The organism is Nocardia goodfellowii (assembly GCF_017875645.1).
In the GTDB taxonomy this organism is placed as follows: domain Bacteria; phylum Actinomycetota; class Actinomycetes; order Mycobacteriales; family Mycobacteriaceae; genus Nocardia; species Nocardia goodfellowii.
Genome location: NZ_JAGGMR010000001.1, coordinates 1,938,752 through 2,169,437 on the forward strand (window position 1 = coordinate 1,938,752; position 230,686 = coordinate 2,169,437).

The window sequence follows — 230,686 nt, forward strand, 5'->3', positions numbered from 1 at the left end:
GCGGGGCCCGAAGCCACCGCCACGGTCTCGCTGTGATTCAGTCGTACCCCCGCCCGGCCCTGATCGAGCTGCACCACCGGATCCAGAGCGGCAGCCGTTCCGCTACTTATGCCCACGGCCGCGGCGCCGAGCGCGACGAGCGTGAATGTCCTGGTGACGGCAGCCCGCATATATCCTCCGACCCGATAGCGGATGAAATGATGGCTCGAGGTTACGCACCAGCAACCTCGCGATGACCGATATCCGCCGAAACCCGGATCGGCGTGTTGCCGCACGCCGGGTGGGGTGCATCACCTCGACTACACCCTGTCGTCGACCGGTTCCGGCACAGCTGCGAGACTGGAGGTCGTGAGTTCTTCTCCGCGTGTGGTTCCGGTTTCCGCTCAGCTCTTCGAACGAGCTGGCTCGGTGATTCCCGGCGGCGTCAACTCGCCGGTGCGGGCCTTCAATTCCGTGGGCGGAACCCCCAGATTCATCGCCTCGGCCAAGGGTTACACCCTCACCGACGTCGACGGTAACGACTATGTCGACCTGGTGTGTTCCTGGGGGCCGATGATCCTCGGCCACGCGCATCCGGCGGTCGTGGAAGCGGTGCAGCGGGCGGCCGTGGGCGGTCTGTCCTTCGGCGCGCCGACCGAGGGCGAGATCGAGCTGGCCGAGCTGATCGCCGAACGCGTCGATCCGGTCGAGCGGGTCCGTCTGGTGAACTCCGGCACCGAAGCGACCATGAGCGCGGTGCGGCTGGCGCGCGGCTACACCGGCCGCTCCAAGATCATCAAGTTCTCCGGCTGCTACCACGGCCACGTGGACGCGCTGCTGGCCGACGCCGGTTCCGGTGTCGCGACGCTCGGGCTGCCCACCTCGCCCGGCGTGACCGGCGCGCAGGCCGCCGACACCCTGGTCCTGCCCTACAACGATCTCGACGCCGTCGCTGCCGCGTTCGCCGCGTATCCGGGCGAGGTCGCGTGTGTGATCACCGAGGCCGCCGCGGGCAATATGGGTGCGGTCGCGCCGGTGCCCGGCTTCAACGAGGGCCTGCGCCGGCTCACCACCGAGCACGGCGCGCTGCTGATCATGGACGAGGTGATGACCGGTTTCCGGGTCAGCCGCGCGGGCTGGTTCGGCATCGACGGCGTCGCCGGCGACCTCTACACCTTCGGCAAGGTGATGAGCGGCGGCCTGCCCGCCGCCGCGTTCGGCGGCCGCGCCGACATCATGAATCGGCTGGCTCCGCTCGGCCCGGTCTACCAGGCGGGCACCCTGTCCGGTAACCCCGTGGCCGTCGCCGCCGGTCTGGCTTCGCTGCGCGCGGCCGACGACGCGGTGTACGCCGCGCTCGATCGCAACTCCAAGCGGCTCGGCAGTCTGCTCGGGGAGGCGCTGAGCATGGCGGGCGTCGAGCATCAGGTGCAGTTCGCGGGCAATATGGTGAGCGTGTTCTTCGCCGACCGTCCGGTCACTGACTACGCCGCCGCCAAAGCCAGTCAGACCTGGCGTTTCCCCGCCTTCTTCCACGCCCTGCTGAACGGCGGCGTGTACGCGCCGCCGAGCGCGTTCGAGGCCTGGTTCGTCTCCGCGGCACTCGACGACGACGCATTCGACCGTATCGCCGCCGCCCTGCCCGCCGCCGCCACCGCGGCCGCGGCCGCCACCCCCGAAGGATCCCGCGCGTGAGTTCCGATCTCGAACAGCCCGGTGCCGACAAGCGCGAGCTAACCAGCTTCGCCCCCGAAACCGCGGCGACCGGCCCCGAGTTCAGCGCCGACCCGGCCGCCGTGCAGGCCGCCGCGGCCGCGCTGGACGCCGGTCTGGCCGCCGCCGATGTCGAAGCGGAAGCCGTTGCCGCCGCCGTCGTGCACGCCGTTGCCGCGGACCTCGCCGCGGAGGGCGACGCCCGGGCCGCGGCCGAATTCGCGGCCGCCGGTTACGCGGACGCGCCCAGTCAGGATGCTCCGTTCAGTGAAGCCGAGGCCGCGGCCGGCGCGGAGGAAGTTTCCGCGTTGATCGAGCAGGCCGGCGCGCCGGACGATTCGGTCGACCCGATGCGCGATGCCGTTGTGGCGGAGCAGGTTTCGACCGACGCCGCGGCGAGCGTGGCGTTGCTCGAGGGCGCCGATGTCGCGGATGCGGTGGTGCGGGCGGCCGATGCGGAAGACGCCGCTCCGGCCGAAGCGGCGCCCCGGGTCTCCGGTACCGCCACCCGCGCTCGCGCGGTGGCCCCGGAAGCGGGCGATCTGGATCCGGTCGACGAGGGCGTGGAAACCATCGTGCACGTGGTGCGCCACGGTGAGGTGCACAATCCGCGCGGCATCCTCTATGGCCGCCTGCCCGGATTCGCGCTGTCGGTCGCGGGCCGCGCCCAGGCCGGCGCGGTCGCGCGTTCGCTGTCCGACCACGACATCGCCCTGGTCATCGCCTCCCCGCTGCAGCGCGCGCAGGAAACCGCCGCGCCCATCGCGGGCGCGCACAACCTGATCGTGCGCACCGACGAGAACCTCCTCGAAGCCGGTAATACCTTCGAGGGCCTGCGGGTTTCGGTCGGCGACGGCGCGCTGCGCAAGCCCCGGCACTGGTGGAAGCTGCGGGACCCGTTCACTCCGTCTTGGGGTGAGCCTTACTTGCAGATCGCGCATCGGATGCTGGCCGCGGTCAATAAGGCCCGAGTCGAGGCGGCCGGGCACGAGGCGGTTCTGGTTTCGCATCAGCTGCCTGTCTGGACGCTGCGTCGTTTCCTGCAGGGCCAGCGCCTGTGGCACGACCCGCGTCAGCGTCAATGCTCGCTGGCCTCGCTGACCTCGCTGGTCTACCAGGGCGACACCCTCGTCGACATCGTCTATTCCGAGCCCGCCGGTGGTTCGGACCCCACGGTGCACGGCGCATGACACTCCCGCGCACCGGCTCGATCTGCGGCGAGGCGCGGGAATGAACCGCCGCGCCGCGCCGCATCCGCGCGCCCGCCCGGCCTCGGTCCGGCGGGCCGGATCGGCGTTGCTGGCGTGCCTGGCCGCGCTCGCCGTGCTTACCGGTTGTTCGACGGGCACCGATGCGGTGGCTTCCGGCGGCACCTTCGAATTCGTCTCGCCCGGCGGCAAAACCGACATCTACTACGATCCGCCCAGTGCCCGCGGCACCATCGGAAATCTTTCCGGTCCCGACCTGATGACCGGAAAACCCTTGTCCGCCAGCGATTTCGCGGGCAAGGTCGTGGTGATCAACCTCTGGGGCCAATGGTGTGGCCCGTGCCGGGCCGAAGTTCCCGCGCTCGAAAAGGTCTACGAGGCGAACAAAGACAAGGGCGTCGCGTTCCTCGGCATCAATGTCCGCGATCCGCAGCAGGACAAAGCCCAGGACTTCATGACGGCCAACCGGGTCGCTTACCCCTCGATCTACGACCCGTCCATGCGCACCCTGCTCGCCCTCGGCGGTAATTTCCCGACCAGCGTCATTCCCACCACGCTGATTCTGGACAAGCAGCATCGGGTCGCCGCGGTTTTCTTGCGCGCCCTGCTGGCCGAAGACCTGCAGCCGGTCGTCGACAAACTCGCCGCGGAGGCGAACGCGTGAGCGCGGGCTTTTCGACGGGTTCGGCTGATCGCGAGGTGATCCGATGACAGTGCTTGCCGACGTGGGCAGTTCCTTCCAGGAGACCGCGGCCGGCGGGCCGCTGCTGCTGGCGCTCGGAGCGTGCGTGCTGGCGGGGCTGGTGTCGTTCGCGTCGCCGTGTGTGGTGCCGTTGGTGCCCGGATACCTGTCGTATCTGGCCGGGCTGGTGGGGGCGGAAGTGCCGCCGGTCACCGTCGCGCAGGCCAAAAGCGCTGGGACGCAAGGTGGTTCGGTCGCGGTCGATACCTCGAAGCAGGCGATGCGGGCGGGGCGGATGCGCGTCGCCGGTGCCGCTGGACTTTTCGTGGCCGGGTTCACCGTGGTGTTCGTGCTCGCCACCGCCACCGTCTTCGGTGTCATTCAGACACTGAACGTGAATCGTGAACTGCTGCAGCGCATCGGCGGCGTGGTCACGATCGTGATGGGCCTGGCGTTCATCGGGATGATTCCGGCTCTGCAGCGCGATACCCGGATGGAACCGCGCCGGCTGACCAGCATTGCGGGCGCGCCGCTGCTCGGCGCGGTGTTCGCGCTCGGCTGGACGCCGTGTCTCGGCCCGACGCTGTCCGGCGTGATGGCGGTCTCCGCCGGAACCGACGGCACGACCGCCGCCAGGGGAGTGGCACTGATCGTCGCCTACTGTCTCGGGCTCGGCTTGCCGTTCGTGATCCTGGCTTTCGGGTCGGCGAGCGCGTTGCGCGGGGTGGGCTGGCTGCGCCGGAATTCGCGCACCATTCAGATCATCGGGGGTCTGCTGCTCGTCGCCGTGGGCGTCGCGCTGGTCACGGGGGCGTGGGATCAGTTCGTCGCTTGGGTGCGTGATGCGTTCGTCTCCGAGGTGACTCTGCCGATATGACTCTGACCGAGACTCCCGCGGCCGCCGCTCCGAAGCCGCCGCGTCAGGCGCTGCCGGGCCGGGCGTGGGCGCTGGTGCGCAACGCCTGGCGCGGGCTCACCAGCATGCGCACCGCGCTGGTGCTGCTGTTCCTGCTGGCACTGGCCGCGATTCCGGGCGCACTGCTGCCGCAGCGGAACCTGAACGAGCAGAAGGTCGACGAGTACATCGCCGACCGGCCGAAGCTGGGTCCGTGGATGGACCGGTTCGAGTTGTTCGACGTGTTCTCCAGCTTCTGGTTCACCGCCGTCTACGTATTGCTGTTCGTCTCGCTGGTGGGATGCATCCTGCCGCGCTGTTATGACCACTTCACAGCTCTGCGCACACCGCCCGTCAAGGCGCCGCGCAACCTGTCCCGGCTGCCGCACCACCATTCGGAGACGGTGGCGCGCACCCCGGAGCAGGTCGTCGAGCAGGCGCGCACCCAGCTGCGCGGCTGGCGCTGCGAAGTTCGGCCCGGCGTGCGCGACGGTGAGATCACGCTGTCCGCGGAGAAGGGTTACACCCGCGAACTCGGCAACCTCGTCTTCCACCTGTCCCTGGTCGGTCTGCTCGTGGCCATCGCGGTCGGCAAGCTGTTCGGCTACGAAGGCAGCGTCATCGTCATCGCTGACAACGGCCCCGGTTTCTGCACGACCTCGCCCGCGGTGTTCGACTCGTTCAAAGCCGGCAATGTGAACGACGGCACCGGCATGACCCCGATCTGCGTGCGGGTCAAGGACTTCAAGGCCGAATACCTGCCGAACGGCCAGGCCGAGATGTTCACCTCGAACATCCAGTACCAGGCCGGGACGGACCTCGACGCCAACACCTGGCGCGACACCACCATCCAGGTGAACCATCCGCTGCGTGTCGCGGGTGACCGGCTCTACCTGCAAGGCCACGGTTTCGCGCCGACCTTCACCGTCACCTTCCCGAACGGCCAGACCCGCACCGAGACCATCCAGTGGAAACCGGACGACGCGCAGACCTTCCTGTCCAGCGGTGTCCTGCGCATCGATCCGCCCGGCGGCCTGTACGCCACCGAGGAGGAGCGTCGCAAGAACCAGATCGCCATCGACGGCCTGTTCGCCCCGACCGCGCTGTTCCACGGCAGCCTGCTCACCTCCGCGTTCCCCAAAATGGAGGACCCGGCCGTCGCGATCGACATCTACCGCGGTGACACCGGATTGGATACCGGACGCCCGCAGTCGCTGTTCTCGCTGGATCGGGAGATGATCGCGCAGGGGCGGCTGAACAAGGAGGCGCGCACCAACCTGCGTCCCGGTGAGTCCGCGACCCTGCCCAGCGGCACCAAGGTGACGTTCGACGGCGCCAAGGAATTCGTGAACCTGCAGGTCTCGCACGATCCGGCGCAGCAGTGGGTGCTGGTCAGCGCGCTGGCCATGATGGCGGGCCTGCTGGTGTCGCTGCTGGTGAAGCGCAGGCGCATCTGGGTGCGGGTCTACCCGTCGCCCGACGATGCCGGTACCGTTGACCAACGACGCGCCGTAGTAGAGCTGGGCGGCCTCGCCAGAACCGATCAAGCAGGCTGGGGTGGCGAATTCGACCGGCTGCGCGCGCGTCTGCTGGACCACACCAAGACCACCTCGGGAGAGTGACCATGCCGATCGACGAGACGCTCGCCGGGTACAGCAACCTCGCCTTCAAATCGGCGTGGGTCGTCTATGTGCTCGTGCTCGCGCTACTGATCGTGCAGTACTCGGCGGCGCAGAAGAACCTGTCCGAACGTGAACTGGTCGCCGCCGGCGGCGGTCCGATCGCCCCCGACACCCCGGGTCGTATCGAAGCGGCCCCGAAACGTCCTTGGCCGGAACGCTTCGGCAACATGGCGTTCTCGGTGCTCATGGTCGGCATCGTCCTGCACATCGCGGCAATCTTCCTGCGCGGCTTCGCCACTCACCGTTTCCCGCTCGGCAACATGTACGAGTTCGTCGTCATGGCCACCGCTGCCGCCATGGTGGTCGGCGTCGCTTTCCTGAACGAGCGCAAGTTCCGTTCGATGTGGGTTTTCCTACTGGCCCCGGTGCTGGTCCTGATGTTCGTCGCGGGCCAGGTCCTCTACGCCGAAGCCGCTCCCGTCGTCCCCGCGCTGCAATCGTTCTGGCTCCCCATCCACGTCACCGTGGTCAGTATCGGCAGCGGCATCTTCTTGCTGTCCGGCGTAGCCAGCCTGCTGTTCCTCTACCGGCTGCGCCAGCCCGCAGGCGAGGAATCCAACACCCTCGCCGGCCTCATCGCCCGCCGCCTCCCCGACGCCCGCACCCTGGACCGCCTCGCCTACAAAACCACCATCATCGGCTTCCCCCTCTTCGGCGCCGGCGTCATCCTCGGCGCCATCTGGGCCGAAGCCGCCTGGGGCCGCTTCTGGGGCTGGGACCCCAAAGAAACCTGCTCCTTCATAGCCTGGGTCCTCTACGCCGCCTACCTCCACGCCCGCGCCACCTCCGGCTGGCGCGACACCAAAGCGGCGTGGATCAACGTCGCGGGGTTTGTGGCGATGCTGTTCAACTTGTTCATCATCAACATGGTGATCAGCGGGTTGCACAGCTACGCGGGGCTTAACTAGCTCGGGTTACCTGCGGATTCTTGCCCCTCAGGCACGTTGGAACCGTGCTGACTGCATCCTGTCAGCCCAGGTAGGGCTGGGCGCGTGCTTCGGCGTGGTGGCTGAGCCGAAGACGCACAGTGTCGTGCACCGGTAGTTCTTCTAGTTCTGCCGGTTGGATAAAGCGAACCTCTGTGGATTCCGAGCTGACCTCGATGCGACCACCGCACACGCGTCCGTAGAACGTGATGTTGAATTGCTGGCGGATTTCTCCGTCTGCGTATTCGATGATGTGCTCGGGGTCGGTGTAGATGCCGAGCAGGCCGGTTATCTCGATGTCGAGGCCAGTCTCTTCTTTGGTCTCTCGGATAACACATTGTTCGAGGGTTTCGCCGATGTCCATAACTCCGCCAGGAAACGACCAGTTGCCCGAGTCGCTGCGGCGCTGCATGAGGATAGCGCCCCGATTGTCGGTGACGAGGGCTGAGCCACCAGGCACGAGGCTGTTCGCCCTGGGCGCGTTTGGATCTCGGTAATAGTCACGCCGTTTGGCCATGGACTGTCCCTAGCTCGTATGGGGCAACGCTGCCCCAAATCTGTTCTACCTGATCGGTGAAAGAGGAAAAGATGCCATGTGGTGAAAGCTGCCGCAGGTGCAACGCCGTATGTTGATAGCCGCGAGCGCGGATCAGGTAGGGAGTGACGATCATCTGATCGTCGAATCGGAACACGGAGTTGTAGAGGTGCACTGTGTGCAGTCCGATTCGGCATCCCGAAGTATTGCCGAGTTGGCCTAGCATGCTCAGCGCGTTACGGATTCGGCCGGGAAGTGTGCCGTTCATCTGTTCCAACGTGTCTCGCTCGATGACGTGGGGGCACTCTGGGTCCGCGAAAGCTAGCCGAACCTGGGCACCGTTCCGGCATTTCTGAGCAAGGATCTCTGCTGCGTCCGGCAGCAACTCGAAGACGAACGGGTACGCGTATCCGATGATGTCTATCTGTTCGTTTGCGCCGAGCATGAGCGATACCCACAGGTCGTTAGGGATATCGGCGCGGTGAGCGTAAGCGTTCACAACCTCTGCCGTCGCTGGAGACCCAGCTCCCAGGTCAGGACGGACCTGCGGCCATAGCGTCGCTTCGGATTCGTTCAGGATGCGTGCTACGTCGAGTCTCGTCCGCCGGTGGGGTACCCGCCCGGCCAGCCATCGGTTGACGGTCTTCACGTCTACGCCGACAGCTGCGGCAAGCATTCCTGAGTCCAGTTGTGCTCTCAGCATTGCCGATTCGAGGCGCTGGCTCATACCGGAACCATAGTGGACGAAAATGGGACGCTTCGGCCGTTTGAAAGTGTCCGCCCGAACGTCCTCAGCGCAGTTCAGGCGTCCAGAACGTGAACGTAGCGTCAGTTTCAAGCGCGGGGTACCAGCCAGTAGTCGACTTGCTGCCGCTAAGCAATTGGACGGGATGGTGGAGAGGTGAAAGGACGACCGACCGCGATCGGGTACCTACGGCGGGATGTTTCCGGAGTCTCCCAGACCTGGGACGAAATCCAAATCCGCAGTCGTGCAAGGCGACTCGGCTACAATCTGGCGAAAATCGTGGTGTTCGGTTCCGGGACTGATTCCGCGTTGAGCCGTTTGATCGGCGTCGTCCGGCAGTCCACCGCCGAAGCTGTCTTCGTTCCAAGCGCGGCACATTTCGAGGGCACCGAGATTTCTGCCGAGCTAGTTCGCGTGTGCGACGTGATCACGGTGTCGCCGGAAGCGACCTACGCGCGGACATTGGCCGCCGGAATCTTCCCTGACCCTGCACGACGGCGCGACACCTGACCACTTTTCAGCAACGCTGTAATCAGCGGCTCGCACGCAAGGGTAGATCTTGTTGTCGAGCAGCCTGAGCTTCGTGGTGCCAGCGTGCACGGACGGCAAGGGCCGGTCGGTCGTTTCGATCAGCGCTCCTGGCGGGCGAACAAGGGCAAGGCCATGACCGCCGACGCCCACAGCCAGATGAGGGAGCCGCCGGTCAGCATCCAGCGGAAGTCGGTGGCTGCGAAGGTGATTGCGGACAGGGTGAGGTGGAGGGTGGGGATGGTGATGCTGGTGGCGAACCAGCCGGTGCGACCCTGCTGGTGGAAGCGGCGGGCGAATACGACGCAGGCGGCTAGGAGGGCTATGCCTGCTACCACCGGGGCGATGGAGTGCAGGATTCCGTGCCAGGTGATTGATTCGGGGGCGGCGTCGGGGGTGCCGACGGGGTAGCCGAAGCCTGGGTCTGTGACGAAGACGCCGCCGGCGATCAGGGCTACGCCGTAGGTGCCGAGGAGGCGGGGGCCCCAGGTGCTGCCTATTCCGGTGGGCATGGTCCGGGCGAGGCCGATTGCGCCAGCCAGGGCCAGTAGGCCGCTGAGGACGAAGTTGGTGATCTGGATCCAGCCGAGTTCGCTGAGGCTGAGCATGCTGAGCGGGTGTTTTACTGGATCGAAGCCGACTCGGGTGGCTTCCTGGATCAGTACGGTGCCGACGAACAGAGGGCCGGCGATCGCGCCGCAGGTCAGCAGGGCTCGGGTGTTGACGGTGTGCTGCCGCGATGCGGCGGCGGCGTAGGAGGAGGTCATGGGGTCTCCTGGCGGAATGTTCTCGGGAGCGGCGGTCCGAGGGTTTGCTCGGTATCTGCGTAGACGGCGCAGCACGCTGGAATTCACCGCTTCACAAAAGGATTGAAGCAAGATCAGCTGATCAGTGCTCTTGACAAACGCGCCCCACGCAAAGGCTCCCGCATCCTGACCAGGAGCGGGGCGAATTATGGCACGATCGCGGGCGTGAGCGGGGTGGATCATCGCGTGGAGTCGTTGCTGTGGCCGTCCGAATGGAGGCGGGACGAGAAGCGCGAGCGGGACTATCGAGCCAGGAGCAGCGACGGTGTTCAGGTCGTGTGGGTCGACTACGACGGCGTGGGTGAGCAGGGCTTATTGGTGTCGGCAAAGCAACCAGGCAAAGGGGAGGCCATCCTCTTCACGGTCCTCGGCGGTCTGCTCACCGCGGCGGTAATCGCCGGCGTCGCACTCATCGTCGTGTACCGCGAGTGGACGACGATCGGCGGCGTGCTGTGCCTCGGTCTGTTCGCGATCCCGATGCTGCTCCTCGGCATCCACAACTGGCGCAACGCCGACAGTAAGCATCGTCCCGGCCTGCGGCTCACGCCGACCCGCGTGGTCTACGGCGCTGCCGACGGCAATCACATCACGATGGGTTGGGAGGATATCGCGCGAATCCGGCCGTTCGTGAATGTGGTCGGCAAGCGCCGATGGTGGAATGCGTTCAGCCTGGAGGTGCACGACCCGGAGGCGGTGCTGAGTCGTTTCGCTCCGCGAAATCGACGTCTGCACCGCAGGATTCACGGCACGGCTGTAGTCACGCTCAACGACAACCAGGTGGCGGTGCATCCGTTGCTGGCGTACCACCTGGTGCGCTACTACTACGAAAACCCGGCTGACCGCCCGGACATCACACAGGCTCGCGTGTGACGCCGGACGATCTCAGCGTTCCGAGGACGATCCGTCTCCGTCGCGCCGCTCCTTGGACAGCCGCCACAGGAAATCGGGATCGTCGTCCGGCCCCAGAACCCGCTTCGGCTGGGCCGCTCGCGGGGCTGGTTCGCCTATCCGTTCCGGACCGAAAGCTTTCCAGCACAGCACCGCGATTGCTACGACTGCGATGAGTGCCAACAGGTACGTCACGTGGCTCACCTCCTGGTTAGAAGGTTAGCCGCGCGCGTGCCGGATGCCCACCGCAGACACGAAATTGTTGGGTAAGACCGGGCGCGGGCATTGACAGGCCCGCGCCTCCAGCGCGTCAGCGGACGGACGCCTCGGTGGTGAGCGAACGCAGTAGCTGCAGTACTTCGGACTCACGGAACCGGCGATGTCCGCCGGGGGTGCGCAGGGACCCGAGGCGCCCGGCGTGGGCCCAGCGGGTGACGGTCTTGGGATCGACGTGGAACATGGCAGCAACTTGTCCCGGTGTCAGCAGGGTGTCCTGGCCGCCGACGGTGATCGCACTCATAGCAAACCTCTCCGTTCTCGACAGTTCCCTCATCAGATGGCGCCATCGTTGCACCCCAACCCCTAGGTACGCGAACCACCTACGTTTGGTAAAGGCGAAGTAATGGACAAATGGGATAGGCGCCCGACCTCGGCGATGGGTAGGGACCGAGGGCGGGCAACAGCTTCGCATACGCTGGCAGACGTGAGCGACGCAACTCAGCCAGATCGGGCATCCGCCCAGCAAACCCCGAACAAGCGGCTGGTCCGCAATCTCGCGCTGTACACCCTGGCCAGGCTGGTACTGGTCGCGGTCATCACGGCCGTGATCGTGCTGGTGGCGAAGCTGGTGAAGGTCGAGATCCCGATTGTGGTGGCGGCGCTGTTCGCGCTGATCATCGCGATGCCGCTGTCGCTGACCTTGTTCAAGAAACTGCGCACCCGGGTCAACGAGGACATCGCGCAGGTGGACGCCAAGCGGCGTGCGGACAAGGCGCAGCTGCGTGCCCGCCTGCGGGGTGAGACGGAGGACGGCAAGTGAAGTTCTGCGATCAGAGCGCGCCCCGCGACTGGGTCGACAACGCGGTCCGCCTGATCGACGCCGATACCCAGCGCAGCGCGGACACGCATCTGCTGCGCTATCCGCTGCCCGCCGAGTGGGGCATCCAGCTGTACTTGAAGGACGAATCCACCCACATCACAGGCAGTTTGAAGCATCGCCTGGCGCGTTCGCTGTTCCTCTACGCGATCTGCAACGGCTGGGTTACCGAGGGCACCACCGTGGTCGAGGCGTCCTCGGGTTCGACCGCCGTCAGCGAGGCGTATTTCGCGAAACTGCTCGGCCTGGATTTCGTCGCGGTGATGCCCGCGAGTACTTCGCCGCAGAAGATCGCGCTGATCGAAGCACAAGGGGGCCGTTGCCATTTCGTGCAGCGCCCGCCGGACATGTACACCGAGGCGGCGCGGCTGGCACGCGAATCCGGCGGCCACTACATGGATCAGTTCACCCACGCGGAACGCGCCACCGACTGGCGCGGCAACAACAACATCGCCGAATCCATCTTTCAGCAAATGGAATTGGAACCCTGCCCGGTGCCGGAGTGGATCGTGGTCGGCGCGGGCACCGGCGGCACCAGCGCCACCATCGGCCGCTACATCCGCTATCGCCGCCACGCCACCAAACTGGCCGTGGTGGATCCGGAGAACTCCGCCTTCTACGGCGGCTACGAAACCGCCGACGCGGGCTATCAGACCGGAATGCCCTCGCGCATCGAGGGAATCGGCCGCCCGCGGGTCGAGCCGTCGTTCATCGGACAGGTCATCGATCGGATGATCCACGTGCCGGACGCCGCCTCCATCGCGGCCGCACGACATGCCAGTGTCGCGCTCGGGCGGCGCGTCGGCGGGTCCACCGGTACCAACCTGTGGGGCGTGTGGGCGCTGATCGGCGAGATGCTGGCGGCGGGACGCTCGGGCAGCGTCGTCACGCTGCTCTGTGATGGCGGAGATCGCTACTCGGGCACGTATTTCGACGATTCCTGGGTCGCCGCGCAGGGCATGAGCCTGGCCGAGCCCACCGCGATCCTGGAGAAGTTCCACGCCTCCGGCGTCTGGACCGGCTAGGCCCGATCACTGCCGAACGCCCCCGTGCCGCTCGCACGGGGGCGTTCGTGTTTTCCGTGGGCGAACATGCGTCAATTTTTGTTGACACGAGGCGAAGCGTCAACCAAAATTGACGGCATGACAGAAGCAACCAACCTGGCGGCCGCCGCCGGCAGTCCCGACCCCAGGGTCGGTCTGCGCGCGGTGCTCGCACTGCGTCGGCTGCTCGAACGTCTGGAAGCGATTCAGGTCGCCAATGCCCGGGAACAGGGCTGGTCCTGGCAATCCATCGCCGAAGCGCTCGAGGTCAGCAAGCAGGCGGTCCATCAGAAGTACAACCGGAGAGGCAGGAACCGCTGATGTTCGAACGGTTCAGCAAGGCGGCGCGGACGGCCGTGGTCGTCGCGCAGGAGGACGCGCGAGAATTGCGCTCCGACAACATCGACGTCGAGCATGTGCTGCTGGGCTTGCTCGCGCAGGGCGAGCCCGAACTGAAAGCGCTGCTGGCGGAGGCTGGTCTCACCCACGAGGGTGTGCTGGACACCCTCGCGCCAGGTGCCGACGCGCCCACCGGGGCGCAGGGGGAACCGCTGGGCGCGGAAGACGCGGAGGCGCTGCGCTCGATCGGTATCGACCTCGACGCGGTGCGGGAAAGTCTGGAAGCCACCTTCGGCGCGGACGCGCTGGACCGCGCCGTGCCGGTGGAGGAGAAGCGCGGCCGGTTCGGCTTCGGGGGTCCGAAGGTGTTCGGGCACATCCCTTTCACCCGGGATGCGAAGAAGATCCTGGAGCTGTCGCTGCGGGAAACGACGGCGCGCAAGGATGACAGCATCCAGTCCGGGCACATCCTGCTCGCGATCCTGCGCGCCCCGAACGCGACCACCGCCCGGCTGCTCGGCGGCAAGGACACCATCGAGGGTTTGCGCCCGAAGGTGCATGCCCTGCTCGATCGCGCGGCCTGAGGCGGGCCGAAACGGGACTGGTCACCGTGTTTTGCGCGCGCCCCGTGCGCGCATCCGGCCTAGCATGGCCCCATGCAGCTTCTGATTCGGTTGATCATCAACGCAGTGGCCATCTGGCTGGCCGCCGCCTGGGTCGACAAGATCGACATCGTCTATCCGGCGGACCAGGGCAATGGCGGGAAGATCATCACGGTGCTTGTCATCGCGGCGGTGTTCACTCTGGTGAACGCCCTGGTCAAACCCCTGGTCAAAATGCTTTCGCTGCCGCTGGTGGTGCTGACGCTCGGTCTGTTCCTGCTGATCGTCAACGCCCTGATGCTGTTCCTGACCTCCTGGATCACCGACGCGTTCTCCGACTACGGCCTGCACATCGGCAGTTTCTGGGCGGCGATCCTCGGTGGCGTCATCATCTGGCTGGTCAACTGGGTGCTGGGAATCCTGGTCCCCGACAACGACTGAGAGCCTGTCCCCAGACTCGGCACACCCCCTGTAGTCCGCCACGGGGGGTGTGTTGCGTGTCGATGGTTTTACGCGAAGGCGAGCGCCAGTGCGGTGAGCGCGGACCAGGCGAGCAGGGCCAAGCCGGAATCACGCAGCGCGGGAATGAGTTCCAAGCCTTTTCCGCCGCCTCGAACCGGCGCGTTTGCACGGATCGCGAGCGGAATCGCGAGCAGTCCGACCAGCGCGAACGGAGTCGCCGCGACCAGCGCCAGGGTCGCGGCGAACGGGATCACCAGCAGCACCGAATGCAGTGTGCGGGTGCGGGGATCACCGAGTTTCACCGCCAGGGTGGTCTTCCCCGACTCGGTATCGGTCGGAATATCGCGCAGATTGTTCGCGACGAGCACCGCGCTGGAGAACGAACCCACCGCCACCGCGAGCACAACGCCTACCCAATCGATTTTCTCGGCCTGCACGAACTCGGTGCCGAGCACCGCGATCAGCCCGAAGAACACGAACACCGCGATCTCACCGAATCCGCTGTAGCCGTAGGGCTTGCTGCCGCCGGTGTAGAACCAGGCTCCGGCCAGGCAGGCCACGCCGACCAGCAGCAGCCACCACGCGGTCGTCGCCGCCAGCACCAGGCCGAGCACCGCGCCGACCGTGAGACTGAGGATCGCCGCGTTCTTCACCGCGGCGGGCGTGGCCAGTTTCGAGCCGACCAGCCGCAGCGGCCCGACACGCTCGTCATCGGTGCCGCGGATACCGTCGGAATAGTCATTGGCGAAATTCACACCGACGATCAACGCCAGCGAAACCAGCAGCGCGAGAACGGCTTTCCACCACACGAAACCGCCTACCGCGGCGGCCGCGCCGGTGCCGGCCAGCACCGGTGCGATCGCGTTCGGCAGAGTGCGGGGACGCGCGCCCTCGATCCATTGCGCTGCAGTAGCCATGCGCCGAGCCTAATGGGCGCGACCGCCGCGGGCCTCCCGGGCGTGCGGCACACCACAGGCGCCGCACGCCGGAAAATCAGGAAGACCCAGCGCCTGCCGCTCGCCTAGGATTGCCGAGGAATGTTGCCGGAACACAGCGGCCCGAATGGGCACAGTCGAGTGACGAAGCCCGCAGGCGAATCGGTCGTGGTGGCCCTGCTGGGCGAGATCGCGCTACGCCGCGACGGCACGCTCACCGCGGTGCCGGGCGCGCGATCCCGGCTGCTGCTGGCCGCCCTCGCCCTGCGCCCCGGCCGGGCCCGCAGCGCCGCGGCCCTGATCGACGACGTCTGGGGCGAACAGCCACCGCGCGCCCCGATGAACGCGCTGCACACCCAGGTTTCGCGGCTGCGCGCGGCGCTGCCCGAAGGAGCGCTGGAAATCGGTCCGGCCGGCTACCGGCTGATTCTGCGGCCCGATCAGGTCGACCTGACGCTGGCGGCCGAATTGCTGCGGGACGCACGCCGCCGCCAGGACAGCGGTGATGCCGCCGGCTGTGTTCAGGCGGTCGCGCAGGCCCGCCGCCTGTGGCGGGGCGAACCGAGCGCCGATCTGCCACCCGGTCAGGTAGCCGACGAACTGTCCACCGCAGCCGCGGCCCGGCTCCGCGAGCTGGACGCACTCGAACTGTCCGCCCGCCGGTCCGGTGGCGATCTCGACGGCGCGCTGCGCATCGCCCGTCGTCTGGCGGCCGAGCAACCGCTGGACGAACCCGCCCAGCTGACGCTCATGCGCCTGCTGGCCTCGACCGGCCGGGGGAACGAAGCACTGGAATCCTTCGCCGCCTTCCGCACCCGACTCGGTGATCACCTGGGTGCGGACCCCGGCCGGGAGCTGATCGAGTTGAACACCGCGATCCTGCGCGGGGAACCGCTGAACCTCACCGGCAGCGGCGATCCGGTCGGTGCCGAGAACCGCACGGCCGCGGATACCGGGGCGTCATCGGCCAATGGTCCGGCAGGCCGGCCCGCTCACCCCGACGACCGCACCGTTCAGGCAGAGCCTCAAACCGGCACTGCGACCGGAACCCTCATGGCGACCGGTCTGCGAGCCGCGCCCAACGCCCTGCTCGGTCGCGACGACGATCTGTCCGCACTCGGACGGCTGTTGCCGGAGTCCAGGGTGGTCACCGTGCTGGGTCCGGGCGGCACCGGCAAGACCCGATTCGCCAACGAGGTGGGAGTGCGTGCGGCACAGCATCTTCCGGTCGTGCTGGTGGAGCTGGCCTCTGTGCGTGCCGACGGCACCGAGGCGGGGACCCGCGCGGAGCTGGAGGGCGCGATCGCCGCCGCGCTCGGGCTCAGCGAATTGCCGCTGGACGCCACGGGATTGCGCAAGCAGTATGTCGCCGACGCGCATCAGCGGCTGCGTGAGGCCGCGGCTGCCCGGCAGCTGTCGAGCGGTGAACTGGACGAGTTGGCGGCCCTGCGCGGCCACTTCGTGCCCGAGGCGCGACAGCGGCTGCGCGAGGCACTGGCGGCCCGCCCGATGCTGCTCATCCTCGACAACTGTGAGCATCTCATCGAGACGGTGGCGGTGATCGTCGCGGATCTGATCGGCGCCTGCCCGCGGCTCACGGTGCTCACGACCAGCCGTTCCCCGTTGATGATCACCGCCGAAACGGTGTATCCGCTGCCGCCGCTGGCGATCGACGCGGCGGGCTCGCCGGCCACCGATCTGTTCATGGCGCGGGCGCGGGCTGTCCGCCCCTCGGTGCGGCTGGATCCGGAGGTGGTCGCGCAGCTGTGCCGTACCCTCGACGGGCTGCCGCTGGCCATCGAACTGGCCGCCGCGCGGGTGCGCACGATGAGCGTCGAGGAGATCAGCGCACGGCTGACGGATCGGTTCGCGTTGCTGCGCAGCGGTGATCGCAGTTCGCCCGAACGGCACCGCACCTTGCACGCGGTGATCGATTGGAGCTGGAACCTCCTGGAGGCCGAACAGCAACTGGCGCTGCGCCGATTATGCCGTTTCCCAGCGGGTTTCACACTCTCCGCCGCGGCGGGCGTGGCCGGGGACATCGACGACGTGGCCACCGCGGTGGACGGTTTGGTCAATCAGTCCCTGCTGACCGTGCTCGAGGACGAACGGCTCGGCACCCGCTACCGCATGCTGGAGACGGTGCGCGAATACGGTGAGGAACAGCTCGCGCGTGCGGGCGAATCCGATCAGGTCATGGCTCGAATGGTGCTGTGGGCGCGGCACTTCGCCATTACGGCGGTCGGTACCCGGGACGACACGGATCAAGTGTGGCTGGCGCTGGCGGTGGCCGCCGAAGTCGACAATCTGCTGGCGGTGCTGCGGTATTCGCTCGAGCGCCGCGACGCGGTGACCGTGTACACGGTGTTCCCCGTACTGGGTTCGCTCTGGGTGATTCGCGGTTCACACGTCGAGGTGACGGGCTGGGCGCCGCGTTTGCTCGCGCTCGATCCCGCCGGTGCACCGGATGAGCCGTCCCCCGAACTGCAGATAGCCTGCTACCTGCTGATGTTCCTGCATCTCGCCTATCTCGGCGATGACCTGCGCGGTTTGGCCCGGCTCCGAATCCGGGTGCGACGCTTGCTGCTTCGCGACGATCTCAGCGCACACGTGCGGTTCCTGGGCCGGGTCATGGTGGCCCGGGCGGACGGTAAGGGCGGCGGCAGACTGCTCGCGGCCGGGGTCCGCTCGCCGGATCGGGCGACCCGCGCCAGTGCGCTGATGCTGCGCGCCAATATCCGGGAGAACATGGGCGACGTGCGCGGCTCGACCGTGGACGCGATCCGCGCGCTGCGGGTGATTCCGCCCACCGAGGTATGGACGGTGGCCATGGTGTGCCGTCACCTCGGCGGCGTCTGTGGCCAGATCGCCCGCTACGACGAGGCAGTCACCTATTACGAGCGCTGCCTAGCCTTGCTCCGGCAACTGGGCACGTCGGAGGAGAGCATCGAAACCCGCGCCCACCTCGCGGCGGCCTTGGTTGGGACCGGTCAATTGGATCGGGCCAGGCACCAGATCGATCTCGCGCTCGGTCCGGACACCGCGGCGATCGACGGAATGACCAGCACGCCGAACCATCTGGCGGGCACGGTCGCCGGGGCCGCCGCCGAACTCGCGCTGGCCGAGGGCGACATCGCGGGCGGACTGCGCAGGCACTGGCGCGTGCTCGAGCTCTACGGCTGGCCGGACCCCAGCCTCGGCCCGGGGCCGGGCAGCATCATGGTCGGCGCCATGGCCCTGGACGCGCACGTCCTCTACGGCGCGGTCGCGGACACCGGCCGGCTGCCGGACCAGTTGGCCGACAACGCCCTGGCCATTCTCAGCCAACTCCACGACCTGCCCCAACTCGGCTGCGCGGCCTGCGCGATCGGCTCCTACCTGGTGGTCGGCGGCAAAGCCCCGGCTCGCGGGCTGGAGTTGCTGGCCCTGGCATCGAGAGTCCGTGCGCGCCAGGATTATCCGACTATGCGGATCGACCGTCATCTGGATGCCGCTCGCGCGCAGGTGGGCGCGGACCGAGTGGGTGCGGCCCTGAACCGGGCCACACATCTTTCCCGTAAACACGCCGCGGCCCGAATTATGGAACTACTGCGGAAGATTCAGGACGGACGCTGACTGTGCCGTGAAAACTCGTGCACCCCAGCCATAGCCGGGGTGCACGAGAATTTTCACGGTGTTCGGCGGGCTATGCCCGGCGCATGTACGCCCGCACGGTAATCGGCGCGACGATCACGATCACCGCCAGCGAGCCGAGCAGCGACCAGGCCAGATTGGGCCCGTAGTGATTGGCGTTCATCAGTTCCTGTGCGGCCTTGACCATGTAGTAGACCGGGTTGACCTTGTTGATGCCCTGCAACCAGCCGGGCATCGACTCGACCGGGGCGAAGGCGCCGGAGACGAAGGTCAACGGGAACATGATGATCATCGAAATGCCTTGCACGGCTGAGGCGCTCTTGCCGGTGACACCGACCAGCGCCCAGATCCAGCTGATCGCGAACGAGCACACGATCACCATCAGGCACGCGGCCAGGACGCCGACGAAGCCGCCCCCGGGGCGGTAGCCCAGGATCAGGCCCATGATCACGGTGAGCGTGGTCGCGATCAGATAGCGGACCATGTCCGCGATCAACGCGCCGGCCAGTGCCGAGATGCGGGCGATCGGCAGCGATTTGAAGCGATCGAAGACACCCTTGTCCATGTCCTCCCGCAGCTGGGTGCCGGTGACGATGGAGGTCAGCACCACGGTCTGCACGAGGATGCCGGGAATGAACAGGGGCAGGTAGTTGTCCACCGAACCGAACATCGCGCCGCCGAAGATGAAGGCGAACAGGGCCGTGAACAGGATCGGTTGAACTGTCACGTCGAACAGTTGCTCGGGATTGTGCTTGATCTTCAGCAGACCGCGGTAGGCCATGGTCAACGAGTGCCGCGCCGTCTGGCGCAGGCTGACACGGTTGCTGACGTCCGGGATCTCGGCGCGGGTGCGGCCGGAATCGGCTGGGGCGGTGAGAATTGCGGTCATGCCGCGCTCCGTTCGGTCTCGGTGGAAGGGTTTTCCTCGGCGGGGTGGCCGGTGATGGTGAGGAAGACCTCGTCCAGGCTGGGCTTGGAGACGTTGATCTCGTCGACTCCGATCTCCCACTCGCGCAAGCGAATCAGGAGATCGGTGGTCATGTCGGCGGTGCGCAGCGGCGCGGTGAGCCGACCGGCCTCCGGGGTGATCTGCGCTTCGGCGCCGAGGAAGTCGCTGACGATGCGGCGCGCTTCCTCGAGCTGATCCCGGTTCACCAGGGTCAGGTGCAGCGAGGAACCGCCGACCGAGGCCTTGAGCTCGTCGGCGGTGCCGTCGGCGATCACCTTGCCGCGGTCGATGACGGCGATCCGGTCCGCCAGCTGGTCCGCCTCGTCCAGATACTGCGTGGTGAGCAACACCGTCGCGCCCTCGCGAACCAGTCGGCGGATGGTCTCCCACATCTGGGCGCGGGTGCGCGGATCGAGTCCGGTGGTCGGCTCGTCCAGGAACAGCAGCGGCGGCGTCGAGATCAGGCTGGCGGCCAGATCGAGCCGGCGCCGCATGCCACCGGAGAAGTGTTCCAGCGGTTTGTCCGCGGCTTCGGCCAGGTCGAACTCCGCGAGCAACTCGGTGGTCTTGCGCCGGGCATCGGTTCGGCTGAGGCCGAGCAGCCGGGAGAAGATCATCAGGTTCTCGGTGGCGGTCAGCTTCTCGTCCACCGAGGCGTACTGCCCGGTGACGCCGATGAGCGAGCGCACGGCGGTCGGCTGCTCGACGACGTCGCGGCCGAAGATGCGGGCGTTACCGCCGTCCGGCCGCAACAGTGTGGCCAGCATCCGGATGGTGGTGGTCTTGCCGGCCCCGTTCGGTCCCAGCACGCCGTATACCGAACCCTGCGGTACGGCCAGGCTCACGCCGTCCACGGCGCGCTGGTCCCCGAACACCTTGACCAGCTCGTTCGCCTCTACGGCGAGCGCTGAAGTGGGTGCGAATGAAGTCATGCGGACTACATTGAGCGCCCGTTCTTGCACGGCCCTTGCGTGCCGCTCACGTCAGCTCTTGCAGATGACTACGGTGGGACGCGCCGAGTGACTAGCTCGGCGTGTGCTGGCTGAGCAGCAGTTCGCGGACCGCCGCGCGGTTGGGCTTGCCGGGGCCGTGTAGCGGGAGTTCGTCCAGGATCGCGAGTTCGCGAGGCGCGGCGATGGTGTCGAGCTCCCGGACGACGTGGTCGCGGAGTTCGTCGAGGGTGGGATTCGCGCCCTTGGCGGGGACGACGGCCACCGCGACGCGCTGACCGAGTCGTTCGTCGGGCAGGCCCAGCACCACGCATTCGCTGATCGACGGGTGGGTGCCGAGCACGGCCTCGACTACCTGCGGAATCACCAGAAGCCCGCCGGTCATGATGGCTTCGTCGAGCCGGCCGCTGATGGAGAGGACGCCGTTCTCGTAGGTGCCCGCGTCCTCGGTGCGGAACCAGCCGGGTTCGGCGAAGGCGGGATGGTCGGGCTGGTTGCGGTATCCGACGGCGATCAGGGTGCCGCCGAGGACGACCCGCCCGTCCTCGATGCGAACCTTGGTGCCGTCCAGCGGAACGCCGTCGTAGACGCACCCGCCACAGGTTTCGCTCATGCCGTAGGTGCGGACCACGTTGATGCCCTCGGCTTTAGCGCGTTCGTATACATGCGGGGGAGTGGCCGCGCCGCCGACCAGGACGCCGTCGAGTTCGGCGAGGGCCGCGGCGGCGACGGGGGCATCGAGGGCCTTGATGAGCTGGGTCGGGACCAGCGCGGTGTAGCGGCGCGGTCCGCGCATTCCGGAGATGGCTCCCGCCAGCGCTTCCGGGAGGAAGCCGCCCGAGACGTCGAGCACCGTCGGCTCGGTACCGGCCTGAATGCTGCGCAGCAGCACCTGGATTCCGGCGATGTGATGGGTCGGCAACGCCAGCAGCCAGCTGCCCGGCCCGCCCAGTCGTTCGTGGGTGGCGGCGCCGCTGGCGCGCAGGGCGGCCGCGCTGAGCATGGCGCCCTTCGGTACACCGGTGGTGCCGGAGGTGGTCACCACCAGCGCGACTTCCTCGTCGATCGGCTCGCCCGGTCCGAGCGCGTCGGACAGCCGCCGCGCTTCCCGGCGGTCGCTGGTGGGGATCGGCAGCCACGCGGGGCCGTTGCCCTCCAACGCTTCCCGCAGATGCGGCAGAACATCGCCGACGCCGGACCCGGTGGGCATGGGCAGCGTGCGCAGGGTCCTACTCACGACTCCGCCTCGCCTGCCATTGATCCAGCCGTGCCCAGAGGCAAGGAGCCCATGGTTCGATCGCTGCGCCCTCTCACAGTAGGGATCGTGTCATGCCCGCGCCGCCGCACGCGGAACGGGTCGGTTTGCAAAGGGGTCCAGCTACGCCAGGCATGGGTGTCTGCGATTCACTCGTCGGACGGGGTACGCATCGGGGTACCCGGACATCGGCGGTCGGATACCTCGGTATTCGATTCGCGGCAGCCGCGAGCCACGCTGTTGGACTCGGGAAGGACGCCGCGTATGAGCGTTATCGTCCTCGCCGGGACCTGGGTTGGCAACTCGTCGCCTGCCGCGAGCTTGTTGATCAGCCTTCTGAGCTGCGGGTATCCCGGCGGATCGGATGGTCCGGCGGAATTTCGACCAGCACGACGGGTACACCGTCGGGATCGCGCACCCACATCTCGATCAGGCCCCACGGCTCCCGCACCGGCGCCCGATCGATGGGGATTCCCCGCAGCGACAGTTCCGCCGCCGCGTCCGAAGCCGAGCGCACCTGCAACCAGATGGCCCCCTCGAAAGCGGTGGAGGAACCCGATCCGCCGTGCGCCGCCACCTCGACCAGCGACTGCCCAGCGAAGAAGACGGTGCCGCCGGGATACTCCCGCGCGATCGCGAGGCCGAGCCCGTCGCGATAGAACGCGAGCGTGGCCGGATAGTCGGCCGGGCGCAAGATGATTCGGCTGCTCAGGATCTCCATTGCGGCTCCCGGATCAGAAGTACCAGGGGTACGGGGTCCAGTCGGGTGCGCGCTTCTCCAGGAAGGAGTCGCGGCCCTCCACGGCCTCGTCGGTCATGTACGCCATCCGGGTGGCCTCGCCGGCGAAGAGCTGCTGGCCGACCAGCCCGTCGTCGAGCAGGTTGAACGCGTATTTCAGCATGCGCTGGGCCTGCGGGGATTTGCCGTTGATGTCGGCGGTCCACTCCAGCGCGACGTTTTCCAGTTCGGCATGGTCGATGACCTTGTTCACCGCACCCATCTGGTGCATTTCCTCGGCGGTGTACGGGCGGCCGAGGAAGAAGATCTCGCGCGCGAATTTCTGTCCGACCATCTTGGCCAGGTAGGCGCTGCCGTAGCCGCCGTCGAAGCTGCCCACGTCGGCGTCGGTCTGTTTGAAGCGGGCGTGCTCGCGGCTGGCCAGGGTGAGATCGCAGACCACGTGCAGGCTGTGCCCGCCGCCCGCGGCCCAGCCGTTGACCAGCGCGATGACGACCTTGGGCATGAACCGGATCAGCCGCTGGACCTCAAGGATGTGCAGCCGGCCCGCGCGCGCCTGGTCGACGGTGTCGGCGGTCTCGCCGCTGGCGTACTGGTAGCCGTTGCGGCCGCGGATGCGCTGGTCGCCGCCCGAGCAGAACGCCCAGCCGCCGTCCTTGGGGCTGGGGCCGTTGCCGGTGAGCAGGACCGCTCCGACGTCCGGTGTCATCCGTGCGTGGTCGAGGGCCCGATAGAGCTCGTCGACGGTGTGCGGGCGGAACGCGTTGCGCACCTCGGGCCGATCGAACGCGATGCGGACGGTGCCCTGGTCGATATGCCGGTGGTAGGTGATGTCGGTCAGGTTCTCGAAACCAGGAACGGGCCGCCACAACTTCGGATTGAACGTCACGCCAGAGATTATCGTCGTGCCCGATGGACTGGCCAGTGGCCGGTCAGCCGGGCTCAGGACTTGACGGTGTAAAAAGAGGCGTTACCGTGCAAGTTATGAACGAGCGAGTGGAACCTGTTTCAGAGAACGGTGCGCGGCCGCGAATCGACCGCAGCATGGTCGACGAGAGCAGGTACGAGAAGCACGGCGGCTTCCCCAAGGTGTCCCGCGCGCGGATCGGTGACAATTTCGGGCCCTTCGTCGAGGCCATGCGGACGCTGCAGGATCTCGCCGTGTGCGTCGACGCCTCCGACGAGGTGTTCGGCGCCGCCCTCGCCAAGGCGAACGAACTCGTCGACCTGCTCGAACCGCACCGCGCGCCCGAACTCCAGGGGCCGGCGGGGCGTGCCGTGGAACTTCCCGGCCGGGGCAACCTGTTGCTCTTGCCTTGGCGCACAGTCGAAGCGGGACCCGGTGGGATCACCATGGCCGGGGAGTTCCGCCGATATCACCTGGGCGGCAACGGCGCCGCGCACGGCGGTGTCCTGCCCCTGCTGTTCGACGACCTGCTCGGCATGATCGTGCACTACGCCGGGCGGCCGATCAGCCGTACCGCATATCTACATGTGAACTACCGCAAGATCACTCCGTTGGAGACGCCGCTGACGGTGCGCGGCCGGGTCGATCGGATCGAGGGGCGCAAGACTTTCATCACCGCCGAATTGGTCGATGAGCAGGGCGAAACCCTCGCGGATTGTGAAGGACTCATGGTTCAACTACTGCCCTGGCAGCCCTGAATCCGGGTCAGTTTGTTTGCGCCACAGCGAACTCGGGTAAAGCCGACTCGCCCACTTGCCGGGTCAGCACCACATGCCCGACGCCGGTGGTGCGTATAGTGGCCAGCGCTCGTACATCGACATCGATCCGGAGGAACCTGAAAGTGGTTGCAGCACTGTCTGAATCCCTGCTCAACGACGCCAATCGTACGGCTTTCCTTGCCGATGCCAAGGAGGTTCTGGACGCCGAGGTGTCGGACAAGGGTGGTGCCTCGGGCCTCGCCGTGAAGGGTGGCTACGCGGCGGTCAAGAAGGTCAGCCCGACCATTGTGCCGGATGCGCTGGAGTCGTTGGCCCCCAAGCTGATTGCGCAGCTGGAGCCGTTCTGGCAGGAATACGCCGCCAGCGGCTCGGGCAAGTTCGCCGACGTGCTCGTGGCGAAGTCCGACGAGGTCGCCGAAGCGCTGCTGGCCGTCACCGACGCCCGCGCCGAAGCCTCGACCCGTCCGGCCCTGCAGAAGGTCTACTCCTCGCTGCGCTCTTCGGCCAAGAAGAACGTCATCGAGGCTCTGCCCCGGCTCGGCGATCTGGTCCAGCGCCACGCCGCGTAATTTCCCGGCGCTCCGGCGCCGGGGGATCGCGGCCCAACGATGTCTCGCATCCGAGCAGCCGAGCCGTGCGCTACGGCGCCTGCGCTTTCGGCTACTCGGATGTGCGACGGGGCCGCGGACGCTGCTCGTAAGACCCTGCCGCAGGTGGAATTGTGAGCAGGGTGACGACGACTATCGGCTTACTGTCTGAGAGGCTGGAGGCGTGAACCCGTCTACAGCACAGGCGCAGGTAGTCGTCGACGAACTTGTGCGCGGAGGCGTGCGGGATGTCGTGTTGTGTCCCGGCTCCCGGAACGCTCCGCTGGCTTTCGCGCTGCAGGCCGCCGACGCGGCCGGGCGGCTGCGGCTGCACATGCGCATCGACGAACGCACCGCGGGCTTCCTCGCCATCGGACTGGCGGTGGCCAGCGGCTGCCCGGTGCCGGTGGTGATGACCTCGGGGACCGCGGTCGCCAATCTCGGCCCGGCCGTGCTGGAGGCGAACTACGCACGCGTGCCACTGATCGTGCTCAGTGCCAACCGGCCCTACGAAATGCTCGGCACCGGCGCGAATCAGACCGTGGAACAGCTGGGTCTGTTCGGCAGCCAGGTGCGCGCGACGATCAGCCTCGGTCTGGCCGAACACGGCATCGACAACGGCAACGGCGCCTACAGCCAGCAGAACAGTGTGTGGCGCTCGGCGGTGTGCCGGGTGCTGGCCGCGGCGCGGGGCACCCGCTCGGGCAACGCGGGCCCGGTGCATTTCGACATTCCGCTGCGCGAACCGCTGGTGCCCGATTCGGATGCGGTGGGCGGACTTCCGGTGCCCGGTGAAGTCGCCCCGCTCGGCCGGGAGTCGGGACGGCCGTGGACCGCGACCCAGTACGCCACCCTCGACGTGCCGCTGGATATCGACCTGACGCCCGACACCGTCGTGATCTCCGGCCACGGCGCGGGCCTGCGCCCGGAACTGGCCGGCCTGCCCACCGTCGCCGAACCCACCGCACCGCTGCACGGGCCCGCGTTGCATCCGCTGGCGTTGTCGCTGCTCCAGCCCCGGCAGGCGATCATCACCGGCCGGCCCACCCTGCATCGCCAGGTGTCACGCGTCCTGGCGGATCCGGAGGTCACCGTCTTCGCGCTGACCACCGGCCCGCGCTGGCCCGATGTCTCCGGCAATGTCGTGGGCACCGGAACGCGTGCGGTGATAACGGGGTCGCCGCGGGCCGAATGGCTCGCACGCTGCCGCGAGTTCGACGCCAAGGCCAGTCAGGTGGTGCGCGACGAACTCGCCCGGCATCCGAAGCCGACGGGCCTGCACGTGGCGGCCGTGGTGATGGACGCACTGCGCGAAGGCGATCAGCTCCTGCTGGGCGCGTCCAACCCGGTGCGCGACGCGGCGCTCGTCTCGTATCCGCGGCCGGGCATCAAGGTGCTGTCCAACCGGGGTGTGGCGGGCATCGACGGCACCGTGTCCTCAGCGGTCGGCGCGGCGCTGGCGCACCGGGGGCGCACTATCGCGCTGATCGGCGACCTCACCTTCCTGCACGACGCGTCCGGCCTGCTGATCGGCCGGGGCGAGCCGCGCCCGGCAGATCTCACCATCGTCGTCGCCAACGATGACGGCGGCGGCATCTTCGAACTCCTCGAACAAGGTGATCCGCAATACGCGGGCGTGTTCGAGCGCGTCTTCGGCACACCGCACGGCATGGATCTGGCGGCCCTGTGCGCCGCCTACCGAATCCCGCACCGTCAGGTCGACCCGGACCGGCTGGCCGCGGAACTCACCGAGCACGCGCACGGACTGCGCGTGCTGGAAGTCGCCACGGAACGATCCAGCCTGCGGGAACTGCACGCGACGGTGCGGGCGAAGATCTAGATCTCTTCGGTGTACGCCGGGCCGCCGTCATCTACCCCGGCGTCCGGATCGTCGCGGTCCTCGTCGTCGAGCGGTACCGAGATCGACTGCTCGACCACGTCGGCCTCGTTCGCCGTGAACGCGTCGCGGTCGACCCGGTCGGCCACCTCGCGATCGAAACTCTCCGATTCGGTGCCCGGGTCGGGATAGGCCGGTACCGACTGCTCCGCGAGGTCGGCCTCGGGTACCTCGTCGAAGGTGCGGGTCGTGCTGCGATCGATCATCGTGCGCTCCTCTCCGCGACTGTGTGCTGACCGGATACCCAGTTACGGGAAGGTCAACAGCCCTCACTCGACAAGTTCGAGAATGCTCCGGACGAGCACATCCGGCAACCGGGCCGCTATTCCCCGTCGAGCGCGCCCGTGCCGTCGGCGGGGTATTCGACGAGCGCCAACGTGCGGTTGGCCATGAACCTGGCAGTGCGCACGGCGGTGCCGGTGCGCGTTACCTCGCTGACTTCGACGACTCCGCGCGCGATGCGCACCTCTACTCGCCGCCCCGCTCGGGTGGCGGCCACTTCGTAACTGCGAGACCCGGCGCCGAAGTCGACGACGATCTCCACACGATCACCCTTCATCTTCCAATTCTCCTCTTTTCCAGCGCTTTTCGCCGTCACGACTTGGTGTCGGCGGAGACGGACCGATGAATTCCGCGGCCTGGCATCGTCATATCGGCAAAGGACGTCTCATGCCTCGAGGAGCTTCGATGAACCCCGTATTCGACTTCGAATCCGCCGCTTCCGCCCTGGCGGCGGTCGTCGCCGGTATCTCCGACGACCAGCTGCCCGCACCCACCCCGATGGCCGGCACCACGGTGCGCGAACTGCTGGTCCACGTGGTCGGTTTGACCGAAGCCTTCCGGCAGGCCGCCACCAAGGAAGCCGTCGGCAACTCCCAGGCGCCGGAAATCGGGCCGGAGGCCGAGCTGGTCTCCGACTGGCGCGAACGCATCCCCGCGCAGCTGAAGGCGCTGGTCGAGGCGTGGCGCGAGCCTGCGGCCTGGGACGGTGAGACCGAAGCGGGCGGCGTCACGATGCCCGCCGAGATCATGGCCACCGTCGCTCTGGACGAACTGGTCGTCCACGGCTGGGATCTCGCCGAAGGCACCGGCCAGCAGTTGAACGTCCGCGAGTCCGACCTGGTCACGCTGCACGAATTCCTCCGTGAAAACCCGGCCGAAGGTACCCCCGGCCTGTTCGGTCCCGTCGTCCCGATCGCCGCCGACGCGCCGCTGTTCCACCGCGTCCTGGCGCTGACGGGCCGCAACCCCGCATAGTCGCACCGGCCGCCGACGCGCGCCGCGAAGCTGTGCGGCCCGCCATAGCAGGCTGATCATCCTTCGCATTAGGGTCGGGGCGTGGCGAAAACAGAGCGGCGGGAATCATTTCGGGCCTCGCTGGACAAGCGGCCGCACGAGGTCGCGTCGATGTTCGACGGGGTCGCGAAGCGGTACGACATCACCAATACCGTCATTTCCGGTGGCCAGGACCGGTATTGGCGCTGGTCGGTGCGCAAGGCGGTAGCTCCGCGTCCGGGCGAACGGGTGCTCGACCTCGCGGCGGGCACCGGTGTGTCCACCCTCGATCTGGCGAAATCCGGCGCCTGGTGCCTGGCCGCCGATTTCTCCCAGGGGATGCTGAAGGCCGGACAGCACCGCAACGTGCCGATGGTCGCCGCCGACGCGACCGCGCTGCCCTTCGCCGACAACTCCTTCGACGCGGTGACCATCTCCTACGGTCTGCGCAATATCTCCGAGAGCGAGCAGGCGCTGCGCGAGATGCTGCGCGTCACCAAGCCCGGCGGGCGCTTGGTGGTGTGCGAGTTCTCGACGCCGGTCATTCCGGGCTTCAAGACCCTGTACATGGAGTACGTGATGAAGGCCCTGCCCCGGGTGGCGCGCGCGGTCAGCAGCAATCCCGACGCTTATGTCTATCTAGCCGAATCCATCCGGGCCTGGCCGAATCAGCGGCAGCTCGCGCTGCGGATCGCCGATGCGGGCTGGTCCGCGGTGAAGTGGCGGAATCTGACCGGCGGGATCGTCGCGCTGCACCGCGCATACAAGCTCTGAGTTTGGTGAGATCACTCACGTATGAGGTTTCCGGGCGGCAAAACGCCAGGTCAGGCCCGGATCTCACCGCTGGATAATCCGGTGGTGAGGAAAATTGTCATCTGTCGATAACGCGGGGTAAATGGCCCGCAACGGCCGATGGCCATGATCGTGGCATGACCGACGCAGCGACGAACTCCGCCCGCACGGCGTGCTCGTACTGCGGTGTCGGGTGCGGTATCACCGTCGAGACCACAGCGGGTCCCGACGGGTCGCCGGTGATCGCGAAGGTCAGCGGGGACAAGCTGCATCCGTCGAACGCGGGCCGGTTGTGCACCAAGGGCGCCACCCACTTGGAGTTGATGCGGGCCCCGGGCCGGATGGAAACCGCCTACCGGCGGCCGGAGCGCGGGCAGGCGCCCGTGCCGGTGCCGGTCGACGAGGCCGTGCGCGAAGCGGCCGAGCGCCTGCGCGGCATCCTCGACGAGCACGGACCGGACGCGATCGCGCTCTACGTTTCCGGGCAGATGTCGCTGGAGGCGCAGTACCTCGCCACCAAACTGGCGAAGGGATATCTGCGGACCAGGCACCTCGAAGCCAACTCGCGGCTGTGCATGGCCAGCGCGGGCACCGGCTACAAGCAGTCGCTGGGCGCGGACGGCCCGCCCGGCTCCTACGACGATTTCGAGCACGCCGACCTGTTCTTCGCGATCGGCGCGAATATGGCCGACTGTCACCCGATCCTGTTCCTGCGCATGGCCGATCGGCTCAAGGCGGGCGCGAAACTCATCGTCGCCGACCCGCGCCGCACCGACACCGCCGCCCGCGCCGACCTGTTCCTGCAACTACGGCCGGGCACCGATCTGGCGCTGCTGAACGGGTTGCTGCACCTGCTCGTCGCGAACGACGACATCGACCACGATTTCATCGCCGAGCACACCGAGGGCTGGGACGCGATGCCCGAGTTCCTCGCCGAATACTCGCCTGCTCGCGTCGCCGAGATCACGGGTTTGGCCGAAGCCGATATCCGGACCGCCGCCCGTTGGATCGGCGAAGCGGGCGAGTGGATGACGCTGTGGACGATGGGGCTGAACCAGTCCACCCACGGCACCTGGAACACCAACGCCATCTGCAACCTGCATCTGGCCACCGGCGCCATCTGCCGGCCGGGCAGCGGGCCGTTCTCGCTGACCGGTCAGCCGAACGCCATGGGCGGACGCGAAATGGGCTATATGGGACCGGGTCTGCCCGGTCAGCGCAGCCTGCTCGCGGCCGCCGACCGCGCCTTCGTGGAAACCGCGTGGGGCTTGCCGCCCGGCACCATCCGCACCGAAACCGGCCCCGGCACCGTCGAGATGTTCCGGGACATGGCCGAGGAGAAGATCAAGGCCGCCTGGATCATCTGCACCAATCCCGTTGCCTCCATGGCTAATCGGAAGACGGCAATCGCCGGGCTGGAAGCCGCTGAACTGGTCGTCGTGCAGGACGCCTACACCGACACCGCCAGCAACGCCTATGCCGATCTGCTGCTGCCCGCCACGCTGTGGGCCGAAGCCGATGCGGTGATGGTGAATTCGGAGCGCAACCTCACCCTGCTGCAACGCAGTGTCGACCCGATCGGCGAGGCCCGCCCGGATTGGCTGCTGATCGCGCAGGTGGCCACCGCCATGGGGTTCCCCGGCTTCGATTTCGCCTCCAGCGCCGAGGTTTTCGCCGAGATCAAGCAGTTCTCGAACCCCGCTACCGGTTACGACCTGCGCGGCATCGACTACGAGGAGCTGCGCGCGGGATCGATGCAGTGGCCGTGCCCGGAACCCGGCCGCCGCCGCAACCCGATCCGCTATCGCAACGACGGTGTCAGCCAGCACCTTTTCGTCGACGAGGCCGGGCGGCAGCCCCGGCTCGCCTTCGCCACTCCCACCCGGCGAGCGGTGTTCTGGCCGCGGCCGCACATGGCACCGGCGGAGCTGCCCGACGACGACTACCCGTTCGTGCTGAACACCGGCCGATTGCAGCATCAGTGGCACACCATGACCAAGACCGGACGGGTCGACAAGCTGACCAAGCTGACCGGTGCGCCCTTCGTCGAAGTGCATCCCGACGACGCCCGGCAGCTCGGGGTAGCGGCCGGCGATCAGCTCGAGATCGCGTCCCGGCGTGGCCGAGCGGTGCTGCCCGTGCGGATCAGCGACCGAGTGCGGCCCGGCGACTGCTTCGCCCCCTTCCACTGGAACGACGAGCAGGGGGAGTACTTGACCATCAACGCCGTCACCAACGACGCGGTCGACGCCGACTCGCTCCAGCCGGAATTCAAGGCGTGCGCGGTGTCGCTCCGCCGCGTCGCGGTGCTGCCGACCGCACAAGCGCCCGTGGCGCCCGCGGTTCCGGCCGAGGCCGGACCGCATCCGCTGGCCGAAATGCTGGGACTGGACCAGGGGATCGCGCCGACGTTGAGCGATATCGAGCAGATCTACCTGAGCGGATATCTGGCCGCGCTGCAAACACTTCCGGTGACGGGTCAGCCGGTGCTGCCCGAATCCGCGCCGCTGTCGACCCGCAGTCGCCTGTGGATCGATGGTCTGCTGGCCGGAATGTACTCCCGGGGCACCGGCTCCCCGGCCGTGCCCACCGAAGAAGACGCGGCCGCGCCGGTCACGGTGCTCTGGGCGTCGCAAACCGGCAGCGCGGAGGAATTCGCGGCGGTGGTCGCCGAGCGGCTCGCCGACGCGGGTTTCGCGCCGCGCCTGCTCGATATGGACTCCTGTGAGCTGAGCGCGTTGACGGGTGACGTGCTGTTGATCAGCAGCACGTTCGGCGATGGCGGCCCGCCCGACAACGGGGCGGATTTCTGGGCACGCCTGGACGACAGCGTGATTCGATTCACCAGCCTGCGCTATGCGGTGTTCGCGCTCGGTGATTCCTCCTACGACGATTTCTGCGGCCACGGCCGAAAACTCGATCAGAAGCTGGCCGAACGTGGTGCGACGCGGTTGCTTCCGCGTGTCGACAGCGAGCCCGACTACGAGGAACCCGCCGCGCGATGGCTGGACGAGGTGTTGAACGCCCTGGATCCGCACCGGCCCGGGGGGACCGAAGGTATTGCGCCGCAACAGCATCCAGCCGAACGCGAGTTCGTCGCGGCCGGCCGGACTCAATCGCGGGGCGGTGGAACCACGCTGCTCCTACCGGGCGCACCCGCACCGAGCCGTGCCCGCCGGACCGAACCGGCACTCTTCACCCGCAACGCCCCGCTGTCGGCACCCCTGCTCCGCAACGAGGTGCTGTCCCGTTCCGGTGCACCGAAAGAGGTGCGCCAGTTCGGTTTCGACCTGCGCGGCCTCGACGCCGGCTACGAGGTGGGCGACTCGCTCGGCATCTGGCCGTCCAACTGTGACTCGCTGGTGGCGGAATGGCTGACCGCCACCGGTCTCGACGGCGACCGCGTCATCGACATCGACGGCCGCGAACTGTCTTTGCTCGAAGCGCTGCGTACCCGCTACGACATCACCAAGATCAGCCACGACCTGCTCACTTTCATCGCCGACCGCAATCCCAGTGTGCGACTGTCGAAATTGCTGCGGCGCGACAATCGCAACGAACTGGACAGTTACCTGTGGGACCGCCAAGCCGTCGACGTGCTGCGCGACTTCCCGGTGCGCGCCGATCTGGTGGAATGGCTCGGCACACTGAAAAAGCTCCAGCCGCGCCAATATTCGATCTCCTCTTCGCCCTTGGTCAGCCCGGACGAGGTGCAGTTGACGGTCGGTGTGGTTCGCTACGGCGACCCGGTCGCCTCGGCCGCCCGGCGCGGCGGCGTCTGTTCCACCTTCCTCGCCGACCGCGTCACGGATACCCATGTCCCGATCTTCCTGCAGCGTGCTCCCCATTTCCGTCCGCCGCTGGATCCGACCGCTCCGATGATCATGGTCGGTCCCGGCACCGGCATCGCGCCCTTTCGCGGCTTTCTCCAGGAACGCCGGGCACTCGGCGCCACCGGCCGTAACTGGCTGTTCTTCGGCGAACAGCACGCCGCCCAGAATTTCTACTACCGCGCCGAACTGGAAGACATGTTCCGCTCCGGCTTCCTCACCCGCCTGGACCTGGCGTTCTCCCGGGACCAGCGGGAACGGATCTACGTGCAGCACCGGATGATCGAGCACGGTGCCGAGCTGTGGTCCTGGCTGCGCGAGGGCGCCTACTTCTACGTCTGCGGTGACGCCGCCCGCATGGCCAAAGACGTCGACGACACCTTGCTCGCCATCGCCCGCATCCACGGCAAACTCGACGAGGACGCGGCGCTCGCGTTCAAAAAGCAACTGATCGCCGAAAAGCGCTACGTCCGCGACGTGTACTGAGCACTACACAGCGGGCGGATTGAGCCGCGCGAAGTCGGGCAGCCGGTAGTACGGGTAGTAGGGGTAGGGCGGAGTGGTGGCACTCGCCTTGTCGAGGCGGGCGACCTGCTCGGCGTCGAGTTCCCAGCCGACCGCGCCCAGGTTCTGGCGCAGTTGTTCCTCGTTGCGCGCGCCGACGATGACAGTCGCGACGGTGGGCCGTCGGAGCAGCCAGTTCAGCGCGATCTGCGGCACTGTTTTGCCGGTCTCCGCGGCGAGCTCATCGAGCACGTCGACGACGTTGTAGAGCACCTCGTCGTCGACCGGCGGGCCCGCCTCGGCGGTCTGATGCAGGCGGCTGCCGGCTGGAAGTGGTTGTCCGCGGCGGATTTTGCCGGTGAGGCGGCCCCAGCCGAGGGGACTCCAGATCACCGCGCCGACACCCTGATCCCGGCTGAGCGGCATGAGTTCCCACTCGTAGTCCCGGCCGACGAGTGAGTAGTAGACCTGGTGCGCCACATACCGTGTCAGGCCGTGGCGATCCGCGGCGGCGAGGGATTTCATCAGCTGCCAGCCCGCGAAGTTGGACGCGCCGAGGTACCGGATCTTGCCCGCGCGCACCAGATCATGCAGTGCCGCAAGGGTTTCCTCGACCGGGGTGTGCGCGTCGAAGGCATGCAGCTGGAACAGGTCGAGGTGGTCCACGCCGAGCCGGCGCAGCGAGCCCTCGACCGCGCCGATCAGCCGAGCCCGGCCCGACCCCGCGTCGTACGGCCCGGGCCCGGTCGGCAAGCTCGCCTTGGTGGACAGCAGTAACTGGTCCCGCCGGCCCTTGATCGCCGCCCCGAGTACTTCTTCCGAAGCGCCGTCGGAGTAGACGTCGGCCGTGTCGAACATGGTCACACCGGCCTCCAGGCTGATGTCGACCAACCGCCGTGCCTGCCGCGCGTCGGTATCGCCCCACGCGCTGAACAGTGCGCCGCGTCCACCGAAGGTGCCCGCGCCGAAGCTCAAAGCCGGGACGACCAAACCTGATGCGCCGAGCCGCCGGTACTCCATGATGACTCCTAAAGGGTCTATAGTTCCGTTAACACCTCGAACATTACACCCGATTCGGAACAAATGGAACTGGAGACCCATTAATGCCCGCAGCAGAGCTCCCACCAGGCTCGATCCGACCAGGCGGTCGCACCGCCCGAGTCCGCGAAGCGGTCCTCCGCGCCGCCGGCGACCTGCTCGCCGAACGCGGCTTCGCCCACCTGGACCTTGCCGAAGTCGCCGCCGCGGCCGAAGTCGGCAAAACCACCGTCTACCGCCGCTGGGGCACCGTTCCCGCACTGGTGGCCGACCTCCTCGCCGACATGGCCGAGCAGTCCGTCTCCCGCGCCGACACCGGCACCCTCCTCGGCGATCTCACCGCCAACGCCCGCCTCGTCGCCGAAACCCTCGCCGACCCCCGCCAAGGCCGCCTCTTCCGCGCCGTCATAGCCGCCGCCACCTGCGACGAAACCGCGGCCACCGCCCTGCACCGCTTCTACGACATCCGCCTGACCGAATGGGCGCCCTGTGTCGAAGCCGCGATAGCCCGCAGCGAAGCCCCACCCGGCACCAACCCCCGCGCCGTCCTCTCCGCCGTCTCGGCCCCCCTCTACTACCGCCTCCTGGCCAGCGGCGACCCCATCGACGAAGCCATCGCCGACAAATCCGCCCGGGCCGCCGTAAGCGCGGTCAGCGCAGGGGTATTCATCGACCGATGACCGAGGCGACGGCTCTGGACTCGTGCGCGGTGGGCACAGTGTCGTCACCACCGGGGAAGTGCGGACGTGTCAAGCACTGTGCGGCAACTGGATTCGGGTTCCGGTGACGTCGGCGTAGTGGCCCATGAGTTCGGTGCAGAGGACGGGCCAGGTGCGGTGCAGGACGGATTTGCGGGCGGCTCGGGCGAATCGGGCGCGCAGGGCCGGGTCGCGGAGTGCGCCGACGGCGCTCGGCAGGAGCTCGCTGAAGCGATCGACCGGGAGCAGGTAGCCGTTGCGGCAGTGCGCGATCAGGTCGCGGGGACCGCCCGCATCGGGGCCGATGACCGGAGTGCCGGAGGAGAGGGCCTCCTGGACGCCCTGGCAGAAGGTCTCGTGTTCGCCCGCGTGCACCATGATGTCGAGGCCGGCGTAGGCCTGGGCGAGTTCCGCGCCGCCCAGTTCGCCGGTGAAGATCGCGGTCGGCATCAGGGCGGACAGTGCGGCCCGGTCCGGCCCGTCGCCGACGATGACCAACTGGATCGTCGGGTCGGCGGCGAGGACCGCCAATCGTTCGACATGCTTTTCCGGCGCGAGCCGCCCGACGAAGCCGACGAGCAGTTTCTCCTGTCCGGCCAACCATCGCGCACGGAGTTCGGCCGATCGGGCACTCGGAGTGAACCGGGCGATATCGACCCCGCGCCCCCAGCGGTGGATTCGTGGAATGCCGTGCGCGGCAAGGGATTCCGCAGCCGCGGTAGAGGGTGCCAGGGTCCGGGTCGCGCCCTCGTGCAGCCGCCGGGTCCAGCCCCAGGCGGCGCGGGCGGCCAAGCCGAGGCCGTAACTCTTGGCGAAACCGGCGACATCGGTTTGGTACACGGCGACCGTCGGCAGGTCCAAGCGCAGGGCGGCGCCGAGACCGCCCGCGCCGAGCAGGAACGGGGAGGCGAGATGCACCACATCGGCGTCGAAATCCCGGATAGCGGGGGTGATTCCGGGCTGGGGCAGACCGACGGGCAGCGAGCTGATCTTCGGGACCATCATCGCCGGTACGCGGTGGACCGGGAAACGGCCGTGCTCGCGGGGTGCGGGCGGCAGTCCCCGGATGGTGTCGGGCGCGATGATGAGCGCGTCGTGGCCGTGCTGGTCCAAATGGTCCAGCACCCGCAGGACTGAGTTCACGACGCCGTTCATGTTCGGCAGGAACGACTCCGCGACGATCGCTACACGCACCCGTTCAGCGTGACCGGCCCAGCACGCCTGGCCCCGACCGTGACGTGAAGCGCGTGGGAAGTTCCGGCGAACGCTCGGCGCGACAGGCCGCTCACACGTGCGGCGCGCGCCACCGCGGATCCGTCAGATTCTCCGGAGTAGCGATCGTCTCCAGCAGCGCGCGCAGTGTGCGCACCGCCTCCGCCCCATGCTTTTCGACCAGTTCGCGTTCCGTGTCGCGATGGAAGCGCCGGGCCGCCGCGAGGGCGCTGTTGCCCTTCTGGCTCAGGTAGAGCAGTTTTGCCCGGCCGTCGCCGGGGTCCGGACGCCGTTCCACGTAGCCGCGTTTCTCCATCTCGTCGACCAATTGGGCCGCTCCCTGCTTGGTGATCGTCAATCGGTCGGCGAGCTCGCTGATGTTCATCGCACGCCGGTCGAGGCTGCGGAAGACGTAACCGTAGGAGGGGCCGGCGTCACCGAAACCTTGTCCGGCCAGTGCTTCTCGCATCTCGTGCACGAAATGCTGGTAGCCGAGGCCGAGCAGGATGCCCAAATCCAGGTCTTGCGCGGGACGAGTCATGCCGCCATGATAGTCAAGTCAACTTGTTCAAGTTAACTTGTCTATCTAGGAGATTCATGCACCTCATCACCGCGGCCGACGCTCCCCAGTTCGAGCTGCCGCACGCCCAGTTCAGCGGCATGGCCTCGCCGAGCCGCGGTTCGTCACAGCTGTGCACCTGGCGGCTCACGGTGCCGCCGAATCTGGCCACCGGGGCGGCCCATGTCCTCGACCGGGACGAGGTCTTCATGGTGATCTCGGGCCGGTTGGAGATCAGCGGTCAGCTGCTCGGGCCGGGCGACGCGCTGGTCATACCCGCGGGTGGTCCGATCGCGGTCGGCAATCCGGGCGACGAACCCGCGGTCGCGCACGTCGCGATCGCCGCCGGATTCCAGGCCACGATGCCCGACGGCAGCAAGCTCAGCCCGCCGTGGGCGCGGTAGCCGGTGCCCGGTAGGCGCGCGTAACGCCTGCCGCCTCAGGGTGCCGGGTTCACACCGCGGCGCCGCATCCGCCGGATAGCCCAGAGGGCGGGTAGCGCCACGCCCCAGGCCACCACGATGACCGACGCCGCGGGCAGCAGCGCGACCCGCGCGTCCCGGCCCGCGACCCGGACCAGATCGGGATCCTTACGGCTGTACTCGACCTTGATCCGCTCGCCCGCGGTCAAATTGGTCGGGTACAGCACCCCGACCTTCGGATTGTGATTCTTGCCGTCCGGCGTCACATAGCTGACCGCCGAACGCAGCCGCCCCGCCGAGAGCACCTCGGCGGTGGTGGTGCCCTTGTCGGAGCTGATCAGATAGTCGTCGCGCCAGGCGGCGAGCACCAGCAGGACCATCAGCACACTGATCACCGTGGCCGCGGCGAGCACGGCGGTGTGCGTGCGTCGTAAACGGACGTCCCGCTCGGCACCCGGCACGGAATCGCTGCGCGATGCTTCAGACCGCTTGGTTTCCGACACCACTCAAGCCTACTGAGCTCCTGCACTAGCCTGTGCGCCCATGTCCCGAAAATTCAGCTTCACCGTGCCCTACAGCATCCCGGTCGAAGATCTCCACCGGGCACTCATCGATGACAAGGTCTGGCACGCCAGGTTCGCCGAAGCGACAACTGCCACCATCGAACTCACCCATCCCGACGGCGCGGACACCATCCGCATCCATATGACCGAAAAAGCGAGTGAGGACAAGATTCCGAGCCTCGTCACCAAGGTGCTCAAGAGCGAACTCCAGTTCTCGCGCACCGACAACTGGGGCCCGCTGGACGGCGAGTCCGCCCGCGGCACCCTCGAAGCCGCCACCGGCGGCATCAACTCGGTGATGTCGGGCGCCTACGAAATGCGCCCGACCGCCGAGGGCTCGGAGATCGAGGTCGTCGGCACCGTCGACGTGCAGGTCCCGCTGGTCGGCGGCGCTATCGAGCCGCTGGCCGAGCAATTGCTGCATCGGGTGCTGAACAGCGAGCGTGAGTTCATCCAGGAGTGGGTGGCCAGCCAGGCCAACGCGTAACCGGCCGCCGCGCACCGCATACCGACGCGCCGGGTGCTCAACGACGAGCCCCGGCGCCATCCGCCTATTCGGTGCAGGCCTCGAAATCGGTCATCGAATTCGGATCGAATTCCTTGGGCTCCACCAGCACCAGCCAATTGCCGGAATTGTCCCGGATGACCGCCTCGGTGCCGTACGGCCGCTCCGCCGGCGGCTGCACGAACTCCACGCCCTTGGCCGTCAGCTCCTCGAATGCCTTCTGACAGTTCTCGGTCCGCAAGCCCAGCGCCCCGTGCGTGCCATTGGCGAGCGCCCGCCGGATCGCCTCGGCCATAGTGTCGTCCAGCGGCGGGCCGGGCACCATCAGCGTCACCTGCAATTCGAGATGGTCCGGCTGCGCCACCGTCACCCAGCGGAACCCGTTCTCGCCCATGGTGACGTCACTGGTCTCCACGAACCCCAGCTTGTCCACATACCACTGCTTGGCCTCGGTCTGATCGTTCACATAGACCGTGACCAGGGAAACGTTGCTAATCGTCGTCATGTGTACAGGCTATTTGCCCGCACCCGCCGACAGCTTCTCCGAAATTGCGCAGCCGGGTATCCGGGGTAGTCAATCCCCGAGCTGATCGCGCGGAGTCCGATCGGACAGCCCGTGCATGAAAATGAAGCACCCGGGGATGTGCGGCGCGCTGCCGGCGAATTTGGCCTGATATTCCGAGGGGCTGACTCCGACCAACTGGCGGAACTTGCTGCTGAACGACCCGAGGCTGCTGTAGCCGACCAGCATGCAGATTTCGGTCACCGTCAGATTGGTGGAGCGCAAAAGATCTTGCGCCCGTTCGATACGGCGCTCGGCCAGATAGACGGCGGGTGTCTTCCCGTACACCGCGGCGAAGGCGCGCAGGAAGTGGAACTTGGATATCCCTGCCGCCGAGGCCAATTCGTCCAGGTCCAGGGGATCGGCGTAATTCCGGTCGGCCAAGTCCCGCGCCCGTCGCAGATGCGGGAGCAGATAGAGCGCGGGCAGGCCGTAGCGATTGCTCGCAGGTCGCTCGGAAGGGGCGGCCATCAGGTGAAGGGTTGCAACTCGTCATAGCGCATGGACGCGCGACCGGCCAGATGCCAGGCGCGGGCGGTGATGTCGAGGTCCTCGTCGGTGACGAGGTTGCCCATCACCCGAACCGCCGTGCGCTGCAGGTACTTCGAACGCATCACGGGCGGACCGCCGAGCGGCACCATGCGCGGATGGGTCGCCAGACCCGCGATCCGCCGGGCCACCGAGAAGGTCCGCCCGTAGCGGGCGCGCAGCAGTTCCGGCCAGATCCGCGTGAAATCGGGTTCGTCCAGCAGTTCGGACAGCATGTGCCCGCCTTCGAGCCCGTAATCGATGCCCTCACCGTTAAGCGGGTTCACACAGCCCGCCGCGTCACCGATGAGCACCCAGTTCCGTCCGGCGACATTCGACACCGCCCCGCCCATCGGCAGCAGCGCCGAAGCGATCGCCCGCAGTTCCCCTTCGAACCCCCACTCCTCGAAGCGCTGCGAAGTGTAGTGCTGCAGAAGGGGTTTCAACGCGATGTGGGACGGTCGCGCCTCGGTGGCCAGGGACCCGACGCCGATGTTCACCTCGCCGTTGCCGAGCGGGAACACCCACCCGTAACCGGGCACGAGATTGTTCTCGGCGTCACGCAACTCCAAATGCGAAGTGATCCACTGGTCGTCGCTGCGCGCGGACTTGATGTAGGCGCGCGCCGCCGTGCCGTACGCGTACCGGCGATGCCAGGTACGGCCGAGCTTCTTGCCGATGGGGGAGCGCACGCCATCGGCGACCACCAGCGTGCGGCACTCGATGGCGTGCGTGCCCGCCCCGGTCTGCACCGTCACCCCGCTGACCCGATCACCCGCACGGGTGACATCGATCACCTTGGTGCCGTCCAGCATCCCGGCCCCCGACTTCACCGCCGTCTCACGCAACTTGTCGTCGAGTTCGGTTCGGGGCACGGCACTTCCATAGGTCGGAAAGGAACCGGCGGGCCAGGGCAGCAGCGCCTCGCGACCGAACCCCGTCATCCGCAGACCGTGGTTGACGGTGTGCGCCCGCAGCCAGTCGCCGAGCCCCAGGTGCTCCAGTTCCTTGGTCGCGCGCGGTGTCAATCCGTCACCGCAGGTCTTGTCCCTGGGGAACACCGCGGAATCGATCAGCAGCACCTCGCGACCCGCCCGCGCCGCCCACGCCGCCGCGGCGGAACCCGCCGGGCCCGCACCGACGACCAGAACCTCGGTCCGGGTGGGCAGCGCGTTCGCGGGTGTGACATCCGGTGAACCCATGCGCTCAATACTTGCAGGACGGTCATGTTCGTGTCGACGCGGTGTGCCCGCCAACACGGCGAATCCGGCGCGGCCCAGCCGTCTCGCGTACGCCCCATATGGAAGGCTGGATGGTGCACCACATAGTGACGGTGTTCATGGGGCCGCGTGGCTGGGACACGCTAGGTTCTTACCGTGGGGTCGGACGCATCGCTGGGAGAAGAAATGAGCACATCGGCTGTGGATGAGCACTCGGGGATGGCAGGAGGCGGAGCCGAGGGGGCGGGCGAACTCAGCACCGTGGTGGCCGGGGTCGATCTCGGCGACTCCGAGCTCGCGAGCACTGTGCGCAACGGCCTCGAGCAGGTCGAAAAACTCCTCATCGACGAGCTGTCCGACGGCGAAGACTTCCTGCAGGAAGCGGCGCTGCATCTGGCCAAGGCCGGCGGCAAGCGATTCCGTCCGCTGTTCACCATTCTCACCGGCCAGCTCGGCCCGAACCCCACCGATCCCGCGCTGATCACCGCCGGCACCGTCGTCGAACTCGTGCACCTGGCCACGCTGTACCACGACGACGTGATGGACGAGGCCCCGATGCGCCGCGGGGCCGTGAGCGTCAATTCCCGCTGGGGCAACAGCATCGCGATCCTGGCCGGCGACTACCTGTTCGCGCACGCCTCCCGCCTGACCTCCACCCTGGGCCCGGACGCGGTGCGCATCATCGCCGAAACCTTCGCCGAACTGGTCACCGGCCAGATGCGGGAAACCATGGGTGCTCGCGAAGCCCAGGATCCGATCGAGCACTACCTGCGCGTGGTCTGGGAGAAGACAGGCTCGCTGATCGCCGCGTCGGGCCGTTTCGGTGGCACGTTCTCCGGCGCCGACACCGACCATGTCGAGCGTCTGGCCCGCCTCGGTGACGCCGTGGGCACCGCCTTCCAGATCTCCGACGACATCATCGATATCTCCTCGGCGGCCGAGCAGTCCGGCAAGACGCCGGGCACCGATCTGCGCGAGGGTGTGCACACCCTGCCGGTGCTGTACGCGCTGCGCGAGGAAGGCGCCGAGGGCGACCGCCTGCGCGCGATGCTGACCCACCCCGTCGGCTCCGCCTCCGACCATCCCCCTGTGCTCACCCACCCCGTCGGCTCCGCCTCCGACCATCCCCCTGTGCTGGCCCGCCCGCTGGAGACCGACGCCGAGGTCGAGGAGGCCCTGGCGCTGCTGGGACGTTCTCGCGGCATGGTGCTGGCCAAGGAGAAGCTGCAGGGTTACGCCGACATCGCGTACGCCGAATTGTCCGCATTGCCCGCCGGCCCGGCCAATGACGCCCTGGAGCGACTCGTCCGCTACACCATCGAGCGGGTCGGCTGAGCCACAGCTCGAGCGGGAACCTTGCCCGCCCGCCTGTCGTTGACCTCGTGTAATGCCAGCGAAGTGCCGGTGGCTCGGAGATGCCCGACGTGAGTGCCGATTTCGCTGACTCGGCTACTGCGTCGCCGCCGGCCGCCGGCGCCACTGCTGTGGCGCCCGGGTCCGGGCGCAAGACGCGGAGAGGCGGATGAGCGACCTATGCACGGCGGTTATGCGAACGGCCTGAAGACCTTCGGGCTCATGGTCGGGCTGTCGGCGCTGATCGTCTTCGCCGGGGCCATGTTCCGCAGCCCGACGATTCTGGTCATCGCCATCCTGATCGCGGTCGGCACGAACGCCTACGCCTATTTCAACAGCGACAAGCTCGCGTTGAAGGCGATGCACGCCCAGCCGGTCAGTGAGCTGGAAGCGCCCGTCATCTACCGCATCGTGCGCGAACTCGCGACCACGGCACGTCAGCCGATGCCGCGGCTCTACATCTCGCCCACCAACGCACCCAATGCCTTCGCCACCGGCCGGAGTCCGCGACATGCCGCGGTCTGCTGTACCAGCGGCATTCTGCAGATCTTGGACGAGCGGGAGTTGCGCGCCGTGCTCGGCCACGAGCTGTCGCATGTCTACAACCGCGACATCCTGATCTCCTCGATCGCGGGCGCGCTCGCCGCCGTCATCTCCGGCTTGGCCAACCTGGCCTTCTTCGCCTCGATGTTCGGTGGCAACCGCGACAGCGGCGGGGGCCCCAATGTCCTCGGTGTGCTTTTGATCTCACTTCTCGGCCCGATCGCCGCGACCCTGGTGCGGCTGGCCGTCTCGCGCTCCCGGGAGTTCCAGGCGGATCAGTCCGGCGCCGAATTGACGGGTGACCCACTGGCTCTCGCGTCGGCGCTGCGGAAGCTGGAGCGTGGCGTCCAGGCCGCTCCGCTGCCCCCCGAGCCACAGCTCACGACGCAGTCGCACCTGATGATCGCCAACCCGTTCCGCAATGGTGAGCGGGCGGCGCGCTGGTTCTCCACCCATCCGCCGATGGCCGAGCGCATCGCGCGCCTCGAAGAACTGGCGGGCGGCCCGCGCGATCACTGAAACCGCAAGCCGCCCAACCTTTTCCGCGTCTATCGGTATCGACGTCTATCGGTAATTGACGAACTGCAGCGCGATACCGAAATCCTCGCCCTTCAGCAGCGAGATGACGGCCTGCAGGTCATCGCGCTTCTTGCTGCTGACTCGTAATTCATCGCCCTGAATCTGCGCCTTGACGCCCTTGGGGCCCTCGTCGCGGATCTTCTTGGAGATCTTCTTGGCGTGCTCGGTGTCGATGCCCTGCACCAGCTCACCGGTGATCTTGTAGGTCTTGCCGGAGGCCTGTGGTTCGCCGGCGTCGAACGCCTTGAGCGAGATGTCGCGGCGGATCAGCTTCTCCTTGAACACCTCGAGCGCGGCCTTGACCCGCTCCTCCGCCTCGGCGGTCAGCACGATCTTGTCCTCGCCGGACCACTCGATGGTGGCGCCGGTGCCACGGAAGTCGTAGCGGGTGTTCAGCTCCTTCTCCGCCTGATGCAGGGCGTTGTCGACCTCCTGCCGGTCGACCTTGCTGACGACATCGAAAGACGAATCGGCCACACTGCGCTCCTGTTCCTGGCTGAAGTTCTCGAACGATCGGCGAGCAATCGCCGACGGTCACTTCCGGACATCGTTAGTTCTACCCGGAAGGGCGACGGTAGTCCCGCCGCAGCACGGCACGGGTAGCCGGGCAGGACGGTGATGCCACGCGGAGCCGCCCTCAAACCGGTGTTGTGCAGCCGGTTTGCATTGGGGGTGCGGGTTGGTTGTATTCTCGTCACCGCGCCTAGCGTGATGGCAGATTGCCCGAGCGGCCAATGGGAGCAGACTGTAAATCTGTCGGCGAAAGCCTACGTAGGTTCGAATCCTACATCTGCCACCGGAAACCCCCGTCGATCGAGTTGATCGGCGGGGGTTCTTGGTTTTTCCGGCGCGCCCGCCGCCCGGCGGCCGGACATCCTTCGGAAACCGCTTCTGACCTCACGATTTGGCGGTGCGACCGAGGAGTGTGTAATCTCGTTCAAGACTTCGCCGCGCCGAGTCAGTCAGTAAGACCCGGAGCGGATGCTGTCATGCCCCCTTAGCTCAGTCGGCAGAGCGTTTCCATGGTAAGGAAAAGGTCAACGGTTCGATTCCGTTAGGGGGCTCGCCGGATTGCCGGTGGTGACCGACTCGGCATCGCTATAGTGCCCCACAGTGTGGGGCTGGGTGCGGCACCAATGGCAATGCGCCCCGTGGCGGTGTAGCTCAGTCGGTAGAGCAAACGACTCATAATCGTTGTGTCGCCGGTTCAAGTCCGGCCATCGCTACCAATAACCAGACCGCTAGGTTGACGCGAAAGAAGGAATGTCGTGGCCGCGAAGTCCACCGATGTCCGGCCAAAGATCACCTTGGCCTGCGAAGAGTGCAAGCATCGCAACTACATCACCAAGAAGAACCGGCGCAACGACCCGGATCGCTTGGAGATCAAGAAGTACTGCCCGAACTGCAACACCCACCGGGCGCACAAGGAATCCCGCTAAACCGGGACCATATAAAGCTAGAGCTGCCAGGGCCGGACGAGAGTCCGGCCTTAGCGCTATCCAGGGCAAGAGCGATATACGGACGACCGCCTGCGACTGCTTGCCGGTCGTTCGAAATGGTCAGCCGCCACTCGCGGTCACGCCGGGATCCCTCAGCAAGTCGGCGTGATTGCTCCGCCGACTCCGGGCTGCGGGGTCAGATAGGTACAGTCCTCCCGTGACAATCAACACCACCGGTACAGACGAAGTCCAAGCGAGCGTCGAGTTCGACGCCGCTGCCCATGCGGCGGCCATGGTCGGTCACCACTACCGCGTCGACGACTACTACGAGGTCGGCCGCGAGAAGGTCCGCGAATACGCCCGCGCCGTGCAGGACTACCACCCGGTGCACTGGGAAGAGGACGTGGCGCTCGAATACGGCTATGAGAGCCTGGTCGCACCGCTCACCTTCATTTCGCTGGTCGGAATCCTGGCCCAGCGCAAGCTGTTCGAGCAGATCGTCACCGGCTACGACCTGAGCCAGATCATGCAGACCGATCAGATCCTGGAGTTCCACCGGCCCATCAAGGTCGGCGACCAGCTCACCTGTGACGTCTACCTGCACTCGTTCCGGCAGGCGTTCGGCGGCGACATCATCGTCACCAAGAACATCGTCACCGACCAGCACGACGAGCTGGTCCTCACCACCTACACCACGCTGATCGGCCGCAGCGGCGGCGATATCGACCCGAACCTGCAGGGCGCCGTGCGCGGCGTGCTGATGCACGGCGTCGGCGACGGCGAGGCGCCGGACCACCGTCCCCGCAGCAGTGCCCTCGAGGGCGCTGCCGTCCCGGCGAAGACCCCGAAGATCGCGCCGTCCAAGCAGGCGCTGCGTTTCGAGGACATCGCGGCCGGCGACGAACTGCCCGCCCGCACCGTCCGGCTCACTCGCGGCGATCTGGTCAACTACGCCGGCGTCTCCGGCGACGCCAACCCGATCCACTGGAGCGACGAGGTGGTCAAGCTCGTCGGCCTGGACAACGTGGTCGCGCACGGCATGCTCACCATGGGCCTCGGCGGCGGTTTCATCACCTCCTGGCTGGGTGACCCGGGCGCGGTCAAGGAATACAACGTCCGTTTCACCAGCCCCGTCTACGTCGGTTCCGACGAGGCGGCCGAGGTCGAGTTCACCGGCAAGGTGAAGTCGGTCGATCCGCAAACCCGCACCGCGGTGATCGCGATGGTCGCGAAGTCGGCCGGGCGCAAGATCTTCGGGCGCGCGACGGCCACGGTTCAGCTGTCCTGAGCGAGCCCGGTGGCCCCGGATTGGTAATTGGCGCGGGAGGTAACGTAGACTCGTGCTCCGGGGTCACCAGCCGCTGCGCGCTGCTCTCGAGCAGCGCGCGTGTCATGTGACAACCCGAAATAAGGTACAACTGAATAACGAAAGTGGTTGGACGCACTTCGGTCCGATCAAAGGGGCGTAGCTCAATTGGCAGAGCAGCGGTCTCCAAAACCGCAGGTTGCAGGTTCAAGTCCTGTCGCCCCTGCCCTTAGCCGTAGCGACTGTTCGCGGGTCGCTCGAAAGAACCCAGCCAGCGACGAGAGAGGATCGACGTGGTCGACGAGCGGGATACTCGCCACGGCGCGGCCGACGATGGCGATGACACCGCCGCGGTGGCTCGGCCGAGCGGGAAGCGGTCCGCGCGTCGGACTCGCGGTTCCGCCGCGGACACCGGGTCGATCGCCACGATCGATCGCCCGTCGCTGAAGAAGACTGACAAGACCAAAGGCGAAAAGCGGGGCAACCCGTTCAAGCGCCTGAGCAAGTTCCTGCGTGAGGTTATCGCGGAACTGCGCAAGGTGATCTGGCCCAACCGGAAGCAGATGGTCACCTATACGACCGTTGTTCTGGTGTTCGTGATCTTCATGGTGGCGTTCATCAGCGGGTTGGACCTGGCGTTCATCAAGGGTGTCAACTGGCTGTTCGGCTAGCCTGGGACTCCGGTGCAGCGCCGCTAACGCCATGTACAGACGACACAGGAAGTGAGTGCCAAGTGAGCACCCCGGAGAACGACACAAACGACGAGTTCCCGGTCGACGACGCGGTGGAAGCCGCCGAGACCGCCGGGGAATCCGCTGCTGTCGACGACGCCGAGGCTGCTCCGGCCGCGCCTATCGACGCCGAGCCGGCCGATCCGGTCGCCGAGATGACAGCCGCGCTGCGCCGCGCTCCGGGTGACTGGTACGTCATCCACTCCTACGCCGGGTACGAGAACAAGGTGAAGGCCAACCTCGAGACCCGCGTGCAGAACCTGGACCTCGAGGAGTACATCTTCCAGGTCGAGGTGCCGACCGAAGAGGTCACCGAGATCAAGAACGGCCAGCGCAAGCACGTCAATCGCAAGGTGCTGCCCGGCTACATCCTGGTCCGGATGGAACTCAACGACGAATCCTGGGGCGCCGTGCGTAACACCCCGGGCGTCACCGGTTTCGTCGGCGCCACCTCGCGCCCGTCCCCGCTGACCATCGCCGAGGTCGTCAAGTTCCTGGTTCCGGCCGCGCAGCAGCAGAAGAAGCCGACGGCCGCGGAAGTCGCCGCCGGTGCTTCGTCCTCCTCCGACGTGGCACCCAAGCCGACCATCGAGGTCGACTTCGAGGTCGGCGAGTCGGTCACCGTCATGGACGGCCCGTTCGCGACGCTGCCCGCCAGCATCTCCGAGGTCAACGCCGAACAGCAGAAGCTCAAGGTGCTGGTGTCGATCTTCGGCCGCGAAACTCCGGTCGAGCTGGCGTTCACCCAGGTCGCCAAGATCTAGTCCGATGGGGCTCCCGCGTGGGGCCCCATCTTCGTACGACGGGACCCGCTCGATTACCGAGCCGGCGGTCCCGGTAAGGTATATGGGTTCGTGCGTGAATCCAGGGAAAGTCGTCCTGGCTTCGCCGCGCCCGCCTAAGGCTTACGGCAACCGTAAGGAACCGAAACCAAGGAAGAAAGATGCCCCCCAAGAAGAAGAAGCTCGCCGGGCTCATCAAGCTGCAGATCGAGGCCGGTAAGGCGAATCCGGCTCCGCCGGTCGGCCCCGCGCTCGGTCAGCACGGCGTCAACATCATGGAGTTCTGCAAGGCGTACAACGCCGCCACGCAGGCGCAGCTCGGCAATGTCATCCCGGTCGAGATCTCCGTGTACGAAGACCGGACGTTCGACTTCAAGCTGAAGACCCCGCCCGCCGCCCGGCTGCTGCTCAAGGCCGCCGGTGTGCAGAAGGGTTCGGCCGAGCCGCACAAGACCAAGGTCGCCAAGGTCACCATGGACCAGGTCCGGGAGATCGCCAAGACCAAGCAGGAAGACCTGAACGCCAACGACATCGAGCAGGCCGCGAAGATCATCGCCGGCACCGCGCGCTCGATGGGCATCACGGTCGAAGGCTGATAAAAGCCTCCATCCATGTGGGAGGGCCGGCCAGGCCCGGGAACCACATCTGAACCAGAACAAGGACAGAGCAACATGGCAAAACGAAGCAAGGCGTACCTCGCCGCGGCCGAGAAGGTCGATCGCGACAAGCTGTACTCCCCGCTGGCCGCCGCGCGGCTGGCGAAGGAGACCGCCACCACCAAGACCGACGCGACCGTCGAGGTCGCCGTTCGTCTCGGTGTGGATCCCCGCAAGGCCGATCAGATGGTCCGCGGCACGGTCAACCTGCCGCACGGCACCGGCAAGACCGCCCGCGTCATCGTGTTCGCGGTCGGCGACAAGGCCGCCGAGGCCGAGGCCGCCGGTGCGGACGCCGTCGGCGCCGAGGACCTGATCGAGCGGATCCAGGGCGGCTGGCTGGACTTCGACGCCGCGATCGCCACCCCGGATCAGATGGCCAAGGTCGGCCGTATCGCGCGTGTCCTGGGCCCGCGCGGTCTGATGCCGAACCCGAAGACGGGCACCGTCACCCCGGATGTGACCAAGGCCGTCAACGACATCAAGGGCGGCAAGATCAACTTCCGCGTCGACAAGCAGGCCAACCTGCACTTCGTCATCGGCAAGGCGTCCTTCGACGACGCCAAGCTGGTGGAGAACTACGGCGCCGCGCTGGAGGAGATCCTGCGCGTCAAGCCGTCGACCGCCAAGGGCCGCTACGTCAAGAAGATCACGGTTTCGACGAACACCGGACCGGGCATCCCGGTGGACCCGAACCGCACCCGCAACCTCCTCGAAGAGGACGCGCAGTAGCACCCGAACACCAACCGCCGAGGGCGGGAACGCAATCCGCGTTCCCGCCCTCGCGGCGTATCCGGCCGGAAAAGCGTGACTCGACTGTCGGCGCTTCGCTATCCTTACTTGCGGGGCAAAGTAAGGAGAAGTCATGGATGCTCAGGCCAGATTGACCTCGAAGGGACAGCTAACGCTGCCCAAGGCGATTCGTGACGCGTTGGAGTTGCAGGTCGGCGACAACGTTCTCTTCCGAGTAGAGGGCCGGGTCGTCGTGCTCGCGCGAACGCCGGATCTGCTCGAACTCGCGGGCAGTGTGCCAGTGCCGCCCGAGGTGCGGGGGAAGTCTTGGGACGAGGTGCGCGAGGATGCCTGGGCCGCGCAATGGCGGGAAGACAAGATATGACGGTCTTCCTGGACACCAACATCTTGATACGCCATTTCACCCAGGACCCACCGGACTTGGGCAAACGGGCCACCGCCTTTCTCGCCGACTCCGAAGCACTCTTTCTGCCTGACCTGATACTCGCGGAGACGGTCTATGTCTTGCAGAGCGTGTACAAGGTGGGGAGACCCCAGGTCGCACTGGTCTCCAGAGCGTTGATCGGGACTCGCAATATCGTGACGGACGATCCCGCGCTGCTGATCCGGACAATTGATGTCTATGAGCACCATCGGCTGTCCTTCGCCGATGCGTACCTGGTGGCCCTTGCCGAGGCCGACGAGGGTTCGGCAATCGCTTCCTTCGACAAAGGCATCGACAAGGCGACGAATGTCAGGCGAATCGAGCCTGCTCACCCGGGCGTATCCGACTGAGCTAATCGCCCTGTGCCTTATCGGTCTTACGCCAGCCGAGGAGCACCGATTCACCTTCCGGAACACCCCAGGGCAGGAAGATCGCGACGATCACTGCGCAGACGACCACCGCGCCCGCCGCTACCAGGGAGGCGGCGTGCGAACCTTCCAGGGCCGCCGATTTCATTGCGGTGATGAGGGTTTCGCGCTGGCTCTCCAGGAAGGTGGGCAGTTCGCGTTTGCGGATCTCCAGCACGCTGAGGGGGCTGGCTTGGACCAGGCTCTTCTGGTCCTCGCTCATCAGCGTGGGCGGGATTTTCCCGATCAGCGGTTCGACGCGAGTCGTGTAGTAGGAGGCGACGATCGAGCCGAGTACGGCGACGCCGAGGGTGCCGCCGATCTCGCGGGTGGTGTCGTTGACCGCCGAGCCCGCGCCGGCTTCGTCCAAAGGCAGTGCGCCCATGATGGATTCGGTGGCCGGGCCCTGCACGATGGCCAGGCCGAAAGCCATCGACACCATCGAGGGCAGCACGTCGGTGAGGTAGGGGCTGTCCACGGTCACCTGGCCGCCGAGGTAGAGGCCGAGGCCGGTGAGCAGCAGGCCGAAGACGATGACCGGCGTGGTGCCGAGACGCTGTGCGAGCAGGGTGGCGACCGGCGCGCCGATCGCGACCGAGAACGCGAAAGGCAGTGAGGCGATGCCGAATTCGAGCGGGGTGTATTCACGGACGCCCTGGAAGTACTGGGTGATCAGGAACAGGAAGCCGAACATGGAGAAGTAGCCGATCGCGATCGACGACGCGGGCAACGAGAATCGGCGGTTGCGGAACAGGCGCATATCCAGAATCGGTGCGCTGGTTCGTAATTCCCAGCCGATGAAGGCGGCCGACAGCACCACGCCCAGGGCGGCGGTGCCCAGTGTGACGACCGACAACCAGCCATTGTGCGGCGCTTCGATGATCGCCCAGACCACCAGCGTGATGCCCGCGATGGACAGCGCGATACCGGGCAGGTCCAGCTTGCCGACCTGTGCTGAGCGCGATTCCGGGACCCAGAACCAGGTGGCGGCCAGAGCGAGCAATGCCACCGGCACATTGATCCAGAACACCGAGTGCCAGGAGAAATGCTCCAGCAACCAGCCGCCGGAGATCGGGCCGATCGCGATGGCGAAGCCCGCCATGGCGGTCCAGGCGGCGATGGCCAGCGCGCGTTCGCGCTTATCGGTGAAGATGTTGATGATCAGGGCCAGAGTCGCGGGGAAGACGGCGGCGGCGAAGACGCCCATGGCGGCGCGCGAGGCGATGACCGTGCTCATGGATTCGGAGAGTGCGCCCGCGATGGACATGGCGGCGACGCCGGCCAGGCCGGCCATCATCACCCGCTTCCGGCCGTAGCGGTCGCCGAGATTGCCGAACGCCAGCAGCAGACCGGCGAAGGTGAGGGTGAACGCGTCCACCACCCATTGCAGGCCGCTGACGTTGGTGCGTAACTCGACGCCGATGGAAGGAAGCGCGACGTTGACGATGGTGTTGTCGAGGACGACCAGCAGTTCGGCCAGGCAGATCACGGCCAGGGCGAGGAAGCGCTGCGATCGTCGTTCCAGCAGCTGTGGTGGAGCGACTATGGAGGTTGCCATAGTGCAGCAGCTAAGCAGTAAGTGTCACCGCAAGTAACACTTGCGAGCGGCGACTTCGGCCACACTCGGCGTCTGTTTGTGTTGTTGGTCACAGGAAGCGAGCGGTGTATCGGCCGCGGAACGACCCCGTTTTGGCAGATGGGGCAGGTGCCTGTACCGTAGGAGCAAGTAATCGACCAGTTCGATAACTACCCAATCCGTTCTACCGAAGACCGTTGGTCGCTGTGCCCGTCCGGGTGCGGTCGAAGGTCCGGCGTTATTGCCGGCGGCCCACGCAGGGAGAGCCGAGGTTAGGGACATGATTCGGTAAAACGAATGATTCCTGTGCGCCCCGGAACGCTCTGCGTCCGGGGCGTTTGCTATTTCGCCAGGCTGATCCTTTCGAGCGACCTGCAAGCAGTCGCTAGCGAGATGGAATTCGGAAGTTCGCGAATACGAACCGACCATCCAGAGAGGAGGCGAAGTATGGCAAAACCCGAGAAGGTCACCGCGGTCGCGGAGATCACGGAGCAGTTCAAGAGCTCGACGGCCACCGTTGTCACGGAATACCGTGGCCTGTCGGTCGGCAAGATCACCGAGCTGCGTCGTGCCCTGGGCGCGGACGCCACTTACTCCGTCGCCAAGAACACCCTGGTCAAGCGCGCTGCCGCCGAGGCTGGCGTCGAAGGCCTGGATGACTTGTTCGTCGGTCCGACCGCGATCACCTTCATCAAAGGTGAGCCGGTCGACGCCGCGAAGGCGCTCAAGGCTTTCGCCAAGGACAACAAGGCGCTGATCATCAAGGGCGGATACATGGACGGCGCCGCGCTGTCCGTGTCCGAAGTTGAGCGGATCGCCGACCTGGAGTCCCGCGAGGTCCTGCTGGCCAAGCTGGCCGGCGCGATGAAGGCCAACCTGTCGAAGGCTGCCGCCACGTTCGCCGCTCCGGCGACCAAGATGGCTCGCCTGCTCGTGGCCCTCGAGGAGAAGCAGCGCGCCGGTGGCGCCGTTGCCGATGCTCCGGCCGCCGACGCCGAATAAGTCATCCGAATATTTGCGGCGTTCCCTACGCGCTACATGGTTACGCTTCGCTACCGCCTCCGCGCGCTGAGCTCACGCCGCAGCCCAAGCATTTTCATCGCCGCCTCCGCGGAGATGACCCCATCGAAAGGAAATATCAATGGCTAACGTTGACGAGCTGCTCGACACCATCGGCGGAATGACCCTGCTGGAGCTGTCCGAGTTCGTGAAGGCGTTCGAGGAGAAGTTCGACGTCAAGGCCGCCGCTCCGGTCGCCGTCGCCGCTGCCGGCCCCGCCGGTGCCGCCCCTGAGGCCGCCGAAGAGCAGGACGAGTTCGACGTCATCCTCGAGTCGGCCGGCGACAAGAAGATCCAGGTCATCAAGGTCGTTCGCGAGATCGTCTCCGGCCTGGGCCTGAAGGAAGCCAAGGACCTGGTCGAGGGCGCCCCGAAGGCGATCCTGGAGAAGGTTGCCAAGGACGCGGCCGACGCTGCCAAGGCGAAGCTGGAAGACGCCGGCGCCAAGATCACCGTCAAGTAATTCGACGGTATCGCGCTCGAACGGGCGGCTCCCCTGTGGGGAGTCGCCCGTTTTGCATTTTCGGACTCGCATGCCGGCGATCCTTACCCGCGATACCTGTCTGGGTTACTCTTCGGTCAGGTTGGGGTGCGCCGCATCTCGCACGTGAGATACAGTGACCGGACCCACTGTGACGTGACACACCGCGAGATCGCGCGGTTTCGGCACGTGGGGGGCTCGCTGAAGAATTTGTGGAGGTTGGCGTGGGCGTCGAGGTCAGGACCGAAAGTGTAACCAAGTCCTTTGGTTCACAGCGTATTTGGCAGGACGTGAGTTTGACGCTGCCCTCCGGTGAGGTCAGCGCCCTGCTGGGCCCCTCCGGTACCGGTAAGTCCGTCTTCCTGAAGTCGCTGATCGGCCTGCTGCGCCCCGAGCGCGGCTCCATCTTCATCGACGGCACCGACATCACGACCTGCTCCAACAAGGAGCTCTACGAGATCCGCAAGCTCTTCGGCGTGCTGTTCCAGGACGGCGCGCTGTTCGGCTCGATGAACCTCTTCGACAATGTGGCCTTCCCGCTGCGTGAGCACACGAAGAAGTCCGAGTCCGAGATCCGCAAAGTCGTCATGGAGAAGCTGGAGCTGACCGGTCTGCTCGGCGCCGAGGGCAAGCTGCCCGGCGAGATCTCCGGCGGTATGCGCAAGCGCGCCGGGCTGGCTCGCGCGCTGGTGCTGGACCCGCAGATCATCCTCGTCGACGAGCCCGACTCCGGTCTCGACCCGGTGCGTACCTCGTACCTGTCGCAGTTGCTGATCGACATCAACGCGCAGATCGACGCGACGATCCTGATCGTGACGCACAACATCAACCTGGCCCGCACCGTGCCCGACAACATCGGCATGCTGTTCCGCCGGCAGCTGGTCATGTTCGGTCCGCGTGAGGTGCTGCTCACCTCCGACGAGCCCGTGGTCAAGCAGTTCCTCAACGGTCGCATGATCGGCCCGATCGGCATGTCCGAGGAGAAGGACGAGGCGCAGATGGCCCGCGAGCAGGCCATGGTCGACGCCGGTCATCACCACGGTGGCGCCGAAGAGGTCGAGGGCATCATTCCGCAGATGAAGGCGCAGCCGGGTATGCCGGTTCGCCAGGCGGTTGCTCGGCGTAAGGCCCGGGTCCGCGAAATCATGCACACCCTGCCGCGCGCGGCCCAGGACGCGATCCGTGAGTCGTTGGACGAAGACGGTGACACCCAGGTGCTTCCGGCCTATACGCAGGCCGGACCCAACTACGACGGTGGCGCACCGGAATTGGGTGGCGCGTACGACACGACTATGCGGCACAACACAGCTAAAGGGTAGCCAGCAGGTAGCATTCGCCGGGTGAACCCCACCCTGGTGCGTTTCCGGACTCCAGTCGAGTCCGCATTCAGCCAGGCCGGCAACATCTTCGCGCTCCTCGCCGACGTGGCGCGCAAGACGTTCCAGGCACCGTTCCAGTGGCGGGAGTTCATCCAGCAATCCTGGTTCATCGCCAGTGTCTCGATCCTGCCCAGCGCGCTGGTGGCGATCCCGTTCGGCGCCGTCGTCTCGCTGCAGACGGGCTCGCTCGTCAAACAGCTCGGCGCCGAATCCTTCACCGGCGCTACCAGTGTGCTCGCCACCGTGCAGCAGGCCGCGCCCGTGGTCACCGCCCTGATCATCGCGGGCGCCGCCGGTTCGGCGGTCGCCGCCGATCTCGGTTCGCGCACCATTCGCGAGGAGATCGACGCGATGGAGGTGCTCGGCGTCGACCCGATCCATCGGCTGGTGGTGCCGCGGGTGCTGGGCATGATGCTGGTCGCGGTGCTGCTCAACGGTTTGGTGTCGGTGGTCGGCATCGCCGGCGGGTATTTCTTCAATGTGCTGCTGCAGGGCGGTACGCCGGGCGCCTACCTCGCGTCGTTCTCGGCGCTGGCCCAGCTACCGGACCTGTGGATCGGGGAGATCAAGGCGCTGGTCTTCGGGCTGCTGGCCGGAGTCATCGCCGCGTACAAGGGTTTACATCCCGCCGGTGGGCCGAAAGGCGTGGGCGAGGCCGTGAATCAATCCGTGGTGATCACCTTTCTGGTGCTGTTCTTCGTGAATCTGGTGCTGACGCTGGTCTATCTACAGGTTGTTCCGGCCAAGGGAGCCTGAGCCATGGCGACCCGGTACCGAGCTCCGGTGGTGGCGAAGTCCATCCGCCTGGCCGAACGGGCCGCCAAAGCGCCGGTGGCGCTGGTCGATCAAGCCGGCGAGCAGATGCTGTTCTACTCGCGTGCCATCGCCTGGATCCCGCGGACCGCGGTGCACTACCGCAAGGAAGTGCAGCGGCTGCTGGCCGAGGTGACCTTCGGCTCCGGTGCGCTCGCGGTGATCGGCGGCACGATCGGCGTGATCGTGTTCATGTCCGCCTCGGTCGGTTTCGTGGTCGGACTGCAGGGCTTCAAGGCGCTGGACGCGCTCGGCACCTCGGTGCTCACCGGCTTCCTCACCGCCTACATCAACACCCGCGAAATCGCCCCGCTCACCGCGGCATTGGCTTTGTCGGCGACGGTGGGGTGCGGTTTCACCGCGCAATTGGGCGCGATGCGTATCTCGGAGGAGATCGACGCGCTCGAAGTCATGGCAGTGCCCGGTATTCCGTTCCTGGTGAGCACCCGGCTGATCGCGGGATTCCTCGCTGTCATCCCGCTGTACATCGTGGGTCTGCTCGGCACCTATCTGGCTTCGCGGACGGTCAGCATCTGGTTCGCAGGGCAATCCAGCGGCGTCTACGACCACTACTTCAGCCTGTTCCTACCACCGCAGGACGTGCTGTATTCGTTCCTCAAGGTGCTGATCTTCGCGTTCGTGATCATCCTGGTGCACTGCTACTACGGCTTCAACGCCACCGGCGGACCCTCGGGTGTGGGTATCGCGGTGGGGCGGGCGGTGCGTTCGGCGATCGTGCTGGTCAATGTGCTGGATTTCTTTCTCAGCCTGGCTATTTGGGGGACGTCGACGACGGTTCGGATCGCGGGATGAACAGCGTCGAGCGATGGCGGGCGACCGAGCCGTTCCGGATCCGTCTGCTCGGCATCGCGTTCTTTCTGATCCTGGCGCTGTTCGTCTGGGTGTGCGTCGCCGTCTACAACAAGCACTTCGTGAAATCGGTGGACATCGAGTTGATCACCGACAGCGTGGGCAACGCGCTGACCCGCAACGCGGAGGTGAAGACCCGCGGCGTCACGGTGGGTGAGGTGCGGGCAAGCCGGGCGGACGCCGGCAAGGTGGTCCTGGATCTGGCCATCGATCCCGGCAAGGCCGCGATGATCCCGGTCAACGCGACCGCCCGGTTGCTACCCAAGACGCTGTTCGGTGAACGGTATGTGGATCTGGTGATTCCCGGCGATCCCAGTGCCCGGCACCTCACCGACGGCGTGGTTCTGCGACAGGATCGCAGCGGCAACGCGCTCGAGCTCAGCCGGGTGTTCGACGATCTGCTGCCGCTGCTGCAGGCCATTCCGCCACAGGATCTCGCGGCAACCCTGGGCGCGCTCGCACAGGCGCTGGTCGGGAAAGGTGACGAGTTGGGGGCGGGGCTCGACGATCTCGAAAACGTCTTCCGGCAGGTCAACGGCGTGCTGCCGGAATTGCGGGCGGGATTGCGCAGCCTGGCCACGGTCGAGGACACCTATTCCGACGCGTTGCCGCAGTTGATCGACGCGTTGAACAATCTGCGCACCACCAACGCGACCATCGTGCAGCGTCGCGGCCAGCTCGAACAGCTGTACGCGGTTCTGACACCGGCCGCCGGCAGTACCGCGGATTTCCTGATCGCCAACCGCGACAACATCATCGAGCTGGCGGCCGACTCCCGGCCGGCCCTGGAAATGCTCGCCGAGTACTCGCCGACCTATACCTGCGCGATGGCGAACTTCGCCAAGATGAAGCCGCGCATCGACAATATTTTCGGTCAGGGCACCGATCGGCCGGGTTCCCGGGTGACCATCGAATTGACCAACACCCGTGGCAAATACCTGCCGAACCAGGATGAGCCGCGCTGGCTCGACACCCGCGGCCCGGCCTGCTTCGCGGAGTTTCCGCTGGGTGTGGACGCGGGGCAATATCCGGGTGGCCCGAACAACGACGGCTCCTACCAGCCGCCGACCCGCTACCCCGGCGATCAAACCATCGGCGCGATGGACGCGCCGCAGTACGCGGTGTATCCCACGCTGGCCGGGACGCCCGGTGAGCAGCGGTCACTGAGCGCCATCTATGGTGCGGCACAGGGAGTTTCGCCGGACGAGGTGCCGAGCTGGCTGACCCGCGCCGCGGCGCCCGCCTTTCGCGGAAGCGAGGTGCGCGTCCGATGAGTGCGATGCTGCGCGGCGCGAGCGGCGCACTGATCAAATTGATCATCTTCGTGATCGTGACGCTCATCGCGACCGCCGTCCTGGCGCTGTCCATCGCCAACTACACCGGCGGCGGCGCCCCGTTCAAGGCGATCTTCACCGATGTCACCGGGCTGAACAAGGGCGACGAGGTGCGCATCGCCGGCGTCCGGATCGGCAAGATCACCAAGGTCTCCATCGTGGACAAGCGGCTGGCGCAGGTGGATTTCCAGGTGCAGGACCGGAATTGGCTGCCCGCCTCCACTATCGCGGCCATCCGGTACCGGAACCTGGTCGGCCAGCGGTATCTCGCGCTCGAGCAGGGCGCGGGCGAGCAGGGCAGGAAATTGAACCGGGGCGAGACCATCCCGATCGAGCACACCAGGCCCGCGCTGGACCTCACCACGCTGTTCAACGGGTTCCGCCCGCTGTTCCGCACCCTCACCGCCGAGGACGTGAACAAGCTGGCGTTCGAGATCATTCAGGTGTTTCAGGGCGAGCAGGGCACCATTCACGATCTGGTGGCGAGCACGGCGAGTCTGACCAACAAGATCGCGGACAAGGACGCGGTGATCGGCGAGTTGGTCAGGAATCTGACCACGGTGCTCGACGCGGTGAACGAACGGGATGATCAGTTCGATCAACTGATCGTGAATACCTCGGCGCTGGTCGCCGGGCTCGCCGCCCAGCGCGCCGTGATCGGCGCTTCGGTGGGTTCGCTGGGCGATCTGGCCTCGGCCACCGCCGATCTGCTGGTGCCGGTGGTGCCCACGCTGCAAGGGTCCATCGCCGGATTGAGTCAGCTCACGGGCCCGCTGAACGCGCGCTCCGGCGAGGTGAACCAGGCCTTGGCGAATCTGCCGCGAAAGATGGAAAAGCTCGGCCGCGCCGGCAGTTACGGCTCCTGGTTCCAGTTCTACCTGTGCGGCATCGACATCGTCGTCGGCCCCGGCGCGGTGGATGCTCCGCAACTGAACCTGCCGGCCGGGATGCCGACGATCAACCAGCCGCTGTACACCAATGCCGCGCCGCGCTGCTCCGGAAAGGCGCGCTGATGGACGACCGGATCCTGCTCGGCAAACGCAGCCCCGCCTTCGTGGGCATGCTGGGGTTGTTCCTGATCCTGTGCGCGACGCTGTCGGCGTTCTATCTGGATCGGCTGCCGATCATCGGCGCGGGTACCAAGTACACCGCCGAATTCTCCGAGGCCGCGGGATTGAAGAAGGGCAACGAGGTCCGCATCGCCGGAGTGAAAGTCGGTTCGGTGCAAAACATCCGGCTCGACGGCGACCGGGTGCTGGTCGAGTTCCGGACCCAGAATGCCTGGATCGGCGACCAGACCACCGCGTCCATCCAGATCAAGACCGTGCTGGGGCAGAAGTACCTGGCGCTGGACCCGCGCGGTTCCGGCGCGGCCGACCCGGCACAGCCGATTCCGTTGTCGCGCACGGTAACCCCCTACGACGTCATGGAAGCGTTCACCGACGCCACCCGGCAGATCGAGCAGATCGACACCGCACAGCTGGCCACCAGCATGCGGGTGCTGTCGGAAGCCTTCGCGACCACGCCCGGCGAATTGCGCGGTTCCATCGACGGCCTCGGCCGGCTCTCGGAAACCATCGCCAAGCGCGACGACCAGCTGAAGAAGCTGTTCGCCGCGACCCGGCAGACCACCCAGGTGCTGGCCGACCGCAGCGCGGAGTTCGAGCGGCTGCTGAGCACCGGCGGACAATTGTTCGCGGAGTTGAACATTCGGCAGCACTCCATCCGTCAACTGCTCACCGGCGCGCAGACCGTCGCGACGCAATTGAGCGCGCTGGTGCGTGACAACGAAGCACAGATCGGGACCGCGCTGACCAATCTGCGCGGGGCGATCGACCTGCTCAACGCCAACGAGCAGAACATCACCAAGACATTGGAACTGGCCGCGCCGTTCTACGGGCTGTACGCCAACGTGCTGGGCACCGGGCGCTGGTTCGACGCGGTGATCGTCAATCTGATCCCGCCCGCGCTGCCGGAAATTCCCGGGTACCGCGATCCCGTCCGGAATATGGGAGGCGGCTGATGGCGGGAAACCGGCGTGATCCGCTGACCGTCCTGCGTTCGGCCGGCCGGAGCACCAAAGTTCTGGCGCTGCTCGCGGTTGCCGTGGTGGCGCTGTGCGCGACCCTGTGGTGGCTGGATTCGCGGCTCAACACCACACGCATCACCGCCTATTTCGATCGTGCCGTCGGCATCTACGCGGGCTCGGACGTGCGGGTGCTCGGCGTCGCGGTGGGCCGGATCGATTCCATCGAGCCGATGGGTGCTCAGGTGAAGGTCGTCATGAGCGTGGACCGCGCCTACGACATTCCGGCTGACGCGAAGGCGGCGCAGGTCACGCCCTCGGTGGTCGCCGATCGCTATATCCAATTGATGCCGGTTTATCGGGGTGGCCCGAAAATGCCCCGGAACGCGGTGATTCCGAAAGAACGCACCGTCACGCCGGTGGAGGTGGACGAGCTCTACCGGAGCATCACCGAACTCACCGAGGCGCTCGGCCCGAATGGGGCCGACAAAGAGGGCGCGGTAAACGAACTCGTGCGCACCTCGGCGGCGAATCTCGCCGGCAACGGCGAAGCGCTGGGCCGCACCATCACCGAACTGAGCAAAGCCGCCAAATTTCTCGCCGATGACAGCGGCGACATTTTCGACACGGTCGAGAACCTGCAGGTATTCGTCAGCATGCTGGCCGAAAACGATCAGCAGGTGCGGCAATTCAATGCCCAACTGGCCGATCTCGCGGGCTTTCTCGGCGACGAACGCCAAAACCTCGGTGCGGCATTGCATCTGCTGTCCATCGGCCTCGGGGACGTGGCTCGTTTCCTCGACGAGAACAACGCGCTGATCGGCGACAACGCCGTCGCGCTCACGTCGTTGACCCGGACGCTGGCCGATCAGCGTGACGATCTGGCGGCTGCCCTGCCGGTGCTGACGCTGGCACTGAGCAATTTGATCAACGTGCACAACGCGGAATCCGGCACCCTCGACATGCGCGCCAACTTCACCGATCTACAGGATCCGTTCGGGGTGATCTGCAAAATGATCGACCTGTCCCGCCTGATGCCCGGCGACCCGGAATTCGAAGCGGTCGGGCGGCAGATGCGGCCGCTGATCGAACACTGTCGCGAGATAGCCGACCAGATCACCGCGGGGGTCCAAACGCCATCGCTGATCCTGCCGTTCGGAATTCTCAGCGCCGAGAACCAGCAGCGTGCCCCGGTGCCGGGCACGGTACCCGGCACGCCCTCGAACCAATTACCGCCGTCGCGGCAGCCGGGAGGTATCCGATGACCTTCCCGAAGGCCTGGGCCGGTCTGCTCGCTCTCGGCGCGGTGGTGCTGACCGCGTGCGGAAATGGCATCTACAGCGTTCCGCTGCCCGGCGGCGCGAATATCGGGAAGCATCCGATGCGCCTGAATATCGAATTCGACGATGTGCTGGATCTGGTGCCGCAGTCGGCGGTGAAAGTCGAGGGCGTGCCGGTCGGCCGGGTGGAGTCGATTGACCTGGGCTCGAGCGGGTGGACCGCGAATGTCCGTGTGGTGGTCAACGATTCGGTCGACTTGCCCGCCAACGCGCACGCCGAGGTGCGGCAGTCGAATCTGCTGGGGGAGAAGTTCATCGAATTGTCCAGGCCCGCCGACGCGGTTGCGGCCCGGCTGACGAGCGGGGCGGTGATTCCGTTGGACCGCACGCGCGCCGCCGTCGAGCTCGAGCAGGTGCTCGGCGCACTGTCATTGCTGCTCAACGGCGGCGGTGTCGCTCAGCTCGCGCCCATCGTCGGGGAGTTGAACAAGACTTTGGGCGGGCGGGAAGGCCGCGTCCGCTCGCTGCTCGAGCAGGCGAACATCCTGATCGGTGGCTTGAACCAGCAGGTCGAGGACATCACCCGGGCGATCGACGGCCTGGCCCTGCTCAGCAGCCGGGTGAGCACCCGGACCGGCGAGATCGACCGGATCCTGGCGGAGCTGCCGGAGGGCATCCGGATCTTGGAAGAGCAACGGCCCCAATTGGTTTCCTTGCTCGCGCAACTCGATCGGGTCGGTCGGGCCGGGTTCGACGTGATCAACACCTCCAAGGACAACCTGATCCGCGACCTCACTTCGCTGCGGCCTACGCTGCAGGAATTGGGCGCGGCCGCACCGGATCTGGTGACCGGGTTCCCGCTCATCCCCACCTACCCGTTCCCCGACTCCTCGCTGCTCGGCACCTTCGGCGGCCAGGTCAACACCTGGTTGTCGGTGGATCAGCAGATCGGCGTCACCCTGGGCAATCTCGGTGTGGGCAAACCTGATCCGGTCTACGTTCCGCCGCCGTACGGGCCGCCGGTGCCGGTCGACCCCACCAACCCGTACTACAACGGCAACGGTCCGCGCCCCGGCTGGCCGACCGTGTTCGCGGCCATCCCGCTGCCGGAATCGCTTGTGCCCGAAGGTGTTCCGAGTCGTCTCGGCCCTCTCCTGGAGGGTATGGGTGTAAGCCCGCGGGGGAGGAGCCCGCGATGACCGAGCCGCGTGTCCCCGGGGTGGAGTCATGAGCCGCCTGGTTCGGCTGCAGCTGATCGCGTTCGTCGTGATCGCGGTGCTCGGTGTGACCTATGTGGGCGCCCGGTACATCCGGCTCGATCACATGCTCGGCTTCGGCCAGTACACGGTGCGGGTCGAGGCTGCCCAGGCTGGTGGCGCGTACAAAGGCGCGGAGGTCACCTACCGTGGCGTGGCCGTGGGCCGGGTCGGTGACCTGGAACTCACCGACGACGGGGTGATCGTCCCGCTCGTCATCGACACCGGCGCGCCCGAGATCCCGGCAACCGCGAAAGCCGTGGTGGCCAACCGCTCCGCGATCGGCGAGCAGTTCGTCGATCTGCGACCCGCCGATGCCGAGGGCCCCTACTTGACGGACGGCTCGGTGATCGAGGGGCTGGACGTCCCGGTATCGGTGGAACAGCTGATCACCAGTGTCGACACCTTCACCAGGACCATCGACCTGCAGGCGCTCACCACCACCGTCACCGAACTCGGCAAAGCCTTCGAGGGCAAAGGCGCCGACCTGCGGACCCTGGTGGAATCGCTGACCGAGTTCAGCGCCGCCTTCGACGACAACCTGCCGCAGACCATCGCGCTGATCCGCGCCGGGCGCATCGCCCTGGAAACCCAGGCGGTCCAGTCCGGCGAGATCCTGCGCTTCAGCGACGGACTGGACCGGCTCAGCGCGCAATTGCGGGCCAGCGATCCCGATGTCCGCAGGCTGATCGGAACCGGTACGGACGCGGGCTCGGCCATCAGCGACCTGCTGCGCGACAGCGGCCCCGCGCTCACCGAGGACCTGGCCAACCTGCGCAGCCTGCTGCACGCCGTCTCGCCGAAGTTCTACGCGCTGCGCCCGCTGCTGCAAATGCTCCCGCAGCTGTCCATCGGCGCCTCGGCCACCGCCCCGGGCGACAACACCAGCCACTTCGGGCTGGTGCTGGAGGTGAACAACCCGCCCGCCTGCACCGTCGGCTACGAGGGCACCCAGGCGATTCTGGCGGAGATGAAGCGGCGTGACCCCGACTTCGATGACACCGTCGACGAATTCCCGTTCAACAAAGACGCCAAATGTACTGTCCCCTTCGGCAATCCGACCGCCGTGCGCGGCGGCCAGCGCGCGGAGCTGGCCGATCCGGCCATCGCGCAGCCCTGGGACCGGAACCCGAAGACCGATCCGCCCAAGCTCAACCTGAACCCGATAGCTGTGCAGCTGGCCACCCTGATGGGGGTCACGCCCAAGCGGTAACCGCAGTCGCACCCGACCGACGACGACGTGAGGTGTTCGCAGTGAGTGTCGATGTAGCAAAGGAAACTCCGGACTCCGCGGTCCTGGCGGAAGCTCCGCTCGAACCGATCGCGGCCCCGAACCGCAAGACCGCGCCCCTCGTGGCGACCGCCCTCGCGGCGGGGGCACTGGCCGTCGCGCTGGTCGCGGCGCTCTGGTTCGGTACCGGCTGGTTGCAGGCGGCCTTCTTCACCGACGGCCCGCGCGCCGCCGCCCGGGACAGCGCACTCGACGCCGCGCGGCAGGCCGCTCTGAATATGACCACGATGCGCCTGGACGACATCCCGGGGTCGCTCGCGCTGGCCCGTTCCTCGATGACCGGTGCGATCCTCGTCTCGGCGGAACAGAACGTCGCGCAGTCCGAACAATTGGCGCGCCGAACCGGGGTCGAGATGACCTCCAAGGTGCTCGGCTCCGCCCTCACCTCGCTGAACACCGAACGCGACAAGGCAGCGGCACTGATCGTGCTGCAGGTGACCGAGACCAAACCGGGCAACGAGGTGTCGAACTACCGCTACACCTGGAACCTGGAGATGACCAAGGACAAAGAGATATGGAAGGCCGAACAGGTCGCCTCCCTGACCCAGCCGGCGCTGCTCGACGGCCCGGTCGCCGGTACCGCACCGCAGGAGGAGCCGCGATGACCGCGCGCCGTCCCGTCAACCGCGTCACCTCCCGGCCGCTCGCCCGGCCCGCCGTCGCGCGCGAGCAGCCCGCCGAAGAGCCGCGGGGGCGTGGTTTGCGCCCGCGCACACCCGACCTGCCCGCGCGCTCGTCCTGGTTCGCGGTGCTCGCCTGTCTCGGCCTGGCCGTCCTACTGGCCGGATTCTCCGCCCTCGCGGCCCAGCGCCCGGGGGTCGACACCGCCAACGCGGCCTTCCTCGATACCGAGGCCACCGAGGAGGTGCGGGCCGCCGCCCAGCACGCCCTGCGCACCATCTACGGCTACGACCTGGAACACATCGACGGCTATGAACAAGCGGTACGCCAGGTGGTCACCGGCAAGATGCTGAGCGACCTGGACAAGTTCTCCGGAACCACCGTCGACGCCATCAAACAGGCGCAGACCAGCGCGGATGCCGAAGCGGACCCCATCGGCGTCACGCTGCTCGACGGTGACCGCGCGGAGTTGCTGGTCAACCTGGTGATCAGCGCCGACAAGGGCGGGCAGGCGCAGCAGAGTGTGGCCGGTCCGGTGGTGCTGCGGATGACCAAGATCAACGGGCGGTGGCTGGCCGGCGACATCGTCGACCAGTGAACCGGGGCCGTAGCGATCGCTTACGGGTCGCTCGAAATGGTCAGGATGCGCCAGCGCGGCAGGCGATCTCGACAACCGGCTGGTCGGTCCTGACACTTGACGGTTTTCGCCGGAGCCGTCACGCTATTCACAACAGCGGCAGCTGTCACAGTGGCTCCAGATGCCCCGTTGCTCTCGACGCAGCCAGCGATTCGAGCACGGCACCGGCGCCACCGGCCCACGTAGCGATCGTTTCCCGGTCGCGCACGGGGTCGGCCCCCGCGCCGGATTCGCACCCGGCGCGCCAGCCACACAGGCGCTCGCCCGGGTGGTATTTTCACACCCGGCGGCGGTGTGCATTGACACCACCCGGTCAGGTGGTGTAATTTTGGACGTTGCGCTGGCTGCCTCCTGTCCATACCTCGATTCGCACACGTGAGTTCCACCCCTTCCGGTGTTACTTCCGCTGTTGCCTGTTCGGGTTTCGTTCGGGTTGTGACCAGCGGAATTCGTAGCAGAAGCAAGCGACGGCCGCGGACCACCACGCGGCGCGCGTGAGGTGCTGGAAGGACGCATCTTGGCAGTCTCCACCCAGACCAAGGCAGTTGCCGGAATCCCCGGAGCCCCTAAGCGGGTGTCTTTCGCGAAAATCCGTGAGCCCTTGGAGGTGCCCGGACTTCTCGATCTACAGACAGATTCTTTTGCATGGTTGATCGGCTCGCCGTCATGGCGTGAGAAGGCCGCCGCGCGCGGCGACGGCGGCCTGGTCGGTGGGCTCGAGGAGGTGCTCGAGGAGCTCTCGCCGATCGAGGACTTCTCCGGCTCCATGTCCCTGTCGTTCTCGGATCCTCGGTTCGAAGAGGTCAAGGCCTCCATCGACGAGTGCAAAGACAAGGACATGACCTACGCGGCGCCGCTGTTCGTCACCGCGGAGTTCATCAACAACAACACCGGTGAGATCAAGAGCCAGACGGTCTTCATGGGTGATTTCCCGATGATGACCGACAAGGGCACGTTCATCATCAACGGCACCGAGCGCGTCGTCGTCTCGCAGCTGGTCCGTTCGCCGGGCGTCTACTTCGACCACTCCGTCGACAAGACCACGGAGAAAGACCTGCACAGCGTGCGCGTCATTCCCTCGCGTGGTGCGTGGCTGGAGTTCGACATCGACAAGCGCGACACCGTCGGTGTCCGCATCGACCGCAAGCGCCGGCAGCCGGTCACCGTGCTGCTCAAGGCGCTCGGTTGGACCAACGAGGAGATCGTCGAGCGTTACGGCTTCTCCGAGATCATGATGTCGACGCTGGAGAAGGACAACACCGCCGGTCAAGACGAGGCGCTGCTGGACATCTACCGCAAGCTGCGTCCGGGCGAACCGCCGACCAAGGAGTCCGCGCAGACTCTGCTGGAGAACCTGTTCTTCAAGGAGAAGCGCTACGACCTGGCCCGCGTCGGCCGCTACAAGATCAACAAGAAGCTCGGCATCCACGTGGGCGAGCCGGTCACCAGCTCGGTGCTGACGAAGGAAGACATCGTCACCACCATCGAGTACCTGGTGCGCCTGCACGCCGGTGACCGCATGATGACCGCCCCCGGCGGCCAGGAAGTGCCGGTCGCGGTCGACGACATCGACCACTTCGGCAACCGTCGCCTGCGCACGGTCGGCGAGCTCATCCAGAACCAGATCCGCGTGGGCCTGTCCCGCATGGAGCGTGTGGTCCGCGAGCGGATGACCACCCAGGACGTCGAGGCCATCACGCCGCAGACCCTGATCAACATCCGCCCGGTCGTCGCCGCGATCAAGGAGTTCTTCGGAACCTCCCAGCTGTCGCAGTTCATGGACCAGAACAACCCGCTGTCGGGCCTGACCCACAAGCGCCGCCTGTCGGCGCTGGGCCCCGGTGGTCTGTCCCGTGAGCGCGCCGGCCTGGAAGTTCGAGACGTCCACCCGTCGCACTACGGCCGCATGTGCCCGATCGAGACCCCGGAAGGCCCGAACATCGGCCTGATCGGTTCGCTGTCGGTGTACGCGCGGGTCAACCCGTTCGGCTTCATCGAGACCCCGTACCGCAAGGTCATCGACGGCCGGGTCACCGACGAGGTCGTCTACCTGACGGCCGACGAGGAGGACCGCCACGTTCGTGCGCAGGCCAACTCGCCGGTCGACGCCGAAGGCCGCTTCCTCGAGGACAAGATCCTCGTGCGCCGGCTCGGTGAAGAGGTCGAGTTCGTCTCGGCCGACCAGGTCGACTACATGGACGTCTCGCCGCGCCAGATGGTGTCGGTCGCGACCGCGATGATCCCGTTCCTCGAGCACGACGACGCCAACCGTGCCCTCATGGGCGCGAACATGCAGCGTCAGGCCGTGCCGCTGATCCGTTCCGAGGCGCCGCTGGTCGGCACCGGTATGGAGCTGCGCGCCGCGGTCGACGCCGGCGATGTCGTGGTGAACGAGAAGCCCGGTGTGGTCGAAGAGGTTTCCGCCGACTACGTCACCGTCATGCACGACGACGGCACCCGCAAGTCCTACCGGATGCGCAAGTTCAACCGCTCCAACCAGGGCACCTGCTCCAACCAGCGTCCCATCGTCGATGAGGGTGCGCGGGTCGAGCAGGGTCAGGTTCTGGCCGACGGCCCCTGCACCGAAAACGGTGAGATGGCCCTGGGCAAGAACCTGCTCGTGGCGATCATGCCGTGGGAAGGCCACAACTACGAGGACGCGATCATCTTGTCGCAGCGCCTCGTGGAAGAGGACGTCCTCACCTCGATCCACATCGAAGAGCACGAAATCGACGCCCGCGACACCAAGCTGGGCGCCGAGGAGATCACCCGGGACATCCCGAACGTCTCCGACGAGGTGCTGGCCGATCTGGACGAGCGCGGCATCGTGCGCATCGGCGCCGAGGTCCGCGACGGCGACATCCTGGTCGGCAAGGTCACCCCGAAGGGCGAGACCGAGCTGACCCCGGAGGAGCGGCTGCTCCGCGCGATCTTCGGTGAGAAGGCGCGCGAGGTCCGCGACACCTCGCTGAAGGTGCCGCACGGTGAGTCCGGCAAGGTCATCGGTATTCGCGTGTTCTCGCGCGAGGACGACGACGATCTGCCTCCGGGCGTCAACGAGCTGGTCCGCGTGTACGTGGCGCAGAAGCGCAAGATCCAGGACGGCGACAAGCTGGCCGGCCGGCACGGCAACAAGGGTGTCATCGGCAAGATCCTCGCCACCGAGGACATGCCGTTCATGCCCGACGGCACCCCGGTCGACATCATCCTGAACACCCACGGCGTGCCGCGTCGTATGAACATCGGCCAGATCTTGGAGACCCACCTCGGGTGGATCGGCAAGGCCGGCTGGGATGTGCACGGTCCGGACGGCGCCAAGCCCGACTGGGCCTCGGCGCTGCCGGAGGAGATGCTGGCCGCTCCGCAGGATTCCAACATCGCGACCCCCGTCTTCGACGGTGCCCGCGAAGAGGAACTGACCGGTCTGCTCGCCTCGACCCTGCCGAACCGCGATGGTGAGCGCATGGTCGACGAGAACGGCAAGTCGGTGCTGTTCGACGGTCGCTCGGGTGAGCCCTTCCCGTACCCGGTCGCGGTCGGCTACATGTACATCCTGAAGCTGCACCACCTGGTCGACGACAAGATCCACGCCCGTTCGACCGGTCCGTACTCGATGATCACCCAGCAGCCGCTCGGTGGTAAGGCGCAGTTCGGTGGTCAGCGCTTCGGTGAAATGGAATGTTGGGCCATGCAGGCGTACGGCGCCGCGTACACCCTGCAGGAACTGCTCACCATCAAGTCCGACGACGTGGTCGGCCGCGTGAAGGTCTACGAGGCGATCGTCAAGGGCGAGAACATTCCGGAGCCGGGCATTCCGGAGTCGTTCAAGGTGCTGCTCAAGGAACTCCAGTCGCTGTGCCTCAATGTCGAGGTGCTGTCTTCGGACGGCGCCGCGATCGAGATGCGTGACGGCGACGACGAGGACTTGGAGCGCGCGGCCGCGAACCTGGGCATCAACTTGTCCAGGAACGAAGCCGCCACCGTCGACGACCTGGCGAACTGATGCGTTCGGCGTCCCCCCGTCGTCCCGGGCTTTCCGGGACGACGGGGTGGCGCGCTCGACCCACTAGTGAACTTTTGCTCGAATTCGACCCGCATAGGGGAAAGGAAGTTACGTGCTAGACGTCAACTTCTTCGATGAACTCCGGATCGGCCTGGCCACCGCCGAAGACATCCGCCAGTGGTCCTACGGCGAGGTGAAGAAGCCGGAGACCATCAACTACCGCACGCTGAAGCCGGAGAAGGACGGCCTGTTCTGCGAGAAGATCTTCGGACCTACTCGCGACTGGGAGTGCTACTGCGGTAAGTACAAGCGTGTCCGCTTCAAGGGCATCATCTGTGAGCGCTGTGGCGTCGAGGTGACTCGCGCCAAGGTGCGCCGTGAGCGGATGGGCCACATCGAGCTGGCCGCTCCGGTCACTCACATCTGGTACTTCAAGGGCGTTCCGTCGCGCTTGGGCTACCTGCTCGACCTGGCGCCGAAGGATCTGGAAAAGATCATCTACTTCGCCGCCTACGTCATCGTCGCGGTCGACGAGGAGCTGCGCCACAACGAGCTCAGCACCCTCGAGGCCGAGATGGAGGTCGAGAAGAAGGCGGTCGCCGACCAGCGTGACGCCGACCTGGAGGCCCGCGCCCAGAAGCTCGAGGCGGATATCGCCGAGCTCGAGGCCGAGGGTGCCAAGTCCGACGTGCGCCGCAAGGTCAAGGACGGCGGCGAGCGTGAGATGCGTCAGCTCCGCGACCGCGCCCAGCGTGAGCTGGACCGGCTCGACGAGATCTGGACCACATTCACCAAGCTGGCGCCCAAGCAGCTCATCGTCGACGAGGTGCTCTACCGCGAGCTGATCGACCGTTACGGCGAATACTTCACCGGCGCCATGGGTGCGGAGTCCATCCAGAAGCTGATGGAGAACTTCGACATCGACGCCGAGGCCGAGAACCTGCGCGAGACCATTCGCTCGGGCAAGGGCCAGAAGAAGCTGCGCGCGCTCAAGCGGCTCAAGGTCGTCGCGGCCTTCCAGGCCAACGGCAACTCGCCCATGGGCATGGTGCTCGACGCCGTTCCGGTGATCCCGCCGGAGCTGCGCCCGATGGTTCAGCTCGACGGTGGCCGTTTCGCCACCTCCGACCTGAACGACCTGTACCGCCGCGTGATCAACCGCAACAACCGCCTCAAGCGACTGATCGATCTCGGTGCGCCCGAGATCATCGTCAACAACGAGAAGCGGATGCTGCAGGAGTCCGTGGACGCGCTGTTCGACAACGGCCGCCGCGGTCGTCCGGTCACCGGTCCGGGTAACCGCCCGCTGAAGTCTTTGAGCGATCTGCTCAAGGGCAAGCAGGGTCGTTTCCGGCAGAACCTGCTCGGTAAGCGCGTCGACTACTCGGGCCGTTCGGTCATCGTGGTCGGTCCGCAGCTGAAGCTGCACCAGTGCGGTCTGCCGAAGCTGATGGCGCTCGAGCTGTTCAAGCCGTTCGTGATGAAGCGACTGGTCGACCTGAACCACGCGCAGAACATCAAGTCCGCCAAGCGGATGGTCGAGCGTCAGCGTCCCCAGGTGTGGGATGTCCTCGAAGAGGTCATCGCCGAGCACCCGGTGCTGCTGAATAGGGCACCGACGCTGCATCGTCTGGGAATCCAGGCTTTCGAGCCGCAGCTTGTCGAGGGCAAGGCGATCCAGCTGCACCCGCTCGTCTGTGAGGCGTTCAACGCCGACTTCGACGGTGACCAGATGGCCGTGCACCTTCCGCTGTCCGCGGAGGCGCAGGCCGAGGCTCGCATCCTGATGCTGTCCTCGAACAACATCCTGTCGCCGGCGTCCGGCCGCCCGCTCGCCATGCCCCGTCTGGACATGGTGACCGGCCTGTACTACCTGACCCGCCTCGTCGAGGGCGCCAAGGGCGAGTACCGGCCGTCGGGCAAGGACACCGCCGAATTCGGCGTGTACTCCTCGCCGGCCGAGGCGCAGATGGCGGTGGACCGCGGTGAGCTGACCGTGCGTTCGCTGATCAAGGTGCGCCTGACCGAGCAGCGTCCGCCGAAGGACATCGAGGACGAGCTGTTCCCGGACGGCTGGCAGCGCGGCGACGCGTGGACCGCCGAGACCACTCTGGGTCGCGTGCTGTTCAACGAGTTGCTGCCCGCGGACTACGCGTTCATCAACGAGCAGATGCCGAAGAAGCGTCAGGCCACGATCATCAACGATCTGGCCGAGCGTTACCCGATGATTGTCGTGGCGCAGACCGTCGACAAGCTGAAGGACGCGGGCTTCTACTGGGCCACCCGCTCCGGTGTCACGGTCTCCATGTCGGACGTTCTGGTTCCGCCGGAGAAGACCGAGATCATGGAGCGCTACGAGGCGCAGGCCGAGCAGATCGAAAAGAAGTACCAGCGTGGTGCTTTGGATCACCAGGAGCGCAACAACGCCCTGGTCAAGATCTGGCAGGAAGCGACCGAAGAGGTCGGTACGGCACTGCGGGCGCACTACCCGCCGGACAACCCGATCATCACGATCGTCGAGTCGGGCGCGACCGGTAACTTCACCCAGACTCGTACCCTCGCCGGTATGAAGGGCCTGGTTACCAACCCGAAGGGTGAGTTCATCCCGCGCCCGATCAAGTCCTCCTTCCGTGAGGGCCTGACCGTGCTCGAGTACTTCATCAACACCCACGGTGCCCGTAAGGGTCTGGCCGACACCGCGCTGCGTACCGCCGACTCGGGTTACCTGACCCGTCGTCTGGTGGACGTCTCGCAGGACGTCATCGTGCGCGAGCACGACTGTGGTACCGAGCGCGGCATCGTGGTGCCGATCGCGGAGAAGATGGCCGACGGCACTCTGATCCGGGACGCGCACGTGGAAACCTCCACCTACGCACGGACTTTGGCGACCGACGCGGTCGACGCCAAGGGCAATGTCGTCGTGGCCAAGGGCGCCGATCTCGGCGACCCGGCGCTGGACGCGCTGCTCGGCGCCGGCATCACCGAGGTGAAGGTCCGCTCCGTGCTGACCTGCACCACCGGCACCGGCGTGTGTGCGACCTGCTACGGCCGCTCGATGGCCACCGGCAAGCTGGTCGACATCGGTGAGGCCGTCGGTATCGTCGCCGCGCAGTCCATCGGTGAGCCCGGTACCCAGCTGACCATGCGTACCTTCCACCAGGGTGGTGTCGCGGGCGATGACATCACCGGCGGTCTGCCTCGTGTGCAGGAGCTCTTCGAGGCTCGTGTGCCCAAGGGCAAGGCGCCGATCGCGGAGATCTCCGGCCGCGTGCGGATGGAAGACGACGACCGCTTCTACAAGATCACCATCATCCCGGATGACGGTAGCGAAGAGGTTGTCTACGACAAGCTCTCGAAGCGGCAGCGTCTGCGTGTGTTCAAGCACGACGACGGCACCGAGCGCCTGCTCTCCGACGGTGACCATGTCGAGGTCGGCCAGCAGCTGCTGGAAGGCGCGGCGGATCCGCACGAGGTGCTGCGCGTGATGGGCCCCCGTCAGGTGCAGGTCCACCTGGTCCACGAGGTCCAGGAGGTCTACCGCTCGCAGGGTGTGTCGATCCACGACAAGCACATCGAGGTCATCGTCCGGCAGATGCTGCGGCGTGTCACCATCATCGACTCCGGCGCGACGGAATTCCTGCCCGGTTCGCTCACCGAGCGGGCCGAGTTCGAAGCCGCCAACCGCCGCGTGGTCGCCGAGGGTGGCGAGCCCGCGTCGGGTCGCCCGGTGCTGATGGGTATCACCAAGGCGTCGCTGGCCACCGATTCGTGGCTGTCGGCGGCGTCGTTCCAGGAGACCACTCGAGTTCTGACGGACGCGGCGATCAACTGCCGCTCCGACAAGCTCATCGGTCTCAAGGAGAACGTGATCATCGGCAAGCTGATCCCGGCCGGTACCGGTATCAACCGCTACCGCAACATCCAGGTGCAGCCGACCGAGGAAGCCCGTCAGGCCGCGTACGCGGTGCCGTCCTACGACGACACCTACTACAGCCCGGACAGCTTCGGCACCTCCACGGGTGCCGCGGTGCCGCTGGACGATTACGGTTTCAGCGACTACCGGTAATCGGTAGGTAGGCAAGCGCATTCGGCCCCCGCTCTTCGGAGCGGGGGCCGAAGTGCGTTCCGGGGGCTACTGGTTAGCGGGCTGATTGCGCGGAATCGAGCATTCGCCTCTGCTTCGTGCAGTAGCTTGCGTGGGGCACTCGAGCCGAAGGTCCCAGCGAGCGAAGGAGTGAGGGCGACGGTACTTCCTGAACTGGAGAGTCAGTGGTCCGCCGCCATCATGTCCAGGCGGCCCTTGACTATCTCCGACTTCCTGGCACTTGGCGAGGACGACCGGTTCCACTGGGAATTGCAGGAGGGGGTTCTCGTCAAGGCTCCGTCGCCGGAGCTGCGGCACAATGTATTTCGCAGCAGATTGGACCATCTGCTAGAGCCGCAATTGCCGTCCGGATTCGTTTCGGTGCCGGACATCGATGTCGACCTCGAGCTGGTTCCCGAGGGTGGTCCGGCCACCGTTCGTCGTCCTGACCTCGTAGTGGTGGAGGCAAGTGCAGTCGACCGGGTCGACGAACTGGGAGGGATTCTGCGCGCCTCGGATGTCCACCTTGTGGTCGAGGTGTTGTCGCCGAACTCGCGCCGCATGGATTACAAAATCAAGCGCAGCGAATTCGCCGATGCGGGCATCCCGTACTACTGGATCATCGATCTGGAGCCGCTCGTCAGCCTGTTGCCGCTGCGGCTCACCGAGGGACTCGGCTACCTCGGCAACGGCGCGGTGACGGGTGTCTACACCACCGATCTGCCTTACCCGCTGAGTATCGATCTCGATCGGCTTGCGAGCGGGCGGGAGCCGTAGTCGCCGCGCTGCGGACCTTGCGGCCGAGGTGTTCCGGACCGCAGTCCGGAACAATTCCTCCGCCGTCCCAGTTATTCGGGCATGGAGTCGTTGGTTTCGGAACGTCGGGTCTGGATCGATAAGCAGCATCCGCAGGTGTTTCGCGCGCTGACCGGGGTGGCGGCGCAGGTGCGGGCGGCGGGGGCGGCGACGGGGCTGGAGCGCAGGCTGATCGAGCTGGTCAATGTGCGGGTGTCGCAGATCAACGGCTGTGCCAGTTGCTTGGACATTCATCAGCGGGCCGCGCTGAAAGCGGGGGTTTCGGCGCAGGAGCTGGCGGTATTGCCCGCATGGCGGCGCACCGAGTTGTTCACGGCGCAGGAGCGGGCCGCGCTGGCGATCGCCGAGATAACCACCGCATTGCCGGAGGAAGCGACGATGGCGCGCGAGTACGCTTTCGCGCGCCGGGCTCTTTCCGATGCACAGATCTCCGCGGTGATCTGGGTGGCGACGACGATCGCCGCGTTCAATCGAGTTTCCATTATGAGTAGTCACCCGGTACGAGCACAGAAGGAGCAGCACATGACCGATTCGACTCCCGAGGCCACGGTCGTCCGCAACGACGACAAGAAGCGGTACGAGATCTCCTACGGCGGCAAGCTCGCCGGGTTCGCCGAGTACGAGGAGCGCGGTGACGAAACGGTGTTCACGCACACCGAGATCGATGACGCGTTCTCGGGCAAGGGGCTCGGGAAGGTGCTGGCCAAGGTGGCCATCGAGGACACGATCGCACTGGAGCGGGTGATCCGGCCGCTGTGCCCGTTCATCAAGGCCTACTTGGACAAGCATCCGGAGTACGACGCGCACGTGATCGGTAAGGGCGTCACCCGTGAGTGATCTCGAGGAGCACCCCGCCGAGCAACTGTGCGAACCGAGCGCGGGTCCCGGCCCGGTGGCCGAGTTGTTTCCGGCGCGGGAGGTGCCGTTGGGCGGGGTGCGCGGCGTATTCGTGGAACGCGTGCTGCCGCAACGGGATCTGCCGACCGTCGGGGCGTGGTGTTTCTTCGACCATTTCGGTTCGCCGACGGTCACCAAGACCGATGCGCCGCCGGATATCGATCCGCACCCGCATATCGGTTTGCAGACGGTGACCTGGCCGTTCACCGGGGAGATCAGGCATCGTGATTCGGTCGGGTCGGACGTGGAGATCCACCCGGGGCAGTTGAACCTGATGACTTCGGGGCGTGGGATCGCGCATTCGGAGTACTACTCCGCCGACGCGCCGGCTAGCCACGGTCTACAGCTCTGGATCGCTTTGCCCGGCCACGCGACTGGGGTGGAGCCGCATTTCGAGCAGCATCGTGACCTGCCGGTGTATCGGGCGCTGGGCATCCAGGCGATCGTGCTGATCGGCTCGCTGGCGGGGCGCACCTCACCGGCGAAGGCGTACACCCCGATCGTCGGCGCGGATGTCCGGGTCGAGCCGGGCGCCCGGGTCACGCTGCCGCTGGATCCTGATTTCGAGCACGCGGTGCTGCTGATCGAGGGTGACGCGACGGTCGAGGGCACCGATCTCGCGCCGGGGCCGTTGCTCTACCTGGGCACCGGGCGAAAAGAGTTGCGGCTCGACAGTGCCGCGGGCGCGCACTTCCTGCTGATCGGCGGCGAGCCGTTCGGCGAGGAGTTGGTGATGTGGTGGAACTTCGTGGGCCGCAGCCACGAGGAGATCGTCGCGGCCCGGGACGCCTGGGAGGAACGCGATGTCACGCGGTTCCCGGATATCGCGGGACATACCCCGGATCAGCGCATTCCGGCGCCGCCGCTGCCCGCGCTGCATTTGAAGCCGCGCAAGCGGCGCGTCTGCGGCGCGGAACACTCCTGAATCACACTGTCCGACAACGATATTCGGCCTCCTCCTGGCATCGGGTGGAGGCCGAATCATGGTCGGGTGGTTCAGGCCGCGAGCAGGCGGTCCAGCGCCAGGTAGCTCTCGGTCATCCCGGCTGCCATGCCGGAGCCCAGCATTCCGTCGCGTTCCTCCTGGGTGTGGAAGAGGCTGTCGGTCACCACTTTGGTCCGGCCGTCGCCCAGGTCGACGAATGTCGTGGTGTCGATGGTGATGTGGGCGGGCATGCCGTCCCATTCGAAGGACTGCACGATCCGCTCCTGCGGGGTGATCTCCCGGAATCGTCCCTCGAAGCCGTGGGTTTCGCCGTCGGAATGTTCGACGAAGCGCCAGTGCCCGCCCTTGCGGAATTCCCAGCGCTCGATATCGAGCTGGTTGCCCCGGCCCCACCACTGGGCCAACTGCTCGACCCGGCTGTAGGCGGCCCACACGCGTTCGCGTGGGGCGTCGAAGACGCGCTCGACGTGACAGTCACGGTCGCCGGACGTGGTGACGACAACATCTTTCGTGGGTGTGCTCATTGGTTGTGCTCCGTTCGCTCCAGAAATTCGCCGAGACGGTCCATTCGGGCTTCCACCATGCGCCGATAGTTCTGCAACCACGCCACTTCACGGTCGAAGATGTTCGCTCCGAGCCGGCAGTACCGGACTCGACCGCGTTTCTCGGTGACGATCATGCCCGCTCCCTCCAGCAGCCGCAGATGCTTCTTCATCCCCGTCAGGGTCATCTCGAAGCGATCGGCCAGCTCGGTGACGGACGCGGGCCCATGCCCGAGGTGCTCCAGGATCCCCCGTCGGGTGGGATCCGCGAGCGCTCCGAACGATGCGCCTAGGAAGTCATACTGAACCATCTAGTTCAGTGTTGCGCGTGGCGGACGCCAAGTCAACAGTTCCGGTGAAAATGCTCAGGCGGCGCCGCGGAAGGTCCTGCGGTACGCGTTCGGGGAGGTGCCCAGGGCCGCGCGCATCTGCTGGCGCAGCGAATTCGCGGTACCGAAGCCCGCGCGGTGGGCGACGAGATCGATGCTGAGGTCGCTGTTCTCCAGCAGGTCGCGGGCGCGTTCCAGGCGCTGGGCGGTGAGCCAGCGGCCCGGCGTCACGCCGGTCTCCTCGCGGAATTTCCGGGTGAAGGTGCGCACGCTCATCCGCGCGTGCGCGGCCATCGCCTCCAGGGAGACCTGACTGTCCAGGCGGTCCAGCAGCCAGGCGCGGGTGGGAGCGGTGGAGGCGGTCGTCGATTCGGGGACGGGACGTTCGATGAACTGGGCCTGCCCGCCGTCGCGCCACGGGGGAACCACGCAGCGGCGGGCCGCGCGGTTGGCGACCGCGGTGCCGTGATCACAGCGCAACAGGTACAGGCACAGGTCGATGCCCGCCGCGATGCCCGCGGCGGTGAGCACGTCACCGTTGTCGATGAACAGCACGTCCTCGTCGAGCCGGACGCGCGGGAAGGCGCGGCGGAATTCCTCGGCGCGCATCCAATGCGTGGTGGCGGAGCGGCCGTCGAGCACGCCCGCCGCGGCGAGCACGTAGCTGCCGGTGCACATGGACACCAGTCGGGTGCCGGGACGGATGCGGGCCAGCGCGGCGGCCAGCGGTTCCGGCAGTGGGCCGCCGGTGCGCAGGTCACCGAGGTCGTGCGCGGGCGGAATGATGACCGTGTCCGCCGTCTCGAGTTCTTCCGGTCCGCGACCCACGACCACGTCGAAGCCTTGATCGCAGCGCACCGGGCCGCCGCTCACCGAGCACACCGTCACCTCGTAGAGCGGCGCTCCGTTCGTCGCGCAGACCTCGGTGAAAACCCGTGCGGGGATGCCGAGTTCGAACAACGGCACGCTGTCCAGGGCCAGGACGACGATGCGGTGGGGCGCGGCACTCATGGCCGGATTCTGTCACATATTGGCTATCCGGCCAGTACTGCACCGGCGGCCCGAGCGGCAATCTGGTTCCCGCACAGCAAACGCGCTGCGAAGAAAGGGAATTCGCCATGACCACCATGCTCGCCGTCGTCGTACCCGAATGGGGTGCACCCGAGGTTCTGACGCCCGCCCGGATCGAGCGGCCGGAACCGGGCATGACCGAGATTCTGGTGCGGGTGCACGCGGCCGGCGTCAATCCGGTCGACTGGAAGACCCGGGCCAGTGGCGCCTTCATCGCCTGGGGCGAGCCGCCGATCGTCGGCTGGGACGTCTCCGGGACAGTGGCGGCCGTCGGCCCCGGTGTCACGCTGTTCGAGCCCGGTGACGAGGTCTACGGTATGCCCGCTTTCCCGCGGCAGGCCGGTGCCTACGCGGAATACGTTGTCGCACCGGCTCGTCAGTTCGCCCGTAAGCCACCGTCCCTGTCGCACCTCGAAGCCGCCGCGTTGCCGCTGGCCGGACTCACCGCCTGGCAGTCGCTGGTCGATACCGCGGAACTCGTTGCGGGGCAGCGTGTGCTGATCCATGCGGCGGCGGGCGGGGTGGGGCACCTGGCGGTACAGATCGCCAAGGCGCGGGGTGCGTATGTCATCGCGACGGGACGTGCGGACAAGCACGAGTTCCTGCGTTCGCTCGGAGCCGATGAGGTAATCGACTACAGCGCAGTCGATTTCAGCACCGTCGTCGACGAGGTCGATGTGGTGCTGGACGCGTACGGCGGCGACTACGGCGTCCGTTCGCTGCCGGTCCTCCGGCGCGGTGGATATCTGGTGGTGTTGCCCGGACCGGATACGCTGCCGACCGCGGAGCAGGCGCGGGAGCACGGTGTGCGCGTCGGCTGGAACGTGGTCGAGCCCGACGCCGGCGGGCTGCGTGAACTGTCCGACCTGGTCGAGACGGGCAGGCTGCGGGTCGTAATCGACACTGTGTTCCCCCTGGCGGAGGCGGCGAAAGCGCACGCGCACGGCGAGACCGGGCGCACCCGCGGAAAGATCGTCCTGGAAGTCGGCTAGGAGCGGGCGTACTGCGCCGAACATCTTGTAGCCGTACTGAAGTCGGCGTGCGCCGGGTATCTTCGTACCGACGAATTCGCGCTAGGGGAGTACACGATGAGGATCAGCGGAATCACCGCGACCGCACTTCTGGCCGTGGCGGCCACCGGACTGGCGAGCGGCGCAGTGCGCGCTGAGCCCGTGCCCGCGCCGCCCGCGCAGGTCAGCCCGGCCGAGGACACTCCGCTCGATCTCCGCGGCGACTACGAAGGGGTCGGCTACCAGGTCGCGGTGGCGCAGGATCGCAAATCCACGGTCACCACGTTGCGCAACGGCCGCTTCGAGTTCGCGGCGGACAACAAGGTCGTGACGGTCACCGACGACGCCGGTCGGATCATCGCGGCGTTGCCGATGACGATCGATGTCGAAGGCCACAAGGTCGACCTGCGCCCGGTCGTCGAGGAGGCGGGCACTCGGCTGTCGCTCGCGCCGGACAACCTGTCCGAAGCTCCGGTGCGCGAGGTCAGCGCGCAGGAGCGCTTCTTCGCCGACATCGAGCGCTACCAGCCGCAGATCATGACGGGCGCGGCGATCGGCGCGGCGATCGGCTTCCTGGTCGGATTCCCGTTGGGGCTGTTCGTGTTCGACGTGATCACCGTGCCGATCACCACGGTCGTCGGTGCCGCGATCGGTGCGTTCGCCGGTCTCCATCAGGGCGGCGGACAGGAATCGGTCGACGCGGCCATCGCCTACCTGACCGGGCAGCCCTGATTTTCCGTAATCACCGCGACGCTCGTCACACTCCGGCTATCCTCAGCGAATTCTGACACCCGCCGGGTTCAGATGTCGGCTGTGGGTAGCCGGATGAGTGATGAGGACAATGCATGAATTCTCCACTGGTATCGGTAGCGCTGCCGTTGGCGCTGGCCGTGATCATGTTCGGCCTGGGGCTGTCACTGACCGTCGACGACTTCCGGCGAATCGCGGTGAACCCGAAACCGGTGGCCGTCGCGCTGGCCTGCCAGCTGCTGGTATTGCCGGCGGCCGCGTTCGGGTTGGTCTTGCTGTTCGATCTGTCCCCGCTGCTCGCGGTCGGAATGATGCTGCTGGCGGCCTCGCCCGGCGGCACCACCGCGAATCTCTTCAGTCATCTGTTCCGCGGCGACGTCGCGCTGAATGTCTCACTGACGGCGGTGAATTCGATCATCGCCGTGGTAACTCTGCCGCTGGTCACCAATTTCGCGATCGACTATTTCGAACCGGGCGGCAGCGCGGGCCAGGTCGGCCTGCAATTCGGCAAGGCCGCACAGGTTTTCGCGATCGTGCTGATCCCGGTCGCGCTGGGCATGCTCACCCGGCGGCGGGCTCCGGCTTTCGCCGACCGGATGGACCGCCCGGTGCGGATCGGCTCGGCGGTGACGCTGTTGCTGGTCATCCTGGGCACGATGCTGGCCGAACGGGCGAACCTCACCGGCTATCTGGTCGACGTCGGCGCGGTGACCACGCTGTTCTGCCTGATCAGCCTGACCGCCGGCTACTTCGTGCCGCGCTGGCTGGGTGTGACCGACCGCCAGGCGATCGCCTGCTCGATGGAGATCGGCATCCACAACAGCACGATCGCGATGACGGTGGCCATCAGCGTCCTGGACAGCACCGAGATGGCCGTTCCCGCAGCGGTTTACGGCGTGCTGATGTTCCCGCTGGCCGCTGCCGTCGGCTGGCTCATCACCCGGCGCTTTCCGCGCCCGGCCGAAGCGCCCGCTCAGGCGTAGCGGCCCTCACTTCCGGCGTGGCCGCAGCACGGCGGTGAATGCCGCGGCGGCCACGTCCTTGCCGGTGCTGTCGGTGATGGTCACCGGCACTTCCAGTTCCATGTCGACGCGGTTCGCGATTTCCGCGCGGACCTTCGCCAACGTCTCCGCACCGAGGTCGGAGGTGGCCAGGAACGGGCCGGCCGTGCCCTTGGCGCGCGCCGAGTACTCGATGCGCCCGTTCCTGGCGACGATGAAGGTCTCGCCCATCAGGTCCACGATTCCGGACACCGAGGCGCCCATGGCGGCTGTCTCCGCCAACCCGAACAGCACCGCGGCATGCAGATCTCCGTTGTGATTCAGGTGTTCCGGCTTGGGCTCGATCGACATCACGGTGCGGCCCGGCCCGAACTCCGCCGCCTCGATGCCGGTGTACTGGATGAATCCCAGCTTCTGGAACCCAGCCATCACCAGTCCGCCCACGGCCGCGCTGTCCATCGAATCTCCCGCACTCGCCAGAAATGAAACCTGTTCTAGTTCATACCGCGTACAGCGGTGAAAGTCCATGCCCTGGCGACAGCGGACGGCCCCGACGCGCGAACCGCATCGGGGCCGTGGCCGTGGAGTCAGCTGAGGCCGGGCAGATCCCCGGGAACAGCGTCGTGGAACTGCCGCATCCGCAGCGGCTCGGCGAGCACGGGCTCCAGATCGGCGATGCACTGCTTCAGGTGCGGCGTTTGGAAATGCGCCGCCAAGGCCGCCGCGTCCACCCATTCCTCCAGCAGGACAACGCGACTCGGGTCGGTCGGGTGCAGATACAGCTCGTAGGCGAGGCAGCCTTCCTCGGCCACGGTCGGCTCGATCATGTTCTGCAGGATGGTGCGCAGGGCGGTTTCCTGGCCGGGTTTGGCGGTGAAACGGACGTTCAGTGACAGTGTGGACACGTCGAATTTCCTGTTCTGTGTGCTGGTTGCTACTCCCGGCCGGCGGAGGTGAACGACATGTCCGCGTAGCGTGGCCCGGCGACCTTGTCGGCGATCGGCTCCAGGGTGGCCAATTCGTCGGCGGTCAGTGCCAGTGTCGCGGCGGCGGCGTTTTCCGCCAAGCGATTTCGGCTGCGGGTGCCGGGGATGGGGACGACCGGCAGGTTGTGCACGTCGGCCTGCGCGTGCACCCAAGCCAGCGCGACCTGCGCCTGAGTGATGCCGCGGGCTTCGGCGATGGCGGCCAGCGGGCCCAGCAGCTCGGCGTTGTGCGCGGCGTTGTCACCGGAGAAGCGCGGCATCTGGCGGCGCCAGTCCTTCGGGTCGGCGGTGTTCAGCTTGCCGGTGAGGAAGCCGCGGCCCAGCGGCGAGTACGGCACGAAGGCGACGCCGAGCTCGGCCGCCGCGGGGACCGCCGTGCGTTCGACATCGCGGGAGAACAGCGACCATTCGGATTGCAGTGCCGCGATCGGGTGCACGGCGTGCGCGGCGCGCAGTTCGTCGCCGGTCACCTCGGACAGGCCGAGCGCCCGGACCTTGCCCTGCGCGACGAGTTCCGCCAGGACGCCGACGGTGTCCTCGATCGGCACCTGCGGGTCGCGGCGGTGCATGTAGTACAGGTCGATGACGTCGACGCCGAGCCGGCGCAGGCTGCCGTCCACGGACTCGCGGATGTAGCCGGGGGAGTTGTCGAAACCGCGATAGGCCGGATCTTCCGCTTTGCGGATGATGCCGAACTTGGTGGCCAGCACCACCCGATCCCGGTTGGCCCGTACGAAATCGCTGAGGAATTCCTCGTTGTGGCCGGAGCCGTAGATGTCGGCGGTGTCGAACAGTGTGATGCCGAGTTCCAGCGCGCGTTCCAGCGTCGCGCGCGATTCGGTGAGGTCGGACTCGCCGTAGAACTCGCTCATTCCCATGCAACCGAGGCCCTGAACGCCGACCTCGATGCCGTCGGTGCCGAGTGCGGTGGTCGGAAGCGTCATTTTTGAATCCCTTTGCTGTCGTGCGCGATGAGTACGGCCGGTGGGACCGCCGCGGTATCGCCCGAGTACCGGGCGATCTTGTAATCCAGCACCTCGACGGTCTTGCGGAGTTCCTCGAGCTGGGCGAGCACTTCGGCACGGGTGTCCCGGAATATCTGCAACCGGTCCGGCAGCGTCGAATCGCCGGCCCGGACCAGCTCGGCGTAGCGGACCATGTCGGCGACCGACATCCCGGTGGTGCGCAGGCGCCCGATCAGCGCCAGCCACTCCAGGTCGCGATTGCTGAACCGTCGCTTTCCGGTGTGGTCGCGGCCGACGTAATCCATCAGCCCGATCCGCTCGTACCAACGCAGGGTGTCCCGGCTCAGCCCTGACCGTTCGGCGGCCTCGCCGATCGAATACCGCGGCCGCTCGTGGTCGCTGACATTGCTCTGACCTGCCGGAAGACCCATCACCCTCGCCCTTCTCGAAGAACGTCACCGACGCTACTCACCTGGAGTGCACTCCAAGCAAGTCCCATTCTTCACGAAGCCGAGAGCGCCGGGATCAGTCGTATTTCGGCAGCTGCTGAATGGCCCACTTGTTGCCGTCGGGATCGGCGAAGAAGGTGAACAGGCCCCAGCCGAGGTCCTTTACCGGCGTCGCGTCCACCCCGGCGGCCACCAGCTGCTGGTAGGCCTGCTCGGCGTCGGCGACGACGATCTGCATACCCTCGACGCTGCCGGGAGCCGCCTCGGTGATGCCCCGCCCGACGCAGATCGAGCACGCCGATCCGGGCGGAGTCAGCTGGACGAAACGGACGTCCTCGCTGGGCGAGTGGTCGTGGTCGGCGTTGAAGCCGATGGAGGTGTAGAAATCCTTCGCGCGGTCCACGTCCGTGACGGGAATCGCGATGAGTTCGATTTTCCAATCCATCGCCTCAGCCTGCCACCGCACGCGGCGGAAACCGGCCGATTCCGAGACATCCGGACGTGTTGTATTTCCCGGCCTACCCTGGGGGACATGGCTAAGGAAATTGACCGTGTCCGGGCTCGTTCGGCTTTGGCCACGGTCCGGGAAAGTCCGTTCATCACCGCGGTCGCGGTGGCGCCGGTGCTGCTCGCGCTCGGCGTGGTGTGGTGGCTGACGAACGGGTTCGTCGCGTTCGTGCTGCTGCTGATCCTCGGCGGCGTCGTCGTGGTCGGCGGCAAACTACTCAAGTAGTCAGCGCGGCACGTGGAAGTGGGTCAGTTCACCGGTGCCCGGATCCACTTCGGTCCAGGGCCGGTCGAATTCGAGGACCGCCAGCGCGGAAGTGGGGAATTTCCGGCTGAGCTCGATCGCCTGGACGGAATCGCGGTTGGCCGCCAACTCCCATGCGGTCCACGGCATTCCGGGTGCGTGGCCGATCAGCAGCAGCGTCGACACGTCGTCGTCGCTGAGCTGGATCAGTTCGATCAACGTGCGCGGGGACGCCTCGTAGATGCCGCGTTCGAACACCACGGGCGCGTCGATCCCGGTGGCGGCCAGGGTTTCCCGGGTCCGTACCGCGGTGGAACAGCGCACCGCGGTAACCGGCGGCTGGTTGTCGCGCAGCCATTGCCCCGCCAGGGCTGCCTCCCGTTCCCCCCGCGGGGCCAGTGGGCGCTCATGGTCGCCGACACCGTCCGGATAGCTGGACTTGCCGTGCCGCATGAGGATCAAGGTCCGCACCATGTGCCCTACCGTAAGGCCGATCCCCGGTTGTCTCACGATGTGGTGGGGGATTGACGTGGCCGCGACCCCCTGTGATAGGACCGTGTGCAGTCCGGAGAGAGGCGTACGCCACTCTTCAGGCACACTGAAAGCGGCGTCACAACCGCGCGAGCCCGACCCGTGACACCACGGTCCACCGCAAACCCCCCGGGTGGCACCCAGCCCACGCACATTTCGAGGATCTGCACACTATGGCCTACGTCATCACGCAGCGTTGTTGCAACGACGCCAGCTGCGTCTCCGAGTGCCCGGTCGATTGCATTCGCCCCACTCCGGACCAGCCCGAGTTCGCGACGACCGAGATGCTCTACATCGACCCCGACACCTGCATCGACTGCGGGGCCTGTGTCGACGCGTGCCCGGTGGAGGCCATCTTCTCCGAGGACGATCTGACCGCGTCGCTGGCGCGCTACAAAGACATCAATGCCGCCTACTTCGAGCGGCACCCGCTGGAATCGAACTTCGATCCGATCGTGACGCCCGCGCGTCCGCCGAAGGAACTCGGCACGCTGCGGGTCGCCATCGTCGGCGCCGGTCCGGCCGCCTGCTACGCGGCCGACGAACTGCTGCGGCGCTGCGATGTCGAGGTGGAGCTGTTCGACCGGCTGCCCACCCCGTGGGGTCTGGTGCGCAACGGTGTCGCCCCGGACCACCCGGGCACCAAGACCGTGTCGAGTCTGTTCGAGTCCGCGTTCCGCCGCGAGACCCTGCAGTACTACCTGAATGTGGAAGTGGGCACCCACATTTCGCACGAGGAACTGCTGCGGCACCATCACGCCGTCCTCTACGCGGTCGGCGCCGCGGCCGACCGGCGGATGAACGTGCCCGGTGAAGACCTGCCCGGCAGTCATTCCGCCACCGAATTCGTCAACTGGTACAACGGTCACCCCGATTTCGCGGACCGCCGCTTCGATTTGTCCGCCGAACGCGCTGTCATCGTCGGCAACGGCAATGTCGCCCTCGACGTGGCCCGGGTGCTCACCGTCGATCCGGACGAGCTGGCCAAGACCGATATCGCCGACCATGCCCTGGATGCCCTGCGCAACAGCAATATTCGCGAGGTCGTCGTGCTGGGCCGGCGCGGCCCGCTGCAGGCCGCCTACACCTCGCCGGAGTTCCTGGCGCTGGCGCACCTGAAGGGCGTGGACGTCATCGTCGAGGACGCCGACCTGGAGCTCGACCCCGCCAGCCAGGCCGCGCTCGACGACCCGGACGTGGAGCCGCACCTGCGGCTCAAGTACACCCTCGCCAAGGAGTACGCCGCGGGCCGCCGCGATCCGGCCAACCGCCGCATCGTCTTCCGGTACCTCGGTTCGCCGACCGCCGTCACCGGCGCCGACAAGGTCGAGGGCATCGAGTTCGTGCACAACGAACTGGTCGAAGAGGGCGGTCAGATCGTGGCCCGCGCCACCGACCGCACCGAAAGCCTGACCGCCGGACTGGTGCTGCGCTCCATCGGCTACAAGGGCGAACCGGTCGCCGATCTGCCGTTCGACGAGAGCCGCGCCGTGGTCCCCAACGAGCACGGCCGCGTCCTCGGCCCGGACGGCGCACCGCAGCCCGGCGTCTACGTCAGCGGCTGGATCAAGCGTGGCCCGCGCGGCGTCATCGGGTCCAACCGCACCGACTCCGAAGAGACTGTCGAGCAGCTCATTTCGGACTTCACCAGCGGCAAGCTGAACAAGCCGCAGGGTGATCGCGCCGCGCTGAAGGCCCTGGTGGCCGAGCGTCAGCCCGATGTGGTGGATCGTGCGGGCTGGAAGTCCATCGATCTGGCCGAGAAGACGGCGGGCAAGTCGGCCCGGCGGCCGCGGGTCAAGTTCACCACCCGGGAAGACCTGCTGAAGGCCGCCCGCGGCTGACGTTCTCGAAAGCGTCCGGCGGGTTCGGTCAGCTCCGTCCGAGCCGCGTGATCAAGCCGCGCACATGGGCTTCGGCGGCGGCTCGGGCGGATTCGGGCTGGCCGGACTCCAGGGCCTGGAGGATGGTGCGGTGCTCGTGCAGCGCGGTGCGACGGTTGCGGGTGGAGTGCCAGAGGTCGCCGCGGTAGAGGTGGGCTTGGGCTTCCAGGCGGGCCAGCTCGTCGGCGAGGGGCTGGTTGGCCGCCCGGTCGCGGATGACGCGGTGGAAGACCAGATCCAGCTGGGTGTCGCGAGCGGGGTCGGCGTCGCCGTGCAGGTTGTGCTCTTGTGCGGCAACGAGATCGGCGAGCTCGTCGAGGTCGGCGTCGGTGAGCCGGGTAGCGGCGCGTTCGGCGGCCAAGCCGTCGAGCACCGCCCGCACGGCCAGTACGTCACGGATCTGGGCGTCGTCCAGTGCGGCCACCCGGGCGCCCGCGTGCGGCACGTTGACGGCCAGGCCCTCGTAGATCAGTTGCTGGACAGCTTCGCGGACCGGGCTGCGGCTGACCCCGAGCTGTGCGGCCAGCGCGGGCACGCTCAGCGCGTGGCCGGGCCCGAGTTCACCGGAGAGGACCAGCTGCCGGACCTGCCGGTGCACGTGCTCGCCGAGCAGGGCCGCGGGCGGCGCTTCCGGATCGGTCATGACAGTGGTCCCCTTCCTGCGGGCGTCGAAGCTATCCTTGCGGCCGGTAGTTGGCCCGCACCCGCTGGGTGAGGAAATCGGCGGCCGTGACCGGGGGATAGGTGCGGCCCGGTCCCTGGATGACGGCGTCGCGATCCGCCTGGGCGAAGTACGCGATGCTGTAGCGCTCGCCCTGGTATTCGCCCGCGCCGGGGCTGCGGACGCGGTGGAAGTTGGACGGCAGCAGATCGTCGCTCCAGCGGGTGAGCATATCGCCGATATTGCAGGTGATCAGGCTCGACGACGGCGTGATGGAGGTCCACTCTTGGTCCCGCATCTCCCGGCCGGGGCACACTTGCAGGCCGCCTTGGCCGTCACGCTGGAAAAGCAGAGTGAGGCAATCGAAGTCGGTATGCGCGCCGGCGCGCCAGCGGCCGGGCACACCGCGCAGTTCTTCGGGAACCGCGAAGTAGTGCAGCAGTCGCAGCGTGCTCTGGTACTCCGGTGAGCGCGGGTTGTGCGCCGCGGTGAAATGGTCCCGGTCCATGCCGAGGCGGTCGGCGAAGCAGGACAGCACGCGCATGGCGACCATCCAGGCCTGATGCTCGAAATCCAGCAGGGCGTCGCGGAACCCCGCCAGCTCCCGCTCGCTGGGCCACAGCTGGTCCATACGCGATCGGGTGATCTGATACGACTCCTTCTGGTCGGGCACGCCGATGGACGGGCGTACCTGACTCATGCTCTCCCAGCCCGCGTTGTCCGCCTTGACCAGTGGATATCGGCCTTTCACGGTTTCCGGGAGCGCGAAGAACGCCGCGGTGCGGGCGAACGCGTCATCGATCTGACGCTGCGGGATCCCATGCCCGGACAGTTGGAAGAAGCCGATCTCGGTGGCGGCTTCCCAGAGCGATTCGGTGATCTCGGCGCGCCGGTCCTCGAAGTCGGTGAGATCGATGATCCGGATCTCACGGTCGGTTTCGGTGCCGAGCCCGCCCATCTGCTGCTCGCGTGCGACTTCGGAGAGGTCGTAACTGGATGCCATGCCTAGTTCCTTACGGTCGGGTCGAGGAATTCCTTGGTGACGAGGGTTCGGGCGGACAGCCCGTCCGGGATCTGTGCGCCGCCGCGGCGCAGGATCGGACTGAACTCGGCGATGACGCGCTGCACCCGGGCCTCGTCGAAGCTGCCGATGACGCCGTCGGTGTCGGGGCCGACGAGGCCGCCGGAAATGAGTGCGCGGGAACCGAATTCGGCGAGCTCGGCGCTGTAGGGGCTGAAGTTGAGGCTTTGCGAGACCACGTCCACGACGATGTCGTCCACGGGGGCCGGGTCGGCCAGAAACTGTGCGGTGGCCCGCTGAATCATCGGCACCAGCCGCCGCAGGCAGGGCCGCAGCTCGTCGATCCGGTCAGCGCGCACGTTGACCGTGCGGGCGTAGCCTTCGTAGCCGACGTCACGCAGTAGCTGGTAGCCGACCGGTTTGCCCCAGGCCCGCACCTCGTGCTCGTAGACGTAGGGTTCGGAGTTCACGAAGCCCTGCTGGGCGAACGACGGCCCGGCCACGAATCTGGACGGCGAATTGTCATAGGAGCTGTCGATCTGCCCGGCTTTGACCAGACCGCGCGCCACCAGCCACTCCGGGTACAGCTGTCCTTGCGAAACCACCACCGGCGCATCGGATTTCCCGATATCGGCGATGCCGCGCCACTCCGGATGGGTAGCCGGATCCCACATGAGCATCTGCGGGCTGTCCCGCAGCAGGGTGGTCACCGCGACGATCGGCTGGGTGGCCGCGGCGGCGATGGCGTGTTCGGAGTGCGCCAGCCCGAGGGTGATGGACGAGTCGACATACATCTGGGAAGGCACCGTCTGGAATCCGATCGCCGGACCGCCCGCCCGGATCTCCAGATCGACTCCGGTGTCCTTGCCGTCGATCGCCAGCGGACCGGTGACCAGGTTCCTGTCGGAGTCGACCCGGTAACCCGGACCGAGCAGCCCGAAGATCGGACCGGAATCGGTTTCCGGTTCCCATTGCAATTGCACGACCACCGTGGCCGGGCAGATCCCGGACAGCAGCTGTTCGGCCGGAGCGGCGGGCAGGTCGGCGGCGGCGGTCCCGGCATCGGAGCCGGAACAGGCCGCGCCGGAGGCGATTACGGCGGCGGCGAGGGCTATCGCGCCGAGGGGGCGAATACGCATGACATTCTCCAGGTAGGTCTAGCGTCCGGCGGCGTGCCAGCCGCCGGTCGTGATCCGCTGTGCGGCAGTGAAAAAGGCGAAGACGAGCACGCCGAACAGACCGGCCAGCAGCAGCGCCGCGAGCAGATCCTCGGATTGCAGCCGGGCGCGATAGTTGTCCAGCAGCGTGCCGATGCCGGGCCTGCCCTGCGCGAAGAACATGTCGCCGATGATCGCGCCGGTCACCGAAAGCCCCGCCGCGGTCCGCAAACTCGTCATGATCGAGGGCAGCGCCGCGGGCAGTTCCAGGGCGAGCATGGTGCGGAACCGGCCCGCGCGGCCCAGGGCGAACAACTCACGCAGGTTGCCGTCGACCGATTGGATGCCGAACAGGGTCATCGCGATAATCGGATGAATCGCGATGAGCACGCAGACGATGGTGCGCGAGCCGATGCCGTAGCCGAACCAGAGTCCGATCAGCGGCACCACGGCCAGCACCGGGATCGCTTGCAGCACCACCGAATACGGGTAGACGACGCGTTCGATCAGCTTGGTCTGGCTCATCAGCACCGCGATCGCCACACCGAGCACGGCCGAGACCGCGAGCCCGGTGACCGCGACCCGTGCGGTGACGGCGAGCGCGCGCAGCATCACTTCGAGCTTGGCCGGGTCGGCCAGGGATTCGGTGAGGACGGCGTGCGGCGGCGGCAGCAGGAACCGGCGTTGCGGACTCAACAGCAGCAGGGACACCGCATACCAGGCGGTCACGGCGAGGCCGAACGACACCAGGGGCACCAGGGTTTTGGTGAGCCGGGCCATCAGCAGGCCGCCTTCAAGGCATCCGAGGTACGCGCGACCAGCCGGGTGAACGCGGGATCGAAACGGAGTTCGCGGGCGCGCGGATAGGGCAGGTCCACGTCGATCACCTCGTGCACCCGGCCGGGCCGCGCGGACATGACCACGACGCGCGAGGCGAGGAACACCGCCTCGGACACCGAGTGCGTGATGAACAGCGCGGTGAACTCGTGGTCCCGGTAGAGGCGGAGCAGTTCCTCCTGCATGCTGAGCCGGGTCAGCTCGTCCAGCGCGCCGAAGGGCTCGTCCAGCAGCATCAGCCGCGGCCGCAGCGTCAGTGCCCGGGCCAGCGATACTCGCATCCGCATGCCGCCGGAAAGCTGATGCGGCAGGCTTTTCGCGAAATCGGTCAGGCCGACCGCGTCGAGCGCGGCCACGGCGCGGACCCGGCGGGATTTGCGGTCCACTCCTTGCAACTCCGCGGAGAGTTCGACATTGCGCAGTACCGTCCGCCAGGGCAGCAGGGTCGGCTCCTGGAAGATGAAGCCGATCGAATCCGTCCGCACCGCAACGGATCCCGAGCTCACCCGGGTCAGACCCGCGGCGAGTCGCAGCAGCGTCGACTTTCCGCAGCCGGAAGGCCCTACTACGGCGACGAATTCGCCGGTCCTGAGGTCGAGATCGATGTCGGTGAGGGCGACGGTATCGCCGAATGCCTTGCCCGCCCGGGCGAATGAGACGTCGAGGCCGGACAGCAAGGTCCTGGCGTCGGCGTCCTGGGTTGTGTCGAAGAGTGTCACCGTGGGTGCCTTCCCTCGCGGAGCCTTGTTTGCGTGTAACTCCTGCGTCAGATCAGTTTTGCGGCTCTGAATTACATGTAATCGCCGCTGAGTTTCTGGCGGATTAACTTGTCAGCGCATGCTGATCAGCCGGCGCACCAGCGCTTCGGCGTCCACCCGGGTGCTGTGCCCGTTCCGAATGACCGGTTCGCCGTCCACCCACACCGTGTCGACCACACGCGCGGAACCCGTGGTCAGCAGTGTCGCGCCGGGATCGAGCACCGGCAGGCAGGCGAAATCCCGGTCGAACCGGAACAGCGTGAGGTCCGCCCGATCCCCGACGCCGATCCCCGGTCCGCGGTCGGCCCGGCCCAGCGCCGCGGCCGCGCCGCAGGTCGCCATCCGCAGCATGTCGTCGAACCCCAGCAGGTCGGCGCGCTTGTGCGTGACCCGTTGCAGGTAGGAACCCATCCGCAGCGCCAGGAGCAGGTCCTGGGTGTCGTTGCTGGCGGCGCCGTCGACCCCGAGCCCGACCCCGATTCCCGCCGCCAGCATGTCGAGCACCGGCGCGGCACCGCTGCCCAGGCGCATATTGCTCAGCGGGTTGTAGGAGACCGCGACGCGGCGGTCGGCGAAAACGTCCCGGCCGTGCGCATCGAGATCGACGCAGTGCACGGCCAGGGTCCGATCCCACAGGAAACCGGATTCGTCCAGGTAGTCGACCGCGCCGCGACCCGCGTGCAGCCGGCACATCTCATCGTCGGTGCTGGTCTCCAGGACATGTATCGAGACGGTCTTGTCGCCGCGCACCGCGAACTCGCGCGCGGCGGCCATGCCGTCGGGCGTCAGGCACCGTGGATTCGGCACCGCCAGCGCCGTGCTGATCCGCGACCCGCGCAACCGGGCATCCAGATCCTCGATATGCGCGAAGACCTCCGGCAGGGGCTGCATCAGCCGGGGATCGAGTCCCCACCGGCGGCTCGCATCGGCGCGGTCGGCCAGGCCGCGACCGAGAATCACCCGGATACCCACCTCGTCCAGCGCCCGAATCATGGCGTCGTGCACGGCCTCCGAGCGATTCGGCCACATGTGCTCGACCACGGTGGTGACGCCACCGCGCAACAACTCCAGCCCGCCCGCCAGCGCGGACAGATATGTCTGCTCGGCAGTGGCCGCGACGGTCCGCTCGCCGACGCACCGCAGCCAGGCCAGCAGCGGCAGGCCCTCGCCGATGCCCCGCAGCACCGCCTGCTGCAAATGGGTGTGGGTGTTGACGAAGCCGGGCACCAGATAGCCGCCGCTGCCGTCGGTCCGCGCCAGATCGCGGTGCGCCCGCCGGGCATCCGCGCCGATCGCGGTCACCATTCCGGCGCGGATCACGACATCCTGGCCGGGCAGCCAGCGCGGGGCCTGATCGCCGCGTAGGTAGACGGTGACATCGGTCAGGACGGTGGACTGAGCGCTCGTGGGCACCATGCGGCATTCCTCCTTGGAAATGCGGCTGGTTCGCCCGCCGATTCAGCGGTTCGCGTCGCCCGTTGCAGCCATGAGCGACGTGTCCGAGAGCCTAGAGGCGGCGTATTGCGCGGTTGTAAAACCTCACAGCTTCAGATCTGCGTCCGGCTCCAGGATCTCGACCACCGGCTCCTTGTCCTCCTCCAGGAAGGCCAGCAGGGCAAGGGCTTCCGCTTCGACCTCCGCGCGTTCGGCCCGGGACCATGGGCGAGTGGGGCTGACCCGCAGGCGTGCGACTCCGGCCTTCGGGAAGACCTTGTAGAGGCCGCAGAGATAGCCGTCGAGCAGGACCGGCGAGACCGCCGCGGCGAACGCGCGCAGGTGCGGGGCATTGCCGTCGGGGACGATGCGGGTGCGGTCCTGATGGGAGAGCACGGCGTTGTCGTACCAGCCGAGCAGACGGACCGGGGCCGGGAGGTCCGGGTCGGCGAGGTCGGCGTCGGCGAGGTCGTACAGGGTGCGGCCGCGGTCGTCGGTGTAGGTGCGCACCCGGTCGCCGAGTTGGTCGACGGCCTTCTTGATGCCGGTGAACTTCGACCAGGTCTGCATGTCCATGGTGGTCGCCGGGCCGAAGGCGCGCAGATACCGGATCAGCAACTCCGCCAACGGATATGCCGGGTCCAGGGGTGCGCCCAGCCAGGGCTCGACCCGGGACCAGACCGGACGGCTGTTGTCTTTCCACTTGCCGCGCGGCGGTGTCTGGAGGACCGGCAGCTGGTACAGCCAGGTTTGCAACACCGCGCCCGGGTCGCGATCCGGGTAGAGCTCGGCGGCACGGGCACGCAGATCGGCGGCGGACATCGGCTCCTCGCCCAGGACCGCTTCGCCGTGCTTGCGCACCTCGTCGGGATCCAGACCCACCATCGCGCCGTAGTTGAATCCCTTACGGAACGGCACTTTTTCGAGCTCCGGTTGGATATGCGGGGCGATCCGCAACGCGTCCGGCGGCGTGACCAGGTGAATGGTGCCGCGCATCAGCGTGATCCGGACCAGGGAGCGGTCGTCGAGCGCGCCGGAGACCGTCGCGGGATCGAAATCCGTTATCCGACTCCACAATGCGACGAACGGCGGTGGGACATCCTGCGCCTGCAAGCCGATGAGGTGGTCGCACATCTGAGGTGTGGTCAGCGTGGAGCGCTCCAGCAGGTGCTGGCGCTGGAGCAGGGTCCGGTTCAGGACGCGATTCGACAGCTTCATGATGCGCCCACAGTACGAGCCGATCAGGCCCGCTGTCGCCCGCTGATGGGGATGATTCGCCACCCGGGGCATCGTGCCCGGGTGGCGGTGGCTCAGCGGAGGGTGACGACGACCTTGCCGGTGGCGGACCGGTTCTCCAGGGAGGCGACGGCCGCCGCGGCCTGCTCCAGCGGATACAGCACCGGCCGCGGCGGCGCGATCTTGCCGGCGGCCAGCAGCGGCTCCACCTCGGCCCACTGTTCCTGCAGATAGCCGGGGTGGCTCATCACCCACTCACCCCAGGCCGCGCCGGTGACCTCGACGTTCTTCAGCAGCAGGCGGTTCACCTTCACGGTCGGGATGTCGCCCGCGGTGAACCCGACGACCAGGAGCCGGCCCGCCGAACCGAGCGAGCGGATGCTGTCGGTGAACCGGTCACCGCCGACCGGGTCCAGCACGATGTCCACGCCACGCCCGCCGGTGATCTCCTTGACCGCGGCCAGCCAGCCCTCCGTGAGCACTACGTCGGTGGCGCCGTTCGCTCGCGCCACCTCGGCCTTCTCCTCGGTGCTGACCACCGCGATCACCTTGCCCGCGCCCAATGCCTGAGCCATCCGCAGCGTCGAGGTGCCGATGCCCCCGGCCGCGCCGTGCACCAGCACCGTCTCACCCTCGGCCAGCCGGCCGCGGTTACGCAGGCAGAAATGCACGGTCAGGTCATTGAACAGAATGCCCGCGCCGGCCTCCAGCGAAATGTTGTCCGGCAGTTTGAAAACCATCTGCGCCGGGGCCACCGCGACCTCGGCCATGGCATTGCCGAGCATCGTCAGCGCCACCACCCGGTCACCCGCTCGCACGTGCGCGTCCGCGGGCGCCTCCCGTACCACGCCCGCCACCTCGCCGCCGACCACGAACGGCAACTCCGGCTTCATCTGGTAGAGCCCGCGCGACATCAGCACGTCCGGGAACGCGACGCCGGCCGCGTGCACGTCGATGACCACACCGCCCGGATAACCCGCCGGTTCCGGGATGTCTACGACCTCGACCGCTTCCGGTCCTTCCAGTTTGCTGACCTGAGCTGCGCGCATGGCCGACCTCTCCGTCCTTCTCCGGTGACTCGTTCGGTCACCGACGACACCGTGACCAACATAACCAGAGCATCCGAAGGCGTGTGCCAGCAGATGCCCCCTCGGCGGTCGCGGCCCGGCGATCCGGCGGTCCGGTCGTGGTTCGTTCGCCGATCCGGCGGCCTTCCGCCCTGTCCACACGGTGGGAATTTGGCTAAGCTTGCCGCGAATTCAGGTCGGGGAGAAGGGGGTTTCCATGACAGGTCCGAACGATAACCAGTTGCAGGTCAACACCGAGGCTTTGCAGAAGTTCGCGACCAATCTGCGCACCGAGGCGACCGACGTCACCAGCCTGGGCGCCGGTGCGGGCTTCAACTTCGCCACCGGCGCGCTACCGGGCACGGATTTCGGCACGGTGGTCACCAGTGCGACCGACACGCTGAACAACTGCCTGACACGCATCAACGAGCGTCTCACCACGGTCGCCGACAACATGCGGAACGCGTCCGGAAAATTCGAGCTGGCCGAAGCGGAGTTCGCGGACAAACTGAAGACCATCGGCCTGGAGGTGAAATGACCCTCACCATCCCGGATGTCGCCCAGTGGGAGCCGACCAAGCTCACCGCCGCCGGCACGCACGCGAACACGGTCTCGACGAAGCTCGACGGCCTCTTCACCAAGAGCATCACCGACACCCAGGCGCTGGCTTGGTCCGGCGCCGCCGCGAGCGCCGCGAACACTCGCATGGAGACCGAGAAGACGCGCGCCTCCGCCGTCAGCGCCGCCCTGCTGGAGTTGAAGACCGCGTTCGACGAACGGGTGGAGAACCTGAACAACGCGAAGGCCAAGGTGATTCAGCTGCGGGACGACGCGCTGAACCAGAAGCCGCCGTTCGAGGTGTCCGACGCGGGCGTCGTCACCGCCACCGCGCGCATCGCCGAAATCCGCAAAGCCGACGATCGAGGCGGCACCGAGGCGGCTGTGCTCGCCGAGCAACTCGCGGCCGCCCAGCGGCAGCTGGATCTCACCAACGCCCTCGCCGCGGCCGAGGGGGTCGCCCTCGTCGCCAGAACGAAGGTCGCCACGGCCGTCGCGAAGCTCCAAGCCGCCCATGCGGGCCTGGGTGACCCGAAACTCGGTGTGCAGCAAGCCCCGACGGCTCCGGCCACCACCCAGCCACCCGCCACCACCCAGCAACCGGCCAACCAGAGTCCGAGTAGCCAGAGCCCGAGCAACCAGAGCCCGAGCAGCAATCTCATCTCGAACACCGGAACCGGTTCGGGGACATCGAAATACAGCAGTGACGCACCGACCACCATGCCCACCGGTGAGCAGAAGGAATGGATCCAGAAGGCGATCCAGGAGCTGCGGGCCGCGGGCTACGACATCGACGACAGCGAAGCCGCCATCATCGCCAAGATCATCGAGAAGGAATCCGGCGGCAACCCGAACGCCATCAACCTCTGGGACAGCAACGCCGCGGCGGGAATCCCGTCCAAGGGTCTGATGCAAACCATCGACCCGACGTTCAACTCCTACAAGCTGCCCGGCCACGACGACATCTACAACCCGGTCGACAACATCATCGCCGGTACCCGGTATGCCATCGAACGCTACGGTTCGCTGTCGAATGTGCCCGGTATCGCGGCGATGAGCCAGGGTGGCAGCTACGTCGGATACTGATCTTGCCGGGTCAGGCCGCGGCCGGTCGGCGCCTGCCCGGCGGGCTTACCGAGCTTTTCGGGCAGATCGGACACGCTCATGCGCTGCACGATGCCGGATGGGCTACGCGCGGGTACGGCGATCTCGACGCGAGGGTGTGACGTAAGCCCCGTAAAGTCGTCTCAGAAGAGCACCGCAAGAAAAAACGCGGCACACCGTGCCGCGCGAGGAGCACCAGTGTCACTCGATCAGCCACTCGCCCCGCTTCCCCAGGAGGGCATGGGCTTCGCTTCGGCGTGGCCCGTCCGGGCTGGTGATGTAGACCCGTATGACCGGCTGCGGTTCGACAGTGTCGCCCGCTACCTGCAGGATATCGCCTGGGAGCAGTTGCATAAGACGGCGTTGCATCGCACCGACCCCAGCTGGATCGTCCGGCGCACGGTCATCGATGTCATCCGGCCCATCCAGTGGCCGGACGAGGTGCAACTCCTGCGCTGGTGCTCGAGCATGTCCACCCGGTGGACGAATATGCGGGTGCGGATCACCAGCGGCAACGGCGGGCTGATCGAAACCGAGGGCTTCTGGATCAATATCAGCGAGTCGAACAATATGCCCGCCCGGATCAGCGACGAGGGCCTGGCGTACCTGGCGCAAACCACCCAGGAGCATCGCTTGCGCTGGCGGCCGTACCTGATCGATCCGACACCGCCGGAGTCCGACACCGATCTGCCGTTCCCGGTGCGCGCTACCGACATCGACAGCTACAACCACGTGAACAACGCCTGCTACTGGCAGGCGGCCGAGCAATTCCTCGTCGAGTACCCGAAGCTGGTCGCGGCGCCGCACCGGGCGGTCATCGAATACGTCGCGCCGGTGCTGGCCCGCCAGCATGTGATGGTCCGCAGCCGCTATGAGCCGGGTGACGGCGCCGGGCGGCCCAGCCTGCGCCTGTGGTTCGTCGTCGGCGGCACCACGACCACCGTCGTGCGGATCATGCCGCTCCCGTAGTAGTCAGCGGTCGTGCGGTTCCCGGTACGCGGGGGCCTTGCTGCTGTGGGTCGGGGTGAGGGTGCGTAGCAGCGGCAGCGTGCGCCGCGGCACCACCGTCGAGAGCACGATGACGCTGTGTGAGCGCACCACCGAGCTGGTCCGGTCGATACTCAGTAAGACCGTCTGCAGGCCGGCATGCGAATCGGCGCCGATCCGGCACCACACGTCGCCGGACCCGGTGGTCGCGTAGGCCTCCAGCACACCGGGGATCGCGTCCAGTTCGGCCGCGACCAGGTCCAGCGCGCCCTGCGCGATCTCCAGCGTGACGAAGGCCTGCACGTCGAAACCGGCTGCGGTGACATCGATCTGCGGGTCGTAGGAGGCGATGACACCGGACTCCTCCATCCGTCCGATCCGCGATTGGACGGTGGCGCGGGCGACCCGGGTGCGCCGGGACAGCTCCAGAATTCCCGCCTTCTGGTACTCGTGCATGGCGGTGAGAATGGCGAGATCGAGCTCGTCCAGTTTCGCCGGCGTACGCGACATTGCGGCCTCCTCGTTGTACAGCCTGTGCTATTCAAATTGTCCAGCATCAACGAGCTCCAGCTAGCCGAATTCGCCATAGTGTCTACAGAAAAATGTCGCTGTTGCCTACCGCCTGTGCCGCCGGTCTCCTAGGTGTTATGACCATCGAGCACCTGCCCTCCGACGGCGAGTTGCGTGGCCTCGTCGGCCTCGTCGACCATGACACCAGTGTCGATCCGTTCCCGGTCACCGGCTGGGACGCCCTGGTCTGGGTGGTCGGCAATGCCACCCAGTGCGCGCACTTCCTGCAATCCGCGTTCGGTATGCGGCTGGAGGCCTACTCCGGCCCCGAGACCGGCAACCGCGACCACAAGGCTTACGTATTGCGCAGTGGCGCGGCACGTTTCGTCATCACCGGCGCGGTCGACCCGGACAGCCCGCTGGTCGGTCACCACGACCGGCACGGTGACGGCATCGTCGACATCGCGCTGGAGGTGCCGGATGTGGACCGCTGTATCGAGCAGGCGCGCGCGCAGGGTGCGACCATCCTGGTCGAACCCCATGACGACACCGACGAATTCGGCACCGTGCGTTCCGCCGCCATCGCCACCTACGGCGAGACCCGGCACACCCTGGTCGACCGTTCCCGCTACCACGGTCCGTATCTGCCCGGCTATGTCGCCCGGACCGGCGGCTACGAACCGCGCCCCGGCCGGCCCGTCCGGTTGTTCCAGGCCATCGACCACGTCGTCGGCAATGTGGAACTGGGCAAGATGGACCACTGGGTCGAGTTCTACCGCCGCGTCATGGGTTTCACGAATATGGCCGAATTCGTCGGTGACGATATCGCCACCGACTACTCGGCGCTGATGAGCAAGGTTGTGGCGAACGGCAACCATCGGGTGAAGTTCCCGTTGAACGAGCCGGCGGTCAGCAAGAAGCGCTCCCAAATCGACGAGTATCTGGACTTCTATCGCGGCCCCGGCGTCCAGCACATCGCGCTGGCCACCAACGACATTCTGGCCTGCGTCGACGCACTGCGCCGCGAGGGCGTCGAATTCCTGGACACCCCCGACACCTACTACTCCGACCCGGAACTGCGCGCCCGGATCGGTCACGTCCGGGTCCCGGTCGAGGAACTGCGGAGCCGCGGCATCCTGGTCGACCGCGACGAGGACGGCTACCTCCTGCAAATCTTCACCAAACCGCTCACCGACCGCCCCACCGTCTTCTTCGAACTGATCGAACGCCACGGCTCCCTCGGCTTCGGCAAGGGCAACTTCAAAGCGTTGTTCCAGGCCATCGAACGCGAGCAGGCGGCACGCGGGAATCTGTAAGCGACCCAGGAGCTCTCGTCCGGCGCAGCCGAGCCGACGCGGCCGGACCCAGTAGAGTTCGAAGCATGCGGATCTCGTCGGCGCTCATCACCGGTATGGCCTTGGCGTTGACGCTGTCGGCCTGCGGGTCCGGCGGCGGCTCCGATGCGGACAACACTCCGCTACGCCCGCCGCCGCGGGTGGCCTCGCTCGGCCCGTTCGTCGGCGAATGCGGTCATGTCACCGACGCCGAGGTGCAGGAACTGGCCGGGCTGGGGCGTATCTCGCGGGTCTACAAGAACTCCACCGGATGCAACTGGGAAGCCGCGGGCTCCGGCTCGCCCAGCGTCACCTTCGCCTCGTACCGGGGTAGCCCGATCGATCGGGAGAAGGCCTGGGTGAGCACGGCCGGGCGGTCCCCGGAGACGATCGAGATCGGCGGCCGCCCGGGCTGGAAGGGCCTGGACCCGAGCGGCGTCATCTGCGATCTCGCGGTGCAACTCGACGACGACTTCTTCGAATGGTCGATGTCCTACGGCGCCTTCACCGCGCGGGCCAATCCGTGTGACAACGCCTACAAACTGGCCGAGCTGACCGTGCGGCGGCTCGGATGAGGGGGAAGGTCGGGATGGGAGCATCAGGCCTCGCCCGTTCCGCGGGCCTCGCCGCGGTGCTCGCGGCGGGTCTCGCCGTGGCCGGCTGCGGGCAGACGGTGCCGGGCTCGGCGTATCCCGCCGGCGGTAGCGGCGGTGCGGAGATCAACACCAATTTCGACAAGCTGCTGCGTGAATGCGAGGTCGTGGGCGTAGATAAGATCGGGGAGGCGGTCGGCAACTCCCAACTCGTGCGGGGCTCCTTCAACGGCGCGGTGTGCATGTGGGACGTCGAAGATGCTCCCGGCGGCGTGGCAATGGTCACATTGGCGTGGTATGAGGTCGGTTCGCTGAACAATGAGAAGGCGAACAACGACAAGCTCGGCTACTCCAGCGAGAACATCACGGTGCAGGGCAGTCGTGGTCTGCAGACTCGTCGGCCGAACGATCCGGACTCCTGTGGCGTCACCGCGAGCGCTGCCGATACCGGCGTCGTGAGCTGGTGGATCAACTATCGGCCGGGGTCCAGCCACCCGGATCCGTGCCAGGGCGCCAAGCAATTGCTCGAGCTGACCTTGAATCGGGCCCGTTAGCTGCGCTGTTTTCGACCCCGTTTTGCACCTTTCTCGAGGTCGCGGGTATCGTGGACCGCTGTGCCCGGAAGCATGCGGGCAAGTTCGTACTTCGACGTAAGCCAGCGAAAGCGGCCGACCTCCCCGGCATGCCCGGAAAAAGGTTCGTAATCGGAGTGCGACACGCCCGACCTCGGGACGCGAGAAACGTGGACGGACGTGCGAGTTCGATAGCTCGAACCACAAAGACATGAAATTCCAGACACCGCGTTAGACAAAACAAGGAAAGCCGGTCTATGCCAACCATCAACCAGCTGGTCCGCAAGGGTCGTCGTGACAAGGTCTCCAAGACCAAGACTGCGGCCCTCAAGGGGAGCCCGCAGCGTCGTGGCGTGTGCACCCGTGTGTACACCACGACCCCGAAGAAGCCGAACTCCGCGCTGCGTAAGGTCGCGCGCGTTCGCCTGACCAGCGCGGTCGAGGTCACGGCTTACATCCCGGGCGAAGGTCACAACCTGCAGGAGCACTCGATGGTGCTCGTGCGCGGCGGTCGTGTGAAGGACCTCCCCGGTGTGCGCTACAAGATCATCCGCGGCTCGCTCGACACCCAGGGTGTGAAGAACCGCAAGCAGGCCCGCAGCCGCTACGGCGCCAAGAAGGAGAAGAGCTGATATGCCACGCAAGGGCCCCGCACCCAAGCGTCCGCTGATCAACGACCCGGTCTACGGTTCGCCGCTGGTCACTCAGCTGGTCAACAAGATCCTGCTGGACGGCAAGAAGTCCACCGCCGAGCGCATCGTCTACGGCGCGCTGGAGCAGGCACGCGAGAAGACCGGCACCGATCCGGTCGTCACCCTCAAGCGCGCGCTCGACAACGTCAAGCCAGCCCTCGAGGTGAAGCCCCGCCGTGTCGGTGGCGCCACCTACCAGGTGCCGGTGGAGGTCCGTCCGGGCCGCTCCAACACCCTGGCGCTGCGCTGGCTGGTCAACTACTCCCGCGCCCGCCGCGAGAAGACCATGATCGAGCGCCTGGCCAACGAACTGCTGGATGCCAGCAACGGCCTCGGTGCTTCGGTCAAGCGTCGTGAAGACACGCACAAGATGGCCGAATCCAACCGGGCCTTCGCGCACTACCGCTGGTGATTGCCGCCCGGCCCATCGCTCGTGTGGGGGCCGGAAGGTAGTCGCGGCATGAGCGGGCCAGGCCCGGCGTAACCACGTAGGGCCCCGATCATGCCGAGATGTTCTCCGCCGGGGGCGGCACTTCGGTGCCGTTCCCGACGTTGACATAGTGGACCTGACAAGGTCCGACACCCGAAGATCCCAACACGCTGATATACGACAAGCAGAGCGGGGAAGATTTCCGTGGCACAGGACGTGCTCACCGACCTCAACAAGGTCCGCAACATCGGCATCATGGCCCACATCGACGCGGGCAAGACGACCACAACCGAACGCATCCTCTTCTACACCGGTATCACCTACAAGATCGGTGAAGTTCACGATGGCGCCGCCACCATGGACTGGATGGAGCAGGAGCAGGAGCGTGGTATCACCATCACCTCTGCGGCTACCACGTGTTACTGGAACGACAACCAGATCAACATCATCGACACCCCCGGTCACGTCGACTTCACCGTCGAGGTGGAGCGTTCGCTCCGTGTCCTCGATGGCGCCGTCGCCGTGTTCGACGGCAAAGAAGGTGTCGAGCCGCAGTCCGAGCAGGTGTGGCGTCAGGCCGACAAGTACGACGTCCCGCGCATCTGCTTTGTCAACAAGATGGACAAGCTCGGCGCCGACTTCTACTTCACCGTGCAGACGATCAAGGATCGCCTCGGCGCGAAGCCGCTGGTCATCCAGCTGCCCATCGGCGCGGAGAACGATTTCGAGGGCATCGTCGACCTGGTCGAGAACAATGCCAAGGTCTGGAAGGGCGAGACCAAGCTCGGCGAAGAGTACGAGGTCGTCGAGATCCCCGCAGATTTGAAGGACAGGGCCGAGCAGTACCGCCAAGAGCTGCTGGAGACCGTCGCCGAGTCGGACGAGGCGCTGCTGGAGAAGTTCTTCGGTGGCGAGGAGCTCTCGATCGAGGAGATCAAGGGCGCCATCCGCAAGCTGACCGTCGCCTCCGAGATCTACCCGGTGCTGTGTGGCTCCGCGTTCAAGAACAAGGGCGTTCAGCCCATGCTCGACGCGGTCATCGACTACCTGCCCTCCCCGCTGGACGTCGAGGCCACCACCGGCCACGTCCCCGGCAAGGAAGAGGAGCTGCTGACCCGCAAACCGAACGTCGACGAGCCGTTCTCGGCGCTGGCGTTCAAGATCGCGGTGCACCCGTTCTTCGGTGAACTCACCTACATCCGGGTGTACTCGGGTCAGGTGGCCTCCGGCGCTCAGGTCGTCAACTCGACCAAGGGCAAGAAGGAGCGTCTGGGCAAGCTGTTCCAGATGCACTCCAACAAGGAGAACCCGGTCGCTACGGCCTCCGCCGGCCACATCTACGCCGTGATCGGCCTGAAGGACACCACCACCGGTGACACCCTCAGCGATCCGCAGAACCAGGTCGTGCTCGAGTCCATGACCTTCCCGGACCCGGTCATCGAGGTCTCGATCGAGCCCAAGACCAAGTCCGACCAGGAGAAGCTCGGCACCGCGATCCAGAAGCTGGCGCGCGAGGATCCGACCTTCTCGGTGAAGCTGGACCAGGAGACCGGCCAGACCGTCATCGGCGGCATGGGCGAGCTCCACCTCGACATCCTCGTGGATCGCATGAAGCGCGAGTTCAAGGTCGAGGCGAACGTCGGCAAGCCGCAGGTGGCCTACCGCGAGACGATCACCAAGAAGGTCGAGAAGCTCGAGTTCACCCACAAGAAGCAGACCGGTGGTTCGGGCCAGTTCGCGAAGGTCATCATCGCCGTCGAGCCGTTCATCGGCGAGGACGGCGCGACCTACGAATTCGAGAACAAGGTCACCGGCGGCCGCGTTCCGCGCGAGTACATCCCTTCGGTGGACGCCGGTGCGCAGGATGCCATGCAGTACGGTGTCCTCGCGGGCTACCCGCTGGTGAACCTGAAGGTCATCCTGCTCGACGGCGCTTACCACGACGTCGACTCCTCGGAAATGGCCTTCAAGATCGCCGGCTCGCAGGCCCTCAAGGAAGCGGCCCGTAAGGCCGGTCCGGTGATCCTCGAACCGCTGATGGCGGTCGAGGTCATCACGCCCGAGGATTACATGGGCGATGTGATCGGCGACCTGAACTCCCGCCGTGGCCAGATCCAGGCCATGGAGGAACGCAGTGGTGCCCGTGTCGTCAAGGCGCTGGTTCCGCTCTCGGAGATGTTCGGCTACATCGGTGACCTGCGGTCGAAGACCCAGGGCCGAGCGAACTACTCCATGGTGTTCGCCCAGTACGCGGAGGTTCCGGCCAACGTGTCCAAGGAGATCATCGCCAAGGCGACCGGCGACTGACAACGTGACCGGGGCAAGTGCAAGACTTGCCCCGATCAGTTAGCCGGGAGTCAGCACGACCCCCATTTATAACCGCACTGCTGCAACTGCACGCACCAACAAGTCCAGGAGGACACCACAGTGGCGAAGGCGAAGTTCGAGCGGACGAAGCCGCACGTCAACATCGGCACCATCGGTCACGTCGACCACGGCAAGACCACGCTGACCGCAGCGATCACCAAGGTGCTGGCTGACAAGTACCCGGATCTGAACGAGAGCTTCGCTTTCGATCAGATCGACAAGGCGCCGGAGGAGAAGGCTCGTGGTATCACGATCAACATCTCCCACGTCGAATACCAGACGGAAAAGCGCCACTACGCGCACGTCGACGCCCCGGGTCACGCTGACTACATCAAGAACATGATCACCGGTGCGGCGCAGATGGACGGCGCCATCCTCGTGGTCGCCGCCACCGACGGCCCGATGCCGCAGACTCGCGAGCACGTGCTGCTCGCCCGTCAGGTCGGTGTTCCTTACATCCTGGTCGCGCTGAACAAGTCCGACATGGTCGACGACGAGGAAATCCTCGAGCTCGTCGAGATGGAGGTCCGCGAACTGCTGGCCGCCCAGGAATTCGACGAGGAAGCGCCGGTCGTGCGCGTCTCCGGTCTGAAGGCGCTCGAGGGCGACCCGAAGTGGACCGAGTCCATCGTCGAGCTGATGAACGCCGTCGACGAGTCGATCCCGGACCCGGTCCGTGAGACCGACAAGCCGTTCCTCATGCCCGTCGAGGACGTGTTCACCATCACCGGTCGTGGCACCGTCGTCACCGGTCGTATCGAGCGCGGCATCATCAACGTGAACGAGGAAGTCGAGATCGTCGGCATCCGTCCGGACAAGACCAAGACCACGGTCACCGGTATCGAGATGTTCCGCAAGCTGCTCGACAACGGCCAGGCGGGCGACAACGTCGGTCTGCTGGTTCGTGGCATCAAGCGTGAAGATGTCGAGCGTGGCCAGGTCGTCGTGAAGCCGGGCACCACCACCCCGCACACCGAGTTCGAGGGACAGGCGTACATCCTGTCGAAGGACGAGGGTGGCCGCCACACCCCGTTCTTCAACAACTACCGTCCGCAGTTCTACTTCCGTACGACTGACGTGACGGGCGTTGTGACCCTGCCCGAGGGCACCGAGATGGTCATGCCCGGTGACAACACCGAGATGTCCGTCAAGCTGATCCAGCCGGTCGCCATGGACGAGGGCCTGCGTTTCGCGATCCGTGAAGGTGGCCGCACCGTCGGCGCCGGTCGCGTCACGAAGATCATCAAGTGAGTCTCTGACTTACTGACACCGAACGGCGTCGCTCCTACCGGAGCGGCGCCGTTCGGCGTTTCCGGGGAAGTTGATCTCTAGCTGGGGTTTTCCCGCGTGGACTGACGAAAATCCCAGGCGCGGCAGGGTTGTCGAGGTCTATCGTCGAGCTTGGGGGTTTCGGCGGAATCTCGGGTTTGGTCGGTGCCCTCGTGGCAGATTCAAACGGCTGGTCCCAGGGAGAAGGTGTTCCGGTGGCTAAAGCGAAGTTCGACCGGACCAAACCACATGTCAACATCGGCACGATCGGTCATGTCGACCATGGCAAGACGACGCTGACCGCGGCGATCACGAAAGTGCTGAGCGACAAATATCCCGGGCTCAATTCGATGGCCGCTTTCGATTCGATCGACAAGGCGCCGGAGGAGAAGGCGCGCGGCATCACGATCAATATCGCGCATGTCGAATACCAAACGGAGCGTAGGCATTACGCGCATGTCGATGCGCCCGGCCACGCCGATTACGTGAAGAACATGATCACCGGTGCGGCGCAGATGGACGGCGCGATCCTGGTGGTCGCGGCGACCGACGGCCCGATGCCGCAGACCCGGGAACACGTGCTGCTGGCGCGGCAGGTCGGTGTGCCCTACATTCTGGTCGCGTTGAACAAGGCCGATCTGGTCGACGACGAGGAGATCCTGGAACTCGTCGAGCTCGAGGTGCGCGACCTGCTGGTCGCGCAGGAATTCGACGAGAACGCGCCCATTGTCCGGGTTTCCGCGCTCAAAGCGCTCGACGGTGATCCGGCGTGGACCGCCTCGATCCTCGAATTGCTGAACGCTGTCGACGAATTCATTCCCGAACCGGTTCGCGAAACCGACAAGCCGTTCCTCATGCCGATCGAGGACGTCGTCACCATCACCGGCCGCGGCACCGTCGTCACCGGCCGTATCGAACGCGGTGTGCTGAAGCTGAACGACGAAGTCGAACTCGTCGGTATTCGCCCCAAGCGCGTTCGCACCCATGTCACCGGCATCGAGATGTTCCACAAACTGCTCGATCAAGGTCAAGCCGGCGACGCCGTGGGCTTGCTGCTCCGCGGGGTGAAACGCGAGGACGTCGAACGCGGGCAGGTGGTGGTCAAGCCCGGAACCACCACGCCGCACACCGAATTCGAAGCCCAGGTCTACATCCTCGGCAAAGCTGAGGGCGGTCGCCACACCCCGTTCTTCAACAACTATCGGCCGCAGTTCTACTTCCGGACCACCGATGTCACCGGCGTGGTCACGCTGCCGAAAGACATCGAAATGGTCATGCCCGGCGACAACACCGAGATGACCGTGAAACTGATCCAGCCCATCGCCATGGACGAGGGCCTTCGCTTCGCCATCCGGGAAGGCGGTCGCACGGTCGGCGCGGGCCGCGTCACGAAGATCCTGGTCTGAAGCCCGCTCACGCGGTCGCCTGTGCGCACCGGCGATCGCGTGGGATCGGTGTAATCGCCTGTGGTTCATGCGATTTGCCATCGGGGTGGCGGTGCGATCGCGGCTTGGGCAATCGCGCGCCGTAGGCGGGCTGCCGTGGCGGTGAAATCGTCCAGGTCGGCGGCGGTCCAGCGAACGACTTGGCCACCGAGGCTGCGGATGGCCTCGTCGTGCGGTTGTTCCGCGGGGAGTCGCCCGTACCTGGATTCGGTGTCGAATGCGCCGATGACATTGTGCTGCGGCAGGAAGAAATTCACCCGGGCAATGAATTCGCCGCGCTCGTCCCGGATCTCGGTCTGCAACTCGGGTTTGGGCAGGAACGCGAGGTGCATGGCGACCCGGCTGCGGGATTCGCCAGGACTCGCACTGCGGGGATCCATGAAGAAGATCGCCTGGCGGGCCTGGGACAAGCCCCGCCGGCGGTGCCAGCGCTGGAGGGCGCCGACCAGTTCGTCGACGGACAGGCCATAGGTGCGCATCGCCGCGTCGCCGGTGACCACGGCTTCGCAGAATGAGGTGGTGCGGGCCAGATCGGCGACCGTGCGGGCGGGAGTGGTGGTGCGTATCCCGTCCACGACCGTGACCTCGTCTGCGTCGAATCGAGTGCTGTGCAGGTGCAGCAGCCTGGTTAAGCGTCCGCCGGTGGCGCGGTTCACGGTCGCGTGGACTTGCCGGCAGGGTGGCTCCAGCAGCGGCAACCCGTGCAGCACCGCCGCCGACTGGTGACTGATCACGACACCGGCGCTCACCGCCGACGCTGTCGCTTTGATCGCCAGCAAGTGCCGGCCGTAGGGGTCGGCGGGACCAGCCGCATGTGCGTACGCGCCGGGGCGGAGTCGGGTCAGCCGCCCGCTCTCGCACGCCCGGCGCAGGTCGTAATCCGTGACACCGCGCTGCAACGCGGTCTTGCGAAGCACCAGCTCATCGGTCATTGCGCAATGATGCGCCGCACCAACCCTGCGACGCCTTCAGAGCATGGGTCATTGTGGATAACTAATCGCCTGTGGATAACTGTGAATAGTTTTGCCGCGCAGTGGTTCTCGAGCGTTCACGACGCGAATTATCCGGTGCTCGAAAGAAATTCGAAGTACCGCCGCCCAGCTCCGGTGGCTTCAGGGCCTCGCACCGAGGAGACGGCCGGGTTCGAAATGAGCGGCGGAAGCGGGAAGGACGCCGGGGCGGGCGCTGTTGAGGACCGTGACTGTGCCGGTTCCCGGCGGAAGATTCAAGGCGTCGAGGCGGCGGAGAGTTTGCGCGGCGACGGCCTCGGCGCTGTCGAACAAACGGACGCCGGGAGGAAGCGCGGCGATGATCTCGTCGACGACCAGGGGGTAGTGGGTGCAGCCGAGGACCACGCCTTGCAGATCGGCGGGGGATTGTTCGGCGGCGCGCGCGATGGATTCCTTGGCGGCCGCGAGGTCACCGCGGTCGATGGCGTCCGCCAGACCGTGGCAGGCGACGCCGACAACCTTTGCGTCACCCCCGAACCGGGCGATCAGATCGGCTTGGTATTTGCTGGCGGTGGTGGCCGCGGTAGCCCAGACCGCCACGGAATTGCATACCGCCGCAGCCGGTTTGATCGCGGGGACGGTGCCGACCACCGGCACTCCGGGCCCGACTTCGGCGCGCACGTGCTCGAGCGCGGTGACGCTCGCGGTGTTGCAGGGCAGCACGATGACCTGTGCCCCATGACGCAGCGAATTCCGCGCCGCCTCGACCACTCGCTCGACCACCCAGTGTTCCGGCTTCGGCCCCCATGGCGCGCCATCCGGGTCCGTCTGCAGCAGCAGATCGACCTCCGGCCGCAGCTTGCGCAGCCACGCGGCCGTCGGTAGCAGCCCCAAACCGGAATCGATGAGCGCGACGATCACCCAACCACCGTATTACAGCCCCACCACCCCACCCCCATCGCAGCCTTAGCGTTCCCGTAAGCCACCCCACCGCGAACGGCCGCCGCGCATGGTCCGGAAACCGCGCCGACCATCGCCGCCGGAGCTCAGCCATGGTGAGCCGATGCGAGCACCCAGGCGCGCAGTATCAGGAGGCGTCCCCGGATGGCTCGGCGCGGCCGCAGTTGCTGCCGCCTGCCACGCTGTGCTCAGGTGGTGGCGGGGGTGAGGATTTCGGTGAGTGGGGTCGGAGTCGCGAGTTTCGCGCGAGTCTTCATGACCTTGGCGGTCATTCCGGCTCCCACGACGCCGGTGAGGATGCCGTCCTGGGCGTAGTAGGCGAGGAATTTGCGTCCGTCGTCGACGGCGATGGTGATGTCGTCGGCGGCGTTGGGGGTGCCGAGGGCTTGGATTTTGACTTCGTACTGGTCGCTCCAGAAGTACGGGACCTGGGCGGCGGCGGGTGCGGCGAGGCCGAGCAGGGCGCAGGTGAGGAGCTTGGCTTGCTCGCCGGCGTTGGTCCAATGCTCGACGCGTTTGCGGTGGCCGGTGTCGTGCAGCCAGGCGGCGACATCGCCGACGGCCCAGACTCCGGGGGCCGAGGTGCGGCCGACCTCGTCGGTCAGGACTCCGCCGCCGGCGGTGGGCTCGGCGAGTTCGATGCCGGAGTCGGTGAGCCAATCGGTGACGGGCCGGGAGCCGACGCCGATGACGACGAGGTCCGCGGCGCACTCGGTGCCGTCGGAGAGCCGGGCGCCGCGCACTCGGTCGGAGTCGTCGGCGAGGAAGGTGTCGAGGCCGGTATCGCAGCGCAGGTCGACACCCTCGGCCCGATGCATGCGGGCGACGAGCGCGCCGACTTGTTCGCCGAGCACGGAGGCCAGCGGCGTGGGTTGCGGTTCGACGAGGACGACCTCGACGCCGCTCGCCCGGAAACTGGCGGCTACCTCACAGCCGATGAATCCGGCGCCGACCACCAGAGCCTTTTTCGCCCCGGCCAATTCGCTGCGCAGCGTGGCGGCGTCGGTGTGATCGCGCAGGACGTGCACGCCCTTCAGATCGGGTAGTCCGGGCAGGCGGCGGGGACGCAGCCCGGTGGCGATGACCAGCTGGTCGTAGTCGAGCACGCTGCCGTCGGCCAAGCGCACCTGACGGGCGGCGGTGTCCACTCCGACGGCCGCGGTGTCCAGCCGCAGCTCGATCCGGTTCTCGTCGAAGAATTCCGCGGGGCGCAAGGTGGTGTCGTCGGTTTCGCCGCGGACGAATTGCTTCGACAGCGGCGGGCGGTCATAGGGGAGTCGCGATTCGTCGCCGACCAGCACGAGGCCGTGCGCGTAACCCGCGCGGCGCAGTTCCTCGGCGGTGCGCAATCCGGCCAGCCCGGCTCCGACGATCACAATCGGCGCTGTCATACCGCCCTACCTTTCGATGCCACGACGGGTGACCCGCCGCAGAGTGCTTGTGGACGAGGGTGAATCGGCGTGTGGCCTTGCGTGTGCCTGAGGTGGGATACCCGCGCGGAACGCCTGTGCAACCTCGTTCTGCGCTGCCGTCCACAATTCTCACCCTAACGGTTGCTTGGTTTTGCCGGATTGTGTGGGCGGTCACATCTGTGTGTCGGAGTGGAAATGTCTCCGCCAATCTATTGATCGGGCGGTCAATCAGGGCTATACCGAAAGGTACGAACCTATTCGAAGCCTTAACAGGAGGCACACCATGTTCACCGATAGCCGTGCACAGGACGGCCTCGCCGTCGTACTGGGCGTCTTCGCCGCACTGTCCACCCTCTGGGTCGCGACCGACGACAACGCCTTCTGGGCGTTGATCATCCTCGGCGCGCTGATCGCGCTCACCGGCCTGGCGCAGCTCTACCGCGCGTCCCTGGCGGCGCTCGACTACGCGATGGCGCTGTTCGGCGCACTGTTGTTCCTGTCGCCCTGGGTGTTGGACTTCACCGCCTACTTCGGCGCATCCTGGACCGCATGGGTAGTCGGGGTAGCGACGGTAGTGGTCGCGGTAGCGGCGCTGCCGATGGTGTCGGGTCGTCTGCACAACATGGCGCCGCACCACTGATGCACATGCCGAAACCCCCGCGGCGCGGGGACCGGGCCGGGCGTCGCCGGAGCGCGAAAGTGGACGGCGACGCTCGCCAGCTCATCCTGGATGCCGCCGAAAAACTGTTCGCCGCACAGGGTTTCGATGCCACGCCGACCGCGGCCCTCGCGTCCGCGGCCGGCGTGCCGAAAGGCCTTGTCTTCTATTACTTTCCCACCAAGGACGCGATTCTGTCGGCGCTGATGGCCGAACGCGTGCCCGCCCAGCCGATCGACGATATCGGCACCGTGGTCCGGCCGGGTGATCCCGCGGCCAGTCTCGTCAACCTGGATGCCGCGCTGAATCTGCGCGACCACCACTCCTCGGTGCTGCGCGTGATCATGTGGCGCGAGGCCGACACCCATCCGGATGTACGCCGCCAGCTGCGACAACTGCGCGACCAGCTGCTGGAGGTGACGGCCAAGGTGCTGGAGGCCAGTGCGCCGACCAAGGTGCGGCCGGGCACGGTGAAGGCCTGCGCGACAGCATGGGTATCGGCGATGTTCGCCATGGCCAGCACCGACCGATTGCAGGCATTGGACGGGGTGTCGCTGCCGCACGCCGACGAGATCCTGAACATCGCACAGGTTGTCGCGGCCGGCATGACCCAACTGGGCTGAGGGTGTCAGGAGCGCTTGCCGCCGGTGTCGTCCAGTCGCCCGCCGGGCTTGTGCTCGGCGGTGGGCACGCGGCGTAGTTCGGGGGTGTCCGTGCTGGGGCCGCCGGGAGTGTCGGTGCGCCAGCGATGTCGGCAGGCCGGGCAGGCCCAGCGCGGTTCGGTGCCTGTGATGACGCAACCGCCCATTTCGGCGCGACCGGCCTCGACCTTGTTCATGACCGCGGCCGAGGGAAAGCCGTAGATGATCGGGACACCGTCGGCGCCGCACCGCGGGCAGGTTGCGTGTTCGGCCATCTGTTCAGTGTGCGCCTCGCGGTGCCCTGGCCGGTGTCGCTCGCTTGGCCCTATCGAGTGAGGAAGCGGGTGACGTCGCGAGCGAAGCGCGGATGTTTGACCGCCCCCATATGGCTCGCTCCCGGGTAGATGATCAAGTGCGAGTGGGGGATTCCGTCGGCGGTGTGGCGGAAATTCTCGACGGGATAGAAGCCGTCGCGTTCCCCGCCGATCACCAGCGTGGGAGCTGCGATGTCGGAGAGCCGGCCGTCGAGGTCGAAAGCGTCCTCGGCGCGGACGAAGGCCAGGGTGTCGGCGGGGTTCTTCGGGCGTGCCAGCGGGTCGAGCAGCCACATACCGGCGGCGGCGAGGCGGGCGATCAGCGGGTTGGTGAAACCGGCCGAGGCCATGTGGTGCAGGGCGCGTTCGCCGCGGGCGGCGGCTTCGCCGAACTTCACCTGGGAGGCGGAGGCGGCGCGTTCCAGGCGGTAGCCGGCGGAGGCGATGACGAGTTTGCGGACGGCTGCCGGGTGGTCGGCCGCCAGCTGCAACGCTACCGAGCCGCCCGAGGAAATGCCGAGAACGTCTACCGCGGTACCGAATTCGGCCAGTAGCGCCTCGGCGTGCTGGGTCGCGATATCGCCCATGGTGGTGCCGTCGGCCATGCCGGGCGCTCGCCCGACGGCGTAGACGCGGAAATCTCGGGCCAGTGGTGCGAGGGTTTTGATCTCGCTGTCGCGCATCCAGCCGGTGGGGTTGGCGTGGTCGGCGGTGAACCAGCGCAGGAAAACGAGCGGCTGCCCGGAACCCAGTGCGAGATAAGGCAATCCGTGCTTCAGGGTGCCTTCGGTGACCGCCGGGCCGGCGACTGCGGTGGACCGCCGCATCTGTTCCTCCTACGCTTCGTAGTACTGAGTAGGAGCCTACCTGGGGGCACCGACAAGTTCGGGGGTGCTAAGTCCAGCGGCCCACCGACCATCGCCGCTTGCGGTAGCGCGGTGCGGCGCGCACTTCCTGGGGTCGTGCGAACAGGGCCGAGAGCGCGCGGGCCGCGCCTTCCGGATCCCGCCACAACTGCTTGCATCGAGAGCATTCCCATTGTGGGTCGTCGGCCGACACCACACAGCCGCCTAGTCGAATATCGCCGCGTACGGCCATAACTCGTGCCTTGGCCATCGGTAGTCCATAGAGGATCGGTATTCCGTCGTGCCCGCATTCCGGGCAACGACCTGTACTCGCCATAGCTTCCGCGTCCTTCCCGCGCCGGGTCGTGGGGGGTAGCCGGGATATCGGGCCGTTACTGCGACACGTACCCGCGACACGCGCGGTCAATCGGAAACAGCACCGTCGCCGGAGCGACGGTGCTGTTTCCGCCGGGGTCAGCCCGCCTTGGCGATGACGTCCGCGGCCACCGCCGCGGGCACCCGCGCGTAGGAGTCGAAGACCATGGCGTAATTCGCCCGGCCTTGCGTCTTCGAGCGCAGATCACCGATGTAGCCGAACATCTCCTGCAGCGGCACCAGCGCCTGCACCACGCGTGCGCCCTTGCGCTGCGTCATCGCCCGCACCTGCCCGCGCCGGGTGTTCAGGTCGCCGATGACCTCACCCAGATAGTCCGCCGGGGTGACGACTTCGACCGCCATGATCGGCTCCAGCAGTGCCGGACGCGCCGCGGCGAGCGCTCGGCGCACCGCCTGCGCGCCCGCGGTGCGGAACGCCAGATCCGAGGAATCCTGCACGTGCGCCGCGCCGTCGAGCAACGTCACCCGCACGTTCACCATCGGATATCCGGCGAGCACGCCGTTGCGCAGGGCATCCAGCGCGCCGGCCTCGACCGCGGGTAGGTATTCCTTCGGCACGCGTCCGCCGGTGACCCGGCTCTCGAACGCCGTGTTGAACCGGTGGCGCTCCGCATGGTCACGCTCCGCTACCTCCTCCGGGCCCTGAGCTCGCGCCCCGCCGTCCGCACTCGCCATCGGTGCCACCGCGAGCACGACCTTGGCGAATTGGCCGTGTCCACCCTGCTGTTTGCGATGGGTGTACTCGTGCCGTTCGACCGTGGCGGTGATGGTCTCGCGGTAGGCCACCTGCGGCTTGCCGATGTTCGCCTCGACCTTGAACTCCCGCTTCATGCGGTCGACCAGGATGCCGAGGTGCAACTCGCCCATGCCGCCGATGACGGTCTGCCCCGTCTCCGGATCGACCGTCACCGAGAAGGTCGGGTCCTCGTCGGCCAGCCGCCCGATGGCGGTGCCCAGCTTCTCCTGATCGGACTTTGTTCTCGGTTCGATGGCCACCTGGATGACCGGCTCCGGGAAGGTCATGGACTCCAGCACGATCTGGTCGTGCGGATCGCACAGGGTGTCACCGGTGCTGGTGTCCTTCAGTCCGATCACCGCGCAGATCTGCCCGGCCGTCGCTTCCTGGATCGGGTGTTCGGTGTTCGAGTGCATCTGGAACAGCTTGCCCAGGCGCTCCTTTCGTCCTTTCGTCGAATTGACCACGGCAGTGCCCGTTGTGGCGCGGCCGGAGTACACCCGCAGGTAGGTGAGCTTGCCGAAGAACGGGTGTGCCGACACCTTGAACGCCAGCGCCGCGAACGGCGCGGTGAGTTCGGGCGAATAGCCGCCTGCCGCAGCGGCTTCCAGCGGCGAGGGCAGGTAGTCGACCACCGCGTCGAGCAGTGGCTGCACACCCTTGTTCTTGAACGCCGAACCGCACAGCACCGGGTAGGCCGCCGAGCGCACCGTCAGATCACGGATCCCGCCCTTGATCTCGGCTACCGACAGTTCCGCGCCGCCGAAGTACTTCTCCAGCAACGCCTCGTCGCTTTCCGCCACGGCTTCCAGCAACTCGTGCCGGTACCGCGCGGCGAGGTCGCGCAGGCTCTCCGGGATCTCGGCGATCTCGTATCGCTGTCCGAGTTCGGTCGCGCCGCGCCACCGCAGAGCTCGCATCTCCACCAGGTCGACGACACCCTCGAAGGTGTCCTCCGCGCCGATCGGCAGTTGGAGCACAAGGGGTTTCGCGCCGAGCCGCTCCTGGATGGTCCGCACGGTGTAGCGGAAATCCGCGCCGAGCTTGTCCATCTTGTTGACGAAGCAGATCCGGGGCACGTCGTACCGGTCGGCCTGGCGCCACACCTGCTCGGATTGCGGTTCGACACCTTCCTTGGCGTCGAAGACCGCGACCGCGCCGTCGAGCACCCGCAACGACCGTTCCACCTCGACGGTGAAGTCGACGTGACCGGGGGTATCGAGGATATTGATCTGGTGGTCGCGCCAGAAACAGGTGGTTGCCGCGGCGGCGATGGTGATGCCGTGCTCCCGCTCCTGCGCCATGCTGTCCATGGTGGTGGTGCCGTCGTGCACTTCACCGAGCTTGTAGGTGACGCCGGTGTAGAACAGGATGCGTTCGGTGGTGGTGGTCTTACCCGCATCGATGTGCGCCATGATGCCGATATTTCGGACCCGGCTCAGATCGGTGGCCATTGCACGCGTCATGGGAATCCCCACTCCATCAACTGGTTTCGTCTGTGAGTAGACGCTCGCCGAGGTGATGCGTTCCGGGGACGGCACGAGCGGTCGGTGCGCGGCGCTGCGACAGCGCGCCTGCGAGACGACTGCCGTGACTACCGCGAGTGCGGACGTGCTGTAACCATGTCCCCTGTGTACCGGGCGCCGCGGGGTGTTGTCGACCGAATATCCGCGCGCCCGGGTTGGATGGTCCTCGACCGCTTCGCTGACCGCCGGGAGGATTTCGTGACCGAAGCACCGACTGCCGCGCAGGTGCGGGCAGCGCTCGCGGAGGTCGCCGACCCCGCGGACGCGATCCATTTGCAGCGGTTCTTCAAGACCGGGCCGGGTGAGTACGGCGAGGGCGATGTCTTCCTCGGGGTACGGGTGCCGGCCACCCGCGCCGTCGCGAAACGCTATGCGACCCTGCCGCTCACCGAGATCGGGCAGCTGCTGGACAGCCCGGTGCACGAGGAGCGCCTGGCCGGGCTGGTGATCCTCAACGCGCGCTTCGCCAAGGCGGCCAAGCCGCGCACCCTCGATATCGCCGCGCAGGAGGAGATGGTGCGGTTCTATCTGGACGCGGTGCACCGCGGCCGGGTGAACAACTGGGACCTGGTCGACGTCTCCGCCGAGAACATCATCGGGCCGTGGCTGCTCGACCGGCCCCGCGACCTGCTTTTCCAACTGGCGCAGTCGGATTCGCTCTGGGAGCGCCGCGTCGCCCTGCTGTCCACCTTCGCGTTCATCAAGGCCGGTGACGCGTCCACCACGTTCGAACTCTGCGCGCTACTGCTGGATGATCGCCGCGACCTGATCCAGAAGGCGGTCGGCTGGATGCTGCGCGAGGTCGGCAAACGCGTCGACCGGCTGCTGCTGCTCGGCTTCCTCGACCGGCACGCGGCCCGAATGGGCCGCACCGCTTTGAGTTACGCGACCGAGCACCTCACGCCCGACCAGCGTGCGCACTACCGCGCGCGGTGATCAGAACTGGATCTTGAGGTGGTCTGTCACCGGCCGCGCCTGGCAGCCGAGGATGTACCCGTTCTCGATGTCCTCGGGATCCAGGATCTCCGAATTCTCCATCTCCACTTTGCCTTCCAGCACCGTGCAGGCGCAGGAGCCGCACTCGCCCTCCTGGCAGGAGTAGGGCACATCCAAGCCCTTGGCCAGCATGATGTCGACCAGCGTCTGCTTACGCGGCCAGGCCAGCTTGTGCACCTCGCCGTCGAGTTCCACCTCGACGGTGGCGGCTTCGGCGGCCTCCTCGTCGGAGACCGCCACCGGCGTCTGATCCGCGAACGGGTCGCCCGCAAGGGAATTGAAGACTTCGGCGTGCGTGCGGTTGCGCGGCACCGCGAGCTGGGCGAGTGCGTCGTGCACCCGATCCATGAACGGCTTCGGGCCGCACATGAACGCCTCGTAGGCGGTGAACGGCCGGACCAGGGTGGCCAGGCCCTCGACCGACGGCAGGCCCTGCAGGTGCTCCAGCCAGTGGATCACCGTGAGCCGCTGCGGGTGCTTGTCCGACAGTTCGCGCAGCTCGTCGGCGAAGATCACCGAGTGCGGGTCGCGATTGGCGTACACCAGCACGATGCGGCCGTTGCCGCGCGCCAGTGCCGACTTCAGGATCGACATCACCGGCGTGATGCCGCTGCCCGCGCCGAACAGCAGCAAATCCTCGTCGAGGTTCTTCGGCGTGAAAACCCCCGAGGGCGGCAGCACTTCGAGTTGGTCGCCCGCTCGGACGTTGTCGCACAACCAGTTCGAGCCGTAACCGCCCTCGGTGCGCTTGACCGTGACCTTCGGCTTGTCGTCGGTGTAGGGCGAGCTGGCCAGCGAATAGCACCGCGCGACAGAGCCGGTCAGGTCGCTGGGCACCCGCAGGGTCAGGAACTGGCCCGGCCGGTAGTCGAATTTCTCGCGCGCCTCTTCGGGTACGTCGAAGACCAGGGAGCAGGTGTCGGGAGTCTCGTTGATCACCGCGGCGACCCGCAGGACGACGGACCGGGAGCCGTGGGGAACTTCGACCGTTGTCATCGCTGCCTCTCGAACGTGGTCTGGTGGCTGTGCCTTACAGCCAAAACTAGAACGTGTTTCAGTTTCATCGTACGTCGGGGTCCGGCTGCCGGACAAGCTGAGCCTCGAGACCGGCGACGAGCACCTCCATGCCGAAGTCGTAGGCGTAGCGGCCGCGCAGGTCGGTGATGTACTTCGTGGCCCGCTCCACCACCTCCGGCAGCGCCACGTCCGAGATGGGCGATCGGTCGCGCGGATTCACCCGGCTGCGGCCGAACAGGTAGGTGTGGATGGTGGCGTAGGCGGCGAGCACATTGCGGTCGTTGAACCCCGCCTCGGCCAGGATCTCCATGATCGCGGCGATCAGATCCAGCTGTTTGCCGAGCATCTGCTCGATCAGCACGTCGCCCAGTCCGGGATGCTTGCGCAACTTCTCGTCGATCTGGTCGATGAGCTCCCGCAGCCGCTGCTGCCAGGGTCCGGATTCCGGCGGTGGCTTGCGGACTCCGGCCAGGGCGGCGGAGGCGACGAGGTCCAGCAGTTCCCGTTTGTCGGCGACGTAGTAGTACGGCGCCATGGGGGAGACGCCCAGTTCGCGGGAGAGTCGCCGCATGGACAGTTTCTCCACGCCGTCCTCGCGAACCACACGCAACGCGGCCTCGACGATCTCCGGCTCCGACAGCGTATTGCCGCTCCCACTGGCCTGCATCCGTCCGACTCCCATGCCACCTCTGCACCGCGGGCGTGTGGCGCCCGTCACGTTCTGTTCAGCTGCTTTCCACCGGAAGTCTAGAGTGCGGTTCACGGGGGTGGTCCTCGCGCGGGGTGCTGGGGGCGGACTGGGGAGCATGGCCCGAGCCTGGGGAGGCGGCCGGGAACTCGCAAGGAACCGTCCCATCGATTGGAACGTGTTTCATTTTTGTACCGCTTCTGGCTATCGTGTGACAGGTACTACACATACGGAGGTTGTCATGATGCACACGTTCCACGCACCGAGCGACACCGAGAGCGCAGAGCTGGTCGAGGAAACCCTCATCGAAGAGGTCTCCATCGACGGCATGTGCGGCGTCTACTGATTCGGCGGTGATCATGCTCGATCTCGATACTCCGTGGCAGCTGCATCCCCGGGTGTCCCTGCGCCCGGAGCCGTTCGGCGCGCTGCTCTACCACTTCGGTACGCGCAAGCTGTCTTTCCTGAAGAACCCGAAGATCGTCGAGGTCGTGCGGTCGCTGCCCCAACACGCCACGGCGCGTACGGCTCTGGCGGCGGCCGGAATCTCCGGCGAACGCGCCGCGCCGTACCTCCGTGCGCTTGCGCAACTGGCCGAGGGTGAGATGATCGTCGGCGCGCCGGCGCGTGCGGCCGGCGCCGCGGGGCAGCTGAGCCCCGTGCTCGCGCCGGCGCGAGCCGTCCGGCCGGACGCGGGGGTGGTCCCGCGGTCGGACGGTGGCGCCGGGGACAAGGCCGTGCGGCTCATCGACCGGTTCGAAACCGGGCTGGCCGCACCCATCTGTCTGACCTGGGAGCTCACCTACGCCTGCAACCTGTCCTGTGTGCACTGCCTGTCCTCCTCGGGCCGGCGGGACCCGCGCGAGCTGACCACCGAGCAGTGCAAGGCGCTGATCGACGAGTTCCAGCGCATGCAGATCTTCTATGTGAACATCGGCGGCGGCGAACCCACTGTGCGGCCGGACTTCTGGGAACTGGTCGACTACGCGACCGCCCACGATGTGGGAGTCAAGTTCTCCACCAACGGTGTTCGGATCACGCCGGAGGTCGCACAGCGGCTGGCCGCGAGTGACTATGTGGATGTTCAGATTTCGCTGGACGGCGCCGACGCCGCGGTCAACGACGCGGTCCGCGGGCCGGGCTCCTACGACATGGCGATCCGGGCCCTGGAAAATCTCGCCGCGGCCGGTTTCCGGGACGCGAAGTTGTCGGTGGTGGCCACCCGCCACAACATCCCGCAGCTCGACGAGTTCAAGGCCATCGCCGACAAATACGGCGCCACATTGCGTTTGACCCGCCTGCGCCCCTCCGGCCGCGGCGCGGACGTGTGGGACGAACTGCATCCCACTCAGGATCAGCAGCGCGTGCTCTACGACTGGCTGGTGGCCAACGGAGAAGGCGTGCTCACCGGTGACTCGTTCTTCCATCTGTCCGCTTTCGGCGCGGCGCTGCCGGGTCTGAACATGTGCGGCGCGGGCCGGGTGGTATGCCTGGTCGACCCGGTGGGTGACGTGTACGCGTGCCCGTTCGCCATCCATGACACCTTCCTGGCCGGAAACGTGGTGTCCGACGGCGGTTTCCAGAACGTGTGGAGCACCTCGGAGCTGTTCGCCGAGCTGCGCACGCCCAGTGGCGGCGGCGCCTGCTCGAGCTGCGCGCACTACGACGCCTGCCGCGGCGGCTGCATGGCGGCGAAGTTCTTCACCGGCCTGCCCGCCGACGGTCCGGACCCGGAATGCGTGCAGGGATACGGCGAGGCGGCGCTGGCGGATTCGGGCCGCACGATTCCGCGCTCATCGGTGGACCATTCGCGCAAACCGGGGCGAAAGCCGCGCAAGTCGGGGCCGATTCCGTTGACGCTCACCACGCGCCGGCCGTCGCGCTCGTGCGACGAGAGTCCGCTGGGCTGAAATGTCCGAGTTGCCAGTGATGCGCTGGCATTGGGAAATTCGTGGGCCGACGCGCCGGACGCGTTCAATTGCCATTGGTTTGCTGAATGGTGGAATCTGCTCCGTGGCAATCACATCGCAACGCACTGGCAAAGAATTCTGTCCGATTCCGGGTGCCAATGATGCTTACGCGTGAAACTCCGCCTAGCATGCCTGGAATGCGCCAAGATCGTCTGCCCGATGGATTCGGGGTACGGATTGATCCACGAGTACGTGCGTACTCCGGGGGCCGCATCCTGATCGGCGGCTCGCCCGCACGGTTGCTGCGTCTTGCCCCGGAGGCGGCCGAGATGATCGGTGACGGGTATCTCGAGGTCACCGATCCGAAGTCCGCCAGCGTTGCCCGGCGACTACTCGATTCCGGTGTGGGCAATCCGCGCCCGCGGTTGCTGCCGTCGCTGGAGGACGTCACAGTTATCGTCCCGCTGTACAACAACGCCGAGGGGCTGGTCCGTTTGCTGGCGGCCCTGCGCGGGCACAACGTGATCGTTGTCGACGACGGCTCCGACCAGCCGGTGCAGATCCCGCGCAATCGCGGGACGCGCTGCCGGGTGACGGTGCTGCGGCACGATCGCCGGCAAGGGCCGGCGGCGGCGCGCAATGCCGGACTGCGGGCGGCGACAACGGACTTCGTCGCGTTCCTGGATTCCGACGTGGTGCCGCGCAGTGGCTGGCTCGAGGTCATGCTCGGGCATTTCAGTGATCCCGGTGTGGCGCTGGTCGCGCCGCGCATCGTGGCCCTGGATCCGGAGTCCACCACGCTGGCCCGCTACGAGCACACCCGCTCGTCGCTGGATCTCGGCCGCCGCGAGTCGGCCGTGCACTCGCGCGGGCTGGTGTCCTATGTGCCGAGCGCGGCGTTGCTGGTGCGGCGGCGGGCCCTGCTGGCCGAGGGCGGCTTCGACGAATCCATGCAGGTGGCCGAGGACGTCGATCTGTGCTGGCGGCTGGAGAAGTCCGGCTGGCGGTTGCGCTATGAGCCGGCCGCGCACGTGGCGCACGACCATCGCGTCTCGTTCCGATCCTGGTTCGGCCGCAAGATGTTCTACGGCACCGGCGCCGCACCCCTGGCGCACCGGCACGAACCCGGCATGGTGACGCCGTTGTCGCTGCCCACCTGGACGGTGGTCGCCGCGTTCCTGTTCGGCACGTTGTCCAAGTGGGGACTGTTCGGCGGGGTGATCACCCTGGTCACCGCGCTGGTGCGGTTGCGGCGCGTCTTCGCGGGGCTGGACAATCCGACCCGGATCGCGGCCATCTATCTGTCGCGCGGATTCTTTTCCGGCATATGGCGTTTGGCCTCGGCCGTGTGCCGGCACTACTGGCCGGTGACCTTGCTGGCGATGCTGTTCTCGCGGCGGATCCGCCGGATCGCCATCACCCTGGCGCTGGCCGACGGGCTGGCGGACTGGTTCACCCATCGCGATGCCGGTGGGCTGGATCCGTTCCGCTATATCGCCTACAAGCGCATCGATGACATCGCGTACGGGACCGGGCTGTGGCTCGGGGCGTACCGGGCGCGCAGCGTCGAAGCGTTGAAACCCACCGCGCCGCCACACTGACGGCGATGATCGACGCGGGAGCCGGAGCCGGCACGGTGATCGTCGGCGGCGGCACCGCGGGGTGTGTGCTCGCGGCCCGGCTCAGCGCGGACCCGGACCACATCGTGTGCCTGCTGGAGGCGGGCCCGATGTGGTCCGCCGCCGCTGAGCTTCCCGCGGATCTGCGCCTGGCCGGTCGTATGCCGATCGGGCCGGCTTCGCCCTGGGTGTGGCGGTATCCGGTGCGCCTGGCGGACGGGCCGGTAGCGGGAAACATCGTGCGCGGACGGGTGCTCGGCGGCTCCGGCGCGATCAACGGCGGCTACTTCGTGCGTGCGCTCGCGACGGACTTCGCGGCATGGGGTCGCCAGTGTCCGGAATGGACATTCGATGCGGTGCTGCCCGGGTTTCAGCAAATAGAGCGCGATCTTGATTACGGTGCGTTCCCCGGACACGGCGACAGGGGTCCGATTCCGGTTCGCCGTGCCGTAGATCCGGTACCAGTTAGTGTCGAATTCGCCACGGCGGCAGTGGCGGCGGGCTTTCCCGAAATACCGGACCTGAACGCGCTTCCGGCGGCGGTCCCGGAAACCGGAGTGGGGCCGGTGCCGTGCAATGTCGAAGCCGGAATGCGGGCCGGATCCGCGACGGAGTATCTGCTGCCCGCGCTGGCCCGGCCGAATCTGACCGTGCTCGGTTCGACAATGGTTACCCGCATTCGGTTTCGCGGCGCCCGCGTCGTCGGTGTGGACTATGTGCGCGACGGCCGGGCGGGCACTGTCACCGCGGAGCGAGTCGTGCTGAGCGCGGGTGCGGTGGAATCGGCGGCCCTGCTCCTGCGCTCGGGGATCGGGCCGCCGGAACAGCTTCGAGCGCTGGGCATTCCGGTGTTGCGGGCAGCGCCGGTCGGCGCCTGGTTCACCGACCATCCCGAGGTCGGTATCGAGTACCGCGGGGTGGCGGCGCCGGCTTCGGACACCGTCGCGCTGGAGTACGTACTGGCCTTGGACGATGTGGAAATCAGGCCGTACGCAGTGGGTTTCGGCCCGGATCCGAGTACGCGGCGGGTCGGTGTGGCGTTGATGCGACCGCACTCGGCGGGCGAGTTGCGGCTGGTCTCGGCCGACCCGGCGGTGCCACCCGATATCGAATATCGCTATCTCGCGGCGGAATACGATCGGGAACGACTGCGGACCGCGGTCGGCGTGGTAATGGAGGTGCTGCGTGGAATTCCGGCGACCGAGGTGCCGGAGACGCGACCGGATAATTCCTGGTTGCGCGCGAACCTCGGTACCTCGCAGCATTTGTCGGGCACCTGCCCGATGGGACCGGCGAGCGCGGAAAGCGCGGTGGTGGACCAGTGGGGGCGCGTGCACGGGCTCAGCGGATTGACGGTGGCGGATCTGTCGGTGGTGCCGGTGCCACTCAGCCGGGGGCCGCAAGCGACCGTGCTGATGATTGCCGAACGGGTCGCCGAGCATCTTCTCGAACGGATGTGAAAGACGCGCAGGTCACAAAAGTCGGGGAGCCTAACCGGATGTGACCTGGGAGACAAACCGGAATTTCCACCCTTTCCCCGGTATATGCGCCGGTAAAGTCAGTCCGGGAAAGAAAGGCAAATGGTCAGCAATCTCGCAGGTGGGCGGCCCCCACGGCACGGCGTCGAACCGGGCACCCAACTCGGCGCCCTGGAAGCCTATGCCGCACAGGCCCATGGATATCTCACCGCCGGTGACGACCAGCTGGCACAGCTGGCGGGTTTGCTGCGGCCGCTCGTGCTCGAATCCTGGCTGCGCAGTATGCGTGCCGGCCTCGACCCGATGGACCCCGGCAGCGAACGCGGTCTGCGTGGCGCGGATCTGCAGCGCTATCGCGAGGCGCACCCCATCGCGCCGCTGCTGCCGCTGATCGACAAACTGCTCGTACAGGACACTGCGAGAACAGGTTTGATCGTCGTGGTCGCTGACCAGTTCGGTCGCGTGCTCTGGATCCACGGCAATCCCGAGCAGGTCGCCGTCGCCGCCGAGATCGGCTTGCGTGCGGGCGACGACCTGAGCGAGCGCCGCGTGGGCGCCAACGCCGTCGGACTCGTGGTGCGCACCGATCGTGCGGTCTGGATCCATGGGCCCGAACACTTCCTGCATCGCATGCATCAGCTGACCGGGGCTGCCGCGCCGGTGCACGATCCGGACGGCCGCCTGGTGGGCGTGCTGATGATCGCGGGTGGCGTCCGGGTGGCCAAGCCGGAAATCCTCGCACTCGTCAAAGCCACCGCGACCGCGGCCGAAATGGACCTGCTGCTGAGCGCGATGCGCGCGACCCAGCACGGTGCCCGCGGGCCGGCGGCCGCCGAGTCCGATCGTCTCGGTCTCGAGGTGCTCGGGCTGGGGCAGCCGCAGTTGACCAAGGCGGGCGAGCGAGTTCCGTTGTCGCAGCGGCACGCCGAGATCCTGTTGCTGCTCGCCGAGCATGCCGAGGGCCTCGGCGCCGACCATCTGGCGCTGCTGCTCGACGACACCGATTTGGACAACGGCACCATCCGGGCCGCGATGTCGCGGTTGCGCACGGTGGTGGGGGCCACTGTGATCGGCTCGCGCCCATACCGTTTGCGGACGCATGTCGCAACCGATGTCGAGGCGTTGCGGGCGGCGCTGGATTCCGGTGATGTCGAAACGGCATTACGGCTATATGCCGGTCCGGTGCTGCCGCGCTCGACCGCGCCCGGCATTGTGGACCTGCGCGACGAATTGCGCGTGCGGTTGCGTACCGCCGTGCTCGGATCCGGCGACGCCTCCGCGCTACGGCGGTGGACCGCGGGTGCGGACGGGCGCGACGATGCCGCGGCCTGGGCTGCCTACCGGGCGACGGTTGATCGTGATTCGCCGCTGTATGCGCAGATCGAAGCCAAAATTCGGGTGCTCGACCGGCGGCTCGGCGCCGATGCAACGCGGATGCAACGTTCCGGCTCATAGTCTGCAGTTCTCACAGTGTCCCGGCTCACATCGGGACGTTCCGGGCCGCGTCGTGCCCAGGATTTCCGCTACATCCACGCCCTGGACAACCGACCAGAATATTTTGTTGGATTTAGTTCCTTTTTATTCACCGAAGGCCTACTGTTCGGTTTGCGCGGAACATGCGTGTGATGCAGGAAACACCGTCGCGGTTACGGAACCGGCCGCGGCGACCGAGTTGGAGGAACGGAATCCAGCGCTGGTGACACCGAGTCCCGCGCTCTCGCCGAATCATCTTTGATCCACGAGGCCTCGAGCCTCTGGTTCGCGCTGCCCGAAAGAAGGAGGCAATGGTGCCCGGTATGGAGTTGGGCGAACGCACGCCCGAACCGGCTGGCCCGGAGCGCTTTCCGCTCGCCCCCGCGCAACTCGGCCTGTGGTACGCGCAGTTGCTCGAGCCCGAGGTCCCCATCACGATCGCCCAGTACGTCGATGTCCGCGGTGAACTGGATGTGGCGGCGCTACGGCGCGCATTGCGCGAGGCGACGCTGGAGTACCAGTCCACGATGGTCCGGCTCGGCGAATCCGACGGTGTTCCGTATCAGTGCTTCGATCCAGGACTCGCGGTCGACATGCCGCTGATCGACTTCCGGCGGGCGGCGGATCCGGCTGCCGCGGCGCGGGATTGGATGCGGGCGGAGGCGAGCGCACCCCTGGATCCGGTCCGCGATCGACTGTTCGCGGGGGCGATCCTGCGGGTCGGTGCGCAGCGTTGGTTCTGGTATACGCGGGCACATCACCTGGTGCTCGACGGATACGGCGCGCTGACCAACACCATGCGGGTGGCCGAGCGCTACACCGCACGGGTACTCGGCACCGAGGTGACGCCGGTGCGGCCCGCGCCGCTGACCGAGCTGGTGCGCGGTGAGCTGGACTATCGGGCGAGTTCCCGGTTCGAGGCGGACCGGGCGCACTGGGCACAGCGGGTGGCCGGGCTGGACGCGGTCACCAGCCTCGACGGACGTACCGCGCCGCGGGCGGCGGCCAATCTGATCGTCGGCCGGGCCCTGCCGGAAGATCTGGCCGAGCGCATGAACACGCTTGCGGCCGAGCAGGATTCGACCATCGCCGTGGTGCTGCTCGCGGCGTTCGCGAGCTACCTGGGCCGGTTCACCGACCGTGCCGATGTGGTGCTCAGCCTGCCGGTGACCGCGCGGACCACCGCGGTGATGCGGCGTTCGGCGGGGATGCTGTCGAATATCGTGCCGTTGCGGGTGCGGGTGGGACGCGCGGTGCGCTGGGCGGAGGCGCTGCGGGCGACGCGGGTCGAGCTGGCCGGGGCGTTGCGGCATCAGCGGTACCGGCACGAGGACATCCGGCGTGACGCCGCGCGCGACGGGCGTCCGGCGCGCCGGGCGCTGTTCGGGCCGCTGGCCAACATCATGCTGTTCCAGCGGGATCTGACGCTGGGCGACACCGTCGGGCGGTATCACGTGCTGTCCACCGGCCCGGTGGAGGATTTGAGTCTCAACGTCTATTACGGCGACCGCGACCGCGTGCACGTCGATTTCGAGGCGAATCCGAATCTGTACGAGGCCGAGGACCTGGCGCGCCATCACACGCGGTTCCTGCGGTATCTGGAGCGATTGGTGGCGGCCGGGCCGGACACACCGCTGGGCGCCGTCGACGTGGCGACCGAGCTGGAAGTCGAGGTGAGCACCCGGCTGTGGAACGCGACGGAGTTCGAGCTGCCGGGTCGTGGTGTGGCGACCCTGGTTTCGATGTTCGAGGCGCAGGCGGCACGGTCGCCCGACGCCGTCGCGCTGCGGTCCGGGCCGGTCGCGGTGAGCTATCGGGAGCTGGCCGGGCGCAGTAATCGGCTGGCGCGCTACCTGATCGAGCGCGGGGCCGGACCGGAGACCTTCGTCGCCGTGCATATGCGGCGGTCGGTGGACGCGGTCGTCGCGATGTACGCGATCCTTGCGGCCGGGGCGGCCTATGTGCCGTTGGATCCGGATCATCCGGCCGATCGGACCGCGCACATTCTGGAGACGGCGCGCCCGTCGTGTGTGCTGGCGACAGAACACGATGCGCCGCAGGGCGTTCCGGGCGTGCTCCTGCTCGATGACCTGGATCTGGCGGGATACGCGGACGGGCCGGTGTGGGAGCGGGAACGCCGTGCGGCGCTGCGGCCCGCGCACCCGGCGTACGTTATCTTCACCTCCGGTTCGACCGGCCTGCCGAAAGGGGTGGCGGTCAGTCACGCGGCGATCGTGAACCGGCTCGTCTGGATGCAGCGGGCCTACCGGCTCCGGCCCGACGATGTCGTGTTGCAGAAGACGCCCGCCACCTTCGATGTGTCGGTGTGGGAGTTCTTCTGGCCGTTGCAGATCGGCGCCACCCTGGTACTGGCGACGCCGGACGGGCACCGGGATCCCGGTTATCTGCGCGCGGCAATCGCCGAATACGGCGTCACCACCGCGCATTTCGTGCCGTCCATGCTGGAGCTGTTCCTGGCCCGGCCGGAGCCCCTGCCGGACACCGGCCTGCGGATGGTGTTCGCCTCCGGCGAGGCGCTGCCCGGCGCACTCGCGCAGCGACTCCGGGTGCTGACGGGCGCCCGATTGCACAACCTGTACGGTCCCACCGAGGCCGCGGTCGATGTCACCTGCCATGAGGTGACCGACGCCGACACCCTCGCGGTGCCGATCGGCGCGCCCGTGTTCAACACCCGGGTGTACGTCCTGGACAGCGGTCTTCGGCCGGTCCCGGTCGGTGCTCCGGGTGAGCTGTATCTGTCGGGGGTACAGCTCGCCCGGGGTTATGTGGCGCGGCCCGCGCTGACCGCCGAGCGTTTCGTGGCCGACCCGTTCGATCCCGGCGAGCGGATGTACCGCACCGGCGATCTGGTCCGCTGGACACCACGCGGAGAACTGGAGTACCTGGGGCGCACCGACTTCCAGGTCAAGCTGCGTGGGTTGCGGATCGAGCTGGGCGAGATCGAAACGGTGCTCGAGGCGGTCGATTCGGTGCTGCGCGCCGTCGTCGTGCTGCGCGACGAACAGCTGGTCGCCTATGCGGTGGCGGCTGTGCCGGGCTCGGTCGAGGTGGAGCGGTTGCGGGCCGCTGCCGCTCGCGCGCTCCCCGGCTACATGGTGCCCGCCGCGTTCGTAGTGCTCGACGCCCTGCCGGTGAACGCCTCCGGAAAACTGGATCGGGCCGCGTTGCCCGCTCCCGACCGTGTCGCCGCGGTATACCGGGCTCCGGTGACGCCGGTCGAGCACGCGGTGGCGCGCGTCTTCGGCGAGGTACTCGGCCTGGAGCGGGTCGGTCGCGACGACGATTTCTTCGCCTCGGGCGGCAACAGTTTGACGGCCACCCAGGTCGCGGCGCGGTTGGGCGCCGACCTGGGATGCCGGCTCGGAGTCCGGGAATTGTTCGGTGCCGGTACGGTGGCCGAACTCGCCGGACTGATCGAGCGGGCCGAGGGAATCGGCGGCGGCGATGTCGTGCCTTTGCGGTCACGGCCGCGGCCGCCGCTGGTTCCACTGTCACCGGCCCAGCAGCGCATCTGGTTTCTGAACCGGTTCGAGGGCGGCGCGGATTACAACATGCCGTTCGTCGTACGGATGCGCGGCCCCGTCGACGTGGATGCGCTGCGTGCGGCGTTGCAGGACGTGGTGGCGCGGCACGAGGTGCTGCGGACGGTCTTCCCGGCGGTCGACGGATCCGACGCCGATTTCGCCCAGCAGGTGGTGCTGCTGGAGACGGTGTTGATCGGTGAGCCGGTCGCGGTCGAGGCCGAGGCGCTCGACGGACGACTGGCGGCCTTCGCGGCCGCCGGTTTCGATCTCGAATGTGAGATCCCGATCCGGGCCCGCATCTACACGGTCGGCGATGGCAGCTGGGCGCTCGCGCTGGTGCTGCATCACATTGCCGCGGACGGTCTTTCGCTGCCCGTGCTGGCACGGGATGTGATGGTCGCCTACCGTGCGAGGCTGTCCGGCCACGCGCCGCGGTGGACGCCGCTGCGGGTGCAGTACGCGGATTACAGCCTGTGGCAGCGGGAACTACTCGGTGCGGCCGGTGATCCGGAGTCGCTGCTGTCCCGGCAACTGGAGTTTTGGACCGAGGCGCTGGCCGGTGCGCCGGATCAGCTGGATCTGCCCGCCGACCGATCGCGGCCCGCGATCGCTTCCGGTCGCGGTGGGGTGTACCGGTTCGAGCTGGCGGCCCCGTTGGTCGCCGCGATCGCCGAACTCGCCCAGCGCCAAGGCGTCTCACCGTTCATGGTGCTGCACGCCGGTTTCGCGGCGCTGCTGTCCCGGGTGTCGGGCAGCGCCGACATCGTCATCGGCACGCCGGTCGCGGGCCGGGGCGACCGGGCGCTGGACGAACTCATCGGCATGTTCGTGAACACCCTGGCGCTGCGCACGTCGATCGACCCCGCCGCGCCGTTCTCCGCACTGCTGCGGCAGGTGCGTGACACCGATCTCGCTGCCTTCGAGCACGCCGAGTTGCCATTCGAGCAGCTGGTCGAGGCCCTCAACCCGGCCCGCTCCCGGGCCCGGCATCCGCTGTTCCAAGTCATGCTCGCCATCGATACCGCGGCGGCAATCCGTTTCGATTTGCCCGCCTTGTCGGTCTCCACCAGTAGTGTGAACACCGGAGTGACCAAGTTCGATCTGCAACTCACGGTCACTGACGGCTTCGCCGGTGCCGGGCACAGGGAAGGTTCGGCACCGGCGGAGGTTCCCGCCGAGTTCTCCTATGCCACCGATCTGTTCGATGAGACGACGGTCGCGGAGTTCGCGCGCTGGTTCACGGTGCTGCTGCGCGCGGCGGTCGAAGATGTCGAAATTCCGGTCGGTGATCTGCCGCTGCTCGATGCCACAGCGCGGGTGCGCGCCCTCGCGGCGGGGTATGCGCCGTGCGTGCCGAGCGCGGGTGGCGATGTCCTCGAGGACTTCGCGGCGCAGGTGCGCCGGACCCCGGACGCGGTCGCGCTGATCGATGCCGACCGGACACTGACCTACGCGGACTTCGCGGGCGAGGTGAACCGGCTGGCCCGGCGGCTGATCGAGGTCGGTGTCGGACCGGAGGCGACGGTCATCCTGAGCATGCGCCGTTCGGCGGAGTTCGTCATCGCCGCGTATGCCGTGCTCACCACCGGTGGGGCCTACGTTCCGGTCGATCCGGACCAGCCTCCGGCCCGGCTCGCGCGAGTGGTGTGCACCGCCGCGCCGGTCTGTGTGCTGACCCGTTCGGTCGATGGATGGGTGGGCGGCACCGCGGGGGCGGAGGCACTGGTTCTCGAGGTCGATTCCGTTGACGCCGCGAGGTATTCGGATGAACCGCTGGCCGACGCGGAGCGCCTGCGACCGGTGCGGGGAAGCAACACCGCCTACGTGATCTTCACGTCGGGGTCGACCGGAATTCCGAAAGGGGTCGCGGTACAGCGCGATGCGCTGGCCAACCAGATTCGATGGCTCACCGCGGAGTACGGTGTCGGCGCGGCCGATGTGGTGTTGTTCAAGACGCCCGCGACATTCGACGTGTCGGTCTGGGAGTTGTTCGCGCCGTTGGTGTCCGGGGCGCGGTTGGTGGTCGCCGAGCATACGGGGCACCGCGACAGCGCCTATCTCGCGGCGACCATCGACGCGCACGAGGTGACCATGACCTCGTTCGTGCCGTCGATGCTGTCGGTGTTCGCGGCCGCGGTGCACGCCGACCGGATCGCCTCGTTGCGGACGGTCCTGGTGGCCGGAGAGGCGATGACCGGTGCTGCCGCCGCCGGGTTCGCGGAGATCTGCGCCGCACGGCTGTACAACCTGTACGGGCCGACGGAATTCACGGTGCACGCGACGCACGCTCCGGTCGACAGCGCGGCGCTCGGTCCCGCGCCGATCGGTCGTCCGGTCGAGGGTAACCGGGCCCTGGTGCTCGACGAGCGGCTGCGCCCGGTGCCGGATCTGGTGATCGGGGAGCTGTACCTGGCCGGTGTGCAACTGGCGCGCGGGTATCACGGGCGACCGGAGCTGACCGCCGAGCGGTTCGTGGCCGACCCCTACGGGCCGGCGGGTACGCGGATGTACCGGACGGGCGATCTGGTGCGGCGCGATCGAGAAGGCGCGCTGGAGTACTTGGGGCGCAGTGATTTTCAGGTGAAGTTGCGGGGACAGCGCATCGAACTCGGTGAGATCGAAGCGGCGCTGCGGGCGATACCGGAGGTGCGGGCGGCAGCGGTGCGGATATACGCCGGTGCCGCGGGCGAAATGCTGGTCGCGTACGTGGAATCCGGTCTCGGGGCGAATCTGCCCACCACGCTGGAGCAGCGGCTACGAGCGGTGCTGCCGTCATACATGGTGCCGTCGGCGTACGTGGCGCTCGATACGGTGCCGTTGACCAGCTCGGGCAAATTGGACCGGAACGCCCTGCCGGACCCCGTCTTGGCGGACCGAGCGTTTCGAGCGCCGCGGACCGATGCGGAACGGATCGTCGCCGAGGTATTCGGTCAGGTCCTCGGCGTCGCGCAGGCCGGCTTGGACGACGACTTCTTCGCCCTCGGCGGCAATTCGCTGGTCGCCACCCAGATCGTGGCTCGGATCGCCGGCACGCTCGGGGCCGAGGTGCCGGTGCGCATCCTGTTCGAGTACCCGACCGTGGGTGCGCTGGCCGCCCAACTGCCCGGCGCCGGTACGGCGCGGACCGGCGCGCCCCTGGTGGCCGGTGCCCGGCCGGAGCGGGTTCCGCTGTCCTATGCCCAGCAGCGCATGTGGTTCCTGAACCAGTACGACGGACAGGCTTCGGCCAACAATCTCGCCACGGCGGTGCGGCTAACCGGTGCGCTCGACCGTGCGGCATTGGTCGCGGCGGTCACGGATGTCCTCGCTCGGCACGAGGCGCTGCGCACGAGATACCCAGCGGTGGAAGGCATTCCGTATCAAGAAGTGCTCGCTGCCGACCAGGTGCGCGTCGACCTCGATCCTCGGATCATCGTGGCCGCTGAATTGTCCGAGTGGATACGGACTTTCGCCGCGGCGCCTTTCGCGGTGCAGGATGCGGCGCCGATCCGGTTGGCGCTGCTGCGTAGCGGCGACCTGGCCGATGCCGGAGCAGGGATCGCTGCTCCGGCTGTACCGCCCGACGATCCGCCGGGTGCGGCGGCCGTGTGTCCGCCATCGCCCGCGGCGGAACGAGCCACCGGCGAGGTGCATGTGCTCGTCGTGGTGATGCACCACATCGCGGCGGATGGCTGGTCGATCGCGCCGTTGACTCGGGACCTGATGTGCGCGTACGCGGCGCGGTGTGCGGGGCAGGCACCGAGCTGGACGCCGCTGCCGGTGCAGTACGCCGACTACACGATGTGGCAGCGCGCGACGCTCGGCAGCGAGTCGGATCCGGATTCAGTTGTAGCCGAACAGATTCGATACTGGACCGACGCGCTGGCCGATCTGCCCGAAGTACTCGCGCTGCCCGCCGACCGGCCGCGGCCCGCGGCGGCGTCGGGCCGGGGCGCGCGGTACGCGTTCGACATTCCGGCGCGGACCCATCGGCGATTGCGTGCGCTGGCCGAGAGCACGAACGCCTCGCTGTTCATGGTGCTGCATGCCGCGTTGGCGGTGCTGCTCTCGAAACTGTCGGCACAGCAGGACATTTCGATCGGCACGCCGGTCGCCGGACGCGGGCATGAACGACTGGACGAACTCGTCGGGATGTTCGTCAACACGCTGGTGTTGCGGACCGAGGTGCGCCCCGAGTTGTCTTTCGCCGACCTGGTCGCGGCGGTGCGGGATCGGGATCTGACGGCGTTCGCGCACGCGGATGTCCCGTTCGAGCGACTGGTGGAGGTGCTGGAACCGGAACGCACGGCGGCGCGTCATCCGCTGTTCCAGGTGATGTTGGACTTCCAGAACACCGCCCAGGCTCCACTCGCCCTCGCCGGGCTCGAGGTGGCGCAGATGGAGATCGACACCCGCTCAGCGAAATTCGACTTGCAGCTGACGATCCGGGAGACGGCGGCCGGACTCGGCGCGGTGTTCGAGTACGCGACCGATCTGTTCGACAGTGGCACGGTCGCCTCGTTCGCGCGGCGATTGCGGCGCGTGCTGGACGGGGTGTGCGCCGAGCCGGGGCGGGCGGTCGGCGCGATCGAATTGTTGTCACCGGTCGAACGCGAACTGGTGCTCGAGACGTGGAACGCCACGGCACACGCGGTGGATCCGGCCGCGACGCTCGTGTCGATGTTCGAAGCACAGGCGGCCCGGAGCCCAGCGGCGATCGCGGTCTCGTTCGAGGGCGACGAGCTCACCTATGCCGAGTTCGCGCGCCGCGTGCACCGGTTGGCGCGGCTGCTCATTTCCCTGGGAGCCGGACCGGACAGCGCCGTGGCCGTGGCGCTGCCGCGGTCGCTGGATCTGCTGGTCGCGGTCCACGCGGTGCTGGTCGCGGGCGCCGCGTACGTGCCGGTGGATCCGGAGCATCCGGCGGAGCGGACCGCGCACGTGCTGGCGGCCGTGGCACCGGTCTGTGTGCTGAGCCGCGGCGACGGACTGGATCCGGCTGCCGCCGCGGACTGGTCGCGAACGTGGACCGTGCTGGAGGTGGACCAGGCCGACACCGCCGGGTATTCCGACGCACCGCTGTCGGACGCGGAACGGCTCGGTTCCCTCTGCCCCGGGAATCTCGCGTATGTGCTGTTCACCTCCGGGTCGACGGGCAAGCCGAAAGGCGTCGCGATTTCCCATCGGGCGATCGTCAACCGGCTGGTGTGGATGCAGGCCGCCTATGGGCTGACGGCGGGCGATGTGGTGTTGCAGAAGACGCCGGTCACCTTCGATGTGTCGGTGTGGGAGTTGTTCTGGCCCTTGCAGGTCGGTGCGCGGCTGGTGATCGCGAAACCGGAGGGACACCGGGACCCGGGCTATCTGGCCGAGACGATCACGCGGGCGTGCGTCACCGTGGCGCACTTCGTGCCGTCGATGCTCTCGGTGTTCGTCGCGGAACCCGCTGTCGCGCGGTGTGTTTCGCTGCGACTGGTCTTCGCCTCGGGCGAGGCGCTGCCGCCCGGACCCGCGCACGCGCTACGCCGGCTGACCGGGGCCCGGGTGCACAACCTGTACGGTCCGACCGAAGCCGCCGTCGATGTCACCAGTCACGAGGTGAACGACACCGACGCACATACTGTTCCGATCGGTGCACCGGTATTCAACACCGAGGTGCTTGTGCTGGACAGCCGGTTGTGCCCGGTTCCGGTGGGTGTGCCCGGCGAGTTGTACCTGGCTGGCGCGCAGCTCGCGCGCGGCTATGTGGGCCGCCCGGACTTGACCGGAGAACGGTTCGTCGCCAGCCCCTTCGCGACCGGTCGACGCATGTACCGGACCGGCGACCTGGTCGCGTGGCGTAACGACGGTGAGCTGGAGTACTTGGGGCGCACGGACTTTCAGGTGAAGCTGCGCGGGCAGCGGATCGAACTGGGTGAGATCGAAGCGGTGCTGACCGCGATACCGGGTGTCGCGCAGGCTGCCGCACGCGTTGCCGGCACCTCGCACGGTGACCAGTTGGTCGCCTACGTCACGGCTGCGCCGTCCGCTGTCGCCGATCCGCGACTGCCGGAGGTCGTACGCGCGACCGCGGCACGGGCGTTGCCCTCCTACATGGTCCCGTCGGTGGTTACCGTCCTGCGCGAGTTCCCGTTGAATGCCTCCGGCAAGCTCGATCGGCAGGCGTTGCCTGCCCCGGCTGTCGTGCGCACCGGCTTCCGGGCTCCGGTCACCGCTGCGCAAGCAGCCGTGGCGGCGATCTACGCCGAGGTCCTGGCGCTGCGCGGCCGTCGGGTCGGTCTGGATGACGATTTCTTCGCGCTGGGCGGCAACTCGCTCACCGCGACCCAGGTGGTAGCCCGGGTCGGGGCCGCATTGGACGCGCGGCTACCGGTCCGGACGCTGTTCGAAGCGCCGACGGTCGCCGAGCTGACGGCTCGGGCCGTGGCGCGGCAGGGGAGTGGAGGCCCGGCGTTGTCAGCGCGGCAGCGGCCCCAGCGGATTCCGTTGTCGGCCGCGCAGCAGCGGATGTGGTTCCTGCACCGTTTCCTGACCGGCAGCGCCGCGGCGGGACCCGGCGACGCGGTGAACCATATTCCGGTCGCGCTGCGCCTTACCGGGCCACTGGACGTCCCGGCACTGTCGGCCGCGTTCGGCGATGTGATCGCCCGGCACGAGACATTGCGGACGATCTATCGCGAGAGCGCCGACGGTGCGGAGCAGGTGGTCCTGCCGCCGGGGCAGGTCGGGGCCGGGCTGCGCAGCCTCGAGATTCCGTCGGCCGACCTGGCGGAACAGCTGAGCCGTTGCGTGGCAAGGACGTTCGACCTCGGTCGGGAGGCACCGATTCGAGCGCATCTGTTCGATCTCGCTGACGCCGACGCCGACGCACACGTGCTGTTGCTGGTCCTGCATCACATTGCCGCAGACGGCTTTTCGCTCGCTCCGCTGGCGCGCGACCTCATCACCGCCTACGCGAACCGTCGTGCGGGCGCGCCGCCCGAGTGGGACGCGCTGCCGGTCCAGTACGCCGACTACACCCTCTGGCAGGCCGAAATACTCGGCACCGACACCGAACCGGGCACCGCCGCGCATCAGCAGCTGGAATTCTGGCGGCGTGCCTTGGCCGGGTTGCCGGACCAGCTCGAATTGCCCACCGACCGTCCACGCCCGGCCGAGACCACCTACCGCGGGGCGACCCACCGTCTGCGGATCGATTCCGACCTGCACGGTGAGCTGCGCGAACTGGCCCGCAAGCGGGAAGCGACACTGTTCAGTACCGTGCACGCCGCGCTGGCGGTGCTGCTGGCCCGTCTGTCCGGCAGTGGCGATATCGCGATCGGCACCCCGGTGGCCGGTCGGGGTGCGGCTGTCCTGGATCAGCTCGTCGGCATGTTCGTCAATACGCTCGTGTTGCGCACGCGGATCGATCCCCGGGCCCGTTTCGAGACCCTGCTCGATTCGGTGCGGGCCCAGGACCTGGCCGCCCTCTCGCACGCCGACATTCCGTTCGATCGCCTGGTCGAGGTGCTCACACCGGCCCGCGCCCGGAACCGCCATCCGCTGTTCCAGGTGGCGCTGACCTTCCAGAACTTCGCGCTGCCTCGGCTGGAGCTCGCCGACCTCACTGCCACTCCGCTCGAAATGAACGGCCCGCCAGCCGAATTCGATCTGCAGTTCACCGTGCTGGAAGCCGACGACGCGGACGGCCGAGCCGACGGTATGGACATCGAGATCACCTACGCCGTCGACCTTTTCGATGCCGAATCCATCGCCGTGCTCGCCAGGCGATTCACCCAGGTATTGGCCGCCATCGCCGCCGACGCGACCGTCGTGGTCGGGGATATCCAATTGCTCAGCGGGGAGGAGCAGCAGCGGGCACTGCACGAGTGGGCGGGCGAGCGCGTCGAGAGCGCCGAGGCGCGGGAAACGCTCGCGGATCGGTTCGCGCGCGCCGCGCTGCTCGACCCCGCGGCCGTCGCGGTTCGGGCCGGGGAAATCGAACTCACCTATCGGGAGCTGGACACCCGATCCAACCAGCTCGCGCGCAAGTTGGTAGCCGCCGGGGTGGGTCCGGAAATGCTGGTGGCGGTAGCGCTTCCGCGCGCCGTGGAACTGCTCGTCGCCCTGCTCGCGGTGCTCAAGGCGGGCGGCGGCTACCTGCCCATCGATCCGAATTATCCCGCCGATCGGATCGAGTACCTGCTCGACGACGCCCGTCCGGTGTGCGCGATCAGCAGTGCCGCGGCCGGGCTGGCGCGCGACTGGTTCGGCGGTCCGGTGATCGACCTGGACGCCACCGAGCTCGACACCTTCGACCGCGCACCGCTGTCCGACGCCGATCGCCGGGCGCCGTTGCGGCCGGCGCACGCCGCCTATGTCATCTACACCTCCGGCTCCACCGGGCGGCCGAAGGGCGTCGTCGTGCCGCACCGGAATGTGCTGCGACTGTTCGACAACACCCAGCGCCACTTCGGCTTCGGCGCGTCGGATGTGTGGACCATGTTCCACTCGTACGCCTTCGACTTCTCGGTGTGGGAACTGTGGGGCGCGCTGCTGCACGGCGGCAGGGTGATCGTCGTCGACTACTACACCGCGCGGTCACCACTCCAGTTCCGGGACCTGCTGGTGGCCGAGCGCGTGACGGTGCTGAATCAGACGCCGTCGGCGTTCTATCAGCTGATCGCGGCGGACGCCGGCGCGGAACCCGCCGAATACCGCTTGCGCACAGTGATCTTCGGTGGTGAAGCACTGGAACCGCAGCGGCTGGCCTCCTGGTTCGAGCGGTATCCGGACCGGCCGCGGCTGGTGAACATGTACGGCATCACCGAAACCACGGTGCACGTGTCCTACCGGCCGATCCCCCGCGCGACCGGTTCGGCGAGCGTAATCGGCTGCGCTATACCGGGTTTGGCTCTGCGCGTACTCGACACGCGGCTGCGTCCGGTGCCGGTCGGCGTGCCCGGCGAGATCTATGTCTCCGGTGCGCAATTGGCGCGCGGCTATCTCGGACGTCCCGCGCTCACCGCGGGCAGATTCGTCGCCGACCCCTACGGCCCGGCCGGGACGCTCGCCTACCGCTCCGGTGACCTGGCCCGCTGGACCGCCACCGGCGACCTCGAATACCTGGGCCGCGCCGATCAACAGGTGAATTTGCGTGGCTTCCGGATCGAACCCGGCGAGATCGAGGCGGCCCTGCTCGGCACCGCCTCGACCGTGCGGGAGGCGGTGGTGGTCCGGGCCGATCTGGCCGACGAACCGCGGCTGGTGGCCTATGTGGTCGCCGCTGACCTCGACATCGCACGGTTGCGCAAGGACCTGGGCCGGGTGCTGCCCGAGCACATGGTGCCGTCCGCCATCGTCACGTTGGAGCGAATTCCGTTGACCATCAACGGAAAACTGGATCGCGCGGCGCTGCCCGCTCCGGTCTTCGAGACGACGACCTATCGTGCGCCGAGCACCCCGGCGGAGGAGATCGTCGCCGGAGTGTTCGCCGAAGTCCTCGATATCGCCGAACGCGTGGGTGTGGACGACGACTTCTTCGGCCTCGGCGGGAGTTCCCTGCTCGCCGCCAAAGCGGTGGCCCGGATCGGTGCCGCACTGGGCCGCACCGTCTCGGTCCGCGCCCTGTTCGAGGCATCCCGCGTCGCCGATCTCGCGGCTCTGGTCATGGCGAGCACCGAGGAAGCCCGGCCCGCCCTGGTCGCCGGGGCGCGGCCCGATCCGCTGCCGCTGTCACCCGCGCAGCAGCGGATGTGGTTCCTGAACAGGTTCGACAGCGGGTCGATCGCTTACAACATCCCGATCGCGCTGCGGCTGTCCGGTCCCTTGGATATCGCCGCGCTGCGGGCGGCGGTCGCCGATGTGATCGGCCGGCACGAAACGCTGCGCACCCGGTATCCCGAGGTGGACGGCGCGGCGACGCAGGTGATCGTGCCCGCGGTGCGGGCGGTTCCGGACCTCCAGCCGGTGCACAGCACGGAAACCGCACTGCCGGAACAGCTCCGGCTGCTGGCCGCCACGACCTTCGACGTCACGACGGAAGTTCCGGTGCGCATCGAACTGTTTCGCGTCGGTGCGACGGAATTCGTGCTCGCGGCCGTTCTGCATCACATCGCCGCCGACGGCTCGTCCAGCGCGCCGTTCGTCCGCGATCTCATGACCGCCTACACAGCCCGCCTCGACGGCGCCGTCCCCGCGTGGACTCCGCTGGCTGTTCAGTACGCCGATTACGCACTGTGGCAACGACGGTGGCTCGGTGCCGAGGACGAGCCGGGAACCCCGGCGGCACGTCAGCTCGTCTACTGGGCCGAGGCGCTGGCCGGGCTGCCCGACCAACTGGCGCTGCCCGCCGATCATCCGCGACCGGCTCGGCAGAGTGCGCGCGGCGCGAAGGTCGTCCTCGGGATCGACGCCGAACTGCACACCGCGCTGATCGGGCTCGGCCGACGCAGCGGCGCAACACTGTTCATGGTGCTGCACGCCGCGTTCGCGGCCCTGCTCAGCCGGTTGTCGGGTACCGGTGACATCGCGGTCGGCACCCCCATCGCCGGACGCGGGGCCACCGAACTGGACGACGTGATCGGCATGTTCGTCAACACTCTGGTGTTACGCACCCGGGTCGAGGACGCGGAGACCTTCGCCGACCTGCTCGCCCGCACTCGTACCGGCGACATCGCGGCGTTCGCACAGGCCGATGTGCCGTTCGAGCGGCTGGTCGAAGTGCTGAACCCGGAGCGATCGACCGCGCGTCACCCCTTGTTCCAGGTGGGCTACTCGTTCCAGAATCACGAGCGCGGGGAGCTGTGTCTGCCCGGCCTCGAGGTGCGTCCGCTCGAATTCGACAGCGGTGTCTCGCAATTCGACCTGCATCTGTTCGCCGTCGACAACTATGGTCCCGACGGCACCGCGGCGGGCATCGAACTCGCGCTCGGCTACGCGACCGACCTGTTCGAGACCGCGACCGCGCAGCGCATGGCGGATCAGCTGCGCCGGGTCCTCGAAGCGGTTGTGGCGCAACCGGAAACCGTGGTGGGCGACCTGGACCTACTCGGCCCGATCGCGCGCACCCGGCTGCTCGACGAGTGGAACCGCACCGCGCACCCGGTCGAACCGGTCACGCTCGCGGATCTCATCGACGCACAGGTCGCTCGTTCGCCGCACGCGGAAGCGCTCGTCGACGCGACCACCGAGAACTGGCTCAGCTACCGGGATTTCGATGCCGCGGTGAACCGTCTGGCCCGCAAGCTGATCGGTGCGGGCGTCGGCCCGGAAGTCACGGTCGTCCTCGCCATGCGGCGCTCGGTGGAACTTGTCGTCGCCATGTACGCGGTGGTGCGCGCGGGCGGTGCGTACGTCCCGATCGACCCGGACCATCCGGCCGACCGGATCGGCCACATCTTCCGCACCGCCGCGCCCGCCTGCGTACTCACCACCGCGCGCGACGGTCTGCCCATCGAGACCGCGGTACCCGCCTGGGAAGTCGATCGACTAGCACTCGACGGCTTCGCGGCCGATCCGATCCGGGACGATGAACGGCTGCGCCCGCTACGGCGCGAACATCCCGCCTACGTGATCTTCACCTCCGGCTCGACCGGTGTGCCGAAGGGCGTCACCGTCCCGCACTCGGCGATCGTCAACCAATTGCTCTGGCTGCGTGACCAATTCGCGCTGTCGGGCAACGACTGCGTGCTGCTGAAGACACCAGCCACCTTCGACCTGTCGGTCTGGGAGTTCTGGTCTCCGCTGGTAACCGGCGGCCGCCTCGTGGTCACTCCGCCCGGTACCGAGCGCGAACCCGAACGCCTGCGCGAGTTGATGGCGCGGCACGGCGTCACCGTGCTGCACGCGGTGCCCTCGCTGATCGGGATGCTGCTCGCCACGGACGCGCCCCTGCCCGCCACCCTGCGCCAGGTGCTCGCCATCGGTGAGGCCCTGCCGCCGGCGACAGCCGTGGACTTCCTGTGTCGCGCCCGGCGCAGGCCGACCGCGCGATCCGCGGCGTATCGGGATTTGATACCGAGTGGGACCGCGGACATCGGACGCGGCAGCGGCGCGCTGCCTGTACGCAAGCCTGGGGATACCTGTGCGGGAATTCGGGGTGCGCGGCTGTTCAATCTCTACGGGCCGACCGAGGCGGCGGTGTCGATCACTGCCGCTGAGGTTTCGGCCGCGCCGGTGCATACGGTTTCGATCGGCGCGCCCGTCTGGAACAGCCGGGTGTACGTGCTGGATCGGCGGTTGCGGCCGGTGCCGGTGGGTGTGGCCGGAGAGCTGTATCTGGCTGGTGCGCAGGTGGCCCGGGGGTACCACGGCAGATCCGGGCTGACGGCGGATCGGTTCGTCGCGGACCCGTTCGCGGGGGCTGGGCGGATGTATCGCACCGGTGACATCGTCCGGTGGCGGGCCGACGGGACGCTGGAGTACCTGGCGCGGGCCGACTTCCAGGTCAAGATCGGCGGGTTCCGGATCGAGCTCGGTGAGGTCGAGTCCGCGCTGCGGCGGCTGCCCCGGGTCCGCGCCGCCGTCGCGGTCGCTCATCGTGGGACACGACTGGTGGCCTATGTGGAAGCCGGTGACCAGGCGTCGCCGGGCCTGGGTGCCGACCTGCGGTCGGCGGTGGCGGCGGTGTTGCCGGGCTACATGGTGCCCGCCGCCGTGGTGGTGCTCGATGCGCTGCCGTTGACCGCGAACGGCAAAGTCGATCGCGCGCACCTGCCGGAGCCGGTGTTTTCCGAAACCGGGTTCCGGGCTCCGGCAACCGAATTGGAGCGGCTGGTCGCCGCCGCGTGCACCGAGGTCATCGGCTGCGAACAGGTAGGTCTCGACGACGACTTCTTCGCGCTGGGCGGCAACTCGCTGCTCGCGACCAAGCTCAGCGCCCGCCTCGGCGCGGCCCTGGGCATACAGGTACCGGTGGCCGCGGTGTTCGAGGCGCCGACGGTCGCGGCGTTGGCACGCGCCCTCGCCGGGCTGGATCCGACTCGGGTTCGTCCCGCGCTGGTCCGCCGCACCGCCACCGGGCCCGCCGCGTTGTCGCCCGCACAGCAGCGGATGTGGGTGGTCAATCGGCTCGCACCGGAATCCTCGGCGTACAACATCCCGGCGGCGGTCCGCCTCACCGGTGCGCTGGATCTCGGCGCGCTGACCGCGGCACTGGCCGATGTGGTCGCCCGCCACGAAACGCTGCGCACGCGCTATCCGGACACCGGGAACGGGCCTGTACAGGACGTTGTTCCACCGTCGGCCTCGACGGTGGATCTGAGGCCGATCCGAGTGTCCCGCAACGACGTCGAGGCGCGGCTTCGCGAGTCGACCGGTGCCGGATTCGATATCACGGTCGCGCCTCCGGTGCGCGCGGCACTGTTCGAACTGGATCAAACCGCGGGCGACCGGGAATGGATCCTGCTCGTCGTCCTGCACCACATCTGTGCGGACGGATACTCCATCGCGCCGATGACTCGGGACCTGATGGCCGCGTACGCCGCGCGGGTCGCGGGCCGGGCTCCCGAATGGCGGCCGCTGGCAATCCAGTACTCGGATTACAGCGATTGGCAGCGCACCCTGCTGGGGTCCGCCGACGACGCGGCCAGCCTGGCGAGCCGTCAAATCGCCTACTGGACAGCGGAGTTGAGCGGCCTGCCGGAAGTCCTCGCCTTGCCCGCCGACCGCGCGCGCCCGGCGCGCCGTGAGACTGCGGGAGCCGCGGTGCGATTCGGCTTGGACGAGGATTTGACCGCGCGGCTCACCGCTCTCGCTCGTGCACACGGGACCACGCTGTTCACGGTTCTGCACGCCGCTTTCGCGGTGCTGTTGTCCAAACTCTCGGGCAGCGCCGATATCGCCATCGGCGTGCCGGTGGCCGGGCGTGGGGCGCGGGATCTCGATGACCTGATCGGCATGTTCGTCAATACCGTTGTGCTGCGCTCGGATATCGATCCGCGGGTCGGGTTCGACGCACTGCTACGACAGGCGGGAGAACGGAATCCGATCGCGCTGTCGCACGCGGATGTGCCGTTCGAGCAGGTGGTCGACGCTGTGGGCGCTACCCGGTCCAGCGCATACACTCCGCTGTTCCAGGTGCTGTTCACCTTCCAGAACATGGCGTCCGGCCCCCTCGCGCTACCCGGTCTCGAGGCCGAGGTGCTGGACCTCGATCTCGCTGAGGCGAAGTTCGATCTGCACCTCACCGCCGTCGAACGGTTCACCGCCGACGGCACGCATTCCGGTCTCGATTTGCTGTTCGCCTATGCGACAGACATTTTCGATGAAGCCACGATACGGCTCTACGGTGAACGTTTCCTGCGGGTGTGCGCCGCGGTGGCCGAGAATCCGGCCGCAGCGCTGCGGGCCATCGACATTCGCACCGAAGCCGAGCAAGGCCGAACAGCGCAGGCGCCACCGGAACCCACGCTCGCGGACTTGCCCGGATTGATCGCCGCCGCCGCGGGTTTCGAGCCCGAGACCATCGCGTTCACCCACGGTGCGCGTGCGGTGTCCTACCGCGAGCTGGACGCGAAACTCGGCACCGCGGCCAAGGCGATGGGTGCGGCGGCGACGCCCGAAACCCTGGTCAATGTCGGTCTGGCCGGGCTGGTGCCCGGTGTTCTCGCCGCACTGGGCGGTGCCGGCCTCGCACGGGCCATGCGCGCCCTGCTCAGCGACGCGCACGCCGTGGTCGCACGGTCTACGCGCGCTGTCGATTCGGAAGGAAACAGCTGATGTCGCAGAGGAATTCGGCCACATCCAGCGCACCGGGCGCGCGCGTCGAGCCGCGCCCGCATCCGGCGCTACGCCGGGCGTACGGCATCGAGGACCTGCCCGGGCTCATCGCCACGGTCGCCGAGCTGACGCCGGACCGGATCGCGTTGCGCCACGGCGCCACCGCGCTCAGCTACGCGGCCTTGCACGCCGAGATCTCGAGCTTGAGCGCGGCGATGGGCGGCGGTCTCGGCGCGGATGTCCTGGTGTCCGTGGTGGTGTCGAGTCAGCTGCCCGAGCTGCTGGACTCGACCGACGGCGCACTGGGCGCGGTGCTCGCCGACCTCGTCGAGGATGCGTTGACGGCGGCGGCCCCGGTCCTGCCGACGACGTTCGTCCCGGCCGAGACGCTGGTGAGCGAGTTCGAGGCGCAGGCGCGCCGGACCCCGGACGCGGTGGCGCTCGAATACCGGGGCGCGACGATGACCTACGCCGAATTCGAGGCCGCGGTGGATGCGCTGGCCCGGCGCTTGGTGCGGTCGGGGGTGGGTCCGGACGCGCTGGTAGGGCTGGCGATGCGCCGGTCGTTCGAATTGCTGATCGGCATGTACGCGATCGTCAAAGCCGGTGGCGCGTACGTCCCGATCGATCCGGAGCATCCCGCCGAACGTATCCGGTACGTGCTGGAGATTGCCGCACCGGTGCTGGTCCTCACCACCGCCGCCGACGAACCGCCTGTACCCGGGGGCTTGCCGGTCCTGCGTTACGACGAGTTCGCAACCGGGCAAACGGATTCCGTACCGTTGCCGGATCTCGACCCGGACGATCTCGCCTACGTCATCTTCACTTCGGGATCGACCGGCAGGCCGAAAGGCGTTGCGGTCTCCCATCGTTCGATTGTGGCGAACCTGCGGTGGCGGCAGCGCGTGTACCGGCTGTGCGGCACCGACGCGGTACTGCAGAAGACACCGTTCACCTTCGACGTATCGGTGTGGGAGTTGTTCTGGCCGTTGCAGATCGGCGCACGGCTGGTGATCGCGGAGCCCGACGGGCACCGTGATCCCGCCTACCTCGCCCGCACGATCGCCGCATCCGGTATCACCGTCGCGCATTTCGTACCCTCGATGCTCGCGGTGTTCGTGGCGGAGCCGCTGGTGGCGGCGGCCGCGGAGTCGCTACGCCTGGTCTTCGCCTCCGGTGAGGCGCTGCCCGCGGCGACGGCGGCCGCGTTCCGCGAGGTCAGCGGCGCGACCCTGCACAATCTGTACGGACCCACCGAGGCGGCGGTGGACGTCACCGCACACGAGGTGACCGGCGCGGATGTCACGACGGTCCCGATCGGTTCCGCCGCCGACGACACCGAACTCCTTGTCCTGGACGACAATCTGCGACCCGTGCCCGGCGGTGTGGTCGGCGAGTTGTATCTGGCGGGCGTGCAGCTGGCGCGCGGCTACGTGCGGCGTCCGGGGCTGACCGCTGATCGTTTCGTGGCGAATCCGCAGGGCGCCCCGGGGGACCGCATGTACCGCACCGGTGATCTGGCGCGCTGGGTGCGCGATCCCGACGGCGGCCCCGCCGAATTGGAGTACCTGGGGCGCACCGACTTCCAGGTGAAGGTGCGGGGTCTGCGGATAGAGCTGGGTGAGGTGGAGGCGGCACTGTCCCGTAGCCGGCAGGTCGCCCAGGCGGCAGTGCTGCTGCACCGCTTCGCGGGCGGTGCGCACCTGGTCGGCTATGTGGTGGCGGCCCCGGGCGTATCGCTCGACACCGCGGGCCTGCTCGACGAGACGCGTGAGCAACTGCCCGAGTACATGGTGCCGTCGCTGCTCCAGGTGCTCGACGAGATGCCGCTCAACGCGAACGGCAAGCTGGACCGGCGCGCGCTGCCGGAGCCCGAATTCACCGGCGGAGTTGTCGAATACCGGGAGCCCGCCGGCGATCGCGAACGCGAGGTGGCCGCGATCTTCGCGGATCTGCTCGGTGTCCTGCGGGTCGGCGCGGACGACGACTTCTTCGCACTCGGCGGCAATTCACTGCTGGCGGCCCGTGCTGTCGCCCGGGTATCCGCGGCGCTGGGGATGGCTGTGGATGTGCGCGACTTCTTCGATCGCCCGACGGTGGCCGCGCTAGCCGCATGCGACGGCAGCGCGATGGTCCGCCCGCCGCTGGTGGCCGGCGACCGGCCGGAATGGATTCCGCTGTCACCCGCGCAGCGCCGGATGTGGTTCCTCAACCGGTACGGCGCGGGTGCGCAGACCGCGGCGGTGGACAACATCCCGCTGGCACTGCGGCTCCGCGGACCGCTCGATGTCGCGGCGTTGGCGGCGGCGGTCACCGATCTGGTGGTCCGGCACGAAATCCTGCGCACGGTATATCCGCAGACCCCGGCGGGGCCCGCGCAGGTAGTGCGTGCCGTGCACCCGGCCTTCGACCTCACGCCGCTGGCGGTGCCGGGAGAAGCGGTTCCCGGCGCTGTTGTCGATTGCGCGACAGAGGGTTTCGACGTCGCGGCGGAGATTCCGCTGCGGGTGCGGCTGCTGCGCAGCGCCGCCGACGATCACACGCTGGTGTTCGTGGTGCACCACATCGCCGCCGACGGTGTTTCGCTCGGACCGTTGCTGCGGGATCTGGTCACCGCGTACACCGCCCGGCTGGCCGGGCGACCGCCCGAGTGGACGCCGCTGACCGTGCAGTACGCCGACTACGCGCTCTGGCAGCAGGCCGTGCTGGGCGACGCCCATGATCCCGGCTCGACCGCGGCCCGCCAACTCGCCTACTGGCAGTCGGAACTGGCGGAGCTACCCCCCGAGCTCACCTTGCCCACCGACCGGCCGCGGCCCGCCACCCTCTCCTACCGGGGCGCCACGCACACCGGCACCATCGGCGCGAGCCTGCGCACGGCTGTGGACACACTCGCACAGCGGTGCGGGGCGACCCCGTTCATGGTGGTGCACGCCGCCCTCGCCGCTCTGCTGGCCCGGCTGTCCGGCACCACCGACATTGCGATCGGCACCCCGGTGGCCGGACGCGGCGACCGGGCGCTCGACGACCTGGTCGGCATGTTCGTCAATACCCTGGTGCTGCGCACCGAAGTGCGGCCGTCGATCACCTTCGCCGAACTCGTCGCGCAGGTCCGCAGTCGCGACGTGCGGGCTTTCGCGCACGCCGACATCCCGTTCGAACAATTGGTGGAGGCGGTGAATCCGGCTCGGTCCCAGGCTCGGCACCCGCTGTTCCAGGTCGCCCTGTTCATGCAGAACATGCCCGAGATGGCTTTGGTGCTGCCCGGCGTCGAGACCGAACCGGTGGACTTCGATTCCGGCTTCTCGAAGTTCGACCTCCAGCTGACGCTCACCGGTCACGACGACGGCTACCGAGCCGAATTCACCTATGCCACCGACCTGTTCGAGCGCTCGACAATCGCGGAATTCGGCACGAAGTTCCTGCGGTTACTGAGTGCGGCTGTGTCGGAACCGGACACGGTGGTCGGCGATATCGAGTTGCTGGACGCCGGTGAACTGGACTACGTCACCGCTAGCTGGAATGCCAGCGGGCATCGGGTTCCGGACCGCTACCTGCACGAGGGTTTCGACAATCAGGTCCGGCGCACGCCCACGACCGTGGCGCTGGTCGCCGATGCCGATCCGCGGGGTGCGTTGACCTACGCGGAACTGTCCGATCGGGTCAATCAGCTGGCCCGGCTGCTGATCGCCGATGGCGTCGGGCCGGAAACGCTTGTGGTGCTGGCGATGCCGCGGTCGGTCGACCTCGTGGTGGCGATGTACGCGGTCCTGCGAGCGGGCGGCGCTTATGTGCCGATCGATCCGTCGCATCCATCCGAACGTATCGGGCATATCCTCGCCACTGCGCAGCCGCAATTGGTATTGACCACGCGCGCAGCGGGATTCGACGTGCCGACCGGCCTGCCGGTGCGCTACCTCGACGAACTCGACCTCACCGACTACTCCACCGCCAAGATCGGTGACCGGGAACGGCGCGCCACGCTGCGTCCCGACCACCCCGCCTACGTCCTCTTCACTTCGGGATCGACCGGCAAACCGAAGGGCGTGGCGGTCAGCCATCGTGCCATCGCCAACCAGCTGGCCTGGATGCACGACGAATACCACCCGCGCACCGGGGATGTGTACCTGCAGAAGACGGCGACCACGTTCGACGTCTCGCTCTGGGGGTACTTCCTGCCGCTGCGCGCGGGCGCGACCCTGGTGCTGGCGACCGCGGACGGTCATCGCGACCCGCGCTACCTCGCGGAAACGATCGCACGCCACGGTGTCACGCTCACCGACTTCGTACCGGCCATGCTGTCGGTGTTCGCGGCGCACGCCGCGACCGGCGAACTCGATTCGCTGCGCGATGTCTTCGTCATCGGCGAGGCACTGCCGCCGGAAACGGTAGCGGCCTTCGGCGCGGTCTGCGCGGCGAAGCTGCACAATCTGTACGGTCCGACCGAGGCGGCGGTATCGATCACCTACCGCGATGTGACCGGCACGGACGCCGAGACGGTGCCGATCGGTGAGCCGCAATGGAATTCGCGGGTGTACGTCCTGGATGCGCGGCTGCATCCGGTCGCGATCGGAGTGCCCGGCGAGTTGTACCTGGCCGGCGACCAACTGGCCCGTGGCTATCACGGCCGGGTCGACCTCACCGCCGATCGCTTCGTGGCGAACCCGTTCGGGCTCGGCGGTGACCGGATGTATCGCACCGGCGATCTGGTGCGGTGGACCCGGGACGGCGAGCTCGTCTACCTGGGTCGAGTCGATTCCCAGGTCAAGTTGCGCGGTCAGCGGGTCGAACTCGCGGAGATCGAGACCGCGCTCCTGGCAGCGCCGGGCGTGAGCCAGGCGGCGGTCCGGCTGATCACGGCCGACACCGGCGACTACCTGGCGGGGTACGTCCTGCGCACGCCGGGAGCCGAGCTGGATCTCGACGCGGTCGAAGAAGCCGCGTCCCGGCGGCTTCCGGCCTACATGGTGCCGACCGCACTCGTCGAACTCGCGGAGTTCCCGGTGAACACCAGCGGCAAGCTGGATCGGAACGCGCTACCCCTGCCAGTGTTGCGGCCGAAGACTTTCCGGCCGCCGGTGGACGCGGCACAGCGCCTCGTCGCGGCGATCTTCGCGGAGGTGCTGCACGTGCCTCGGGTCGGCCTGGACGACGACTTCTTCGCGCTGGGCGGCAGCTCGCTGGACGCGACGCAGGTGACCGCGCGGGCGGGCGAGGCGGTCGGGGTGCGGATTCCGGTGCGGGCACTGTTCGACGCTTCCTCCGTGGCCGCGTTCGCCGCCGCCGTGGCCGAGCAGAGCAAGTCCGGCGCGACGAAACTGCCGCTGGTGCGGCGGCAACGCCCCGAGCGGGTGCCGTTGTCGCCGGCCCAGCAGCGCCTGTGGTTTCTCAACCGCGTCGAAAACCCGGACAGCGTCGGGGTTTACAACCTGCCGGTGGCGCTCCGGCTGCGCGGCCGCCTAGAGGTGGCCGCACTGGAGCGTGCTGTGCTGGATGTGCTGGAACGGCACGAATCCTTACGTACCTGCTATCCGGAGCACGAAGAAGGCCCGTACCAAGCGATTTCGGCTGCCGCGGACTTCGCGCTCGACATGCGGCCGGTGCGGATCGCACCCGACGAGCTGGCCGCGGCGATCGCCGCGCTGAGCCGTACCGGGTTCGATGTCACCACCGAGATCCCGGTGCGGGTCGCACTTTTTCTGGTGGAGCGGACGGCCCGTGACGAGTACGTGCTGGTGTTCGTGGTGCATCACATCGCCGCCGACGCCCTGTCGATGGCGCCGCTGATCACAGATTTGGTGCGCGCTTATCGAGCGCGATCGGGCGGTGCGCGCCCCGACTGGGACGAATTGCCGGTCCAATACGCCGATTACAGCCTGTGGCAGCGGGAGCTGCTCGGTTTCGAGGCGGGCGCGGGCGACCAGGCGCGGCAACAGCTGGGGTTCTGGCGTGCGGTGCTCGCCGGTCTGCCCGCGGACCTACCGCTGCCCACGGACCGGCCGCGGCCGCCCCAGCCGACGAATCACGTTGTGGCCGTGGACTTCACCGTGCGCCCGGCGGTCGCGGCCGGACTGCGCCTGCTGGCCGAACAGCAGGGCGCGACCTTGTTCATGGTCCTGCACGCGGCTTTCGCGGCGACGCTGGCTCGGCTCGGCGGCACCGGCGACATCGTGATCGGTTCGCCGATCGGCGGCCGTGGCGAGCGTGCGCTCGACGCGCTCGTCGGCATGTTCGTCAACACCCTCGTGCTGCGCACCCCGGTCGCGCTCGACGCGTCGTTCAGCGACCTGGTCGCTACCGTGCGGGATGCGGACCTGGCCGCGTTCGGCAATGCCGATCTGCCGTTCGAGCAGTTGGTCGACGCCATGGCGGTGGATCGCCGTACCGGGGCACATCCACTGTTCCAGATCATGTTCAGTTTCGGTGGCGCGCCGTCGGCACCCGGCCAGTCTTTCGACGCGGCCGGGCTCACCGCGGAAATTCTCGACATCGCCGACGAGACAGCCAAATTCGATCTGCACCTGGTGCTGAACGAGTGCGCCGACGCGACGTTGAGCGGCAGTCTGCGTTACGCGACGGAGCTGTTCGATGCCGCCACCATGCGGGCGTTCGTCGCCAGGCTGGAGCGGATGCTCGCCGCGGCGGCTAATGTGTCCGAGACACCCGTCGGTGACATCGAACTGCTCGAACCGGCGGAGCTCGCCGAAATCGTCGAACGGTCGAAAGCCGAGACGCGCACTGTCGACGCAGAACTCACGCTGCCCGCGTTGTTCGCTGCCCAGACAGCGCGAACACCGGACGCACCGGCGGTCACGTTCGAGGGGACGACACTGTCCTACGCCGAACTGGCGGCCCAGGTAAACCGTATGGCGCGCTGGCTGATCGACCAGGGTGTGGGTCCGGAAAGCCTGGTGGCGCTGGCGATGCGGCGGTCGATCGACCTCGTCGTGGCCATGCACGCCATCACCGCGACGGGCGGCGGTTACGTGCCGCTGGACCCGGACCACCCGGCCGAACGCATCGCCCACATCCTCACCACGGCAACGCCACTCATAGTGCTGACGGCAGGTGCGAACCTCGACGGCACGGCCGCACAGGTCCGGATAGATCAGCTCGATCTGAGCGCGTATTCAGGCGCGCCGATCACCGACACGGACCGCCGCGCTCCGCTGCGCGCGGCGAACACCGCCTACGTGATCTTCACGTCCGGCTCAACCGGACAGCCCAAAGGCGTTGCGGTCAGCCATGGCTCGATCGTCAACCGGCTGGTGTGGATGCAGGCGGCGCAGGTCGAACTCGGCCCCGGTGACGCCCTGCTGCAAAAGACGCCGGTGACATTCGACGTCTCGGTGCCGGAGTTCTTCTGGCCGTTGCAAGCCGGTGCACGCCTGGTGCTGGCTCGTCCGGACGGCCACCTCGATCCCGTCTACCTCGCCGAAACCATTCGGCGGGAATCGATCACGGCGGTGCACTTCGTACCGTCGATGCTCGGCGCGTTCGTCGCGGAGGAAACCGGCGCGCTGCCGTCACTGCGGTACGTCTTCTGCTCCGGCGAGGCGCTGCCCGCGCCGGTCGCGCAGCGGATGCGGGCACGGAGCGGCGCGCGGGTGCGCAACCTGTACGGGCCGACCGAAACGGCTGTCGAAGTCACCTGCCACGAGGTGACCGATTCGGATACCACCGGGGTCCCGCTGGGCGTTCCGGTGTGGAACACCCAGGTTCATGTGCTCGACGCGCGCCTGCACCCCGTTCCGCTGGGCGTGCCCGGTGAGTTGTACCTGGGCGGTGCGCAATTGGCGCGCGGCTACCTCGGGCGGGCCGACCTCACCGGCGACCGCTTCGTGGCCAACCCTTTCGGGCCCGGGGGCGCCCGCATGTACCGCACCGGTGATCTGGTCCGGCGACGCCTCGACGGCGCGCTGGAATACCTGGGCCGCACCGATTTCCAGGTGAAACTACGCGGTCTGCGTATCGAACTCGGGGAGATCGAGGCGGCGCTGCTCGCGCTGCCGGAGGTCGCCCAAGCGGTGGCGCAGGTCCGTGACGATCACGGCACCGGCGACCAGCTCGTCGCATACCTGGTGCCCAACGCCTCCCTCGACCTCGACGCCCTGCGCGCCACTCTCATCGCGCGACTGCCCGGGTATCTGGTGCCGACGGCATTCGTCGTGCTCGATGCCTTGCCGGTCAACGCCTCGGGCAAATTGGACCGGACCGCGCTACCCGTGCCGGTGGTAGAGCGTGGTGCGTCACGGCCGCCCATCTCAAAATCGGAATGCCTTGTGGCCGAGACATTCCGGGCTCTGCTCGGCGCCGATGACATCGGCGCGGACGACGACTTCTTCGCGCTCGGCGGCAACTCCCTCGTCGCCACCCAGCTCGTCGCGCGCCTGGCCAAGGCCACCGGAACCCAGCTGCCGGTGCGCACCGTCTTCGACGCGCCGACCGTCGCCGCGCTCGCGGATCGCCTTACGCTGCGGACCGGCGCGAACGCGGATACCGTACCGGTGATGTTGCCGCCGCTCGCCCCGCAGAACCGCGACGACGCCATCCCGCTCTCGATCGCACAGCAGCGGATGTGGTTCCTCAACCGATTCGACAGTGCCGGTGCGGGTTACAACATTCCGTTCGCCCTCCGGCTCACCGGTGCGCTGAACATCGGCGCCTTGCGCGCGGCGATCAGCGACGTCATCGGACGCCACGAGACGCTGCGCACGATCTACCCCGAACACGACGGCAACGCGACCCAGGTGGTGCTGCCCGCCGGTACCCGGCTGGTCGACGTCGTCGTCCGGACCGTGCCGGTCGCCGATCTGCCCCAGTTGATCGCCACGGTCACCCAGGCCGGTTTCGATGTCACCACCGAGGTGCCGCTGCGGGTACGACTGCTGCGCCTGGCGGACGGTGGTGCGCACCCGGACCATGTGCTGCTGTTCGTGGTGCACCATATCGCCGCGGACGGCTGGTCTTTCGATCCGCTCACCCGCGATCTGGCCGCCGCCTACGTCGCCCGCTGTGCCGATACCGCGCCCGCCTGGGCCCCACTTCCGTTGCAGTACGCGGATTTCGCGATCTGGCAGCGCGACGCCCTCGGCCGCGCGGAGGACGAGAACTCGGTTCTCGCACGGCAATTGGTCTATTGGACCGATCGGCTGGCCGGTCTACCCGAAGTACTCACCCTGCCCGCGGACCGGCCGCGCCCCGCGGTGGCGAGCAATCGTGGCGGTGCCCGGACCGGGCGTCTGGATCGCGCGCTGCACCAGGGCATCCGAGACCTCGCCGCCGCGCACCGCGCGACGCCATTCATCGTGCTGCACACCGCCTTGGCGGTGCTGCTCAGTCGGCTGAGCGCGACGTCGGACATCGTGGTCGGCGCGCCGGTGGCGGGACGCGGCGCGCAGGCGTTGGACGAGCTGGTCGGCATGTTCGTCAACACCCTCGTGCTGCGCACCGAGGTGCGTCCGGACGCCACCCTGGCCGAGCTGCTCGCCATTGTCCGCGACACCGACCTCGCCGCCTTCGAGCATGCGATGGTGCCGTTCGAGCAGCTGGTCGAGACGCTGAATCCGGCTCGGTCACAGTCGTATTCGCCGCTCTACCAAGTGGCGTTGACGCTGCAGAACCACAGCACACCGGACTTCCGGCTGCACCGGCTGGCCATCGCGGCGCTCGAGGTGGGTCCGGCCCCGATCCAGGTGGATCTGGACTGGACGCTCACCGACCGCTACGACGCCGCCGGGAACCCGGACGGAATCGATGTCCACCTGCACTACGCGGTCGACCTCTTCGATGACCGCACCGCCGCCGGATTCCTGGACACCTTCCAGCGCGTGCTGCGCGCCATGGTGCGCGACACCCGGGCTCTGGTCGGCAATGTCGAGCTGATGTCGGTCGCCGAACGCGGCATGCTGCTCTCGGACCGCAATGCCACCGCGCGCCCGCTGCTGCGCGAAACCCTCGACGATCTGCTCACCGCCCGTGCCGGTGCCGAACCCCATGGGCTTGCCGTCCGCTACGAGGGCGCCGAGATGACCTACGGGGAATTCGCGGTCCGCGTGAACCGCCTGGCGCGCTGGCTCATCGCGCAAGGGGTAGGTCCGGAGACGATTGTCGGGCTGGCGGCCCTGCGGTCGATCGACATGCTCGTCGCCATGTACGCCATCGTGCGTGCGGGCGGCGCCTACCTGCCGATCGATCCGGAACATCCGGCGGAGCGGATCCGGGCCGTCATCGAAAGCGCCGCTCCGGCAATGGTGCTGCTGGCCGGCGGCGCGCAACTACCCGACCTGAACGGTGTCCGGGTGGTCGATGATTCGGCGCTGGACCTGGCCGCGTTCTCCGGCGCGACGGTGGGCGACGACGAGCGGCTCCGTCGGTTGCGTCAAGCCAACACCGCGTACGTGCTGTTCACCTCCGGTTCGACCGGCCGTCCCAAGGGCGTCGCGATCACCCATCGCGCGATCATGAACCAGCTGCGCTGGCTGGAATACCGCTATCGGGTGACGGCGGCCGACCGCATTCTGCAGCGCGCGCCGCTGACCTTCGACGTGTCGGTGTGGGAATGCTTCCTGCCCATCGCGGTGGGCGCGCCGCTGGTGATCGCCCGGCCCGGCGGACATCTGGACCTCGGGTATTTCGCCGGGCTGCTGCGCGAACACGGCATCACCATCGCGGAGTACGTGCCCTCGGTGCTGGCCGCGCTCATCGGTGAAGGGATGGGGGACGCGCTGCGCTCGTTCCGGCACCTGCATTGCGGTGGCGAGGCGTTGACCGCGGACCTGCTCGCGCAGCTCCGCGGCAGCTTCGAGGGCGCGGTGCACAATGCCTACGGCCCGACCGAGGCCGCGATCTCGGCGATCTACCACGAGTTCACCGACGCCGATGTGGAGTCCGGCGAGGTCGCGATCGGACGGCCCTGCTGGAACACCCGCGCCTATGTGCTGGACGCCCGGCTGCGGCCGGTGCCGATCGGTGTCACCGGCGAGCTGTATCTGGCGGGCGACCAGTTGGCCCGGGGCTATCACCACCGAGCGGGTCTCACTGCCGAGCGGTTCGTCGCCGATCCGTTCGGCGTTCCCGGCCGGGTCATGTACCGCACCGGAGACCTGGTCCGCTGGAGTCGTGACGGTGACCTGGTGTACTTGGGCCGCAACGACTTCCAGATCAAGCTGCGCGGACAGCGGATCGAACTCGGTGAGATCGAAGCCGCGTTGTCCGCGGTACCCGGCGTGGCGAATGCCGCGGTGGTCGTCGCGAAGGAGGACGGCGGATACGAGTACCTCGTCGGATACGTCAGCGGCACCGCGCTGTCGGCCGAGGCGGTGTCGGACGCGGTCCGCGTTCAGTTGCCCGCCTATATGGTGCCCGCACAGGTGGTGGTGCTCGACCAGATGCCGCTGACGACCGTCGGCAAGCTGGACCGTGCCGCACTCCCGGCTGTCGAGTCACGCCGTGCCGCAAACGTTTTCGAGGCACCACGGGAGGGCGTCGAATCGGTCCTGGCGATCCTCGCCGCCGATCTCGTCGGCGGGGGAGTGCGCATCGGATCCGGTGACGACTTCTTCGCCCGTGGCGGCAACTCGCTGCTGGCCATGCGGCTGGTCGCCCGTGCCAATGCCACCTTCGGATCCACGCTGACGGTGCGTGCGGTGTTCGAAGCCCCGACGATCGCGGAACTCGCCGCGCGGGTGGAGGTTTCGGCCAGGCTCGGTACGAGGACGAATCGTGTCGCCCTCGGTCCACGGCAGCGCCCGCCGCGGATTCCGCTGTCCCCGGCCCAGACCCGTATGTGGCTGTTGCACCGGATCGATCCGGCATCGGCGGTCTACAACATCCCGATCACCATCCGGCTCGCCGGAGCGCTGGACGAGGCCGCGCTGCACACCGCGCTGCGTGATGTCGTCGACCGGCACGAATCGTTGCGCACGGTGTTTCCCGCCGACGCGGCGGGACCGACACAGGTCATCCGGCCGAGCGCAAGCGGCGGGTCGTTCCGGATCACCGAGGTGGCGGAGGAGTTGCTGCCCGGGGCGATATCGCGGTGTGCCGCGGCGGGTTTCGATCTGCGCGGTGAATTCCCTTGGCGGGCCGAGCTTTTTCGCACCGCATCCGAGCAGCACGTACTGGCCTTCGTGGTGCATCACATCGCGGCCGACGGCGTCTCCACGGCGCCGCTGGCCCGTGACCTGATGGTCGCCTATACCGCCAGAGCCGCCGGTAGTGCCCCGCGCTGGGGCAGATTGCCGGTGCAGTACGCCGATTTCACCCTGTGGCAGCACGAAGTCCTGGGCTCGGCCGACCAGCCGGATTCCTTGCTGGCCCGCCAGCTCGACCATTGGCGTACCGAACTCGCCGGGCTCGCTCCGGTGCTGGAACTGCCCACCGACCGGCCGCGCCCACCGGTGGCCTCCGGCCGCGGCGCGACCGTCGCATTCGGTATTCCGGCCGAGCTCACCGCCGAGCTGGCGGAACTGGGTCGCCGGCACGGTGTTTCGACGTTCATGGTGTTGCACGCCGCCTACGCGGTGCTCCTCGCACGCCTGGCGCGAGCCGAGGACATCGCGGTCGGCACCCCGGTGGCCGGTCGGGCCGAGCAGGCCCTGGACGACCTCGTCGGCATGTTCGTCAACACCCTCGTGCTGCGTACGCCGATCCGCGCGGAAACGACCTTCGCCGAACTGCTCGGCCGGATCCGCACCATCGACGTGCGCGCGTTCGCCAACGCCGATCTGCCCTTCGAGCGGCTGGTCGAGGCGCTCGATCCGGTTCGCTCACAGGCATATTCGCCGGTCGTCCAGCACTTGATCACCTTCGAGCATCGGGACGACACCGTGCTGCGGCTGCCCGGGTTGGAGGTGTCGGCGTACCCGCTCGACAACCAGGTCGCCCAGTTCGATCTGGCCTTGGAGCTCAGCGAACACGCCGGCGAGTCCGGCACCGTGCTGCGCGCGGTGTTGCGGTACGCGACCGATCTGTTCGACCACGCGACCATCGAGGCTTTCGGCGCCCGGTACCTGCGGGTGCTGACGGCCGTGGTCACCGACGCCGGGACCCGCCTCGGCGAGATCGAACTGCTGGACGCGGCCGAGCGTGCGCTGGTGCTGCGCCGGTGGAACGACACCGCGCACCCGGTCGACCGGGGTGCGACGCTCGTGTCGATGTTCCAGGCGCAGGCCGCCGCGACTCCCGACGCGACGGCGGTGACCTTCGAGGGCACGAGTCTGTCCTACACGCAGTTCAGCGACCGGGTGAACCAGCTCGCCCGCTACCTGATCTCGCTCGGCGTGGGCCCGGATAGGGCGGTCGCGCTCGGCATGCGGCGCTCGATCGACCTGGTGGTCGGCATGTACGCCGTCCTCGCGGCGGGTGGGGCGTATGTGCCGCTCGACCCTGAGCACCCGGCCGATCGCACCCACTACGTGCTGGAAACCGCAGCCCCGGTGTGTGTGCTGACCACCTCCCGGGACGACTTCGACACGGGCTCGGTGCACGCTGTCGCGATCGATCGCCCGCTCGGCTTCGGACATTCGAGCGCACCCCTGACCGCGGCCGAACGCAGTGCGCCGCTGCGTACTTCGAACACCGCGTATGTCATCTTCACCTCCGGTTCGACGGGCCGGCCGAAGGGCGTGGCGGTCAGCCATGCCGCGATCGTGAACCGCCTGGTGTGGATGCAGAACGAGTACGGTTTGCGCGCGGACGATGTGGTCCTGCAGAAGACACCGGCCACCTTCGACGTGTCGGTGTGGGAGTTCTTCTGGCCCTTGCAGATCGGCGCCCGGCTCGTGCTGGCCCGCCCGGACGGGCATCGCGATCCGGGGTATCTGGCCGAGTTGATCGCCGCCGAGCGGATCACCACGGTCCATTTCGTGCCGTCGATGCTGGCGGTGTTCCTCGGTGCGGTCCAGAAGTCCGGCCGGGGCACGCTGCGCCGCGTTTTCGCCTCCGGTGAGGCGCTACCCGCCGCTGCCGCGCGGAGCGCCCGCGAGCGCACCGGCGCCCGGGTGCACAACCTGTACGGCCCGACCGAGGCGGCCGTGGACGTCAGCTTTCACGAGGTCACCGCGGCCGACACCGTGTCGGTGCCGATCGGGCGGCCGGTGTTCAACACCGCACTGCTGGTGCTGGATTCGCGACTGCGCCCCGCGCCCGCCGGCGTGCCGGGTGAGTTGTATCTGGCCGGTGCGCAATTGGCGCGCGGCTATGTTGCGCGGCCGGACCTGACCGCCGACCGTTTCATCGCCAATCCCTACGGTGCGCGCGGCGAGCGCATGTATCGCACCGGCGATCTCGTCGCCTGGACTGCCGACGGGGAACTGGTGTACTTGGGCCGCACCGACTTTCAGATAAAGCTGCGCGGCCTGCGCATCGAACTCGGCGAGATCGAGTCGGTGCTGACAGCGGTGGACGGAGTCGCGCAGGCCGCGGTTCGATTGGTGCGCGCCGACGGCATCGACCACCTGGTGGCATATCTGACCGCCGTGGACAGTGCGGGAGAACTGATCGAGCACGTGCGGCAGTCCGCGGCGGCGGCACTGCCCGCCTACATGGTGCCCTCCGCGTTCGTGCTGCTCGACGAGTTTCCGCTCAACTCCTCCGGCAAACTCGACCAGAAGGCCTTGCCCGCACCGGTTTTCGAGTCGGCCCGCTTCCGTGCTCCCGCGACCGTCGCCGAGGAAACGGTCGCCCGGATCTTCGGCGAGCTACTCGGTCGTGAAGTCGGCGCGGACGACGACTTCTTCGCCCTGGGCGGCAACTCGCTGATCGCCACCCAGGTCGCGGCCCGGCTCGGTGCGGAACTCCAGGCGGAGATCCCGCTCCGGATGCTGTTCGAGGCGCCGACCGTCGCGGGTCTCGCCGCCGGCGCGGCGCGACTGACCGGCACCGGTCGCCGGCCGCCGCTCACGCCGCGGCCGCGCCCGGACCTGATTCCGCTGTCGCCGGCGCAGCAGCGCCTGTGGTTCCTCAACCGATTCGACCCGGCCGACACCGTCAACAACATCCCGGTCGGGCTGCGGCTCACCGGAACCCTCGACACCGCCGCGCTCACCGCCGCGATCGCCGATGTCATCGGCCGCCACGAGACCCTGCGCACCGTGTATCCGGACCGCGCGGGCATCGGCTACCAGCGAATTCTCGACACTGCCGAGGCTCCGGTCGTCACCGTCATCCCGGCGAACGCGCACACCGCGGCCCCGGCGCTGGCCGCGTTCGCCGCCGAGCCTTTCGATGTCACCGCTGCCGTCCCCGTGCGTATCGGTCTGGCCAGGCTGTCCGAACAGGAGCACGTGCTCGCGCTGGTGCTGCACCACATCGCCGCGGACGGGTTCTCCATGGGGCCGCTGGCGCGCGACATCGCCCGCGCCTACGGAGCCCGCGCGGCCGGTACCGCACCGGCCTGGGACCAGTTGGCGGTCCAGTACGCTGATTACGCGCTGTGGCAGCGCGACCTGCTCGGCGACGAATCCGACCCCGATTCGGTAGCGGCGCAGCAGCTCGAGTACTGGCGGCGGACACTGAGCGGTCTGCCCGCGCAGCTCGATCTGCCCACGGACCGGCCACGCCCGGCGGTCGCCGGTCATGCCGCCGCCGCTGTCACGGTGCGCCTGGAGCCGCCGGTGCTGCGTGGAATAGCGGCTGTCGCAGCCGAATACGATGCCACTTCGTTCATGGTGGTGCACGCCGCGCTGGCCGTGCTGCTGGCCCGGCTGTCCGGCACCGCCGATATCGTCATCGGCGCACCGCTCGCGGGCCGCGGCGTGGCGGAACTCGACGATCTGGTCGGCATGTTCGTCAACACCCTGGTGTTGCGCACCGAGGTGCCCGGGTCGGACACCTTCGACACGGTGCTGCGCCGAGTCCGCGACGGAGACCTGGACGCGTTCGCGCACGCCGAGGTGCCGTTCGAGCGACTCGTCGAAGTACTGGATCCGCCGCGCTCGGAAGCCCGCCATCCGCTCTTCCAGGTCGCACTGTTCTTCCAGAATCTGGCTTCGGTCACGGTCGAGCTGGGCGGTATGACCGTCACCGAACACGAATTCGACCACCGGGCAACACGTTTCGACCTCCAGCTCACGGTGTCCGGTGATCAACTCCGATTCGACTACGCTACGGACCTTTTCGACGCCGGCACGGTGGCGACGCTGGCCGCCCGGTTCACCCGTTTGCTGACGGCGGTGATTTCGGATCCCGGCCAGATCGTCGGCGACATCGATCTTTTCGACACCGGCGAACTGGACCGGGTGGTCGAGCGGTGGAACGACTCCGCGCACACCGCCTACGTGGCCGAGCTGCTCCTGGACGAGTTCGAGGCCCAAGCCGCCGCGACACCGGACGAACCGGCGCTGATCTACGTCCCCGACGACAACGGCACCCCAGTTGTATTGACCTACGACGAACTGGACCGGCGCTCCAACCAGCTCGCCCGCTACCTCGTCTCGCTCGGTGTCGGCCCGGAATCGCGGGTGGCGCTGGCCATTCGACGCTCCACCGACCTGGTGGTGGCGATGTACGCGGTACTCAAAGCGGGCGGCGCGTACGTGCCGATCGACCCCGATCATCCCGCGCGCCGGATCGCGCACATCCTGGCGACGGCCCAGCCCGCTGCCTTGCTGACCAGGGCACGCGACCGCGGTGATATCGGCTGTCGAGGCCCGGTCGTCACCGTGGACACGGTCGAGTTGCACGAGTACTCCGACGATCCGATCACAACGAGTGAGCGCACCGCGCCGCTGCATCCGCGGCATCCGGCCTACGTCGTCTTCACCTCCGGATCGACCGGGAAACCCAAGGGCGTCAGCGTCTGCCATGCCGCGATCGTCAACCAGATGACGTGGATGCAGGCGGAGTACGGCTTCACCGGCGACGACGTGTACCTGCAGAAGACCGCCACCACCTTCGATGTCGCGCTGTGGGGCTACTTCCTGCCGCTGCGGGTCGGCGCCACCCTGGTCATCGCGAGTCCCGACGGCCACCGCGATCCCGGGTACCTGGCCGCGGTGATGGAAGCGCAGGGCGTCACGGTCACCGATTTCGTGCCGTCGATGCTGAGTGTCTTCGCCGGACGAATGACTACCCCCGCCGCGCGTGCCGCACTCGCCGCGTTGCGCATGGTCTTCGTCATCGGTGAGGCTCTGCCCGCCGAGACCGTACGCGCGTTCGCGGCGGTGAGCCCGGCGCGGCTGCACAACCTGTACGGTCCGACCGAGGCCGCCGTCAGCATCACCTACCGCGAGGTCACCGGCGAGACCGGCCGCGCTGTGCTGCCGATCGGCAATCCGGTGTGGAACAGCAAGGTGTACGTGCTGGATTCGCGTTTGCGGCCGACGCTGCCCGGGGTGGCGGGGGAGCTGTATCTGGCGGGAACGCAGTTGGCCCGCGGCTATCACGGGCGCGCGGACCTGACCGCGGATCGCTTCGTGGCCAACCCGTTCGGCACACCCGGCGAACGCATGTACCGCACCGGCGACCTCGTCCGCTGGGAACCCCTCGACGGGGGACCTGCGGCGGAGCTGGTCTATCTGGGCCGCACCGATTTCCAGGTGAAGTTCCGGGGCCAGCGCATCGAGCTGGGCGAGATCGAGTCCGTACTGGCGGCGGTACCGGTCGTCGCGCAGGCGGCCGCCGAGGTGGTCGGCGATCATCTGGTCGCCTACGTGATCCCGGCGGCACAGACGAACGCCGGGACGGTACGAGACGAGGTGCGCGCGGCGGCGATTCGGTCGTTGCCGTCGTACATGCTGCCCTCGGCGGTGGTCGTGCTCGATGCGTTCCCACTCAACCCCTCCGGCAAGCTGGACCGAAAAGCCTTGCCGGAGCCGGTGTTCGACGGTGCCGTCTACCGCGCGCCCGGTACCGCCACCGAACGTCAGGTGGCGGCGGTGTTCGCGGAGGTACTCGGGACCGAGCGGGTCGGCGCGGACGACAGCTTCTTCGATCTGGGCGGCAATTCGCTGAGCGCCACCCAGGTGCTCGCGCGACTCGGTGCACGGCTCGGCAAGCGGGTGCCGGTGCGGGTGTTGTTCGAGGAACCGACGGTGCACGGGCTGGCCGCGCGCCTTACCGCGGCTCTCGACTCGGCTGCCCTGCCCGCACTGCAGGCGGGCCCCCGGCCGGAACTCATTCCGCTGGCCCCGGTCCAGCGCGGCATGTGGTTGCTCAACCGGCTCGACCCGGAGTCGGCGGCCCACAACATCCCCGTCGCCCTGCGTATCACGGGCGAGCTGGATATCGCGGCGCTGGAAGGCGCGTTCACCGACGTCATCGCGCGCCACGAGGTGCTGCGCACCGTCTATCCGGTGGGTGCGGACGGCGCGGGCCACCAGGTCGTCCTGCCCGTCGAGCCGCCGCCCGTGCGGCTGGCGGTGCGACCCGGCGGGCAATTACGGGAGCAGATCGACGAATTCCTGCGCGCCGGTTTCGATGTGACCACCGAAGTACCGGTGCGCGCGGTGCTGCTGTGTGCCGGACCGGGCAGTCACGTGCTGGTCGCCGTGCTGCATCACATTGCCGCGGACGGGTTTTCGATCACACCGCTGCTCCGCGATCTGCTGGGCTCCTATCTCTCCCGTGTGCTCGGTGGCGCGTTGCCGGGGTCGCGGTTGGCGGTCCAGTACGCGGACTACGCCCTGTGGCAGACCGCCGCGGTGGAAGCCGTTGCGGCGGCCGAACTTTCGTATTGGCGGGAGACGCTGCGCGATCTCCCGGAGGACCTCGCGCTGCCCGCGGATCGCCCTCGACCCGCGGTAGCCACCAAGCGCGGCGGAAACATCCGGGCTCGGATCGGCGGCGGTGTCGCGGCCCGGGTGCACGAACTGGCGCGGCGGCACAACGCGACTCCGTTCATGGTGGTGCACGCGGCGCTCGCGGTGCTGCTCGCCCGGCTCTCCGGAACCAGGGACATTCCTATCGGTACCCCGGTCGCCGGGCGCGGTGCCGCCGCATTGGACGACCTGGTCGGCATGTTCGTCAACACCCTCGTGTTGCGTACCCGGCCCGCGCCCGGCCAGTCTTTCGCCGATCTGATCGCCGAAACCCGCGCGGTCGACCTCGCGGCCTTCGCCCATGCCACCGTCCCGTTCGAGCGGGTCGTCGACGACCTCGGCGTGCCGACGACGCAGGCGCGGCATCCTCTGTTCACCGTGGCGCTGAGCTACCTGAACGCCGGAACCGCCACCTTCGGCCTGCCCGGCCTGGAGCTGTCGGCAGTCGACTTCGACGAGCCCGTCGCGCGTTTCGATCTGCAGTTCACGCTTGCCGCCGAGCCGGACGCCGACGGACATCTCGCGGTCGAACTCACCTACGCGACCGATCTCTTCGACGCCGCTACCGCGGCCGGCCTGCTGCGCCGCTTCGGCCGGGTGCTCGGCGCGCTCACCACCGACCCGGCCGCGCCCGTCGGCGCGGCCGACCTGCTGGCTCCGGGCGAGCGGGCCGGGCTACTGGCCCGGCGAGGGAAGAATCCGGTTCCGGTGCAGACCCTCGCCGCGGTCATGGCGGCCGCGGTGCGGCGGAATCCGGACAGTACCGCCGTGACCTACGGGGATCTGCGGTTGACCTATCGTGCGCTCGACGAACAGTCGTCGCGGCTGGCCCGCATGCTGATCCAGCACGGAATCGGCACGGAGGACCTTGTCGCACTGGCGATTCCACGCTCGCCGGAATCGGTGCTGGCAGTCTGGGCGGTGGCCAAGACCGGTGCCGCGTTCGTCCCGGTCGACCCCACCTATCCGGTGGATCGGATCGCGCATATGCTCGCCGACTCCGGCGCGGTCCTGGGCTTGACCGTGCGCGCGGTCGCCGATGCCCTGCCCGGCGGCACCGAATGGCTGGTACTCGACGCGCCGGTCACCGCCGCGCGGATGCGGCACTGCGCCGCGACCCCGGTGGTCCCCGATGAACTGGTCCGGCCGGTGCGTCCGGACAACCCGGCGTGGATGATCTACACCTCCGGCTCGACCGGGACACCGAAGGGCGTGCTGGTCACGCACGCCGGAATCGCGGGAGTGGCGGTCGCCCAACGTGATCGGTACTCCGTCGGGGCCGGATCGCGGGTCCTGCACGTCGCGTCGCCGAGCTTCGACGCGGCGATGCTCGAACTGCTGCTCGCCCTCGCGGCGGGGGCCACGCTGGTCGTCGCGCCGGCCGGGGTCTACGGCGGTGCGGAATTGACCGCGCTGATCCGCGATCAGCGGGTGAGTCACGCGTTCATCACCCCGGCCGTGTTGCAGACCCTCGACCCCGCCGAACTGCGGGAGCTGGCCTACCTGACCGTCGGCGGCGAGGCCTACGGGCCGGATGTGGTGCGGCGCTGGGCGATCGGCCGCAGGTTCTACAACACCTACGGTCCCACCGAGACCACGATCATCACCACTATCAGCGCACCGCTGCGGGCGGGGGAGCCGATGCACATCGGCACCCCGATCCACGGTATGTCCGCGGTGATCCTGGACGGCGGCATGCAGCCGGTGCCGGCCGGGGTCACCGGCGAACTGTATCTGCGCGGCCCGGGACTGGCGCGCGGATACCATGCGCGCCGGGCGCTTTCGGCCGAGCGATTCGTAGCCGATCCCTTCGCCTCGGGCGGGCGGCTGTATCGCACCGGCGACCTGGTGCGGTGGACGGACGCCGGGACGATCCGATATGTCGGACGCGCCGACCAGCAGGTGAAGGTGCGCGGTCTACGCATCGAACTCGGCGAGATCGACGCGGTGCTCACGGCGCACGAATCCGTCGGTTTCGCGGCGACGGTCGGTCACACCGACAGCAGGGGCGCCACCGTGCTGGTCGCCTACGTTGTCGGCAAGCGGGGGCACGCGATAGACGTCGGTGAGCTGGCCGCGTTCGCCGCCGAGTCACTGACCGCCTACATGGTGCCCGCGAGCATCATGGTGCTCGACACCATCCCGCTGACAGCGGTCGGCAAGCTCGACCGGAAAGCATTGCCGGAACCGGTTTTTCGCGCGGCCGAGTTCCGCGTTCCGGAAAGTCTCGCCGAACGCGTTGTCGCCGAAGTCATCGCCGAGGTGCTGGGACTGGACGACCCGGTCGGCCGCGACGACGACTTCTTCACCCGGGGCGGAAACTCCCTGACCGCGACCCAGGTGGCGGCCCGGCTCGGCGCCCGGTTCGCGGTCGGCGTCGGAGTACGCGCCATTTTCGAGAACCCGACTGTGTCCGCACTGGCCACCGCGATCGGCGCGGGGCCGGACTCCGCCCCCGCCCGGCCACAGCTCACCAGGCGCACCGATACCGGTCCGGTCCCGCTGTCCCTGGCCCAGCAGCGCATGTGGTTTCTCAATCGCCTGGATCGCCAGTCCACCGCCTACAACATTCCGCTCGCGGTGCGATTGACCGGAGATCTGGACGTGGCCGCGCTGAACGCCGCGGTGGCCGACGTGATCGAACGCCACGAGGTGCTGCGCACCGTCTACCCGCAGCGGGATGCCGGTCCTGTCCAGCTGGTGCTGCCCATGCCGGAAGCGCCGGTCCCGGTGCTGGCCCCGGTCCGGGTCTTGTCCGGCGACTTGGCCACGGCGATAGCCGATTTCGTGGGTGCTGGATTCGACGTGACCGAATCCGTGCCGCTGCGAGCCCGCCTGTTCGCTTCGACGGCCGCCCGCGCTGCCCGGCCCGCCGTAGCCGAGCGGGACGAGTCCGTCGCGACCCCGGAAGCCCTCGCGTCCGGCCGCCCGCAGGATGCCCGCGGCACCGAGAGCGCGGGTGACCCGGATACCGGTCGCCGCTGGGCGGCTGTTGTCACCGGCGCTCGGGCGGTGGTGGACGCGGCGCGAGCGGGCCGGATCGGCAGCCCCGGCGCGGTCGCGGAGCTGGCCGAGGTGTCCGAGGTGGAGGCGCCGATGTACCTCGCGGGGTCGCCCCAGGAGCATGTGCTGGTCGTCGTGATGCACCACATCGCGGCCGACGGCTCCTCGCTGACGCCGCTCGCGCGAGACCTCATGGTGGCTTACGCCGCGCGCAAGGACGGTCACGCGCCGTCGTGGTCACCGCTGCCGGTGCAGTACGCCGACTACAGCCGCTGGCAGCGCGAACTGCTCGGCTCCGAGGACACGCCGGATTCCCTGCTGGCCCAGCAGCTTTCGTTCTGGAAGGACGAACTCGCCGGACTGCCCGCACAGTTGAACCTGCCCACCGACCGGCCGCGGCCACCGATGGTCTCGACCCAGGGCAAGCATGTCGACTTCACCCTCGACCCGGCGCTGCACACACGTTTGCGCGAACTCGGCCGCGACACCGGCGCCACGCTGTTCATGGTGCTGCACGCCGCCTTCGCGGTGCTGCTGGCCAGATTGGCCGGGACCTCGGATATCGCGGTGGGTACGCCGGTCGCCGGACGGGGCGCGGCCGCGCTCGACGATGTCGTCGGCATGTTCGTCAACACGCTGGTGCTGCGCACCGACGTGCCAGCCGACGCGGGCTTCGACACCCTGCTGGGTCGGGTCCGCACCGCCGATCTGGCCGCGTTCTCGCACGCGGACGTGCCGTTCGAACGGCTGGTGGAGGTGTTGAACCCGGAGCGTTCCACCGCACGGCATCCGCTGTTCCAGGTCGGTTTCTCGTTCCACAATCAGGCCGAGGCCGACCTCGAGCTGGACGGATTACGGGTCGCGGCAGTCGATTTCGACTCCGGAGTGTCCCAGTTCGACCTGCACCTGGTGGTCACCGACCGCTACGACGCCGACGGCGCACCGGCGGGCATGGCCGCGTCGATCACCTACGCGACCGCGCTGTTCGACGAGTCCACGGTGGCGGGCTTCGCGGGACGGCTGCAACGTCTCCTGGCGGCGGTCTGCGCTGCCCCGGAGCTACCGGTCGGTGATCTGCCGCTGCTGGACGCGGCGGAGTCGGAGCGAGTGCTCAGCACTTGGAATCACGCCGAGCGCGCGTTCGCCCCCGGCACGCTGGATGCCGGATTCCAGGCGCAGGCCGCGCGGACCCCGGACGCGATCGCGGTCGACGACGGCGAGAATCTGCTGACCTACGCGGAGTTCGCGGCGGAGGTCAACCGACTCGCCCGCCTGCTCATCGCCCGTGGCGTCGGCCCGGAATCGCTGGTGGCACTGGCTGTTCCACGCAGCGTGGAGCTACTGGTGGCCATGTACGCGGTCGTGACGGCCGGCGGCGCTTACGTGCCGGTCGATCCGTCGCATCCGCTGGACCGCATCATGCGCGTGCTGCTGACAGCCGACCCCGAGCTGGTGCTCGTCTCCGCACGGCAACCGCTCCTACCGCCCGAGCTTTCCGAACATCCACTGCTACTCGACATTTCGAGTATCGATGCCGACATCGACCCGAGTCCCGTCGCCGATCGCGAGCGCCGGGCACCGCTGCGGCCGGGGCATCCGGCCTATGTCATCTTCACTTCCGGATCCACCGGCACACCGAAGGGTGTCGCGGTGACCCATGCCGCCGTCACCCATCAGCTCGACTGGATGCAGTCCGAATACGCCCTGGACAGCAGCGATTCGGTGTTGCTGATGACCTCGGCGGCCTTCGATCTCTCGGTGTGGGAATTCTGGTGGGCGCTGCGCACCGGAGCCCATGTCGTGCTGGCCCCGCCGGACGCGCAACGGGACCCGGCTCGCCTGCTGGAACTGGTACGGACCGAGGAGGTGTCCACGGTGACCCTGGTGCCGTCCCTGCTGGCCATGCTGGCCGAGGTGGCGGACGGCAGGCGACTACCCGGCGCGCTGCGCCGGATCCTGGTCATCGGCGAACCGTTGCCCGTCGCCACCGTCGATCGGGTGCGCCCGCTGACGACGGCCCGCATCGACAATCTGTACGGCCCGACCGAAGCCGCGGTGTCGGTCACCAGATACCGCACGGGCGTCGAGACCGCCGCCGTCGTCCCGATCGGCACCGTCCAGGACGGCAACCAAGTCTATGTGCTCGACGACCGCCTGCATCCCGTGCCGGTCGGCGTCACCGGCGAGCTCTACCTGGGCGGGGCGCAACTGGCCCGCGGTTACCACGGTCGCGCCGACCTGAGCGCCGAACGCTTCGTGGCCAACCCCTTCGGGGCGCCGGGCACCCGTTTGTACCGCACCGGAGACATGGCCCGCTGGGCCGCCGACGGCAACCTCGTCTACCTCGAACGCCGCGACTTCCAGGTGAAGGTGCGTGGCTACCGCATCGAACTCGCCGAAATCGAGCACGCGTTGCGCGCCCAGCGGGGCGTCGGCGACGTCATCGTGGTGGCGCAGCACGCCGGTGGCGCGAATGCCCTACTGGCAGGCTATTTCACCGCCGCGGGTCCGGTCGACACGAGCGAGTTGCGCACGGCGCTGTCCGAAGTGCTCCCCAGCTACATGGTCCCGTCGGTACTCACCCGACTGGACACGTTGCCGCTGAACTCGAACGGCAAGGTCGACCGGCACGCGCTCCCACGCGCGGACGCGGGCGGACGCGAATTCCGCGCTCCCGCTACGGAATTGGAGACGCTGGTCTGCGCGGTATTCTCCGACGTGCTGGGCGTCGCGGCGATCGGCCTGGACGACAACTTCTTCGAACGCGGCGGGAATTCCCTGCTGGCGACCCGATTGTCGGTGCACCTCAGCGCCGCACTGGCCGAGGAGGTTCCGGTCGTCTGGCTGTTCTCCGCCCCGACCCCGGCATCCCTGCTGGCTCAGCTGACGCTCGCGCGTTCCGGTCGCGGTCAGGTGGAGGTGGACGCGGCGTTCGACGTGCTGTTGCCGCTGCGTCCCGGCGGACCGAGGGAACCGGTGTTCTGCCTGCACCCCGTGGGCGGTGTCGCCTGGTCCTTCGCCGGGCTCGCCGCGCACATCACACCGGACCGCGGCATCTACGGCCTGCAATCTCCGGCACTGAATTCCCTGGCGCCGCTGCCGGATTCGATCGAGGAGTGGGCCGGCCGCTACGTGCGCGAGATCCGCGCGGTGCAACCGGACGGCCCGTACCACCTGCTCGGCTGGTCGCTCGGCGGGGTGCTGGCGCACGCCGTAGCCATCCAATTGCAGGACGACGGCGCGCATGTCGCGCTGCTCGCCATGATGGACAGTCCGCGCACCGTGGCGGGTGCCGATGCGGCGGCGATCCCGGTGGCCGACCTGCTCGGCGGACTCCTGGGCGATCAGGCCACCGACTCCGAGTTCGACCTGGATCAGCTGGCGGCCCGCCTGGCCGACCTGCCCGAGCCGTTCGCGTCCTTCGGTGCGGACCGCCTCACCCGGCTGATGGACGCGGGCGCCCACTCGCTGTTCCTGATCACCCGCTATCGCCCCCGCCGCTACAAGGGCGATCTGGTCTATTTCACCGCCGCACTGGATGATCCGACCGGCGCCACCGGCGCCGCGAGCTGGTCCGACGCCGTGGACGGCACCGTGCACAACCATGGCGTGCAAGCCACGCACTGGCGGATGACCTCCGGGCCGGCCCTGGCCCGGATCGGCCATGTCCTGACCACGATCTGGTCGGCCGGCGCGTGAATCCGCAGCATCCCGAGACCACCTGAATAGCGGGGCGCGCCGGCACATCCCCCCTTGCCACCGGCGCGCCCCGCACCCCGGGACGACCCGCATTTCCCGCTCTGGCGCATCCGGCGGCGTGTGTCCGCGGCCGGGGTGTAGCAGCCGAAGTCAGGCCGCGGCGGCCCGGCCGAACAGGATGACCTGCATCAGGTGGATGACCCGTGCGCGGTTGCAGATCGGGTTGCCGGGGCCGAGCCACTGACCCAGATCGACTACCAGGGCGAGGGCGGCGTGCACCAGGACGCGGGCTTCGGCGGCGGTCAGTTGCGGGCGTACGCCGACGACGAGCTTGGCCCATTCCTCGACGTTGAGCCGCTGGATGTTGCGCAGCACGGTGCGATCGTCGGCGGGGACGTTGCTGATCTCGGCGTAGTACACGAAGGTCAGTTCGCGTTCCTCGAACGAACCCGTCACGTACAGCTCGATCAGCTCGGTGAGCGCCTGCTCCGGACCGGCCGCGGCGGCGATGGCGGGACCGATCGCCGCCGAAACCCGTTCCGCCGCACGGCGGAACGCGGCCGCGAGAATGTCGCCCTTGCCGCGATAGAACCGGTACACCGCCGAGGAGGCGGGCAGGCCGGCCGCCGTGGCGATGTCCTCGACGCTCACATTGGGGTAGCCGCGCTCGTGGAACAGTTCGATCGCGCGTTTCAGCAGCAGTTCGTGTTTGAAGGTCAGCGGAACTTCGGACGGTCCCGCGGCGTGCGGTTCGGCGCCGATCGGCGGCAGCTCGGACTCGAAGACGGCCGCACAGGCGGAGCGCAGCAGATTCGCCAGCGCCCGAGCGGGCACCGAGACGTGGTGATCGGAGATGCTGCCGATCACGCTCAAGGCCGCGGTCGCCAGCACCGCGCGGTCCGCTCCATCCAACTCGGGACGGGTTTCCCCGAGTAGTCCGCCCAGCACCGCGTAGGTCCGGACCAGATGCTCGATCAGGACTTGATAGTCCTCCGGTTCCAGGTAGCGGCTCTGCCAGCGCAGCAGCGCGGCACTGCGCCGATTGGTGATCGACTTGGCGATCAGCGCGTCCACGATGTGCTGAAGCTTGTGTGCCGCAGTGGAACTGAGGAGTTCCGGGGGCAGCCGCACTGCTTCCGCGCTGAGCGCGCTCAGGCGTAACGCCTCTTCCCGGAACAGGGCGTACTTGCTCGGATAGTGCCGGTACAGCGCGGTGGAGGTGATGTCGAGCCGGGAGGCGATGTCCTCCATGCTGACGCCGTGATAGCCGAGTGCGCCGAACGCTTCCGCGGAGGCAGCGGCGATCTGGGCGCGCCGATCGCGCGGCCGCCGCCGCACTCGGGGTGACTCACCTTCCCGCGCGGCGCGGCGATTCTCGGCACTCATCCCGCGATGCTATCGCACACCGACAGTGGAACAGCGCGTTACAACAAAGCTCTGAGAGGGCGCGGAGCTTGGCTTCTCATAAAATTCTGTAAAGAATCAGCGTTAACATTGACCGGCGACCGTTCGTTACCTTCCGAGCCGTCCGAACAGCACCAGTTCCATCAGCGCGCACACTCGCGGCTGCCCCGCGAACGGTTCCGCGTCGAAGGCCCGCCCCAGATCCACCACGAGCGCGAACGCCGCGTGGATCAGGAACCGCGCCTCGGCGGGGGAGAGTTCCGGGCGCACCTCGCGCAGCAGCCGCGCCCACTCCTCGACGCTGAGACGCTGGATATTGCGCAGCACCGTCCGGTCCTCCGGCGGAACATGCTGGAACTCGGTGTAATACACGAAGGTCAGGTCGCGCTCGGCGAACGAGCCGGAGACGTAGTGGGTGATCAGGGCGCGCAGCGCCGCCTCGGGGCTGTCCGCCGCGGCGACCGCCGGGCCGATCGCGCCGGAGACCCGCTCGGCGGCCCGCCGGAATGCCGCGGACAGCAGATCGGACTTGCCGCGATAGAACCGGTACACCGCCGAAGCTGCGGAAAGCCCTGCGGCAGTGGCGATTTCCTCGACACTGACATTGGGGTAGCCGCGCTCGTGGAACAATTCCACCGCTTTGCGCAGCAGCAGCTCGTGCTTGAACGAATCCGGGATCTCCGCGGCGACAAGCGGTTCGGCCACCTCGGCGGGCGGCAACTCGGCTTCGGCCACCGTCCAGCACGCCGAACTCAACAGGCGGGCAAGCTGTTTGGCGGGCAGGGTGGCGTGGTGGTCGGCGATGCTCGTGATGGTGCTCAGCAGCGCCAGGCGCAGCACGCGACGGTCGTCCTCGGCGAGTTCCGGTCGCAGCGCGGACAATTCGGCGCCGAGCGCATCGAGCACCTGGCTTTGCAGTCCGGACAAGGTCTGCTGATCCTGCGGTTCCAGGTAGCGCCCCTCCCAGCGCACGAGGGTGACGCTGGCGCGGTTCTCGATGGTCGCGCCGATGAGCGCCTCGATCACCTGACGCAGCCGCTGTCCGGGCGGAGCCTGCGCGGCGTCCTCGGGTAGCCGCACCGATTCGGCCATCGCGTTGCCGACGCGCAGCAGTTCCTCGCGGAACAGCGCGTACTTGCTGGGGTAGTGCCGGTACAGCGCGGCTGAACTGATGCCGAGGCCGGAGGCGATGTCCTCCATGCTCACACCGTGATAGCCCAGCGAACCGAACGCGGCCGCCGACGCCGCCGCGATCTGCGCGCGCCGATTCTTGGGCCGGCGACGAACCTCCCGTGGTGCCGGGTCGCCGCTGACCGCCTTACGCGCCGTACGGCGATTGTCGACACTCATGCCGCACATGGTATCGGCCTGCTCCACGCCGTGATTTGCCCAGGTCGCCGAGCACGGCCGACAAGGTTCGCCTTGCTAACATTGCGTCTCGCTCATTCGTTAAGGACCTGATGTGCAGAAGCTCTTCCTCGTCACCGCGGTGGCTGTCGCCGCGGTGAGCCTCGCCGCGTGTGGCGGCGATATCGCGACCGCCGCTCCCGCCACATCCGAGCCCCCCGCCGGCCCTACCACCGCCGCGCCGAGCAGCACCGTCGAGCCCGCCGCCGTGATCATGATCGACCCCGACGGCGACAAATGGAACCGCGCCCGCACCATCCGCGAAGCGCGCCAATTGGCCGAATCGGTCCGCGAAGCGGGCACTCAGCTGCCCGCCAATTTCTGCGAGCAGGGCTATATCGAAGGTCTGGAGGGCGGCGGCCAGTTCCCGTCCGGCCGGCAGGCATGGTTGGACGCCTGTGAAGAAGGTGTCCGGCAGGCGGGCTGACCATATCGTTGAGGTATGGCCGGGATCGGGCGCTGGTGTGGCATTGCCACCGGGCCGCTGTTCGTGGCCACGTTTCTCATCGCTGGGGCGCTGCGGCCGGAATACGACCCGAGCCGCCACCCGGTCAGCGGACTCGCCCTCGGACCCGGCGGCTGGGTGCAGACAGCCGGCTTCATCGTCTGCGGTGTGCTCGGGCTCGTTTTCGCGACAGCCCTCTGGTGGGACAGCGAGGTAACCGCAATCCTGGTGGCGCTCTGGGCAATTGGGATGATCGGCGCGGGCTGCTTCGCCACCGACCCCATCGGGGGATACCCGCCGGGCGCACCGCCCGGCGACGGCAGCGTGCACAACCTGTTCGCCGCGATGATGGTCCTCGGCCTCACCCTGGCCTGCGCCGCCGCCCTCGGCCGCCGCGGCTGGCCCTGGCGCCTCTACACCGCCCTGTCAGCCACCCTCTCCGCGCTCGCCTTCGCCCTCGCGGCCGCCGGCTTCTCCGGCGCCCCCGATCTCGTCGACACCGCGGGCCTCTGGCAACGCATAGCCATCATCACGGGCTGGACATGGTTGACCACCCTGGCCCTGCGCTCGACCGGCTAGCCGCGCGGCCGCCTCTGCCGGCTATTCGCCCGCATTGCTGTCATACGTCGAAATCCCCAGCTTTCTACTGACTTCCAAGAGATTCCGGTCTCCCGAAGCGAGGACGAGATCCTCGTCTTCCAGTGTGTCGGCCGAGGCGCAGTGCACGGCGTCGTATCCACGCAAACCGAACAGCTCGGCCAGCTCCGCGGCGCGGACGGTCAACGCTTCACTTACTTCGATCACTTCTATCTGCGGCCACAGCTCCGCCAGCAGCCGACGGCACGCGGCATGCTCGGCAGCGTCCAAGCGGCCCAAGCGTTGCGCTCGGGCAAGCGCCGCAGCTGATTCGACGTAGAGCAACCGGGTAGAAACCACGTCGTCGGCGTCGATCCAGAACCTGGTGCACGCCGCGCTGCTCGGCTCCTCGACCAGCAGGGGAACGAAGGCGGAGGTGTCCAGATAGCCGATCATCGGCGCTGCTCGTCGATGAGATCGCTGACGATCCCCTTCGCCTTGATCGGCTCCGGGGGCACCTCCTTCTTCTTACGTGCGGCTTGAACCAAGCCCTCGCTACGAAGTTGCTCCAGCCTGGTGGGGCGCCCGACCGGAACGATTCGAGCGATCGGCTTTCCGTGATCGGTGACGGTGACTGTCCGGCCTGAGCGCACCTCGGCCAACTGACGGCTGAGGCTATCCCGCAATTCCCTGATGCCGATCTCCATGACAGCTCCTAGTGTGGCCACATTTGTTCTACCGATAGTAGCCACCTCGCGCTGTTATGGAGTGGATTGCCGCTGTTGGGCGTACCAATCCAGCAGGTCGGGGTTGTCGACGGCGCTGCGTTCTACGACGCGGGCGGGGTCGGCGCCCTGGAAGAGCTTTTTGATGGGGACCTCGAGTTTCTTGCCGGTGCGGGTGTGCGGGATTCCGGGGGCGAGCAGGATTTCGTCGGGGACGTGGCGGGGGGAGACCTCGGTGCGGATGGTGGTGTTGATGCGGGTCTTCAGGTCGTCGGTGAGCTCGGTACCGGGGGTGAGGGTGACGAACAGGGGCATCCAGTAGCCGCCGTCGGGCTGTTCGGCGCCGATGACCAGGGCCTCGGTGATCTCCGGGAGGCGTTCGACGGCCTGGTAGATGTCGGCGCTGCCCATGCGGATGCCGTGGCGGTTCAGCGTGGAGTCGGAACGGCCGTGCACGACGACGCTGCCGTGGTCGGTGATCTCGATCCAGTCGCCGTGCCGCCACACGCCGGGAAAGGTATCGAAATAGGCGTCGTGGTAACGACTTCCGTCCGGGTCGTGCCAGAAACGGATCGGCATGGAGGGCATCGGCTTGGTGATGACGAGTTCGCCGACTTCGCCGCGGACCGGTTTGCCGTCGGAATCGAAGGCCTCCAGGGCGGTGCCGAGGTAGGGCGCGGAAAGTTCACCGGGCCAGACCGGAACGGTGCGCACGCCGCCGATGAAGGCCGACACCACGTCGGTGCCGCCGCTGATCGAGGAAACCTGGACGTGGTCACCGATGTTCTCGCCGAGCCACAGCGCAGTCGACGACGGCAGCGCGGAACCGGTGATGCCGACGGTGCGCAGGGCGGTCAGATCGTGGTCACTGCGCGGCACCGAACCCGCCTTGATGCAGCCCAGGACATAGCCGGGGCTGGTGCCCAGCACAGTGGCCCGCACCTCGGCGGCCATCCGCCACAGCGCATCCGGGCCGTTGTGAGTCGGGCTGCCGTCGTAGGTGACGATGGTGGCGCCTACCAGCAGGCCGGCGACCTGGAAGTTCCACATCATCCAGCTCGGGCTGGTGTACCAGAAGAAGGTGTCGTCCGGCCCGATATCGGACTGCAGCGCAACAGCTTTGAGGTGTTCCAGCACCACGCCGCCATGGCCGTGCACAATGCCTTTCGGCAAACCTGTCGTGCCGGAGGAGAATACGATCCACAGCGGGTGATCGAAGTCCAGCACCTCGGTCTCGATGACGGCGGCGTTGTTGCCGGTGTCGGCGATCGCCTCGGACCACGGAATGGCCTCGGCCACCTCCAGGCCCAGCCGCGACACCGCGATGGTCGCCCGCAGCGACGGCAATCCGGCTTGCAGCGCGGCGATGTCGTCCCGCTTGTCGTGCGGCTTGCCGCCGAAGCGGTAGCCGTCGGCGGTGATCAGGACGGTGGGTTCGAGCTGGCCGAGCCGGTCCAGCGCGGCCTTGGCGGAGTAGTCCTGGCCGCAGGCGCTCCAGACCGCGCCGATGCTCGCCGTCGCGAGAAAGGCGATCACCGCCTCCGGGGTGTTCGGCAGGTATCCGGCCACCCGGTCCCCGGGCCGCACCCCGAGTTCACGCAGCGAGCGCGCGAAAGCGGCAGTGCTGTCGATCAATTCGGTCCAGGACACCTCGCGGGGTGCGCCGTCCTCCTGGAGCGCGATGATGGCCGGCCGGTCGGTGCGGAACTGCCGCACGATCTGGTCGGTGTAGTTCAGCTTGGTTCCCGGGAACCATTGCGCCCCAGGCATTTCCGCACTCGCGAGTACCTCGCCGTCGATCGCGCCGAGCTCGAAGTAATCCCACAGCGCGTGCCAGAAGCCGGGCAGGTCCGCCACCGACCAGCGCCACAGCGCCGGGTAGTCCGGCGCCGCCACGCCGGTCCGGGCCTCGACGAAGCGTGCGAAATCGGTGATCCGCGCCGACGCGATATCCGCTTCGGTGGGAATCCACTGGGGCACGGCGGTCGGCGCGGCCTCCGGGGCCGATGGGCGCTGTGGTTGCATCGCAATACCTTTCTCGACTAGCTGAGTTGTGCGCGCCGCAGGACCTGCTCCGCATGGCGCAGGACCGGTGCGTCGACCATCCGGCCTTCGAAGGCGAAGACCCCGCGATGGTTCGGGACTTCGGCCAGCACCCGCCGGGCCCAGTCGACCTCGTCGTCCGACGGCCGGTAGGCCGCCCGGATCACCGGCACCTGGCTGGGGTGGATCGCCACCTTGGCGTCGAAACCCACCGCCACCGCGTCTTCGGATTCGGCGCGCAATCCATCCAGGTCACGGATGTTCAGGTACACCGAGTCGAGCGCGAACTTGCCGTAGGCCTTGGCCGCGAGCAGTGCGGTGGACCGAACATGCCGTGCCACTTCACGGTAGCCGCCGTCGGCGAAGCGGCTGGCGGTGCCGCCGAGTCCGGCCACCAGATCCTCGGCGCCCCACATGACGCCGATGGCGTTGTCCACGTGTACGGACTCGGCGACCGTCAGCGCGCCCAGCGGCGATTCGATCAGAACGATCACCTCGCACTGCGCCAGCGCCCGGACCTGTTCGCCGGATTCGCATTTCGGCAGCATGACCCGCCGGTATCCGGTGCGCGCCAGGGCGTGCAGGTCGAGGGCGTGCTCCTCGGTGCCGTACGGATTGACCCGCACCACAGTGCGATCCGGATCGAGCGGGGTCTCGACCAGGGCTTCGCGCGCTGCCGCCTTGTCCTGGGCGGCGACTCCGTCCTCGAGATCGAGGATCACGACATCGGCTGCGGCAGCGGCCTTTTCGAAGCGCTCCGGCCGGTCCGCCGGACAGAACAGCCAGCCGGGCCCCGGCAGCTGCCAGCTCATGCCGGCCGCTTCCGGACCAGCGTGCTGCGGGTGGCGGTGGCCACCACATCACCGTGCTGATTGCGCGCGGTGTGCACGAGGGTGACCACGCCCTCACCGGGCCGGGATTTCGACTCCCGCTTGGCGGTGACCACCGTCTCGGCGTACATGGTGTCGCCGTGGAACAGCGGCTTCGGGAAACTGATGTCGGAGAAGCCGAGATTGGCCACCAGCGTGCCCTGGGTCAGCTGGGCGACCGACAACCCGACCAGCGTGGACAGCGTGAACATCGAGTTCACCAGGCGCTGATTGAACGGCGGCTGGTCCGCGGCGAACGCCGCGTCCAGATGCAGGGCCTGGGTGTTCATGGTGAGCGTGGTGAACAGGACATTGTCGGCCTCGGTGATGGTGCGTCCGGGCCGGTGCTGGTAGACGACCTCGGTCTCGAATTCCTCGAACCAGAGCCCGCGTTGCTCGACTTTTTTCACAGTCCCAGCTCCCGTCCGATCAGCATCAGCTGCACCTCCGTTGTGCCCTCGCCGATTTCCAGGATCTTGCTGTCGCGATAGTGCCTGGCCACAGCGTATTCGTTCATGAAGCCGTAGCCGCCGAAGATCTGGGTGGCGTCGCGGGCATTGTCCATCGCCGCTTCGCTGCCCACCAGTTTGGCGATGGCGGCCTGCTTCTTGAACGGTTTGCCGGCCAGCATCAGCGCGGCCGCGTCGTAGTAGGCGGTGCGCGCGGCGTGCGCGCGGGCCTCCATCCGGGCGATCTTGAAGGCGACGGCCTGGTTGCGGCCGATGGTCCGGCCGAATGCCTCGCGTTCCTTGGCGTAGCGCACGCTCTCGTCGACACAGCCCTGGGCCGCGCCCGTCGCCAGCGCGGCGATGGCGATGCGGCCCTCGTCCAGGATGCGCAGGAAGTTGGCGTAGCCGCGCCCGCGTTCGCCGAGCAGATTCTCCTCGGGCACGCGCACGTCGGTGAAGCTCAGCGGGTGGGTGTCGGAGGCGTTCCAGCCGACCTTGTTGTAGGCCGGTTCGGCGACGAAACCCGGTGTGTCCGTAGGCACCAGGATGGTGGAGATCTCCTTTCTGCCCTCGGACTGTCCGGTGACCGCGGTCACGGTGACCAGGCGGGTGAGGTCGGTGCCGGAGTTGGTGATGAACTGCTTGCTGCCGTTGATGACCCAGTCGCCGCTGTCGAGTGCGGCGGTGGTGCGGGTGCCGCCCGCGTCGCTGCCCGCGCCCGGTTCGGTGAGGCCGAACGCGGCCAGTGCCCGGCCGGAGGTCAACTGCGGCAACCACTCCTGCTGCTGCTTGTCGTTGCCGAAGCGGTAGATCGGCATCGCGCCGAGCGAGACACCGGCTTCCAAGGTGATGGCGACGCTCTGGTCGACTTTGCCGAGTTCCTCGAGTGCCAGGCACAGCGCGAAGTAGTCGCCGCCCATGCCGCCGAATTCCTCCGGGAACGGTAGTCCGAACAGGCCCATCTCGGCCATGCCCTGGACGACCTCGTACGGGAAGGTGTGGTCGGCGTCGTGCCGGGCGGCCACCGGCGCCACGACCGACTGAGCGAAATCGCGGACGGTCAGGGCGAGGTCGCGGTAGTCCTCGGGCAGAGTGCCGGTGGATAGGAAGTCGGTCATGCTGGGAGTCCTTCTGCTGCGGAGGTATTCGAGGCGGTGATGCGGGCCAGCGGCTGGTCCAATCGGACCTGCGTGCCCGCCGCGGCGAGGATTTCGACGGTTCCGGCGGTCGGCGCGGTCAGCGTGTGCTCCATCTTCATGGCCTCGACGACCACGATCGGAGCGCCCGCTTCGACGGCGGCGCCCGGCTCGGCGAGCACGGCGATCACCGAACCCGGCATGGGACTGCGGATTTCGGCGTCGCCGACCTGTGCGGCCCCCGCGCGGACCCGTTCCTCCGGGACCTCGCGCACCATCGCGATTCCGGACGGACCCGAAACCCACAGGTGCCCATCGTCTTCGGCGACACGGTAGACCTGCCGCAGTCCGTCCAGGGTCAGCTCGACCCGGCCGTCGGCGTAAGCGGCCGTGAGAGCGCGCGGCGCACCGCTGTTCAGGCGCACCGAGGCGGCACCGGGCGTGCCGGTGAGGTACACGTGCTCGGTGCGATCACCGCCGGTGAGGCGGATGGTGGTCGGGGCGGGAGAACCGATGCGCCAGCCGGTGGGAAGTTCCCACGGATCGGCCGGACCCGTGGGCCAATTGCGCAGCCAGTGGTAAGCCGCCGCGGCGATGAATGTGTCGTCCCCGACCTCGGCGGGGTGGAAGTCGCCGACCCGGCGATCCAGCAGCGCGGTGTCCAGACGACCGGCCGCCACCTCCGGATCGGCCAGCAGGAACCGGAGGAACTCGATATTGGTGGTGACGCCGAGCAGGAGCGTATCGCCCAGGGCCCGATCGAGTTTCGCGATCGCCGCGGTCCGGTCGTCCGCGTGCGCGATCACCTTCGACAGCATCGGGTCGTAGTCGCTGCCGACCACGGTCCCGGCCCGCAGACCCGAATCCACCCGGACGCCGGCCCCTTCCGGCTCCGACAGGTCGAGCACCGTGCCGCCGGTGGGCAGGAATCCGCGGGCGGGGTCCTCGGCGTACACCCGGGCCTCGATGGCGTGCCCGACCATGCGGATGTCTTCCTGGGCCACGGCGATCTTCTGCCCCGCCGCCACCCGGACCTGGCATTCCACCAGGTCCACTCCGGTGACCAGCTCGGTGACCGGATGCTCCACCTGCAACCGGGTGTTCATCTCCATGAAGAAGAACTCGTCCGGCCGGTCCGCGGAGACGATGAACTCCACCGTGCCCGCGCCGACATAGTTGACGCTGCGAGCCGTATTGCACGCCGCCGCACCGATTCTGGCCCGCGTCGCGGCGTCCAGCAGCGGTGAGGGCGCTTCCTCGATCACCTTCTGATGCCTGCGCTGCAAACTGCATTCGCGTTCACCCAGGTGCAGGACGTTGCCGAACTGATCGGCCAGCACCTGCACCTCGATATGCCGGGGCCGGATGACGAACCGCTCCAGGAACAGCGTGTCGTCGCCGAACGCGGCCGCTGCCTCCCGGCGCGCGCTGATCAGCGCGGCGGGTAGCCCCGCCGGCTCCTCGACCAGGCGCATGCCTTTGCCGCCGCCGCCCGCGGACGGCTTGACCAGCACCGGGTAACCGATTTCGGCGGCCGCCGCGATCAATTCGTCATCGGTCAAACCGGGCCGGGCGATGCCGGGCACCACGGGCACATCGAACGCGGCGACGGTGTTCTTCGCGGCGATCTTGTCACCCATGATCTCGATCGCCCGCGCGGGCGGACCGAGGAACACGATGCCCGCATCGGCCAGCGCGGCGGCGAAAGCGGCGTTCTCGGAAAGGAACCCGTAGCCCGGGTGCACGGCTTGCGCACCGGTGCGCACCGCCGCGGCGACGACTTTGTCGATGGCCAGGTAGCTCTCGCGCGCTGGGGCCGGGCCCAGGCGCACGGCGGTGTCGGCCTCGTGTACGTGGCGGGCGTCGGCGTCGGCGTCGCTGTACACCGCCACCGATCGAATTCCCATGTCCCGCAACGTGCGGATGACGCGGACCGCGATCTCGCCCCGATTGGCGACCAGGACGGTGTCGAAGCCGACCGGACCCCGGGCGGGGTGGCCGGCGGAACTCGCGGAGTCGGCGGGGTGGGTAAGGATTGCTTTGTTCAGCATGTCGCTCACATCCGGAAGACGCCGTAGGAAACGGGTTCGAGCGGCGCTTGCGCGCAGACCGAAAGGGCAAGTCCGAGCACGGTTCTGGTGTCGGCGGGATCGATTACGCCGTCGTCCCAGAGCCGGGCGGTGGAGTAGTACGGGTTGCCCTGACGTTCGTACTGGTCGCGGATCGGCGCTTTGAACGCCTCCTCGTCCTCGGCGGACCAGGGCTGTCCGTTCGCGTCGAGCTGGTCGCCGCGCACGGTCGACAGCACCGAGGCCGCCTGCTCGCCGCCCATCACCGAGATGCGCGCGTTCGGCCACATCCACAGGAAGCGCGGCGAATACGCGCGCCCGCACATGGAGTAGTTGCCCGCGCCGTAGGAGCCGCCGATCACCACGGTCAGCTTCGGCACCCGGGCACACGCGACGGCGGTCACCATCTTCGCGCCGTGCTTGGCGATACCGCCCGCTTCGTAGTCGCGGCCGACCATGAAACCGGTGATGTTCTGCAGGAACAACAGCGGAGTCTTGCGCTTGTCGCACAGTTCGATGAAATGCGCGCCCTTCTGGGCGGATTCGCCGAACAGCACGCCGTTGTTGGCGATGATGCCGACGGGGTGCCCGTGGACGCGGGCGAAGCCGGTGACCAGGGTCTTGCCGTACTCGGCCTTGAACTCGTGGAAACCGGTGGCGCCGTCCACGATTCGATCGATGACCGCGCGCACGTCATAGGGGGTGCGGAGATCGGCCGGTACGACGTCGTAGAGCTCCGACTCCGGCGCGGCGGGCGCGGTGCTGGGCAGAATGTCCCACGGGCTCGCCGGTCGAGGTCCGAGCGTGGCCACGATCCGGCGCACGATCCGGAGCGCGTCCTGATCGTCCTCCGCCAGGTGATCGGTGACTCCCGAAGTGCGGGAGTGCAATTCGCCGCCGCCGAGCTCCTCGGCGGTGACGACCTCACCGGTCGCGGCCTTCACCAGCGGCGGGCCGCCGAGGAAGATCGTGCCCTGGTTGCGCACGATCACCGCCTCATCGCTCATCGCGGGGACATACGCGCCGCCGGCGGTGCACGAGCCGAGCACCGCCGCGATCTGCGGTATGCCCTGGGCGCTCATGGTCGCCTGGTTGTAGAAGATGCGGCCGAAGTGCTCGCGGTCCGGGAACACCTCGTCCTGGCGGGGCAGGAACGCGCCGCCGGAGTCGACCAGGTAGAGACACGGCAGCTGGTTCTGCAGCGCGACTTCCTGGGCGCGCAGATGCTTCTTGACCGTCATCGGGTAGTAGGTGCCGCCCTTGACCGTCGCGTCGTTCGCGACGATCACGCACTCGCGGCCCGAGACGCGCCCGATGCCGGTGATGATGCCCGCGCCCGGGCACTCGTCGTCGTACATGCCCGTGGCCGCCAGCGGGGACAGCTCCAGGAACGGGCTGCCCGGGTCGAGCAGCTGGTCCACCCGCTGCCGGGGGAGCAGCTTGCCGCGCGCGATATGCCGCTCGCGGGCCTTGGCCGGGCCGCCGAGCGCGGCAGCGGCCAGCCGCTCGCGCAGGTCGCCGGTCAGCGCCTCGAAGGCGCTGCGGTTCCCCTGTTGAGTAACCACCATCACGGAAGTCCTGTCGGTCAGTTAGTCGCCGATAACTGGAATTCAGGTTAATCTTGATTAACCGAGTTGTCCAGGACGGTCTAGAGGAGTGCCAGTGGCCAGCGCTGAATCCGTCGCGCCCACCCGTCGCGAACAGTTGAAGGCACAGCGTCGGGGGCAACTGCTGGAAGCGGGCGCCCGGTTGATCGCCGAGCGCGGCTTCCTCGGTATGCGCCTGGACGACCTGGGTGCGGCCGTCGGGATCAGCGGTCCGGCGGTCTACCGGCATTTCCCGAACAAAGAGGCGCTGCTGGTCGAACTCCTCGTCGGGGTCAGCCGGCGGTTGTACGACGGAGGCAACGCTGTGGTGGCCGACGCCGCCACGCCACGGGACGCCCTGAGCGCACTGGTCGACTTCCACCTGGACTTCGCGCTCGGAGACCCCGAACTCATCCGCATCCAGGACCGCGACCTGGAGAACGTGCCGGTCGCCTCGCGTCGGGAACTGCGCCGCACACAGCGCCGATACGTCGAGATCTGGGTGGGCGTGCTGCGGCAACTGCACCCAGATCTCCCGGAGGAGACGGCGCGGGTGCAGGCCCACGCCGCCTTCGGCCTGATGAACTCGACACCGCACAGCGCGTCCCGGGCCACCGCCACCCGCGCCCGGCCGATCCTGCGGCAGATGGTGCTGGCGGCGCTGGACCCGCGGGACGACAGCTGAGAACCCGTGGGACGGGTGAGCGGGCGCCCCTCATACGCCCGCTCACCGTTCATCGAGCGCTCCAGCCTCCGTCCATGGTGTAGGACGCCCCGGTGACCATGCCCGCCTCCGGCGCCGCAAGCCAGCCGACCAGGGACGCGACCTCCTCCGGTTCGACCAGCCGCTTGATCGCGCTCTCGGTGAGCATGATCTTCTCGATCACCTCTTGCTCCGGAATCCCGTGGGTGCGAGCTTGATCGGCTATCTGCTTGTCCACCAACGGGGTTCGCACGTATCCGGGATTGACGCAATTGCTGGTCACCCCGTGCGGGCCACCTTCGAGCGCCGTCACCTTCGACAGCCCCTCCAGCGCGTGCTTGGCCGTCACATAGGCCGCCTTGTAGGCGGAGGCGCGCAGGCCGTGCACCGAGGAGATATTGACGATCCGGCCGAATCCCGCCCGATACATGTGCGGTAGCGACGCGCGGATGAGCAGGAACGGAGCCTCCACCATGAGGGTGAGCAGGTGGCGGAACTGGTCGGGCGGGAAGTCCTCGATCGGTGCGATGCGCTGCACCCCGGCGTTGTTCACCAGGATGTCGACCTCGAGCCGGAGGTCTTCCAGCGCGCCGACGTCGAGCAGGTCTACCGCCCAGGCCTTTCCGCCCAGCTCGTGTGCGAGTTCCTTCGCGCCGGTCTCGTCCACGTCGGCGAGGGTGACGGTGGCGCCGCGGGCGGCGAGCAGCCGGGCGCAGGCCGCGCCGATGCCGCTCGCACCGCCGGTCACCAGCGCGGATTTGCCTGCCAGTTCGCTCATTTGGCCACCACGGGCGCCGCGACCAGTGCCCGGTCCGCTTCGTCGACGCTGGCGAGATCCAAACCCTTTGTCTCCCGGGCGAAGAGCACCGCGACGGCGGTGACGGCGGCCGCCCCGGCGAGGTACCAGGCGATCGGCACCGCGGAGTCGAAGGTGTTCAGCAGCCGTACCGCGATGATCGGCGCGAGCGAACCCGCCACGATCGAGGTCACCTGATATCCCAGGGACACACCGGAATAGCGCATCCGGGTCGGGAACATCTCGGCCATGATGGCGGGCTGGGCGGCATACATCAGGGCGTGGAACACCAGGCCGATGATGATCGCCGACATGATGACCGCGTTGTGCCCGCTGTCCATCATCGGGAAGGCGAAGAAGCCCCAGGTGCCGCCCGTGATCGCCCCCGCGAGGTACACCGGCCGGCGGCCGAATCGGTCACTGAGATAGCCCGCGGCCGGGATCGCGAAGAAGTGCACCGCGTGCGCGGCGAGCAGCCACCACAGGATCACCTTGGTGTCGGTGCCGACGTGGACCTTCAGATAGGTGATGGTGAAGGTGACCACCAGGTAGTACAGGATGTTCTCGCCGAAACGCAGGCCCATCGCGGTGAAAACGCCACGGGGATAACGCTTCATGACCTCCACCACGCTGAACGAGGTGGCCTTGATCTGTTCCATCTCCTGCTGTGCCGCGACGAAGATCGGGGCGTCGGTGACCTTGGTGCGGATGTAATAGCCGACCAGGACCACCACCGCCGACAGCCAGAAGGCCACCCGCCAGCCCCAGCTCAGGAACGCGGCGTCGGAGAGCGTCGAGGTCAGCGTCAGCAGTGCGAGGGTGGCGAGCAGATTGCCCACGGGCACACCGGCTTGCGGCCAGCTCGCCCAGAAGCCGCGCCGGGCGCTCGGGCTGTGCTCGGCGACGAGCAGGACCGCACCGCCCCATTCGCCGCCCACCGCGAAGCCCTGGATGAAGCGCAGGGCGACCAGCAGGGCCGGCGCCCAATAGCCGATCTGAGCGAAGGTCGGCAGACAGCCCATCAGGAACGTCGCCGCGCCGACCAGCACCAGACTGAACTGCAGCAGCTTCTTGCGGCCGTACTTGTCGCCGAAGTGCCCGAACACGATGCCGCCCAGCGGGCGCGCCGCGAAACCCACCGCGTAGGTGACGAAGGCGGCCAGGATCGCGTCCAGTTCGCTGGTGCCCTGGGCGAAGAACACCTTGCTGAACACCAGCGTCGCCGCGGTGCCGTAGAGGAAGAACTCGTACCACTCGACGACCGTGCCCGCCATCGAGGCGGCGACCACGCGTCTGAGTCCGGAGGGGGCATCATCCGGATCGCCGCCGGTCGGCCGCACGGGATTGCGCACGCTCATCGAACATCTCCTAACGCTCGGACCCAGCCCTCGGTGTTCCCGTTGTGATGGGCCCCACAATTTCTAGCTGGCCTGAGTATTCGTGCAGATCCGCGTCGGACGCAATGGCCAAATCCGCACGGGCAGTCTGCAAAGATGCAGATATGAACTCCGGCCGACCCAGTGCCGACGACCTGTTGATCCTGCTCGCGGTGGGCCGGACCGGCCGGTTCGTCTCGGCCGCCGACGAGCTGGGCCTGAACCACACCACGATCTCCCGGCGCATCGCGGCGCTCGAGGAAACGCTCGGCGGACGGGTGCTGACTCGGGTCACCGGTGGCTGGGAGCTCACCGAACTCGGCCGGGAAGCGCTGGTCGCCGCGGAGGCGGTGGAAGCCGCCGTGCGCTCCCTGACCGCCGATGCCACCGGCACCCGGGTGCTGGAGGGCGTCGTCCGGATCTCGGCCACCGACGGTTTCAGCGCCTACCTCGCCGCGCCCGCCATCGCGGGCGTGCAGCGCCAGCACCCCGGCATCTCCGTCGAAATCGTCACCGCCACCAGGCGCGCCTCCCAGCAGCGCTCCGGGGTCGACCTCGAGGTCGTGGTCGGCGAGCCACAGGTATTGCGCGCCAAGGCGATTCGATTGGGCGACTACTGTCTCGGCCTGTACGCCGCGCGTGATTACCTGCGTGAGTACGGAACTCCGGCCGCGATGGCGGACCTGACGCGGTATCCGCTGGTCTACTTCATCGACTCCATGCTCCAGGTCGACGACCTCGACGTGGCCGCCAACTTCGCCACGGCCATGCGCGAATCCATCACCTCCACCAATGTTTTCGTGCATGTGGAGGCCACCCGGGCCGCGGCCGGACTGGGCTTGCTGCCCTGCTTCATGGCCGATCGGCACCCCGACCTCGTCCGAGTCCTGCGGGACCAGGTCTCGGTCCGCCTCGCCTACTGGCTCGTCACCCGCACCGAAACTCTGCGCCGACCGGAGGTGTCCGCGGTCGTGGACGCCCTCTGCGCGCAGGTCCGCAGTCAGCGGGCGGCACTGCTGGGCTCGGCCGGCGGAACCGGTTCCACCGAGGTATAGCCTGGCGCAGTTGACTGCCTCGTGAGGAATCGCTGTGAAATACGTGCCCCGCATCGCTCTCTTTCTGGCGATCCCCGCCCTGCTGTTCCTGTTGCCGTGGTGGACGCTGGTCGGCGCGACCAGTTCCGGCACGGTGTTCTGGGCCGGGACGGCGCTGTTCCTCGCCGGCTATGTGTGCCTGCCCGCGTCGATGTTCCTCGGCCACGGGCCCGCGCAGTCGGACACGGCGTCCATCATCGGCGACACCTTGCTCGGTGTGCTGTGGGTGCTGTTCAGCTGGTCACTGCTCGGCACCATCGCCGGATTCGGATTGGCGGTGGCCGGGGTGGACGATCCGGTGCGCTCGCGGATCGTCGCGGCCGGTGTACTGGCGATCAGTGCCGCGCTGGTCGCCTACGGCATCTATGAGGCGCGGCGGGTGCCCCGGGTGCGGACGCTGGAGGTGCCGATCCGCGGTCTCGGAGCGGGGCTGGACGGGCTGCGTCTGGTGGTCATCACCGACACCCACTTCGCCGCACTGAACCGGTTGCGCTGGTCGGAGCGGGTGGTCGAGGTCGTGAACTCCCTGGAACCCGATATCGCTTGTCACGCGGGTGATCTCGCCGACGGCTCGGTCGCGAAGCGGCATCCGCAAGTGGATCCGCTCGGCAAGGTCGAGGCACCGCTGGGCCGCTTCTACATCACCGGCAATCACGAGTATTTCGGTGACGCCCAGGGCTGGATCGACCACATGGCGTCCATCGGCTGGCAGCCCATGCACAATCAGCACGAGACCCTCACCCGCGGCGGCGACCGGCTGGTGCTCGCCGGTGTCGACGATCCGACCGGTGTCGGGCTGCCCGGCCACGGTCCCGATCTCCCGGCCGCGCTCGTGGGTGCCGAACCCGGCGTGCCGGTCGTCCTGCTCGCCCACCAGCCCCGGCAGATCGCCGAGTCCGTCGCGGCCGGTGTGGCGCTGCAGATCTCCGGACATACGCACGGCGGCCAGATCTGGCCGTTCCACTATCTGGTCCGGCTGGAGCAGCCGGTCGTCGCGGGCCTGTCCCGGCACGGCGATACCCAGCTCTACACGAGCCGGGGCACCGGGTTCTGGGGTCCGCAGTTGCGGGTATTCGCACCGAGCGAGATCACGGTCTTGGTGCTGCGCACCGCCTAGTCTCGCGCTCACTCCGCGAGATACGCACCTCGATCTCGGGTTTCAGGCGGCGCGGGTAGGGGTGAGGACGCCGTCGGTCATGGCATAGACCGAGGTCATCCGGTGCAGATGGGCGCGGTCGTGGGTGACCAGCAGAGTTGCCGCGTGCCGCGTGCGGGCCACGTCGAGGATGAGATCGATGATGGCGGCGCCGCGCTCGGTGTCGAGTGCGCTGGTGGGTTCGTCGATGACGAGCAGGGCGGGATCGTGCATCAGGGCGCGGGCGATATCGACGCGCTGCCGTTGGCCACCGGAGAGTTGGGCCGGGCGCTTGGCGTGCTGGCCGTCCAAGCCGACGGCGGCGAGCAGATCCATTGCCTTGGCGCGGGTTTCGCGGCGCTGCTCGGCGGAGGTGAACCAGCGCTGGCCGAGGTGGGACATGACCTCGAGTTGTTCGACGGCCGTGAGCGCCGGAATCAGGTTCGGTTGCTGGAAGACGATGCCGATGGCGGAGCGGCGGAGGGCGGCGGCTTCGCGAGGGCTCAAGTGGGCGAGATCTACTGTGGTGCCCTGAGTTTCGAGGCGTATGCGGCCGGATTCGGGGCGGATCAGCGTGGAGACGGCGGCAAGCAGACTCGACTTGCCGGAGCCCGAAGGGCCGGTGATAGCGGCGATTTCGCCGCCCTGGACGGTCAGGTGTACCCGGTCCAGCGCGGTGCGGCGTTCGGCCCCGTCGGGGAAGGTGAGGGTGACGTCTTCGACGGTGAGGGCAGTCATGGTGGGCTCCAAGGAATTAGCGGGCCGTGCCGAGGGCGGTCAGCGGGTCGGTCGTGAAGAGGAACCGCAGGGCGAACGCCGCACCGAACAGGCCCAGGACGACGAGGGCGGCGGCCGGTAGCAGGGTGGTGGCCGGGCTCAGCACGAAAGGCAGCGCATCACCCACGAAAGTTGCTGCGACAACCGTGATTCCGATCCCCACGGTGACGCCCGCCACGAGCACGATCGCGGCTTGCGCGAGGGCGTCGCGGACCAGCGAACCGGTGGTCGCGCCCAGCGCTTTCAACGTCGCGATGTCCGGGGTGCGCTGCACGGTCCACACCGTGAAGAACGCGCCGATCACCAAGGCGGAAATGGCGAACAGCAGCACCGTCATCACTGTGAGCGAACCGTTTTCGGCTTCGTAGGAGGCCAGCGCGGACAGTGCTCCGGACACGGTGGTCGTGGTGGTGTGCGCGGCGGCGTTGACCGCGTCCAGGTCGGTGCCGCCGGTAACGGCGAGGACGGTCGCCGCCCCGCCGCGTGGGCTCACCGACTGCCAATCCGCAGGGGTCATCCAGACCACGGGGCTATGGCTGTACCAGTCGTCGCCGGTTACGGCGGCCACGGTGAAGGTCGCTCCGCCGAGGCCGACGGTGTCGCCCGCGGCGGCGTGCAGGTCTGCGGCCGCGCCGGTGCTGAGGACCACGTTGCCCGGAGTTGCCGCACGGTTGCCAACTGTGCTGGGCGTGGCGCCGAAGAGGGCGACCTGAGCGGGCGGCGACCCGGCTCGCCCCGCCTCGGCCCGGCTGATCCCCACCGGCTGCACCGAGCCGGTGGATCCGGCGGCCCGCTGCCACTGCTCCACTTGCCGCGGGGTCAGCGCGGACGCGTCGAACGACGGCCCCGCCCCGGTGTCGGCGAACACCAGGCGGTCGGCCGACAGCGACTCGATCGCCGAAATATTCTGGTGCGCGAGCCCGGCGGTGAGTCCGCCCAGAAAGCTCACCAGCAGCGCCACCAGCGTGACAACCGATGCGATCAGGCCGAATCGGCCCCGTGCGGCCCGCAGATCCCGTAGTGCGACGAACATGACTCCACCGTCCCGCGAGACCTGGTCGCGGCCATCGCGCGACGGAATGAACCCGCCCCGCTCGAAGGGCGGCGCGGTGATTACACCTTTCGGTGGATGCCTTCGGAGTAGCCGCACATAAGCTGACAAGGTGCACTCGTCGCCGCTCACCCCAGTCTTCACCGCGCTGCGGCTGGGCCTGCATGTGCTGGTGACGGCGTTGGCGGCGGTGACCGCCGGCCGCGCACTGCTGCCCGAATCCGAGCACCCGATTCCGGTGCTGCTGCTGGTCGCGGCCTTCCTGCTCACCTACTTCGCGGGATCGAGGGTCGGCCGCCGGCCGGGTGGGATCCTGGCCTGGCTCGGACTGCTCACCATCCTGTGGCTGTGCCTGGTGCCGCTCGCCCCGGACGCGGGATACCTGGCGTTCGGCCTGTTCTTCCTCTATCTGCATCTGCTGCCGCGCCCGTGGAGTCTGCTCGCGGTGCTGGCGGCGACCGGGGTCGCCGTCGCCGGGTTCGGCTTCCAGCGCGGATGGTCGGTGGGCGGGGTGATCGGGCCGGTCCTGGGCGCGGCCGTGGCCATCGGTATCGGGCTCGGTTACCAGGCGCTGTTCCGGGAGTCGGCCGAACGCCAGCGGCTGATCGACGAATTGCTCAGTACCCGGGCCACTCTCGCGGAGCAGGAACGCAACGCGGGCAAGCTCGCCGAACGAGAACGTCTCGCCCAGGAGATCCACGACACGGTCGCCCAGGGGCTCAGCAGTATCCAGCTGCTGCTGCATGCCGCCGAGCAGTCGGCTCCGGAACACCCCGCGCTGCAACAGATTCGGCTCGCCCGCGAGACCGCGGCGGAGAATCTGTCCGAAACCCGGCGGCTGATAGCCGAACTGGCGCCCGCCGCCCTGGACGGGCAATCGCTGGCGCAGGCGCTGGAGCGGATCTGCCGGCGAGCCGAGGCGGTGACGGCACAGCTCGCGGTCGAGGGCATGCCCGAGCGGCTGCCGATGCCGGTCGAGGCCGCGCTGGTGCGCATAGCCCAGGGCGCGGTGTCCAACGTCGTCCAGCACGCGCGCGCTGACCGGATGCGCCTCACCCTCACCTATTCCGGCGACGAGGTACTGCTCGACGTGGTCGACAACGGTGTGGGTATCGAGCCCGCGGTGCTCGAGCACGCGCCCTCGGGTTCCTTCGGTCTGGCGGCGATGCGATCCCGGGTGGAACAGCAAGGCGGCACCTTCGCGGTCGAGTCCGAGCCGGGCCACACCGCGGTCACCGTGTCGTTCCCGTTGGATTCGGAGCGCGCATGATCCGCCTGCTGCTCGCCGACGACCACGCCATCGTGCGGGCCGGTCTGCGCGCGCTGCTGGCAGGCGGCGGCGACATCATCGTGGTCGGCGACGCGCCCACCGCCGAGGCGGCCGTCGCCTTCTGCGCCACGACGCCCGTCGACCTGGTGCTGATGGACCTGAGCTTCGGACCGGGCCGCTCCGGCGTCGACGCCACCACCGAACTGCGCGCCCTCCCGCAGCCGCCGAATGTCCTGGTGGTCACCAATTACGACACCGACGCCGACATCCTCGGCGCCATCGAGGCGGGGGCCTGCGGCTACATCCTGAAAGACACCCCGCCGCCGGAACTCCTCGCCGCGGTCCGCTCTGCGGCGGCGGGGGAGAGCGTGTTGTCCCCGGCGGTCGCGTCGAAGCTGATGACCCGCGTACGCCGAGCCGATACCACCCTCAGTCCGCGCGAAATCGAGGTGCTGCGCCTGGTCGCCGACGGACAATCCAACCGCGAGATCGCCAAGGAACTGTTCCTGAGCGAAACGACCGTCAAATCGCACCTGGTGCACATCTACGCGAAACTCGGTGTCCGCTCGCGCACGTCGGCGGTGGCTCGGGCCCGCGAGCAGGGCGCGATCTGAACTACAACGGGCGCAGCACGATGAGGCCCGGCACGGTGCGCGCGTAGTCGAAGAACGGGGAGTCGACGACCTTGTTGTGCTGAGCGAGCGAGGACGCGTTGCGGAACACCGGGCCGTTCGGCGTCATGACGAAGATGCCGACATGGGTGACGTCCAGACCGGCCTGGTCGGTGTACGCGCCGATGTAGTCGCCGGTGCGCAGCTGCGCGGCGACGGCGTCGTCCACCGCGCTGCTCGGGATGTAGGTCATCGGCCGATCGACCACCGGCACGCCCGGAAGGTATTGCCCGCCATCGGCTTTCGCGTTCAGCCGCTTGGTCACCGGGACCGCCGCGGGGCTCAGCGCGCCGGTGATGTCGGTGGCGGCGATCCGCGGCGTCGCCGCCCAATCGGTGAAGAAGTGCTTCCGCAGCCGGAAGTCGACCCGGCCGCCGGCATAGCGGGTTTCGATGAGGTTCGAGGTGAACTCCGCGCGGGTGGCCGACCTGCTGAGCGCTTCCACGTAATCGAGGTAGGTGAAGCAATCCACCCGCCGGAAGTCGACCACCAGCTCCTCGGGCTGCGACGCCGAGCCGATCAGCATGTTCGCCCCGTACGGCGTGCCGAGGAATCTGCTCGACAACGCCTCGATCAGCGCGCCCCTGTCACGCGGTTGCCCGGCCCGGACCGCCAGCAGCTCATCGATCTTCCGAGCGGTCACGTCATCGACCGCCGGGGTGGCGTGCGCCGACGGCGCCGCCAGGACGAGCGCCGTCACGATGAGCAATATTCGGGCGAGAATCCGCAAAACGCCTCCAGCAGGTTGGTGCACGGCCGACACCCACGGTAGCCCGTAACCTCAGCCGCATGGCCTCCCTCTCCGATCCGAAGGTGCGCGACTTCCTCGCGCACGCCACCCGCACCGGCAAAGTCGCCTTCGTCGCCTCCGACGGCCGCCCGATCGTGACGCCGGTGTGGTTCATCGTCGAAGACGACACCATCGTCTTCAACACCGGCAAGACGACCGCCAAGGGCAAGGCCTTCGCCCGCGACAATCGCATCGCCCTCTGTGTCGATCTGGAAGAACCGCCGTACGGTTCCGTCCAGATCCAGGGCACCGTCACGCTGTCCGAGGACCCGGCGGAACTCCTGCGCACCGCCACCGAGATCGCCGGCCGCTACATGGGCGCCGACCGCGCCGAGGAGTTCGGCAAACGTAACGGTGTTCCCGGCGAACTCGTGGTCCGTCTGCACCCGACGAAGGTCATCGCCGCCTTCGACGCGACCGCCTAGCCGCTCGGGAAACCCGGATAAGCCCGCCCCCGGATACGTTCGCCGGGCTGCATAGACTGCCCGCATGACCGTGCACTTCATCGGGGCCGGGCCGGGCGCCGCGGACCTGCTGACCGTGCGAGCGGTCGAGCTGCTGCGTACCTCGCCGGTCTGCCTGTACGCGGGCACCTACCTGGATCCCGAGGTGCTCGCGCACTGCGCTCCCGGCACCGAGTTGATCGATACCCAGCACCTGGACCTCGATGAGATCATCGAGCACCTGGTGCACGCGCACGGCCGCGGCATGGACGTGGCCCGGCTCTGTTCGGGTGATCCGTCGATCTACTCCGCGCTGACCGAACAGGCCCGTCGCCTCGACGCCCATGACATCCCCTGGGATGTCACGCCCGGCGTCCCTGCCTACGCCGCCGCGGCGGCGGCGCTCGGCACCGAACTGACGGTCCCGGAACTCGTGCAGTCGGTCGTCCTGACCCGGACCCAGGCCCGCTCCACCGCGATGCCCTCGACCGAAGCGCTCGCGAACTTCGCCCACACCGGCGCGACCCTGGTTCTGCACCTGGCCATCACCCGGATCCGGACCCTCGCCGCCGAACTGGTCGCCGACTACGGCCCCGACTGCCCGGTCGCCGTCGTCTACCGCGCCAGCCAGCCGGAGCAGATGATCCTGCGCGGTACCCTCGCCGACATCGCCGATCAGGTCGAGGCGGCCGGTCTCCGCCAGGCCGCCGTCATTGTGGTGGGCCGAGCTCTGACTCCGGCCCTGGCCTGCGCCCAGTCCCATTTGTACGACCCGGGCCGGAACCGTTCCGCCGCCCGCTGATTCGCTCAGAAGAAGGAAAGGACCGCGGCGTCGAACTCGTCGGTCGCCGGGATGGTGACCGGCGGACGGTAGTCGCTGCCCCGCACGTGCTGCACAAAGGTCTCCGGAAATGCCAGCCGGTAATGGGTGAGGTAGTGGATCGAGTCCACCCGCCAGATCCACCGGCCATCCGAGATCAGCGAGGGCCCGCCGGGGATCACCGTGCTGTTGTCCACGAGATCCACCACGTCCTCGAGCACGTCGAAAACCGGTGTGCCCGCGCGCATATACCCCAGGATCTGCTGCTGATCCGTCAGCGCGCGCACCGCCTGCGACTCGCGCAGCGAGGGCAGATGCTCCTTCCCCTGATACATCTCCCGGTAGATCCCTACCGTCCCCAACCCGGCCATCACCACAATCCCCTCCATCGACCGATCTTGTGCGCCCCCGAGGCTAGCGCTGCCCTCGGCCGGACGCCAGCGTGCAAAGTTCGTCCACCGACCACTGATCGTCGGCGTGTGCACCGTGTTTCGAGGCCACGACGCGGCCGTCGGGTGCGATCAGAAAATCCGCGGGCAGACCGAGTCGTCCGCCTTCGGGTTCGCTCGGCGGCGCGATCTCCCGCTTGCGCGCGACCGCGGCGAGGGTGTGCACTACGCCGCGGAGGATGGCGGGCCAGGCGCGGGGGTCGAGCAGGGCGCGGCGACCGGACTCGACGCCGAACTCCCGATACAGCGCCCGGTCCGGGTCGGCGATGAAGTCGAGCGGGAAGTCGTCGGTGTACTTGCGCAATTCCGCTGCGCTGGAATGGAATACGACGACCTCACGGATGTTCGCGGCGGTGATCTCCGCGTGCCGGTTGACGATCGAGCGCAGGTGCAGGTTGCATACCGGGCAGCCCGCGAAGCGCCGGAACTGCAGGTGCACAAGGCAATCCGGATCGGGGATGGATACCTGTACGCCGGTGACGGTGGTCAGTGCGCGGCGGGACACGGTGGTGGGCAGGGACATGGGAAGCCTTTCGACGAATGTTAGGTGTACGACGTACGCCTACAACCAGTATGCGCGTACCTTGTACGCTGTCAACCCATGCCCCGCCCCCGCTCGCTGACCACCGCCGACCTGGCTACGGCGGCCCTGGCCGTGCTCGACCGCGAAGGCCTGCCCGGCTTGACCATGCGCGCGGTCGCCAAGGAACTGCGCGTCGCCACCATGGCGCTGTATCGCTATGTCCCCGACCGGGATCGGCTCGAGGTCCTGGTGGTCGACCAGGTCCTCGGCGGCGTCGACCTGTCCGTCCCGCCCGGCGACTGGCGTGACCGGCTGCGGACGCTGCTGGACCGGATGCGCGTCGCCGTCTCCGCGCATCCGGCGGTGGTCCCGCTGGTCATGCGCCACCGGCAATCCGCCCTGGCGACCCTGCACCTCATCGAAGCCATGCTCGGGGTCCTCGCCACCGCCGGCTTCACCGGACGCGACCGAGTCCTGGCTCAGCGCACCGTGATCGCCTATCTACTCGGTTTTCTGCAGAACGAGCACTACGCGGCCCTGAGCGGCCCCGGCACCGCCGCCATGGCGGAGCTCGTGGCCGCCGACTACCCGTATCTCACCGAGACCGCTGCCCAGGCCCGCCGGCTCACCGCCACCGAGGAGTTCCACGGCGGCCTGGACATCGTGCTGCGCGGCCTCACCCCGCCGAGCGGCTAGTTCACGCGAGCGGAATGGTGGCGGCCATGGCGTGCGCGCCCGCGTCGTTGAGGTGCATGCCGTCACCGGAATCGAACTCGGGCCGGATGAAGTCCGGGCGCGCGGGGTCGGCGACGGCGGCGGCCACATCGAAGATCGCGTCGAAAACATCGGTGGCGCGTAGCCATTCGTTGACGGCCCGGCGGGTGGGCAGGGATTCCTCGATCGGCAGACCCGGATATACGCACCCGGCGTAGGGCCCGATGGTGGCGGCGTGGATGGTCAGGCCCGCCGCGTGCGCGCGCTCGGCCAGCTCGGTGAATCCGGCGATCAGCTCGGCCGCCGTGGCGGAGGGCTGGCCGGCCATGCCGCCGAGAATCAGGTCGTTGATGCCGAAATTGACCAGCACCCGGGTGACGCCCGGGACCGCGAGCACGTCGCGATCGAAGCGGGCCAGGCCGGGCTCGCCCACCTCGGTGGTCAGCAGCCGGTTCGCGGCAATGCCCTGATTCACCGCCCACCCGTCGGTGAGGCGTTGGTTGAAATAGTCGACCGAGCGGTGATTCGCGCCGAGGGTGGTGCCCACGCCTTCGAACCAGGAATCGCCGAAGGCGACGATCACCGGGCCGTCGGCGCGGACATCGACACCGGTCACGAAGAACCGTGCCGGAATCTCCTCGATGTCGCTCGGGGCGAGCGCGGCAGTCTCGTTTCCGGTTGTCAGGTAAGCGATTTCGATGGGCTGATGCGAAAAGGTCGCGAGCCCGGTCGGTTCGGGCAGGTAGATGCTCAGCAGTAGATCGGTCCCCGCCGTGACGACCAAGTCGACCGGATCGGAGACCGCCTCCTCGCCCACGGGGATGACCAACCGGTCGGCGCCGTCGAACAGCACCGGCCGATCGGTCTCGGCCACGATCTCCGCGGCGACCTTTCGCTCGGCCACTCGCACCGCGCCGACCACGAGCGGCTCGCGGCCGTAACGGTTGGTCAGCCGCACCCGCAATTGTTCGCCGCCGCCCGCCAGGCGCAGCACCTGGCGCAGTGTCTGGTCGGCGAACGCCCGCGAGTCGGCCAACTTGATCTGTTCGTAGGGGCTGATCACAGCGGACCGGAACCCAGCAACCCAGTTGGACATCGATGCCTCCATTTATTTGACGTGAGGAATATTGCTTAGACAAGTTTCTACCGAGAGATGTTCCTCGTGTCAACTATCCGCGTAGCAATGAGTGCGGTAGGTTGGCGGCATGGACCTCTTCGACGATCCTCGACTGACCGTCGCGGGCCTGCTGTTCGAGGCACAGGACGGTTTGCTGAAGAAGCTGGAGCCCGCATGGAAGGCGGGCGGACTGTCCGGCCTCGACCTGAATGCCCTGCTGCGCCTGAGTCGTTCGCCCGGACGACGGCTGCGCATGACCGATCTGGCACGTCAGACGTCGTTGTCCACCAGTGGCGTCACCCGCCTGGTGGACCGGCTCGAACGCGCCGGACTGCTGCGGCGGGAACTGGATCCAGCTGATCGCCGCAGCTCCTACGCGGTGCTCACCGAGGCCGGCGAACAACGGGTCACCGAAGTGCTGCCCGCCTATATCGCGGCCATCGAGCAGTGGTTCACCGGATTGCTGACCCCCGCGCAGTTGGACGGTTTGACCTCCGCGTTGCGGATCATCCGGGACCGGGTGAATCCGGAGGCGACGGTCCGGACCGATTGAGTTCCTACTTAGGAACGGATCCGTCCTAGGCCGTTCCTAAGCTCGAATCATGAGCAACGAGATCAAGCAATTTCGTATCGACATCCCCCAGCAGCGGCTCGATGATCTGCGCGCTCGGCTCGACCACGTGATCTGGCCCGCGCCGTTGCCGGGAGACGACTGGGACACCGGCGTGCCGACCGCGTGGCTGCGCGACATGGTGGACTACTGGCGCACCGGCTACGACTGGCGCGCCGAGGAGGCCCGGCTCAACGCCTATCCGCAGTTCACCACCGAAATCGACGGGCAGACAATCTATTTCCTGCATGTCCGGTCGAACGAGCCGAACGCGGTGCCGTTGCTGCTGACCCACGGCTGGCCCGGGTCGGTGGTCGAATTCCTGGACCTCATCGGACCTTTGACCGATCCCGCGGCGCACGGGGGCGACCCGGCCGATGCGTTCCACGTGGTGATTCCCGCGCTGCCGGGCTTCGGCTTCTCCAGTCCGGTGCGCGACAACGGCTGGCCGATGAGCCGGATCGCCGCCGCCTGGGCGGAACTGATGGATCGGCTGGGCTACGAGCGCTATGGCGTCCAGGGTGGTGACATCGGGGCCGGCGTCAGCCCGGAAGTGGGCCGCGTCGCGCCCGGCAACGTGATCGGCGTGCATGTCAACGGAAACCTCGGCTTCCCCGAATTGCCGCTGCCCGACGCGGAACTGGCCGCACTCACCGACCTGGAACGCGACCGGGTCAGCCGCATCGAGACGTTCATGAACGAGGAATTCGGTTATATCGCGATCCAATCCACCCGGCCGCAGACGCTCGCCTACGGACTGGTCGACTCGCCGGTCGGGCAGCTCGCCTGGATCATGGACAAGTTCCGGGAGTGGACCCACCCGCGAAATGTGGCCCCCGACAAGATCATCGACCGCGACCGCCTGCTCACAAACGTCATGCTGTACTGGTTGACCGGCACCGCGGGCTCGGCCGCCTTCGTCGGCTACGCGCAGGGCCAGCCCTGGGGTCCGCCCCAGCGGAACTCGGGCATCCCGACCGCCGCCATCGTGTTCGCGCACGACGTCGGCATCCGCCGCTTCGCCGAACGGGAGAACACCATCACCCGCTGGACCGACGTCGACCGTGGCGGCCACTTCGCGGCGCTCGAGCAGCCGCAGCTGCTGCTCGCCGACGTGCGCGAGTTCTTCCGCGATCTGCGCTGATCCGGCGTGTCGGCGCGGGCACAGGCGCACACTCGAAGGGCAGGACAGTGGCCATCAGGAGTAGTAGCCATGACCGAGCCGATGCGGATGACCGACGACCATCGCGAAGAATTCTGGCGGCGTTGTGGATGGGCGCCGGAGCTGCCCGCTGAGCAGCGCCGCGACATCGAGCACCGTTGGGACGACCACTCCATCGATCTGGCGGAGTTGTTCGGCTGGTGAACGTGACCCGTGTCAGGTGAGCTCGCCGGCCGCCTGCCACGAGTTCCGTTCGGCGGTGAAGGCTTCCGCCTGTACTGCCCGAAAGCGGTCGATGGAAGCCGCGTTGTCCGCGAGGAACGCGCGGTAGTCGGCCAGACGGAATTCCCCGTCCTCGGTCTTCACCTCGACATTGCCCGCGGCGAAATCGGCGCGCTTGTCGAGCAACTCGTCCGGTTCGACGGGGTACCAGCGGATGCGATCGAAATATCGCAGCAGCCAAGGGTTTTCCGCCGCGGTGCCGGGCTGCCAGGCGTGGTTCCACACCTGCGTTGTCCGGCCGACGAATTGGTAGCCGCCGGGGCCTTCCATGCCGTAGACGCAGAGGTAGGCGCCGCCGATCCCGACCGCGTTCTCCGGTGTCCAGGTGCGGGCGGGGTTGTACTTCGTGGTGACCAGGCGGTGGCGGGGGTCGGTCGGTGTGGCCACGGGCGCACCGAGATACACGTCGCCGAGGCCCAGCACCAGATACTCGGCGTCGAACACGATGCGGTGGACGTCCGCCACGGTGGCCAATCCGTTCATCCGACGGATGAATTCGATGTTCCACGGACACCAGGGCGCGTCGGCGCGGACACCGTGCATGTAACGCGTGATCGCTTCCCGGGTCGAGGGATCGTCCCAGGACAGCGGCAGATGTACGGTGCGGCTGGGCACGACGAGCTCATCGGCGGCCGGCAGGTGTTGTTCGGCTTCGGCCAGCAGGGCCAGCAGCCGGGGGATCGGAAGAACGTGCGGGTCCACCCGCACCTGCAAGGACCGGATACCCGGCACCATTTCGACGATGCCGCGCACCGCCGCCGCGAGCAGATGCTGGTACAGGGCGTGCACCCGCGCCCGCAGCGCGAGATCCAGTGTCAGCTGACCGTATTCCACCAGCACACCGTCGTCGCCCTGCCGGCGATAGGTGACCCCGATCTCGTCGTCGACGTCGGCGCGGCGCAGCACACCGTCGTCCCCGTCACCGCCCGTGGTCAGCACCAGCGGCAGATTCGCCCGCCTGCGTGCACCCAATTCCCGGATCGAGGCGGCGTTCGCGCTGCGGATCGGCACGAACCGCACCTTGTCGCCGGGGGCGAGTTGACCCAGCTTCCACTTGTCCGCCGCGACAACGGTTACCGGGCAGACGAAACCGCCGAGACTCGGGCCGTCCGGCCCGAGCAGGATGGGTGTGTCGCCGGTGAAGTCCAGCGCGCCGATCGAATACGCGTTGTCGTGGATATTCGACGGATGCAGCCCGGCCTCACCACCGTCGGTGCGCGCCCACTCGGGTTTCGGGCCGATCAAGCGGACGCCGGTACGGTCGGAGTTGAAGTGCACTTCGTAATCGGTGCCGGTGATGGTGTCGAAGTCGGCGCGGGTGAAGAATTCCGGCGCCCCGTGCGGGCCCTCGGTGACCGCCAGTTCCCACCGTGTCGTCAGCACCGGCTGGTCGTCCATCGGCACCGCCGCGGCGATCCGCGCCCGTGGCGCGCCGAGCGGGAGAACGTCACCCGCACGCAGCGCGCCGCCGTGGTCGCCACCGAACTTGCCGAGGGTGAATGTGGCGATACTGCCCAGATATTCGGGCAGCTGGATCCCGCCGGCGATCAGCACGTAGGTTCGCATTCCCGGTCCGCGAATCGCGCCGATATCGAGCACGCCGCCCGCCGGGACTTCGACGGCGCGCCAGAGCTGCACGGGCACACCGTCGATCGTGGCCTCGGCCGGTGCGCCGGTCACACAGATCCAGGCCGGTTCGGTGAACCGTAGTGCGGGGCCCCCGAGTGTGCACTCCAATCCGCCCGCGCCCTCGGCGTTTCCGAGCACCCGATTGCCGAGCCGGAACGACAGGTCGTCCATCGGCCCCGACGGCGGTACCCCGATATGCCAGTAACCGACCCGCCCAGGCCAATCCTGAACCGTGGTGAGCAGGCCGGGCCGCACCACCTCGGCCGTCATCGCGACACCACCATGCGCACGGGCGTGGGGTCGAAACCATTGCAGGGATTGTTGATCTGCGGGCAGTTGGAGACCAGGACGAGCGTGTCGGTCTCCGCGCGCAACGTGACTTTCTTTCCGGGAGCGGACAATCCGTCCACGATGCCGAGGGTGCCGTCCAGTTCCACCGGCACGTTCATGAACCAGTTGATGTTTGACACCAGATCCCGCTTGCCCAGACCGTGTTTCATCGCTTCGATCAGGAAATTCTCGACGCAGGCATGCTGGTGCCGGGTGTGGTGGCCGTAGCGCAGCGTATTGGACTCCTGCGAGCAGGCACCGGCGATGGTGTCGTGGTTGCCGACCTCGTCCGCGATCACCGTCATCAGCGCGGTGCCCGCATCCGTCAGCAGCACACTGCCGGTGGTGAGGAAGATATTGCGCTGCGCGGTGACGGTGGCTTGCGCGCTGTAGCGGTCGGTGTGCTCGGCCGCGTTGTAGAGCAGGCAGTCGACGGCCTGATTGCCGTGCAGGTCGATGATGTCCAAGATCTCGCCCGCACCGACGACGGTGGACCATGGTGCGCAGGCGGGGACGATGTCGTCGAGGACGATCGTGCGGGTGGCGGTCACGCGTGTGCCTCCAGAGTCAGTGCGGTCCAGGCTGATTCGGTGTTCTCGACAGCACGGCGGTATTCCGGGTCGGGGTTGCTCAGCACGGTCAGTTCGTCGGGAGCCGACCAGGCGACGACGTCGAGAGCGGTGGTGGGCCGCTCGTCGAGTGGGTGCGGCGCGTTGGCGACCAGCAGCACTACCGGCAGGTGCAGGAGCAGATCCACCGAGCCGCCGGGTCCAGCGCTACCCGCCGCGACGAGCGTGCCATCGGATTCGACGCGGGCACCACGCAACAGCGACACGGTCGGCCCGATATCCCGCGGCGTCAGACCCTGCTTCGCCCCGGCCAGCCGGAGCTGGTTTCGCCCGGCGGAGGTCGGTCCGCACAGGGCGTCGTGGTGGCCGGACGTGTCGGCGACGATGGTCGCCAGCACCCGGCCCTGATCCGACAGGAGTGGATGTCCGGTCGAAAGATAGGCCTGCCAAGGCACTTTCACGGTGTCGGCGACATTGAGTCGTTCCCACGGAGCGTCGGCGCGGAGCAGCAGCAGGTGCGCGCAGGCCGCACCGTCCGGATCGCTGAACCGGATCCGGGTGCCGCGACCGAGCACCGGATCGGCGTAACCGCCCGGCGGAATGCGCTGGGCCCAGGTGATTGCCGAGGCGCCGATGTCATCCGCGGTGGGCACGACGAAGTCGGCGGCCGCGGCCTGGGCGCGGGCGTGTGCCCGCGCACCCGCGGTCGAGGAGGTGTTCTGGTCGGTCATGGCTGGCTCCCTGTCTGAGGTCATGCGGGCTGTACCGCGGGTTGCGACGCTTGCTCGGTGGAGCCGTCGCCGACGGCGGCCCGCTGCCGGCTGACCCGCAGGTAGATCACGAAACCCACCGCGCCACTGAGGATCACGAACAACGGCGCCGACCAGAGCAGCCACCACCCACCGCCCTGCGGCGTGTAGATCTCCGGCCGCGGCCAGGCCAGATTGATCGCCATCGCGATACCCCACAGCACCGCGCCCACGTTCACCGCGATACCGAAGCGCCCCAGCGAGAACAGGCCTTGCTCGACACCGGCTTCCGGCCACCCGCGCAGCCGCTGCCGCAGCATCGGCGCGGTGACCAGCAGGTAAGCCAGGTAGAACATGACGATGCACACGCTGGCGAGCGTCGCGAAGATCGCCGCGTTACCCAGGTTGATCACCAGCAGCGCGATGCCCGCCGCACCGAAGACGACCGCGGGCAGCATCGGGGTGCCGAACCGCGGGTGCACGGTCGACAGTGCGCGGGCGAAGGGCAGTTTCCCGTCCCGGGCCATGGAGAACATCAGGCGCGATCCCGCAGTCTGGATCGCCAGCGTGCAGACGAACACCGCGACCGCCACCGCGCACAGCAGCACCGTGCCCGCCGGACTGGCCAGCTTGGCGGTGATGACATACGCCAGCCCGCCGGTGGCCAGATTGCCGTCGGTGAGACTCGGTGCGGCCATCAGCGCACCGAGCAGCATCAGCCCGCCGCCCAGGCCCGAGACCGCGAGCGCCGACAGGATGGTGCGCGGCGCGACCTTGCGCGGATTCTTGGTCTCCTCGGCCAATTCGCCGGCGGAGGAGAACCCGAGCATCACGTACGCCGCCATCAGCCCGGAGACCAGGAACGCGGCCAGGTACCCGCCGGGCGCGGCGCCCTGGGTATCGAAGACGACCTGCGGGCCGCGCTCGGCGTCGGCGAAGAACAGCCCGATCACCGCGGCGACACCGACGATTTCGATGGTGACGCCGATGGCGTTGATCCGGGCCATGACGTTCACCCCGAGCACATTGATGAGCGTGGTCAGCACCATCAGGGCACTGCCCAGCAGCACCGCGTTCGCCGCGCCGGAGGTCGAGGTGAGGGCGGGATCACCGCCGAGGACCTGGAATCCGCTCCACACCGCCGGCAACACGACCTGCAACGCGATCGCGGCCGCGGCGGCCGTGACGATCTGCGCGATGATCATGGCCCAGCCCGCGAACCAGCCGACCAGATCACCGGCCAGACGGCGGGACCACTGGTAGATGGATCCGGAAATCGGGTAGTGCGCGGCGAGTTCGGCGAAATTCAAAGCCACCAGGAACTGTCCGGCGAACACCAGCGGCCACGTCCAGAAGAAGGCCGCGCCGCCGAAGGAGTATCCCAGCCCGAAGAACTGGAAGATCGTGGTCAGGATCGAGACGAAGGAGAATCCGGCCGCGAACGAGGCGTAGCGGCCCAGCTTGCGGTGCAGGACCGGCTGATAGCCGAATCCCGCCAGGTCGGCGCTGTCGGCATCGGGTGGGGTCAGTGTCGTGGCCATGGGTTCCTCCGGCGTGTGGCCAATATCTATCGAGTGACAGTTTTGCGTCCGGGATCGTGCTTCCGGTGTCGCGCGTGTATCACTTCCGGGAACGCCGGTAACTTCTGTGTTGCCCCGATTTCTGTCAAATGACAGAAACCTCACCGGGCCGGAGCGGGCGGCGGGGAGCTTGCCGCAGCGGTGCCAGAATGGGCAGGTGACAAACCCCGGTCCCGGCCGTCCCCGGCTCGAGCAACGCGCGCGCCGCGGGCAGACACCTCGCGCGGAGATCCTCGACGCGGCCGGAGAACTGTTCACCACCAAGGGTTATGCGAATACCTCGACCCGGGCAGTGGCCGACGCCGTCGGCATCCGGCAGGCCTCGCTCTATCACCACTTCCGCGCGAAGGACGACATCCTCGACGCGCTGCTCGCCGAAACCATCACCACGCCACTGGAACTCGCGCGTCAATTGAACGAAGCGGCCGTATCCGCGCCCCTCCGGCTCTATGCCCTCGCCTTGTTCGACGTCCGGCAGCTCTGCGCGGCGCGCTGGAATCTCGGTGCGCTGTACCTGCTTCCGGACCTGCGCACCGAGCGCTTCGCGGCGTTCCGGCGGCGTCGTGACGAATTACGCGGGCACTACGAGTCTTTCGCTCTCGACGTACTGTCCGAAGCGGGTCCGGCGGCCGTCCGCGGCGCCGAAGTACTGCCGTTCCGGCTCGTCGAAACGGTGATCAGCATCCGTTCCGACGCGGGCGCCGCCCCGGACTACGCGGAAACCGCGATCCCGGACGCGGCGTTGCGTTTGCTCGGCTGGACCGGCGACCTCGGCGAAATCCGCGGCGCCGCCACCGCACTGCTCGCCGAGTCCTGAGTCAGACGGCGAGGCCGCCCGCGAACGGCATCTCGCGCCAGAGGTCGACAGCCGGGGTGAGGTAGTCCATCAGCACGGGCAACTGCGGCGCGAGCGTGAGGGTGGCGATGATGCGCAGCATGCCCACGGCGTTCACGAAGCCCAGCACATCCTTGCGCAACGGCCTGGTGCCGATGCGCCGCGCCCCACGGTCGTAGGCGGATTCGTGTTCGGGGCCGAGCCCGGCCAGGTCCCACTCGATCGGACCCAGCGTGACCAGCTCGAAGTCGGAATAGAGGTCACCGTCCACGCCGGCGAAGATGTTCGCGGGCGGCGAATCGCCGTGAATCGGCTGTAGGTCGATCCCCGGAAAGGCCGCTTCGAATACCGAGCGGGAACGCACCAAAGGCTCCAGCCGCTGCCACTCCCGCCGGGCGCGGTCCAGGTCGGCGGGGTCGAGCAGATCAGGGCGCTGCTCGAGCAAGGCCAGGCCCTCGGTGACGAACCGCGGATCGGCCGCCGACAGGAATGTCAGCGGACCCGGGTAGTCGCGCAGCGCGGCGTGCAGGTCGGCCACGCTTTCGGCATTAGCCACATAGTCGGGTTCCCGTTCCCGGTCCTCGGCAACGAACTGCCAGAACACCATCGAGAACCCGTCGCGCCGCACAGGTTCTCGCGGCACGAGCGGACTCGGCGGGATCACGGGGGTACCCCGCGCGGCGAGCCACTGCGACACGTCCAGCTCGTCCCGCTGGCGGCGGGCCAGGGAATCGAGACTCTCGCTATGGGGCAGCACGGTCGGGACCCGCACCACGACCGGTGCGGGCGCCAAGTGGACGACGACGGAGAAAACGTCGTGCAACACCGCGGCGTCGGTCACCGTGAGGCCCAGCTCGCGCCCGGCCCCGACAGCCGCGTCCACGGCGGCGGCGGTGCGGCGGGCCAGATCCTGCGGTGTCGCGAAATCGGTCATCGCTCCATCGTTCCAGGCGCGGATCAGCCCTTGCCGCGGCCCGCCTTGAACCCGAAGTCCCAGTTGTACAGCCGCGCGATCTCCATGACACCGGCACCGGGCTGACCGGCGGGCGGCCGGATGAAGGTGCCCTCGCGCCGAACCACCAGCTCCCCGTTCAGGTTCTCGATATGCGCCAGGACCGCGTCGCGCGAATCGTCCTGGCAGCCGTCGAGTGTCATCTCGATCGGGGTGGAGTTCAGCGGATACAGGGTGACCGTGGCGTGCACGCCACGAAAGTCCTTGGCGCCCTCGTAGATCGAGGTGAACACCAGAATCCGGCGGAACTGGCTGGTGAAATCCAGGTTGATGTCGAGATTCTCACCGGTGGCGCTCGCACCGGTGCGGTCGTCCTGATCGAGCCGGATATAGGGCGGACGAGCCAGGTCACCGAAGGAGCGGTCCAGCGCTCGCACCGAACCGATGCGGCCGTCGGCCAGTTCGAAGAAGCAGCACAGGTCGAGGTCGAGCCCGCCGTTGCCGCCGCGCGAACGCCGCCCGAACAGGCCACCGCCCTTGGCGGGCCGGGTGGTGGTCCAGTTCAAGTTGATCCGCATGGTGCCGCCGGTCGCGCCCGACTTGGTCAGCGAGACCGAGGGCGCTTCCTTGGTGAGCGAGATCTTGCTCAGATTCACCGGCGCGCCGCCGACGGGCGGCGGTGGCGCGAAGCCCTGCTGCGGCGGCTGCTGATATTGCGGCTGCGGCGGCTGCTGGTATTGCGGCTGGGGCGGCTGCTGGTATTGCGGCGGCGGGGGCGTGAACGGCTGAGCGGGCGGCGCGAATTGCTGTGGCGGCGGGGCATATTGCGGCGGCGGCGCCGGCTGCTGGGTCGGCGGCGGCGCGAACTGCTGCGGCGGCACGGGCGGCGGGGTGAACTGCGGCGGCGGCGGCGAATACTGCTGTGCCGGTGGCGGAGTGGGTGCGTCGTCGACGGAAATGCCGTATTCCGTGGCCAATCCGGCCAGGCCGGTATCGTAGCCCTGCCCGACCGCGCGGAACTTCCACGCGCCCTGCCGGCGGTACAGCTCACCGAGCACGAACGCCGTCTCGCTGGTGGCCCCGGTGCTGTCGAACCGCGCCACCTCCGCGCCGTTGTTCGCGTCGAGCACCCGGACATACAGGCCGTGGAACTGCCCGAACGTGCCGCCGTCGGACGAAGCCGCGATGACGATGGTCTCGATCTGCGGTTCCACCTGACCGAGGTTCACCCAGAGCTGGTCCAGCACCGTGGGGCCCTGCTGCTTGCCCTCGTGCCGTACCGCGCCGGAGCTGTGCTGCGGCTGGTTGTAGAACACGAAATCGTTGTCCGAGCGGACTTTTCCCCCCGCCAACAGGAGCGCGGAGGCATCCGCGTCCGGAACCCCGGGACCTGACTGCCACCCCAGTTCGATGCGGACCACGGGCATCGGCACCGGAACGTTGGCGCCCTTCATCATCGACACAGCACTCAAACTACTGGACCCCGGCCCCGCCCGTCACCCTATAACCGCGGGACGGCCGCTCACCGGGTCGGCGGCGCGATTTTCCAGTGGGTGCTGAGCGCATCCGCGATCTCCGGCAGCACCGTCACCGGGATCTTCTTGCGCCGCAGCAGCTCCCGAATCTCGTGCACCTGCTCCCGTTTGCGCAGGTCATACGCTCCGGCTATGGGCCCCGCCACCGGCGGGATGGACAACAGCACCAATTCGCCGTGCGGTTCGTCACCCCCGGCGAGATCCAGCGCCAGCGACCAGCGCCCGCGGTCGTCGAGCGTGAACCGCCCGGCGACCACTCGACCCCAGTCGATACTCGACTCGTGCCACGGCACCCGCTCGTAGATGCCGCCGTCGGTCAGCACGATCGCGTCCCGGGCGAACAGCGCCACGAGCACCGCGACCCCGGCCACCACTCCGGCCAGCGCGCCGGTGAACACCCGATACGGCCCGAACACGCCCACGACCAGCAGGCACAGCACCGCCGCCACCGCTATTCCCGCCCCGGTGTACAGCGCGATTCGCTGCCCCGGCACCACACCCGCGCGCACCATCATCGACCTCCTGCGTCAGCGGCTTCACGCTACCGTCTGCCGGGCGGAGGTCAATCCGGTCAGGCTTCGAGCGCGACCGCGGCTTCGCCGGTGTAGACCAGGAATTGCAGGCTCTCCTGGAAGTAGAGCTGCACGTTCTCGGCGTCGTGCGACAGGTAGCCGATGGACAGGTCCTGGCCCAGGTTCAGGTCGAAATCGCCGCCGCGCGTGGTGAGCACGAAGGCGCCGTCGATGGCGGGGGCCCAGATGATCTCGCCCTCGGGGATGAGGCGTTCGATGTGCGTGCGGATCGGGTGGCCGTGATCGGAGGTCTCACTGACCGCGGTGTAGAGATCGGCGCTGAGCAGCACCGAATACGGCCCGTCGACACCGGCCAGCCGCAACGCGGTCAGCGCCTGGGTGACGGCCTCGGGGACCTGCTTCGGATCGGCCGGCACCTTGATCGCCTCGTTGGACGAGCTCGCCCGCACACCGGCGATACCGGCCGCTTCGTAGCCCTCGAAGATCGCGCGATCCTCGGCGAAAGCGATCTTGCGGGCGGCGTCCTTCACCGGGTCCAGGTCGGCGTCCTGCGCGCCGCGCTCGACATTGTTCAGTTCGGTGCGCGACAGCGTGAACGGCACCCGCAGTTCCACCAGCGGCGCGACCACGCGCTGACGTGCCTGCACGCCGGAATCGGGCGCGCTGATCGCCTGGGTGCGGCCCAGGCCGACGGCGTTGTAGTCCTCGCCGTGCGGGCCGGACAAATCCACCACGCGGCGGCCCGCGATGTGGCGCTTGAAGGTACGGCCGGCTTCTTCCTCGATCGCCTTCCATGCCTCGGAGGTGATCGGCGCTAGCTCCCGATGGAGGTTGTTCATGACCTGCTCCTTTTCAATGTGCCGATGCCGAGTGAGCCGCTGCCATTGCTGCGCACGTCCACCTGCTCCGAAGATTCCCGGGATGCTCCCGGAGGGTCGGGCAGGTCTTCGAAGAAGTCGGCGGACGGTGTAAAGAATTGGGTACCCGTGATTGCCGTGGAGAAATCAAGGATGCGGTCGTGGGTCGCGTCCTCGGTGCCGAGGAACATCCGGACCAGCATGGAATCGGTGACGTCGGGGGAGGCCGCGTAGGCGATGTAGTACGTGCCGAACTCGCCCTCCTTGACACTGCCGAAGGGCATGTTGGCACGCAGGATCTTGCGTTCCGCGCCGGTCTCGGGATCGGTGACGGTGTTCACGGCCACATGCGAGTCGGCGGGCTTGTCCTCGTCGGACAGCTCGTAATCCTCGAGCTTGGTGCGGCCGATCACGCGCTCCTGCTCGGCGACCGGCAAGGCGCGCCACGCGGCGAGATCGTGGAGGTATTTCTGCACGGCGACGTAGCTGCCGCCGGCGAATTCGGGGTCCTCGTCCCCGATCAGCGCCGCTGCCTTCGCGAGCGGCCCCTCGGGATTCTCGGTGCCGTCGACGAAGCCGAGCAGATCACGCTGTTCGAAATAGCGGAAGCCGAGGGTCTCGTCGACGATCGTGGCCGCGCCTTCCAGCCGCTGGCCGATCGCCATCGCCAATTCGAAAGCGGCGTCCGGGGTTTCGGACTTGATGTGGAACAGCAGATCGCCCGGGGTGGCGGGGGCCTGATGCTTGGGGCCGAAGTAGCCGGGGAACTCGCGCAGCGCGGCCGGACGCGGGCCGCTGAACAGCCGATCCCACGCCGCCGAGCCGATCGAGGTGACGATGGTGAGCCCGGAACCGGGCACCCGGAAGCCGACCGAACGCTTGAGACCGGCCAGGTCCTCGAGCAGGTCGCGCACAGCCGGCTCGCCGCCCTCGTCGATGGTCACGACCAGGAAAAGCGCGCTCGGTGAGAGTGGATCGAGAATCGGCTGTGGCTCACCCATGGCCACCAGCCTAGTAGCCGCGACCGCGTGCCCCCCGGCTCAGCGTGACCTTACTTGGCCACCGTGAGCAGGAACGCGACGTCCTCGTTGGCCTTGACGCTGTGCCTGGCCTTCGGCACGACCAGCAGGTCGCCGGCCGAACCCTTCCACTCGTTGCTGCCACTGATCAGGGTCAGCGTGCCGCTGAGTACCAGGAGTGTGGCGTCGCCCGCGTTGTCGTGCTCGGCCAGGCTCTGCCCTGCCGACAGGCCGACGACGGTCTGCCGGAGCGAGGCGGCGTGGCCGCCGAAGATCGTTTGCGAACTGCGTCCGCTGGTCGCGGTAGCAGCCAACTTGAGCTGTTGGCGGGCGACCGCTGTCAGCGATTTCTTGTCCATAGCGAGATTGCCTTTCGCATCACTTCATCGGTGCTGGGCTGGCATCAGGAGTATGCCCGACCGGCGTTTGTGGCGGGCGGGGTTTGGGCGGGCGAGTCAGCGGGTGTAGCGCACGATCCGGAACCGCAGCCCGGACGACGATTCTCGCCAAGGCTCCGGCGCCGCTTGCCATTCGGGGCCGATCGCCGGGGCGTAGGCGTCGCCGTCGACTCTGGTGTCCACCTCGGTGACCAGCAGGTCGGTGGCGAGTTCCATAGTCGCACGGTAGATTTCGCCGCCGCCCATCACCCAGACGTCGCCGTCGGCCAGCGCCAGCGCCTCCTCGACGGATCCGGCGCGGTCCGCGCCATCGGCGGACCAGCCGGTCTGCCGGGTCACCACGATATTGCGCCGGCCCGCCAGCGGGCGGTATTTCGCGGGCAGCGAATCCCAGGTGCGCCGGCCCATGATGACCGGATGACCCCAGGTCATGGCCTTGAAGTTGGCCATGTCCTCGGGTAGTCGCCAGGGGATGGTGTTCTCGAACCCGATGACGCCGTCGCGGGCCTGGGCCCAGATCAGGCTGATCTTGCGCGGGTTCACACCGCCACCGGCGCCTTGATCGCCGGATGATGGTGGTAGTCAACGACTTCCACATCCTCGAAGCGGTACTCGAACAGCGACGGCGCCCGGTTCAGGCGCAGCGCCGGGAACGGGTACGGCGGCCTGGTCAGCTGCTCGGTGACCTGCTCGAGGTGGTTGTCGTAGATATGGCAGTCGCCGCCGGTCCAGATGAAGTCGCCGAGTTCCAGCCCCGTCTGCTGGGCCACCATGTGCGTGAGCAACGCGTAGCTGGCGATATTGAACGGCACGCCGAGGAACAGGTCGGCGCTGCGCTGATACAGCTGGCAGGACAGCTTCCCGTCGGCCACATAGAACTGGAAGAACGCGTGGCACGGTGCCAGCGCCATCTGGTCCAGCTCGGCCACGTTCCACGCCGAGACGATGATGCGGCGCGAATCCGGATTGCCGCGCAGCGTCTCGAGGACCTGACTGATCTGGTCGATGTGCCCGCCGTCCGGTGTCGGCCAGGAACGCCACTGCACGCCGTACACCGGGCCGAGTTCGCCGTTCGCGTCCGCCCACTCGTCCCAGATGGTGACGCCGTGCTCGCGCAGCCAACCCACGTTGGAGTCACCGCGCAGGAACCACAGCAACTCGTACACGATCGATTTCACATGCACTTTCTTCGTGGTGACCAGCGGAAACCCTTGCGATAGGTCATAACGCAACTGGTGCCCGAACACACTGCGGGTGCCGGTCCCGGTGCGGTCCGCCTTCGCCGTGCCGGACTCCAGCACCAGCCGGAGCAGATCCTCGTACTGCGTATCGGTCGCCACGGGTGACGAGCTTAGTGTGCGCCTCGCATGGAAAGCTCTCGGCACATGCGCAAGCTCTACGTGATCGGCATCGGTGCGGGCGACCCCGACCAGGTAACCGTGCAGGCCATCAAGGCCATGCGCCAGGTCGAGGTGTTCTTCGTCATCGGCAAGGGCGCGGAGAAGCAGGAACTGCTCGACGTGCGCACCGCGATCCTGTCCGAGCATATGGACCGGCCCTACCGAATCGTGGAGATCCCCGATCCGCCGCGGGAGCGCGCGCCCGCCGATTACCAAGGCGTGGTCGAGGATTGGCACGACCGGCGCGCCGCCCTGCTCCGGGTGGGGTTCGAGGAGGCCGAGGGCGTCGGCGGTCTGCTCGTCTGGGGTGATCCCGCGCTCTACGACAGCACGCTGCGGATGGTCGAGCGGGTGCTGGAGCAGGGCGCGTCCTTCGACTACGAGGTGATCCCCGGGGTGACGAGTGTGCAGGCGCTGGCCGCCCGGCACCGCATGGTGCTGCACCGGATCGGCGAACCGGTGCACATCACCACCGGTCGCCGGTTGCGCGAGGAGGGGCTCGGCGATTCCGCGGTGGTCATGTTGGACGGTGACTGCTCGTTCACCGAGGTGCCCGGCGACGATGTGCACATCTGGTGGGGCGCGTACCTGGGCATGCCCGACGAGGTATTGATCGCGGGTCCGCTGCGCGAGGTCGAGCGGCGGATCGTGGACGTCCGGACGCGGTTGCGCGCCGAAAAGGGCTGGATCATGGACGTCTACCAGCTGCGACGCGGCTGATCAGCCGTTTTTGTCGGTGTCCGCGGGTAGCCTGTGACTCGTGCCTGAACTGCCGGAAGTAGAGGCGTTGGCGCAGTTCCTGCGGGAGCATGCAGTCGGCGCGGTGGTGGGGCGTGTCGATGTGGCGGCCTTGAGCGCGGTGAAAACCTTCGACCCGCCCGTGACAGCGCTGTCCGGGCGAGACGTCACCGGCGCGGCGCGCTGGGGGAAGTTCCTGGGGATGGATTGCGATGGTCTGTGGTTGATCACGCACCTGTCCCACGGCGGCTGGTTGCGCTGGCTCGATGAGCCCAGTCAGACACCGCCGAAGCCGGGCGGCAAGAGCCCGCTCGCGCTGCGGGTGCATTTCTTCGATCCGGAAGGCGCGACACCGGCCTTCGACCTCACCGAGGCGGGAACCAAGAAACGGCTGGCGGTCTACATCGTCGAAGATCCGAAACTGGTCCCCGGGATCGCGCGGCTCGGCCCCGACGCGCTCGAGGTCACCGAAGAGCAGTTCACCGAGATCCTGCGTGGCGCTTCACAGCGCATCAAGACGGCCATCGTCGACCAGACACTGCTCGCCGGGATCGGCAACGCCTACTCCGACGAGATACTGCACACCGCCAAGATCTCGCCGTTCGCCAGCACCAAAACCATGCCGGCCCAGAAGATGTCGGAACTCTACGGCGCCATGCGGGAAGTCCTCACCGACGCGGTGCAGCGCTCCGTCGGGCAAGATGCCGCGCGTTTGAAGGGCGAGAAGCGTTCCGGGATGCGCGTGCACGCCCGCACCGGCTCGCCGTGCCCGGTCTGTGGCGACACCGTCCGCGAGGTCTCCTACGCGGAGCGGTCCTTCCAGTACTGCCCCACCTGCCAGACCGGCGGCAAGATTCTCGCCGACCGCCGCATGTCCCGCCTGCTCAAGTGAGCGTCGACGCGCGGATTCCCTGCCAGGCGAGGCGTTTGGCCCGGTCCGGATCATGTTCCAGGCGGGTGGGGTCATCGATGATCAGCGTGGTGCGGCGTTCTTCGGTATAGGCCGGCCAGGACGGCAGCGGGGCTCCGGTGCGGGCGAATTCGAGCCAGTTGTCCTGGAATTGGCGGGTCACCACCTGGAGTCCGTGCCGTCCGCCCGCCGCGGTGAACGCTCGTCCGATCGGGCCGTCCGTGGCGCCGAACACCGGCACCAGATCGGTGGCGTGGGTGGCACCGACCTTCGCCAGCTGGAGCGCGCGCGGCGCGAAATCGTAGCGGTAGGCGTAGGTGGGCGCATGTCTGCTGTGCGTCTCCATGACGGTGACCGACGGCCGCCAGAAAACGTAGTCGCCACCCATCCGCACCGCGACGCTGTTCTGCGGATAGCCGGGATACGCTGCCGTGACACGGGATTCGACATCCTCGCCCGCGCGCGTGAACACGGTGTGCAGGCGTTGCGGATTGGTCGGCAGCCCGTCGGCGAAGCGGGCGAACAGGGTGCCCTCGTCACGGCAGGTGCCGATGATGAGCGGCAGCTGGTGCGCGGTGCCGTCGGTGAACGCGTCGATCGGTGACTGCGGCAGGAAGTCGCCGTCCACGACCGGGGACGCGGCGAACAATCCGGGATGTTCCCGCAATACCTGACTGAGAACGCGGGCGACGGCTTTACGAATGTCGTTGGCGGAGGACTCGGTCAGCGCCCGGACGGCGTCGGTGGGGTCGGCGGGGTCGGCGCCCAACGCGCTCAGGCAGCGCCGGGCGAAGAGGCGGGCGTCGTCGGCGGTCATCGCCCAATCCGCGGGCGGGCTCTGCGCGATACCGCGGTGGAACAGGCCTCCGGCGGCCGGAGTGGCGAACAGCGCGAGAACGGCGTGCGCACCCGCGGATTCACCGAAGACGGTGACGTTGTCCGGATCGCCGCCGAAGGCCGCGATATTGCGCCGCACCCACTCCAATGCGGCGACCTGATCACGCAGGCCCAGATTCGATTCGAAAGGCCGTTCTGGAGTGGAGAATTCGCTGAAGTCGACGTAGCCGAACGCTCCCAGCCGATAGTTGATCGACACCACGATGACATCACCGCGCAGTGCCAACCGCGCACCGGAATACAGGCCCAGCGCCGAGGTGCCCATCAGGTATCCGCCGCCGTGGATGAACACCATGACCGGGCGCGGTGTCGCCGACTCCGCCACCGGCGCGGTGACATTCAGCGTCAGCGAGTCCTCGCTGGTCGGCTGATATTGGCGCGGGCCGATCCGCGCACCCGACCGATGCTGCATGGCGGCGAAGCCGAACTCCGTCGCATCCCGCACCCCGGTCCAGGGCTGCACCGGCCGCGGTGCTCGAAACCGCCACTCGCCCACCGGCGGCGCCGCATACGGCACTGCCCGCCAGCGCAGTACGCGACGGCCCCGCCGACCCCGCACGATCCCATCAGCGGTCTGGATATCGGTCGTTGCCACCATCATTCGATGGTATCGACGCACGCAAGCCGACCCAGACAGAAGTCACCAGATCGTGCTGCACCACAGGGTCGCGAAGGGCCCGATATCGCTGGTGGTGGTTCGGCCGGGCGAGCGCGGCATTCGTCGTTATCCGGTGTAGAGGTCGGAGCGAACGGCCTCCGCATGGTGGGTGCAACGCGCTGTGGCCGCGTGTTCGCTGAGGTCAGCGGCGGCGCGAGTCACAACCGGGGCGTCGACCCGAGAGCGCACGCGCGCGCCCTGATGGGTGGGCACACCGCGCTGGTTGCCGTTCGCTCCACTCGTCACAACCTGGGCGGGGATGTCGGAGCGTACGCGCTCCGGGTACTCCGCTGGTTGCGGGTTCCGTCGAGTTAACTGCGGCAGTCGTCCACTACGGGGCGTGGATGTCGGAGCGCTCGCGCCTCGCGTACTCCGGTGGTTGCGTGTTCGCTGAGGTCAGCGGCGGCACTCGGCGCAGCCGGGGGCGTGGAGGCGAGAGCACCCGCGCGCGCCCTGATGGTGGGCACAGCGCGCTGGTTGCCGTTCGCTCGCGCTAACGGCGGCACTCGTCGCAAAGCGGGCGTGGATGTCGGCGCCTATGCGCTCCGAGTACTCCGCTGGTTGCGGATTCCGTCGGGTCGGCGGCGGCATTCGTCGTGCCGGGCAACGTGCCGCTCGGCATCATCCCGGGCGTGGATTGGAGCGCGCCCGCATGCTGGGCATTCTTCGCTTCAACGGCAGCACTCGTCGCAACCGGGGGCGTAGATGTCGGAGCGTACGCGCCCGCATGCTGGGCATACCTCGCTGAGCATGCAGGCGGGTTCGCCGGGTTGCTCGAGGTCGTTGCGTGGTGGTCCGTGCTTTTCGCTCGGCGAGCGGTCCTGCGAGGGGTGGGCGGTGGTCACTGCGTTTGATCGCCGGTGTCGGCGGGGCCGGTTGGGGTGGCGCCGCCTTCGTCGGACCAGTCGCTGGGGCCGTCGGAGCCCTTGGCGGGATCGCTCTGCACGTCGTCGTCCGCCTGATCGGGGCCGTTATCGGTATCTGTGGTCTTGGGCTCTGAATCGTTCATTACGGCGAACTACCCCGCGCGTCGGGAGGGAAACGGGCCGATTACTGCAGGTATCCCTCGACCTGGCGGGGCGGGTTGATCTGCGCGTCGTCGGGGGAGGCGCCGGCGTCGATCCGCGCGCGGCGCTGCCGCAGCAGATCCCAGCACTGGTCGAGCAATACCTCCAGCTCGGCCAAGCGCTGCCGCTCGGTCACCGGGTCGACCTCGTGGGCCTCCGCTTTGGCGCGCAGTTCGTGCTCCGCGTCGACCAGTTGCTTGATACGAGCCAGGATGTCCTGTTCGGTCATGCCGACCATGCTATGCCCGCCGTCGGCGGTTCGGGCTGGACCACCCGTGTGTCGGCGACCTCACCCCGGGTGTTCGCCGGTGTGTTGACGCGGCGACCCGGGCCAGGCAGTCGGCGGCGATCGGGACCGCGCGGGCGAGGTCGGCCAGGGAGAGTGCGGCGTAGCCGAGGGTGATGCCGAATGTGTGGCGGCCGAGGGCAGGCGGAGGGGACTGAGTGGCGGATTGGGGCACTCGCGGATACGGGTTCTGCTGGGTGGCCAGGTGGTGCCGGGCGAGACCGTCGAGGGCGATACCGCGTGCACGACCTTCGGCGACGGCCTGGTCCTCGGCGGCGGCGGAGGGCAGCGGGACCACCACATGTGATCCGGCGTCGTCACCCAGAACCGGGAGCCCGCGTCGGCGCAACTCGCTGACCAGCAGTTCTCGGCGCGGCGGCAGGGTGCGGCGCAGGCGGCGCAGATGCCGGGCGAGATCGCCGTGCCGGGCCAACTCGGTGAAGACGTGCTGTCCGGCGGGGCTGGGGCCGGAGCCGGTGCGCTCCCGGTAGGCGAGGACTGCCTGCACGATGCCGGGTGCGGCGACGAGCCAGCCGACGCCGAGGGCCGGGGACAGTATTTTGCTGGTGGTACCGAGATGGATCACCACATCCGGAGCCATCGCGGCGAGCAGTGGCAAAGGCGCTGTGTCGTAACGCAATTCGCCGTCGTAGTCGTCTTCGACGATGGGAACGCCCGCGCGGCGAGCGAATTCGACGAGCTCCACGCGGCGTGCGGCGGGCATCCGCGCACCGAGCGGGAACTGATGCGCCGGTGTGCAATACACGGCATGCACGCCGTCCGGGATCAGGTCGACCCGCAGACCGTCGGCGTCGCAGGGCACCGGGCGCACCGTGATGCCCGCGGCGAGGAAAGCGCCCATGGCGCGCTGATATCCGGGATCCTCCATCGCGACGACATCACCGGGCCGCAGCACGGCATGCGCGAATTCGCCGACCGCCGAGCTGGTTCCGGCCGTGGACAGCACCATGGTGTCGCTGCCGGCCCGCAGCCCGCGATGCCGCAGCAGGTGTTCGACGACGGCGTCCCGGTAGTCCGGTTCGCCCGCTCGATCCCGGCGGACCACCGCGGAGTTGTCCCCGGCGGCCCGCCAGGCCCGCCGCCACGCGGCTTGATCCAGGGCTTCGACGCAGGGCGCGCCGGGAAAGAGATCGAGCAGCTCCGCATCCTCGTCCGGCCCGGCCACCGGCAGGGTCCGGACAGGCGGCGCGGCGGGCGCGGTGGTCAGATAGGTGCCCGACCCCTGTTTGCCGATCAACCAGCCCTCGGCATGCAGTTGGTCGTACGCCGCGGCGACCACGGTGCGGCTCACCCCGAGTTGCCGCGCGAGCGCCCGCGACGAGGGCAGTCGGTCCGCCGCCCGCAGCACTCCGCTGTTTGCGGCCGCACGTAAACCTGCGGCGACCTGCACCGACAATGGATCCGCCGCAGTGCGGTCGAGTACGAGCGGCAATTCTTCCAGCACCGGGCTCCCTCGCGATTGGCCTGCTCAATCTACGTTGAATTGGCTATTTTCGAATGCCACTTCGCCTTGCAAGCTTGACACATGAGCACGACAGCCAGCACCCGGACGCCCCTCTCGCCGACCCCGCGCAGCACCGTCACCCGGATGAAGGAGCGCGCACGCACCGACCGGGCCGACTTGGACGCCGTCCTCGATGCGGGCCTGATCTGCCATCTCGGCGTGCTGCTCGGCGGCGCTCCCGTCGTCTTGCCGACCGTCTACGGCCGCGACGGCGACACCCTCTACCTGCACGGGTCCACCGGCGCGGGCAACATGCGCGCCGCGCTCATGGGCGATATCTCGCTGGCCGTCACCCACGTCGACGGCCTGGTCTACGCCCGTTCGGCCATGCACTTCTCGATGAACTACCGCTCCGCCGTCGTCCGCGGCCGCGCCCTCGAAGTCACCGACCCCGATGCCCGCCTGCACGCCCTCCGGGTCATCGTGGAGCACGCAGCTCCGGGCTCCTGGGATCGCGTCCGTCCGCCCTCCAAGAAAGAGATGGCCGCCACCCTGGTGCTCGCCCTCGACCTCACCGAAGCCTCGGTCAAGATCCGCACCGGCGGCCCCGGCGACGACCCGGCCGACATCGCCACCGGTGGTGTCTGGGCGGGTGTGGTACCGCTGCAACAGGTTTGGGGCGAGCCCATCCCCGCCCCGGATCTGGAGCCGGGCATCGAAACCCCGGCCACGGTGTCGAACCGGGGCCCGCGTAGCTCGGTGCCCGTCTGAGTGACCGATGGATCGGGATCACCAGTGAGACAACGGAATTCCGAGTCTTCCCGCGACGGTATCGATGAGGGCGGTGGGCGATTCGATCGCTGGATCGAGAGACACCACGGCCAGGGTGTAGTAGTCGCCGATATCGCACAGGTAGGCCGACAGGCGGGTGCGGGGCAGGTGTCGCAGCCCAGGATGGATGGCCCGTGCCGCGACCCCCGTACATGCGTGGGGTCCGAGGGTGCTGAGGGTATCGGGAAGCGAGCCGATGTTGGAGCACAGGATGTCCCGTTCACCCGCGCCTCGCGACAGGCGATAGGCCCAGCGATCGGGGATCACCTGGAGTAGTTCTTCGGGCATCCCGCCAGGGCTGGACATGCGATGCTCGTAAGCCGCCCTGGCCTTTTCGCGGATCGACGCGGCGTCATCGGCGCGCGAGAGGCCGATCGAGGTCATGGCGAGGTCGTTATCGGTCCGCGGTTCGGTGCGCGTATCGACCGGCAGACTGGCCTCGATCGTGTCGTGCGGAAACCCACTGGCCCACAGCATGTTCGTGACCAGCCAGACGAACAGGCTGTTAGCGGTGCCGCCCTGGCCGCCCGCGATCCGGTCCCATTCGGTGCGGCGGCAGCGCAATATCGCGCTGTGCGGGTCGGGTTGCCCTGGTGCGCGATTCGGGACAACGGAGGTGGTCCGCTCCGGGATACCGCGGCGCAGCGCGCGAGCCGTGCCGCCGATGACAATCGACCACTGACGCAGCGCATCTGCCCAATCCGATTGCGGTACAGGGATACTGCGGTACGCCGCTGGTGTGCCGGGTGCCCCGACCGGTTGGTGTGAGCTGGGCTGTTCTGATGGGCTTACAGGGGCATTGCGGTAAGCCGCTGGTGTTTCGAGTGCGCTGACCGGGTGGTGTGGGCTGGGCGGGGGAGTAGGGGCATTGCGGTAAGCCGTTGGCGTTTCGAGTGCACCGAGCGAGTGGTGCACGCTGGGCGGGCTCGATGGGGGAACCGGGATACTGCGGTACGCCGCTGGTGTGCCGGGCGCCTCGACCGGATGGTGCGAGCTGGGCGGGCTCGATGGGGGAGCAGGGGCATTGCGGTCCGCCGCTGGCGTTCCCAGTGCACTGACCGAGTGGCGCGCGCTGGGCCGATTCGGTTCGGAAGCTGGATCTGATACCGGATCGCTGGGAACTCCGGTCGAGATCGTCGCGAGTGCGGCGTCTACCGCGTGCACCAGCCCCCGCCCATCCGCGAGCGCATGGGAGCAGGTCAGGGATACCACCGTGCCGCCGTCGTCGAGCGCCGCGGCCGACAACCGCCAGCCGGGCCCGAACTCGGGGTCGAGGCAGTGGCCTTGGGCGTCGGCCCAATCCAGCAGGGCGGCAGCGGGAATCGGCGTCAGCGCGTAGTCGAGGGGGTAGGCGCGGATGGTCGCTCGCCAGGCGCGCCGGGCGCCCGGGACGCGTGGCCGAATCACCCTGCGCCCCAGCTGGCCTACTCGGAGCGCGGCATGCACCCGCGCCAGCAGCGCCGGATCGATACGGTCCGCTGTCCGCCATAAACCTTGCAGCGCAATGGGAGTGCCGAGACCGCGGTGCGTCCGGAGGAAGATCTCGTCGACAACGCTGAGGCGGTCCATCAGGGTTGGGACGCCCCGTGGCGTCCCTCGCCCGCCGCGAACCGCGCGGCCCCGTCCAGCGCGCCGTCCATGAGGGCCGTCAGACCGTGCTGGAATTCGTTGCGCAGCGCGGCTTCCTCGTCGAGTCCGTCCTGCTCCAGCATGGACATGCGGTCCGAGCGCAGGCAGGTCTGGGGCAGCCGGGCGAGTTCGGCGGCGAGTTCTTCGGCGGCGCGGCGGGCGTCCCCGGTCGAGGTCACCCGGCTGACCAAGCCCATTTGCAGGGCTTCCGGCGCGCTGACGGCTCGGCCGGTGAGCACCATGTCCATGGCGCGCCCGTGGCCGATGATGCGGGGGAGCCGAACCGTGCCGCCGTCGATCAACGGCACGCCCCAGCGGCGGCAGAAGACGCCGAAGGTGCTGTCCTGCTCGGCGACTCGGAGGTCGCACCACAGCGCCAGTTCCAGCCCGCCCGCGACCGCGTACCCGGAGACGGCGGCGATCACCGGCTTGGACAACTTCATCCGGGTGGGCCCCATCGGCCCGTCGCCCTCGGTGGTCGCGTGGTTGGAGCGTTCGGTGCCCAAGGCCTTCAGGTCCGCGCCCGCGCAGAAGGTGCCGCCCTCGCCCCACAGCACGGCGACGGCCGCGCCGGGGTCGGCGTCGAAGGCGCGGAAGGCTTCGGCCAGCGCCGCGGCGGTGGGCCCGTCCACCGCGTTCCGTGCCTCGGGCCGGTGCAGGATCACCGTGGTCACCGGCCCGTTGTGTTCGACTCGCACGCTCATAACTTGCACCTTTCGCCACACTGCGTCCCGTCCCCTCGACCCTACGGCGTGACCGGTCTTGTGTGAAGAAGTGAATCCATGCTTCACTTCTTGCGTGGTGTACCGCAGAACCCCCGCCATGCAGGCCAGACTCGACGCGCAGGCCGCACTCATCGTGCAGGCCGCGACCCGGGTGCTGTCCCGGGACGGGTTCGCCGGTCTGTCGATGGCGGCGGTCGCGAACGAAGCCGGGGTCGCGACGGGCACCGTCTACAAGCACTACGAGGGCAAGACCGAACTGGTGACCGCGGTCTTCCGCCGAGTGGTCGCCCGGGAAGTCGAGGCGGTGCGGGCGGCCGCGGCCGTCGGCGGCGCGACCGAACGCGTAGCCGCGGCGGTGGATACCTTCGCCGGTCGAGCCCTGAAGAACCCGAAGCTCGCCTACGTGCTGCTCGTCGAGCCGGTCGACGCCGTGGTCGACATCGAGCGGCTGCGTTTCCGCCGGGCCTTCGCTGAAGCGTTCGAATCGGCTGTGGCCGACGGAGTTTCGCGTGGCGAGTTGCCCCCGCAAGACGCCCGGACCAGCGCCGCCGCCCTGGTGGGCGCGATCGGCGAGGTGCTGGTGGGCCCGCTGGCGCACGCCCCGCACAGCGAAACCGTTGTCCCGGAACTCGTCTCATTCGCCCTGCGCGCCCTCGGCGCCAACCGGTAGGAGCTGTCGATGCCGACCCATGAAGTCTTCAACCAAGTGCCCGACATCACCCCCTTCGACGTCTCGCGCAACCCCGCGCTGCTCGAGGGCCTGCACCGGGAGGGTGCGGGCTGGGCCGAGCCGGAGGTGCGTGAACTCGGCGTGCGCGCGGGCTCCGTCGAGGCGCAGGAGTGGGGTCGCCTCGCCAACGAATACCCGCCGGTGCTGCGCACCCACGATCGCTACGGCCACCGCGTCGACGAGGTGGAATTCCATCCGCACTGGCACGACCTGATGAATGTCGCGGTCAGCCATGGCCTGCACGGTTCTCCGTGGACCGACGAGCGGCCGGGTGCGCACGTCGCCCGCGCGGCGAAGTTCTACACCTGGGGCGCGGCCGAGGCCGGACACATGTGCCCGATCTCCATGACCTACGCCATTGTTCCCGCGCTGCGCCACAATCCGGAGCTCGCCGCGCGGTTCGAGCCGCTGTTGGCCTCGCGCAGTTACGATTTCGGCTTGCGTGAACCGTCGACCAAGGCCGGGCTCATCGCGGGCATGTCGATGACCGAGAAGCAGGGTGGCTCGGATGTCCGCGCCAACACCACGACCGCGACTCCGCAGCCCGACGGCAGCTATCGCCTCGTCGGCCACAAGTGGTTCACCTCGGCGCCCATGTCCGATATGTTCCTCACCCTGGCCCAGGCTCCGGGCGGCCTGTCCTGCTTCCTGCTGCCCCGGGTGCTGCCGGACGGCGTCCGCAATTCCATTCGGATCCAACGGCTCAAGGACAAGCTGGGCAACAAGTCCAACGCCTCCTCGGAAATCGAGTACGAGAACGCGACCGGCTGGCTGGTCGGCGCGGAGGGCGCGGGAGTGAAGACCATCATCGAGATGGTGAACATGACCCGCCTGGATTGCGTCATCGGTTCGGCCACCGGCATGCGCACCGGCGCGGTGCTGGCCGTGCACCACGCCCGGCACCGGGAAGCGTTCGGCGCCAAGCTGATCGACCAGCCCGCGATGCGGAATGTGCTGGCCGACCTGGTGATCGAATCCGACGCGGCGACCACGGTGATGATGCGCCTGGCCGGCGCCACCGATCGCGCGGGCGCCGACCCCGCCGAAGCGGCGCTGCGGCGAATCGCGTTGGCGGTGACCAAGTACTGGGTCTGCAAGCGCGCTCCCGCGCACGCCGCCGAGGCGCTGGAATGCTTCGGCGGCAACGGATATGCCGAGGAATCCGGCATGCCGCGCCTCTATCGCGAGGCTCCGCTCATGTCGATCTGGGAGGGTTCCGGCAATGTCGCGGCGCTGGACGCCTTGCGCGCCATGGGCCGGCAGCCGGAATCCGTGGAGGCCTACTTCACCGAGGTCTCCCTGGCCAAGGGCGGCAACCCGCACCTGGACGACGGTATCGCGCAGCTCGGCAAGGAACTGTCCGACCTGTCCGATATCGAGTATCGCGCGCGCCGCGTGGTGGAACTCATGGCGCTGGTTTTGCAAGGCGCGCAACTGGTCCGGCACGGTCACTCCGCCGTCGCCGACGCCTTCTGCGCCACCCGGCTGGGCGGCGACTGGGGCATCGCCTACGGCACCCTGCCCACCGGCGTCGACACCGGTTCCATTCTCGAACGCGCCTATGTCGCCTAGGTGATGTGCGGTTCGGTCCCGAGACCGTCGTGACCCGCGGCACGCGGTGATCCGGCGCACGGTTTCCGCGCTCGGCGGTCCGAAGCGGTCTACCGTCGGAGTCATGGCAAGTACTTCGAGGTACACGCAGTTCATCGCGCTGCCGACCGAGGCGGTCTGGGAGGTGGTGGCGGATCTGCCACGGTGGCCGGAGTGGAATCCGGGTGTGGTCTCGGTGCGGCTGGACGGCCCGCTCGAGGTCGGGACCACGGGCGCTTACCTGCCGCGCGGGCGGGCCAACGAGTTGGTGCACGGCCGATTCGCCGAGCCGTTCACCATCACCGCCGTGACACCGGGCCAGGCGCTCACCCTCGAGCAGCCGGAACCGGCCGGGACGATGCGGATCACCTGGACCGTCGTCCCACGCGACGGCGGTACCGAAGTCGGGCAGGAGTTGACCTTCACTGGCCCGTCGGCCCCCGCTACCCGGGCGATCGTCGGCACACTGCTGGAACGGGACGCGCGGGTCTGCTTCGCCCGCTTGGCGCAGCTGGCCGGGATCGAGCCCGCCCAGCACGGACTGACCGCCGTAATCGCCGGTGGCACCGGCGCACTGGGCAAGCAGATCGCCGCCGACCTGACCTGTCGCGGCTACCGCGCGGTCATTCTGACCAGGCGGCCCGATGCCGGTTTGCCGTTCGAGCAGCAGCGCTGGGACGGCCGCACCGTCGGCGATTGGGTTGACGCGCTGCGCAACCCGGGCCCTACCGCACTGATCAACCTGGCGGGCAAGCTCGTCGACTGCCGCCCGACTGAGCGCAATATCGCCGAACTGCGCAGCAGCCGAGTGGAAACCACCGCCGCACTGGTCGCGGCCGCGGCCACCCTGCCCGCGCCGATCGATTACTGGCTGCAGGCCAGCACCACGGCCATCTGGTCGGACGCGGGCGAAACCCGCTGCACCGAAACGACTTCGCTGCCGGCGGGACTCCCGCAGATGACCGGCGTCGCCGAGCCCTGGGAACAAGCCTTCCACGGCGCCAACGCCGACCACTGGACCATTCTGCGCACCTCCATCGTGCTCGATCCGCAAGCGCCCGCCCTGAAGCGCCTCACCCAGCTGACCAAGGCGGGGCTCGGCGGTCGCGTCGGCAGCGGCGAGCAGTGGTTCAGCTGGATCCATGTCGAAGACTGGCTGACCATCGTGCGCGCCGCGATCGGCCTGGAGCCGAAACTGACGCTGCCGAACGGAATCCTGATCGCCGCCACCGACTTCCCGGTGCGCAACCGTGACCTGATGGCTGCCCTGCGCCGCCACCTGCACCGCCCACCGGCCCCGCCGACGCCGGCCGCGCTGCTCGCCCTCGGAGCCGTCCTGCTGCGCTCCGACGCGGCCCTGGGCCTGACCGGCCGCCACGCCACCTCGGCGGTCCTGCGAGAGCTGGGTTTCACCTTCCGGTACCCAACCCTCGACGACGCCCTCGCCGACCTACTGCCGCACTAGCTTCCGCGGCCCGGCGCTCACAGTTTCATGATCGGTGCGTGCTGTGGCATCAGCCGGATCTTGCCCGCCGTGCCGAAGTCGATCAGCGCGGAGGCGGCGGGACCCGCGCCATTGGCTTCGATCACCCGGCCGAGGCCGTACTTGTCATGGCTGACCCGATCACCCACGGCCAGAACGAGATTGGCGTTGCGATGCGTCGACTTGCCGGGCGCCGGGCGGCGCGGGCCGCGGTCCTGGATGCCCGGGCGGCGATCGTCCCAGCCGTTGCCGCGAGTCCAATCCCGTTCCAGGCCATCGTCTTCGCCGCGACGGCGGCCGCGAGATATCGGCGCGGGAGCCGGCTCCAGCCGGCGCCAGTCCATCAGATGGCCCGGAATCTCCTCCAGGAAGCGCGACGCCGGGTTCTGCGAGGGCTGACCCCAGGCGGAACGGATGATCGCGCGGCTCAGATACAGCCGCTGCCGGGCTCGGGTGATGCCGACATAGGCGAGCCGGCGCTCCTCGGCCAACTCGGCCGGATCGCCGAGGGCCCGCATGTGCGGGAATTGCCCGTCCTCCCAGCCGGTCACGAACACGACCGGGAATTCGAGGCCCTTGGCGGTGTGCAAGGTCATCATGGTGACCACGCCGGTGCCTTCGTCCGGGATCTGATCGGTGTCGGCGACCAGGGAGACCCGCTCCAGGAACGCGGCCAGCGACCCCGGCTCCGGTTCACCGTCGCCGACCTCCGGGAGCATGCCCTCTGCCTCGGCCGCCGCCGCGTTGTTGTGCGCCTCGGAACTGAATTCCCGTGCCACGAAAACCAATTCGTTGAGGTTGTCCAGCCGGGCGCCATCCTGGGGATCGTCGGAGGCTTCCAGTTCGGCGCGATAACCGGTGCGGTCGAGCACGGCCTCGACCACATTCCCGACATCGGGGAAGTCGGCGTTGTCCTGTGCGCCGGCCGCGCGGATCTCCTCCAGCAGGTCGAGGAACCCGGCGATCGCGCGCTGTGCCCGGGTGTTCAGCAGCGCCACCTTGCCGTCGGCGGCATCGCGCAGCGCCTGGGCGAACCCGATGTCGCGCTGCTCGGCGTGCACCGCCACACACGCTTCGGCGCGATCGCCGATGCCGCGGCGCGGTGTGTTGAGGATGCGGCGCAAACTCACCGCATCATCCTGGTTCTCCAGCACGCGCAGGTAGGCGACGATGTCGCGGACCTCTTTGCGCTCGTAGAACCGGACGCCGCCGACCACCTTGTAGGGCAGGCCCATCCGGATGAAGATCTCTTCCAGCGCCCGCGAATTGTTGTTGGTGCGGTAGAAGACCGCGACATCGCTGTAGTTGGCATCGCCCTGGTCGACCAGCCGGTCGATTTCGCGGGCCACGAACGAGGCCTCGTCGTGCTCGTTGTCGGCGACATAGCCGACGATCAGATCGCCCTCGCCGGAGTCGGTCCACAGCTTCTTGTCGCGCCGGTTCTCGTTGCGCGCGATGACGGCGTTGGCCGCGGACAGGATGTGCTGGGTGGAGCGGTAGTTCTGTTCCAGCAGAATGGTTTCCGCGTCGGGGAAGTCGCGTTCGAACTCCTCGATATTGCGGATGGTGGCGCCGCGGAAGGCGTAGATGGACTGATCCGCGTCACCGACGACGCACAGTTCGCTGGGCGGGACCACGTCCTCGCGCCGGACCGGGGTGAAGCCGGGATCGGCGGCCGCGGCCCCGGCATCGGCGTCGTCGAAGTCGGGGCGCTCGCGATGCCCGACCAGTTCGCGCACCAGCACGTACTGCGCGTGGTTGGTGTCCTGGTACTCGTCGACCAGCACATGCCGGAACCGCCGCCGGTAGTACTCGGCCACTTGGGGATTGCGCTGCAGCAGCGCGACCGTCTCGCCGATCAGGTCGTCGAAGTCGAGCGCGTTCGCCGCGCGCAACCGGCGCTGATATTCGGTATAGACCCGCGCCACCAGGCGCGGCAATTCGCCGCTGTCATCGGTTTCCGCGTCGGCCGTGGCCTGGGCCGGATCGATCAGTTCGTTCTTCAGATTGGAGATCGCGGTGGCGAGCAATCGCGCCGAATACTTCTTCGTATCGATGTCGAAGTCGCGGCTGATCATGGTGAGCAGGCGGCGCGAATCGTCGGCGTCGTAGATGGAGAAATTCGAATTCAAGCCGGGCAGCAGCGCCGCCTGCATGCGCAGGATGCGCACACAGCTGGAGTGGAAGGTCGACACCCACATGTTGTTCGCGCGCGGCCCGACCAGGCCGATGACGCGCTCGCGCATCTCCGCGGCGGCCTTGTTGGTGAACGTGATGGCCAGGATCTGGCCGGGCGTGGCGCCGCGCGCGGCGAGCAGATACGCGATGCGCCGGGTGAGGACGGCCGTCTTCCCCGAGCCCGCGCCCGCCACGATCAACAACGGCGCGCCGGTGTGCACGACGGCCGCGCGCTGCTGCGGATTGAGGCCCTCGAGCAGTCGCTCGGCCTCTTCGGTGCGGCGCTGCTCGCGCTCGGCCCGGCGCTGCTCCTGCTCGTCGGCCCGGCGCTGGGCTTGTGCGGCGAGCGACCCCGGCGCGCCCGCGGCGCTGGTCGGCCCGGTATCGACCTGCGCGTTCTGGGGAGCGTCGGAGTGCCGGTGCGGACCGGCCTGAGTCTGAGGAGCCACCGTGATGTCCATTGCCCATCCACGCTACCGGCGGGCACCGACAAGGGAGAACCCCCGGTCGTCTCCGGCGGATCCGAGCGCGCAGATTCGCAAATAGAAGTGTTTTGCATTGCCTCGGCCCCGTGGCAGACTGGCGGGCATGATCTGCGCTACCACGTCTCGCCGCACCGGCCACCCGCCGGGAAACGCCGCCGGACGCGCTAAAAGTAGCTGAGCGCAGTTCTCGGGGGGACCATGGAAGACCGAACAGGTCTTGATCACGGGTGAAAGAACCGGAACGGACGGTAACAGCCCGCGCGCGCCGGCCGATCCAAGTTCTGACACGAGGAGATGAATGATGAGTACCCCCGCAACGACGCACGACTCCGACGCGGCTCTGCCGCAGACCGAGGCTGAGATCGACAAGCTCCGCAAGGAGATCGACCAGCTCGATGCCGAGATCCTGGCCGCTATCAAGCGCCGCACCGAGGTCTCGCGCATCATCGGACGTACTCGGATGGCGTCGGGCGGCCCGCGGCTGGTGCACAGCCGCGAAATGAAGGTGCTGGAGCGCTTCAGCGAGCTCGGCCAGGAGGGGCACACCCTCGCCATGCTGCTGCTGCGGCTCGGCCGCGGCCGTCTCGGTCACTGATCGATCCAGCCACCAGGCCCCGAAAGCTCTGCGGTGTCCGCGAGACAACCGTTTCCCTGAGGCCGCCCCGGGTGTTCATGCACCCCGGGGCGGTCGTTTTCGTTCTCAGGTGAGGGCGATGTACTTCGTCGACAGATATTCCTCGATGCCCTCGGTGCCGCCCTCGCGGCCGAAGCCCGAGGCCTTGACGCCGCCGAACGGGGCGGCGGGGTCGGAGATGACACCCCGGTTGACGCCGACCATGCCGGACTCCAGCCCCTCGGCGATGCGCAGCGCGCGGTCCAGATCGCGGGTGTAAACGTAAGCGACCAGGCCGAATTCGGTGTCGTTGGCGGCTCGCAGGCCTTCGCTCTCGGTCTCGAAACCGATGATCGGCGCAACGGGGCCGAAGACCTCCTCGCGCAAGATGCGGGCGTGCGGCGGCACCTCGGTGAGGATGGTCGCCGGATAGAACCAGCCGGGACCGCCGGGGGCCTTACCGCCGAGCCGGACCCGCGCGCCCGCCGCGACGGCGTCGTCCACCAGTTCGGTGACCGTGCCGAGCTGATCTTCGTTGATCAGCGGGCCGAGGGTCGTTTCCGGGTCGGTGCCGGGGCCCAGCCGGACCTGGTTCGACATCGCCTCGACCAGCTTGGTGGTGAACTCCTCCAGCACCCCGTTCTGCACGTGGAAGCGGTTGGCCGCGGTGCACGCCTCGCCGCCGTTGCGCAGCTTCGCCAGCATCGCGCCCTGGACGGCGCCGTCGACATCGGCATCGTCGAACACCACGAACGGCGCGTTGCCGCCGAGTTCCATGGAGGTGCGCAGCAATCCGTGCGAGGCCTGCTGGACAAGCTTCTTACCGACTTCGGTGGACCCGGTGAAGGTGAGCTTGCGCAGCCGGGGATCGTCGAGCAACGGCTGCGTGACGGCGCTGGAACGACTGGTCGTCACCACCGACAGCACGCCGTCCGGCAAACCGGCCGCGCTGCACAGCTCGGCCAGCGCCAGCATGGTGAGCGGCGTCGCGGAGGCGGGCTTGACGATCATGGTGCACCCGGCCGCGAGCGCCGGCCCGATCTTGCGGGTGCCCATGGCCAGCGGGAAGTTCCACGGCGTGATGGCCAGGCACGGCCCGACCGGTTGCTTGTGCACCATGATCCGGCCGGTGCCCGACGGCGCGTGCAGGTAGCGGCCGTGCACCCGCACCGCCTCCTCGGCGAACCAGCGGAAGAATTCGGCGCCGTAGCGCACCTCGTTGCGGCTCTCCGGCAGCGCCTTGCCCATTTCCAGGGTCATCAGCAGCGCGAATTCCTCGGCCCGCGCGGTGAGCCGTTCGAAGACGGCGCGCAGGATCTCGCCGCGCTCGCGGGCGGGGGTCGCGGCCCAGTCGGCCTGCACCGCGACGGCCGCGTCCAGGGCGCGCACGGCGTCCTCGGGCGTGGCGTCGGCGACCTCGGTCAGCACGTCTCCGGTGGCCGGATCGTGCACCGCGAAGGTGCCGCCGCCGGTGGCATCGACGGGGCCGCCGATCCACAGCCGCGTCGGTACGGATTGCAGAAGTTCGCTCTTCGACACCATGCGCTCCAGCCTAGGCGGGAGGCCGCGCGCAGAGCCGCTGATACCGACGCGGATTGTGGCGCAGCGCCGTTCGCCGGGTGGTTCGCGTGCGCGTCCGTGCCGCTGCCAGTAACCTCGGCATACGTGAGCAGCGACATCACCGCATCGGCGGCCTGGCGGAAACTGCACGATCACTACGACGCTGTCGCCGAGCGACACCTCAGGGAGCTCTTCGCCGACGACCCGGCGCGCGGCCGCGAGCTGACCATCGCGGTCGGTGACCTGCACATCGACTACAGCAAGCACCGGGTCACCCGGGAAACCCTGCACCTGCTGGTGCGATTGGCCGAGGAAGCCGGTGTCGCGCAACGCCGCGACGCGATGTATCACGGCGAGCACATCAACACCTCCGAGGACCGCGCCGTCGGACACGTGGCGTTGCGATTGCCCGCGGGCGAGCCGGTGACCATCGACGGCGCCGACGCGGACGCCGAGGTGCACGAAGTCTTGCGCCGCATGGGCGAATTCACCGACGCGTTGCGTTCCGGCGAGTGGCGGGGTGCGACCGGTGAGCGCATCTCCACCGTGGTGAACATCGGCATCGGCGGTTCCGACCTCGGCCCGGACATGGTGCACAAGGCGCTGCGGCACTACGCCGACGCCGGTATCGACGCCCGGTTCGTCTCGAATGTCGATCCCGCCGACCTGGTCGCCAAACTGAACGGCTTGGATCCGGCGAAAACCCTGTTCATCGTTGCGTCCAAGACCTTTTCGACGCTGGAGACACTGACCAACGCGACCGCCGCCCGGCGCTGGCTGGTGGCCGCGCAAGGCGAGGACGCGGTGGCCAAGCACTTCGTCGCGGTCTCCACCAATGCCGAACGCGTCGCGGAATTCGGCATCGACACCGCCAATATGTTCGGCTTCTGGGATTGGGTCGGCGGCCGCTATTCGGTCGACTCCGCGATCGGCCTCTCGGTCATGGCGACCATCGGCAAGGAGCGGTTCGCCGAGTTCCTGGCCGGCATGCACGCCGTGGACGAGCACTTCGCGACCGCACCGCTGGAAGCGAACGCGCCGGTGCTGCTCGGCTTGCTCGGTGTCTGGTATTCGAACTTCTTCGGCGCGGAATCGCGTGCGGTGCTGCCGTATTCGAACGACCTCGCCCGCTTCCCGGCCTACCTGCAGCAGCTCACCATGGAGTCCAACGGCAAGTCGGTGCGCGCCGACGGCACTCCCGTCACCACCTCCACCGGCGAGATCTTCTGGGGCGAACCGGGCACCAACGGCCAGCACGCCTTCTACCAGCTACTGCACCAGGGCACCCGGCTGATCCCCGCCGATTTCATCGGTTTCGCCCGTCCCACCGACGATCTGCCCACCCGCGACGGCACCGGCAGCATGCACGACATTCTGATGAGCAATCTGTTCGCCCAGACCAAGGTGCTCGCCTTCGGCAAGACGGCCGAGGAGATCGCCGCCGAGGGCACCGACCCGAAGGTGGTGCCGCACAAAGTGATGCCGGGCAACCGTCCCAGCACCACCATTCTCGCCCCCCAGCTCACCCCGTCGGTGGTGGGTCAGCTGATCGCCCTCTACGAGCATCAGGTCTTCGTCGAGGGCACTATCTGGGGCATCGACAGCTTCGATCAGTGGGGCGTGGAACTCGGCAAGCAGCAGGCGCTCGCGCTGGCCCCGCTGCTCACCTCGCCGGAAGAACCCGCCCCCCAAGGCGATTCCTCCACCGACGCGCTCATCGGCTGGTACCGCGACCACCGCTAGTCCCTATTCGAGGTAGTACCGCCCCTGATGGCCGCGCAGTACCAGATCCGCGCGGTCACGGGTGGCGGCGATGCGATCCGCGTTGCGAAAGTCGGTGTCCTGCACCTTCAATCGCGCGGCGCCCACCGTGCGGCCACCGCGAATGTGACGGCGCAGCAGTCGCTTCTCCAGCAGCCGGCGATCGGCGTCGAGGTACCAGCATTCATCAAGCAACTTCCGCACCGACGACCATTCCTGCCCGTCGGCGTCATCGAGCAGCAGATAGTTGCCCTCGACGATGACGATGCGCTGCTCCGTGAAAACGATGCCGCCCGGGGTGGGTTCGTCCACACCGCGATCGAAGGTCGGCCACGGCACCGGCGTGCCGACTGGTGTATCCCGCAGGCGGCGGAGGTTTTGCACGAAGCCCGCGGCATCGAAGGTCTCGGGCTCGCCCTTGCGCGCCAGCGTGCCCGCCGCCCGCAGTTCGGCATTGCGCAGGTGATATCCGTCCATCGGCGCGACCGCCGCGACCGGCTCGCCCGCACGCGTATTCAGGGCATCCCGTAAACCTGCCGCGAATGTCGATTTACCGGCCCCGGGCGGTCCCGCGACCCCGAGTAGGTATCGACCCGGCCCGGCGGTTGCGGATACCCGCTCGGCAAGGTGGCCCCACGACATCGCCGTCATCCCGGCAACGCTACCCGCGCGGACGCGAAATCAGTTGTTACGACAAGGATTCAGGGCCGGAGCGTCAATCGCGCTGGACACCGAGGCCGATGCCCCGGGTGGCCAGCCACGGCACCGGGTCGACCTTGTCGACGCCGTTCAGCCAGACCTCGAAGTGCACGTGCGGGCCGGTGGAGAAGCCCCGATTGCCCATGGTGGCGATCTGATCGCCGGCCAGGACGCGCTGCCCCTGCGACACCGTGGCGGTGTCGATGTGGCCGTAGATGGTGACGGTGCCGTCGTCGTGCAGCAGCCGCACCCACATGCCGAACCCGGCGGCGGGCCCGGCTTCGATCACGGTGCCGTCGGCGACCGCGTAGATGGGCGTCCCGATGGGGCCGGCGACGTCGATGCCGAGATGCTGGACGCCCCAGCGGGCGCCGTAGCCGGAGGTGTAATTGCCCGCGGCGAACTTCGCGAACAGCGGCCGCAGTTTCGAGGCCTCGGCGGCGGCGAGTTCCTCGGCGTACTTGCGGCCCTTCTCCAGGATGTCGGAGAACTGGCCGAAGTTGGCGGGCGCGGAGACATTGAGTACCTGCGGTGCGACCGCGGAGGCGCCGGGCTCTTCCAGGCTGACCGACTGGGCGGCGATCTCGTGGATCTGGCCGGAGGCTTCGTAATCGATGCTCTGCGAGGGCTGTTCGGGGGAGGCCATCGCGCACTGGCCAGCGGCGACGACCGCGCCCGCGGCCACGGCGACGACCGCGGCGCGGCCCTTGAGGGCGGCCGGCGGTGCGGGCATCCGATGCGCGCCGCCCCGGCGGGCCTTGTGCCCCGTGGGGATCTCGGCGGATTCGGGGGCCCATGCGCCGGTGTTGTCCGGAGTCCAGTCCGCACCGGCCTCCGGCACCCATTCTTCGGCGCCGGGTGCCCAGGTGGTTTCGGGTTCCGGCGTCCAGGCGTCGTCGGTGGCGGGGGCCCAGGCGTGTTCCGCTTCGGGGTTCCAGGTCTCGTGCGCGGCGGGCGCCCAGTTGTTGTCGGCTGCCCAGGCGCCACCGTCGGACCACGAATCCTGCTGTGTCCACTCGGTGTTCGGGGCCCACGCGTCGGCGGCGTAACCGCCGTTGTCGTAGGCGGCGTAGTCGTCGTACTGCTCCTGGCGCGCGGGCTCGGCGGCGGGGGCCGCGGCGGCGTACCGGCTGTTGGACGACGGGAAGGAGCGCCTGCCCGCATCGGCTGCCGCGAAGGGTTCGTTGTCTTCGCGATAACGATGACCGGAGCGAGTGCGATTTTCGGCTGGGAGGGTGGAGCGATGATTCATCGGAGAGGCCACATCGTGAAGCGGGTTGACCTGGTGAAACGGGAAGGAACCGGCGCCCACAGGGAACGGCGAACCTGTGGAGTGCTGCTGTGCGTCAAGCTTGCCGTCCTCCTGGTTGTGACCGAGTTGTGACATCGACCGCAATGACGGTAACGAAACGATTGCAGGGTCCGCAAGCGTTGCGCCCGATCGGTACAAACATGTGAGATTGATCACGGTAACAATACGTTAGGTCTCACGGTGCGCGGGGCACACTGGTGAGGTTATCCGACGACGACGCGTAGTACACAAGCATCGACCGGCGGGATGTCCTGTTCTACCTGGCGCGCCGACAACAAGCTACTCGCGGGTAGCGTTGGCCAGCGGTTTTACCGCGCCGCCGATCAGCCCGTGACCTGCGCCACTTAGGATGAACGTGGCCGATCGGCCCTCCATGTGACTGGTTAGAGTCCGACCCGACCCGCTACTGATCCTTCCGAGCGACCTGCACGCAGCCGCTACGGAGGGTCGGGCCGCCAACAAAGACGTTGTCATAGCAACGCAGACGAGACGGTGAGTACATGGATCTCTTCGAATATCAGGCGAAGGAGCTCTTCGTTAAGCACGGAGTGCCTTCGTCCGAGGGCCGCGTCACGGAGACAGCCGAGGACGCCCGCGCCATCGCCGAGGAAATCGGCAAGCCGGTGATGATCAAATCCCAGGTGAAGGTCGGCGGCCGCGGCAAGGCCGGTGGCGTCAAGTACGCCGCCACCCCGGAGGACGCGTTCACCCACGCGTCGAACATCCTGGGCCTGGATATCAAGGGACACATCACCAAGAAGATCCTTGTCGCCGAAGCCAAGGACATCGCGGAGGAGTACTACATCTCCTTCCTGCTGGACCGCTCCAACCGCACCTACCTGGCCATGTGCTCGGTCGAAGGCGGCATGGAGATCGAAGAGGTCGCCGAGAAGACTCCCGAGCGCCTCGCCAAGGTTCCCGTCGACGCGGTCAAGGGCGTCGACCTCGCGTTCGCGCGTTCCATCGCCGAGCAGGGCCACCTGCCCGCCGAGGTGCTCGACGCCGCGGCCGTGACCATCCAGAAGCTGTGGGAGGTCTTCATCGGCGAAGACGCCACCCTGGTCGAGGTCAACCCGCTGGTGCGCACCCCCGAAGGCGAGATCCTCGCCCTCGACGGCAAGGTCACCCTGGACGAGAACGCCGAATTCCGGCAGCCGGGCCACGCGGAGTTCGCGGACATCGACGCGACCGACCCGCTCGAGCTCAAGGCCAAGGAGAACGACCTCAACTACGTCAAGCTCGACGGTGAGGTCGGCATCATCGGCAACGGCGCGGGTCTGGTCATGTCCACCCTGGACGTCGTCGCCTACGCCGGCGAGGCGCACGGTGGCGTCAAGCCCGCCAACTTCCTCGACATCGGCGGCGGCGCCTCGGCCGAGGTGATGGCCGCCGGCCTGGACGTCATCCTCGGTGACGAGCAGGTCAAGAGTGTGTTCGTGAACGTCTTCGGTGGCATCACCGCCTGTGACGCGGTCGCCAACGGCATCGTGAAGGCGCTGGAAATCCTTGGCGCCGAGGCGAACAAGCCGCTGGTCGTCCGGCTCGACGGCAACAAGGTGGACGAGGGTCGCAAGATTCTCGCCGATGCCGCGCACCCGCTCATCACGCTTGCGCAGACAATGGACGAAGGCGCCGACAAGGCCGCCGAACTGGCTGCCGCCCGCTAACGACGGCCGAGTAAGGACAAACACAGAATGTCTATTTTCCTGAACAAGGACTCCAAGGTCATCGTCCAGGGCATCACCGGCGGCGAGGGCACCAAGCACACCGCACTG

191 protein-coding genes, 4 tRNA genes and 2 pseudogenes (2 of these 197 cut by a window edge) are annotated in these 230,686 nt (G+C 67.8%); 107 read left to right on the forward strand and 90 right to left on the reverse strand.

The window, feature by feature from the left end; translation table 11 throughout:
• Positions 1–170: the beginning of a hypothetical protein gene (locus BJ987_RS08530; protein ID WP_209886506.1), read on the reverse strand. The gene continues 223 nt to the left of window position 1, outside the view; 170 of the gene's 393 nt are visible here — the first part of the coding sequence; the start codon lies at positions 168–170; its stop codon lies off the left edge, out of view.
• 178 nt (positions 171–348) lie between these two features.
• Here BJ987_RS08530 and hemL point away from each other — a divergent pair, with 178 nt between their 5' ends.
• The 6 genes from hemL to ccsB all read left to right on the forward strand — a co-directional run bounded on the left by hemL (position 349) and on the right by ccsB (position 7,067).
• Positions 349–1,674, forward strand: a complete 1,326-nt coding sequence (hemL, locus tag BJ987_RS08535; protein ID WP_209886509.1) for a glutamate-1-semialdehyde 2,1-aminomutase — start codon at positions 349–351, stop codon at positions 1,672–1,674.
• A gap of 560 nt (positions 1,675–2,234) precedes the next feature.
• A complete protein-coding gene (locus tag BJ987_RS08540) occupies positions 2,235–2,882 on the forward strand; it encodes a histidine phosphatase family protein (RefSeq protein WP_209898078.1) in 648 nt (215 codons plus the stop codon).
• Positions 2,883–2,922: 40 nt separating this feature from the next.
• Positions 2,923–3,564, forward strand: coding sequence for a TlpA disulfide reductase family protein (locus BJ987_RS08545; RefSeq protein WP_209886512.1), 642 nt, complete (start codon positions 2,923–2,925; stop codon positions 3,562–3,564).
• A 43-nt stretch (positions 3,565–3,607) separates the two neighbouring features.
• Complete coding sequence (locus tag BJ987_RS08550; RefSeq protein WP_209886515.1) at positions 3,608–4,459, forward strand: cytochrome c biogenesis CcdA family protein; 852 nt, start codon at positions 3,608–3,610, stop codon at positions 4,457–4,459.
• The gene (gene resB / locus BJ987_RS08555) at positions 4,456–6,099 is read left to right on the forward strand and encodes a cytochrome c biogenesis protein ResB (protein ID WP_209886518.1); all 1,644 of its coding nucleotides are present in this window, start codon (positions 4,456–4,458) and stop codon (positions 6,097–6,099) included. Before BJ987_RS08550 ends, resB begins: the two co-directional genes overlap by 4 nt.
• Positions 6,100–6,101: 2 nt before the next feature.
• A complete protein-coding gene (gene ccsB / locus BJ987_RS08560) occupies positions 6,102–7,067 on the forward strand; it encodes a c-type cytochrome biogenesis protein CcsB (RefSeq protein WP_209886521.1) in 966 nt (321 codons plus the stop codon).
• Positions 7,068–7,128: 61 nt separating this feature from the next.
• Here the strand turns inward: ccsB and BJ987_RS08565 are convergent, their stop codons facing one another.
• The gene (locus BJ987_RS08565) at positions 7,129–7,602 is read right to left on the reverse strand and encodes an NUDIX domain-containing protein (protein WP_209886524.1); all 474 of its coding nucleotides are present in this window, start codon (positions 7,600–7,602) and stop codon (positions 7,129–7,131) included.
• The gene (locus BJ987_RS08570; RefSeq protein WP_209886527.1) at positions 7,586–8,347 is read right to left on the reverse strand and encodes a hypothetical protein; all 762 of its coding nucleotides are present in this window, start codon (positions 8,345–8,347) and stop codon (positions 7,586–7,588) included. Before BJ987_RS08570 ends, BJ987_RS08565 begins: the two co-directional genes overlap by 17 nt.
• Positions 8,348–8,644: 297 nt before the next feature.
• Here BJ987_RS08570 and BJ987_RS08575 point away from each other — a divergent pair, with 297 nt between their 5' ends.
• Complete coding sequence (locus BJ987_RS08575) at positions 8,645–8,875, forward strand: hypothetical protein (RefSeq protein ID WP_245365871.1); 231 nt, start codon at positions 8,645–8,647, stop codon at positions 8,873–8,875.
• Positions 8,876–8,994: 119 nt separating this feature from the next.
• On the opposite strand, the gene BJ987_RS08580 is transcribed toward BJ987_RS08575, so the two are convergent.
• A complete protein-coding gene (locus tag BJ987_RS08580) occupies positions 8,995–9,660 on the reverse strand; it encodes a DUF998 domain-containing protein (protein WP_209886532.1) in 666 nt (221 codons plus the stop codon).
• Between the two features lie 204 nt (positions 9,661–9,864).
• On the opposite strand from BJ987_RS08580, the gene BJ987_RS08585 reads away from it, so the two are divergent.
• Positions 9,865–10,569 (forward strand): hypothetical protein, encoded by a 705-nt coding sequence (locus BJ987_RS08585; RefSeq protein ID WP_209886535.1) that lies wholly within the window; start codon positions 9,865–9,867, stop codon positions 10,567–10,569.
• A gap of 12 nt (positions 10,570–10,581) precedes the next feature.
• Here BJ987_RS08585 and BJ987_RS08590 read toward each other — a convergent pair whose 3' ends face one another.
• Together BJ987_RS08590 and BJ987_RS08595 are read right to left on the reverse strand one after the other, a co-directional pair.
• Positions 10,582–10,782: a hypothetical protein gene (locus tag BJ987_RS08590; protein ID WP_209886538.1), complete on the reverse strand. Its 201-nt coding sequence runs from the start codon at positions 10,780–10,782 to the stop codon at positions 10,582–10,584.
• Positions 10,783–10,897: 115 nt separating this feature from the next.
• Positions 10,898–11,107 (reverse strand): BldC family transcriptional regulator, encoded by a 210-nt coding sequence (locus tag BJ987_RS08595; protein WP_209886541.1) that lies wholly within the window; start codon positions 11,105–11,107, stop codon positions 10,898–10,900.
• A gap of 183 nt (positions 11,108–11,290) precedes the next feature.
• Between BJ987_RS08595 and BJ987_RS08600 the strand changes: the two genes are divergently transcribed.
• The 5 genes from BJ987_RS08600 to BJ987_RS08620 all read left to right on the forward strand — a co-directional run bounded on the left by BJ987_RS08600 (position 11,291) and on the right by BJ987_RS08620 (position 14,108).
• Complete coding sequence (locus BJ987_RS08600) at positions 11,291–11,626, forward strand: DUF4229 domain-containing protein (protein WP_307869547.1); 336 nt, start codon at positions 11,291–11,293, stop codon at positions 11,624–11,626.
• Positions 11,623–12,708, forward strand: a complete 1,086-nt coding sequence (gene cds1 / locus BJ987_RS08605; RefSeq protein WP_209886547.1) for an L-cysteine desulfhydrase Cds1 — start codon at positions 11,623–11,625, stop codon at positions 12,706–12,708. The genes BJ987_RS08600 and cds1 overlap by 4 nt, the downstream gene beginning before the upstream one ends.
• 117 nt (positions 12,709–12,825) lie before the next feature.
• On the forward strand, positions 12,826–13,047 hold the full coding sequence (locus BJ987_RS08610; RefSeq protein ID WP_209886549.1) for a helix-turn-helix domain-containing protein: 222 nt from the start codon (positions 12,826–12,828) through the stop codon (positions 13,045–13,047).
• Positions 13,047–13,649 carry a Clp protease N-terminal domain-containing protein gene (locus BJ987_RS08615; RefSeq protein ID WP_209886552.1) on the forward strand — a complete coding sequence of 201 codons (603 nt, stop codon included), beginning with the start codon at positions 13,047–13,049 and terminating at the stop codon, positions 13,647–13,649. The genes BJ987_RS08610 and BJ987_RS08615 overlap by 1 nt, the downstream gene beginning before the upstream one ends.
• A 72-nt stretch (positions 13,650–13,721) precedes the next feature.
• Positions 13,722–14,108, forward strand: a complete 387-nt coding sequence (locus tag BJ987_RS08620; RefSeq protein WP_209886555.1) for a phage holin family protein — start codon at positions 13,722–13,724, stop codon at positions 14,106–14,108.
• A 68-nt stretch (positions 14,109–14,176) separates the two neighbouring features.
• Here the strand turns inward: BJ987_RS08620 and BJ987_RS08625 are convergent, their stop codons facing one another.
• Positions 14,177–15,046 (reverse strand): 1,4-dihydroxy-2-naphthoate polyprenyltransferase, encoded by an 870-nt coding sequence (locus tag BJ987_RS08625; protein WP_209886558.1) that lies wholly within the window; start codon positions 15,044–15,046, stop codon positions 14,177–14,179.
• 159 nt (positions 15,047–15,205) lie between these two features.
• Here BJ987_RS08625 and BJ987_RS08630 point away from each other — a divergent pair, with 159 nt between their 5' ends.
• The gene (locus BJ987_RS08630) at positions 15,206–18,679 is read left to right on the forward strand and encodes an AfsR/SARP family transcriptional regulator (protein ID WP_307869548.1); all 3,474 of its coding nucleotides are present in this window, start codon (positions 15,206–15,208) and stop codon (positions 18,677–18,679) included.
• Between the two features lie 70 nt (positions 18,680–18,749).
• On the opposite strand, the gene BJ987_RS08635 is transcribed toward BJ987_RS08630, so the two are convergent.
• The 5 genes from BJ987_RS08635 to BJ987_RS08655 form a co-directional block, all read right to left on the reverse strand.
• Entirely contained in the window at positions 18,750–19,586 is an 837-nt protein-coding gene (locus BJ987_RS08635) for an ABC transporter permease (protein WP_209886563.1), read from the reverse strand.
• Positions 19,583–20,578: an ATP-binding cassette domain-containing protein gene (locus BJ987_RS08640; protein ID WP_209886566.1), complete on the reverse strand. Its 996-nt coding sequence runs from the start codon at positions 20,576–20,578 to the stop codon at positions 19,583–19,585. Before BJ987_RS08640 ends, BJ987_RS08635 begins: the two co-directional genes overlap by 4 nt.
• Before the next feature lie 91 nt (positions 20,579–20,669).
• The gene (gene menE / locus BJ987_RS08645) at positions 20,670–21,806 is read right to left on the reverse strand and encodes an o-succinylbenzoate--CoA ligase (protein ID WP_209898080.1); all 1,137 of its coding nucleotides are present in this window, start codon (positions 21,804–21,806) and stop codon (positions 20,670–20,672) included.
• Between the two features lie 373 nt (positions 21,807–22,179).
• A complete protein-coding gene (locus tag BJ987_RS08650; protein WP_209886569.1) occupies positions 22,180–22,572 on the reverse strand; it encodes a VOC family protein in 393 nt (130 codons plus the stop codon).
• A 13-nt stretch (positions 22,573–22,585) separates the two neighbouring features.
• The gene (locus BJ987_RS08655) at positions 22,586–23,479 is read right to left on the reverse strand and encodes a 1,4-dihydroxy-2-naphthoyl-CoA synthase (protein WP_209886572.1); all 894 of its coding nucleotides are present in this window, start codon (positions 23,477–23,479) and stop codon (positions 22,586–22,588) included.
• 155 nt (positions 23,480–23,634) lie between these two features.
• On the opposite strand from BJ987_RS08655, the gene BJ987_RS08660 reads away from it, so the two are divergent.
• From BJ987_RS08660 to menD, 3 genes are all read left to right on the forward strand, one after another.
• Positions 23,635–24,255, forward strand: coding sequence for a PaaI family thioesterase (locus tag BJ987_RS08660; RefSeq protein WP_209898082.1), 621 nt, complete (start codon positions 23,635–23,637; stop codon positions 24,253–24,255).
• A 143-nt stretch (positions 24,256–24,398) separates the two neighbouring features.
• Positions 24,399–24,845: a DUF6918 family protein gene (locus tag BJ987_RS08665; protein WP_209886575.1), complete on the forward strand. Its 447-nt coding sequence runs from the start codon at positions 24,399–24,401 to the stop codon at positions 24,843–24,845.
• Between the two features lie 202 nt (positions 24,846–25,047).
• Positions 25,048–26,703, forward strand: a complete 1,656-nt coding sequence (menD, locus tag BJ987_RS08670; RefSeq protein ID WP_209886577.1) for a 2-succinyl-5-enolpyruvyl-6-hydroxy-3-cyclohexene-1-carboxylic-acid synthase — start codon at positions 25,048–25,050, stop codon at positions 26,701–26,703.
• On the opposite strand, the gene BJ987_RS08675 is transcribed toward menD, so the two are convergent.
• Positions 26,700–26,966, reverse strand: a complete 267-nt coding sequence (locus BJ987_RS08675; RefSeq protein ID WP_245365872.1) for an Rv3202a family protein — start codon at positions 26,964–26,966, stop codon at positions 26,700–26,702. The two genes, menD and BJ987_RS08675, sit on opposite strands and share 4 nt — an antisense overlap.
• A gap of 116 nt (positions 26,967–27,082) precedes the next feature.
• Positions 27,083–27,319: a DUF8836 family protein gene (locus tag BJ987_RS08680; RefSeq protein WP_209886580.1), complete on the reverse strand. Its 237-nt coding sequence runs from the start codon at positions 27,317–27,319 to the stop codon at positions 27,083–27,085.
• A 128-nt stretch (positions 27,320–27,447) separates the two neighbouring features.
• Between BJ987_RS08680 and BJ987_RS08685 the strand changes: the two genes are divergently transcribed.
• The 3 genes from BJ987_RS08685 to BJ987_RS08695 all read left to right on the forward strand — a co-directional run bounded on the left by BJ987_RS08685 (position 27,448) and on the right by BJ987_RS08695 (position 33,143).
• Positions 27,448–28,017, forward strand: a complete 570-nt coding sequence (locus tag BJ987_RS08685) for a TIGR03086 family metal-binding protein (RefSeq protein WP_209886583.1) — start codon at positions 27,448–27,450, stop codon at positions 28,015–28,017.
• An 81-nt stretch (positions 28,018–28,098) separates the two neighbouring features.
• The gene (locus BJ987_RS08690) at positions 28,099–28,809 is read left to right on the forward strand and encodes a demethylmenaquinone methyltransferase (RefSeq protein WP_209886586.1); all 711 of its coding nucleotides are present in this window, start codon (positions 28,099–28,101) and stop codon (positions 28,807–28,809) included.
• A 155-nt stretch (positions 28,810–28,964) separates the two neighbouring features.
• Positions 28,965–33,143, forward strand: coding sequence for a bifunctional nitrate reductase/sulfite reductase flavoprotein subunit alpha (locus tag BJ987_RS08695; RefSeq protein ID WP_209886589.1), 4,179 nt, complete (start codon positions 28,965–28,967; stop codon positions 33,141–33,143).
• A 3-nt stretch (positions 33,144–33,146) separates the two neighbouring features.
• Here the strand turns inward: BJ987_RS08695 and BJ987_RS08700 are convergent, their stop codons facing one another.
• Positions 33,147–34,181, reverse strand: coding sequence for an aldo/keto reductase (locus BJ987_RS08700; RefSeq protein WP_209886592.1), 1,035 nt, complete (start codon positions 34,179–34,181; stop codon positions 33,147–33,149).
• Between the two features lie 83 nt (positions 34,182–34,264).
• On the opposite strand from BJ987_RS08700, the gene BJ987_RS08705 reads away from it, so the two are divergent.
• Positions 34,265–34,879 (forward strand): TetR-like C-terminal domain-containing protein, encoded by a 615-nt coding sequence (locus BJ987_RS08705; RefSeq protein WP_209886594.1) that lies wholly within the window; start codon positions 34,265–34,267, stop codon positions 34,877–34,879.
• Between the two features lie 69 nt (positions 34,880–34,948).
• Here BJ987_RS08705 and BJ987_RS08710 read toward each other — a convergent pair whose 3' ends face one another.
• Together BJ987_RS08710 and BJ987_RS08715 are read right to left on the reverse strand one after the other, a co-directional pair.
• On the reverse strand, positions 34,949–36,091 hold the full coding sequence (locus BJ987_RS08710; protein ID WP_209886597.1) for a glycosyltransferase family 4 protein: 1,143 nt from the start codon (positions 36,089–36,091) through the stop codon (positions 34,949–34,951).
• 91 nt (positions 36,092–36,182) lie between these two features.
• Positions 36,183–36,650, reverse strand: coding sequence for a MarR family winged helix-turn-helix transcriptional regulator (locus BJ987_RS08715; RefSeq protein WP_209886600.1), 468 nt, complete (start codon positions 36,648–36,650; stop codon positions 36,183–36,185).
• Positions 36,651–36,706: 56 nt separating this feature from the next.
• Between BJ987_RS08715 and BJ987_RS08720 the strand changes: the two genes are divergently transcribed.
• Positions 36,707–37,072, forward strand: coding sequence for a cupin domain-containing protein (locus tag BJ987_RS08720; RefSeq protein WP_209886603.1), 366 nt, complete (start codon positions 36,707–36,709; stop codon positions 37,070–37,072).
• 35 nt (positions 37,073–37,107) lie between these two features.
• On the opposite strand, the gene BJ987_RS08725 is transcribed toward BJ987_RS08720, so the two are convergent.
• On the reverse strand, positions 37,108–37,551 hold the full coding sequence (locus BJ987_RS08725) for a DUF3592 domain-containing protein (RefSeq protein ID WP_209898084.1): 444 nt from the start codon (positions 37,549–37,551) through the stop codon (positions 37,108–37,110).
• Positions 37,552–37,633: 82 nt separating this feature from the next.
• On the opposite strand from BJ987_RS08725, the gene BJ987_RS08730 reads away from it, so the two are divergent.
• The gene (locus BJ987_RS08730; protein WP_209886605.1) at positions 37,634–38,140 is read left to right on the forward strand and encodes a DUF2505 domain-containing protein; all 507 of its coding nucleotides are present in this window, start codon (positions 37,634–37,636) and stop codon (positions 38,138–38,140) included.
• A 64-nt stretch (positions 38,141–38,204) separates the two neighbouring features.
• Here the strand turns inward: BJ987_RS08730 and BJ987_RS08735 are convergent, their stop codons facing one another.
• The 3 genes from BJ987_RS08735 to BJ987_RS08745 all read right to left on the reverse strand — a co-directional run bounded on the left by BJ987_RS08735 (position 38,205) and on the right by BJ987_RS08745 (position 40,450).
• A complete protein-coding gene (locus BJ987_RS08735; RefSeq protein ID WP_209886608.1) occupies positions 38,205–38,663 on the reverse strand; it encodes a VOC family protein in 459 nt (152 codons plus the stop codon).
• Positions 38,664–38,732: 69 nt separating this feature from the next.
• The gene (locus BJ987_RS08740) at positions 38,733–39,191 is read right to left on the reverse strand and encodes a helix-turn-helix domain-containing protein (protein ID WP_209886611.1); all 459 of its coding nucleotides are present in this window, start codon (positions 39,189–39,191) and stop codon (positions 38,733–38,735) included.
• Positions 39,191–40,450: a geranylgeranyl reductase family protein gene (locus tag BJ987_RS08745; RefSeq protein ID WP_209886614.1), complete on the reverse strand. Its 1,260-nt coding sequence runs from the start codon at positions 40,448–40,450 to the stop codon at positions 39,191–39,193. The genes BJ987_RS08740 and BJ987_RS08745 overlap by 1 nt, the downstream gene beginning before the upstream one ends.
• Before the next feature lie 237 nt (positions 40,451–40,687).
• On the opposite strand from BJ987_RS08745, the gene BJ987_RS08750 reads away from it, so the two are divergent.
• Together BJ987_RS08750 and htpX are read left to right on the forward strand one after the other, a co-directional pair.
• The gene (locus BJ987_RS08750; RefSeq protein WP_209898086.1) at positions 40,688–41,803 is read left to right on the forward strand and encodes a polyprenyl synthetase family protein; all 1,116 of its coding nucleotides are present in this window, start codon (positions 40,688–40,690) and stop codon (positions 41,801–41,803) included.
• Positions 41,804–42,001: 198 nt separating this feature from the next.
• The gene (gene htpX, locus BJ987_RS08755) at positions 42,002–42,883 is read left to right on the forward strand and encodes a zinc metalloprotease HtpX (protein ID WP_209886617.1); all 882 of its coding nucleotides are present in this window, start codon (positions 42,002–42,004) and stop codon (positions 42,881–42,883) included.
• 45 nt (positions 42,884–42,928) lie between these two features.
• Here the strand turns inward: htpX and BJ987_RS08760 are convergent, their stop codons facing one another.
• On the reverse strand, positions 42,929–43,420 hold the full coding sequence (locus tag BJ987_RS08760) for a YajQ family cyclic di-GMP-binding protein (protein WP_209886620.1): 492 nt from the start codon (positions 43,418–43,420) through the stop codon (positions 42,929–42,931).
• 236 nt (positions 43,421–43,656) lie between these two features.
• On the opposite strand from BJ987_RS08760, the gene BJ987_RS08765 reads away from it, so the two are divergent.
• The 12 genes from BJ987_RS08765 (at position 43,657) to BJ987_RS08820 (ending at position 49,384) form a co-directional block, all read left to right on the forward strand.
• Positions 43,657–43,739 (forward strand) — tRNA-Tyr (locus BJ987_RS08765).
• A gap of 195 nt (positions 43,740–43,934) precedes the next feature.
• Positions 43,935–44,007 (forward strand) — tRNA-Thr (locus tag BJ987_RS08770).
• A gap of 89 nt (positions 44,008–44,096) precedes the next feature.
• Positions 44,097–44,172: transfer RNA gene (locus BJ987_RS08775), tRNA-Met, on the forward strand.
• A 39-nt stretch (positions 44,173–44,211) separates the two neighbouring features.
• On the forward strand, positions 44,212–44,382 hold the full coding sequence (gene rpmG / locus BJ987_RS08780; RefSeq protein ID WP_209886623.1) for a 50S ribosomal protein L33: 171 nt from the start codon (positions 44,212–44,214) through the stop codon (positions 44,380–44,382).
• A 217-nt stretch (positions 44,383–44,599) separates the two neighbouring features.
• Positions 44,600–45,670, forward strand: a complete 1,071-nt coding sequence (locus BJ987_RS08785; protein WP_307869549.1) for a fused (3R)-hydroxyacyl-ACP dehydratase subunits HadA/HadB — start codon at positions 44,600–44,602, stop codon at positions 45,668–45,670.
• Between the two features lie 171 nt (positions 45,671–45,841).
• A tRNA-Trp gene (locus tag BJ987_RS08790) sits at positions 45,842–45,914 on the forward strand.
• 67 nt (positions 45,915–45,981) lie between these two features.
• Positions 45,982–46,359, forward strand: a complete 378-nt coding sequence (gene secE / locus BJ987_RS08795; RefSeq protein ID WP_209886626.1) for a preprotein translocase subunit SecE — start codon at positions 45,982–45,984, stop codon at positions 46,357–46,359.
• Between the two features lie 62 nt (positions 46,360–46,421).
• The gene (nusG, locus tag BJ987_RS08800) at positions 46,422–47,183 is read left to right on the forward strand and encodes a transcription termination/antitermination protein NusG (protein ID WP_209886629.1); all 762 of its coding nucleotides are present in this window, start codon (positions 46,422–46,424) and stop codon (positions 47,181–47,183) included.
• 179 nt (positions 47,184–47,362) lie between these two features.
• A complete protein-coding gene (rplK, locus tag BJ987_RS08805) occupies positions 47,363–47,797 on the forward strand; it encodes a 50S ribosomal protein L11 (RefSeq protein ID WP_209886632.1) in 435 nt (144 codons plus the stop codon).
• A gap of 75 nt (positions 47,798–47,872) precedes the next feature.
• Positions 47,873–48,589 carry a 50S ribosomal protein L1 gene (gene rplA / locus BJ987_RS08810; RefSeq protein ID WP_209886634.1) on the forward strand — a complete coding sequence of 239 codons (717 nt, stop codon included), beginning with the start codon at positions 47,873–47,875 and terminating at the stop codon, positions 48,587–48,589.
• A 133-nt stretch (positions 48,590–48,722) separates the two neighbouring features.
• Entirely contained in the window at positions 48,723–48,974 is a 252-nt protein-coding gene (locus BJ987_RS08815; protein WP_209886637.1) for an AbrB/MazE/SpoVT family DNA-binding domain-containing protein, read from the forward strand.
• Entirely contained in the window at positions 48,971–49,384 is a 414-nt protein-coding gene (locus tag BJ987_RS08820) for a type II toxin-antitoxin system VapC family toxin (protein ID WP_209886640.1), read from the forward strand. The genes BJ987_RS08815 and BJ987_RS08820 overlap by 4 nt, the downstream gene beginning before the upstream one ends.
• Before the next feature lies 1 nt (position 49,385).
• Here the strand turns inward: BJ987_RS08820 and BJ987_RS08825 are convergent, their stop codons facing one another.
• Positions 49,386–50,999 (reverse strand): MFS transporter, encoded by a 1,614-nt coding sequence (locus BJ987_RS08825; RefSeq protein ID WP_209886642.1) that lies wholly within the window; start codon positions 50,997–50,999, stop codon positions 49,386–49,388.
• A gap of 465 nt (positions 51,000–51,464) precedes the next feature.
• On the opposite strand from BJ987_RS08825, the gene rplJ reads away from it, so the two are divergent.
• The 19 genes and pseudogenes from rplJ to BJ987_RS08915 all read left to right on the forward strand — a co-directional run bounded on the left by rplJ (position 51,465) and on the right by BJ987_RS08915 (position 74,789).
• Positions 51,465–52,019 (forward strand): 50S ribosomal protein L10, encoded by a 555-nt coding sequence (gene rplJ / locus BJ987_RS08830; RefSeq protein WP_209886645.1) that lies wholly within the window; start codon positions 51,465–51,467, stop codon positions 52,017–52,019.
• 139 nt (positions 52,020–52,158) lie between these two features.
• Positions 52,159–52,539: a 50S ribosomal protein L7/L12 gene (rplL, locus tag BJ987_RS08835; RefSeq protein WP_209886648.1), complete on the forward strand. Its 381-nt coding sequence runs from the start codon at positions 52,159–52,161 to the stop codon at positions 52,537–52,539.
• A 242-nt stretch (positions 52,540–52,781) separates the two neighbouring features.
• Positions 52,782–53,876: an ABC transporter ATP-binding protein gene (locus tag BJ987_RS08840; protein WP_209886651.1), complete on the forward strand. Its 1,095-nt coding sequence runs from the start codon at positions 52,782–52,784 to the stop codon at positions 53,874–53,876.
• A gap of 21 nt (positions 53,877–53,897) precedes the next feature.
• Positions 53,898–54,692 carry an MlaE family ABC transporter permease gene (locus BJ987_RS08845; protein WP_209886654.1) on the forward strand — a complete coding sequence of 265 codons (795 nt, stop codon included), beginning with the start codon at positions 53,898–53,900 and terminating at the stop codon, positions 54,690–54,692.
• Between the two features lie 105 nt (positions 54,693–54,797).
• Positions 54,798–55,562: an ABC transporter permease gene (locus BJ987_RS08850; RefSeq protein WP_245366717.1), complete on the forward strand. Its 765-nt coding sequence runs from the start codon at positions 54,798–54,800 to the stop codon at positions 55,560–55,562.
• Positions 55,559–56,893, forward strand: a complete 1,335-nt coding sequence (locus BJ987_RS08855; RefSeq protein ID WP_209886660.1) for an MCE family protein — start codon at positions 55,559–55,561, stop codon at positions 56,891–56,893. Before BJ987_RS08850 ends, BJ987_RS08855 begins: the two co-directional genes overlap by 4 nt.
• The gene (locus tag BJ987_RS08860; RefSeq protein WP_209886663.1) at positions 56,890–57,966 is read left to right on the forward strand and encodes an MCE family protein; all 1,077 of its coding nucleotides are present in this window, start codon (positions 56,890–56,892) and stop codon (positions 57,964–57,966) included. Before BJ987_RS08855 ends, BJ987_RS08860 begins: the two co-directional genes overlap by 4 nt.
• Positions 57,966–58,976, forward strand: coding sequence for an MCE family protein (locus BJ987_RS08865; protein WP_245365874.1), 1,011 nt, complete (start codon positions 57,966–57,968; stop codon positions 58,974–58,976). The genes BJ987_RS08860 and BJ987_RS08865 overlap by 1 nt, the downstream gene beginning before the upstream one ends.
• Positions 58,976–60,244, forward strand: a complete 1,269-nt coding sequence (locus BJ987_RS08870) for an MCE family protein (protein WP_209886666.1) — start codon at positions 58,976–58,978, stop codon at positions 60,242–60,244. The genes BJ987_RS08865 and BJ987_RS08870 overlap by 1 nt, the downstream gene beginning before the upstream one ends.
• On the forward strand, positions 60,241–61,458 hold the full coding sequence (locus BJ987_RS08875) for an MCE family protein (protein ID WP_209886669.1): 1,218 nt from the start codon (positions 60,241–60,243) through the stop codon (positions 61,456–61,458). The genes BJ987_RS08870 and BJ987_RS08875 overlap by 4 nt, the downstream gene beginning before the upstream one ends.
• A gap of 28 nt (positions 61,459–61,486) precedes the next feature.
• Positions 61,487–62,728 carry an MCE family protein gene (locus BJ987_RS08880; protein ID WP_209886672.1) on the forward strand — a complete coding sequence of 414 codons (1,242 nt, stop codon included), beginning with the start codon at positions 61,487–61,489 and terminating at the stop codon, positions 62,726–62,728.
• 41 nt (positions 62,729–62,769) lie between these two features.
• On the forward strand, positions 62,770–63,411 hold the full coding sequence (locus BJ987_RS08885) for a hypothetical protein (protein WP_209886675.1): 642 nt from the start codon (positions 62,770–62,772) through the stop codon (positions 63,409–63,411).
• Positions 63,408–64,025, forward strand: coding sequence for a hypothetical protein (locus BJ987_RS08890; protein ID WP_209886677.1), 618 nt, complete (start codon positions 63,408–63,410; stop codon positions 64,023–64,025). Before BJ987_RS08885 ends, BJ987_RS08890 begins: the two co-directional genes overlap by 4 nt.
• 538 nt (positions 64,026–64,563) lie before the next feature.
• Positions 64,564–68,067, forward strand: a complete 3,504-nt coding sequence (gene rpoB / locus BJ987_RS08895; protein WP_209886682.1) for a DNA-directed RNA polymerase subunit beta — start codon at positions 64,564–64,566, stop codon at positions 68,065–68,067.
• A gap of 112 nt (positions 68,068–68,179) precedes the next feature.
• Positions 68,180–72,133 carry a DNA-directed RNA polymerase subunit beta' gene (locus BJ987_RS08900; protein WP_209886685.1) on the forward strand — a complete coding sequence of 1,318 codons (3,954 nt, stop codon included), beginning with the start codon at positions 68,180–68,182 and terminating at the stop codon, positions 72,131–72,133.
• A gap of 126 nt (positions 72,134–72,259) precedes the next feature.
• The gene (locus tag BJ987_RS08905) at positions 72,260–72,928 is read left to right on the forward strand and encodes a Uma2 family endonuclease (RefSeq protein WP_245365876.1); all 669 of its coding nucleotides are present in this window, start codon (positions 72,260–72,262) and stop codon (positions 72,926–72,928) included.
• Between the two features lie 81 nt (positions 72,929–73,009).
• Positions 73,010–73,480, forward strand: a pseudogene (locus BJ987_RS37185) (carboxymuconolactone decarboxylase family protein); the annotation flags it as partial.
• A 9-nt stretch (positions 73,481–73,489) separates the two neighbouring features.
• Positions 73,490–73,804, forward strand: a complete 315-nt coding sequence (locus tag BJ987_RS37190) for a GNAT family N-acetyltransferase (protein WP_245366720.1) — start codon at positions 73,490–73,492, stop codon at positions 73,802–73,804.
• A complete protein-coding gene (locus tag BJ987_RS08915; protein WP_209886691.1) occupies positions 73,797–74,789 on the forward strand; it encodes a pirin family protein in 993 nt (330 codons plus the stop codon). Before BJ987_RS37190 ends, BJ987_RS08915 begins: the two co-directional genes overlap by 8 nt.
• A gap of 71 nt (positions 74,790–74,860) precedes the next feature.
• On the opposite strand, the gene BJ987_RS08920 is transcribed toward BJ987_RS08915, so the two are convergent.
• Genes BJ987_RS08920 through BJ987_RS08930 form a run of 3 tightly spaced genes read right to left on the reverse strand, consistent with a single transcriptional unit; the run spans position 74,861 to position 76,692 of the window.
• A complete protein-coding gene (locus BJ987_RS08920) occupies positions 74,861–75,334 on the reverse strand; it encodes an SRPBCC family protein (protein WP_209886693.1) in 474 nt (157 codons plus the stop codon).
• Positions 75,331–75,663: an ArsR/SmtB family transcription factor gene (locus tag BJ987_RS08925; protein ID WP_209886695.1), complete on the reverse strand. Its 333-nt coding sequence runs from the start codon at positions 75,661–75,663 to the stop codon at positions 75,331–75,333. The genes BJ987_RS08920 and BJ987_RS08925 overlap by 4 nt, the downstream gene beginning before the upstream one ends.
• A gap of 54 nt (positions 75,664–75,717) precedes the next feature.
• Positions 75,718–76,692, reverse strand: coding sequence for a GlxA family transcriptional regulator (locus BJ987_RS08930; RefSeq protein ID WP_209886698.1), 975 nt, complete (start codon positions 76,690–76,692; stop codon positions 75,718–75,720).
• Between the two features lie 107 nt (positions 76,693–76,799).
• Here BJ987_RS08930 and BJ987_RS08935 point away from each other — a divergent pair, with 107 nt between their 5' ends.
• The 3 genes from BJ987_RS08935 to BJ987_RS08945 all read left to right on the forward strand — a co-directional run bounded on the left by BJ987_RS08935 (position 76,800) and on the right by BJ987_RS08945 (position 79,495).
• A complete protein-coding gene (locus BJ987_RS08935) occupies positions 76,800–77,744 on the forward strand; it encodes an NADP-dependent oxidoreductase (protein WP_209886701.1) in 945 nt (314 codons plus the stop codon).
• A gap of 96 nt (positions 77,745–77,840) precedes the next feature.
• Complete coding sequence (locus tag BJ987_RS08940; protein ID WP_209886705.1) at positions 77,841–78,494, forward strand: DUF8020 domain-containing protein; 654 nt, start codon at positions 77,841–77,843, stop codon at positions 78,492–78,494.
• A 113-nt stretch (positions 78,495–78,607) separates the two neighbouring features.
• On the forward strand, positions 78,608–79,495 hold the full coding sequence (locus BJ987_RS08945) for a bile acid:sodium symporter family protein (RefSeq protein WP_209886708.1): 888 nt from the start codon (positions 78,608–78,610) through the stop codon (positions 79,493–79,495).
• 6 nt (positions 79,496–79,501) lie between these two features.
• On the opposite strand, the gene BJ987_RS08950 is transcribed toward BJ987_RS08945, so the two are convergent.
• The 5 genes from BJ987_RS08950 to BJ987_RS08970 form a co-directional block, all read right to left on the reverse strand.
• On the reverse strand, positions 79,502–79,972 hold the full coding sequence (locus BJ987_RS08950; protein WP_209886711.1) for a PaaI family thioesterase: 471 nt from the start codon (positions 79,970–79,972) through the stop codon (positions 79,502–79,504).
• Between the two features lie 128 nt (positions 79,973–80,100).
• The gene (locus BJ987_RS08955) at positions 80,101–80,418 is read right to left on the reverse strand and encodes a putative quinol monooxygenase (protein WP_307869550.1); all 318 of its coding nucleotides are present in this window, start codon (positions 80,416–80,418) and stop codon (positions 80,101–80,103) included.
• Positions 80,419–80,447: 29 nt separating this feature from the next.
• Positions 80,448–81,443: an aldo/keto reductase gene (locus BJ987_RS08960; RefSeq protein ID WP_209886714.1), complete on the reverse strand. Its 996-nt coding sequence runs from the start codon at positions 81,441–81,443 to the stop codon at positions 80,448–80,450.
• Positions 81,440–81,895: a MerR family transcriptional regulator gene (locus tag BJ987_RS08965; RefSeq protein ID WP_209886717.1), complete on the reverse strand. Its 456-nt coding sequence runs from the start codon at positions 81,893–81,895 to the stop codon at positions 81,440–81,442. Before BJ987_RS08965 ends, BJ987_RS08960 begins: the two co-directional genes overlap by 4 nt.
• A 94-nt stretch (positions 81,896–81,989) precedes the next feature.
• A complete protein-coding gene (locus BJ987_RS08970) occupies positions 81,990–82,358 on the reverse strand; it encodes a VOC family protein (RefSeq protein ID WP_209886719.1) in 369 nt (122 codons plus the stop codon).
• A gap of 87 nt (positions 82,359–82,445) precedes the next feature.
• Between BJ987_RS08970 and BJ987_RS08975 the strand changes: the two genes are divergently transcribed.
• Positions 82,446–82,646, forward strand: coding sequence for a hypothetical protein (locus BJ987_RS08975; protein ID WP_209886722.1), 201 nt, complete (start codon positions 82,446–82,448; stop codon positions 82,644–82,646).
• Here the strand turns inward: BJ987_RS08975 and BJ987_RS08980 are convergent, their stop codons facing one another.
• Positions 82,647–83,138: a SixA phosphatase family protein gene (locus tag BJ987_RS08980; RefSeq protein WP_209886724.1), complete on the reverse strand. Its 492-nt coding sequence runs from the start codon at positions 83,136–83,138 to the stop codon at positions 82,647–82,649.
• Positions 83,139–83,368: 230 nt separating this feature from the next.
• Here BJ987_RS08980 and BJ987_RS08985 point away from each other — a divergent pair, with 230 nt between their 5' ends.
• The gene (locus tag BJ987_RS08985) at positions 83,369–85,039 is read left to right on the forward strand and encodes an FAD-dependent oxidoreductase (protein WP_209886727.1); all 1,671 of its coding nucleotides are present in this window, start codon (positions 83,369–83,371) and stop codon (positions 85,037–85,039) included.
• A gap of 28 nt (positions 85,040–85,067) precedes the next feature.
• On the opposite strand, the gene BJ987_RS08990 is transcribed toward BJ987_RS08985, so the two are convergent.
• The 8 genes from BJ987_RS08990 to BJ987_RS09025 form a co-directional block, all read right to left on the reverse strand.
• The gene (locus BJ987_RS08990; protein ID WP_209886730.1) at positions 85,068–85,721 is read right to left on the reverse strand and encodes a GntR family transcriptional regulator; all 654 of its coding nucleotides are present in this window, start codon (positions 85,719–85,721) and stop codon (positions 85,068–85,070) included.
• Positions 85,722–85,752: 31 nt separating this feature from the next.
• Positions 85,753–86,742, reverse strand: a complete 990-nt coding sequence (locus BJ987_RS08995; RefSeq protein ID WP_209886733.1) for an isopenicillin N synthase family dioxygenase — start codon at positions 86,740–86,742, stop codon at positions 85,753–85,755.
• Between the two features lie 2 nt (positions 86,743–86,744).
• On the reverse strand, positions 86,745–87,899 hold the full coding sequence (locus BJ987_RS09000; RefSeq protein ID WP_209886736.1) for a nitrate ABC transporter substrate-binding protein: 1,155 nt from the start codon (positions 87,897–87,899) through the stop codon (positions 86,745–86,747).
• Positions 87,900–87,917: 18 nt separating this feature from the next.
• Positions 87,918–88,697 carry an ABC transporter permease gene (locus BJ987_RS09005; protein ID WP_209886739.1) on the reverse strand — a complete coding sequence of 260 codons (780 nt, stop codon included), beginning with the start codon at positions 88,695–88,697 and terminating at the stop codon, positions 87,918–87,920.
• Positions 88,697–89,473 (reverse strand): ABC transporter ATP-binding protein, encoded by a 777-nt coding sequence (locus BJ987_RS09010; protein WP_209886742.1) that lies wholly within the window; start codon positions 89,471–89,473, stop codon positions 88,697–88,699. Before BJ987_RS09010 ends, BJ987_RS09005 begins: the two co-directional genes overlap by 1 nt.
• A gap of 111 nt (positions 89,474–89,584) precedes the next feature.
• Positions 89,585–90,928: an amidohydrolase family protein gene (locus BJ987_RS09015; protein WP_209886745.1), complete on the reverse strand. Its 1,344-nt coding sequence runs from the start codon at positions 90,926–90,928 to the stop codon at positions 89,585–89,587.
• 123 nt (positions 90,929–91,051) lie between these two features.
• A complete protein-coding gene (locus BJ987_RS09020) occupies positions 91,052–92,227 on the reverse strand; it encodes a winged helix DNA-binding domain-containing protein (RefSeq protein ID WP_307869551.1) in 1,176 nt (391 codons plus the stop codon).
• 29 nt (positions 92,228–92,256) lie between these two features.
• Complete coding sequence (locus BJ987_RS09025) at positions 92,257–93,231, reverse strand: NADPH:quinone oxidoreductase family protein (RefSeq protein ID WP_209886748.1); 975 nt, start codon at positions 93,229–93,231, stop codon at positions 92,257–92,259.
• A gap of 235 nt (positions 93,232–93,466) precedes the next feature.
• On the opposite strand from BJ987_RS09025, the gene BJ987_RS09030 reads away from it, so the two are divergent.
• From BJ987_RS09030 to BJ987_RS09040, 3 genes are all read left to right on the forward strand, one after another.
• A complete protein-coding gene (locus BJ987_RS09030) occupies positions 93,467–93,787 on the forward strand; it encodes a type VII secretion target (protein ID WP_209886751.1) in 321 nt (106 codons plus the stop codon).
• On the forward strand, positions 93,784–94,893 hold the full coding sequence (locus tag BJ987_RS09035; RefSeq protein WP_209886754.1) for a transglycosylase SLT domain-containing protein: 1,110 nt from the start codon (positions 93,784–93,786) through the stop codon (positions 94,891–94,893). Before BJ987_RS09030 ends, BJ987_RS09035 begins: the two co-directional genes overlap by 4 nt.
• Before the next feature lie 216 nt (positions 94,894–95,109).
• The gene (locus BJ987_RS09040) at positions 95,110–95,880 is read left to right on the forward strand and encodes an acyl-[acyl-carrier-protein] thioesterase (RefSeq protein WP_209886757.1); all 771 of its coding nucleotides are present in this window, start codon (positions 95,110–95,112) and stop codon (positions 95,878–95,880) included.
• 3 nt (positions 95,881–95,883) lie between these two features.
• On the opposite strand, the gene BJ987_RS09045 is transcribed toward BJ987_RS09040, so the two are convergent.
• On the reverse strand, positions 95,884–96,408 hold the full coding sequence (locus BJ987_RS09045; RefSeq protein ID WP_194816047.1) for an Lrp/AsnC family transcriptional regulator: 525 nt from the start codon (positions 96,406–96,408) through the stop codon (positions 95,884–95,886).
• Between the two features lie 137 nt (positions 96,409–96,545).
• Here BJ987_RS09045 and hppD point away from each other — a divergent pair, with 137 nt between their 5' ends.
• The 8 genes from hppD (at position 96,546) to tuf (BJ987_RS09085) (ending at position 105,071) form a co-directional block, all read left to right on the forward strand.
• On the forward strand, positions 96,546–97,724 hold the full coding sequence (gene hppD / locus BJ987_RS09050; protein ID WP_209886760.1) for a 4-hydroxyphenylpyruvate dioxygenase: 1,179 nt from the start codon (positions 96,546–96,548) through the stop codon (positions 97,722–97,724).
• Positions 97,725–97,789: 65 nt separating this feature from the next.
• Positions 97,790–98,317 carry a DUF3558 domain-containing protein gene (locus BJ987_RS09055; protein WP_209886763.1) on the forward strand — a complete coding sequence of 176 codons (528 nt, stop codon included), beginning with the start codon at positions 97,790–97,792 and terminating at the stop codon, positions 98,315–98,317.
• A 14-nt stretch (positions 98,318–98,331) separates the two neighbouring features.
• The gene (locus BJ987_RS09060) at positions 98,332–98,889 is read left to right on the forward strand and encodes a DUF3558 domain-containing protein (protein ID WP_209886765.1); all 558 of its coding nucleotides are present in this window, start codon (positions 98,332–98,334) and stop codon (positions 98,887–98,889) included.
• A gap of 275 nt (positions 98,890–99,164) precedes the next feature.
• Complete coding sequence (gene rpsL / locus BJ987_RS09065; RefSeq protein ID WP_019049359.1) at positions 99,165–99,539, forward strand: 30S ribosomal protein S12; 375 nt, start codon at positions 99,165–99,167, stop codon at positions 99,537–99,539.
• 1 nt (position 99,540) lies between these two features.
• Positions 99,541–100,011: a 30S ribosomal protein S7 gene (gene rpsG / locus BJ987_RS09070; RefSeq protein WP_030525248.1), complete on the forward strand. Its 471-nt coding sequence runs from the start codon at positions 99,541–99,543 to the stop codon at positions 100,009–100,011.
• A 222-nt stretch (positions 100,012–100,233) separates the two neighbouring features.
• A complete protein-coding gene (fusA, locus tag BJ987_RS09075; protein WP_209886768.1) occupies positions 100,234–102,336 on the forward strand; it encodes an elongation factor G in 2,103 nt (700 codons plus the stop codon).
• 120 nt (positions 102,337–102,456) lie between these two features.
• Positions 102,457–103,647 carry an elongation factor Tu gene (gene tuf, locus BJ987_RS09080; protein WP_209886771.1) on the forward strand — a complete coding sequence of 397 codons (1,191 nt, stop codon included), beginning with the start codon at positions 102,457–102,459 and terminating at the stop codon, positions 103,645–103,647.
• A 233-nt stretch (positions 103,648–103,880) separates the two neighbouring features.
• On the forward strand, positions 103,881–105,071 hold the full coding sequence (gene tuf, locus BJ987_RS09085; RefSeq protein ID WP_209886774.1) for an elongation factor Tu: 1,191 nt from the start codon (positions 103,881–103,883) through the stop codon (positions 105,069–105,071).
• A gap of 65 nt (positions 105,072–105,136) precedes the next feature.
• On the opposite strand, the gene BJ987_RS09090 is transcribed toward tuf (BJ987_RS09085), so the two are convergent.
• The 3 genes from BJ987_RS09090 to BJ987_RS09100 all read right to left on the reverse strand — a co-directional run bounded on the left by BJ987_RS09090 (position 105,137) and on the right by BJ987_RS09100 (position 108,411).
• A complete protein-coding gene (locus BJ987_RS09090; protein ID WP_209886777.1) occupies positions 105,137–106,042 on the reverse strand; it encodes a type IV toxin-antitoxin system AbiEi family antitoxin domain-containing protein in 906 nt (301 codons plus the stop codon).
• Between the two features lie 180 nt (positions 106,043–106,222).
• Positions 106,223–106,981 (reverse strand): glutamate racemase, encoded by a 759-nt coding sequence (locus BJ987_RS09095; RefSeq protein WP_209886780.1) that lies wholly within the window; start codon positions 106,979–106,981, stop codon positions 106,223–106,225.
• 227 nt (positions 106,982–107,208) lie between these two features.
• On the reverse strand, positions 107,209–108,411 hold the full coding sequence (locus tag BJ987_RS09100; protein ID WP_209886783.1) for an NAD(P)/FAD-dependent oxidoreductase: 1,203 nt from the start codon (positions 108,409–108,411) through the stop codon (positions 107,209–107,211).
• A gap of 304 nt (positions 108,412–108,715) precedes the next feature.
• Here BJ987_RS09100 and BJ987_RS09105 point away from each other — a divergent pair, with 304 nt between their 5' ends.
• Positions 108,716–109,072 carry an SPW repeat domain-containing protein gene (locus BJ987_RS09105; RefSeq protein ID WP_209886786.1) on the forward strand — a complete coding sequence of 119 codons (357 nt, stop codon included), beginning with the start codon at positions 108,716–108,718 and terminating at the stop codon, positions 109,070–109,072.
• Positions 109,072–109,713: a TetR/AcrR family transcriptional regulator gene (locus tag BJ987_RS09110; RefSeq protein WP_209886789.1), complete on the forward strand. Its 642-nt coding sequence runs from the start codon at positions 109,072–109,074 to the stop codon at positions 109,711–109,713. Before BJ987_RS09105 ends, BJ987_RS09110 begins: the two co-directional genes overlap by 1 nt.
• 5 nt (positions 109,714–109,718) lie before the next feature.
• On the opposite strand, the gene BJ987_RS09115 is transcribed toward BJ987_RS09110, so the two are convergent.
• The 4 genes from BJ987_RS09115 to fusA (BJ987_RS09130) form a co-directional block, all read right to left on the reverse strand.
• Positions 109,719–110,006, reverse strand: coding sequence for a hypothetical protein (locus BJ987_RS09115; RefSeq protein WP_209886792.1), 288 nt, complete (start codon positions 110,004–110,006; stop codon positions 109,719–109,721).
• A 50-nt stretch (positions 110,007–110,056) separates the two neighbouring features.
• Positions 110,057–110,872: an alpha/beta fold hydrolase gene (locus tag BJ987_RS09120; RefSeq protein WP_209886795.1), complete on the reverse strand. Its 816-nt coding sequence runs from the start codon at positions 110,870–110,872 to the stop codon at positions 110,057–110,059.
• A 67-nt stretch (positions 110,873–110,939) separates the two neighbouring features.
• Positions 110,940–111,161 (reverse strand): hypothetical protein, encoded by a 222-nt coding sequence (locus BJ987_RS09125; protein ID WP_209886798.1) that lies wholly within the window; start codon positions 111,159–111,161, stop codon positions 110,940–110,942.
• 203 nt (positions 111,162–111,364) lie between these two features.
• The gene (fusA, locus tag BJ987_RS09130) at positions 111,365–113,488 is read right to left on the reverse strand and encodes an elongation factor G (protein WP_209886801.1); all 2,124 of its coding nucleotides are present in this window, start codon (positions 113,486–113,488) and stop codon (positions 111,365–111,367) included.
• A gap of 219 nt (positions 113,489–113,707) precedes the next feature.
• Here fusA (BJ987_RS09130) and BJ987_RS09135 point away from each other — a divergent pair, with 219 nt between their 5' ends.
• Positions 113,708–114,484, forward strand: a complete 777-nt coding sequence (locus tag BJ987_RS09135) for a DNA alkylation repair protein (protein WP_209886804.1) — start codon at positions 113,708–113,710, stop codon at positions 114,482–114,484.
• Here BJ987_RS09135 and BJ987_RS09140 read toward each other — a convergent pair whose 3' ends face one another.
• Entirely contained in the window at positions 114,485–115,540 is a 1,056-nt protein-coding gene (locus BJ987_RS09140) for a ferredoxin--NADP reductase (protein WP_209886807.1), read from the reverse strand.
• Between the two features lie 64 nt (positions 115,541–115,604).
• Positions 115,605–116,243 carry a mycofactocin system transcriptional regulator MftR2 gene (mftR2, locus tag BJ987_RS09145; protein WP_245365877.1) on the reverse strand — a complete coding sequence of 213 codons (639 nt, stop codon included), beginning with the start codon at positions 116,241–116,243 and terminating at the stop codon, positions 115,605–115,607.
• A gap of 250 nt (positions 116,244–116,493) precedes the next feature.
• Here mftR2 and mftA point away from each other — a divergent pair, with 250 nt between their 5' ends.
• The 8 genes and pseudogenes from mftA to BJ987_RS09180 all read left to right on the forward strand — a co-directional run bounded on the left by mftA (position 116,494) and on the right by BJ987_RS09180 (position 166,416).
• Positions 116,494–116,595, forward strand: a complete 102-nt coding sequence (gene mftA, locus BJ987_RS09150) for a mycofactocin precursor MftA (protein WP_209898101.1) — start codon at positions 116,494–116,496, stop codon at positions 116,593–116,595.
• 13 nt (positions 116,596–116,608) lie between these two features.
• Positions 116,609–116,851 (forward strand): annotated as a pseudogene (gene mftB / locus BJ987_RS37980) (mycofactocin biosynthesis chaperone MftB); the annotation flags it as partial.
• A 96-nt stretch (positions 116,852–116,947) separates the two neighbouring features.
• Positions 116,948–118,159 carry a mycofactocin radical SAM maturase gene (gene mftC, locus BJ987_RS09155; protein WP_372446930.1) on the forward strand — a complete coding sequence of 404 codons (1,212 nt, stop codon included), beginning with the start codon at positions 116,948–116,950 and terminating at the stop codon, positions 118,157–118,159.
• Between the two features lie 197 nt (positions 118,160–118,356).
• Positions 118,357–119,760, forward strand: a complete 1,404-nt coding sequence (mftF, locus tag BJ987_RS09160) for a mycofactocin biosynthesis glycosyltransferase MftF (RefSeq protein WP_209886810.1) — start codon at positions 118,357–118,359, stop codon at positions 119,758–119,760.
• Positions 119,761–119,765: 5 nt separating this feature from the next.
• Entirely contained in the window at positions 119,766–121,238 is a 1,473-nt protein-coding gene (gene mftG / locus BJ987_RS09165; protein ID WP_209886813.1) for a mycofactocin dehydrogenase MftG, read from the forward strand.
• A 120-nt stretch (positions 121,239–121,358) separates the two neighbouring features.
• Positions 121,359–122,711, forward strand: a complete 1,353-nt coding sequence (locus BJ987_RS09170) for a GAF domain-containing protein (protein ID WP_209886816.1) — start codon at positions 121,359–121,361, stop codon at positions 122,709–122,711.
• Positions 122,712–123,040: 329 nt separating this feature from the next.
• Positions 123,041–140,953, forward strand: coding sequence for a non-ribosomal peptide synthase/polyketide synthase (locus BJ987_RS09175; protein WP_209886818.1), 17,913 nt, complete (start codon positions 123,041–123,043; stop codon positions 140,951–140,953).
• Positions 140,953–166,416, forward strand: coding sequence for a non-ribosomal peptide synthetase (locus BJ987_RS09180; RefSeq protein WP_209886821.1), 25,464 nt, complete (start codon positions 140,953–140,955; stop codon positions 166,414–166,416). Before BJ987_RS09175 ends, BJ987_RS09180 begins: the two co-directional genes overlap by 1 nt.
• 150 nt (positions 166,417–166,566) lie before the next feature.
• Here BJ987_RS09180 and BJ987_RS09185 read toward each other — a convergent pair whose 3' ends face one another.
• Both BJ987_RS09185 and BJ987_RS09190 read right to left on the reverse strand, forming a co-directional pair.
• On the reverse strand, positions 166,567–167,802 hold the full coding sequence (locus tag BJ987_RS09185; protein ID WP_209886824.1) for a TetR/AcrR family transcriptional regulator: 1,236 nt from the start codon (positions 167,800–167,802) through the stop codon (positions 166,567–166,569).
• Positions 167,803–167,928: 126 nt separating this feature from the next.
• Entirely contained in the window at positions 167,929–169,170 is a 1,242-nt protein-coding gene (locus BJ987_RS09190; protein WP_209886827.1) for a TetR/AcrR family transcriptional regulator, read from the reverse strand.
• A gap of 112 nt (positions 169,171–169,282) precedes the next feature.
• On the opposite strand from BJ987_RS09190, the gene BJ987_RS09195 reads away from it, so the two are divergent.
• Both BJ987_RS09195 and BJ987_RS09200 read left to right on the forward strand, forming a co-directional pair.
• A complete protein-coding gene (locus tag BJ987_RS09195; RefSeq protein WP_209886830.1) occupies positions 169,283–169,654 on the forward strand; it encodes a hypothetical protein in 372 nt (123 codons plus the stop codon).
• A gap of 15 nt (positions 169,655–169,669) precedes the next feature.
• A complete protein-coding gene (locus tag BJ987_RS09200) occupies positions 169,670–170,251 on the forward strand; it encodes a DUF998 domain-containing protein (protein WP_209886833.1) in 582 nt (193 codons plus the stop codon).
• A 21-nt stretch (positions 170,252–170,272) separates the two neighbouring features.
• Here the strand turns inward: BJ987_RS09200 and BJ987_RS09205 are convergent, their stop codons facing one another.
• The 8 genes from BJ987_RS09205 to BJ987_RS09240 are packed head-to-tail and all read right to left on the reverse strand — an operon-like array spanning position 170,273 to position 179,107.
• A complete protein-coding gene (locus BJ987_RS09205) occupies positions 170,273–170,704 on the reverse strand; it encodes a type II toxin-antitoxin system VapC family toxin (protein WP_209886835.1) in 432 nt (143 codons plus the stop codon).
• On the reverse strand, positions 170,701–170,955 hold the full coding sequence (locus BJ987_RS09210; protein WP_209886838.1) for a type II toxin-antitoxin system Phd/YefM family antitoxin: 255 nt from the start codon (positions 170,953–170,955) through the stop codon (positions 170,701–170,703). Before BJ987_RS09210 ends, BJ987_RS09205 begins: the two co-directional genes overlap by 4 nt.
• A 54-nt stretch (positions 170,956–171,009) precedes the next feature.
• Complete coding sequence (locus BJ987_RS09215) at positions 171,010–172,998, reverse strand: acetoacetate--CoA ligase (protein ID WP_209886841.1); 1,989 nt, start codon at positions 172,996–172,998, stop codon at positions 171,010–171,012.
• A gap of 17 nt (positions 172,999–173,015) precedes the next feature.
• Positions 173,016–173,828, reverse strand: coding sequence for an HpcH/HpaI aldolase/citrate lyase family protein (locus tag BJ987_RS09220; RefSeq protein WP_209886844.1), 813 nt, complete (start codon positions 173,826–173,828; stop codon positions 173,016–173,018).
• Positions 173,825–174,295: a MaoC family dehydratase gene (locus BJ987_RS09225; protein ID WP_209886847.1), complete on the reverse strand. Its 471-nt coding sequence runs from the start codon at positions 174,293–174,295 to the stop codon at positions 173,825–173,827. The genes BJ987_RS09220 and BJ987_RS09225 overlap by 4 nt, the downstream gene beginning before the upstream one ends.
• Complete coding sequence (locus tag BJ987_RS09230; protein ID WP_209886850.1) at positions 174,292–175,452, reverse strand: acyl-CoA dehydrogenase family protein; 1,161 nt, start codon at positions 175,450–175,452, stop codon at positions 174,292–174,294. Before BJ987_RS09230 ends, BJ987_RS09225 begins: the two co-directional genes overlap by 4 nt.
• The gene (locus tag BJ987_RS09235) at positions 175,449–177,521 is read right to left on the reverse strand and encodes an acetyl-CoA carboxylase biotin carboxylase subunit (protein ID WP_209886853.1); all 2,073 of its coding nucleotides are present in this window, start codon (positions 177,519–177,521) and stop codon (positions 175,449–175,451) included. Before BJ987_RS09235 ends, BJ987_RS09230 begins: the two co-directional genes overlap by 4 nt.
• Before the next feature lie 5 nt (positions 177,522–177,526).
• Positions 177,527–179,107: a carboxyl transferase domain-containing protein gene (locus BJ987_RS09240; protein ID WP_209886856.1), complete on the reverse strand. Its 1,581-nt coding sequence runs from the start codon at positions 179,105–179,107 to the stop codon at positions 177,527–177,529.
• 94 nt (positions 179,108–179,201) lie between these two features.
• Between BJ987_RS09240 and BJ987_RS09245 the strand changes: the two genes are divergently transcribed.
• A complete protein-coding gene (locus BJ987_RS09245) occupies positions 179,202–179,810 on the forward strand; it encodes an SACE_7040 family transcriptional regulator (RefSeq protein WP_209886859.1) in 609 nt (202 codons plus the stop codon).
• Between the two features lie 49 nt (positions 179,811–179,859).
• Here BJ987_RS09245 and BJ987_RS09250 read toward each other — a convergent pair whose 3' ends face one another.
• Positions 179,860–180,606, reverse strand: a complete 747-nt coding sequence (locus tag BJ987_RS09250) for a 3-hydroxybutyrate dehydrogenase (protein ID WP_209886862.1) — start codon at positions 180,604–180,606, stop codon at positions 179,860–179,862.
• Entirely contained in the window at positions 180,603–181,982 is a 1,380-nt protein-coding gene (locus BJ987_RS09255; RefSeq protein WP_209886865.1) for an MFS transporter, read from the reverse strand. The genes BJ987_RS09250 and BJ987_RS09255 overlap by 4 nt, the downstream gene beginning before the upstream one ends.
• Positions 181,983–182,086: 104 nt before the next feature.
• Between BJ987_RS09255 and BJ987_RS09260 the strand changes: the two genes are divergently transcribed.
• Positions 182,087–183,055, forward strand: a complete 969-nt coding sequence (locus tag BJ987_RS09260) for a LysR family transcriptional regulator (RefSeq protein ID WP_209886867.1) — start codon at positions 182,087–182,089, stop codon at positions 183,053–183,055.
• Between the two features lie 34 nt (positions 183,056–183,089).
• Positions 183,090–184,211 carry a metallophosphoesterase gene (locus BJ987_RS09265; RefSeq protein ID WP_209886870.1) on the forward strand — a complete coding sequence of 374 codons (1,122 nt, stop codon included), beginning with the start codon at positions 183,090–183,092 and terminating at the stop codon, positions 184,209–184,211.
• Between the two features lie 42 nt (positions 184,212–184,253).
• Here the strand turns inward: BJ987_RS09265 and BJ987_RS09270 are convergent, their stop codons facing one another.
• Positions 184,254–184,967: an ABC transporter ATP-binding protein gene (locus BJ987_RS09270; RefSeq protein ID WP_209886873.1), complete on the reverse strand. Its 714-nt coding sequence runs from the start codon at positions 184,965–184,967 to the stop codon at positions 184,254–184,256.
• 16 nt (positions 184,968–184,983) lie between these two features.
• Positions 184,984–186,039, reverse strand: coding sequence for an ABC transporter permease (locus tag BJ987_RS09275; RefSeq protein ID WP_209886876.1), 1,056 nt, complete (start codon positions 186,037–186,039; stop codon positions 184,984–184,986).
• Positions 186,040–186,169: 130 nt separating this feature from the next.
• Between BJ987_RS09275 and BJ987_RS09280 the strand changes: the two genes are divergently transcribed.
• The gene (locus tag BJ987_RS09280; RefSeq protein WP_209886879.1) at positions 186,170–187,327 is read left to right on the forward strand and encodes a sensor histidine kinase; all 1,158 of its coding nucleotides are present in this window, start codon (positions 186,170–186,172) and stop codon (positions 187,325–187,327) included.
• The gene (locus tag BJ987_RS09285; protein ID WP_209886882.1) at positions 187,324–187,941 is read left to right on the forward strand and encodes a LuxR C-terminal-related transcriptional regulator; all 618 of its coding nucleotides are present in this window, start codon (positions 187,324–187,326) and stop codon (positions 187,939–187,941) included. Before BJ987_RS09280 ends, BJ987_RS09285 begins: the two co-directional genes overlap by 4 nt.
• Position 187,942: 1 nt before the next feature.
• Here BJ987_RS09285 and BJ987_RS09290 read toward each other — a convergent pair whose 3' ends face one another.
• Entirely contained in the window at positions 187,943–188,698 is a 756-nt protein-coding gene (locus BJ987_RS09290) for a DUF1460 domain-containing protein (protein ID WP_307869553.1), read from the reverse strand.
• Positions 188,699–188,787: 89 nt separating this feature from the next.
• Here BJ987_RS09290 and BJ987_RS09295 point away from each other — a divergent pair, with 89 nt between their 5' ends.
• Together BJ987_RS09295 and cobM are read left to right on the forward strand one after the other, a co-directional pair.
• On the forward strand, positions 188,788–189,213 hold the full coding sequence (locus BJ987_RS09295) for a PPOX class F420-dependent oxidoreductase (RefSeq protein ID WP_209886888.1): 426 nt from the start codon (positions 188,788–188,790) through the stop codon (positions 189,211–189,213).
• Between the two features lie 64 nt (positions 189,214–189,277).
• The gene (cobM, locus tag BJ987_RS09300) at positions 189,278–190,033 is read left to right on the forward strand and encodes a precorrin-4 C(11)-methyltransferase (protein ID WP_209886891.1); all 756 of its coding nucleotides are present in this window, start codon (positions 189,278–189,280) and stop codon (positions 190,031–190,033) included.
• 5 nt (positions 190,034–190,038) lie between these two features.
• Here cobM and BJ987_RS09305 read toward each other — a convergent pair whose 3' ends face one another.
• Entirely contained in the window at positions 190,039–190,440 is a 402-nt protein-coding gene (locus tag BJ987_RS09305) for a hypothetical protein (protein ID WP_245365878.1), read from the reverse strand.
• A 25-nt stretch (positions 190,441–190,465) separates the two neighbouring features.
• A complete protein-coding gene (locus BJ987_RS09310) occupies positions 190,466–191,023 on the reverse strand; it encodes a peroxiredoxin-like family protein (RefSeq protein ID WP_209886895.1) in 558 nt (185 codons plus the stop codon).
• 78 nt (positions 191,024–191,101) lie between these two features.
• On the opposite strand from BJ987_RS09310, the gene BJ987_RS09315 reads away from it, so the two are divergent.
• Positions 191,102–191,719 carry a TetR/AcrR family transcriptional regulator gene (locus BJ987_RS09315; RefSeq protein ID WP_209886898.1) on the forward strand — a complete coding sequence of 206 codons (618 nt, stop codon included), beginning with the start codon at positions 191,102–191,104 and terminating at the stop codon, positions 191,717–191,719.
• 1 nt (position 191,720) lies between these two features.
• Here the strand turns inward: BJ987_RS09315 and BJ987_RS09320 are convergent, their stop codons facing one another.
• Positions 191,721–192,833 carry a GDSL-type esterase/lipase family protein gene (locus BJ987_RS09320; RefSeq protein ID WP_245365879.1) on the reverse strand — a complete coding sequence of 371 codons (1,113 nt, stop codon included), beginning with the start codon at positions 192,831–192,833 and terminating at the stop codon, positions 191,721–191,723.
• Positions 192,834–192,942: 109 nt separating this feature from the next.
• On the opposite strand from BJ987_RS09320, the gene BJ987_RS09325 reads away from it, so the two are divergent.
• The 3 genes from BJ987_RS09325 to BJ987_RS09335 all read left to right on the forward strand — a co-directional run bounded on the left by BJ987_RS09325 (position 192,943) and on the right by BJ987_RS09335 (position 194,830).
• Positions 192,943–193,407: a MarR family winged helix-turn-helix transcriptional regulator gene (locus BJ987_RS09325; RefSeq protein ID WP_209886904.1), complete on the forward strand. Its 465-nt coding sequence runs from the start codon at positions 192,943–192,945 to the stop codon at positions 193,405–193,407.
• A gap of 49 nt (positions 193,408–193,456) precedes the next feature.
• On the forward strand, positions 193,457–194,608 hold the full coding sequence (locus tag BJ987_RS09330; RefSeq protein ID WP_209886908.1) for an epoxide hydrolase family protein: 1,152 nt from the start codon (positions 193,457–193,459) through the stop codon (positions 194,606–194,608).
• A gap of 69 nt (positions 194,609–194,677) precedes the next feature.
• Positions 194,678–194,830 carry a hypothetical protein gene (locus BJ987_RS09335; RefSeq protein ID WP_209886910.1) on the forward strand — a complete coding sequence of 51 codons (153 nt, stop codon included), beginning with the start codon at positions 194,678–194,680 and terminating at the stop codon, positions 194,828–194,830.
• A 12-nt stretch (positions 194,831–194,842) separates the two neighbouring features.
• Here BJ987_RS09335 and BJ987_RS09340 read toward each other — a convergent pair whose 3' ends face one another.
• The 4 genes from BJ987_RS09340 to BJ987_RS09355 are packed head-to-tail and all read right to left on the reverse strand — an operon-like array spanning position 194,843 to position 199,726.
• On the reverse strand, positions 194,843–196,807 hold the full coding sequence (locus BJ987_RS09340) for a 5-oxoprolinase/urea amidolyase family protein (protein WP_209886912.1): 1,965 nt from the start codon (positions 196,805–196,807) through the stop codon (positions 194,843–194,845).
• Entirely contained in the window at positions 196,804–197,418 is a 615-nt protein-coding gene (locus BJ987_RS09345) for an urea amidolyase associated protein UAAP2 (RefSeq protein ID WP_209886914.1), read from the reverse strand. Before BJ987_RS09345 ends, BJ987_RS09340 begins: the two co-directional genes overlap by 4 nt.
• Positions 197,415–198,167 (reverse strand): DUF1989 domain-containing protein, encoded by a 753-nt coding sequence (locus BJ987_RS09350; protein ID WP_209886915.1) that lies wholly within the window; start codon positions 198,165–198,167, stop codon positions 197,415–197,417. Before BJ987_RS09350 ends, BJ987_RS09345 begins: the two co-directional genes overlap by 4 nt.
• A gap of 20 nt (positions 198,168–198,187) precedes the next feature.
• Positions 198,188–199,726, reverse strand: a complete 1,539-nt coding sequence (locus tag BJ987_RS09355; protein ID WP_209886917.1) for an amino acid permease — start codon at positions 199,724–199,726, stop codon at positions 198,188–198,190.
• A gap of 196 nt (positions 199,727–199,922) precedes the next feature.
• On the opposite strand from BJ987_RS09355, the gene BJ987_RS09360 reads away from it, so the two are divergent.
• Positions 199,923–200,582 carry a TetR/AcrR family transcriptional regulator gene (locus tag BJ987_RS09360; RefSeq protein ID WP_209886920.1) on the forward strand — a complete coding sequence of 220 codons (660 nt, stop codon included), beginning with the start codon at positions 199,923–199,925 and terminating at the stop codon, positions 200,580–200,582.
• Between the two features lies 1 nt (position 200,583).
• Here the strand turns inward: BJ987_RS09360 and BJ987_RS09365 are convergent, their stop codons facing one another.
• The 8 genes from BJ987_RS09365 to BJ987_RS09400 form a co-directional block, all read right to left on the reverse strand.
• Positions 200,584–201,534: a phosphotransferase gene (locus BJ987_RS09365; protein WP_209886923.1), complete on the reverse strand. Its 951-nt coding sequence runs from the start codon at positions 201,532–201,534 to the stop codon at positions 200,584–200,586.
• A 23-nt stretch (positions 201,535–201,557) separates the two neighbouring features.
• On the reverse strand, positions 201,558–203,009 hold the full coding sequence (locus tag BJ987_RS09370; protein WP_209898108.1) for a TerD family protein: 1,452 nt from the start codon (positions 203,007–203,009) through the stop codon (positions 201,558–201,560).
• 65 nt (positions 203,010–203,074) lie between these two features.
• Complete coding sequence (locus tag BJ987_RS09375) at positions 203,075–203,602, reverse strand: hypothetical protein (RefSeq protein WP_209886926.1); 528 nt, start codon at positions 203,600–203,602, stop codon at positions 203,075–203,077.
• Positions 203,603–203,658: 56 nt separating this feature from the next.
• A complete protein-coding gene (locus BJ987_RS09380) occupies positions 203,659–204,459 on the reverse strand; it encodes a family 1 encapsulin nanocompartment shell protein (RefSeq protein ID WP_209886929.1) in 801 nt (266 codons plus the stop codon).
• Positions 204,456–205,478, reverse strand: a complete 1,023-nt coding sequence (locus BJ987_RS09385) for a Dyp-type peroxidase (protein ID WP_209886930.1) — start codon at positions 205,476–205,478, stop codon at positions 204,456–204,458. The genes BJ987_RS09380 and BJ987_RS09385 overlap by 4 nt, the downstream gene beginning before the upstream one ends.
• 50 nt (positions 205,479–205,528) lie before the next feature.
• Positions 205,529–205,855, reverse strand: a complete 327-nt coding sequence (locus BJ987_RS09390) for a cupin domain-containing protein (protein WP_209886933.1) — start codon at positions 205,853–205,855, stop codon at positions 205,529–205,531.
• Positions 205,856–205,951: 96 nt separating this feature from the next.
• A complete protein-coding gene (locus tag BJ987_RS09395) occupies positions 205,952–206,437 on the reverse strand; it encodes a dihydrofolate reductase (protein ID WP_209886937.1) in 486 nt (161 codons plus the stop codon).
• Positions 206,434–207,234 (reverse strand): thymidylate synthase, encoded by an 801-nt coding sequence (locus BJ987_RS09400; RefSeq protein WP_209886940.1) that lies wholly within the window; start codon positions 207,232–207,234, stop codon positions 206,434–206,436. The genes BJ987_RS09395 and BJ987_RS09400 overlap by 4 nt, the downstream gene beginning before the upstream one ends.
• 45 nt (positions 207,235–207,279) lie before the next feature.
• Here BJ987_RS09400 and cobF point away from each other — a divergent pair, with 45 nt between their 5' ends.
• Together cobF and BJ987_RS09410 are read left to right on the forward strand one after the other, a co-directional pair.
• The gene (cobF, locus tag BJ987_RS09405; protein WP_209898110.1) at positions 207,280–208,014 is read left to right on the forward strand and encodes a precorrin-6A synthase (deacetylating); all 735 of its coding nucleotides are present in this window, start codon (positions 207,280–207,282) and stop codon (positions 208,012–208,014) included.
• A gap of 40 nt (positions 208,015–208,054) precedes the next feature.
• Entirely contained in the window at positions 208,055–208,924 is an 870-nt protein-coding gene (locus BJ987_RS09410) for an Fpg/Nei family DNA glycosylase (RefSeq protein ID WP_209886943.1), read from the forward strand.
• Here BJ987_RS09410 and BJ987_RS09415 read toward each other — a convergent pair.
• The 4 genes from BJ987_RS09415 to BJ987_RS09430 all read right to left on the reverse strand — a co-directional run bounded on the left by BJ987_RS09415 (position 208,917) and on the right by BJ987_RS09430 (position 213,315).
• Positions 208,917–210,437, reverse strand: coding sequence for a carboxylesterase/lipase family protein (locus tag BJ987_RS09415; protein ID WP_209886946.1), 1,521 nt, complete (start codon positions 210,435–210,437; stop codon positions 208,917–208,919). The genes BJ987_RS09410 and BJ987_RS09415 overlap by 8 nt on opposite strands.
• Before the next feature lie 901 nt (positions 210,438–211,338).
• Positions 211,339–211,506, reverse strand: coding sequence for a hypothetical protein (locus BJ987_RS09420; RefSeq protein WP_209886950.1), 168 nt, complete (start codon positions 211,504–211,506; stop codon positions 211,339–211,341).
• A 41-nt stretch (positions 211,507–211,547) separates the two neighbouring features.
• Entirely contained in the window at positions 211,548–211,793 is a 246-nt protein-coding gene (locus BJ987_RS09425) for a DUF2630 family protein (RefSeq protein WP_209886953.1), read from the reverse strand.
• Positions 211,794–211,803: 10 nt separating this feature from the next.
• Positions 211,804–213,315: an aminotransferase-like domain-containing protein gene (locus tag BJ987_RS09430; protein ID WP_209886956.1), complete on the reverse strand. Its 1,512-nt coding sequence runs from the start codon at positions 213,313–213,315 to the stop codon at positions 211,804–211,806.
• Between the two features lie 81 nt (positions 213,316–213,396).
• Here BJ987_RS09430 and BJ987_RS09435 point away from each other — a divergent pair, with 81 nt between their 5' ends.
• Entirely contained in the window at positions 213,397–214,086 is a 690-nt protein-coding gene (locus BJ987_RS09435) for a pyridoxamine 5'-phosphate oxidase family protein (RefSeq protein WP_209886959.1), read from the forward strand.
• 18 nt (positions 214,087–214,104) lie between these two features.
• On the opposite strand, the gene BJ987_RS37195 is transcribed toward BJ987_RS09435, so the two are convergent.
• Together BJ987_RS37195 and BJ987_RS09445 are read right to left on the reverse strand one after the other, a co-directional pair.
• Positions 214,105–215,715: a hypothetical protein gene (locus BJ987_RS37195; RefSeq protein WP_245365882.1), complete on the reverse strand. Its 1,611-nt coding sequence runs from the start codon at positions 215,713–215,715 to the stop codon at positions 214,105–214,107.
• Positions 215,715–216,479, reverse strand: a complete 765-nt coding sequence (locus BJ987_RS09445; RefSeq protein WP_209886962.1) for a crotonase/enoyl-CoA hydratase family protein — start codon at positions 216,477–216,479, stop codon at positions 215,715–215,717. The genes BJ987_RS37195 and BJ987_RS09445 overlap by 1 nt, the downstream gene beginning before the upstream one ends.
• 94 nt (positions 216,480–216,573) lie before the next feature.
• Here BJ987_RS09445 and BJ987_RS09450 point away from each other — a divergent pair, with 94 nt between their 5' ends.
• From BJ987_RS09450 to BJ987_RS09460, 3 genes are all read left to right on the forward strand, one after another.
• The gene (locus tag BJ987_RS09450; RefSeq protein ID WP_209886967.1) at positions 216,574–217,170 is read left to right on the forward strand and encodes a TetR/AcrR family transcriptional regulator; all 597 of its coding nucleotides are present in this window, start codon (positions 216,574–216,576) and stop codon (positions 217,168–217,170) included.
• Positions 217,171–217,179: 9 nt separating this feature from the next.
• Positions 217,180–218,802, forward strand: a complete 1,623-nt coding sequence (locus BJ987_RS09455) for an acyl-CoA dehydrogenase family protein (protein WP_209886970.1) — start codon at positions 217,180–217,182, stop codon at positions 218,800–218,802.
• Between the two features lie 103 nt (positions 218,803–218,905).
• Entirely contained in the window at positions 218,906–220,285 is a 1,380-nt protein-coding gene (locus tag BJ987_RS09460; RefSeq protein ID WP_209886973.1) for a DUF1731 domain-containing protein, read from the forward strand.
• Between the two features lie 17 nt (positions 220,286–220,302).
• Here the strand turns inward: BJ987_RS09460 and pcrA are convergent, their stop codons facing one another.
• Positions 220,303–222,942 carry a DNA helicase PcrA gene (gene pcrA, locus BJ987_RS09465; protein ID WP_209886976.1) on the reverse strand — a complete coding sequence of 880 codons (2,640 nt, stop codon included), beginning with the start codon at positions 222,940–222,942 and terminating at the stop codon, positions 220,303–220,305.
• Between the two features lie 325 nt (positions 222,943–223,267).
• Between pcrA and BJ987_RS09470 the strand changes: the two genes are divergently transcribed.
• A complete protein-coding gene (locus BJ987_RS09470; RefSeq protein ID WP_209886979.1) occupies positions 223,268–223,561 on the forward strand; it encodes a chorismate mutase in 294 nt (97 codons plus the stop codon).
• Positions 223,562–223,666: 105 nt separating this feature from the next.
• On the opposite strand, the gene BJ987_RS09475 is transcribed toward BJ987_RS09470, so the two are convergent.
• Positions 223,667–225,121 carry an NAD-dependent succinate-semialdehyde dehydrogenase gene (locus tag BJ987_RS09475; protein ID WP_209886982.1) on the reverse strand — a complete coding sequence of 485 codons (1,455 nt, stop codon included), beginning with the start codon at positions 225,119–225,121 and terminating at the stop codon, positions 223,667–223,669.
• Positions 225,122–225,244: 123 nt separating this feature from the next.
• Here BJ987_RS09475 and pgi point away from each other — a divergent pair, with 123 nt between their 5' ends.
• Positions 225,245–226,882 (forward strand): glucose-6-phosphate isomerase, encoded by a 1,638-nt coding sequence (gene pgi, locus BJ987_RS09480; RefSeq protein WP_209886985.1) that lies wholly within the window; start codon positions 225,245–225,247, stop codon positions 226,880–226,882.
• Positions 226,883–226,885: 3 nt separating this feature from the next.
• On the opposite strand, the gene BJ987_RS09485 is transcribed toward pgi, so the two are convergent.
• Both BJ987_RS09485 and BJ987_RS09490 read right to left on the reverse strand, forming a co-directional pair.
• Complete coding sequence (locus BJ987_RS09485) at positions 226,886–227,551, reverse strand: nucleoside/nucleotide kinase family protein (RefSeq protein ID WP_209886988.1); 666 nt, start codon at positions 227,549–227,551, stop codon at positions 226,886–226,888.
• A gap of 64 nt (positions 227,552–227,615) precedes the next feature.
• A complete protein-coding gene (locus tag BJ987_RS09490; protein WP_209886991.1) occupies positions 227,616–228,851 on the reverse strand; it encodes a M23 family metallopeptidase in 1,236 nt (411 codons plus the stop codon).
• Positions 228,852–229,411: 560 nt separating this feature from the next.
• Here BJ987_RS09490 and sucC point away from each other — a divergent pair.
• Together sucC and sucD are read left to right on the forward strand one after the other, a co-directional pair.
• Complete coding sequence (gene sucC, locus BJ987_RS09495) at positions 229,412–230,578, forward strand: ADP-forming succinate--CoA ligase subunit beta (protein WP_209886994.1); 1,167 nt, start codon at positions 229,412–229,414, stop codon at positions 230,576–230,578.
• Positions 230,579–230,605: 27 nt separating this feature from the next.
• Positions 230,606–230,686, forward strand: the start of a protein-coding gene (gene sucD, locus BJ987_RS09500; protein WP_209886997.1) for a succinate--CoA ligase subunit alpha. The gene runs 822 nt beyond the window's last position; the window shows 81 of its 903 coding nt (coding positions 1–81); the start codon lies at positions 230,606–230,608; its stop codon lies off the right edge, out of view.

Coding starts and splice junctions, on each gene's coding strand:
- BJ987_RS09035 (WP_209886754.1), top strand. CDS start 93,784: ATGACCCTCACCATCCCGGATGTCGCCCAGTGGGAGCCGACCAAGCTC.
- BJ987_RS09295 (WP_209886888.1), top strand. CDS start 188,788: ATGGCCTCCCTCTCCGATCCGAAGGTGCGCGACTTCCTCGCGCACGCC.
- BJ987_RS08920 (WP_209886693.1), bottom strand. CDS start 75,334: ATGAGCACACCCACGAAAGATGTTGTCGTCACCACGTCCGGCGACCGT.
- BJ987_RS08995 (WP_209886733.1), bottom strand. CDS start 86,742: ATGGCATCCAGTTACGACCTCTCCGAAGTCGCACGCGAGCAGCAGATG.
- BJ987_RS08890 (WP_209886677.1), top strand. CDS start 63,408: ATGACCGCGCGCCGTCCCGTCAACCGCGTCACCTCCCGGCCGCTCGCC.
- BJ987_RS09375 (WP_209886926.1), bottom strand. CDS start 203,602: ATGATGGTGCGCGCGGGTGTGGTGCCGGGGCAGCGAATCGCGCTGTAC.
- rplJ (WP_209886645.1), top strand. CDS start 51,465: ATGGCAAAACCCGAGAAGGTCACCGCGGTCGCGGAGATCACGGAGCAG.
- BJ987_RS09255 (WP_209886865.1), bottom strand. CDS start 181,982: ATGAGCGTGCGCAATCCCGTGCGGCCGACCGGCGGCGATCCGGATGAT.
- BJ987_RS09415 (WP_209886946.1), bottom strand. CDS start 210,437: ATGGTGGCAACGACCGATATCCAGACCGCTGATGGGATCGTGCGGGGT.
- BJ987_RS09100 (WP_209886783.1), bottom strand. CDS start 108,411: ATGACAGCGCCGATTGTGATCGTCGGAGCCGGGCTGGCCGGATTGCGC.
- BJ987_RS08975 (WP_209886722.1), top strand. CDS start 82,446: ATGGCTAAGGAAATTGACCGTGTCCGGGCTCGTTCGGCTTTGGCCACG.
- BJ987_RS09180 (WP_209886821.1), top strand. CDS start 140,953: ATGTCGCAGAGGAATTCGGCCACATCCAGCGCACCGGGCGCGCGCGTC.
- BJ987_RS08865 (WP_245365874.1), top strand. CDS start 57,966: ATGGACGACCGGATCCTGCTCGGCAAACGCAGCCCCGCCTTCGTGGGC.
- BJ987_RS09240 (WP_209886856.1), bottom strand. CDS start 179,107: ATGGTGGTTACTCAACAGGGGAACCGCAGCGCCTTCGAGGCGCTGACC.
- BJ987_RS08990 (WP_209886730.1), bottom strand. CDS start 85,721: ATGACCGATCCGGAAGCGCCGCCCGCGGCCCTGCTCGGCGAGCACGTG.
- BJ987_RS09105 (WP_209886786.1), top strand. CDS start 108,716: ATGTTCACCGATAGCCGTGCACAGGACGGCCTCGCCGTCGTACTGGGC.
- BJ987_RS08860 (WP_209886663.1), top strand. CDS start 56,890: ATGAGTGCGATGCTGCGCGGCGCGAGCGGCGCACTGATCAAATTGATC.
- BJ987_RS09385 (WP_209886930.1), bottom strand. CDS start 205,478: ATGGGTGAGCCACAGCCGATTCTCGATCCACTCTCACCGAGCGCGCTT.
- BJ987_RS08855 (WP_209886660.1), top strand. CDS start 55,559: ATGAACAGCGTCGAGCGATGGCGGGCGACCGAGCCGTTCCGGATCCGT.
- BJ987_RS08740 (WP_209886611.1), bottom strand. CDS start 39,191: ATGGCCGCCCCTTCCGAGCGACCTGCGAGCAATCGCTACGGCCTGCCC.
- BJ987_RS09445 (WP_209886962.1), bottom strand. CDS start 216,479: ATGAGCGTGCGAGTCGAACACAACGGGCCGGTGACCACGGTGATCCTG.
- mftA (WP_209898101.1), top strand. CDS start 116,494: ATGCACACGTTCCACGCACCGAGCGACACCGAGAGCGCAGAGCTGGTC.
- BJ987_RS08660 (WP_209898082.1), top strand. CDS start 23,635: ATGGTCGACGAGAGCAGGTACGAGAAGCACGGCGGCTTCCCCAAGGTG.
- BJ987_RS09325 (WP_209886904.1), top strand. CDS start 192,943: ATGGACCTCTTCGACGATCCTCGACTGACCGTCGCGGGCCTGCTGTTC.
- BJ987_RS09285 (WP_209886882.1), top strand. CDS start 187,324: ATGATCCGCCTGCTGCTCGCCGACGACCACGCCATCGTGCGGGCCGGT.
- mftF (WP_209886810.1), top strand. CDS start 118,357: ATGCGCCAAGATCGTCTGCCCGATGGATTCGGGGTACGGATTGATCCA.
- BJ987_RS09425 (WP_209886953.1), bottom strand. CDS start 211,793: ATGACCGAACAGGACATCCTGGCTCGTATCAAGCAACTGGTCGACGCG.
- BJ987_RS08965 (WP_209886717.1), bottom strand. CDS start 81,895: ATGGGTCTTCCGGCAGGTCAGAGCAATGTCAGCGACCACGAGCGGCCG.
- BJ987_RS08685 (WP_209886583.1), top strand. CDS start 27,448: ATGAACCCCGTATTCGACTTCGAATCCGCCGCTTCCGCCCTGGCGGCG.
- cobM (WP_209886891.1), top strand. CDS start 189,278: ATGACCGTGCACTTCATCGGGGCCGGGCCGGGCGCCGCGGACCTGCTG.
- BJ987_RS08720 (WP_209886603.1), top strand. CDS start 36,707: ATGCACCTCATCACCGCGGCCGACGCTCCCCAGTTCGAGCTGCCGCAC.
- BJ987_RS09420 (WP_209886950.1), bottom strand. CDS start 211,506: ATGAACGATTCAGAGCCCAAGACCACAGATACCGATAACGGCCCCGAT.
- BJ987_RS08565 (WP_209886524.1), bottom strand. CDS start 7,602: ATGGCCAAACGGCGTGACTATTACCGAGATCCAAACGCGCCCAGGGCG.
- BJ987_RS09045 (WP_194816047.1), bottom strand. CDS start 96,408: ATGTCGCGTACGCCGGCGAAACTGGACGAGCTCGATCTCGCCATTCTC.
- BJ987_RS08680 (WP_209886580.1), bottom strand. CDS start 27,319: ATGAAGGGTGATCGTGTGGAGATCGTCGTCGACTTCGGCGCCGGGTCT.
- BJ987_RS09380 (WP_209886929.1), bottom strand. CDS start 204,459: ATGAACAACCTCCATCGGGAGCTAGCGCCGATCACCTCCGAGGCATGG.
- fusA (WP_209886801.1), bottom strand. CDS start 113,488: ATGACGCGTGCAATGGCCACCGATCTGAGCCGGGTCCGAAATATCGGC.
- BJ987_RS09370 (WP_209898108.1), bottom strand. CDS start 203,009: ATGATGAAGGGCGCCAACGTTCCGGTGCCGATGCCCGTGGTCCGCATC.
- BJ987_RS09125 (WP_209886798.1), bottom strand. CDS start 111,161: ATGGCCAAGGCACGAGTTATGGCCGTACGCGGCGATATTCGACTAGGC.
- BJ987_RS09025 (WP_209886748.1), bottom strand. CDS start 93,231: ATGCGCGCAGCTCAGGTCAGCAAACTGGAAGGACCGGAAGCGGTCGAG.
- BJ987_RS08705 (WP_209886594.1), top strand. CDS start 34,265: ATGCCCGCAGCAGAGCTCCCACCAGGCTCGATCCGACCAGGCGGTCGC.
- sucC (WP_209886994.1), top strand. CDS start 229,412: ATGGATCTCTTCGAATATCAGGCGAAGGAGCTCTTCGTTAAGCACGGA.
- BJ987_RS09030 (WP_209886751.1), top strand. CDS start 93,467: ATGACAGGTCCGAACGATAACCAGTTGCAGGTCAACACCGAGGCTTTG.
- cobF (WP_209898110.1), top strand. CDS start 207,280: ATGCGCAAGCTCTACGTGATCGGCATCGGTGCGGGCGACCCCGACCAG.
- BJ987_RS09320 (WP_245365879.1), bottom strand. CDS start 192,833: ATGTCCAACTGGGTTGCTGGGTTCCGGTCCGCTGTGATCAGCCCCTAC.
- BJ987_RS09200 (WP_209886833.1), top strand. CDS start 169,670: ATGGCCGGGATCGGGCGCTGGTGTGGCATTGCCACCGGGCCGCTGTTC.
- BJ987_RS08675 (WP_245365872.1), bottom strand. CDS start 26,966: ATGATCGATCGCAGCACGACCCGCACCTTCGACGAGGTACCCGAGGCC.
- BJ987_RS09340 (WP_209886912.1), bottom strand. CDS start 196,807: ATGACGGCCGAGGTGGTGCGGCCCGGCCTGCTCACCACGGTTCAGGAT.
- BJ987_RS09170 (WP_209886816.1), top strand. CDS start 121,359: ATGGTCAGCAATCTCGCAGGTGGGCGGCCCCCACGGCACGGCGTCGAA.
- BJ987_RS08980 (WP_209886724.1), bottom strand. CDS start 83,138: ATGGTGCGGACCTTGATCCTCATGCGGCACGGCAAGTCCAGCTATCCG.
- BJ987_RS09185 (WP_209886824.1), bottom strand. CDS start 167,802: ATGAGTGCCGAGAATCGCCGCGCCGCGCGGGAAGGTGAGTCACCCCGA.
- BJ987_RS09090 (WP_209886777.1), bottom strand. CDS start 106,042: ATGACCGATGAGCTGGTGCTTCGCAAGACCGCGTTGCAGCGCGGTGTC.
- BJ987_RS08815 (WP_209886637.1), top strand. CDS start 48,723: ATGGATGCTCAGGCCAGATTGACCTCGAAGGGACAGCTAACGCTGCCC.
- BJ987_RS09060 (WP_209886765.1), top strand. CDS start 98,332: ATGGGAGCATCAGGCCTCGCCCGTTCCGCGGGCCTCGCCGCGGTGCTC.
- BJ987_RS08615 (WP_209886552.1), top strand. CDS start 13,047: ATGTTCGAACGGTTCAGCAAGGCGGCGCGGACGGCCGTGGTCGTCGCG.
- BJ987_RS09220 (WP_209886844.1), bottom strand. CDS start 173,828: ATGAGCTGGCAGCTGCCGGGGCCCGGCTGGCTGTTCTGTCCGGCGGAC.
- BJ987_RS37190 (WP_245366720.1), top strand. CDS start 73,490: ATGACCGATTCGACTCCCGAGGCCACGGTCGTCCGCAACGACGACAAG.
- pcrA (WP_209886976.1), bottom strand. CDS start 222,942: ATGGACATCACGGTGGCTCCTCAGACTCAGGCCGGTCCGCACCGGCAC.
- BJ987_RS09230 (WP_209886850.1), bottom strand. CDS start 175,452: ATGACCGACTTCCTATCCACCGGCACTCTGCCCGAGGACTACCGCGAC.
- ccsB (WP_209886521.1), top strand. CDS start 6,102: ATGCCGATCGACGAGACGCTCGCCGGGTACAGCAACCTCGCCTTCAAA.
- BJ987_RS08635 (WP_209886563.1), bottom strand. CDS start 19,586: ATGACCGCAATTCTCACCGCCCCAGCCGATTCCGGCCGCACCCGCGCC.
- BJ987_RS08595 (WP_209886541.1), bottom strand. CDS start 11,107: ATGAGTGCGATCACCGTCGGCGGCCAGGACACCCTGCTGACACCGGGA.
- resB (WP_209886518.1), top strand. CDS start 4,456: ATGACTCTGACCGAGACTCCCGCGGCCGCCGCTCCGAAGCCGCCGCGT.
- BJ987_RS09355 (WP_209886917.1), bottom strand. CDS start 199,726: ATGGCCACGACACTGACCCCACCCGATGCCGACAGCGCCGACCTGGCG.
- BJ987_RS09390 (WP_209886933.1), bottom strand. CDS start 205,855: ATGGACAAGAAATCGCTGACAGCGGTCGCCCGCCAACAGCTCAAGTTG.
- BJ987_RS09175 (WP_209886818.1), top strand. CDS start 123,041: ATGGTGCCCGGTATGGAGTTGGGCGAACGCACGCCCGAACCGGCTGGC.
- BJ987_RS09305 (WP_245365878.1), bottom strand. CDS start 190,440: ATGGAGGGGATTGTGGTGATGGCCGGGTTGGGGACGGTAGGGATCTAC.
- BJ987_RS08960 (WP_209886714.1), bottom strand. CDS start 81,443: ATGACGCTTCCGACCACCGCACTCGGCACCGACGGCATCGAGGTCGGC.
- mftR2 (WP_245365877.1), bottom strand. CDS start 116,243: ATGGGAGTCGGACGGATGCAGGCCAGTGGGAGCGGCAATACGCTGTCG.
- BJ987_RS09350 (WP_209886915.1), bottom strand. CDS start 198,167: ATGACCGACCAGAACACCTCCTCGACCGCGGGTGCGCGGGCACACGCC.
- BJ987_RS08825 (WP_209886642.1), bottom strand. CDS start 50,999: ATGGCAACCTCCATAGTCGCTCCACCACAGCTGCTGGAACGACGATCG.
- BJ987_RS08820 (WP_209886640.1), top strand. CDS start 48,971: ATGACGGTCTTCCTGGACACCAACATCTTGATACGCCATTTCACCCAG.
- rplA (WP_209886634.1), top strand. CDS start 47,873: ATGGCAAAACGAAGCAAGGCGTACCTCGCCGCGGCCGAGAAGGTCGAT.
- BJ987_RS09140 (WP_209886807.1), bottom strand. CDS start 115,540: ATGACAACGGTCGAAGTTCCCCACGGCTCCCGGTCCGTCGTCCTGCGG.
- BJ987_RS09055 (WP_209886763.1), top strand. CDS start 97,790: ATGCGGATCTCGTCGGCGCTCATCACCGGTATGGCCTTGGCGTTGACG.
- BJ987_RS09475 (WP_209886982.1), bottom strand. CDS start 225,121: ATGGTGTCGAAGAGCGAACTTCTGCAATCCGTACCGACGCGGCTGTGG.
- BJ987_RS09485 (WP_209886988.1), bottom strand. CDS start 227,551: ATGACGGCGATGTCGTGGGGCCACCTTGCCGAGCGGGTATCCGCAACC.
- BJ987_RS08580 (WP_209886532.1), bottom strand. CDS start 9,660: ATGACCTCCTCCTACGCCGCCGCCGCATCGCGGCAGCACACCGTCAAC.
- BJ987_RS09205 (WP_209886835.1), bottom strand. CDS start 170,704: ATGATCGGCTATCTGGACACCTCCGCCTTCGTTCCCCTGCTGGTCGAG.
- BJ987_RS09015 (WP_209886745.1), bottom strand. CDS start 90,928: ATGGTGCCCACGAGCGCTCAGTCCACCGTCCTGACCGATGTCACCGTC.
- rpsG (WP_030525248.1), top strand. CDS start 99,541: ATGCCACGCAAGGGCCCCGCACCCAAGCGTCCGCTGATCAACGACCCG.
- BJ987_RS09260 (WP_209886867.1), top strand. CDS start 182,087: ATGGCCAAATCCGCACGGGCAGTCTGCAAAGATGCAGATATGAACTCC.
- BJ987_RS09135 (WP_209886804.1), top strand. CDS start 113,708: ATGGTCCTCGACCGCTTCGCTGACCGCCGGGAGGATTTCGTGACCGAA.
- BJ987_RS08940 (WP_209886705.1), top strand. CDS start 77,841: ATGAGGATCAGCGGAATCACCGCGACCGCACTTCTGGCCGTGGCGGCC.
- BJ987_RS09460 (WP_209886973.1), top strand. CDS start 218,906: ATGGCAAGTACTTCGAGGTACACGCAGTTCATCGCGCTGCCGACCGAG.
- BJ987_RS08570 (WP_209886527.1), bottom strand. CDS start 8,347: ATGAGCCAGCGCCTCGAATCGGCAATGCTGAGAGCACAACTGGACTCA.
- BJ987_RS37195 (WP_245365882.1), bottom strand. CDS start 215,715: ATGGACCGCCTCAGCGTTGTCGACGAGATCTTCCTCCGGACGCACCGC.
- BJ987_RS08925 (WP_209886695.1), bottom strand. CDS start 75,663: ATGGTTCAGTATGACTTCCTAGGCGCATCGTTCGGAGCGCTCGCGGAT.
- BJ987_RS09435 (WP_209886959.1), top strand. CDS start 213,397: ATGAGCACGACAGCCAGCACCCGGACGCCCCTCTCGCCGACCCCGCGC.
- mftG (WP_209886813.1), top strand. CDS start 119,766: ATGATCGACGCGGGAGCCGGAGCCGGCACGGTGATCGTCGGCGGCGGC.
- BJ987_RS09115 (WP_209886792.1), bottom strand. CDS start 110,006: ATGGCCGAACACGCAACCTGCCCGCGGTGCGGCGCCGACGGTGTCCCG.
- BJ987_RS08875 (WP_209886669.1), top strand. CDS start 60,241: ATGACCTTCCCGAAGGCCTGGGCCGGTCTGCTCGCTCTCGGCGCGGTG.
- BJ987_RS08850 (WP_245366717.1), top strand. CDS start 54,798: ATGCTGTTCTACTCGCGTGCCATCGCCTGGATCCCGCGGACCGCGGTG.
- BJ987_RS08730 (WP_209886605.1), top strand. CDS start 37,634: ATGTCCCGAAAATTCAGCTTCACCGTGCCCTACAGCATCCCGGTCGAA.
- BJ987_RS09235 (WP_209886853.1), bottom strand. CDS start 177,521: ATGCTGAACAAAGCAATCCTTACCCACCCCGCCGACTCCGCGAGTTCC.
- BJ987_RS09215 (WP_209886841.1), bottom strand. CDS start 172,998: ATGCAACCACAGCGCCCATCGGCCCCGGAGGCCGCGCCGACCGCCGTG.
- BJ987_RS09335 (WP_209886910.1), top strand. CDS start 194,678: ATGACCGAGCCGATGCGGATGACCGACGACCATCGCGAAGAATTCTGG.
- BJ987_RS08550 (WP_209886515.1), top strand. CDS start 3,608: ATGACAGTGCTTGCCGACGTGGGCAGTTCCTTCCAGGAGACCGCGGCC.
- rplL (WP_209886648.1), top strand. CDS start 52,159: ATGGCTAACGTTGACGAGCTGCTCGACACCATCGGCGGAATGACCCTG.
- BJ987_RS08745 (WP_209886614.1), bottom strand. CDS start 40,450: ATGGGTTCACCGGATGTCACACCCGCGAACGCGCTGCCCACCCGGACC.
- BJ987_RS08970 (WP_209886719.1), bottom strand. CDS start 82,358: ATGGATTGGAAAATCGAACTCATCGCGATTCCCGTCACGGACGTGGAC.
- BJ987_RS09275 (WP_209886876.1), bottom strand. CDS start 186,039: ATGTTCGTCGCACTACGGGATCTGCGGGCCGCACGGGGCCGATTCGGC.
- BJ987_RS09110 (WP_209886789.1), top strand. CDS start 109,072: ATGCACATGCCGAAACCCCCGCGGCGCGGGGACCGGGCCGGGCGTCGC.
- BJ987_RS08870 (WP_209886666.1), top strand. CDS start 58,976: ATGGCGGGAAACCGGCGTGATCCGCTGACCGTCCTGCGTTCGGCCGGC.
- rplK (WP_209886632.1), top strand. CDS start 47,363: ATGCCCCCCAAGAAGAAGAAGCTCGCCGGGCTCATCAAGCTGCAGATC.
- BJ987_RS09000 (WP_209886736.1), bottom strand. CDS start 87,899: ATGCGTATTCGCCCCCTCGGCGCGATAGCCCTCGCCGCCGCCGTAATC.
- BJ987_RS09470 (WP_209886979.1), top strand. CDS start 223,268: ATGAGTACCCCCGCAACGACGCACGACTCCGACGCGGCTCTGCCGCAG.
- BJ987_RS08610 (WP_209886549.1), top strand. CDS start 12,826: ATGACAGAAGCAACCAACCTGGCGGCCGCCGCCGGCAGTCCCGACCCC.
- BJ987_RS08930 (WP_209886698.1), bottom strand. CDS start 76,692: ATGAGTGCCGCGCCCCACCGCATCGTCGTCCTGGCCCTGGACAGCGTG.
- rpsL (WP_019049359.1), top strand. CDS start 99,165: ATGCCAACCATCAACCAGCTGGTCCGCAAGGGTCGTCGTGACAAGGTC.
- BJ987_RS09330 (WP_209886908.1), top strand. CDS start 193,457: ATGAGCAACGAGATCAAGCAATTTCGTATCGACATCCCCCAGCAGCGG.
- BJ987_RS08735 (WP_209886608.1), bottom strand. CDS start 38,663: ATGACGACGATTAGCAACGTTTCCCTGGTCACGGTCTATGTGAACGAT.
- BJ987_RS09490 (WP_209886991.1), bottom strand. CDS start 228,851: ATGAATCATCGCTCCACCCTCCCAGCCGAAAATCGCACTCGCTCCGGT.
- htpX (WP_209886617.1), top strand. CDS start 42,002: ATGCACGGCGGTTATGCGAACGGCCTGAAGACCTTCGGGCTCATGGTC.
- BJ987_RS08545 (WP_209886512.1), top strand. CDS start 2,923: ATGAACCGCCGCGCCGCGCCGCATCCGCGCGCCCGCCCGGCCTCGGTC.
- BJ987_RS09270 (WP_209886873.1), bottom strand. CDS start 184,967: ATGACTGCCCTCACCGTCGAAGACGTCACCCTCACCTTCCCCGACGGG.
- BJ987_RS08945 (WP_209886708.1), top strand. CDS start 78,608: ATGAATTCTCCACTGGTATCGGTAGCGCTGCCGTTGGCGCTGGCCGTG.
- BJ987_RS08985 (WP_209886727.1), top strand. CDS start 83,369: ATGGCCTACGTCATCACGCAGCGTTGTTGCAACGACGCCAGCTGCGTC.
- BJ987_RS09120 (WP_209886795.1), bottom strand. CDS start 110,872: ATGCGGCGGTCCACCGCAGTCGCCGGCCCGGCGGTCACCGAAGGCACC.
- BJ987_RS09210 (WP_209886838.1), bottom strand. CDS start 170,955: ATGGAGATCGGCATCAGGGAATTGCGGGATAGCCTCAGCCGTCAGTTG.
- BJ987_RS09455 (WP_209886970.1), top strand. CDS start 217,180: ATGCCGACCCATGAAGTCTTCAACCAAGTGCCCGACATCACCCCCTTC.
- BJ987_RS08650 (WP_209886569.1), bottom strand. CDS start 22,572: ATGGAGATCCTGAGCAGCCGAATCATCTTGCGCCCGGCCGACTATCCG.
- BJ987_RS09005 (WP_209886739.1), bottom strand. CDS start 88,697: ATGGCCCGGCTCACCAAAACCCTGGTGCCCCTGGTGTCGTTCGGCCTC.
- BJ987_RS09315 (WP_209886898.1), top strand. CDS start 191,102: ATGCCCCGCCCCCGCTCGCTGACCACCGCCGACCTGGCTACGGCGGCC.
- BJ987_RS08750 (WP_209898086.1), top strand. CDS start 40,688: ATGGCAGGAGGCGGAGCCGAGGGGGCGGGCGAACTCAGCACCGTGGTG.
- BJ987_RS09310 (WP_209886895.1), bottom strand. CDS start 191,023: ATGTCCCTGCCCACCACCGTGTCCCGCCGCGCACTGACCACCGTCACC.
- hppD (WP_209886760.1), top strand. CDS start 96,546: ATGACCATCGAGCACCTGCCCTCCGACGGCGAGTTGCGTGGCCTCGTC.
- BJ987_RS08625 (WP_209886558.1), bottom strand. CDS start 15,046: ATGGCTACTGCAGCGCAATGGATCGAGGGCGCGCGTCCCCGCACTCTG.
- BJ987_RS08695 (WP_209886589.1), top strand. CDS start 28,965: ATGACCGACGCAGCGACGAACTCCGCCCGCACGGCGTGCTCGTACTGC.
- BJ987_RS08880 (WP_209886672.1), top strand. CDS start 61,487: ATGAGCCGCCTGGTTCGGCTGCAGCTGATCGCGTTCGTCGTGATCGCG.
- BJ987_RS09365 (WP_209886923.1), bottom strand. CDS start 201,534: ATGACCGATTTCGCGACACCGCAGGATCTGGCCCGCCGCACCGCCGCC.
- BJ987_RS08935 (WP_209886701.1), top strand. CDS start 76,800: ATGACCACCATGCTCGCCGTCGTCGTACCCGAATGGGGTGCACCCGAG.
- BJ987_RS08640 (WP_209886566.1), bottom strand. CDS start 20,578: ATGACTTCATTCGCACCCACTTCAGCGCTCGCCGTAGAGGCGAACGAG.
- BJ987_RS08700 (WP_209886592.1), bottom strand. CDS start 34,181: ATGGAGTACCGGCGGCTCGGCGCATCAGGTTTGGTCGTCCCGGCTTTG.
- BJ987_RS08620 (WP_209886555.1), top strand. CDS start 13,722: ATGCAGCTTCTGATTCGGTTGATCATCAACGCAGTGGCCATCTGGCTG.
- BJ987_RS09190 (WP_209886827.1), bottom strand. CDS start 169,170: ATGAGTGTCGACAATCGCCGTACGGCGCGTAAGGCGGTCAGCGGCGAC.
- BJ987_RS08715 (WP_209886600.1), bottom strand. CDS start 36,650: ATGACTCGTCCCGCGCAAGACCTGGATTTGGGCATCCTGCTCGGCCTC.
- BJ987_RS08950 (WP_209886711.1), bottom strand. CDS start 79,972: ATGGACAGCGCGGCCGTGGGCGGACTGGTGATGGCTGGGTTCCAGAAG.
- BJ987_RS09250 (WP_209886862.1), bottom strand. CDS start 180,606: ATGAGCGAACTGGCAGGCAAATCCGCGCTGGTGACCGGCGGTGCGAGC.
- menE (WP_209898080.1), bottom strand. CDS start 21,806: ATGCCCACCGGGTCCGGCGTCGGCGATGTTCTGCCGCATCTGCGGGAA.